The sequence below is a fragment of the Amycolatopsis sp. NPDC104863 genome (assembly GCF_055582965.1).
This window is the reverse complement of the sequence record NZ_JBVJOW010000010.1, coordinates 255833-439724: the sequence shown is the minus strand read 5'-3', so window position 1 is coordinate 439724 and position 183892 is coordinate 255833. Positions and strand designations below refer to the sequence as shown.

167 protein-coding genes, 1 tRNA gene and 1 riboswitch are annotated in these 183892 nt (G+C 72.0%); of the genes, 104 read left to right on the top strand and 64 right to left on the bottom strand.

Going from position 1 to position 183892, the window contains the following annotated elements:
* Window positions 1-169: 169 nt before the first annotated feature.
* The 3 genes from ACZ63J_RS43390 to ACZ63J_RS43380 form a co-directional block, all read right to left on the bottom strand.
* Window positions 170-583 carry a histone-like nucleoid-structuring protein Lsr2 gene (locus ACZ63J_RS43390; protein WP_465341986.1) on the bottom strand — a complete coding sequence of 138 codons (414 nt, stop codon included), beginning with the start codon at window positions 581-583 and terminating at the stop codon, window positions 170-172.
* A gap of 187 nt (window positions 584-770) precedes the next feature.
* Window positions 771-959: a hypothetical protein gene (locus tag ACZ63J_RS43385; protein ID WP_465401564.1), complete on the bottom strand. Its 189-nt coding sequence runs from the start codon at window positions 957-959 to the stop codon at window positions 771-773.
* A gap of 463 nt (window positions 960-1422) precedes the next feature.
* Window positions 1423-2085 (bottom strand): HU family DNA-binding protein, encoded by a 663-nt coding sequence (locus tag ACZ63J_RS43380; protein ID WP_465401565.1) that lies wholly within the window; start codon window positions 2083-2085, stop codon window positions 1423-1425.
* A gap of 664 nt (window positions 2086-2749) precedes the next feature.
* On the opposite strand from ACZ63J_RS43380, the gene ACZ63J_RS43375 reads away from it, so the two are divergent.
* The 4 genes from ACZ63J_RS43375 to ACZ63J_RS43360 are packed head-to-tail and all read left to right on the top strand — an operon-like array spanning window position 2750 to window position 10065.
* Window positions 2750-4489: an ATP-binding protein gene (locus tag ACZ63J_RS43375; protein ID WP_465341989.1), complete on the top strand. Its 1740-nt coding sequence runs from the start codon at window positions 2750-2752 to the stop codon at window positions 4487-4489.
* 38 nt (window positions 4490-4527) lie between these two features.
* Complete coding sequence (locus ACZ63J_RS43370) at window positions 4528-5688, top strand: exonuclease SbcCD subunit D (RefSeq protein WP_465401566.1); 1161 nt, start codon at window positions 4528-4530, stop codon at window positions 5686-5688.
* Between the two features lies 1 nt (window position 5689).
* Window positions 5690-9091, top strand: a complete 3402-nt coding sequence (locus ACZ63J_RS43365; RefSeq protein ID WP_465401567.1) for an AAA family ATPase — start codon at window positions 5690-5692, stop codon at window positions 9089-9091.
* Window positions 9088-10065 carry a hypothetical protein gene (locus tag ACZ63J_RS43360; protein WP_465401568.1) on the top strand — a complete coding sequence of 326 codons (978 nt, stop codon included), beginning with the start codon at window positions 9088-9090 and terminating at the stop codon, window positions 10063-10065. The genes ACZ63J_RS43365 and ACZ63J_RS43360 overlap by 4 nt, the downstream gene beginning before the upstream one ends.
* A 574-nt stretch (window positions 10066-10639) precedes the next feature.
* Here the strand turns inward: ACZ63J_RS43360 and ACZ63J_RS43355 are convergent.
* A complete protein-coding gene (locus ACZ63J_RS43355) occupies window positions 10640-11125 on the bottom strand; it encodes a hypothetical protein (protein ID WP_465401569.1) in 486 nt (161 codons plus the stop codon).
* Between the two features lie 164 nt (window positions 11126-11289).
* Here ACZ63J_RS43355 and ACZ63J_RS43350 point away from each other — a divergent pair, with 164 nt between their 5' ends.
* Entirely contained in the window at window positions 11290-13347 is a 2058-nt protein-coding gene (locus ACZ63J_RS43350) for a glycoside hydrolase family 3 C-terminal domain-containing protein (protein ID WP_465401570.1), read from the top strand.
* 10 nt (window positions 13348-13357) lie between these two features.
* Here the strand turns inward: ACZ63J_RS43350 and ACZ63J_RS43345 are convergent, their stop codons facing one another.
* The 3 genes from ACZ63J_RS43345 to ACZ63J_RS43335 all read right to left on the bottom strand — a co-directional run bounded on the left by ACZ63J_RS43345 (window position 13358) and on the right by ACZ63J_RS43335 (window position 15068).
* Window positions 13358-13936: a hypothetical protein gene (locus ACZ63J_RS43345; RefSeq protein ID WP_465401571.1), complete on the bottom strand. Its 579-nt coding sequence runs from the start codon at window positions 13934-13936 to the stop codon at window positions 13358-13360.
* 58 nt (window positions 13937-13994) lie between these two features.
* Window positions 13995-14249 carry a hypothetical protein gene (locus ACZ63J_RS43340; protein ID WP_465401572.1) on the bottom strand — a complete coding sequence of 85 codons (255 nt, stop codon included), beginning with the start codon at window positions 14247-14249 and terminating at the stop codon, window positions 13995-13997.
* A gap of 117 nt (window positions 14250-14366) precedes the next feature.
* Window positions 14367-15068 carry an IclR family transcriptional regulator gene (locus ACZ63J_RS43335; protein WP_051183801.1) on the bottom strand — a complete coding sequence of 234 codons (702 nt, stop codon included), beginning with the start codon at window positions 15066-15068 and terminating at the stop codon, window positions 14367-14369.
* A gap of 147 nt (window positions 15069-15215) precedes the next feature.
* Here ACZ63J_RS43335 and leuC point away from each other — a divergent pair, with 147 nt between their 5' ends.
* The 4 genes from leuC to ACZ63J_RS43315 all read left to right on the top strand — a co-directional run bounded on the left by leuC (window position 15216) and on the right by ACZ63J_RS43315 (window position 21209).
* Window positions 15216-16643, top strand: a complete 1428-nt coding sequence (leuC, locus tag ACZ63J_RS43330) for a 3-isopropylmalate dehydratase large subunit (RefSeq protein ID WP_465401573.1) — start codon at window positions 15216-15218, stop codon at window positions 16641-16643.
* 22 nt (window positions 16644-16665) lie between these two features.
* Window positions 16666-17268: a 3-isopropylmalate dehydratase small subunit gene (gene leuD / locus ACZ63J_RS43325; RefSeq protein ID WP_465401574.1), complete on the top strand. Its 603-nt coding sequence runs from the start codon at window positions 16666-16668 to the stop codon at window positions 17266-17268.
* A gap of 218 nt (window positions 17269-17486) precedes the next feature.
* On the top strand, window positions 17487-18125 hold the full coding sequence (locus ACZ63J_RS43320; protein WP_465401575.1) for an HU family DNA-binding protein: 639 nt from the start codon (window positions 17487-17489) through the stop codon (window positions 18123-18125).
* Between the two features lie 285 nt (window positions 18126-18410).
* Entirely contained in the window at window positions 18411-21209 is a 2799-nt protein-coding gene (locus ACZ63J_RS43315; RefSeq protein ID WP_465401576.1) for an AfsR/SARP family transcriptional regulator, read from the top strand.
* Between the two features lie 85 nt (window positions 21210-21294).
* Here ACZ63J_RS43315 and ACZ63J_RS43310 read toward each other — a convergent pair whose 3' ends face one another.
* The 3 genes from ACZ63J_RS43310 to cofC are packed head-to-tail and all read right to left on the bottom strand — an operon-like array spanning window position 21295 to window position 25268.
* Window positions 21295-22248 carry an NUDIX hydrolase gene (locus ACZ63J_RS43310; RefSeq protein ID WP_465401577.1) on the bottom strand — a complete coding sequence of 318 codons (954 nt, stop codon included), beginning with the start codon at window positions 22246-22248 and terminating at the stop codon, window positions 21295-21297.
* The gene (locus tag ACZ63J_RS43305; RefSeq protein WP_465401578.1) at window positions 22245-24614 is read right to left on the bottom strand and encodes an RNA degradosome polyphosphate kinase; all 2370 of its coding nucleotides are present in this window, start codon (window positions 24612-24614) and stop codon (window positions 22245-22247) included. Before ACZ63J_RS43305 ends, ACZ63J_RS43310 begins: the two co-directional genes overlap by 4 nt.
* A gap of 42 nt (window positions 24615-24656) precedes the next feature.
* Complete coding sequence (gene cofC, locus ACZ63J_RS43300; protein WP_465401579.1) at window positions 24657-25268, bottom strand: 2-phospho-L-lactate guanylyltransferase; 612 nt, start codon at window positions 25266-25268, stop codon at window positions 24657-24659.
* A 591-nt stretch (window positions 25269-25859) separates the two neighbouring features.
* On the opposite strand from cofC, the gene ACZ63J_RS43295 reads away from it, so the two are divergent.
* The 3 genes from ACZ63J_RS43295 (at window position 25860) to ACZ63J_RS43285 (ending at window position 28277) form a co-directional block, all read left to right on the top strand.
* Window positions 25860-26579: a lysophospholipid acyltransferase family protein gene (locus ACZ63J_RS43295; RefSeq protein WP_465401580.1), complete on the top strand. Its 720-nt coding sequence runs from the start codon at window positions 25860-25862 to the stop codon at window positions 26577-26579.
* Window positions 26579-27595, top strand: coding sequence for an NAD(P)H-dependent glycerol-3-phosphate dehydrogenase (locus ACZ63J_RS43290; RefSeq protein ID WP_465401581.1), 1017 nt, complete (start codon window positions 26579-26581; stop codon window positions 27593-27595). The genes ACZ63J_RS43295 and ACZ63J_RS43290 overlap by 1 nt, the downstream gene beginning before the upstream one ends.
* A gap of 202 nt (window positions 27596-27797) precedes the next feature.
* Entirely contained in the window at window positions 27798-28277 is a 480-nt protein-coding gene (locus tag ACZ63J_RS43285; protein WP_465401797.1) for a cysteine dioxygenase, read from the top strand.
* Between the two features lie 296 nt (window positions 28278-28573).
* Here ACZ63J_RS43285 and ACZ63J_RS43280 read toward each other — a convergent pair whose 3' ends face one another.
* The 6 genes from ACZ63J_RS43280 to ACZ63J_RS43255 are packed head-to-tail and all read right to left on the bottom strand — an operon-like array spanning window position 28574 to window position 33366.
* Window positions 28574-29554, bottom strand: a complete 981-nt coding sequence (locus ACZ63J_RS43280; protein WP_465401582.1) for an asparaginase — start codon at window positions 29552-29554, stop codon at window positions 28574-28576.
* 9 nt (window positions 29555-29563) lie between these two features.
* Window positions 29564-30388 (bottom strand): class I SAM-dependent methyltransferase, encoded by an 825-nt coding sequence (locus ACZ63J_RS43275; protein WP_465401583.1) that lies wholly within the window; start codon window positions 30386-30388, stop codon window positions 29564-29566.
* Window positions 30385-30765 (bottom strand): VOC family protein, encoded by a 381-nt coding sequence (locus ACZ63J_RS43270; RefSeq protein ID WP_465342008.1) that lies wholly within the window; start codon window positions 30763-30765, stop codon window positions 30385-30387. The genes ACZ63J_RS43275 and ACZ63J_RS43270 overlap by 4 nt, the downstream gene beginning before the upstream one ends.
* 54 nt (window positions 30766-30819) lie before the next feature.
* A complete protein-coding gene (locus ACZ63J_RS43265) occupies window positions 30820-31560 on the bottom strand; it encodes an FAD:protein FMN transferase (RefSeq protein WP_465401584.1) in 741 nt (246 codons plus the stop codon).
* Entirely contained in the window at window positions 31557-32009 is a 453-nt protein-coding gene (locus ACZ63J_RS43260; protein ID WP_465401585.1) for an FMN-binding protein, read from the bottom strand. Before ACZ63J_RS43260 ends, ACZ63J_RS43265 begins: the two co-directional genes overlap by 4 nt.
* Before the next feature lie 10 nt (window positions 32010-32019).
* Window positions 32020-33366 carry a ferredoxin reductase family protein gene (locus ACZ63J_RS43255; protein WP_465342015.1) on the bottom strand — a complete coding sequence of 449 codons (1347 nt, stop codon included), beginning with the start codon at window positions 33364-33366 and terminating at the stop codon, window positions 32020-32022.
* A 147-nt stretch (window positions 33367-33513) separates the two neighbouring features.
* Between ACZ63J_RS43255 and ACZ63J_RS43250 the strand changes: the two genes are divergently transcribed.
* Window positions 33514-34230 (top strand): response regulator transcription factor, encoded by a 717-nt coding sequence (locus ACZ63J_RS43250; RefSeq protein ID WP_465310729.1) that lies wholly within the window; start codon window positions 33514-33516, stop codon window positions 34228-34230.
* On the top strand, window positions 34227-35648 hold the full coding sequence (locus ACZ63J_RS43245; protein WP_465401586.1) for a sensor histidine kinase: 1422 nt from the start codon (window positions 34227-34229) through the stop codon (window positions 35646-35648). The genes ACZ63J_RS43250 and ACZ63J_RS43245 overlap by 4 nt, the downstream gene beginning before the upstream one ends.
* On the opposite strand, the gene ACZ63J_RS43240 is transcribed toward ACZ63J_RS43245, so the two are convergent.
* The gene (locus tag ACZ63J_RS43240) at window positions 35626-36228 is read right to left on the bottom strand and encodes a dihydrofolate reductase family protein (RefSeq protein ID WP_465401587.1); all 603 of its coding nucleotides are present in this window, start codon (window positions 36226-36228) and stop codon (window positions 35626-35628) included. The two genes, ACZ63J_RS43245 and ACZ63J_RS43240, sit on opposite strands and share 23 nt — an antisense overlap.
* Window positions 36229-36295: 67 nt before the next feature.
* Entirely contained in the window at window positions 36296-36940 is a 645-nt protein-coding gene (locus ACZ63J_RS43235) for a pyridoxamine 5'-phosphate oxidase family protein (protein WP_465310419.1), read from the bottom strand.
* A gap of 80 nt (window positions 36941-37020) precedes the next feature.
* Between ACZ63J_RS43235 and pdxR the strand changes: the two genes are divergently transcribed.
* Together pdxR and ACZ63J_RS43225 are read left to right on the top strand one after the other, a co-directional pair.
* Complete coding sequence (gene pdxR / locus ACZ63J_RS43230) at window positions 37021-38391, top strand: MocR-like pyridoxine biosynthesis transcription factor PdxR (RefSeq protein WP_465401588.1); 1371 nt, start codon at window positions 37021-37023, stop codon at window positions 38389-38391.
* 722 nt (window positions 38392-39113) lie between these two features.
* Window positions 39114-40208 carry a D-alanine--D-alanine ligase family protein gene (locus ACZ63J_RS43225; RefSeq protein WP_465401589.1) on the top strand — a complete coding sequence of 365 codons (1095 nt, stop codon included), beginning with the start codon at window positions 39114-39116 and terminating at the stop codon, window positions 40206-40208.
* A 3-nt stretch (window positions 40209-40211) separates the two neighbouring features.
* On the opposite strand, the gene ACZ63J_RS43220 is transcribed toward ACZ63J_RS43225, so the two are convergent.
* The gene (locus ACZ63J_RS43220) at window positions 40212-40748 is read right to left on the bottom strand and encodes a DUF3515 domain-containing protein (RefSeq protein ID WP_465401590.1); all 537 of its coding nucleotides are present in this window, start codon (window positions 40746-40748) and stop codon (window positions 40212-40214) included.
* 67 nt (window positions 40749-40815) lie between these two features.
* Entirely contained in the window at window positions 40816-41049 is a 234-nt protein-coding gene (locus tag ACZ63J_RS43215) for an Lrp/AsnC family transcriptional regulator (protein ID WP_125306405.1), read from the bottom strand.
* A 125-nt stretch (window positions 41050-41174) separates the two neighbouring features.
* Here ACZ63J_RS43215 and ACZ63J_RS43210 point away from each other — a divergent pair, with 125 nt between their 5' ends.
* Together ACZ63J_RS43210 and ACZ63J_RS43205 are read left to right on the top strand one after the other, a co-directional pair.
* Window positions 41175-42131 (top strand): thiamine-phosphate kinase, encoded by a 957-nt coding sequence (locus ACZ63J_RS43210; protein ID WP_465401591.1) that lies wholly within the window; start codon window positions 41175-41177, stop codon window positions 42129-42131.
* A 16-nt stretch (window positions 42132-42147) separates the two neighbouring features.
* Window positions 42148-42627 carry a GNAT family N-acetyltransferase gene (locus ACZ63J_RS43205; RefSeq protein ID WP_465401592.1) on the top strand — a complete coding sequence of 160 codons (480 nt, stop codon included), beginning with the start codon at window positions 42148-42150 and terminating at the stop codon, window positions 42625-42627.
* On the opposite strand, the gene ACZ63J_RS43200 is transcribed toward ACZ63J_RS43205, so the two are convergent.
* Window positions 42614-43768 (bottom strand): glycoside hydrolase family 27 protein, encoded by a 1155-nt coding sequence (locus ACZ63J_RS43200; protein ID WP_465401593.1) that lies wholly within the window; start codon window positions 43766-43768, stop codon window positions 42614-42616. The two genes, ACZ63J_RS43205 and ACZ63J_RS43200, sit on opposite strands and share 14 nt — an antisense overlap.
* A gap of 92 nt (window positions 43769-43860) precedes the next feature.
* Here ACZ63J_RS43200 and ACZ63J_RS43195 point away from each other — a divergent pair, with 92 nt between their 5' ends.
* The 3 genes from ACZ63J_RS43195 (at window position 43861) to ACZ63J_RS43185 (ending at window position 45931) form a co-directional block, all read left to right on the top strand.
* Window positions 43861-44391, top strand: coding sequence for a gamma carbonic anhydrase family protein (locus ACZ63J_RS43195; RefSeq protein ID WP_465401594.1), 531 nt, complete (start codon window positions 43861-43863; stop codon window positions 44389-44391).
* Window positions 44392-44421: 30 nt separating this feature from the next.
* Window positions 44422-45099: a uracil-DNA glycosylase gene (locus tag ACZ63J_RS43190; RefSeq protein WP_465401595.1), complete on the top strand. Its 678-nt coding sequence runs from the start codon at window positions 44422-44424 to the stop codon at window positions 45097-45099.
* Window positions 45100-45160: 61 nt separating this feature from the next.
* Window positions 45161-45931 (top strand): alpha/beta fold hydrolase, encoded by a 771-nt coding sequence (locus tag ACZ63J_RS43185; protein WP_465401596.1) that lies wholly within the window; start codon window positions 45161-45163, stop codon window positions 45929-45931.
* Between the two features lie 57 nt (window positions 45932-45988).
* Here the strand turns inward: ACZ63J_RS43185 and rpmB are convergent, their stop codons facing one another.
* Entirely contained in the window at window positions 45989-46180 is a 192-nt protein-coding gene (rpmB, locus tag ACZ63J_RS43180) for a 50S ribosomal protein L28 (RefSeq protein WP_003091970.1), read from the bottom strand.
* A gap of 133 nt (window positions 46181-46313) precedes the next feature.
* On the opposite strand from rpmB, the gene ACZ63J_RS43175 reads away from it, so the two are divergent.
* The 3 genes from ACZ63J_RS43175 to ACZ63J_RS43165 are packed head-to-tail and all read left to right on the top strand — an operon-like array spanning window position 46314 to window position 50500.
* The gene (locus tag ACZ63J_RS43175) at window positions 46314-47888 is read left to right on the top strand and encodes a DAK2 domain-containing protein (protein ID WP_465401597.1); all 1575 of its coding nucleotides are present in this window, start codon (window positions 46314-46316) and stop codon (window positions 47886-47888) included.
* A 3-nt stretch (window positions 47889-47891) separates the two neighbouring features.
* A complete protein-coding gene (gene recG, locus ACZ63J_RS43170; protein ID WP_465401598.1) occupies window positions 47892-50045 on the top strand; it encodes an ATP-dependent DNA helicase RecG in 2154 nt (717 codons plus the stop codon).
* A 47-nt stretch (window positions 50046-50092) separates the two neighbouring features.
* Complete coding sequence (locus tag ACZ63J_RS43165; RefSeq protein WP_465401599.1) at window positions 50093-50500, top strand: GNAT family N-acetyltransferase; 408 nt, start codon at window positions 50093-50095, stop codon at window positions 50498-50500.
* On the opposite strand, the gene ACZ63J_RS43160 is transcribed toward ACZ63J_RS43165, so the two are convergent.
* Window positions 50463-51089: a TetR/AcrR family transcriptional regulator gene (locus ACZ63J_RS43160; RefSeq protein ID WP_465401600.1), complete on the bottom strand. Its 627-nt coding sequence runs from the start codon at window positions 51087-51089 to the stop codon at window positions 50463-50465. The genes ACZ63J_RS43165 and ACZ63J_RS43160 overlap by 38 nt on opposite strands.
* A 124-nt stretch (window positions 51090-51213) precedes the next feature.
* Here ACZ63J_RS43160 and ACZ63J_RS43155 point away from each other — a divergent pair, with 124 nt between their 5' ends.
* The 5 genes from ACZ63J_RS43155 (at window position 51214) to ACZ63J_RS43135 (ending at window position 58604) form a co-directional block, all read left to right on the top strand.
* Window positions 51214-52290, top strand: coding sequence for a caspase family protein (locus ACZ63J_RS43155; RefSeq protein ID WP_465401601.1), 1077 nt, complete (start codon window positions 51214-51216; stop codon window positions 52288-52290).
* A 556-nt stretch (window positions 52291-52846) separates the two neighbouring features.
* On the top strand, window positions 52847-53356 hold the full coding sequence (locus tag ACZ63J_RS43150; protein WP_465401602.1) for a hypothetical protein: 510 nt from the start codon (window positions 52847-52849) through the stop codon (window positions 53354-53356).
* Window positions 53357-53399: 43 nt separating this feature from the next.
* A complete protein-coding gene (locus ACZ63J_RS43145; RefSeq protein WP_465401603.1) occupies window positions 53400-54302 on the top strand; it encodes a S8 family peptidase in 903 nt (300 codons plus the stop codon).
* 133 nt (window positions 54303-54435) lie between these two features.
* Entirely contained in the window at window positions 54436-57813 is a 3378-nt protein-coding gene (locus ACZ63J_RS43140) for a pyruvate carboxylase (RefSeq protein ID WP_465401604.1), read from the top strand.
* Window positions 57810-58604, top strand: a complete 795-nt coding sequence (locus ACZ63J_RS43135; RefSeq protein ID WP_465401605.1) for an arginase family protein — start codon at window positions 57810-57812, stop codon at window positions 58602-58604. The genes ACZ63J_RS43140 and ACZ63J_RS43135 overlap by 4 nt, the downstream gene beginning before the upstream one ends.
* Before the next feature lie 21 nt (window positions 58605-58625).
* On the opposite strand, the gene ACZ63J_RS43130 is transcribed toward ACZ63J_RS43135, so the two are convergent.
* Window positions 58626-58985 (bottom strand): GntR family transcriptional regulator, encoded by a 360-nt coding sequence (locus ACZ63J_RS43130; RefSeq protein ID WP_465342336.1) that lies wholly within the window; start codon window positions 58983-58985, stop codon window positions 58626-58628.
* A complete protein-coding gene (locus tag ACZ63J_RS43125; protein ID WP_465401606.1) occupies window positions 58982-59677 on the bottom strand; it encodes a hypothetical protein in 696 nt (231 codons plus the stop codon). The genes ACZ63J_RS43130 and ACZ63J_RS43125 overlap by 4 nt, the downstream gene beginning before the upstream one ends.
* Window positions 59678-59962: 285 nt before the next feature.
* Between ACZ63J_RS43125 and ACZ63J_RS43120 the strand changes: the two genes are divergently transcribed.
* Window positions 59963-61243, top strand: coding sequence for a PucR family transcriptional regulator (locus tag ACZ63J_RS43120; RefSeq protein WP_465310438.1), 1281 nt, complete (start codon window positions 59963-59965; stop codon window positions 61241-61243).
* Between the two features lie 30 nt (window positions 61244-61273).
* Here the strand turns inward: ACZ63J_RS43120 and ACZ63J_RS43115 are convergent, their stop codons facing one another.
* The 5 genes from ACZ63J_RS43115 to ACZ63J_RS43095 are packed head-to-tail and all read right to left on the bottom strand — an operon-like array spanning window position 61274 to window position 70275.
* Entirely contained in the window at window positions 61274-62749 is a 1476-nt protein-coding gene (locus tag ACZ63J_RS43115; protein WP_465401607.1) for an AbfB domain-containing protein, read from the bottom strand.
* Between the two features lie 12 nt (window positions 62750-62761).
* Complete coding sequence (locus ACZ63J_RS43110) at window positions 62762-64780, bottom strand: AbfB domain-containing protein (RefSeq protein WP_465401608.1); 2019 nt, start codon at window positions 64778-64780, stop codon at window positions 62762-62764.
* Entirely contained in the window at window positions 64777-65175 is a 399-nt protein-coding gene (locus ACZ63J_RS43105; protein WP_465401609.1) for a hypothetical protein, read from the bottom strand. The genes ACZ63J_RS43110 and ACZ63J_RS43105 overlap by 4 nt, the downstream gene beginning before the upstream one ends.
* On the bottom strand, window positions 65175-69161 hold the full coding sequence (locus ACZ63J_RS43100; protein WP_465401610.1) for a nucleic acid/nucleotide deaminase domain-containing protein: 3987 nt from the start codon (window positions 69159-69161) through the stop codon (window positions 65175-65177). The genes ACZ63J_RS43105 and ACZ63J_RS43100 overlap by 1 nt, the downstream gene beginning before the upstream one ends.
* Window positions 69162-69195: 34 nt before the next feature.
* Window positions 69196-70275 (bottom strand): hypothetical protein, encoded by a 1080-nt coding sequence (locus tag ACZ63J_RS43095; protein ID WP_465401611.1) that lies wholly within the window; start codon window positions 70273-70275, stop codon window positions 69196-69198.
* A gap of 201 nt (window positions 70276-70476) precedes the next feature.
* On the opposite strand from ACZ63J_RS43095, the gene ACZ63J_RS43090 reads away from it, so the two are divergent.
* From ACZ63J_RS43090 to ACZ63J_RS43060, 7 genes are read left to right on the top strand one after another with little or no spacing between them, the layout of a single operon-like run.
* Window positions 70477-71082 (top strand): hypothetical protein, encoded by a 606-nt coding sequence (locus ACZ63J_RS43090; protein WP_465401612.1) that lies wholly within the window; start codon window positions 70477-70479, stop codon window positions 71080-71082.
* A 37-nt stretch (window positions 71083-71119) separates the two neighbouring features.
* Complete coding sequence (locus ACZ63J_RS43085) at window positions 71120-71404, top strand: hypothetical protein (protein ID WP_465401613.1); 285 nt, start codon at window positions 71120-71122, stop codon at window positions 71402-71404.
* 1 nt (window position 71405) lies between these two features.
* Window positions 71406-71999 carry a DUF6801 domain-containing protein gene (locus ACZ63J_RS43080; protein ID WP_465401614.1) on the top strand — a complete coding sequence of 198 codons (594 nt, stop codon included), beginning with the start codon at window positions 71406-71408 and terminating at the stop codon, window positions 71997-71999.
* 56 nt (window positions 72000-72055) lie between these two features.
* Window positions 72056-72613 carry a hypothetical protein gene (locus tag ACZ63J_RS43075; protein WP_465401615.1) on the top strand — a complete coding sequence of 186 codons (558 nt, stop codon included), beginning with the start codon at window positions 72056-72058 and terminating at the stop codon, window positions 72611-72613.
* A gap of 8 nt (window positions 72614-72621) precedes the next feature.
* Window positions 72622-74112 carry a hypothetical protein gene (locus tag ACZ63J_RS43070; protein ID WP_465401616.1) on the top strand — a complete coding sequence of 497 codons (1491 nt, stop codon included), beginning with the start codon at window positions 72622-72624 and terminating at the stop codon, window positions 74110-74112.
* The gene (locus tag ACZ63J_RS43065; protein ID WP_465401617.1) at window positions 74109-75029 is read left to right on the top strand and encodes a polyprenyl synthetase family protein; all 921 of its coding nucleotides are present in this window, start codon (window positions 74109-74111) and stop codon (window positions 75027-75029) included. Before ACZ63J_RS43070 ends, ACZ63J_RS43065 begins: the two co-directional genes overlap by 4 nt.
* Window positions 75026-76879: a hypothetical protein gene (locus ACZ63J_RS43060; RefSeq protein ID WP_465401618.1), complete on the top strand. Its 1854-nt coding sequence runs from the start codon at window positions 75026-75028 to the stop codon at window positions 76877-76879. Before ACZ63J_RS43065 ends, ACZ63J_RS43060 begins: the two co-directional genes overlap by 4 nt.
* 18 nt (window positions 76880-76897) lie before the next feature.
* Here the strand turns inward: ACZ63J_RS43060 and ACZ63J_RS43055 are convergent, their stop codons facing one another.
* Window positions 76898-78334 carry a DUF6801 domain-containing protein gene (locus tag ACZ63J_RS43055; protein ID WP_465401619.1) on the bottom strand — a complete coding sequence of 479 codons (1437 nt, stop codon included), beginning with the start codon at window positions 78332-78334 and terminating at the stop codon, window positions 76898-76900.
* Between the two features lie 87 nt (window positions 78335-78421).
* Window positions 78422-79030, bottom strand: coding sequence for a DUF6801 domain-containing protein (locus ACZ63J_RS43050; protein ID WP_465401620.1), 609 nt, complete (start codon window positions 79028-79030; stop codon window positions 78422-78424).
* 359 nt (window positions 79031-79389) lie between these two features.
* On the opposite strand from ACZ63J_RS43050, the gene ACZ63J_RS43045 reads away from it, so the two are divergent.
* On the top strand, window positions 79390-80373 hold the full coding sequence (locus tag ACZ63J_RS43045; protein WP_465401621.1) for an RCC1 domain-containing protein: 984 nt from the start codon (window positions 79390-79392) through the stop codon (window positions 80371-80373).
* A gap of 55 nt (window positions 80374-80428) precedes the next feature.
* Here ACZ63J_RS43045 and ACZ63J_RS43040 read toward each other — a convergent pair whose 3' ends face one another.
* From ACZ63J_RS43040 to ACZ63J_RS42985, 12 genes are all read right to left on the bottom strand, one after another.
* Window positions 80429-81097, bottom strand: coding sequence for a hypothetical protein (locus tag ACZ63J_RS43040; protein ID WP_465401622.1), 669 nt, complete (start codon window positions 81095-81097; stop codon window positions 80429-80431).
* Between the two features lie 42 nt (window positions 81098-81139).
* Complete coding sequence (locus tag ACZ63J_RS43035; protein WP_465401623.1) at window positions 81140-81709, bottom strand: hypothetical protein; 570 nt, start codon at window positions 81707-81709, stop codon at window positions 81140-81142.
* Entirely contained in the window at window positions 81706-82221 is a 516-nt protein-coding gene (locus ACZ63J_RS43030; protein WP_465342319.1) for a hypothetical protein, read from the bottom strand. The genes ACZ63J_RS43035 and ACZ63J_RS43030 overlap by 4 nt, the downstream gene beginning before the upstream one ends.
* A complete protein-coding gene (locus ACZ63J_RS43025) occupies window positions 82206-83411 on the bottom strand; it encodes an MCE family protein (protein ID WP_465401624.1) in 1206 nt (401 codons plus the stop codon). The genes ACZ63J_RS43030 and ACZ63J_RS43025 overlap by 16 nt, the downstream gene beginning before the upstream one ends.
* Window positions 83411-84499 carry an MCE family protein gene (locus ACZ63J_RS43020; protein ID WP_465401625.1) on the bottom strand — a complete coding sequence of 363 codons (1089 nt, stop codon included), beginning with the start codon at window positions 84497-84499 and terminating at the stop codon, window positions 83411-83413. The genes ACZ63J_RS43025 and ACZ63J_RS43020 overlap by 1 nt, the downstream gene beginning before the upstream one ends.
* Window positions 84496-85503 carry an MCE family protein gene (locus tag ACZ63J_RS43015; protein ID WP_465401626.1) on the bottom strand — a complete coding sequence of 336 codons (1008 nt, stop codon included), beginning with the start codon at window positions 85501-85503 and terminating at the stop codon, window positions 84496-84498. The genes ACZ63J_RS43020 and ACZ63J_RS43015 overlap by 4 nt, the downstream gene beginning before the upstream one ends.
* The gene (locus ACZ63J_RS43010; RefSeq protein WP_465342315.1) at window positions 85500-86492 is read right to left on the bottom strand and encodes an MCE family protein; all 993 of its coding nucleotides are present in this window, start codon (window positions 86490-86492) and stop codon (window positions 85500-85502) included. The genes ACZ63J_RS43015 and ACZ63J_RS43010 overlap by 4 nt, the downstream gene beginning before the upstream one ends.
* Complete coding sequence (locus ACZ63J_RS43005; protein WP_465401627.1) at window positions 86489-87496, bottom strand: MCE family protein; 1008 nt, start codon at window positions 87494-87496, stop codon at window positions 86489-86491. Before ACZ63J_RS43005 ends, ACZ63J_RS43010 begins: the two co-directional genes overlap by 4 nt.
* Entirely contained in the window at window positions 87493-88770 is a 1278-nt protein-coding gene (locus ACZ63J_RS43000) for an MCE family protein (RefSeq protein WP_465401628.1), read from the bottom strand. The genes ACZ63J_RS43005 and ACZ63J_RS43000 overlap by 4 nt, the downstream gene beginning before the upstream one ends.
* Entirely contained in the window at window positions 88767-89618 is an 852-nt protein-coding gene (locus ACZ63J_RS42995; RefSeq protein ID WP_465342312.1) for an MlaE family ABC transporter permease, read from the bottom strand. The genes ACZ63J_RS43000 and ACZ63J_RS42995 overlap by 4 nt, the downstream gene beginning before the upstream one ends.
* A gap of 2 nt (window positions 89619-89620) precedes the next feature.
* Window positions 89621-90415: an MlaE family ABC transporter permease gene (locus tag ACZ63J_RS42990; protein WP_465342311.1), complete on the bottom strand. Its 795-nt coding sequence runs from the start codon at window positions 90413-90415 to the stop codon at window positions 89621-89623.
* 457 nt (window positions 90416-90872) lie between these two features.
* Window positions 90873-91868: an LLM class flavin-dependent oxidoreductase gene (locus ACZ63J_RS42985; RefSeq protein ID WP_465401629.1), complete on the bottom strand. Its 996-nt coding sequence runs from the start codon at window positions 91866-91868 to the stop codon at window positions 90873-90875.
* Between the two features lie 143 nt (window positions 91869-92011).
* Here ACZ63J_RS42985 and ACZ63J_RS42980 point away from each other — a divergent pair, with 143 nt between their 5' ends.
* The gene (locus ACZ63J_RS42980; RefSeq protein ID WP_465401630.1) at window positions 92012-95803 is read left to right on the top strand and encodes an nSTAND1 domain-containing NTPase; all 3792 of its coding nucleotides are present in this window, start codon (window positions 92012-92014) and stop codon (window positions 95801-95803) included.
* Between the two features lie 198 nt (window positions 95804-96001).
* Here the strand turns inward: ACZ63J_RS42980 and ACZ63J_RS42975 are convergent, their stop codons facing one another.
* Entirely contained in the window at window positions 96002-98113 is a 2112-nt protein-coding gene (locus tag ACZ63J_RS42975) for a HelD family protein (protein WP_465401631.1), read from the bottom strand.
* A 124-nt stretch (window positions 98114-98237) separates the two neighbouring features.
* On the opposite strand from ACZ63J_RS42975, the gene rsmD reads away from it, so the two are divergent.
* The 12 genes from rsmD to ACZ63J_RS42915 all read left to right on the top strand — a co-directional run bounded on the left by rsmD (window position 98238) and on the right by ACZ63J_RS42915 (window position 107843).
* A complete protein-coding gene (rsmD, locus tag ACZ63J_RS42970) occupies window positions 98238-98798 on the top strand; it encodes a 16S rRNA (guanine(966)-N(2))-methyltransferase RsmD (protein WP_465342306.1) in 561 nt (186 codons plus the stop codon).
* Window positions 98799-98851: 53 nt separating this feature from the next.
* The gene (gene coaD, locus ACZ63J_RS42965) at window positions 98852-99337 is read left to right on the top strand and encodes a pantetheine-phosphate adenylyltransferase (protein ID WP_465310465.1); all 486 of its coding nucleotides are present in this window, start codon (window positions 98852-98854) and stop codon (window positions 99335-99337) included.
* 94 nt (window positions 99338-99431) lie between these two features.
* Entirely contained in the window at window positions 99432-100127 is a 696-nt protein-coding gene (locus ACZ63J_RS42960; protein ID WP_465401632.1) for a ribonuclease domain-containing protein, read from the top strand.
* Between the two features lie 95 nt (window positions 100128-100222).
* Window positions 100223-100951 carry a DivIVA domain-containing protein gene (locus ACZ63J_RS42955; protein ID WP_465310467.1) on the top strand — a complete coding sequence of 243 codons (729 nt, stop codon included), beginning with the start codon at window positions 100223-100225 and terminating at the stop codon, window positions 100949-100951.
* Window positions 100952-101490: 539 nt separating this feature from the next.
* Complete coding sequence (locus ACZ63J_RS42950; protein WP_465401633.1) at window positions 101491-102093, top strand: YceD family protein; 603 nt, start codon at window positions 101491-101493, stop codon at window positions 102091-102093.
* Window positions 102094-102164: 71 nt separating this feature from the next.
* The gene (rpmF, locus tag ACZ63J_RS42945; RefSeq protein ID WP_013223689.1) at window positions 102165-102347 is read left to right on the top strand and encodes a 50S ribosomal protein L32; all 183 of its coding nucleotides are present in this window, start codon (window positions 102165-102167) and stop codon (window positions 102345-102347) included.
* Between the two features lie 13 nt (window positions 102348-102360).
* Window positions 102361-103110, top strand: coding sequence for a ribonuclease III (gene rnc / locus ACZ63J_RS42940; protein WP_465401634.1), 750 nt, complete (start codon window positions 102361-102363; stop codon window positions 103108-103110).
* An 89-nt stretch (window positions 103111-103199) separates the two neighbouring features.
* Complete coding sequence (locus tag ACZ63J_RS42935; protein WP_465401635.1) at window positions 103200-104555, top strand: chondroitinase-B domain-containing protein; 1356 nt, start codon at window positions 103200-103202, stop codon at window positions 104553-104555.
* 45 nt (window positions 104556-104600) lie between these two features.
* The gene (mutM, locus tag ACZ63J_RS42930; protein ID WP_465401636.1) at window positions 104601-105470 is read left to right on the top strand and encodes a bifunctional DNA-formamidopyrimidine glycosylase/DNA-(apurinic or apyrimidinic site) lyase; all 870 of its coding nucleotides are present in this window, start codon (window positions 104601-104603) and stop codon (window positions 105468-105470) included.
* A gap of 58 nt (window positions 105471-105528) precedes the next feature.
* On the top strand, window positions 105529-105954 hold the full coding sequence (locus ACZ63J_RS42925) for a helix-turn-helix domain-containing protein (RefSeq protein WP_465342303.1): 426 nt from the start codon (window positions 105529-105531) through the stop codon (window positions 105952-105954).
* A gap of 177 nt (window positions 105955-106131) precedes the next feature.
* The gene (locus tag ACZ63J_RS42920) at window positions 106132-106662 is read left to right on the top strand and encodes a hypothetical protein (protein ID WP_465342358.1); all 531 of its coding nucleotides are present in this window, start codon (window positions 106132-106134) and stop codon (window positions 106660-106662) included.
* Window positions 106659-107843: an MAB_1171c family putative transporter gene (locus ACZ63J_RS42915; protein ID WP_465401637.1), complete on the top strand. Its 1185-nt coding sequence runs from the start codon at window positions 106659-106661 to the stop codon at window positions 107841-107843. Before ACZ63J_RS42920 ends, ACZ63J_RS42915 begins: the two co-directional genes overlap by 4 nt.
* A gap of 440 nt (window positions 107844-108283) precedes the next feature.
* Here the strand turns inward: ACZ63J_RS42915 and ACZ63J_RS42910 are convergent, their stop codons facing one another.
* Window positions 108284-109189 (bottom strand): SMP-30/gluconolactonase/LRE family protein, encoded by a 906-nt coding sequence (locus tag ACZ63J_RS42910; protein ID WP_465401638.1) that lies wholly within the window; start codon window positions 109187-109189, stop codon window positions 108284-108286.
* 113 nt (window positions 109190-109302) lie between these two features.
* Here ACZ63J_RS42910 and ACZ63J_RS42905 point away from each other — a divergent pair, with 113 nt between their 5' ends.
* The 3 genes from ACZ63J_RS42905 to ACZ63J_RS42895 all read left to right on the top strand — a co-directional run bounded on the left by ACZ63J_RS42905 (window position 109303) and on the right by ACZ63J_RS42895 (window position 111971).
* Window positions 109303-109626, top strand: a complete 324-nt coding sequence (locus tag ACZ63J_RS42905) for a PadR family transcriptional regulator (RefSeq protein WP_465310474.1) — start codon at window positions 109303-109305, stop codon at window positions 109624-109626.
* Window positions 109623-110846, top strand: a complete 1224-nt coding sequence (locus ACZ63J_RS42900; protein ID WP_465401639.1) for a DUF1700 domain-containing protein — start codon at window positions 109623-109625, stop codon at window positions 110844-110846. Before ACZ63J_RS42905 ends, ACZ63J_RS42900 begins: the two co-directional genes overlap by 4 nt.
* 219 nt (window positions 110847-111065) lie before the next feature.
* On the top strand, window positions 111066-111971 hold the full coding sequence (locus ACZ63J_RS42895) for an alpha/beta fold hydrolase (RefSeq protein ID WP_465401798.1): 906 nt from the start codon (window positions 111066-111068) through the stop codon (window positions 111969-111971).
* Window positions 111972-112074: 103 nt separating this feature from the next.
* On the opposite strand, the gene ACZ63J_RS42890 is transcribed toward ACZ63J_RS42895, so the two are convergent.
* Complete coding sequence (locus ACZ63J_RS42890; protein ID WP_465342299.1) at window positions 112075-112596, bottom strand: YflT domain-containing protein; 522 nt, start codon at window positions 112594-112596, stop codon at window positions 112075-112077.
* A gap of 212 nt (window positions 112597-112808) precedes the next feature.
* Here ACZ63J_RS42890 and ACZ63J_RS42885 point away from each other — a divergent pair, with 212 nt between their 5' ends.
* The 4 genes from ACZ63J_RS42885 to ACZ63J_RS42870 are packed head-to-tail and all read left to right on the top strand — an operon-like array spanning window position 112809 to window position 116992.
* Window positions 112809-114173 (top strand): glutamine synthetase family protein, encoded by a 1365-nt coding sequence (locus tag ACZ63J_RS42885; RefSeq protein ID WP_465401640.1) that lies wholly within the window; start codon window positions 112809-112811, stop codon window positions 114171-114173.
* Entirely contained in the window at window positions 114154-114864 is a 711-nt protein-coding gene (locus ACZ63J_RS42880) for a gamma-glutamyl-gamma-aminobutyrate hydrolase family protein (RefSeq protein ID WP_465401641.1), read from the top strand. The genes ACZ63J_RS42885 and ACZ63J_RS42880 overlap by 20 nt, the downstream gene beginning before the upstream one ends.
* Window positions 114861-116225, top strand: coding sequence for an aldehyde dehydrogenase family protein (locus ACZ63J_RS42875; RefSeq protein WP_465401642.1), 1365 nt, complete (start codon window positions 114861-114863; stop codon window positions 116223-116225). The genes ACZ63J_RS42880 and ACZ63J_RS42875 overlap by 4 nt, the downstream gene beginning before the upstream one ends.
* Entirely contained in the window at window positions 116225-116992 is a 768-nt protein-coding gene (locus ACZ63J_RS42870; protein WP_465310480.1) for a 3-oxoacyl-ACP reductase, read from the top strand. Before ACZ63J_RS42875 ends, ACZ63J_RS42870 begins: the two co-directional genes overlap by 1 nt.
* Here the strand turns inward: ACZ63J_RS42870 and ACZ63J_RS42865 are convergent.
* Window positions 116989-117186 carry a hypothetical protein gene (locus ACZ63J_RS42865; RefSeq protein WP_285454732.1) on the bottom strand — a complete coding sequence of 66 codons (198 nt, stop codon included), beginning with the start codon at window positions 117184-117186 and terminating at the stop codon, window positions 116989-116991. The genes ACZ63J_RS42870 and ACZ63J_RS42865 overlap by 4 nt on opposite strands.
* Window positions 117187-117258: 72 nt before the next feature.
* On the opposite strand from ACZ63J_RS42865, the gene ACZ63J_RS42860 reads away from it, so the two are divergent.
* The 7 genes from ACZ63J_RS42860 to ACZ63J_RS42830 all read left to right on the top strand — a co-directional run bounded on the left by ACZ63J_RS42860 (window position 117259) and on the right by ACZ63J_RS42830 (window position 127064).
* Window positions 117259-118548 carry a helix-turn-helix domain-containing protein gene (locus ACZ63J_RS42860; protein WP_465401643.1) on the top strand — a complete coding sequence of 430 codons (1290 nt, stop codon included), beginning with the start codon at window positions 117259-117261 and terminating at the stop codon, window positions 118546-118548.
* Between the two features lie 310 nt (window positions 118549-118858).
* Window positions 118859-118952, top strand: a riboswitch (glycine riboswitch).
* Window positions 118953-119087: 135 nt separating this feature from the next.
* Window positions 119088-121919, top strand: coding sequence for an aminomethyl-transferring glycine dehydrogenase (gene gcvP / locus ACZ63J_RS42855; RefSeq protein ID WP_465401799.1), 2832 nt, complete (start codon window positions 119088-119090; stop codon window positions 121917-121919).
* 7 nt (window positions 121920-121926) lie between these two features.
* Window positions 121927-123018 carry a glycine cleavage system aminomethyltransferase GcvT gene (gene gcvT, locus ACZ63J_RS42850; RefSeq protein ID WP_465401644.1) on the top strand — a complete coding sequence of 364 codons (1092 nt, stop codon included), beginning with the start codon at window positions 121927-121929 and terminating at the stop codon, window positions 123016-123018.
* Between the two features lie 14 nt (window positions 123019-123032).
* Window positions 123033-123410, top strand: a complete 378-nt coding sequence (gcvH, locus tag ACZ63J_RS42845) for a glycine cleavage system protein GcvH (RefSeq protein WP_465310483.1) — start codon at window positions 123033-123035, stop codon at window positions 123408-123410.
* The gene (gene glyA / locus ACZ63J_RS42840; RefSeq protein ID WP_465401645.1) at window positions 123410-124684 is read left to right on the top strand and encodes a serine hydroxymethyltransferase; all 1275 of its coding nucleotides are present in this window, start codon (window positions 123410-123412) and stop codon (window positions 124682-124684) included. The genes gcvH and glyA overlap by 1 nt, the downstream gene beginning before the upstream one ends.
* Window positions 124681-125682, top strand: coding sequence for a lipoyl synthase (gene lipA / locus ACZ63J_RS42835; protein ID WP_465401646.1), 1002 nt, complete (start codon window positions 124681-124683; stop codon window positions 125680-125682). The genes glyA and lipA overlap by 4 nt, the downstream gene beginning before the upstream one ends.
* A 14-nt stretch (window positions 125683-125696) precedes the next feature.
* Window positions 125697-127064, top strand: coding sequence for an L-serine ammonia-lyase (locus ACZ63J_RS42830; RefSeq protein WP_465401647.1), 1368 nt, complete (start codon window positions 125697-125699; stop codon window positions 127062-127064).
* A 15-nt stretch (window positions 127065-127079) separates the two neighbouring features.
* Here ACZ63J_RS42830 and ACZ63J_RS42825 read toward each other — a convergent pair whose 3' ends face one another.
* Window positions 127080-127262: a hypothetical protein gene (locus tag ACZ63J_RS42825; protein ID WP_465401648.1), complete on the bottom strand. Its 183-nt coding sequence runs from the start codon at window positions 127260-127262 to the stop codon at window positions 127080-127082.
* 179 nt (window positions 127263-127441) lie between these two features.
* Between ACZ63J_RS42825 and ACZ63J_RS42820 the strand changes: the two genes are divergently transcribed.
* The gene (locus ACZ63J_RS42820; protein ID WP_465401649.1) at window positions 127442-128167 is read left to right on the top strand and encodes a FadR/GntR family transcriptional regulator; all 726 of its coding nucleotides are present in this window, start codon (window positions 127442-127444) and stop codon (window positions 128165-128167) included.
* Window positions 128168-128243: 76 nt separating this feature from the next.
* Window positions 128244-130190, top strand: a complete 1947-nt coding sequence (locus tag ACZ63J_RS42815; RefSeq protein ID WP_465401650.1) for a transglycosylase domain-containing protein — start codon at window positions 128244-128246, stop codon at window positions 130188-130190.
* A 3-nt stretch (window positions 130191-130193) separates the two neighbouring features.
* Here the strand turns inward: ACZ63J_RS42815 and ACZ63J_RS42810 are convergent, their stop codons facing one another.
* Complete coding sequence (locus ACZ63J_RS42810; RefSeq protein ID WP_465401651.1) at window positions 130194-130850, bottom strand: O-methyltransferase; 657 nt, start codon at window positions 130848-130850, stop codon at window positions 130194-130196.
* Between the two features lie 79 nt (window positions 130851-130929).
* Between ACZ63J_RS42810 and ACZ63J_RS42805 the strand changes: the two genes are divergently transcribed.
* Window positions 130930-132252 carry an aminotransferase-like domain-containing protein gene (locus tag ACZ63J_RS42805; protein WP_465401652.1) on the top strand — a complete coding sequence of 441 codons (1323 nt, stop codon included), beginning with the start codon at window positions 130930-130932 and terminating at the stop codon, window positions 132250-132252.
* Here ACZ63J_RS42805 and ACZ63J_RS42800 read toward each other — a convergent pair.
* The 3 genes from ACZ63J_RS42800 to ACZ63J_RS42790 form a co-directional block, all read right to left on the bottom strand.
* Window positions 132249-134048, bottom strand: coding sequence for a hypothetical protein (locus ACZ63J_RS42800; protein ID WP_465401653.1), 1800 nt, complete (start codon window positions 134046-134048; stop codon window positions 132249-132251). The two genes, ACZ63J_RS42805 and ACZ63J_RS42800, sit on opposite strands and share 4 nt — an antisense overlap.
* A gap of 347 nt (window positions 134049-134395) precedes the next feature.
* Window positions 134396-136375, bottom strand: a complete 1980-nt coding sequence (locus ACZ63J_RS42795) for an SDR family oxidoreductase (RefSeq protein WP_465401654.1) — start codon at window positions 136373-136375, stop codon at window positions 134396-134398.
* Between the two features lie 59 nt (window positions 136376-136434).
* On the bottom strand, window positions 136435-136638 hold the full coding sequence (locus ACZ63J_RS42790; RefSeq protein ID WP_465401655.1) for a hypothetical protein: 204 nt from the start codon (window positions 136636-136638) through the stop codon (window positions 136435-136437).
* A 220-nt stretch (window positions 136639-136858) separates the two neighbouring features.
* On the opposite strand from ACZ63J_RS42790, the gene ACZ63J_RS42785 reads away from it, so the two are divergent.
* Window positions 136859-138082, top strand: coding sequence for an NAD(P)/FAD-dependent oxidoreductase (locus ACZ63J_RS42785; RefSeq protein WP_465401656.1), 1224 nt, complete (start codon window positions 136859-136861; stop codon window positions 138080-138082).
* 343 nt (window positions 138083-138425) lie between these two features.
* Here the strand turns inward: ACZ63J_RS42785 and ACZ63J_RS42780 are convergent, their stop codons facing one another.
* Entirely contained in the window at window positions 138426-139148 is a 723-nt protein-coding gene (locus ACZ63J_RS42780; protein WP_465401657.1) for a MerR family transcriptional regulator, read from the bottom strand.
* 54 nt (window positions 139149-139202) lie between these two features.
* Between ACZ63J_RS42780 and ACZ63J_RS42775 the strand changes: the two genes are divergently transcribed.
* Window positions 139203-139457: a hypothetical protein gene (locus ACZ63J_RS42775; RefSeq protein ID WP_465401658.1), complete on the top strand. Its 255-nt coding sequence runs from the start codon at window positions 139203-139205 to the stop codon at window positions 139455-139457.
* Here ACZ63J_RS42775 and ACZ63J_RS42770 read toward each other — a convergent pair.
* Window positions 139447-140652 (bottom strand): multidrug effflux MFS transporter, encoded by a 1206-nt coding sequence (locus tag ACZ63J_RS42770; RefSeq protein ID WP_465401659.1) that lies wholly within the window; start codon window positions 140650-140652, stop codon window positions 139447-139449. The genes ACZ63J_RS42775 and ACZ63J_RS42770 overlap by 11 nt on opposite strands.
* A gap of 204 nt (window positions 140653-140856) precedes the next feature.
* On the opposite strand from ACZ63J_RS42770, the gene ACZ63J_RS42765 reads away from it, so the two are divergent.
* From ACZ63J_RS42765 to ACZ63J_RS42740, 6 genes are read left to right on the top strand one after another with little or no spacing between them, the layout of a single operon-like run.
* A complete protein-coding gene (locus ACZ63J_RS42765; protein ID WP_465401660.1) occupies window positions 140857-141708 on the top strand; it encodes a fumarylacetoacetate hydrolase family protein in 852 nt (283 codons plus the stop codon).
* 2 nt (window positions 141709-141710) lie between these two features.
* A complete protein-coding gene (locus ACZ63J_RS42760; protein ID WP_465401661.1) occupies window positions 141711-143015 on the top strand; it encodes an enolase C-terminal domain-like protein in 1305 nt (434 codons plus the stop codon).
* Window positions 143008-143754: an SDR family NAD(P)-dependent oxidoreductase gene (locus ACZ63J_RS42755; RefSeq protein ID WP_465401662.1), complete on the top strand. Its 747-nt coding sequence runs from the start codon at window positions 143008-143010 to the stop codon at window positions 143752-143754. The genes ACZ63J_RS42760 and ACZ63J_RS42755 overlap by 8 nt, the downstream gene beginning before the upstream one ends.
* A gap of 49 nt (window positions 143755-143803) precedes the next feature.
* The gene (locus ACZ63J_RS42750; protein WP_465340397.1) at window positions 143804-144838 is read left to right on the top strand and encodes a sugar ABC transporter substrate-binding protein; all 1035 of its coding nucleotides are present in this window, start codon (window positions 143804-143806) and stop codon (window positions 144836-144838) included.
* Entirely contained in the window at window positions 144835-146358 is a 1524-nt protein-coding gene (locus ACZ63J_RS42745; protein WP_465401663.1) for a sugar ABC transporter ATP-binding protein, read from the top strand. The genes ACZ63J_RS42750 and ACZ63J_RS42745 overlap by 4 nt, the downstream gene beginning before the upstream one ends.
* Window positions 146355-147368, top strand: a complete 1014-nt coding sequence (locus tag ACZ63J_RS42740; protein ID WP_465310504.1) for an ABC transporter permease — start codon at window positions 146355-146357, stop codon at window positions 147366-147368. The genes ACZ63J_RS42745 and ACZ63J_RS42740 overlap by 4 nt, the downstream gene beginning before the upstream one ends.
* A 42-nt stretch (window positions 147369-147410) precedes the next feature.
* On the opposite strand, the gene ACZ63J_RS42735 is transcribed toward ACZ63J_RS42740, so the two are convergent.
* Window positions 147411-148133: a FadR/GntR family transcriptional regulator gene (locus tag ACZ63J_RS42735; RefSeq protein ID WP_465340119.1), complete on the bottom strand. Its 723-nt coding sequence runs from the start codon at window positions 148131-148133 to the stop codon at window positions 147411-147413.
* A gap of 79 nt (window positions 148134-148212) precedes the next feature.
* Between ACZ63J_RS42735 and ACZ63J_RS42730 the strand changes: the two genes are divergently transcribed.
* The 3 genes from ACZ63J_RS42730 to ACZ63J_RS42720 are packed head-to-tail and all read left to right on the top strand — an operon-like array spanning window position 148213 to window position 150373.
* A complete protein-coding gene (locus ACZ63J_RS42730) occupies window positions 148213-148551 on the top strand; it encodes an L-rhamnose mutarotase (protein WP_465340120.1) in 339 nt (112 codons plus the stop codon).
* A 5-nt stretch (window positions 148552-148556) separates the two neighbouring features.
* Window positions 148557-149519, top strand: a complete 963-nt coding sequence (locus ACZ63J_RS42725; protein WP_465439918.1) for an aldo/keto reductase — start codon at window positions 148557-148559, stop codon at window positions 149517-149519.
* Window positions 149516-150373, top strand: coding sequence for an amidohydrolase family protein (locus tag ACZ63J_RS42720; protein ID WP_465401665.1), 858 nt, complete (start codon window positions 149516-149518; stop codon window positions 150371-150373). The genes ACZ63J_RS42725 and ACZ63J_RS42720 overlap by 4 nt, the downstream gene beginning before the upstream one ends.
* A gap of 31 nt (window positions 150374-150404) precedes the next feature.
* Here the strand turns inward: ACZ63J_RS42720 and shbA are convergent, their stop codons facing one another.
* The 4 genes from shbA to ACZ63J_RS42700 all read right to left on the bottom strand — a co-directional run bounded on the left by shbA (window position 150405) and on the right by ACZ63J_RS42700 (window position 153157).
* Window positions 150405-151058, bottom strand: coding sequence for an RNA polymerase sigma factor ShbA (shbA, locus tag ACZ63J_RS42715; RefSeq protein ID WP_465340123.1), 654 nt, complete (start codon window positions 151056-151058; stop codon window positions 150405-150407).
* Between the two features lie 254 nt (window positions 151059-151312).
* Window positions 151313-151609: a DUF202 domain-containing protein gene (locus ACZ63J_RS42710; protein ID WP_465310510.1), complete on the bottom strand. Its 297-nt coding sequence runs from the start codon at window positions 151607-151609 to the stop codon at window positions 151313-151315.
* A gap of 712 nt (window positions 151610-152321) precedes the next feature.
* Complete coding sequence (locus ACZ63J_RS42705; protein WP_465401666.1) at window positions 152322-152675, bottom strand: YidH family protein; 354 nt, start codon at window positions 152673-152675, stop codon at window positions 152322-152324.
* 11 nt (window positions 152676-152686) lie between these two features.
* Window positions 152687-153157, bottom strand: coding sequence for a GtrA family protein (locus tag ACZ63J_RS42700; protein ID WP_465401667.1), 471 nt, complete (start codon window positions 153155-153157; stop codon window positions 152687-152689).
* 148 nt (window positions 153158-153305) lie between these two features.
* Here ACZ63J_RS42700 and ACZ63J_RS42695 point away from each other — a divergent pair, with 148 nt between their 5' ends.
* Window positions 153306-153716: a hypothetical protein gene (locus tag ACZ63J_RS42695; RefSeq protein WP_465401668.1), complete on the top strand. Its 411-nt coding sequence runs from the start codon at window positions 153306-153308 to the stop codon at window positions 153714-153716.
* Between the two features lie 81 nt (window positions 153717-153797).
* Window positions 153798-154091, top strand: a complete 294-nt coding sequence (locus tag ACZ63J_RS42690; RefSeq protein ID WP_465310514.1) for an iron-sulfur cluster biosynthesis family protein — start codon at window positions 153798-153800, stop codon at window positions 154089-154091.
* A 42-nt stretch (window positions 154092-154133) separates the two neighbouring features.
* On the opposite strand, the gene ACZ63J_RS42685 is transcribed toward ACZ63J_RS42690, so the two are convergent.
* The 4 genes from ACZ63J_RS42685 to ACZ63J_RS42670 all read right to left on the bottom strand — a co-directional run bounded on the left by ACZ63J_RS42685 (window position 154134) and on the right by ACZ63J_RS42670 (window position 159302).
* Window positions 154134-155258: a glycerate kinase gene (locus ACZ63J_RS42685; protein ID WP_465401669.1), complete on the bottom strand. Its 1125-nt coding sequence runs from the start codon at window positions 155256-155258 to the stop codon at window positions 154134-154136.
* Entirely contained in the window at window positions 155255-156187 is a 933-nt protein-coding gene (locus ACZ63J_RS42680; RefSeq protein ID WP_465401670.1) for a 2-hydroxyacid dehydrogenase, read from the bottom strand. The genes ACZ63J_RS42685 and ACZ63J_RS42680 overlap by 4 nt, the downstream gene beginning before the upstream one ends.
* 30 nt (window positions 156188-156217) lie before the next feature.
* Window positions 156218-157105, bottom strand: a complete 888-nt coding sequence (locus ACZ63J_RS42675) for an SGNH/GDSL hydrolase family protein (RefSeq protein WP_465401671.1) — start codon at window positions 157103-157105, stop codon at window positions 156218-156220.
* A 109-nt stretch (window positions 157106-157214) separates the two neighbouring features.
* Complete coding sequence (locus ACZ63J_RS42670; protein WP_465401672.1) at window positions 157215-159302, bottom strand: alpha-galactosidase; 2088 nt, start codon at window positions 159300-159302, stop codon at window positions 157215-157217.
* Window positions 159303-159378: 76 nt separating this feature from the next.
* On the opposite strand from ACZ63J_RS42670, the gene ACZ63J_RS42665 reads away from it, so the two are divergent.
* The 23 genes from ACZ63J_RS42665 to ACZ63J_RS42555 all read left to right on the top strand — a co-directional run bounded on the left by ACZ63J_RS42665 (window position 159379) and on the right by ACZ63J_RS42555 (window position 183251).
* Window positions 159379-160569: an ROK family protein gene (locus tag ACZ63J_RS42665; protein ID WP_465340131.1), complete on the top strand. Its 1191-nt coding sequence runs from the start codon at window positions 159379-159381 to the stop codon at window positions 160567-160569.
* A gap of 18 nt (window positions 160570-160587) precedes the next feature.
* The gene (locus ACZ63J_RS42660; protein ID WP_465401673.1) at window positions 160588-161856 is read left to right on the top strand and encodes an ABC transporter substrate-binding protein; all 1269 of its coding nucleotides are present in this window, start codon (window positions 160588-160590) and stop codon (window positions 161854-161856) included.
* Window positions 161853-162809, top strand: coding sequence for a carbohydrate ABC transporter permease (locus tag ACZ63J_RS42655; protein WP_465340132.1), 957 nt, complete (start codon window positions 161853-161855; stop codon window positions 162807-162809). The genes ACZ63J_RS42660 and ACZ63J_RS42655 overlap by 4 nt, the downstream gene beginning before the upstream one ends.
* Window positions 162809-163648: a carbohydrate ABC transporter permease gene (locus ACZ63J_RS42650; protein WP_465401674.1), complete on the top strand. Its 840-nt coding sequence runs from the start codon at window positions 162809-162811 to the stop codon at window positions 163646-163648. The genes ACZ63J_RS42655 and ACZ63J_RS42650 overlap by 1 nt, the downstream gene beginning before the upstream one ends.
* 31 nt (window positions 163649-163679) lie before the next feature.
* Window positions 163680-164996, top strand: a complete 1317-nt coding sequence (locus ACZ63J_RS42645; protein WP_465401675.1) for a glycoside hydrolase family 27 protein — start codon at window positions 163680-163682, stop codon at window positions 164994-164996.
* 166 nt (window positions 164997-165162) lie between these two features.
* On the top strand, window positions 165163-165972 hold the full coding sequence (locus ACZ63J_RS42640) for a CoA transferase subunit A (protein WP_465401676.1): 810 nt from the start codon (window positions 165163-165165) through the stop codon (window positions 165970-165972).
* Window positions 165973-166858: 886 nt separating this feature from the next.
* Entirely contained in the window at window positions 166859-167611 is a 753-nt protein-coding gene (locus tag ACZ63J_RS42635) for a CoA-transferase subunit beta (protein ID WP_465310524.1), read from the top strand.
* Window positions 167608-168789 carry a thiolase family protein gene (locus tag ACZ63J_RS42630; RefSeq protein WP_465401677.1) on the top strand — a complete coding sequence of 394 codons (1182 nt, stop codon included), beginning with the start codon at window positions 167608-167610 and terminating at the stop codon, window positions 168787-168789. The genes ACZ63J_RS42635 and ACZ63J_RS42630 overlap by 4 nt, the downstream gene beginning before the upstream one ends.
* Window positions 168790-168799: 10 nt before the next feature.
* A complete protein-coding gene (gene pcaH, locus ACZ63J_RS42625) occupies window positions 168800-169537 on the top strand; it encodes a protocatechuate 3,4-dioxygenase subunit beta (protein ID WP_465401678.1) in 738 nt (245 codons plus the stop codon).
* Entirely contained in the window at window positions 169537-170091 is a 555-nt protein-coding gene (gene pcaG, locus ACZ63J_RS42620; RefSeq protein WP_465310527.1) for a protocatechuate 3,4-dioxygenase subunit alpha, read from the top strand. The genes pcaH and pcaG overlap by 1 nt, the downstream gene beginning before the upstream one ends.
* Window positions 170092-170114: 23 nt before the next feature.
* A complete protein-coding gene (pcaD, locus tag ACZ63J_RS42615) occupies window positions 170115-170891 on the top strand; it encodes a 3-oxoadipate enol-lactonase (protein WP_465401679.1) in 777 nt (258 codons plus the stop codon).
* Window positions 170888-171292 carry a 4-carboxymuconolactone decarboxylase gene (pcaC, locus tag ACZ63J_RS42610; protein WP_465310529.1) on the top strand — a complete coding sequence of 135 codons (405 nt, stop codon included), beginning with the start codon at window positions 170888-170890 and terminating at the stop codon, window positions 171290-171292. The genes pcaD and pcaC overlap by 4 nt, the downstream gene beginning before the upstream one ends.
* 10 nt (window positions 171293-171302) lie before the next feature.
* Window positions 171303-172133, top strand: coding sequence for an IclR family transcriptional regulator domain-containing protein (locus ACZ63J_RS42605; RefSeq protein WP_465401680.1), 831 nt, complete (start codon window positions 171303-171305; stop codon window positions 172131-172133).
* Between the two features lie 147 nt (window positions 172134-172280).
* Window positions 172281-172895 carry a nucleotidyltransferase family protein gene (locus ACZ63J_RS42600; RefSeq protein ID WP_465401681.1) on the top strand — a complete coding sequence of 205 codons (615 nt, stop codon included), beginning with the start codon at window positions 172281-172283 and terminating at the stop codon, window positions 172893-172895.
* A 162-nt stretch (window positions 172896-173057) separates the two neighbouring features.
* Window positions 173058-173927, top strand: coding sequence for an AAA family ATPase (locus tag ACZ63J_RS42595; protein ID WP_465310533.1), 870 nt, complete (start codon window positions 173058-173060; stop codon window positions 173925-173927).
* Between the two features lie 72 nt (window positions 173928-173999).
* Window positions 174000-175763: a hypothetical protein gene (locus tag ACZ63J_RS42590; protein WP_465401682.1), complete on the top strand. Its 1764-nt coding sequence runs from the start codon at window positions 174000-174002 to the stop codon at window positions 175761-175763.
* Between the two features lie 288 nt (window positions 175764-176051).
* Window positions 176052-176125: transfer RNA gene (locus tag ACZ63J_RS42585), tRNA-Arg, on the top strand.
* Window positions 176126-176161: 36 nt separating this feature from the next.
* A complete protein-coding gene (locus tag ACZ63J_RS42580) occupies window positions 176162-177277 on the top strand; it encodes a vWA domain-containing protein (protein WP_465401683.1) in 1116 nt (371 codons plus the stop codon).
* The gene (locus ACZ63J_RS42575; protein ID WP_465401684.1) at window positions 177270-178382 is read left to right on the top strand and encodes an XdhC family protein; all 1113 of its coding nucleotides are present in this window, start codon (window positions 177270-177272) and stop codon (window positions 178380-178382) included. Before ACZ63J_RS42580 ends, ACZ63J_RS42575 begins: the two co-directional genes overlap by 8 nt.
* Window positions 178383-178569: 187 nt before the next feature.
* Window positions 178570-179094, top strand: coding sequence for a (2Fe-2S)-binding protein (locus tag ACZ63J_RS42570; protein ID WP_465340149.1), 525 nt, complete (start codon window positions 178570-178572; stop codon window positions 179092-179094).
* Window positions 179094-181535 (top strand): xanthine dehydrogenase family protein molybdopterin-binding subunit, encoded by a 2442-nt coding sequence (locus tag ACZ63J_RS42565; RefSeq protein WP_465401685.1) that lies wholly within the window; start codon window positions 179094-179096, stop codon window positions 181533-181535. The genes ACZ63J_RS42570 and ACZ63J_RS42565 overlap by 1 nt, the downstream gene beginning before the upstream one ends.
* A complete protein-coding gene (locus ACZ63J_RS42560; protein ID WP_465310539.1) occupies window positions 181532-182386 on the top strand; it encodes an FAD binding domain-containing protein in 855 nt (284 codons plus the stop codon). Before ACZ63J_RS42565 ends, ACZ63J_RS42560 begins: the two co-directional genes overlap by 4 nt.
* 85 nt (window positions 182387-182471) lie before the next feature.
* Window positions 182472-183251, top strand: coding sequence for an SRPBCC family protein (locus ACZ63J_RS42555; RefSeq protein ID WP_465401686.1), 780 nt, complete (start codon window positions 182472-182474; stop codon window positions 183249-183251).
* Window positions 183252-183892 lie beyond the last annotated feature (641 nt).

Genomic DNA, 183892 nt, shown 5'->3' with positions numbered 1-183892 from the left:
CAGCCCCTTCCTCCCCCCCCCACCTCTTCTCTTGTTCCCCCCCCCAGAAACCCCCTCCCCCGTCTTCTCCCCCAACGGGGGTCTTTCGGGGGGGGGGGGGGGGCCCCCCCCCCCCCCCCCCGGGCCGGCTCCCGTGATCTCTCCCCAGTGATGCACGTGGCCACCGTGGTCACTTCTTGGCGGCGGCGACCTTCTTGCGCGGGGCGCGCTTGCGCGGGGCCGGCTCGGGCGCTTCGGCCTCCGCGACCTGAGCCGCTTCGTAGGCGGAGATCACCTCGGACGACAGGCGTCCGCGCTCGGAGACCTCGTAGCCGTTGGAGTTGGCCCACGCGCGGATCTGCTGGTTGCGCTCGCGGTCGGTCGTGCTGGTCGTCGTGGACTGGCCGGTCGCGACGCGGACCTTGCGGCCGCCGATGCGACGGCCGGCGGCGATGAAGCGGGCGAGCTCGTCGCGCAGGGCCGACGCGTTTTCGTCCGACAGGTCGATTTCGTAGGTCACACCGTCGAGCCCGAACTGGACGGTCTGGGCGGCGGTGCTGCCGTCGATGTCGTCCAGGATCTCGACAAGGACTTTCTGGGCCACGGGAAAACTCCTCAGCTGGATGTGCGTCCGAGAACACGACGTGTGACAAGTTGCACAATGGTCGACGTTCTTCGGTGGAGTGTATCCACTCGGGGATCCGCACGGCAATTCTCCGCGGCTTGACGGCGAACACACTCCGGCGCCGGCCTCCCGATTGGACCGGAAATGGCGTCGGAATGCCGCCCTCTTACGACGGCGTCGTGCCCTGTTCGCCGTGCTGGGCGGGCTGATCCCCTTCCCCGGCCTCGGGGGCGTCGGCCTCGGGCGGGTCGGCGAGACCGGCCGCCTCGGCGGCGTCTTTGGCTTCCCGGATGTTCTGCCGGGTCCGGGCGAGTTCCGCGTCGGGATCCTCCGGCCGGTTTTCGTTCTCCGTCATCACAACTCCTCGCCGGGCGCCGCGCCGCGAGTGGTGCGGCTTCCCGCTTCTCCGGCTACCCCGCCGGACGGCGGCGCAACCGTCGGCGGTGAATCGCGGAGTTTTGCGCGGGGGCCCATTCACCCCGTCGGGTGGCCGGGTGGGACGGGAAAGCAGTCCACCCGGCTCGGTGGTCCGCTCGGCGGGACCGGTTCCGGTTTTGTGCCAGGGAGGGGATCGGTGACGGGGAAACGGTGTTCACCACAATCCGGCGCAACTCCGGAAGTGCCCGACAGCGAAGTCCCGGGGTGCCTGGGCCGAGCTCTGAAGCGCCCCCGCACGGCGCTGCGCCATCCCGCTGACCGGTGAGCCACAGGAACGCCCCAGAGGCACCGGAAGACCCGCTGTCGACCCGAGGGCCCGGAAACGCCGGAAGGGCCCCGCACGAGCTTCGTGCGGGGCCCTTCCGGCGTTCGGTACTGAACTACTTCTTCTTGGCAGCCGACGTGCGCTTGGCCGGGGCCTTGGCAGCGGTCGTCTTCTTCGCCGCGGCGGTCTTCGTGGCGGCCGGCTTGGCGGCGGCCTTCGCCCGCGTGGTGGTGGCCTTGGCCGCGGTCGCCTTGGCGGGAGCCTTGGCCGCGGTCTTCGGGGCCGCCTTGGTGGCGGTGGCCTTGGCGGCCGGCTTCGCCGCGGTGGCGCGGGTCCGGGTGGCCGTCGCGCGGGCGGTGGCCGGCTTGGCCGCGGCGGCGCGCGGGGTGGTGGCCCGCGTGCTCGTGGTCTTCGCCGGGGCCGACGCCTTGGCGACGGCGGCACGCGTGGTCGTCGACGCCGCGGTGGCGCGCTTGACCGGCGTGGCCTTGGGCAGCTTCTTCGAGCCGGAGATGACGTCCTTGAACGTGGTCCCGGCGCGGAAGGCGGGCACGTTGGTCTTCTTCACGCGGACGGCCTCACCGGTGCGCGGGTTGCGCGCGGTGCGGGCGGCGCGGGCGCGCTTCTCGAACACCCCGAAGCCGGTGATGTTGACCTTTTCGCCCTTGTTGACCGTCCGGATGATGATGTCCACCAGACCGTCAACGGCCTGCGAAGCCACCTTCTTGTCGCCCAGACGCTCCGACAGCGCCTCGATCAGCTGGGCCTTGTTCGTCATTCCAGTCCTCCATAGTGGAACTACTCGTACACGGCCCATCTCGGCCGACACTGCACACGGTATTACCAATACCGCACAAAATCCAACCGGGGGTCGAAATATTTCCTTGTACGGGGGCGGGTTCCGCCTCCCCGGCGGCTCTCCCCGGACGGCTCCCCGAACCGGCCCCGGAGGTCGACCATGGCCCTGAGCAGGCAAAACCCTGTCACACCGCCGTCCACAGTGGTCGTCCATATAGGACCCGATGCCCCTCCGGAGACTTTTTCGCCCCGACACGCCGGAGCGGCCCTCCCCGCGTGTGTCGGAGCCCACGCGGGCCCCGATCCCGCGCAGCGATCGGGGATCGCGGCCCCTCCGGAGGGCGCTCGGACGCCGCTTCGCAGTGGAGCCAGGCGGAAGCGGGCGCGGTAACGCCGGGCCCGCCCGCCGCGACCTCCCGGGCGGGACCGGCGGGCCCGTTGCGGCACAACCGGAGGAGCCCGCCGGGATCGTCCGCGACGGCCGAAAGATCTTCCCCGAAGGGTGAACTCACTCGTTCGGCGCAGCCGTGGCCTGCGGCGACACCGTGAGTACCCCACGGCCGCAACGCCGTGTTGGGCGCGGGACTGTCGGACCGGCGAGCTAGTCTGCGGCCGGAGGAAGAGCCGGGCGGACAGGGAGAACCGTGGACCAGGAGACGCTCACGACCGTCGTCGGACGGGTGGCGGGCACCGAGGACTCGACGCCGCTGCAGTTCCACGTGGCCATCGATCCGGAAGCCTATCTGCAGCTCGACGACGTGGTCGTGACCCGGCGGGAACTCCCTGGCCTGGGCGAAGTCACGTCCTACGGGGTCGTGACGCAGGTGAGCGCGCGGCACGAGGGCGCCAGCTTCGGCAGTGACGTCTTCCTGATCTCCGACGGCGTCCTGCCCGCGCAGGTGCAGGAGATCGCCGAGATCGCGACCACCCGCGTCGAGCCCGAATGCTACGTGCCGCCGCGGCCGGGGTCGGTCGTCGAGCGCGCCAAGGGAGAGGATCGCGCGCAGGCGCTGTACTTCGACAACATGACCCGCCAGGTGGCGGTCGGGCTGGGCCGTGACGGCGAACCCGTGTACCTCAACCTGGACTTCCTCGACGGCACGCGGGGTGCGCACGTCAGCATCAGCGGGGTCTCGGGTGTCGCGACGAAGACGTCGTTCGCGTTGTTCCTGCTGCACTCGATCTTCCGCGGCGGCGCCCTCTCGAACGCCCACAACGCCAAGGCCCTCGTCTTCTCGGTCAAGGGCGAGGACCTGCTGTTCCTCGACACCCCCAACATCCACCTCGACGCGAAGCTGCAGGAGGAGTACGCCAAGCTGGGCCTGCCGGCGGAGCCCTTCGCCTCGGTCGGCTTCTACGCCCCGCCGACGCCGTCGGACACCACGGGGAAGCCTTACGTCACCGGGCGGACCTCGGGCGTCGGCGCCTTCTGGTGGACCATCGCGGAGTTCTGCGCCGGCGACCTGCTGCCCTACGTCTTCGCCGACGCCGAGGACGAGCGCAACCAGTACACGATGGTCATCCACCAGGTCGCGAACCGGTTGCGCCTCGACAGCACCCCGGCCGGGAAGGACGGCGCCGCCAACGTCGACGGTGTCCTGTGCCGCACCTACGCCGAGCTCGTCGACGTCATCTGCGAGCGTGTCACCGACGAGGAAACCCGCGCGAGCTGGGCGGGTGCGGTCACCGGCGCGGGCACCGTCAACGCGTTCATCCGCCGTCTGCGCTCGAGCCAGCGCGCGCTGAACGGGCTCATCCGCGGTGACCTCACCGACCACGCCGCCCGCAAGCTGTCCACGGAGAACCAGCAGGTGACCGTGGTGGACATCCACAACCTCGTCGAGCGCGCGCAGCGGTTCGTGGTCGGCGTGACGCTCGCGGCGGAGACCGCGCGCAAGGAGGCGGCCGGCGCGGGCGGGCTGCTGTTCACGATGCTGGACGAGCTCAACAAGTACGCGCCGCGGGAAGGCAGCAGCCCCATCAAGGAGGTGCTGCTGGACATCGCCGAGCGCGGCCGCTCCCTCGGCGTCATCCTCATCGGCGCGCAGCAGACCGCCTCCGAAGTCGAACGCCGGATCGTCAGCAACAGCTCGGTGCGGATCGTCGGGCGCCTCGACGCCGCCGAGGCTTCGCGCCCCGAGTACGGCTTCCTCCCGGCCAGCCAGCGGGTCCGCGCGACGCTCGCGACGCCCGGCACGATGTTCGTGAGCCAGCCGGAGATCCCGGTGCCGATCGCGGTCGGCTTCCCGTTCCCGGCCTGGGCCACGCGGCTTTCCGAGGCCGGCCGGGTGCCGACGACCACGGCGACGCCGAAGTCCGATCCCTTCGCCGGCCTGCCCACGGGCAGCAGCGATCCGTTCGGTGACGACCCGCCTCCGTTCTGAGCCCGCCTCCGCCCGCTACCCGAACGGAAGGAAGCCGAGTGAAGTTCCTGCACACCTCCGACTGGCACGTCGGCAAGACGCTCAAGGGGCGCAACCGGCTCGACGAGCAGCGCGCGGTGCTCGGCGAAATCGTCCGGATCGCGAGGAAGGAGCCCTTCGACGCGATCCTCGTCGCGGGTGACCTCTACGAGACGTCGGCGCCGTCGGCGGCCGCGCAGGAGCTCGTGGTGCAGGCGCTGATGGCGCTGCGCGACACCGGGGCCGAGGTCCTTGCGATCGCCGGGAACCACGACCACGCCGCGACGTTCGAGGCCTACCGGCCGCTGCTGCGCAAGGCGGGCATCCACCTCGTCGGCACCCCGCGCCCGGCCGCCGACGGCGGGGTGGTGGCGTTCGACGCCCGCTCGACCGGCGAGCGCGTCGAAGTCGCGGTGCTGCCCTTCCTTTCCCAGCGCTACGCCGTGCGCGCCGCCGAGCTGCTGGCCGGGACCCCGGCGGACAACGTCGGCGAGTACGACCAGCGGGTGCGCGACATCCTGGCGCACCTCAAGTCCGGGTTCACCGACGGCGCGGTGCACCTCTTCATGGCCCACCTGACGGTGACCGGCGGGACGATGGGCGGCGGGGAGCGCGCGGCGCAGTCGATCTTCGAGTACCACGTCCCGGCCACGGCGTTCGGCGCCGATCCGCACTACGTCGCGCTCGGCCACCTGCACCGGCGCCAGTCGCTGCCCGCGCCGTGCCCGGTGCACTACAGCGGTTCGCCGTTCGCCGTCGACTTCGGCGAGCAGGACAACACGAGTGTCGTGCTGTCGGTCGAGGTGAGTCCGGGCACACCGGCGAAGATCACGGACCTCCCGCTGACGGCGGGGCGGCGGCTGCGGACGGTCCACGGCACGGTGGCGGAGCTCGTCGGCCGCGCCGAGGAGTTCGGCGAGGACTACCTCCGGGTCTACGTCCGCGAAACGACCAGGGCCGGGCTTCGCGAGGAGATCCAGGAAGCCCTGCCGAACGCGCTCGAGATCCGCATCGACCCGGAGTTCGCCGCGCCGGTGACGACTTCGGGCGGCGAACGCGCGGTCGCGGACCGGTCACCGGGAGAGCTGTTCGCGACCTACTGCGACGAGCGGACGGTCGAGGACAAGAGGGTGCAGGCGCTCTTCGCGCGGCTGCACGACGAAGAGACGAGCGGGGTGTGAGATGCGGCCTGTGCTGCTGGAGATGACCGGTTTCGCGTCGTTCCGCGACAAGACCGAGGTCAGCTTCGAGGACACGGACTACTTCGCGCTCGTCGGGCCGACCGGCGCGGGCAAGAGCACGGTGATCGACGCGCTCACCTTCGCCCTCTACGGCTCCGTCGCCCGCTGGGACCACGAAGGGCTCGTCGCGCCCGCGCTCGCCCCGACGGCGAACCGTGCCACCGTGCGGCTGGTCTTCGACGCCGGCGGCACGCGCTACCACGTCGTCCGGGAAGTCCGGCGCAGCGGCGGGAAGAAACCCACGGTCAGCGTGAAGAACGTGCGCCTGGAACGGCTCGCCGACCCGACCGCGCTCGGCGGCCCGGAGGACGACGCCGACCCGGTGGCCGCGGACTCCGAGGTGACGCCGGCGATCGAACGCCTGCTCGGGTTGACGTTCAAGCACTTCTGCACCTGCGTGGCGCTGCCCCAGGGCGACTTCGCGGAGTTCCTGCACGCCAAGGCCGCCGACCGGCAGAAGATCCTGATCAAGCTGCTGGGCCTGGAGGTCTACGAGCGGATCGGCCGCCGGGCCGGGGTGACGGCCGAACAGCAGAAGCAGCGTGCCGCCGTGCTCGCCGAGCAGCTCGGCAACTACGCCGACGCGACCGAGGAAGCCGTCGCCGAGCTCGCCACGCGGATGACGGCCCTCGCGGAGCTGGAAGCGCGGGTGAACACCGCGCTGCCGGGCTTGAACGACGCGACGCGTGCGCACGACGACGCCCGGCTGCTCGTCACGACAGTTACCAAAGAACTGAGTGTCCTTGACGCGCTGGAACGCCCGGCCGGTGTTGAGGACCTGGAAACCCGGCGCCGTGCCGCGGCCGACGAGGCGACGGCCGCGCGGGCCGGGCTGGAGCAGGCCGAAAAGGCGGACGAAACGGCCCGCGCCGCTTTGGCCGCCGCGCCCGACCGGAGCGGGCTGGAGCGGATCCGGGCCGCCCGTACCGAACTCGCCGACACCGAGTCGGCGCTGCCTCGCCGGGAAGAAGCGGCAAAAACGGCGTCGGAGGCCAAAGCCGCCGCGGCGGCTTCGGTGACCGAAGCGGTGTCCGTCGTCGAAGCGGCGAGGAAGACGCGGGACACCACCGCGCGGGCCGCCGAAGACGCGGCCGCGGAAGCCGCGCGGGCCCGTCAGGAGCGTGACCGGCTGGCCGGGCTGCGGCCGCCGGCGGATCTCGGGGACCTGTCGGCGGATTCGGCGCGGGTGGCGAAACGCACAGCGGACGCGGCCGCCCGGCTGACCGCGGCCGAAGCGGCGGACGCCGAAGCGCGTGCCGCGCTGGCCGCCCAGCCGGACGTCGCGCCGCTCGCCGCCGCCCGTTCGGACGCCCGCACCCTTTATGCGTTGTGTGAAGCGCAACGGAAGGCCGCGCCCGAGCAGGCGGCGCGCCGCGCAGAGCTCGAAACGGCGCGAACCGCCTTCACCCAGTCCGACACCGAACTCACCGCGGCCAAGACCGCGCTGACCGAAGCGGAACGAGCGGGACAGGCACTGGCCTTGCGGGCCGGGCTCGCCGTCGGGCACCCGTGCCCGGTGTGCGAGCAGGAAGTTTCGGCCCTGCCCGACTCCGGCGGCCACGCTCACCTGGCCGAGGCGCGTGACCGGGTCGAGCGGGCCGAACGCGAGCGCGCGGCGGCCGAGACGGCGGTGCGCAAGCTGGAGCGGGCGGCGGACCGCGACACCGACGCGGCCGTGTCCGCCGCCGCGCAGGCGGAAGAACTGCGGCTGGTGCTCGCCGAAGTCGACGGGCCGCCTGAGTCCGCGGTGCTGCGGCGGCCGGTCGAGGCCTCTTTCTCCGAGCAGGACTTCGCGGACCTCGTCGCCGCTGTGCGCGAGCGGGGCGAGTGGCTGTCGGCGACGATCGAGGGCCGCTCCCGCGTCGCCGAAGCCGCCGTCGCCGCGGACAAGGAACTGGCCGCGGCCCGCGCCGAACGCGCGGCGGCGCAGCAGGACGCCGACGTCGTCGAGCGGTCGGCCGCGGCGGCCCGGGAAGCCCTGCGGGCGGCGCGCGACCCGCTCGTCGAGCTGGGCGCGCCCGCGATCGACGGCGACGACGTCCCGGCCGGTTGGCAGCGGCTCACCGCGTGGGCGGCTTCTTCACTGGAGGAACGGCGGACCGCGCTGGCCGCGCTCGAAGCGGCCGCCGAAGCCGCGGGCAAGGAAGCCGTCGTGGCCGCGGACGATCTCGCGGCCGCCGAGCGCAACGCCGAGCAGCGGCGCACCCGCGCTGTCGACGCCGGCCTGGCCGAGCAGTCGGCGACCACCGAGCTGGCGACCGCCCGGCGCCGGCACGGTGAACTGGTCACGATGCTGGCCGACGCGCCGTCCGCCGACGTGGTCACCGAACAACTCGCGCGCGTCGCGGAGCTCGAGCAAGCCGCGAAGGCCGCGGACGGCGCCCTGCGGGCCGCTCGCGCGAATGCGAAACAAGCGGCGGACGGCCAGGCGAGCGTCACGAAGGAGGTCGACGCCGAACGGCAGAAGCTGTCCCGGGCCCGCGATCCCCTCGTCGGTCTGGGCGCTCCGCCGATCGACGGTGAGAGCCTGCTGGACGCCTGGTCCGCGCTCACGGACTGGGCGTCCGGACAGGCGAAGGACCACCGCGAGCGGCTGGCCGTCGCGAAGACCGCCGAAGAAGAAACCGCGGAAGCGTTGCGGGTGGCCGAACGCGCCGTCGCCGGCGACGTCACCGCGCTCGGGGTCGACCTGCCGGAAGGGCCGGTGCGGGACCGTGTCCCGGTCGCCGTCGCCACCGCCCGGGCGCGCGCCGAGGGTGACCACGACGACATGCGGCGGCGGGTCGCGCGCGTGGCGGGCCTGCACGGCGACATCACGGCGGCGGAGTCGGAGGCGCAGGTCGCGCGGCTGCTCGCGGATCTCCTGCGCTCGGACAAGTTCCCGCGCTGGCTGATCGCCGGGGCGCTCGACACGCTCGTCGCGGAGGCGTCCGCGTCGCTGCTGGAGCTGTCCGGCGGGCAGTTCGAGCTGACCCACGACAAGGGCGACTTCCTGGTGGTGGACCACAACGAGGCCGACGCCCGGCGCCCGGTGAAGACGCTGTCCGGCGGGGAGACGTTCCAGGCGTCGCTTTCGCTGGCCCTCGCGCTGTCGTCGCAGCTCGGGGCGATGGCGGCGGACGGCGCGACCAAGCTCGAGTCGATCTTCCTCGACGAGGGTTTCGGCACGCTCGACGAGGCCACGCTCGACGTCGTGGCGTCCACATTGGAGAACCTCTCCGCGTCCGGCTCCCGGATGGTCGGGGTGATCACGCACGTGCCGGCGCTGGCCGAGCGCGTGCCGGTGCGGTTCCAGGTCACCCGCGACGGCACCGGCTCGCACATCAGCAGGGAGGGCGCATGACGGCGGTGGCCGGGATGAGCTTCAACATCGACGCGTGGGACCCGGGTTACGGCAGCTCGATGGAGGCCGAGGAGCTCGCCCGGTCGCAGGCCGAGGTCGCGCTCGACGTCGAGGTGCCGGCGGCCGAGTGGGCGCCGATCGACCCGTCGCCGGTGCCCTCACCGCCGGACGCGGTGCTGTTCGTCGACGGCGTCCGCCGCATCGACGCCCGCGTCTGGATCGACGACCCGGCCGGGAACTCGGCGTCCATCGGGATCTGCGCGTCGTACGCGGCGGGAGTGGTGTGCTGCTGCGCGGGGCGGGCGCACGTCGTCGGCGCGAACGTCCGGCGCGGGCTGTTCACGGTCGCGGCGGAGGCGGAGGGCATCCCGACGTCGGCGGGGGTCTACGAGCCGTTCCGCGCGACGGCCAAGGACGACAAGCCGTTGCCGGTGGTGCTGTCCTCGGCGCTGCAGGAACAGCTGGCCGACGTCGAGCTGGAGACGGCGACCGAGGCGCGCCGGGCGATCGAGGGGCACGTCGGCAGCGACCTGCTGGTGGTGGACGGCCCGCTGAGCGGCCGCACGCACCTGCCCCGCGCGGTCGGGTTCATCAAGAGCCACCAGACGACGTACCTCCCGGGCGAGCTCAACACGATGGTCGGCGACCTCGGGCCGCACCAGCGCACGCCGGTGTTCCTGATGGGGACCACGTGGGTCCGGCACTCGTGGTACCTGCGGTTGCCCTCCCCGGGCGGCCCACCGTGGGCGGGTGTGGTCCGCGTCGAGGCGGCTCCGCACCTGGGGCGTGCGGAGGTGGCGGACCTGGCGAACCTGACGCAGTCGGTGCTGGGGCGGTTCGCGTCGGTGGAGTACAAGGACTCGCGGGCGCCGCAGAACCTGTACCCGATCGCTGGTCTGGAGCGCGATCTGCGGCATCGGCTGGGGGACCAGCAGTTCGTTTATCGGGCACTACGGCTGGCCGCGGCTCGCTGAGGCGCAGGGAGGGCGGGGCTCGCCGAGGATCCTGGCGCTCGGCCGGATGACCCGGCCGCGGCTCGCTGAGCGCAGGGGCAGGCGGCTCTCCGCTCCGCCGGTGTGCCCGCCGCGGCTCGCCAAGTCGCAAGGGCAGGCGGCGGCTCGCCGAGCATCCGGGCGCTCGGCCGAAGGGCCACCGGCCCTTGATCGGCTTCCGCGTGCCGGGCGGGGCGGCGTGCGCCTTGCCCGTGGCCGCAGGCCGGGCACGGGAGCGTGGCATTGCCGCTCGGCTGGAATGGCGGGAACGCCGCTCCGCTCTGCCGAAGTGGCCGAACGCGGGCCTGCCACGGCTCGCCGAGGTCGGGGTTCCGGCGGCTGGCGGACGATTCGTCGCCGAGCCGGGCCGAGACCGGCCGCGGGCATCCTCACCGGCCGGAACGACTCGGGCCCGGACCGGCGGCGGCGTGCATCCTCACCTTCCGACCCCGGCCGACCCCGGCCGACCCCGGCCGACCCCGGCCGACCCCGGGCCGGGCCCCGGGGCGGGGGCCTGGGGAGACCACCGCCGCCCCGGGGTGTCCTTTGTGGAGGGTCAGCTCAGTGACCCGTCGCCCGTCTGCGGTGCTCCCGCCGGCTTGACCGCGACCTGGGGCTTTGCCGGCTTGGGCGCCTTCGTCGACGTTGCCGGGGGCTTCGTCGTCGGCGGCTTCGGCTTGGCCGTCGAGCTCGGCGGCGGGGTGCCGAGGATCGTGAACGACCCCGTGGCGACGCGGCCGTCCGAGCACGTGAACGTCGCCGTGTACCTGCCCGGCGTCTTGATTGCCGTCGTGTGGCCGCCGGCGCGGCCGAAGTTGCCGCCTTCGGTGAACTGCAGCGGCGCCGCGAACCCCTTCGACGTGACCGGTGTGGCCGGGGTGCAGCCGTTGCCGACCGCCGCGCGGGTTTCCGCGTCGACGCGGCCGCCGGGCTCGACCTGTGCCGTCAGCCCCCAGCTGACCTCGGCCGCGCTCGCCGGGGCCGCCAGGGCCAGGGTTGCCGCGCTCGCCGCCATTAGGCCGATCAGTGTTTTCTTGACCATGACTCGTCCCCTCTCGGTGCTGCCGCCTCCACGCCTGAGCCGGGGAAATGGTTGAGTCCACTCTCGAATTCAAGTACGTGAACGACTATCGAGTCTATGTTTCCCCGTCACGTATGGGTTAGCTTGTCCGCCGTCGATCCCGTTCGGTGCCGAGGGAGACTGCGATGCGTCACGGCCGGCTCGTTCTCGTGGTAGTCCTGGGGTTGTCGCTGGCGACGCCGGCGGCGGCCGCCGCGCAACCCTGGCGTGACGCCCGCCAGTCGCCCGACCGGCGGGCCGCGGAGCTCGTTGCCGCGATGACGCTCGACGAGAAAATCTCGCAGCTGCACCTGCAGCCCGACGCCCAGCACCAGCGGTTCGTGCCGCCGATCCCGCGCCTGGGCGTGCCCGGCTTCCGCATCGCCAACGGCCCGGCCGGCATGGGCCCCGCCGACGACAAACCGCAGAAGCCCGCGACCGCGCTGCCCGCCACGATGGCGCTCGCGTCGACCTTCGACACCGACGTCGCGCGCCGCTACGGCCGGCTGATCGGCAGCGAGACCCGCGCGCTCGCGCACAACGTGTCCGAAGCGCCCGACATCAACATCGCCCGCGTGCCGCGCAACGGCCGGACGTTCGAAGGCATGGGGGAGGACCCGGTGCTCGCCGGGGCGCTCGCGGCCGCCGACATCCGCGGCATCCAGGAGAACGGCACCATCGCCGAGGTCAAGCACTACGCGGCGAACAACCAGGAGACCCAGCGCTTCAGCATCGACGAGCACATCGACGAGCGCACCCTCAACGAGATCTACCTGCCGCACTTCGAGCAGTCGGTCACCGAAGGCCGGGCCGGCTCGGTGATGTGCGCCTTCCCGCAGATCAACAGCGTGTACGTCTGCGAGAACCAGGCCCTGCTGCAGGGCAAGCTCCGCGACGAGTGGGGGTTCAAGGGGTTCGTCCAGTCCGACTGGGGCGCCGCGCACAGCACCGTCGGGTCGGCGAACGCGGGCATGAACCTCGAGATGATCGACGGCACCTGGTACGGCGACAAGATGAAGCAGGCCGTGCTGGCCGGGCAGGTGACCGAACAGCGCGTCGACGAGCTGCTGCTGCCGCGCTTCCGGACGATGTTCGCGTTCGGGCAGTTCGACCACCCGCCGGTGCTCACGCCGCTGCCGACCGCCGAGCACGACGCGGCCGCCAAGCAGTTCGCCGAACGCGGCATGGTGCTGCTGCGCAACGACCACGCCCAGCTGCCGCTCGACGACCGTGCGGTGAAGTCGATCGCGTTGGTCGGGCCGTTCGCGACGCAGGCCAAGACCGGGGGCGGCGGCAGCTCGGCCGTCATCCCGACGTCCACAGTGGACCCGCTGCCGGGGCTGCGGCATCGCGTCCCGGGCGCGGCGGTGACCCTCGACGACGGCAGTGACCCGGCGCGGGCGGCCGCGCTGGCGGCGTCCGCCGACGTGGCCGTCGTGATGGTCGGCGACAACGAAGCCGAGGGCAAGGACCGGCCGAGCCTCGCGCTGGAGGGCAACCAGGACGCGCTGGTCTCCGCGGTCGCGGCGGCCAACCCGCACACGGTCGTCGTGGTGAAGAGCGGCGGGCCGGTGCTCATGCCGTGGGCGTCGAGCGTGCCGGCGATCCTGCAGGCGTGGTACCCGGGCCAGCAGGACGGCGCCGCGGTGGCCGGTGTGCTCTTCGGTGACAGCAACCCGTCGGCGAAGCTGCCGATCACCTTCCCCGCGGCGGACGCGGACACCCCGGCGAACACCCCGGCGCAGTTCCCGGGGATCAACGGCGTGGCCACGTATTCGGAAGGCCTGCAGGTCGGCTACCGCTGGTTCGACGCGCAGGGCCGCGCCCCGCTGTTCCCGTTCGGGTACGGCCTGTCGTACACGACGTTCGCCTTCTCCGGGCTGTCGGTCCGCACCACCGGCGACGGCGCGACGGCGACGTTCACGGTCCGCAACACCGGACGCCGGGCGGGCGCCGAAGTGGCTCAGCTGTACCTGGGCTTCCCGGCGGCCGCGGGTGAGCCGCCGAAGCAGCTGAAGGGCTTCGAGCGGGTGGAGCTGGCGCCGGGCCAGTCCCGCCGGGTGACGATCCACCTGGACCAGCGGGACTTCTCGGTGTGGGACGCGGCGAGCCACGCGTGGTCGCCGGTGAAGGGCGGCTTCACGGTGCAGGTGGGCGACTCGTCGCGGTCGCTGCCGCTGCAGGCGTCCCTGAAGCGGCGCTGACTAAGGGCCGCTAGGCCTTGCAGCCGGGCGCGCTCGCCGCCGCCGTCATCAGTTCCGGCGACTCCACCAGCGGGGCCACGGGGTCGTAGGTGCCGTCGAGGTCCTGCTGGGCCAGACTCATGGCCTTCGACGCCGGCTCCTGGGAGGCCTGGTCACCCGGCTTCGCGCGGTCGAGCACGGTCTTGGCGTTCGCCGCCCGGTCGCGGGAGGTCGTGTACTTCGTCGTGAACGCCGCGCGCACCTTCTCGGCGAGCGGGACCGGGGCGGGCGGCAGCGCGTTCAGCTTGTCGACGACTTCGCCCGCGCGGGCCGAGATCCCGCCCAGCGCCGCGCTGAGCGCCTTCTGCGCCTCCTCGATCGAGGTCGGCTCGGCCTGCGGCTGCCCCGCTTCGGCCTCGGTGCGCTTGCGGTAGCCGTTGACCGCCGAGCAGAAGCCGTCCATCCAGCTCAGCGTGGCCGGGTCGGCGGACGGCGTGGCCGGCAGGGTCGGCGGCGCGGTCACGGTCACGGTCGGCGCCGCGGCCTGGTGCTGCCCCGAACACGCGGTCAGCACCAGGCACGCGCCCAGCAGTCCCGGAACGATCTTCATGGCTCCCCCTCGCGGTGCCTCTTTGCGGCTACACGCGCGAGTGTCCCGAACGGTTGCTTCAGGCCGCCGCGAGCGTCTCGCCGAGGGCCTCCCGGCCGTCGTCGGTCAGCTCCGCCCGCGTCCACTGCCCGACGGCCACCACCCGCGCCGGGCGGATCAGGCCGGCCCGCGCCAGGTCGTGCGCCGTCGCCTGGTCGCAGCACGGCAGGCCGTCCACCCGCAGGTCCGGCTCGCAGCTGCACGTCAGCTCGGCGCGCCCGGCGCCGACCGCTCTCAACATCGCCAGCGCCCGGCGGTTCAGTTCGGTGTCCATGGTCTTCCCCCTCTGTGCTCCCGACAGGAAGGAGACGTGACCGCGGTCACCGAATACGCGGGCTTTGCGAGGTTCCCCCGAACGGTGCACGCCGGCCTGTGACTCCTGGGGCGGGAGTTACAGGCGTTCCTGCAGGGCGTCCGCCGCCGCGAGGAGGTCGGCCGCCCAGCGGGCGCCCGGCTTGCGGCCGATGCGCTCGATCGGGCCCGACACCGACACCGCCGCCACGACCGTGCCCGCCGAATCGCGCACCGGCGCCGAGATGCTCGCCACGCCCGGCTCGCGCTCGGCCACGCTCTGCGCCCAGCCGCGCCGGCGCACCTCCAGCAGCGTGCGCTCGCCGAAGACCGCGTCCGCCAGGATCGTGCGCTGCGTGTGGGGATCCGCCCACGCCGCGAGCACCTTCGCGCCCGAGCCGGCCGTCATCGGCAGCCGGGAGCCCACCGGCACCGTGTCCCGCAGGCCGGACGGCGGTTCGGCCGTCGCGACGCACACGCGCTGGACGCCGTCACGCCGGTACAGCTGAACGCTTTCGCCGGTGACGTCGCGCAGTTTCGGCAGGACGACGCCCGCCGCGTCGAGCAGCGGGTCCGTCGAACCGCCGGCGAGCTCGGCCAGCGCGGTACCGGGACGCCAGCGTCCGTCCGGGCCGCGGCGCAGCAACCGGTGCACCTCGAGGCCCACCGCGAGCCGGTGCGCGGTGGCGCGCGGCAGACCGGTCCGCGTGCACAGTTCCGCGAGGCCGCAGGGGTCGTCCGCGACCGCCTGCAGGACGGCCACTGCTTTGTCCAGTACTCCGATACCGCTATGCTGTCCCACGAACCGATACTAGCGTCCCGCACTTTGGGAAGTCCAGTATCTGGGAAACCCGAACTCGAGCTGCGCCCCTCCGTTCGCGGCTCGCACCGGTTCCGCAGGTGTGCGCCCGAGTTCCACCACCACAGTGACCGTGGAAAGGAGCCGGAGATGACCAGCCCGACCGGCAAGGCCCGCACGCTGGCGGAGAAGGTGTGGGACAGCCACCTCGTGCGCCGAGGCGAAGGCGCCGAACCGGACCTGCTCTACATCGACCTCCACCTGCTGCACGAAGTGACCAGCCCGCAGGCCTTCGACGGCCTCCGGCTGGCCGGGCGGCCGCTGCGCCGCCCCGACCTCACCATCGCGACCGAGGACCACAACGTCCCGACCGTCGACATCGAGCTCCCCATCGCCGATCCGGTCTCGCGCACCCAGGTCGACACCCTTCGCCGCAACTGCAAGGAGTTCGGTGTCCGGCTGCACCCCATGGGGGACGCCGAGCAGGGCATCGTGCACGTCATCGGCCCGCAGCTCGGCCTGACCCAGCCCGGCATGACCGTGGTCTGCGGCGACAGCCACACCTCCACGCACGGCGCGTTCGGCGCCATCGCCTTCGGCATCGGGACGTCCGAGGTCGAGCACGTCATGGCCACCCAGACGCTGCCGCTCCGTCCATTCAAGACGATGGCGATCACGGTCGACGGGCAGCTGCGCCCCGGCGTCACGGCGAAGGACATCATCCTCGCGGTGATCGCCAAGATCGGCACCGGCGGCGGCCAGGGCTACATCCTCGAGTACCGCGGCGAGGCCATCGAGGCGCTCTCCATGGAAGCCCGGATGACCGTCTGCAACATGTCGATCGAGGCCGGCGCCCGCGCCGGGATGATCGCCCCGGACGAGACGACGTTCGAATACCTCAAGGGCCGTCCGCACGCTCCGCAGGGCGCGGACTGGGACGCCGCGGTCGAAAACTGGCGGCAGCTGCGCACCGACGACGGCGCCGCGTTCGACGCCGAGGTGCACCTGGACGCGGCCGCGCTGACGCCGTTCGTGACCTGGGGCACCAACCCCGGCCAGGGCCTCCCGCTGGGCGCCGACGTGCCCGACCCCGAGCTGATCCCGGACGAGAACGACCGCGTCGCGGCCGAGAAGGCCCTGTCGTACATGGACCTCAAGCCCGGCACGCCGCTGCGCGAGATCTCGGTGGACACCGTCTTCCTCGGCTCCTGCACCAACGGCCGGATCGAGGACCTGCGCGCCGCGGCCGAGGTGCTGCGCGGTCGGAAGGTGGCGGACTCGGTCCGCATGCTGGTGGTTCCCGGCTCGATGCGCGTCCGCAAGGCCGCCGAAGAGGAGGGCCTCGACGAGGTCTTCACCGAGGCGGGCGCCGAGTGGCGCCAGGCCGGCTGCTCGATGTGCCTGGGCATGAACCCGGACCAGCTGAAGCCGGGCGAGCGCAGCGCGTCGACGTCGAACCGCAACTTCGAGGGCCGGCAGGGCAAGGGTGGCCGGACGCACCTGGTCTCGCCGCTGGTGGCCGCCGCCACGGCCGTCCGGGGCACGCTGTCGTCGCCGGAAGACCTCGTCACCGCCTGACCTCCCGAGAGGAGCACCCACCATGGAACCGTTCACCCAGCACACCGGCGTCGGCGTCCCCCTGCGCCGGTCCAACGTGGACACCGACCAGATCATCCCGGCGGTCTACCTCAAGCGGGTCACCCGGACCGGCTTCGAGGACGGCCTGTTCGCCGCCTGGCGCGGCGACGAGGACTTCATCCTCAACCAGGAGGCGTTCAAGAGCGGGAGCGTGCTGGTCGCGGGCCCGGACTTCGGAACCGGTTCCTCCCGCGAGCACGCCGTCTGGGCGCTGATGGACTACGGCTTCCGCGCGGTCGTCTCCGCCCGGTTCGCCGACATCTTCCGCGGCAACTCCGGCAAGGGCGGCCTGGTCGCCGCGCAGTGCGAGCAGCACGACGTCGAGCTGCTCTGGAAGCTGCTCGAGAACGAGCCGGGCACCGAGGTGACGGTCGACCTCGAGACCAAGACCGTGCGCGCCAAGGACTTCACCGCGCCCTTCCAGATCGACGACTACGTCCGCTGGCGGCTGCTCGAAGGCCTCGACGACATCGCGCTGACGTTGCGCCATGCCGGTGAGATCGACGGCTTCGAGGCGGCCCGCCCGTCGTGGAAGCCGACGACCACCCCGGTCGCCGCGAGCTAGTCCGTCTCCGGGGCGGGATTCCTTGCCGGGCAAGGGATCCCGCCCTTTTTGCGCGTCCTGGAACAAGTCGCCGGAGATCGCCGCCGGGAGGCGGAACCCGCCCCGGGGCAACGGAAAGGCGCCCGCGGGCCGGTTGGATTTGCGCTGCCTTGGTAATACCGTGGTGCAGATCGGCCGGCGCGGCCGAGGACGAGGGGCTCCTTCCCGGGAGGACTGCGATGGCCAACAAGGCCCAGCTGATCGAGGCGCTGACCGAGCGCCTGGGCGACAAGAAGGCCGCCGCCGCGGCGGTCGACGGTCTGGTCGACATCATCATCCGGACGGTCAACAAGGGCGAAAAGGTCACCATCACCGGCTTCGGGGTGTTCGAGAAGCGCGCCCGCGCGGCCCGGACGGCCCGGAACCCGCGCACCGGCGAAGCCGTGCGCGTCAAGAAGACGAACGTGCCCGCCTTCCGCGCCGGGACCACCTTCAAGGACGTCGTTTCCGGCGCGAAGAAGCTCGCGAGGGCCACCCCGGTCAAGCGTGCCGCGGCCGGAACCCGCGCGACGGCGTCACGCACGACGGCGACCCGCGCTACTGCGCCCCGCGCGACCGCGTCCCGTGCCGCGGCGGCGAAGCCCGCGACGACCACGCGCACCCGTGCGACGGCGGCGAAGGCGGCCCCGAAGACGACGACCACCCGGGCGAAGGCGGCCGCTCCGCGGGCGGCGGCCGCGAAGACGACCGCGGCCAAGACCACGGCGGCCAAGACGACAGCCGCGAAGCCCGCCGCCACGAAGGCGGCCGCACCGCGGAAGCCCGCCGCGGCCAAGGCGCCGGCGAGGCGGGCTTCGACGGCCGCGAAGAAGAAGTGAGGCGAGTGGGAAGGCCCCGCGCCGAGGTGTGCGGGGCCTTCCCACGGCCGCTGTTTTCACCGTCGCGAACATGAACAATTTTTCGCCCGAACGCGATGTCCTGCGCCGCACCCGGTTCGCGTGATCAACCGACCCCGCAACGTGATTCGCCGTCCCCATCGGACTTCCCGCCCGGCCGAACCCGTTCCCGGGACCGGTTCCGGGCAATTTCGCAAAGTGGCTTGAGCGCCCGGCCGAGTGGTGCCACGCTGCCTCCTCGGGGCCCGCGTCCGGCGGGGCCCGGCGGTGCGCGGAGCGAACCTGGGGGCGACCACCATCGAGATCCGGCTGCTCGGTCCGTTCCAGGCGTCCGCCGGCGGCTCGCCGGTCGTGCTGACCAGTTCGCGGCAACGCGCGCTGCTCGCCACCCTCGCGATGTCCGCGGGCCGCCTGGTGACGATCGACGCCCTCGCCCGCGGGGTCTGGGGAGAAGCCCCGCCCGCGCACATCCGCGGCAGCCTGCAGACCTACGTCATGCGCCTGCGCCGGCTGTGCGGCGAGGAAACCGTCGTCACCGAACCGGACGGGTACCGGCTCGTCGTCGACCCGTCCCGGGTGGACGCCCTGCGGTTCCTGCGCACGCTCGACCAGGCCGCCGCCGCGACGGAACCCGCGCGCCGCCGCGACCTGCTCACCACCGCCCTCGACGCCTGGGGCGGCACACCGCTCGAAGGCGTCGGCTCACCCGCGCTCACCGCGGAATGGGGCCCGCTGCTGACCGAGCGGTACCTCTTCGCGGTGGAGCAGCGCATCGACCTCGACGCCGGACTGGTCCCCGACGCCCGGCTCGTCGCCGAGCTGACCGACCTCGTCGCCCAGCACCCGCTGCGGGAGTCCTTGTGGGAACGGCTGGTGCGCGCCCTCGCCCGCTCCGGCCGCCGTGCCGAAGCGCTGGCCCGTTACGCCGGGCTGCGCGCGCTGCTGGCCGACGAGCTGGGGGTCGAGCCGGGGGAGAGCCTGCGCCGGCTGCACGCCGAGCTGCTCGCCGCCGACGCCGGGCCGGCCGCCGGCGCCACCGTGCCGCGGCAGCTGCCCTTCGACGTCGCCGGGTTCACCGGCCGCGAGCCGGAGCTCGCCGAGCTCGACCGGCTCCCGCCCGGGGGCGCGTCCGGCATCGTGGTCATCGAAGGGACCGCGGGGGTCGGGAAGACGTCGCTGGCCGTGCACTGGTCCCATCGCGTCCGCGACCGCTTCGCCGGCGGTGAGCTGTTCCTCGACCTGCGCGGCCACTCCGCGGACACCCCGGTGACGCCGGAGGCCGCACTCGCCGGCTTCCTCCGCGCCCTCGGTGTCCCGCCCGAGACCCTGCCTTCCACAGTGGAAGAACGCTCGGCGCTGCTGCGCAGCCGGCTGGCCGGCAGCCGCACCCTCATGCTGCTCGACAACGCCCGCGACGCCGACCAGGTCCGCCCGCTGCTGCCCGGGACGGGCAACCTCGTCGTCGTGACCAGCCGCAACCAGCTGCGCGGCCTGGTCGCCCGCGACGGCGCCCGCCGGATCGCCCTGCGTTCCTTCGACGACCGCGACGCCACCGCGCTGCTCGCCGGCAGTGTCGGACCCCGGCGCCTGGCCGCCGAACCCGGCGCCGTCGCCGAGCTCGTCCAGCTCTGCGGCCGCCTGCCGCTGGCGCTCGCGCTGGCCGGCGAACGCGCGTCACGCTTCTCCGGCGTCTCCCTGGCCGGGATCGTCGAGGAGCTGCGCGACCAGCGGCTGCGGCTCGACACCCTGCGCGACCCGCAGGACGCCGGCACCGACCTGCGGGCCGCGTTCTCCTGGTCCTACAAGGCGTTGCGCCCGGCCGCCGCCCGGTTCTTCCGGCTGCTCGGCCTGCACCCGGGGCACGGCTTCAGCCTGTCTTCGGCCGCCGCGCTCGCCGGCGCCGGACTGCGCGAGGCGCGTGAGCTCGCCGACCAGCTCGCCGCCGCGCACCTGCTCAACCAGCCCGGCACCGACCGCTACCAGTTCCACGACCTCCTGCGCGTCTACGCGGCCGAGCTCGTCGAGACCGAGACGACGGAAGCCGACCGCGCGGCGGCGCTGCGACGGCTGCTCGACTGGTACCTCGCTACCGTCGCCGAAGCCATCAAGCTCGTCCGGCCGGACCTGCTCACCGAGGACATCACGCTCGACCCCGCGCCGGTGCCCGCCGTCCGGTTCACCCAGCACGAGCAGACGATCGCCTGGTACGCCACCGAACGCCCGGCCCTCACCGCGCTCGTCGGGGTCGCCGCCGAGCACGGCCGGCCCGGCCACGCCTGGAAGCTGGCCTGGCTGCTGCGCGGGTTCTTCGCCGAGCGCCACGACCGCGACGACTGGATCACCACCGCGCGCACCGCCGTCACCGCGACGCGCGATGCGGGGGACAGCACCGGCCTCCAATACAGCGCCAACAACCTCGGCTCGGCGTACCTGCGCACCCTGCAGCCGGACAAGGCACTCGAAGCGCTGGAGGAGGCGCGCGCGGCGTCGGAGACCGGCGAGAACACGGCGCTCACGGTGGCGATCCTGTCCAACCTCGCGGGCGCCTACTACGTCCGCGCCGAGTACGCCGAGGCCGAACGCCACGCGCTCCAGGCCGTCCACCTCGCCCGCGACCAGGGGCAGCGCACGTTCGTCCCGCACGCGCTCCTCAACGTCAGCGCCAGCCGCATCGGCCTGCGCGACTACGACCACGCCGCCGAAGCCGCGTTGGCCGCGCGAGTCGCCTTCGCCGAGCTCGGCGACCGCTACCACGCGGCGCTCGCGCTGGGGAACGTCGCCGAGGCCCTCGAAGGCGCCGGACGGCACGACGAAGCGGAGAAGGCCGGTCTCGAGGCGCTCGAAGAGCTGAAGGAGCTGAACGCGGACTACGGCACCATCGACGTCCACATCACGCTGGGCCGGCTGAACCACCGCACCGGGCGGCTGGGCGAGGCCCGTGACCACTGGGCCGAGGCGCTGACCGTCAGCCAGCGCCTCGGGGACCCCCGCAGCGCGGAGATCCAGGCCCTGCTGGCGACGGTGCCCGCGGGACGACTCCCCGCGCGGGATGCGCCGTACCCCTAGCCCGGCGCAGCCCAACGGGGCCCGGGACCAGTACACCAAGGTCCACTGTCACGACGCTGTCGCGCCGGTGCGCCGGCCGCCCGGGTCAGGAGTGGCTGGGAGAGGGGGTGGGCAACGCACTCGGGTGGTAGTCCGCCGAGAGCAGCAGCGGGCCGTCCCGGACAGTCGGCGGGCGGAACGACAGGACCCAGAACGAGCCCTTCTTGCTCGGCACCACCCCGCCGCGCGCCGCGGCCAGCTCGACGCCGTCGCGGTCGGCCAGCACGCTCACCAGGTCCGGGATCACCCCGCCCTGGCTGCAGATCACCGGTGTCCCGCCGTCACCGGCGATCGCCAGCAGCCGCGCGAGCCCCAGCACCGGGTCGGGCCAGTAACCCTCTTCCGACAGCAGCGGCTCGTGCCGGACGTCGGCGCCGATGTCCTCGGCGATGCCGTGGACCGTCTGGACGCACCGCAGCCGCGGCGCCGAGAGCACCCGGTCCGGCCCGAACAGCGTGACCACCCGCCGCAACGCCGACGCCTGGCGCTGTCCCGCGTCCGACAACGGCCGGAGGTCGTCGTCGGCGTTCCAGTCGTCGCGCTTGCCCGCCTTCGCGTGCCGCACCAGCACCAGCGTCGTCAGGCCCACCGGCAGCTCGCAGAACGTCCGCAGCACCCGGACGTCCTCCGGCCGCGTCAGCGCGCGTTCCGCCGCCGACGCGTCGAGCCAGCGCAGCTCGTCGACCTCGTGGTTCACCGCGAACTCGCCGGACACCGCTTCGGCGGCGAAGTAGTCGACCGTCTTCGGCACCGTCCCGGACCCGTTCTTCGCGGGCACCGGGTACGCCGACCGGGTCAGGTAGCGGCCGAGGACCGCGTCGAACCCGGTCTCCTCCCGCACCTCCCGGACGGCGGCTTCGGCGATCGTCTCGCCCGGGTCGAGCTTTCCCTTCGGCAGCGACCAGTCGTCGTACCGCGGGCGGTGCACCAGGGCGACCTCCGTCGTCCTCCCGGCGCGGCGCCAGAGCACCGCGCCGGCCGCCCGTACCTCCTGGGTCATCCGGCGGCCCCGTGCAGCTTCGCCAGTTCGAGCTGGTGGTCGCGCACCCGCGAGCCGTCGGCGGGGAACGGCGACCATTCGCCGCTCGCGGTCAGCACCCAGCACCGCGTCGCGGGGTCGAGCGCCGAGTCGAAGATGTCGTCGAGCTGCCGGGTCAGCTTCGGGTCCTTGACCCGGACCAGCGCCTCGATCCGCCGGTCGAGGTTGCGGTGCATCATGTCCGCGCTGCCCAGCCAGTGCGTGCCGCCCGCGCGGAAGTGGAAGATCCGCGAGTGCTCCAGGAACCGGCCCAGGATCGACCGGACGTGGATGTTCTCCGACAGCCCTTCGACCCCCGGCTTCAGCGTGCAGATCCCGCGCACCACGATCTCGACCGGCACCCCGGCCTGCGACGCGTGGTAGAGCGCGTCGATCACCTGCTCGTCGACCAGCGAGTTGCACTTGATCCGGATCCCGGCCTGCTGCCCGGCGCGGGCCAGCTCGATCTCCTCGCCGATCGCCCGCACGATGCCCCGGCGGATGCCGTGGGGCGAGGTGAGGATCGTCCGGTAGGTGTCCTGCCGCGAGTAGCCGGTGAGCACGTTGAACAGGTCGGTGACGTCCGCGCCGATGCTCGGGTCGGCGGTGAACAGGCCGATGTCCTCGTAGAGCCGCGCGGTCTTCGGGTTGTAGTTGCCGGTGCCGATGTGGCAGTAGCGGCGGATGGTCGAGCCCTCCTGGCGCACGATCATCGACACCTTGCAGTGCGTCTTCAGCCCGACCAGGCCGTACACGACGTGCACACCCGCGCGCTCCAGCGTGCGCGCCCAGGTGATGTTCGCCTGCTCGTCGAAGCGCGCCTTGATCTCGACCAGCGCGACGACCTGCTTGCCCGCCTCGGCGGCGTCGATCAGCGCGTCGACGATCGGCGAGTCGCCCGAGGTGCGGTACAGCGTCTGCTTGATCGCGAGGACCTTCGAGTCGGCCGCCGCCTGCTCGATGAACCGCTGCACGCTCGTGGAGAACGAGTCGTACGGGTGGTGCACGAGCACGTCACCCTCGCGCAGCGTCGCGAAGACGCTCTTGGGCGTCTCGCGCTCGCCGAACGCGGGGTGCGTCGCCGGCACGAACGGCCGGTCCTTCAGCTCCTTGCGGTCCACACCGGACAGCTGGTGCAGGCAGGTCAGGTCGAGCAGCCCGGGCACCTCGACGACGTCCGCCGGGTCGACGTCCAGCTCGCGCAGCAGCAGCTCGAGCATGTGCTCGCTCATGTCCTGCGCGACCTCGAGGCGCACCGGCGGCCCGAAGCGGCGCTGCGCGAGCTCGCGCTCGAGGGCCTGCAGGAGGTCTTCGTCACGGTCTTCGTCGACCTCGAAGTCGGCGTTGCGGGTGACGCGGAAGACGTGGTGCTCGGTGACGTCCATGCCGGTGAACAGCTCGCCCAGGTGCGCGGCGATGAGCTCTTCGAGCGGCAGGAACGTCGCGGTGCGGCTGGTGCGCTCGGTCTCGACGCGCATCAGGCGCGGCACGTTGCTCGGCACCTTCACCCGCGCGAAGCGCTCGGTGCCGCCTTCCGGGTCGCGGACCGTGACGGCCAGGTTGAGCGAAAGGCCGGAGATGTACGGGAACGGGTGCGCCGGGTCGACGGCCAGCGGCGTCAGCACCGGGAAGATCTGCTCGGAGAAGTAGCTGGACAGCCGCAGCTGGTCGGCGCCGGTGAGGTCGGCCCAGCCGACGATCCGGATGTCGTGCTCGGCCAGCAGCGGGCGCAGGCCCTTCTCGAACGCGCCGGTCTGCTGCTCGACCAGGTCCTGGTTGCGCTTGGAAATGTAGTCCAGCTGCTCGCGCGGGGTGAGCCCGTCCGCGCTGCGCACCAGCAGGCCGGTCTCGTCGCGGCGCTTCAGGCCGGCGACGCGCACCATGTAGAACTCGTCCAGATTGGACGCGAAGATGGCGAGGAACTTCGTCCGTTCGAGCAGCGGCTGCGACTCGTCCTCGGCCAGCGCGAGCACGCGGGCGTTGAAGTCCTGCCAGGAGAGCTCGCGGTTGAAGTACCGATCGTCCGGCAGCGTCTCGGCGGCGGTCGGCGCGGTGGCGGTGACCGCGGGCGGCGCGGACGGGACGGCGCGGAACTCCTCGGCGTTGCGCGCGTTGCCCTGCACGGAGCTGCGGCTGCGGGTGGTCGCCGGAGTGCTCTTGCGGACTCTGACCTTCCCGGCGGTGGCACGGGCGGCGGTGTCGCGCGCGGTCGACTTCGACGGAGTCTTCTTGGCGGTGGCCGGTTTGGGGGTGCTGGTCTTCTTCGCCGTCTCCGAAGATCCGGTGGCCGGGTTCCGTCGCCTCCGCGGTGCGGGCGTGCTGCCGTCGTCTGTGCTCACGGCTCCCATTCTTCACCAAGCCACGCGGAATTGCGCAGGCCGCGGTGAAGGTCAGGTGAACAGCTCAGCAGTGTGTTTCCCGACACCCAGGGCCCGCACGTGGGCGAGGTCTTCCGGGGTGTCGACGTCGCTGCGCAGGCTGGGGAGCGCTTGCCGGAGGCTGGTCGCGCCGGAGCCGGCGTGCTTCTTCGCCGAGCCGACGCCGAAGTGGGGGTCAAGGGGTGCGCCGGGCGCGGACAGCAGGAGGGTGGTGCCGGTGCCTTGGCGATCGGCGACGAAGGCGCGTTTTCCGGCGGCTTCGGCGAGGGCGTCGGTGAGGTCCCCGGCGCGGAGGGCGGGCAGGTCGGCTTGGAGGGCGCCGACCACGGCGTGCGGGTCGTCGGCGCGGAGGAGGTTCTCGCCGTGGCGGAAGGCTTCGTTGAGGCCGCCTCGGTTCGGTTCTTGGACGATCTCGATGCCGAGGTCGGCCAGGTCGGCCACGGCTCGGGGATCGGCGGCGACGAGCAGCACGCGCCGCACCTGCCCACCCGACGTGACGGCGGCGAGCGTGTCGGCGGCGAGGGCCAGGACCAGCGCGGGGTGCAGGTCTGTGCGGATGGCCCCGCGCAGGCGCGACTTGCCGTCGCGGGGGTGTTTCATCGGCACGACCAGGTCCACGTCCACGTGTCCATCTTTACCGGAAAGCGGGGGAGGGGGTGGGGGTGCGGGGGTGGTTGTCCACAGGGTGCGGGTGTTGTGGACAACTTCGGGGGTGGGGGTTTGCGGGCGGGGGTTTTGGCGGTGGGGGGCGATACGCTGACGACGGGGTGGCCCCCAGGGAGGGTGGGCTCTGCTGGGGCGGGGCTGATGGCTGGTAGGACCGCAGGTGGGGGTGCGGAACTCTGCCTGCTCCCCGGGCCGCGGGTGTCGCGGATGACCGATCCACGACAACCCACCCCGCCGATCGCACCGGAACCGACCGGCTGGCCCCGTTCGCGACAGCCCACCTCGGGTGATCGCGCAGGAACCGACCGGCCGGTCCCGTGGAAGCCTCTGCCTGCTCGCCGGGTCTCGAGGGTCGCGAATGACTCATTCGGGACGCCGGACGTCCCCAATGACCCATTCGCGACAACCCACCCCGCCGATCGCACCGGAACCAACCACGCACCCGGCGTCACCCCCGAAAGGCCCCTCGGCCTGCGCGGAACAGGCTGAACCCACCCTCCCTGGACTGCGCCGACCCCGGCGCGGCAGGATCTGACGCAGACGTGTGACGTGGAGGAGGAGATCGTGGCCCGGCGTGAGAAGGGCGGCTTCTGGGTGGGGTTGGCCGCCGCTGTGTTCTACCCGCTCACCGGCATTGCGCGGCGGGTCTACGTCGGCGATGAGAAGGTGCCGCGGCAGGGGCCCGCGCTGCTCGTCCTGAACCACATCTCGCACCTCGATCCCGTCGTCGACGCCGTTTTTGTGCACCGGGCGAAGCGGGTTCCGCGCTTCCTCGGCAAGGAAAGCCTCACCCGGACCCCCGTCTTCGGGAAGGTCTTCGTCGGCTCCGGGCAGATCCCGGTTTCGCGCGGCTCGGCCGCCGCCGGGGACAGTCTCAAGGCCGCGCACCAGGCCCTTCAAGACGGCAAGGTCGTCGTCATCTACCCCGAGGGCACCATCACCAAGGACCCGGCCGGCTGGCCGAAGGAGTCCTTCACCGGCGCCGCCCGGCTGGCGCTGCAGAACGACGTCCCCGTGATCCCCATCGCGCGCTGGGGCACCAGTGAGCTCTTCAACGGCTACACCAAGAAGTTCAAGCCCTTCCCGCGCAAGACCATCACCCACCGCGTCGGCGACCCGCTCGACCTCTCGGCCTACCGCGAGGGCAGCGTCCGCAGCGCGTCGAAGCTGCGTGAGGTCACCAAGGTCATGATGGACGAGGTGACCCGGCTGCTCGGCGAGGTCCGGCACGAAGAACCGCCGCCGGCGAAGCCGGGGGACCCCGCCTGATGCGCGCCGACGTCCAGCGGGTCACCGTGCTCGGCGCCGGTTCCTGGGGCACCGCCTTCGCGAAGGTCCTCGGCGACGCCGGCCGTGACGTCACGATGTGGGCGCGCCGCGAGGAGGTCGCCGAGGACGTCCGCGAGCGGCACGTCAACAGCGCCTATCTGCCCGGCACCGTGCTGCCGGAGAACATCACCGCCACCAGCGATCCGACGAAGGCCCTCGATGGCGCCCAGGCCGTCGTGTTCGGGGTGCCCAGCCAAAGCCTGCGGGCGAACCTCTCGGAGTGGCGCCCCCTGCTGCCGCCGGACGCGATCCTCGTCAGCCTCGCCAAGGGTGTCGAGCTCGGCACGCTCAAGCGGATGAGCGAGGTGATCGGCGAGATCGTCGGGATGGCCGCCGACCAGGTCGTCGTCGTCACCGGGCCGAACCTCTCCAAGGAGATCGCCGCCGGGCAGCCGGCCGCGGCGGTGCTCGCGTGCGCCGACCACGAGCGCGCCGTCGCGATCCAGCGGGCCTGCGCCAACTCCTACTTCCGGCCCTACACCAACACCGACGTCGTCGGCTGCGAGCTCGGCGGGGCGTGCAAGAACGTCATCGCGCTGAGCACCGGGATGGCCGCGGGCCTCGGCCTCGGCACCAACACGATGGCGACGCTGATCACGCGCGGCCTGGCCGAGATGGCCCGGCTCGGCGCGAAGCTGGGCGCCGACCCGCTGACGTTCGCCGGGCTCGCCGGGGTCGGCGACCTGGTGGCGACGTGCTCGTCGCCGCTTTCGCGCAACCGGACCTTCGGTGAGCGCCTCGGCCGCGGCGAGACGCTGGAGCAGGCCCAGGCGGCCACCGGTGGGCAGGTCGCGGAGGGCGTGATGTCGTGCTCGTCGATCCGCGCGCTCGCGCTGAGCCTCGGTGTCGACATGCCGATCACCGACGCGATGCACCGCGTCTGCCACGAAGGCGTCGACCCGCGGCGGGCCGGCGCGGAGCTGCTGGGGCGCTCGCAGAAGCACGAGTGGTCCTGACGGAGGTGACCTTCTTCCCGGTTGCTGAGAGGTCTTGACCGGTTCCGGGGTGGCTGCCAACCTGGTCGTATGTTCGCGCACGGGATGACTGAGCTGCGGGGTCGCCATGACCTCTGCGCCGTCGTGTGCGCGTGTCGCTGTTGTCGCTGACCGACCGCACGACCCAGTTCGACACCCCTTTTCTGCTTCCGTGAGGACCCTCATGTTCGCCGTTCCCGACAACACCCTGCTGCGTCCCGAGAACCCCGCGCTGCGCCACCCGGTGCGCGTCGCGCTGGAGGTCGCCGCCGACCGCGAGCGCTGGAAGCACCTCCTGCGCTACGACCCGGACGAGCGGTTCGCGACGCTCGTCACGAAGGACGAGCGGCAGGAGGTGTGGCTGATGAGCTGGCTGCCGGGCCAGCACACCGACCTGCACGACCACGCGTTCGCCAGCGGCGCGTTCACGGTGGTCAGCGGCCGCCTGACCGAGGCGGTCGCCCGCCGCGCCCCGGGCGGCCGCGCGGTCACCGAGCTGCACGCGCTCGCGGCGGGCCAGTCCCGGGTGTTCGGGCCGGGGTACGTGCACGAGGTCCGCAACGACGGCCCGGACCCGGCGATCTCGGTGCACGTCTACCGCGACGCGGAGCGCGAGATGCGTTCGTACCACCTCGACCCGCTGGGCGGCCCGGTCCTCGACTGACCCGGCTCAGTCGAGGTCGCCGCGTCGGCGGAACTCGCGGTTGAGCTGCTGGAACACGCTGCTTCGTGAAAGACGCTCCTGCGGCGCTGGTGATCTACGGGTTCGCCCCGGGATTCGTCTCGCGGCTCGCCCAGCCGGGTTCACCAGATCCGGCTCGGAACCGCGAGACGCGAAAGGCCAAGGCGCCGAACGGTTCCCCGGCCCGGTCCGTCCTGACTCCCGACTACGCGGGGCGCGGTTCCGGCCGCCCGCCGGAGTCCGCCAAAACCGAAAGCACCCCGCCGCACTGACCCGGCTCAGTCGAGGTCGCCGCGCAGGCGGAACTCGCGGTTGATCGTCTCCCGGTCCGCGCCGCCCGCCAGCAGGGTCTGGAGCAGGATCCGGGCCTTCCGCGCGTCCAGCCAGCCTGCCATCGTCGCGCCCATCGTGATCAGACTCGACTCCGAGCCGTGGAAGCCGTACGTCGAGCGCAGCGTCGGGCCCGCTCCCGTTCGTGAGGCGACCACCACCGGCAGCGAAGCCAGCAGCCGCTCGACGACGTCGGCAGTGCCCGCCGACACGTGCCCGGCGCCCGTTGCCGCCAGCACCACGCCGCGCACTCCCGGCTGGGACGCCGCGAACTCCAGCACCGCGCCGGAATCGTCGAGCCCGGCCTCCACCACCGGGACCAGGCCGTCGAACTGGTCGCCGGTCAGGACCGGCGGCCGCGGCGGGGATGGATGGAAATAGTGCACCGCGTGCTCGACCACCATGCCGAGCGGGCCCGCCGGCGCCGACGAGAACGCGTCCAGGTGGCTCGAATGCGCCTTCCGCACCCAGCGCGCCGCGTGCACGTCGTCGTTCAGCGTCACCAGTGCGCCGCGGCCGCGGCTGCGCGGGTCGGCCGCCACCGTCAGGGCGTTGCGCAGGTTGGCCGGGCCGTCCGGGCTGAGCAGGCCCGCGTGGCGCATCGCGCCGGTGACCACCACCGGGATCTCCGACGGCCAGCGCAGGTCCAGGAAGTACGCCGTCTCCTCGAGCGTGTCCGTGCCCTGCACCACGACGAACCCGTCCGCCCCCTGCTGCAGCCCCCAGTCGACGCACCGCAGCAGCGTCGCGAAGTCCAGCGACGCGCTGCCGACGCCCGCCAGGGTCTCGGCCAGCACGTCCATCGGCAGGTCGCCGAGGCCGCCGAGGAGGTCGGCCGCGCCGAGGCGGGGGACCGCGCCGCCCGCTTCGCCGGTGTCCGGGGCCATCGAAATGGTGCCGCCCAGCGTGGCGACCGCGATCAAGGGCATGCCGCCACCTTAGGCAGCCTTGACCGCCTGGAGCGTGTAGCTCGCGGCCACGCGCGACGGCTGGTCCTTCAGCCGCCACTCGTTGCCGGTCTCGTCGGCCTCCATCTGGCCGGGGATCGCGTTCCACGGCACGCTGTCGTGCTCGGTGAACGCCGTCAGCGTCAGACCCTGGTCCAGCAGCGCCGTGATGATCTCGCCCAGCGAGTGGTTCCACGAGTGGCTGACGCTGTGGGTCAGCGGCCGCTCGGTCTCGACGTAGGACTCCGGTTCGTCGAACACCAGCGGTTCGGCGTGCTCGAAGTACGGGTACCGCGGCCACGCCGGGTCGGCCGTCTCGTCCAGCGTCCACAGCATCGGATGTCCTTCGCGGACGAACAGCCGCCCGCCTGGGCGCAGCAGGCCCGCGACCACCTCGGCCCAGCGAGCCGCCGACGGCAGCCAGCACAGCGCGCCGACCCCGGTGTAGACCAGGTCGAACTCGCCCGCGCCCAGCACCGAGACGGCGTCGTAGACGTTCGCCTCGTGGAAGTCGATCTCCGCGCCCGCCGCCTTCGCCAGCCGCGCCGCTTCGGTCAGCGCCGGGCCCGAGAAGTCCAAACCGGACATCCGCGCGCCCAGCCGGGCGAGCGACACCGTGTCCGTGCCGATGTGGCACTGCAGGTGCACCCCGCGGAGGCCGCCGATGTCGCCCAGCCGCGGCCGGTCGAAGCGCACCACGGGACTGAGGAACGCCGGATCCGCGGTGAGCTCGGCGAACCGGTAGTCCGGCGACGCCGCGTGGAGCACCGCGCGCTCGTCCCAGTTCGCTTTGTTGACCGCGAACGAGTCCGTCACGACGTCGCCGCGCGCTCGGCCGCGCTGCGCAGCACGCAGAACTCGTTGCCCTCCGGGTCGGCGAGCACGGCCCAGCCGGTGCCGTCGGGGTTGCGCCGGTCGTGCACGAGGGTGGCGCCCAGGCCGATCAGCCGGTCGACCTCCTCGTCGCGCGGGTCGTCCGGCCGCAGGCACAGGTGGAGCCGGTTCTTCACCGTCTTCGGCTCGGGCACGCGCAGGAACAGCAGGTCGATCCCGCCTTCGAGCTCGATGCCGACCTCGTCGTCACCGGGGGAGTCGATGTCCGGGATGGGTTTCCCGGTGACCTGGCTCCAGAACTGGCAGAGCGTGTAGGGATCGGCGCAGTCGACGGACACGTGCAACACGGCGGAAGGCATGCCCCGAGTCTGGCCGAGCGCCCGCGCGGAGGCGACCGGTTTTGGGCGACGCCGTCAGGAAGCCAGGGCGAGTCCCGCGGTCCGGTGCACCCGCCGGCTGTCGTCGACGATGAGGATCTCGCAGTCCGGCCGGTCGGCCGCCCACGTGATGCCCTCGGCGCCCATCGCGAACGCCGCGGTGGCCAGCGCGTCGGCGGTGACCAGGTCCCCGGCCACGACCGTGACGCTCATCAGCCCGGTCGCGGGGGCGCCCGAGCGGCCGTCGAGGATGTGCGAGCCGCGCTCGTAGGCGGCCGACGTCGCGATCGCGCCGTTGCGCGACTCCAGCACCGCGCACACGGCGAGGGGCTGCTCGGGGTGACGCACGCCGACCCGCCACGGACGGCCGGGTTCCGGCTCGCCCGCGGTGACGACGTCGCCGCCGGCGTTGAGGCAGAACGTCGTCGCGCCCTCGGCCTTGAGCAGGTCGGCGGCGCGCTGCACCGCCCAGCCCTTCACCACCGCGCACGGGTCGAGGCCGCGGCCGGGCAGCCGCGCGCGGAACGCGCCGCCGGAGAGCTGCTCGTAGTACGCGCAGAGCTCCAGCACCTCCAGGAGGTCGTCGCTCAGCTCGGCCGCCGTCAGCTCGCCGCGGTCGTAGCGGCTGACCTCGCTGTCCTCCTTGAACGGGGAGAACCGCGTGTCGACGTCGCGGAACCAGGCGAAGACCTCGTCCACGACCTCGCTGAAATCTTCTTCGTCCCGCAGGTCGAGCGAGATCGGCAGGCCCATCACCTGGTCGACGCGCGTCGTCATCTGCTGCCTCTCGCGTCGATGGCGGCCTGCAGCGACGTCTTGTACGACTCGCTGGTCTCGGTCGCGCCCGTGATCGTGTCGATGCCGGCCCCCTGCGCCTGGATCGCCTCGTCCTGCAGGCGCGGCAGAGCGGTGAGGGCGCGGCCACTGTCCGGCGCCTGCAGCAGGGTGATGGCGACGAGCCGGGAACCGGTGAACGTCACCTGGACCTGCACGGTGCCGTAGCTGCTGGACTCCGGGGTGCCCTGGGTCGTGACCGTCGCGTTTGCACTGTCCGGAGTGGACGTGGTGGTGCCGGTCGACGGCGGAGGGGCCGATGTGGACGGTGCGCTGACGCTCGGCGGCGGCGCCTGCGCGACAGCGGTGCTGCGCAACGGTTCCGGCTCGAACCGCCAGACCGCGATGAACCCCGCGATCGAGAGCGCGACGACGAAGATGGTCTTCTTCACAGCAATCCCCCTAGGCCGCGAGGCTGAAACGTTCGGCGTGGACCTGGCGGTTCGGCACCCGCAGCTCCCGGAGGCTGCGCAGCACGGCCGAGGTCATCCCCGGCGGGCCGCAGACGAACACGTCGCGCTCGTGCACGTCCGGCACCATCATGTGCAGGTTCGCCGGGCCGAGCATCGTGCCGCGGGGGCCGACCGCCTGGTCGGGTCCGGTGAGGACGCTCACCATCGCGCCGCGGGCCTTGGCCAGCGCGTTCAGCTCGGGCAGCAGCACCGCGTCGGCCTGGGTGCGCACCCGGTACAGCACGACGACGTGGCCTTCGATGTCCTCCAGCAGCGCGCGGATCGGCGTGATGCCGACCCCGCCGGCCACGAGCAGCGCGTCGGGCCGCTGCTGGTGGATCGTCGTGAAAGCGCCGTACGGGCCTTCGGCGAACACCCGCGTCCCGACCCGCAGGGAGCGCAGCGACGCGCTGGAGTCGCCGAGCGCCTTCGCGGTCAGGCGCAGCGTGCGGCCGTCGGGTGCGGCGGACAGCGAGAAGGGGTTGGCCTGCCACCAGCGGTCCTTCGTGAGGAACCGCCAGAGGAAGAACTGGCCCGCCTTGGCCGGCATCTTGTCCAGGTGCTTCCCGGTCATGTACACCGAAACGACGTCGGGGGCTTCGGAAACCACGGCGGTGACCCGCAGCTGGTGGCGCACGTTCCGCCACAGCGGCAGCACGACGCGCCCGGCGAGCACGGCGGCGCCGGCGCCGAGCCAGAGCGCCCACCAGTACGTCTTCGCGGCGGGGGAGCTGGTGAAGGTCTGGCCGAGCGCGACCTGGTGGCTGAACGCCAGGAACACCGCGGCGTAGGTGTAGAGGTGGACGAAGTGCCAGGTTTCGTAGGCCATCCGCTTGCGCGCGAACTTCGCCGAAGCCGCGCCGACGATGAGGATCACGGCGAAGGCGACCAGCGCCCGCAGGATTCCCTCGAGCCGGTTGGCCATCTCCACGAGCTCGTCGACGACGCCGCTGCTCTCGACCTCCGCGTAGCCGAAGGTGATGAACACCAGGTGCGCCAGCAGGGTCCACAGGATCGTGAAGCCGGTCCAGCGGTGCCACGAGGTGAGCCGGTCCATCCCCAGCCGCCGGTCCAGCCAGGGCAGCCGGGCCACGAGCAGCAGCTGGAACGCCATGGCCAGTGCGCCGTACAGCCCGGCCAGCCTGCCGATCGTGATCAGCACGTTGTCCGAGAGCCCGGCCTCGGTGAAGAGGACCGTGACGGCGGCCACGTTGGCGCCCAGGAAAAGGAAGAGGCCGGATTTCGCGGCGATCCGGGGGCGGATCGCCGGGCGCGTGGCCTCGGCGGTCTGCGTCATGCTGGTCACACGGATCCCCCTTCGGTTCGGTTCACGAAGGCCAGCCTCGCCAGGCAGCCTGTGGCGAGTCTGGGTACCGGCTGTCGGATTCCTGTCGGCCCCGGCCACCGGTCGCCGGGGACTCGGCCGCCGGGAGAAGATGGGGTGGTGCAGCCGACCGAACCCGTGCGCCTGCTCGTCGTCGACGACGAGCCGCACATCGCCGACCTCGTCGCCACCGTCGCCCGGTACGAGGGCTGGCAGGCGGTCACGGCCGGGTCCGGCAAGGCCGCGCTGAGCCGGGCCGCGGAGTTCGCGCCGGACATCGTCGTGCTCGACCTGATGCTGCCCGACCTGGACGGCTTCACCGTGCTCGACCGGCTCCGGGAGAACGGCACCGCGGTGCCGGTGGTGTTCCTCACGGCCAAGGACGCGACGGCCGACCGGATCGCCGGGCTCACCCGCGGGGGTGACGACTACCTGGTGAAACCGTTTTCCGTCGAGGAGCTGATGGCGCGGCTGCGCGCGGTCCTGCGGCGCAGCACCGGGGCCGCGCACCAGCCCGCCGCGCGTGGCGCGGTGCTGAAGGTCGGGGACCTGACGCTCGACGAGGACACCCGCGAGGTCCGCCGCGGCGAGCAGCCGCCCGCCGAGCTGACGCCGACCGAGTACGAGCTGCTGCGCTACCTCATGCGCCGCTCGCCGTCGGTGCTCACCAAGGCGCAGATCCTCGACCACGTCTGGGAGTACGACTTCGGCGGCCGGTCCAATGTGGTCGAACTGGTCATCTCGCACCTGCGCCGCAAGGTCGACGCGGGCGCGGGTGAGCCGCTGATCCACACCGTGCGCGGCGTCGGGTACGTCGTGCGCCAGGTCAACCGGTGAAGGGGTTCTTCCGCCGGTGGTACGGGGCCTGGCGGCGCACCCGGCTCGGCACCCGCATCACGCTCGGCCTCGGCGCGCTCGCCCTGGTGGTGTTCGCCGTCGTCGGCGTCACGACGGTCGGGATCATGCACGGCTACCTCGACCGGCGGCTCGACGAGCAGCTGTCCAAGAGCCAGAACACCCAGGTGCCGCTGCTGCGCGAGACGCACGGCTCCCCGCAGTCGGTCTACTCCTGGTACTCCGCGCTCTACCACGTGCGGGACGGCGTCGCGACGCCCGAGCCGGGCGGCAAGCTGCCCAAGGACACCAAGCAGCTGGCGAAGATCGCCGTCGACGCGCTCGGCGGCGACGTCACCCGCAACATCTACCTGCGCGACGACGGCCCGTACCGGGTGCGCGCCTGCCCGGTCGACACCGATTCGGTGCTGCTGAGCGCCGCGCCGCAGCAGGACCTGAACGGGACCGTGCAGCAGCTGATCTGGGTCGAGGCCGGCGCGTTCGCGTTCGCGCTGGCCGTGCTGCTGGTCGTGGGCCGGCTGGTGCTGCGCCGCGGCCTGCGCCCGCTGGCCGACATGGCGGGCACCGCGCACGACATCGCCTCCCACGACCTCACCGCGAACCCCGACCTGCCGGTGCGCGCGGCCGGCACCGGCGGCGGCGCGGAGGTCGACGAGCTGCGCACGGCGTTCAACGTGATGCTCGCGCACATCGACTCGTCCTTGGCGGCGAAGACCGAGGCGAACGAGCGGCTGCGCCGGTTCGTCGCCGACGCGTCCCACGAGCTGCGCACACCCTTGACGTCGATCCGCGGGTACGCCGACCTCTTCCGCTACGCCGCGGCGAACGAACCCGAGGAGCGGGAAGCGCACCTGGCGAAGATCCGCGAGGAGACGGCGCGGATGACCGTGCTCGTCGACGACCTCCTGCTGCTGGCCCGGCTCGACGCGCGGGCCGCCGAAACGCCGTTGCGGCCCGAACGCGTCGACCTGGCCGAGCTGGCCGGCGACGCGGCGGACGCGTTCACCGCGGGCCGGCCCGGCCACCAGCTGACGACGTCGGCCGAAGCCGCGGTGGTCGACGCCGACCCGGTGCGGCTGCGGCAGGTGCTCGACAACCTGCTGGCCAACGCGGCCGTGCACACCCCGCCCGGCACCGCCGTGCACCTCTCGGTGACGGCGTCGGGCTCCGAAACCGTCGTCCGGGTGACCGACGCCGGGCCGGGCATCGGCCCGGCCGACCAGGAGCGGATCTTCGACCGCTTCTTCCGCGTCGACGACTCCCGCACCCGCGGGAACGGCGGGACGGGACTGGGCCTGTCGGTGGTCCAGTCCTTGGTCACCGCCCACGGGGGCACGGTGTCGGTCGAGTCGGCGCCCGGCCGCACGGTGTTCACGGTCAGGCTTCCGCTCGCCCGCTGACCCGGTCGTAGTAGGCGATGATGACGCCCTTCGTGGTCGTGACGCTGCGGGTGAGCGTGAACTCGGTGACCGGCCCGGCATCGGGGAACAGGCGTGCGCCGCCGCCGAGGGCCAGCGGGTGGATCAGCAGCGCGTAGTGGTCGACGAGCCCGGCGTTGTGCAGGGCGCGCACCAGCGACGCGCTTCCGACGACCGACAGGTCGTTGCCGGGCGTGGCCTTCAGCTCGGCGACCGTCCGGGTCGCGTTTCCCTTCAGCAGTACGGAGTTCTGCCACGCCCCGGCGTCGTCGAGGGTGGTGGAGGCGACGTACTTGGTGGCGGCGTCCAGGTGCTTGGTGAACGGGTTGCCGTCGGTCCGCCCGGCCCACGCGCCGAGGAAGTCCTGCCAGGTGCGGCGGCCGAAGAGCATGTCGCCGGGCTTGGCCATGCCCGCTGCCATCTCCGTCGCCAGGACGTCGTCCTGGTAGCGGCCGCCCCAGCCGCCGTGGGTGAAGCCGCCGCGGGTGTCCTCGTCGGGGCGGCCGAGGCTCTGCACGACCCCGTCGAGGGTGACGTTCATGGTGACGCTGAGCGCGCGCATCGAGTGTCCTTTCGTCCGTCGGTCACCGCTCATACGAACGGCGGCCCCGCGGATCGACAGGGACGCCTCAGCCGCGTTCGGCGACGTGCCGCGGGGTCGTCCAGCCGGGGGAGAGGTCGGTGGACGGTTCGGGCTCGCCGAAGACCGTCCGGACCGGCAGCACCCCGGCCCACGCGGCGTCCGCGCCGACGTCGTCCGGCTCGTCGTCGGGGCCCTCGGCACGCAGCTTCACCGACGCTTCGGCCAGGTCGAGGGACAGCACGCTGACCGCCGCGAACTCCTTGGCGTTGACGTCGCGCGCGTGCTCCCACGAGCCGGGCGCGAGGTGGTCGGTGAGCACCTTGAGGCCGTGCATCTTCGCCTCCGCGTCGACGACCGGCTGGGCCTTCCCGAAGATCACCGCGCTGCGGTAGTTCATCGAGTGGTTGTTCACCGAGCGCGCGTAGACGATGCCGTCGAGCAGCGTCACGGTGACGCAGACGTCGAGGTCGCCGGCGGCGCTGCGGAGGCTCGACGCGCCGGTCGAGCCGTGCAGGTAGAGCGTGTCGCCGTCGCGGCCGTAGCCGGTCGGGAGGACCAGCGGCACGCCGTCGCGGACGACGCCGAGGTGGCAGATCAGGCCCTCGTCCAGGACTTCGTACAGCGTTTCGCGGTCGGTCGCCGCGCGGTTCTTCTTGCGGCCGAGCGTCGTGCGGGGCGTGGTGGAGAGCATGCGACCAGCGTCTCGCGGCTCAGTGGCATCGGAAAACGTCCACTTCTCGTACACTTGGGAAGTCCACTTGAGGAGGTCCCGTGTCCCACGCCGACACCGCGCTCCCGGTCAGCCTCGACCGCTCGGCCGTCACGCCGCTCGCCGTCCAGCTCGCCGACGCGCTGCGCGAGGCCGCCGCGTCCGGGCACCTGCGCGGCGGCGACCGGCTGCCCTCGACGCGGGCGCTGGCCAGCCGGCTCAACGTCAGCCGCACGGTGACGTCGGCGGCGTACGAGCAGCTCCACGCCGAGGGCTGGATCGCCGGGCGGCACGGCTCCGGCACGTACGTGACGACGCCGCCTTCGGTGTCCTCGGCCGAGGTGCCGACCCCCGCCGTCCCGACGCCCGAAGCCGAGACGCCGTCATTGCTCGACCTGGGTCCCGGCACGCCGTGGGCGGACGGTCTGGACCGCGCGGCGTGGCGCCGAGCCTGGCGCGCCGCGGCCGACCCGGACCCGCTCATCCGCGCGCACCGCGCCGGGCTGCCGGAGTACCGCGCGGCCGTGTCGGAGCACCTGCTGCGCCACCGCGGCCTCGCCGCCGGTTCGGTGCTGGCGACCGGCGGGACGACCGCCGCCGTGGTCGAGCTGGCTGCCGCGGTGCTGGAGCGCGGGGACCTCGTCGCCGTCGAGGAGCCCGGGTACCAGCGTGCGGTGCAGGCGTTCCTGCGGGCGGGCATGCGGGTGGTCGGGGTCCCGGTGGATCTCGAAGGGTTGCGCCCGGACGCGATCCCGGCGGGCGCGCGGGCGGTGTACTGCTCGCCGGCGCACCAGTACCCGATGGGCAGCCGGCTGAGCGCGGCGCGCCGGGTTTCGCTGGTCGAGCTGGCGCGGGCGTCGTCGATGCTGGTGATCGAGGACGACTACGACGGCGAACTGCGCTTCGACGTTGCGCCGCTGCCGATGCTGGCCGCGTTGGCGCCCGACGTCGTGGCGCATCTCGGGACGACGTCGAAGATCCTCACGCCGACGCTGGGCGCGGGCTGGATGGTGGCGCCGGAGGCGATCACGTCGGCGGTGCTGGCCTACCGCGACCTGACGGGCACGCGGCCGTCCCCGGCGGGGCAGCGGGTGCTGTACGAGTTCGCCCGCAATGGGGATCTGGGCCGTCACCTGCGCAAACTGCGTCGCGAGATGGCGGAGCGGCGGACGTTGCTGGCGGGCGCCCTGGCGGCGGCTGATGTTCCGGTCCGCGGTGACGACGCGGGGGCGCACCTGGTGGTGCCGTTCGCGTCGGCCGAGGTGGAGACGTCGGTGATCGCCGCTGCCGAGCGGAGGGGCATTCGGTTGGACGGGCTGGCCCGGCACTTCGCGGGGACGCCGACGGCGCACGGGGTGGCGATCGGGTACGCGGGGTGTGCGCGGGACGCGTTGGTGGCGGCGTTGCCGACGTTGGTGTCGCTGCTGCGGTGATCCCGTGCGCTGTTGTCCACAGCCCGGTCGTGATGTGGACAACGTGGCTTCGGGAACCGGCTTTCGCGGCTTTGTGTCGGTCCTCGCCGATACGCTGGGTCAGGCGGGGGCCCCCAGGGAGGGCGGGCCCTGGCCGGTCGGGGGCGCCGCAGGGGACACCGGTGCGGTGGCTGCTCAAATGAGATGAATGAGTCACTCGCACCATCGCGACCGGACTCTCGAACGACATTGCGGCATCCTGAGCCCCGGCACGGTCCGGTACCCGGTTTGCGACACAAAGGTGGCGGTCGGAGCGAGCTGAGACGCGGCCCGCCGCCGCAGGGGTGGCAGTCGCCGACGGCAGCTCGGCCGCGCGAATCCGACTTTGCCGGAAGCCCGCCCAAGGAGGGCGGGCCCAAGCCGGCCGGGTGGTGGCTCGTGTTCCGGGCCCAAGCCGGCCGGGGGATGGTTCGTGTTCCGGGCCCAAGTCGGCCGGGGGATGGTTCGTGTTCCGCGCCCAAGCCGGCCGGGCGTTGGCTCGTGTTCCGGGCCCAAGCTGGCCGGGCGTTGGTTCGTATTCCGGGCCCAAGCCGGCCGCGCGATGGCTCGTCTTCCGGGCCCAGCCGTCCCTCGACGTATCAGACGCGAGACCGCCCGGGCAGGTTGCGCTCACCGCTCGCGGCGGTCCGTCCGGCGCACGGGGCTCGGCTGTTCGCCGAGGTCACCGGGTACGGTGGCTCACCATGAGCGAGAAGATCCGGGTGGCGGTCGTGTTCGGCGGGCGCAGCAGCGAGCACACGATCTCGTGCCTGTCCGCGGGCAGTGTGCTGGGCAACCTCGACCCGGAGCGGTTCGAGGCGGTGCCGGTCGGGATCACCCGCGAAGGCCGCTGGGTGCTCGGCACCGGCGACTCCGCCCAGCTCGCCATCCGCGGCCGCGAACTCCCGTCCGTCGACGACGGCAAGGGTCTCGTCCTCGCCGGCGACCCGTCGAGCCAGGGCCTCGTGGCCGTCGAGCCCGGTCGCGAAAGCGAGCTGCTGTCCCAGGTGGACGTCGTCTTCCCGGTGCTGCACGGCGCCTTCGGCGAGGACGGCACCATCCAGGGCCTCCTCGAGCTCGCGGGAATCCCGTACGTCGGCCCCGGGGTGCTGGCCAGCGCGGCCGCCATGGACAAGGAGACGGCGAAGAAACTCCTTGCCGCGGAAGGGCTTCCGGTCGGCACCTTCGCCGCGCTCCGCCGTGACCAGTCCACTTTGGACGACACCGACCGCGCCCGGCTGGGTCTGCCGGTGTTCGTCAAGCCGTCGCGCGCGGGTTCGTCGGTGGGCATCTCGCGCGTCGCGTCCTGGGCCGACCTGGACCCGGCCATCGAGCTGGCCCGCGCGACCGACCCGAAGGTCCTCGTGGAGGCGGCGGTCGTCGGCCGCGAGGTCGAGTGCGGTGTCCTCGAGTTCCCGGACGGCCGCGTCGAGGCGTCGCTGCCGGCCGAGATCCGGGTGCTGTCCGAGGACGAGGACGCCTGGTACGACTTCGAAACCAAGTACCTCGGCGACGACGCCGAGCTGGACATCCCGGCCAAGCTCGACGACGCCCTCACCGAGAAGCTCCGCGCGATGGCGGTGGCGGCGTTCCGCGCGCTGGACTGCCAGGGCCTGGCCCGCGTCGACTTCTTCGTCGGCGAGGACGGCGAGCTGACCATCAACGAGGTCAACACGATGCCGGGCTTCACGACGAAGTCGGCCTACCCGAAGATGTGGGAGGTCACCGGCGTGGACTACGCGACGCTGCTGACCACGCTCATCGAGACGGCGGTCGCCCGGGGCACCGGCCTGCGCTGAGCCTCAGGAGAACCGCAGCGGCCTGACCGGCAGCTTCGCCGCCACGGTGTCCGAGATCTGCTGCAGCGGTCCCGTCCCGGCGCTGTCCGGCACGGTCAGCGCCGCGTAGACCTCGCGGTCCACCACGTACCACGTCGACGCGCCGTCGCCCGGGACCTGGAGCCACTGGACCTTGTTCACCAGGCGCAGGGCCGCCGTCGGGGTCAGTTCCGGGGGGCGGCCCAGGCCGCAGCGCAGGACCAGCGGCTCCTGGTCACCCCAGGCGACCGTCGCCGGCGGGGCCGGGGAAGCCAGTGAACGGACCTTCAGCGCGGTGCCGTTCGACGTCAGCTCCGTCGGGACCGCGCCCAGCAGTGTCGTGCACGCCGGGGCTCCCGCCTCGGGGGCGGGTACCGGGACGAGCGGCAGCGGGCCGGCCTCCGGCTCCGAAGAGCGGTGGGTCAGCGCGAACACGGCGACGGCGACCGCCAGGGCGACGGCGAGCGCGGCTGCGGTGACGAGCACCACGCGGGGTGGCGCGCCGGTGTCGGATTCAGGCACCCGACCACTACACCACTGACGCAGTTTCGGGGGGTCTGGGGGGTCGGCCCCCCAGGAACGACACTGCTCAGAGATGGACCACCGGGCAGGTCAGCGTCCGCGTGATGCCCTCGACGTTCTGCACCTTCGCGACCACGAGCTGGCCCAGCTGGTCGACGCTGTCGGCGGCCGCGCGGACGATCACGTCGTACGGTCCGGTGACATCCTCCGAACTGGTGACACCCGGGATGCTGGAGATCTCGGCCGCCACCGCGGCCGCCTTGCCGACCTCGGTCTGGATGAGGATGTATGCGTGGACCACGGCGCGCCCTTTCGTCGGGATCGGTCGGCTCAAGGTAGGAACGTATCGCCAGCTCACGGAAAAACATAGGCCATCCGACTATCGGTGATCGATCTTTGTCCCGGTGGAGAAAGCAGAGGTGACCGGTGTCACCGAACGACGCAACGGTCGCCGAGACCGGCGAGTTCGCGCTCATCCGCGCCGTCACCGAAGGACGGCGCCAGCCACCCGGCACGCTGCTCGGGCCGGGGGACGACGCCGCCGTCGTCGCCGCGCCCGACGGCCGGGTGGTCGCCAGCACCGACGTCCTCGTGCAGGGGGTCCACTTCCGGCTCGACTGGTCGCCGCCCGGGCACGTCGGGCGCAAGGCCGTCGCGGTCAACCTGGCCGACATCGCCGCCATGGGCGCCACCCCGACGTCCGTCCTGGTCGGCCTCGCCTGCCCGCCGGACACCCCGCGCGAGGTCGTCACCGCGCTGGCCGACGGCATGTGGGCCGAGGCCGAGCGCGCCGGCATCGGCGTCTCCGGGGGTGACATGGTCCGCGCCGACCAGCTCGTGATCAGTGTCACGGCGCTCGGCGACCTGGGCGACCGCGAGCCGGTGACGCGCTCGGGCGCCCGGCCCGGCGACGTCCTCGCGGTCTGCGGACGGCTCGGCTGGGCCGCGGCCGGGCTGGCCGTGCTGGGTCGCGGGTTCCGGTCGCCGGTCGGCGTGGTCAACGCCCAGCGCTGCCCTGAGCCGCCCTACGAGGCCGGTCCCCGTGCGGCGCTGGCCGGGGCCACGGCCATGATCGACGTCTCGGACGGCCTGCTCGCCGACCTCGCGCACATCGGGGAAGCCTCCGGTGTCGGGATCGACGTCCGTACTGCCGACCTCGACGTGCCCGCGCGGCTCACCGAAGTCGGCGCAGCGCTCGGCGCCGATCCGCTGGACTGGGTGCTCACCGGTGGGGAGGATCACGCTCTCGTTGCCACGTTCCCGCCGTTCGCCGAGCTGCCGGAAGGTTGGCGCACGATCGGTGTCGTGACGATGGCGGATTCCGGGATCACCGTGGACGGCAAGCCTTTTACCCGAGAAGCCGGATGGACCCACTGGCGCTGAACTAAAGTCGGCGGACGTGAGAATCGTTCCGGTCCCCTACGACCACCCCGACGCGGCCAAGCTCATGGCCGCGGTGCAGCAGGTGTACGTCGAGCGCTACGGCGACGAAGACGCCACCCCGATGAGCCCGGCGGACTTCGATCCCCCGCAGGGCGTTTTCCTGGTCGGTTACCAGGGCGAGGAAGCGGTCGCCTGTGGCGCCTGGCGCGCGCACGACGGCCCGGCGCCGGACTTCCGGGACGGCGACGCCGAGTTCAAGCGGATGTACGTCGCCGATTCCGCCCGTGGCCGCGGGTTCGCGCGGATGATCCTGTCCGAGCTGGAGCGCACGGCGGCGCTGTGCGGCCGCAAGCGCGCGATCCTGGAGACCGGGACCAAGCAGCCCGAAGCCATCGCGCTGTACACGTCGTCGGGCTATGCCGAGATCCCGAAGTTCGGCGTGTACAAGGGCGAAGAGTCGAGCCGCTGCTACGGCAAGGACCTCACTTCGGTGTGAGCTTCAGCAGGGCCGCGGAGTGCGGGCGCAGCACCGCGGAGACGTCGCTCCCGACGTCCCTGTGCGCCCACAGGTCCCGGACGTTCCACGAGCCCGGGACGTCCGCGGACACGGTCGCGGTGGTGGTGCCGGTGTTGAGCAGCACCACCGCGAACCCGCCGCCGGAAAGCGGTTTCCCCCACACCTGGTGACCCGCGCCGGCGGCGAGCCGGCGGCCCTGGCCGCCCGCGAAGTCCTGGTCGACGGCGATCGCCTCGGGGTTGCCCAGCGTCGCGAGGTCGGCGTCGCTCAGCTTCGCCGGGTCGGTCCCCGCGAACAGCGGTGCGTTCAGCACCGCCCAGACGCTGAAGTGCGCGCGGGCCTCGTCCGCGGTGAGGGTGCCGTTGCCGACCTGCAGCATGTCCGGGTCGTTCCAGCCGCCCGGGGCGCCGCTGTGGGTCGCGACGGCGGCCTGCTGGTCGATCGTCGTGAGCACCGAGTCCCAGGTCGCGACCAGGTCGTTCGTCGTCCGCCACAGGTTCGCGACCGGCCGCGCCCAGGTCCACGGGCTCGAGACGCCGTACTCGGAGATCGCGTAGACGATCGGGCGGGGCAGCGCGGCGAGCTCGTCGCGCATCTTCTCGAACGCCGTCTTCCGGTCGAGGCCGTCGACGGTGTCGGCGTTGCACCAGTCGTACTTGAGGTAGTCGACACCCCAGCGGTCGAACGTCTCGGCGTCCTGGCGCTCGTGGCCCAGCGAGCCGATGCCGGCCGCCGGGTAGGCGTCGTTCGCCATCGCGCACGTCCGGCTGCCGGGCGCCGAATAGATGCCGAAGAGCAGGCCGCGGGAGTGCACGTAGTCGGCGAGGTCGGCGATGCCGTGCGGGAACCGCGCCGGATCGGCTTCCAGCGAGCCGTCGGCGGCGCGTTTCGGCGCCTGCCAGCAGTCGTCGACGACGACGTAGCGGTAGCCGGCGTCGCGCAGCCCGGTGTCCGCGAGCGCGTCGGCCGCGCGCTTGACGACGTCCTCGGTGAGGTCGTAGCAGCGGACCTGGTTCCAGCTGTTCCAGCCCATCGGCGGGGTCGCGGCCAGGCCGTTCGCCCGGGCGGGCGACGCCGTCGGCAGGCTGAGCACCCAGGTCACCACGACGAGCAGGAGCACGAGGGCGGTGCTCCCGGTACTGGCTTTCCGGTTCGCGGTGATGCCGTGATCCAATCGCACCGCACGTGAAACCGCAGTCACCCGGAGGCGGCATGGCCATTTACGCACTCGGTGAGCTCGAGCCGACGATCCACCCCGACGCCTACGTCCACCCGGACGCGACGGTGATCGGCGACGTCCGGATCGGCGCGTTCGCGTCGGTGTGGCCGCAGACCGTCCTGCGCGGCGACCACGGGTACATCGAGATCGGCGAGCGGTCGAACGTCCAGGACGGCTGTGTCCTGCACTGCACCGAGCGGCACCCGACGATCCTCGGGCCGTCGTCGGCGATCGGGCACTCGGTGCACGTCGAGGGCGCGACGATCGGCACCGGCTGCCTGATCGCGTCCGGTTCGGTCGTCCTCAACGGCTCGGTGATCGAGGACGGCGGCATGGTCGGCGCCGGCGCGGTGCTGTCGTACGGGTCACACGTGAAGACCGGGGAGATCGCGCTCGGGGTGCCGGCGAAGACGCGGGAGAACAAGTCGTTCAGCGCGGAGAACATCGCCCTCGTCGTCGATTCGTACGTCCAGCGGGGGCAGCGGTTCCGCGCCGAGCTGCGGCGCCTCGACCCGCGCGGGTGACGCCGGCCACGCCCGGTAAGCTCGCGCGCCGTGACCGCACGACCGCTTGAGGACATCGTCGAGGCAGGCTGGGCGCAGGCCCTCGCACCGGTGGCGCCGCAGGTCGCCGCGATGGGGGAGTTCCTCCGCGCGGAGATCGCCGCGGGCCGGACCTACCTGCCGGCGGGTGAGCACGTGCTGCGGGCGTTCAAGCAGCCGTTCCACGACGTCCGGGTGCTGATCGTCGGCCAGGACCCGTACCCGACGCCCGGGCACGCCGTGGGCCTGAGCTTCTCGGTGGCGCCGGACGTCCGGCCGATCCCGAAGAGCCTGGTCAACATCTACAAGGAGTACGCCGAGGACCTCGGCCACCCGCTGCCGGCCAACGGCGACCTGACGCCGTGGGCCGACCAGGGCGTCCTGCTGCTCAACAGGGCCCTGACGGTGCAGCCGGGCAAGTCGAACTCGCACCAGGGCAAGGGCTGGGAAGACGTCACCGAGCAGGCGATCAAGGCCCTCGCGGCCCGGTCGGAGCCGATGGTCGCGATCCTGTGGGGCCGCAACGCCCGCAACCTGCGCCCGATGCTCGGCGAGGTCCCGTGCATCGAGTCGGCGCACCCGAGCCCGCTCTCGGCGCACAACGGCTTCTTCGGGTCACGGCCGTTCAGCCGGGCCAACCAGCTCCTGGAGCAGCAGGGCGCGACGCCGGTCGACTGGAAACTCCCGTAGGTTCGGTGTCCGGATCGCCGGTGGCGGCTCCGACCAAGGGGAAACGGACCCTGGAGGACACATGAACGTCACATCGGCCGACGGCACTTCCCTCTTCTTCGAGCAGCGCGGCAGCGGCGCGCCGGTGATCCTGATCGGCGGCGCGTTCAACGACCGCACGACGGTCGCCGGCCTGGCCGAAGTGCTGGCCACGGACTTCACGGCCATCACCTACGACCGGCGTGGCCGCGGCGACAGCGGTGACACGTCGGCGTACACGGTGGACCGGGAGGTCGAGGACGTCGCGGCGCTGATCGCGCACGCCGGCGGCGCGGCTTCGGTGTTCGGGCACTCGTCGGGGGCGGTCCTCGCCCTGGAAGCGGCGGCCGCCGGACTGCCGATCGAGAAGCTGGTGGCGTACGAGCCGCCGTACGCGACCCCGGAGGAAGACCGGCCCGACGTCCTGGACGAGGTGCGCGCGCAGCTCGCGGCGGGGGACCGTGACGGCGCGGTGGCGACGTTCCTGGTGCTCGCGGGCACCCCGGAGGCGATGCTCGACGGGATCAAGGCGTCCCCGGCGTGGGCCGGGCTGACGGCGCTCGCGCACACGCTCCCGTACGACCTGACGATCTGCGGCCCGGGCGGCCGCCCCCGCCTGGACCACCTGGCCCGCATCACGGCCCCGACGCTGGTGATCGGCGGCGGCGCGAGCCCGGAGCCGCTCAAGGCCGGCGCCCGCGTGGCCGCCGAAGCCATCCCAGGAGCCCGTCACGAGGTCCTGAAGGGGCAGGACCACGGCGTGCTCGCGTTCCCGGAGGCGCTGAAGCCGCTCCTCCTGGACTTCTTGAAGTAGACGTAAAAAATGGCGGGTGCTCCGAGGAGCACCCGCCATTTTCGAACTCTTCTCGCCTCAGCCGCGAACGACCTTGCCCGCCTTGATGCACGAGGTGCACACGTTCAGGCGCTTGCGCTGGGACACACCCACCTTGGCGTGGACGGTCTGGATGTTCGGGTTCCACCGGCGGTTGGTACGGCGGTGGGAGTGCGAGACCGACTTGCCGAAGCCGGGTCCCTTGCCACAGACGTCGCACACGGCAGCCACGTCGAACTCCTTTGGATCTGGGTCATAGAAATGAGCCCAGATGCACTGGGCAACTCGACCATAGTAACCAGTGGCTCAGCGGAGTGACGCACCGGGTCGATACCCTGCCCGAGATCGGTCAGGAGGTTACGGGGTGCGGGTGCTGGACACGGCGGCGGTGTCGGCCTGGGCTGCGGGTTGTGTGCACAGCCTGGCGAGCCTGCGGCCGGCCATCAACGAGATCAACGTCTACCCCGTCGCGGACTCCGACACCGGCTCCAACATGCTCTTCACCATGACCGGCGCGGCCGCCGCGCTCGACACCGCCGAGCCGGAGTCCGCCCCCGAAGCGCTGAAGATCCTCGCCCGCGGCGCCGTCGCCTCGGCCAAGGGCAACTCCGGCGTGATCCTCTCCCAGGTCGTGCGCGGGCTGGCCGACCGCGCCGAAGGCGACCTGGACGGCGCGTGGCTGGCCCAGGCGCTCGGACACGCCGACGAGGTCGCCACCGGCGCCGTGAGCCGCCCGGTCGCCGGGACCATCCTCACCGTGCTGCACGCCGTCGCCCTCGCCGTGCGCGGGGACACCCGGTCGCTGACCGAGGTCGCCCTGGCGGCCGCGAAGGAAGCCGCGCACGCCCTCGAGAAGACTCCGCTGCAGCTGCCCGCACTGGCCAGGGCCGGGGTCGTCGACGCCGGCGCCCGTGGGCTCGTCGCCGTCCTCGACGCCCTGGTCGGGGTGCTCACCGGCACCGCGCTCGAACGGGACCACGCGCTGGAAGTGCCCACGGCCGAAGAACAGGCCTACGCCTGGGAGGTCATGTACCTCCTCGACGGCGTCGAGGAGGCGAGCCTGCCGACCCTGCGCAAGGAGCTGAGCGGCCTCGGCGACAGCGTCACGGTGGCCGGCGACGGCTCGGGCAGCCACGCCGTGCACGTCCACTGCGCCGACATCGGCGCCGCCATCGAAGCCGGGCTCGCGCTGGGCCGGCCGCGCAGGATCCGCGTCGAGCCGCTGCTCACCCCGACGCCGATCGAGCCCGGCGGCGGGATCGACCGGACGGTCGTCGCCGTCGTGCACGGCGGCGGGCTCGCCGAGCTGCTGCGCGCCGAGAGCATCCCGGTCCTGGCCGTGCCCGAAGGCGAGACGCCGAGCGTCGAGGACGTGATCGGCCTGCTCAACGAGGCCGCCGGGCGGCACGTCACGGTGCTGCCGGGCAGCGTCGCGCTCACCGCGGCGGCCGACGTCGCGGCCGGGCACGCGATGGCCGCCGACCGCGACGTCGTGGTCATCCCGTGCGCGTCGCCGGTGCAGGTGCTGGCCGCCCTCGCCGTGCACGACGCCGGGCGCCGCACCAACGACGACGTCGTCGCGATGGCCGAAGCGGCCGCCGCGACCAGGCGTGGCGAACTGCGGATCGCGCGCGAGGAGTCGCTAACCTGGGTGGGCCGGGCCCAGTCCGGTGACGTCGTCGGCCTGGTCGACGACGAGGTGGTGCTGATCGAGCCCGCGCCCGCGTCGGAGACGAACCTGGTCGCGGCCGCGATGAAGGTGCTCAACCGGATGCTGGCGCTGGGCGGCGAGCTGGTGACGGTGCTGAGCGGGGCCGCGGCGCCGCCCGGGGTCGCCGAGGAGCTCGCGGACCAGCTGCGGCTGGAGCACCCCGAGGCGGAGCTGGCCGGCTACACCGGCGGCCAGGCGGAGGCCGTGCTGCTGATGGGAGTCGAATAGCCGATGGCCGGACTGCGCGACAAGCTGCCGTTGCTGCTGGGCGCCAAGACGGCGAAGGCGCTCGCCACGGCGTTGGACATCGAGACGGTCAGCGACCTGCTGCGCCACTACCCGCGCCGCTACGCCGAGCGCGGGGAGCTCACCGACATCGCGGGCCTCGAGCTCGGCGAGCACGCCACCGTGCTGGCGCGCATCGAAAAGGTGAGCAAGCGCCGGATGAAGGCCCGCAACGGCACCATCCTCGACATGGTGATCACCGACGGGAAACGCCGGCTCACCTGCGCGTTCTTCAACCAGGCGTGGCGGGAGAAGGAGCTGGTCCCCGGCAAGACGGGCCTCTTCGCCGGCAAGGTGTCCGCCTTCCGCGACACCCTGCAGCTGACCAACCCCGAGTACGAGCTGTTCGACGCCGACCGCGAAGCCGAGGCGATGGAGGACTTCCTCGCCGCGATCATCCCGGTCTACCCGGCGGCGCAGGGCATGCCGACCTGGTCGATCGCCAAGTGCGTGCGCCAGGTGCTCGACGTCCTCGAGGTCGACGACGACCCGATGCCGGCCGAGCTGCGCCGCCTGCACCGGCTGGCGGACCTCGACAATGCGCTGCGCGGCATCCACCGCCCCGAGAACTGGGCGCACCTGGAGGCGTCGAAGAAGCGGCTCAAGTGGGACGAGGCCATGGCCGTCCAGCTGATCTTCGCGCAGCGGCGGCATTCCGCGATCTCGCGCCCGGCCAAGGCGAACCCGCACACGACCGGTGGCCTGCTGGACGCGTTCGACAAGCGGCTGCCCTTCGACCTGACCGCGGGCCAGCGCGGGATCGGCGACGAGATCGCCGCGGACCTGGCCACCGAGCACCCGATGAACCGGCTGCTGCAGGGCGAGGTCGGCTCGGGCAAGACGGTCGTCGCGCTGCGGGCGATGCTGCAGGTCGTCGACAGCCGGCGGCAGGCCGCGATGCTCGCGCCGACCGAGGTCCTCGCCGCGCAGCACGCGCGGTCGCTGCGGGAGATGCTCGGCGACCTCGGGCAGGCGGGCGAGCTGGGCGCCGCGGAGAACGCCACGCGCGTCACGCTGCTCACCGGGTCGATGGGCGCGAAGGAGCGCAAGAAGTCGCTGCTGGAGATCGTCAGCGGGGAGGCGGGCATCGTCGTCGGCACCCACGCGCTGATCCAGGACCACGTCGAGTTCGCCGACCTCGGCCTCGCCGTCGTCGACGAGCAGCACCGCTTCGGCGTCGAGCAGCGGGACGCGCTGCGCACCCGCGGGGCCGGGGACACCAGCCCGCACGTCCTCGTCATGACGGCGACGCCGATCCCGCGCACGGTCGCGATGACCGTCTACGGCGACCTGGAGGTGTCCGCGCTGCGCGAGATGCCGGTCGGGCGGTCGCCGATCTCGACCACGGTCGTGCCGGTCGCCGAGAAGCCCGCCTGGTTCGACCGGATCTGGCAACGCGTCCGGGAAGAGGTCGGCAAGGGGCACCAGGCCTACGTCGTCTGCCCGCGGATCGGCGACGAGCCACCGTCGGACAAGAGTGACAAGCGGCCGCCGCTCGCGGTCCTCGACGTCGCGCCGGACCTGGAAAACGGGGCGCTGCAAGGGTTGCGCGTCGGCGTGCTGCACGGCCGGATGCACCCCGACGACAAGGACGCGGTGATGCGGGCCTTCTCCGCCGGGAAGCTCGACGTGCTCGTCGCGACCACGGTGATCGAGGTCGGGGTCAACGTGCCGAACGCGACCGCGATGGTGATCATGGACGCCGACCGCTTCGGCGTCAGCCAGCTGCACCAGCTGCGCGGGCGGGTCGGCCGGGGCAACAACCCCGGGGTCTGCCTGCTGGTCACCGAGGCCCTCGACGGCACGGCGACGCGCGAACGGCTGGCGGCGGTCGAGTCGACCACCGACGGCTTCGAGCTGTCGCGCCTCGACCTCGAGCTGCGCCGCGAAGGCGACATCCTCGGCGCCGCGCAGTCCGGGAAGCGCTCGACGCTCAAGCTGCTGTCGCTGCTGCGCGACGAGGATGTGATCGCCGAGTCCCGGGCTTTGGCGCAGGAGATCGTCACGAAGGACCCGGAGCTGCAGAAGTACCGGGGGCTGGCGCAGCTGGTCGCCGACGTCGTCGACGTCGAGCGCGCGGAGTACCTGGAGAAGAGCTGATCCGGGCGGCCACCGCGGCCGACGCCCCGGCCATCGGCGAGGTCCACGTGGCGTCCTGGCGGGCGGCGTACGCGGGCCTGCTGCCGGAGGACTTCCTGGCCGGGCTCTCGGCGCCGGAGCGGGCGGCGGAGTGGGCCCGGCGCATCGAGGACGGCGCCGGGGTGCTGGTCGTCGAGGACGCCGGGGTCGTCGTCGGGTTCGCGGCCTTCGGACCCGGGCAGCTGTACGCGCTGTACCTGCTGCCGAGTTGCTGGGGCCGCGGCCTCGGCCGGGCGCTGCACGACCGCGTGGTCGACGAGCTGCCTGGCGAGAGTGCCGTCCTGTGGGTGCTCGCTGCGAACGAACGAGCGAAGGCGTTCTACACGCGGCAGGGCTGGCGGCCCGACGGCGCCACCGGGACCGAGACGCTCGACGGCGTCACCCTGGAAGTGGTGCGGTTCCACCGTTCGCTGTGAAGACCCCGGCTTTCGCTGCCGCCGCGGCGGCAGCGGCCGCGATCTTGGCGTCCTGTGTGGACACTCCCTCCCGGGAGACGAACAGGCGGTAGAAGATCGGCCCGCACGCCACGCGCACGACCTCGACGGCGTCGGTGCCCGCGGGGACTTCCCCGCGCTCGACGGCCCGGTCGACGACCACCGCCGAACGGGCGTGGCGGTCGACGTAGAACTCCTGCAGCGCGTCCGCCGCACGGGCGGAGAGGAAGGCCGCCGAGATCGACGCCGTCGGGAGCTCACGCTCGCCCGGCGAGGTGAAGTAGTGCACCAGCTCGGCGTTGATGCCGCGCAGGTCACCTTCGAGCGACCCGGTGTCCGGCGCGGCCCACTCCTGCTCGGTCCCCATCAGCAGGGCGGCCGCGACCAGGCCTTCGGCGGACTCCCACCGGCGGTACAGCGTCGTCTTGTGCACGCCGGAGCGCTCGGCGACCGCCTCGACGGTCAGCTCCGCGTAGCCGCGCTCGCCGAGCAGCTCGAGCGTCGCGTTCAGCGCGGCGAGGCGGGTGCGCTCGGTGCGGCCGCCCGGGCGCTGTGAGCCGATGGTCTCCAAATGCCACTCCTGGTGCGTCAGTGCGTCCAGTATGCCGACGGGAACGATTCACCGGCCCGTCGCAGGTCAGGTGTGCCCGTTCGGCTGCTTGCCGTAACGCGCCCGAAGGGCGTTCCCTACCGGTATGTCCGGGCGGAGGCGGGCCCTGATCGTCGCCAACGGCGAGTACGACAACGCGGGGCTGCAGCGGCTGGGCTCCCCCGCGGCGGACGCGGACGCGCTCGCCGGGGTGCTGTCCGACCGCGCGATCAGCGACTTCGAGGTCCGGGTGGTGCGCAACGAAACCGCGCACGTGGTGCAGGCGGAGGTCGAGGACCTCTGCGCCGAGGGCCGCCCTGACGACGTCCTCCTGCTCCATTTTTCCTGCCACGGCTTGAAGGACGACGCGGGCCAGCTGTTCTTCGCCGCCCGCAACACGCGCCCGGACCGCCTCCGGTCGACCGCGGTGCCCGCGCAGTTCGTGCAGCAGTGCCTGCGGCAGAGCCGCTCGCGCAGTGTGGTGCTGCTGCTGGACTGTTGTTACGGCGGTGCGTTCGGGCAGGGCGTGGCGGTCCGCGCGTCGGGCGACGCGAACGTCCTGGACAGCTTCCGCGGCGGCCGCGGCCGCGCGGTCATCACGGCGTCGAACTCGATCGAGTACGCCTTCGAGGGCGCCCGCCTGGCCGAAGGCGGCGTCGCGCAGCCATCGGTGTTCACGGCGGCCCTGGTGGAGGGCCTGCGAACGGGCGAAGCCGACCGCGACGAGGACGGCTGGATCGCACTGGGCGAGCTGTACGAGTACCTGTTCGACCGCGTCCGCGAGCGCAACCCGAAGCAGACACCGAGCCGCGACATCGAGATGCAGGGCGAGCTGTACCTGGCGAAGAGCCGGCGCCGCCGCATCAAGCCGTCCCCGATCCCACCCGACCTGGCGGGCGCGATCGCGGCGGAGAACCCGTTCACGCGGCTGGGAGCGGTGGCGGAGTTGAGAAGGCGGCTGGCGAGCTCGAACCTCGAAGTGGCGGTGGGGGCGTTCGAGGCGTTGAAGGCGATGGTGGACACGGACATCCAGCACGTGGCGGCGGCGGCATCGGCGGCCCGGGAGGACGCCGCGGCGCGCCGGAGGTGCGGTTCGAGGGGGAGAAGGAGACGGATCGGATCCGGTTGCTGGGGCCGCCGGTGGCGCGGGCGTGCGCGTTCGAGGCGTCCCACGACTGGATAGAGGTCCAGGAGGTGGCGGGTGGTGCGGAAGTCCGGGTGAGGCGGGGGCCGGAGGTGCGGCGGGGCAAGGTTGTGGTGACGGGCCCGACGGGGGAGACCGTGGTGGCGGTCGAAGCGGCGGCCGCGGCCCGGCCGGTGACGGGAACGCCGGAACCGGAGACCGAAGCGGCGGCCGCCCAGCCGGTCGCCACGCCGTGGCCCGGAGCCACCGCCGAACCGGAAGCCCCGACGGCCGGTGGCACAGCACCGGGGCCCGCGGTGGAGGCGGCCGGGCCCCAGCCCGGAGGCGTGGCGGCACCGCCCGACGCGGCCCGGCCGGTGGCCACAGCGCCGGAACCGGCCGCCGCCCCTCACTCGCTCCCGGCCGCGCCAACGCCACTCACCACCGGCCTCGGGCTCCTCACCGCCGCCGGCGGGGTGCTGGCCCTGCTACACGCTCGCGGGCGCCCAGCCCGGGCTGGAGTGGTTCGTCTGGCCGTTCGCGGTGCTCGCGGTCGTCGCCGGTGGCCTGGTCGTCACCAAGGCCCGGGCCGGGCTTCGCCGCGGTGTGGGGTCTCGTGATCACCTACTCCACCGGGCGGTTCCTCACCTCCGACAGCGACAACCACCTCGGGGCGGGCTTCGGGTTCCTCTTCACCGGCCTGCTGGCCGTGTTCGCGGCCGGGGTGGGCGCGGTGTGGGCGGTCCGCCGCGAGCTGCGGTTGCGCCGTCCCGACCGGTACTCGTGGGCCGCCATCGCGGCGGCCGTGCTCGGGGTGGCCGGCCTGACCGTCCAGTACGCCGTCGACAGCGGCGCGGGCGCGGCCGCGATCGGGGGCACCTTCGTCCTCACGGCCGCGCTGGTGCTGGCCGTCCCCGTCTTGGCCGCCGTCGTGCGGCCGCGGGGCTTCGGGGGCCAGGTCCTCCTCGGCTGGGCCTTCGCCGCGCTGAGCCTGCTCGCCGGCATCACCCGCTCCGGGCACCATCCGAACGTCGCGGGGCTGATCATCTGCGGGGTCTCGCTCCTCGTGTTCGCCGTAGTCGGCGGGCTGGCCGGGCGGAACCATCCGAACGGGCGACAGGCCTGAGTTGTCGCCCGGCCGGCGCCGGGGTACCACGACGATCATGAAGATGTGCGCAGCGGCAGTGGCGGCCGTCCTCGTGCTCGCCGGTCAGGCTCCGGCCGGGGCCGCGGGTGGGGTGCAGGCGGATCCGCCCAGCTGGGGGCTCGACCGGATCGACCAGCGCGCCGGGCTCGACCACGCCTACCACTACGCCGGTGATGCCTCGGGTGTCACCGTCTACGTCATCGACAGCGGTGTCGACGCCCGGCACCCCGACTTCCAGGGCCGCGTCGCGCCCGGGCGGGACTTCCTCAACGGGGGCTCCGACACCACCGACACCAACGGCCACGGCACCCGCCTCGCCGGGATCGCCGCCGGCAAGGACTACGGCGTCGCCAAGGGCGCGCAGGTCGTTCCGGTCCGGGTGCTCGACAAGGACGGCGGGGGCGCCACCGACCAGATCATCGCCGGCATCGACTGGGTCGCCCAGAACGCCCAGCAGCCCGCCGTCGCCGTCCTCGGGATCGGCGGGGTGCCGAACGACCAGCTCGACGCCGCCGTGAAGCGGCTCGCGGCCGTCGTCCCGGTCGCCGTCCCCGCGGGCAGCGAGACGGCCGACGCGAGCGGGTTCTCGCCGGGCCGGGTGGCCGAGGCGCTGACCGTCGGGGCCACCGACGCCCAGGACCATCCGGACAAGGCGTCGAACTTCGGCCAGGACGTCGACCTGTACGCACCCGGCGTGGACGTCCCGGGCCCGATCGCGGGCGGCGCCGGCGCGGGGCCGGAGTCCGGCACCTCGATGGCCGCGGCCTTCGCGGCCGGGGTGGCCGCGCTCTACCTGGCCCAGCACCCCCAGGCAACCCCAGCCCAGGTGGACGACGCCCTTGTCCAGGCGGCCACGCCGAACGCGCTCCGGGGGGTGCCGGAGGGCACCGCCAACCGGCTGCTTTACGCGCCGCCGGGATCCTGAAAGGCTGCCCAGGCCGGTCCTCGGCGAATCTTTCAACGTGCATGATGTCCATCACCTGGTATGGAACTCCCGCAGAGCGGGAAGAACCGGGTAACGTGCGTTGACTTACCGATCCATACGGGAAGGACCGGGCATGTTCCGCAAGGTGCTGGTGGCCAACCGCGGCGAGATCGCCATCCGCGCGTTCCGCGCCGGCTTCGAACTGGGCGCGGGCACGGTCGCCGTGTTCCCCCACGAAGACCGCAACTCGCTGCACCGGCTGAAGGCCGACGAGGCGTACGAGATCGGCGAACCCGGTCACCCCGTGCGCGCGTACCTCTCGGTCGACGAGATAGTGAGCGCGGCCAAGAAAGCCGGGGCGGACGCCGTCTACCCGGGTTACGGCTTCCTGTCGGAGAACCCCGACCTCGCGCGCGCGTGCGAGGAAGCGGGCATCACCTTCGTCGGGCCGAGCGCCGACATCCTCGAACTGACCGGTAACAAGGCCCGCGCGGTCAAGGCCGCGCGCGAGGCCGGGGTGCCGGTGCTCGGGTCGTCCGAGCCCTCGAGCGACGTCGACGCGCTGGTCGCGGCGGCCGAGGACCTGGGTTTCCCGGTGTTCGTGAAGGCCGTCGCGGGTGGTGGCGGACGCGGCATGCGGCGCGTCACGGAGCCGGCCCAGCTGCGCGAGTCCATCGAGGCCGCCGCGCGCGAGGCCGAGTCCGCCTTCGGCGACCCGACCGTCTTCCTGGAGAAGGCCGTCGTCGAGCCGCGGCACATCGAGGTGCAGATCCTCGCCGACGGCGCGGGCAACATCATCCACCTCTACGAGCGCGACTGCTCGGTGCAGCGGCGTCACCAGAAGGTCGTCGAGCTGGCCCCCGCGCCGAACCTCGACCCCGAGCTGCGCGACCGGATCTGCGCGGACGCCGTCAAGTTCGCGAAGCAGATCGGCTACCGCAACGCCGGCACCGTCGAGTTCCTGCTCGACAAGCAGGGCAACCACGTCTTCATCGAGATGAACCCGCGCATCCAGGTCGAGCACACGGTCACCGAAGAGGTCACCGACGTCGACCTCGTGCAGTCGCAGCTGCGGATCGCCTCCGGTGAGACCCTCGACGACCTGGGCCTGAGCCAGGACAAGATCTACCTGCGCGGCGCGGCGCTGCAGTGCCGCATCACCACCGAGGACCCGGCCAACGGCTTCCGCCCGGACACCGGGATGATCTCCGCCTACCGCTCGCCGGGCGGCTCGGGCATCCGGCTGGACGGCGGCACCGCCTTCTCCGGCACCGAGATCAGCGCGCACTTCGACTCGCTGCTGGTGAAGCTCACCTGCCGCGGCCGCGACTTCAAGACCGCCGTCGGCCGCGCGCGCCGGGCCGTCGCCGAGTTCCGGATCCGCGGCGTCGCGACGAACATCCCGTTCCTGCAGGCGGTTCTCGACGACCCGGACTTCCGCGCCGGGCGCGTCACGACGTCGTTCATCGAGGAGCGCCCGCAGCTGCTCACCGCGCGGCAGTCCGCCGACCGCGGCACGCGCCTGCTGACCTACCTCGCCGACCAGACGGTCAACAAGCCGAACGGCGAGCGCCCGAAGACGCCGGACGCCACGCTGAAGCTGCCGAAGCTCGCGAAGGACGCCCAGCCGGCCGACGGTTCGAAGCAGAAGCTCGTCGAGCTCGGCCCGGGCGGGTTCGCGGAGTGGCTGCGGAAGTCGCCGCACATCGGCGTCACCGACACGACCTTCCGCGACGCGCACCAGTCGCTGCTCGCCACCCGCGTCCGCACCAAGGACCTCCTGGCGGTCGCGCCGATCGTCGCGAACACCCTCCCCGGACTGCTGTCGCTGGAGTGCTGGGGCGGCGCGACCTACGACGTCGCGCTGCGGTTCCTCGCCGAGGACCCGTGGGAGCGGCTCGCCGCGCTGCGCGAGGCCGTGCCGAACATCTGCCTGCAGATGCTGCTGCGCGGGCGCAACACCGTCGGGTACACGCCGTACCCGACCGAGGTGACCACCGCCTTCGTGCAGGAGGCGACGAAGACCGGCATCGACATCTTCCGGATCTTCGACGCGCTCAACGACGTCGAGCAGATGCGCCCGGCCATCGAAGCCGTGCGCGAGACCGGGACCGCCGTCGCCGAGGTGGCGCTCTGCTACACCTCGGACCTGTCGGACCCGGGGGAGAACCTCTACACGCTCGACTACTACCTCAAGCTGGCCGAGCAGATCGTCGGCGCCGGGGCGCACGTCCTGGCGATCAAGGACATGGCCGGGCTGCTGCGCGCGCCCGCGGCGACCCGGCTGGTCACCGCGCTGCGCCAGGAGTTCGACCTGCCGGTGCACATCCACACCCACGACACCGCGGGCGGCCAGCTGGCCACCTACCTCGCGGCGATCAACGCGGGCGCGGACGCCGTCGACGGCGCGGTGTCGTCGATGGCGGGCACGACGTCGCAGCCGTCGCTGTCGTCGATCGTGGCGGCCACCGACCACTCCGACCGCACCACCGGGCTGAGCCTGGACGCGATCGGCGAGCTGGAGCCGTACTGGGAGAGCGTGCGCAAGATCTACGCGCCGTTCGAGGCCGGGCTGGCGTCGCCGACCGGGCGCGTCTACCACCACGAGATCCCGGGCGGACAGCTGTCGAACCTGCGGACGCAGGCCATCGCGCTGGGCCTGGGCGACCGGTTCGAGGACATCGAGGCGATGTACGCCGCCGCCGACAAGATCCTCGGGCACCTGGTGAAGGTGACGCCGTCGTCGAAGGTCGTCGGCGACCTCGCGCTGCACCTGGTCGGCGCGGGCGTGTCCCCGGCGGACTTCGAGGCGGAGCCGAACAAGTTCGACATCCCCGACTCGGTGATCGGCTTCCTGCGCGGCGAGCTCGGCGACCCGCCCGGTGGCTGGCCGGAGCCGTTCCGCACCAAGGCCTTGGAGGGGCGCGCGGCGGCGAAGCCGGTCGCCGAACTGTCCGAAGAGGACCGTTCCGCGCTGGCGTCGGAACCGCGCCGGACGCTCAACCGGCTGCTGTTCCCGGCGCCCACCAAGGAGTTCGAGGCGCACCGCGAGGCCTACGGCGACACGTCCGTGCTGCCCAGCAAGGACTTCTTCTACGGGCTGCGCCCGGGGGAGGAGTACCAGGTCGACCTCGAGCCGGGCGTCCGGCTGCTCATCGAGCTGGAGGCGATCGGCGAGGCCGACGAGCGCGGCGTGCGCACGGTGATGTCGACGCTCAACGGCCAGCTGCGGCCGATCCAGATCCGCGACCGCTCGATCGCCTCGGACATCCCGGCGACCGAGAAGGCGGAGAAGGGCAACCCGAAGCAGGTCGCGGCGCCGTTCGCCGGCGTGGTGACGCTGCAGGTGTCCGAGGGCGACACGGTCGAGGCCGGCGCCACGGTCGCGACGATCGAGGCGATGAAGATGGAGGCCTCGATCACGGCGTCCGCGGGCGGCAAGGTCGGCCGGCTGGCGATCAACTCCGTCCAGCAGGTCGAAGGCGGCGACCTCCTGCTCGTCCTGGAATGACGCTGGTCAACGCGGTCCCGCAGCGCCAGGGCGCGGTGGGACCGCGCGCGGCCGAGCTGCCCGACGGCTGCCTGGCGCTCGCGGAGCTGGCCGGGCACGTGCTCGGCCGGCCGGTACACCACGTCCGGCAGACGACCGAAGTGTCCGAAGTGGACCGGGGGATCGCCTCCCGTGCGGTGCTGACGGGCCCGAACCGCTCGGCGCAGCTGGCCGCGCTGGAGGCGCCCGGCGGCCCGGTCCTCACGATCGGCGGTGACTGCGGCGTCGAGCTGGTCCCGATCGGCGTGGCCCGGTTCCGGCACGGACCCGGCCTGGGCGTGGTGTGGTTCGACGCCCACCCGGACCTGAACACGGCCGCGTCGTCTCCGTCCGGCGCGTTCCACGGGATGGTGCTGCGGTCGCTGCTCGGCGAGGGCGACCCGGAGTTCGCGGCTTCCCCGGCCCTGTCCCCGGGCCGCGTGGCCCTGGCGGGGACCCGCGTGTTCGACCCGGAGGAACGGGCGGCGGTCGCGCGCGGGCTGGCGGTCACGTCGGTGGATGCCTTGGCGGGGGCGGAAAAGCTGTACGTCCACGTGGATCTGGACGTGCTCGACCCGGCGGAGTTCGCGGGCCTGAACTACCCGGAGCCGGCCGGCTGGACGATCTCGCGCCTGGTGTCCGAGCTGGACGCCCTGGCCGGCTACGAGGTCGTCGGCGCGGGGATCACGGAGTGCGTGGGCACGCCCCGCGAGGTCGAGGTGCTGGCGCCCGTCCTGGAAGCGGTGGGCCGGCTGCTCGTGAGTGGTAATTAGGGTTCTAACCCGAATTACCACTCACGACCAGGCCGCGCGGAGAGCGTTGAGGGCGGTGTCCAGGTCGGCGCCGAGGTCGCGGGCCTCGGTCGCGTAGGCCGCCGCGGCGGACAGCAGCAGCTCCGCCGGGGCCGGGCGGCCGGAGGGGATGGTCACCACCGTGCCGCGGGCCCGGGCCGTCGCCACCCAGCCCGCCGCCTCCAGCTCGCGGTACGCCCGGGCCACCGTTCCGGACGCCAGTCCCAGGTCCCGGGCCAGCTGGCGGATCGGCGGCAGGCGCGCCCCCTCCGCCAGCGCCCCGGACGTCACCGCGCGGACGATCTGGTCGTGCACCTGCCGCCAGGGAGCGAGCCCGTTTTCCGTGTCGACGACGATCTTCACGCGGCCGCCGGCTGCCGCTTCAGCGGCGCAGTCACCGCCAGGAACGCGGCCAGGCCGGCCACGACCGTCAGCAGGGAGCCGAGGTTGCCCGCCGGCCAGCCGACCGCCGAGCAGGTGGCGATGCCCAGCCCGATCGCGACCCGCGCGCTGCGGCGGCGCAGGGCCAGGTCGGCGCGCGGCGCGCCGGTCGCCGGGCGGCGGACCGCCAGCAGCGTGATCGCCCAGCAGATCAGCGTGGTGCCCGCGGCGATCGCCAGCAGGGTCCATTGCGCGGTCAGCGCCAGGTGCACGATCGCGCCGGCCGACGCCAGCCCGCTCAACACCAGCGCCCACACCGGGACGACGTCGAGCAGGGTCCGCGGCGCGAGCACCGCCTCCCGGCGCGCGCCCCGGGACGGCCGCTGGGCGAGCAGCTCGGCGATCAGCCCGCCGAGCAGCAGCGTGGCCACGACCGACGTCCCCGTCGTGTCACCCAGGATCGGCGGGATCGCCAGGAAGAGCCACGGGTACCAGAGCCGCCGCCGCTTGAGGTAGCGGACGGCGAGCGCGATCTCGCCGGCGTCCGGGTCCGGGACGCCCCACCGTTCGAGCAGGCGCCGCCCGTGCTTGTCCCCCGGCCAGAGCGCGATCAGGATGGCCAGGCCGACCAGGCCCAGGATCAGCCCGACCCCGAGCGCGTTGTCCCACGGCATGCCGTACCTCCTCGCTTGTATCAACCACACGATACAAGCGATCGGGGCGAAGCGCGACGTTCGTCCGTTCGTACGCAGGATCTCGCGCACTCGGCGGGGTAGTTGTCAGCGTTGTGCAGGCATGGCTCGTGAACTTGTCACGAAGCTGACAAGAAATCGGTTTCCCTTCGAAGGTGTGACACGTTCGGGGTTAGTTTTTCGATGTGTCCGGTGTCACCCCGCACCAGGCGCGGGGTGCTCGGCCACGCGTCGGCGGGGTCGCCGGGTGGGAGCGAAGGAGCTGCGATGTCGGTCGAGCGCGGATTCGATCACGCTGCGCCGCCGCCCGCCGCACTACCCCGCAAGCTCGCCGACATCCTGCGCCCCGAGCTCGCCAGCCTCGCCGCCGAGATCGTCGACGAGATCCGCGCGACCATCCCGGCCTACGCCCGCCCGCTGGACGGCCCCTACGGCAAGTCGATCCGGGCCGGCGTCGAGTACGCGATCACGCTGTTCGTCGCGCAGATCGCCGACCCGACGGTGTCCAAGGAGCAGTCCCACGAGGTGCACCACCGGCTGGGGCAGAACGAAATGCGCGAAGGCCGCAGCCTCGACACGCTGCAGTCGGCCTACCGGGTCGGCGCGCGTGTGTCGTGGCGGCGGATCATGCGCGTCGGGCGAAGAAGCGGGCTCTCGTCGGCGGTGATGTCCCAGCTGGCCGACGCGATGCTGGCGTTCATGGACGAGCTCGCCTCCGTCGCGCTCGACGGTTACCTGGAGGCGAAGGCGCGCACGGCGGGAGCGCTCGACACCTGGCGCCGCAAGCTGCTGCACCTGATCCTCGAGACGCCGCCCGCGTCCCCGAAGGCGATCGCCGAGCTGGCCCAGCTGATCGGCTGGCCGGTGCCCACCGACGCGACGCCGGTGGCGGTCTGCCCGGCCGACGGGGTCGCCCCGGCCCGCCGTCACGCGGGCCTGGACGCGGACATCCTCGCCGAGCTCGACACCCCGGACCCGAAGCTGGTCGTCCCCGGTGAGCTCGGCGGCGCCCGGCTGGCGACGCTGCAGGTGGCGCTGCCGGACTGCCGGCTCTCGATCGGGCCGTGTGTGCCGCTCGCGTCCGTCGCGGACTCCCTGCGCTGGGCCCGGAACGCGCTCCAGCTGGCCGAACGCGGTGTGCTGACCCCGCGGCCGGTGCTGCGCGCCGAGGAGCACCTGGCGACGCTGCTGGTCAACTCCGACACCGGGCTGGTCGGCACGCTGCGGCACCGCCTGTTCGCGCCGCTGGCGGACATGACGGGCAAGCAGCAGGAGCGGCTGCTGGAGACGCTGCGGGCGTGGCTGGACAGCCAGGGCAACGTCGTCGAGATCGCGGAACGCCTGGGGGTGCACCCCCAGACGGTCCGCTACCGCATGCGCCAGCTGCAGGCCACGTTCGGCGAGAGCCTGCGCGACCCGTCGGCCCGCTTCGAGATGGAGCTGGCCCTGCGCGCGGGCGCCGCGCCGCTGCCGCTGCGCTACCCGGTCACCGAGCTGCTCCCGGCCCCGCGCTCCGGCGGTCTCCGTCCACAGTGGACGCCGCGGTAGCCGGGCGCTTCGCCCGGCCACCGCGGTCGGTCAGGGGACGTCGACCTGCCAGGAGGCGTCGGCTGCGTAGCCGGTCGGCGTGTCGTACGGGTGCTGGCCGCTGGAGTCGGCCGCCCACACCTGCGTGCTGAACTGGCGGACGAACCGGCCCCGGGCGCTGAACGACTCGAGCGTGACCCCGGCGCCGGAGAGCCCGGCCTTCGAGCACCACGTCGCGTCCGCGCGGAACTGGTCGGTGCCGTCGGACGCGGCGAGCACGACCCGCAGCCCCTGCTGGCGCAGGTAGTACTCGGGGTGCGCCACCGATTCGAACGAGTGGCACGTCGAGTCGGCCTTGCCGGGGACGACCCGCCACGCCGTGTCCGCGCCGGCCCCGGCGCCGACCACGGCGTCGGTCAGGCCGCGCAGGTACCAGCCCGAAGCCCCGGCGCTCTGCGACCGCACGGACTGGACCAGCACCGCGTCCTCGTACTGGCCGAGCCGCAGGAAGCGGTCGACGTCGTCGTCCGTGCCGGCCATCGCGGTGTTCGCCCCGGCGACGAGCGCGGGGTGCACGCGGCTCTGCTCGGCGCGCGTCCGCAGCTCGAACAGCAGCCGCCGGTCCGCCTCGCCCTTCTTCCGGATCCAGGTGAACCAGTCCTGCAGGTTGGCGCTGTGGATGCCGGTGCCGACGTAGGCCTTCAGCTGGGCGGGATCCATCGTCCGCAGCGCGCGCTCGGCCGCGGCGCGCACCTCGGTGCCCGCCTTCGCGACCTGCCAGAGGTCGAGCACGAAGTTGACGTCCGGCTCGACGAGCTGGCCTTCGGTCGGCACCACGGCGACCACTGCCGCGGCCCGGACCCGCGCGTCCCGCTCCGCCCGGGCCGCCTTCTCCGCCTCGCTCGCCTGGGTGTCGGCGTCGATCGCGTCCTGCTGGTCGGCCGCACGGGCGGTGAAGATCCCGGTGAGGATGAAGTCCCGCTGCGCGGCGGCGTCACCCTGGTAGGCGGCCAGCGCCGCGAGCTTCAGCTTCGGCCCGGAAGCGTTCTCCCACATGGCGAAGGCGAACTCGCGGTCGCTCTGGATCAGCAGCACCGGTGACGGCGTGATGTTGTTGACCAGCGCGGCCCGCTGCTTGGCTTCGCGAGCCGCCCGCGCGACCGCGTCGTCGCGCAGGATCCGGGCCTGGTCGCGGGCGTTGGCGTCGTGGACGCCGGTCTTGATCCACTGCGTCCACTCCGCCTCGACACCCGCGTAGGCGAGCTGCGCCGACGCCCGCACCTCGGTGCCGGTCGCCCGCTGCCACAGCGCGAACACGAAGTTCCGGTCGGTGAGGATCAGCAGGTCGGGGCTCGCGACGAGGCCGATCTCCTGCGCGGCCCGGACCTTGTCGTCCTGGGTGGCGCTGCGGGGCGCGTCGGCCGTGGTGGCGGCTTCGGCCCGCGGGACGAACGCCGGGGCCGTGGTCCCGAGCAGCGCGAGCGCCGCGGCGCCCGCCACGAGCCCCAGCCGGGTTCTGCCTGTCATCGCCGTGCTCCTTCAGCTCGCGGGGTAGACGGTCGCCACGCCGGTGGCGGTGTCGTAGTCGATGCGGCCGCGTTCGAACGTGCTGCGGCGGCCGCCGGGGATGACGACCTCGTCGGACGTCGGGTAACCGAGCGTGGACTTCTCCCCGCCGAGGGAGAGCCACTTGGCGCGGATCTCGCCGAGCACGACGTGCGCGCCCGCGCGGTCGACCGAGTAGATCGAGCCGCCGCCGGCGAAGTTCACGAACCGGCCGGCCTTGTCGGACGTGCAGGCCTCGTCGGTGATCGGCACCCCGAGCGCCGGGTGCCCGCCCAGGCGCAGGTAGGCGGCCAGGATCTCGGGTGACGCGCAGGTCGTGCCGCGTCCGGTGGTCAGCGGGTGCACCGCGCCGCCGCGGCTCCAGTAGCTGCGGAAGGCGACCTGCCCGGGCGCGGTCCGGCGCTGGAAGTCCCGGTACCGCACGGCGCCGTCGACCTGCTCCGGCCCCAGCGGCGAGACCAGCAGGTCGGTGTAGGGGTCGTAGTCGGGCAGGTACTTGTTGAGCCAGTTGACCGTGATCTCGGTCGAGTCCGGCAGCGGTTCGGTGACCCACCAGTAGAACTCGATGCCGAGCCCGGCGCGGCCGTCGGCCTGCCGCGTCAGGAAGTCCGCGCCGCCGCGCAGGGTCACCCCGGCGCCGGGCAGGATGTTGTCGACGCACCAGGTGGCGTTCCAGCCGAAGTCGACGGTCCCGTCCGCCGGCCGCACCCCGACCTGCGTCTTCTTGCCGTCGAAGTACCGCGCGAGGTAGTAGTTCGGCTTGCTGGGCGACTCGAGGGAGAAGCAGTCCTCGCCGGCCAGCCCGGCGACGATCCGCCAGGTCGCGTCGAGCCCTTCGCCCGCAACGGGTTCCGCGGCACCCGGCTTGACGACCAGGCCGTCGGCGGTCTCGCGCAGGTACTGCCCGGCGATGTTGCCGTTGACGGCGTTGCGGCTGAAGGACTGCGTCAGCGTGTCGTACTGCCCCTGGTCGAGGAACGCGCGCACGGCGTCGACCCCGCCGGCGAGCGCCCGCTCGGCGGCCCGCGCCAGCCGCGGCTGGATGCCGCCGACCACGGCCTTGTGCCGGATGTCGTCGACGAGCACCCGGTCGGCCTCGGCCTTCTGGGCCAGCACGGCGGCGACGTCACGCCAGTTGGCGTCGTAGACACCGGTGTCGATGAAGCGCTTCCAGTCCGCCCGGACGCGGCTGCGGAGCGCGGTGACGGCGGCCTTCTCGATCTCGCTGCCCGGCCGGGCGCCGTCGGCGATGACGCGGAGGACGTCGTCGTCGGGCAGGCTGACGATGTCCGGGGTCGGGATGACCCGCACGACGGACACCGCGCGGCCCCGGGCCGCCTCCGCGGCTTTGCGGATCTTCTCGGCCTCGGTGGTCTGCTGGTCGGCGTTGATGGCGTCCTGCTGGTCGCCGGCGTGCGCGGTGCGGAGGCCGTTGCTGATGAGCTCCTTCTGTTCGGCGGCCGTCCCACCGAGGGCGGCGAGGATCGCGGCCCGCACGCGCGGCCCGGTGACCCGGCCGAAGACGGTGAAGAGGAAGTCACGGTCGTTCTGGATCACGAGCTCACCATCGGGCACGACACCCAGCACGATCAGGGCGGCTTCCTTCGCTTCCCGCGCGACTCGAGCGGCCTCGGCGTCCCGCATCTGCTGCTGCTGGTCCCGCTCGTTGGCGGCGAGGATCCCGGACTTGATCCATTCGGTGCAGGCGAGATCGGTCCCGGCGAAGGCGAGTTCGGCGGAGGCGCGCACCTCGGAGCCGGTAGCTTGGCGCCAGAGGGCGATGACGAATTCCTTGTCGCGGAGGAGAAGCATCGCGTCGGTGGGGACGACGCCGAGAGTCCGGGCGGCCCGGACCTTTTCGGACTCACTGGCGACGGGCGGTACTTCGGCGGCGGCGGTGACGCCGGTGGGCACGACCGTCGCTTCCGCAACGGGAACGACGAGCGCGGTCGCCGCCACGACGGCGACGGCCAAGGTGGCGAGTGCTCTCACGGTGTCTCTTCTTCCTCCGCGGGGTCGCGGACTTCCCATCCGGACCAGTCGTGGTATTCGTGGTGGTGGGCGGTGAACCCCATGGCCCGCACGACTTTCACGAGCGCCTCTTCCATGGCGGCTTTGACCTCGCCGTAGCGTTGGGCGTCGGCGTGGTCCACCTCGCCGTCGACGGGCTCGATCAGCCTCTGCGGCCACGAGGGGTGGACGTACCAGTGGAGGAACACCCCCGGTGCGTAACGCATCTTCTTGACTTCGACCTCGGCGCCGCCCGCCTCGGTGGGATCGCCGGGAACGGCGAAACCCGCGGTGCGCAGGTGATCGGTCACCCGTTCGGCGAGCAGGCGGAGGCGGTGTTCGTGGGCTTCGTCGATGAAGAGCTCGGGGTTCAGCATCAGGGACGTCTTCCGTTTCCGGTCGGTGCGGTTGCGGTCAACGCGAGGGGGATCGGCTCGCGGCTCGGTGGTGCCGTCGGCGCAGGCTCCGGGACGAGGACGTTCTCCGACCCGGCGAACATCCCCCGCCGATGCTTGGCGGCGAGGACGAACTTCTTGAGGACGTCCTTCGCGCCGCTGTTGAGAGTCGCGTTGTCATACCAGGGAACGGACCAAGAGACCTTCGCGTTCCTGTTCAAGACCCGGGCGAGTTCGGGTTCGCAACTGGCGGGACAAGGCGCACGCTCGGTGTACAGCCCTTGGATCTCGTGCGGGGATACTCCGGCTGCCTCCAGCGTTCGGAGGATCTGGACTTCGGCGTGCCCGTCCCACTTGCTGGATTCGATCACCATGTTCGGAACGGGGCCCTTGGACCAGCCGGGCACGTAGGCGACCGCGACGTTGTGGTCCGCGTCGAAGAACCCCATCCCCAGGCGGGCGTCGACAGCGGTCCGGCTGAGGAGATCGCTGTCGTATTCGATCTTGCCGCAGCCGAAGTCCGGGATGTCCGACGTCGCCGTGGGGGGTGCGCCGCCCCCGGTTCCGGCTGGGGCGAAGCCGCTACCGCCGCCGAGAATGCTGAGCCAGCTGCAGTACTTGTGCAGCCGGGTGAGGATGCTCAGCACCTTCGCGGCCAGCTTTTCGATGCGTTCGGACCGCAGGATCCACTTGCCGATGTTCGCGACCACTGCGGCGATGGCCTTGACGATCGCCTTGCCCTTGACGAATGGCAGGACCAGGCCGACCACGTTCACCACGGTCCAGAGGCAGGCCGCGATGTCGCCCTCGCCGAGGCAGTGCTTGAGGTCATCGACGCCCAAGAACTCCAGCAGGACCTCGGCGCCGGCATCGAGCAGGAAGTTGGTGAGGTCCTGCCCGCTGAGGCACTCGGCGGCCGCGGTCCGGTACTCCGCGAGCGTCGCGCGGCCTTCCGGATCCGAGTTGAGCAGCTCGGCATCCTCGACCGTGAGGCCGGGCAGGCAGCCGCTCCCGATCAGATTCTCGAGTTGCCGCCGGTCCTCGTCGCGTTGCCGTTGGTCGGCTTCGGCCTGGTCCGCCGCGCGCTGGGCGTCCGCGGCGGCGTCGCGGGCTCGCTGGGCAGCGTTCGATGTCTCCTGCGCGTGGACCCTGGCCCGTTCGGCCGCCGCGGCTGCTTCGCGGGCGTAGCTGTCGGCCTGGTCGGCTGCCGTCCGGGCCGCTGCCGCATCGGTTTCCGCCTGGGTCGCCGCCGCTCGGGCAGCGGTCGCCTGGCCCTCGGCGGCGTCCGCGGCCAGGCCCGCGATCGCCGCGTCCGAAGCCGCGTTGTTCGCCTCCTGCCGGGCCTGGGCGGCGTTCTCGTGGGCTTGCACGTCGTAGCCGTTGGCTGTGTTCGCCGCGTCGCGGGCGGCGCTCGCCGACCCCGCCGCGTCCGCCGCGGACCGCTGCGCCTCGGCCATGGACTGCGCGGCGGCCGATGCCGACTTCGCGGCGTTGGCCGCCGCCTGGAACGCCGCCTTGGTGTCGGCGGCCGCGTTGTCGGCGGCCTGCTGGGCCTGGGTCGCCGCGAGCTTGGCTTCGTCCGCCCGAGTCTGCGCGGCTCGCGCCTGTTCGTCGCCCACGGCCTGGGCCTGCGCCGCGACCTCGGCGACGAAGTCGGCGTCGAGGTCGGTCCCGGTGAACGGGGCCACCACGACGATCGCGGTGTTCGCCGGTGCGGTGATGGCGGCCGACGACTCCCGCGCGGCGAGCGCGGCCCGGTTGGCGAGGTTCGCCTGGGTCGCGGCGGAAACGGCCTCGCTGAACGACTCGGCCGCGTTCTGCCCGGCCCGGACGGCGTCCACCGTGGCCAGCCGGGCCTGCTCGGTGGCCTGCTCGGCGAGCGTGGCGGCGGTGCGGGCGGCTTCCGAGGCCTTGACCTCTTCGGCCGTCGCGGTGGCGGCTGCGGCGTTCGCCCGCGTGGCGGACAAATGGGTGTCCGCGGCAGCGGATTCAGCGCTGTCCGCGGCCAGGTCCGCGTTGGCCGCGGCCTGCTCCGCCTCCTGTGCGGCGGCGCGGGACGCGGCGGCGGCCGCAGTGGCCTTGGTCGCCGCTTCGCGGGCCCGCGCGGCGGCGCCGGTCGCTTGGTTGGCCGCGTCGCGGGCCTGCCGGGCTGCCGTTGCCGCGCCCGCAGCGTCCGCGCGGGCCTCCTGGGCCGCGGCCCAGGCCGGCGCTTCCTGTGCGGTGCCCCGTGCCGCGGCGGCCGACGCCTCCAGCGCCTGTGCGCGGGCTTCGGCGGCGTCCCCGGCCCGCTGGGCGGCCCAAGCCGCGTCCCGCGAGGTCTTGGCATTCTGCTCTTCCCGCCGTGCGGTGTCCTCGCACCCGGCGGCGATGTCCTCCTGCGCACGGGCACGCGCCAGGTAGGCGGCGGCATCGCGCTTCTTGGCCTCCGCCTCGCCCCGCGCCCGGCTCGCCTCGGCTGCGGCCTGGTCGGCCTGCTGGCGGTAGCGGGCCGCCTCATCACGCTGGCGTTCGGCCTCTTGACGGGCCGTGCGCGCCTTTCCCGCCTCCTGCCGCGCGGTCGACAGTGCGTCATACGTGCGTTGCAGGTCCTCCCAGGCCTGGTTACGAGCCGTCTGGGCGACGAACCGGGCCTGGTCGGCACGCACGGCGGCGTCCTTCGCCGCCTGGGCCTGGTCCGCGGCCGCCGCGGCCAGCGATGCGGCCTGGCGGGCGTGCTCGTCGGCGTGCAGACGCCACTGCCGCGCCTCCTCCGCCCGGGCCGCCGCCTCGTTCTGGTGCCCGATCGCCGCGTCGGTGGCCATCGTCGCGTCGAGCGCGTGCTGGGCCGTCTGGATCGCCGACACCGCCGCCTGCGCCGCGGACGCCATGCCCCGGGCCAGCTTCGCCCAGTCGGCGCCGTAGGGCAGGCCCACCTCGACCAGGATGTTCGCCTCGGCCGTCGACGCCGCCGAGGCGTTCTGGGCTTCCGTCGCCGCCTGGCCCGCGAGATCCAGCTGCCGCTGGGCTTCCTGGCGGACCAGGCTGAACGTCTCGGGGGAGTGGTGGCCGCCCGCGGTGTTCGCCGCCAGGATCTGCGCCGCCTGGCGGGCCGCCGTGCCCGCCGAGACCATCGCGTTCGCCGCGCGCTGCAGTGCGCGGACGCCCCGGCCGTTGGCGACCAGGAGGTTCTGCCGGGCGTGGGACGCGCGAGCCGCGCGCTGGGCCAGGTCGCTCGCCGCCTCGGCGGCCTTGTTCCGCTCTTCGAGGTCCTTCAGGTACTGCTCGCGCGCGGCGGCGTCGCGCTGCGCGGCCGCGACGTAGCCGCCGTTGAAGAACGCCACGATCGCCGCGTCCCCGGCCGCGAGCGCCTGCTGCGCGGCGAGCTTGACCTCCGGCCCGGCGGAGCCGGCCAGCGCCGTCACCCGCGCCCGCAGCTCGTCGGCGCGCGCCTGCGTGTTGCGGCGGGTGCGCTCGTCCCGCTCGGTCGCGATGCCTCGGCCGTAGTCCAGGAACGCGGCCCGGTCGGCGTCCGAACCGGCCAGCACCCGCTCGACCTCGGCGTTGAAGATCGGGCCGCCGGTGCCGCGCAGGCCCAGGACGGCCTCGCGGTTCAGCCGGGCTGTGTTGTCACGACGCGCCTGGGCCCGTTGCTGCGCCTCGACCTCGCCGGTGTCGAGGAACTCCCAGATCGCGTCCTCGGTGCCGGCGTCCAGCGCCGCCTGCGCCGCCTCCCGCACTTCGGGCTCTTCGGACAGCTGGGCGATGTCGGCGACGAGCTTCCACAGCCGCGGGTCGATCGGCTCGCCCATCCCGCTTTCGCCGTCCCAGCCCGGGTAGTCGGTGTGCGGGATCGGCCTCGGGGTGCCGGCCGGCGGGTCTTCGACCGCCACGGCCGTGGGCGCGGGCGTGATCGCACCGACGTCGGTCGTGGCGAAGACGGTGAACGCCAGCACCAGGGCGAGCAGCTTCGTGACGATTCCGTGCGGCATTTTCCTCGTCCTGTCGAGAGAGAAGGGAAAGCGCTTACCGAGCCGCCGTGAATTGCGGATTCCGCATCCGGGTTTCCCCGTCGACGGCTTGGGTGAGCAGGTCGGTCCAGAAGCCGGCCTGCCCGGCCGCCCAGTCCTGTTCGGCCGCCCAGGCGGCCCGGGTGGGATCGGCCGCGTCGCGCACGGCCTGCCAGTTCGGCCCGGTCGCGGCCTGCGCGGCGGCGGCGATCGCGGCCCAGTTCGCGGCCTGGTCCCGGGCGACCTGCCCGGCGTCCGCCCACGCGGTGCGGGGCGGCCCGGTCTGCTCGCCGACCCGCTGCCACGCCCGCGCGGCGGCGTCCCGCAGCTGGGCCTCGACCTCGTCCGCGGCGTCGAGAGCGGCACGTTCGGCTTCCTGCGCGTCGACGACCAGCCGCCGGACATTGGCCAGCCAGCGGGCCTCCTGCTCGGCGTCACGCAGGCGGTGCGCCTCGAGGTCGAGCTCCGCGCCGGTGGCCCAGCCGTAGGCGAAGAACTCGACGACGTCGGCGTCGGTGGCGTCCGGCCGGGTCGCCCACGCGGCGGCGGCGCGCACCTGGGCGCCCGGGTCGTGCCCGGCGAGCGTGCGGACGTACTGCCGATCGGCTTCGGCGAGCGCCTCCTGCTGGCTCCCGTCCGCCTCGCGCGCGGCCCGGTCACGCTGCTCGGCGGCCGCGAAACCACTGCGCACGAACAACTCCCGGTCCGAGTCGGCGCCGAGCAAGGCGCGTTGCGCGGCGGCGTTGACTTCGGGCGCGTAGGCCGCGGTGTAGGTCAGGAGCACGCGCCGGCAGAAGTCCGAGTTGACCGACGCGGTCTCGGCCGCGCGCTGTTCGGCGGCGGCGAGCCCGAAGTCGAGGAACTCGTAGACGACGTCGTCGTTCTCGTCGGCCCAGGCCACCCAGGCATCGGCCCGCACGGCGGCGCGAGGGTCCTTTCCGGCCAGCCGCCGGACGAGTTTCCGCGCGGTGGCCGCGGGATCGGCGGCGAGCACGGAAATGTCCGAAGTGGACACAGCGATGGCCGGGACCTCGCAGACTCCCGTCGCCGCGGCGGCGACCAGCGCACCGCACACGAGCACACGCAGACGGCCCATCTGTATCCCCCCAGTGGCCAACGGCGGCAAACCGCCCAAGCCACGTGAACGTAACACCGGGTGCGACGGTGATCAATCGGCTGTTCGGCGGCGTCGGCGTTTTTTGTCGGAATCGGATGAAAAACGAGGTTGTGTGCGAACTTTCTTGTGTGGCTCCCGATTTCGTGGTTAGCCTCGCGGAATGGCAAGGGGGGAGCCGGGATGAAACCTGCGTTCGGAAGGCGCGCCGCACTGCGGGGCGCGGCGGTGCTCGCCGCGGGCGCGGCCGTGCCGGTGGGCACGGCGGCCGCGGACGGGTTCCCGGAGCTCACCTGGCGGGCCACCTCGGTGTCCATCCCCGCCCAGCCGTTCCGGACGCGGATCGTCTCCGGGATCCCGGCCACCATCACCTACGGCGCGCCGGTGACGCTCGGCCCGGTGGTCGTGCAGGCGATCAGCGACGACCACCTGGCGTCGATCGCCCGCGCCGTCGGCTACACCTCCCTCACCGCGACGGTCACCGCGTCGGTCGTGGTGACCGACGCGCGCGGCCTGTCCGGCCGCCTGCCGGTGACGGTCTTCTTCCCCCGCGTGGCGTTCCCCACCGGCGCGGTCGAGACGGTCCTGACCGGAACGGCCACCCTGACCGGAGCGCCCCAGCTGCCCTCTGCCCGCAACCCCGGCACCGTGCGGATCGAAGTGGAGCCGAGCGCGACGGGCGCGGTCACCCTGTTCAAGAACAGCGGGGCCGCCCAGCCGTTCACCAGCGCCATCACGCTCTGGCCGCCCACCCAGGACCGGCTGGCCGCCACGCTCGAGGTGAAGTGACCGTGGTGACCTTCGGCCGGCGTCCGGAGTGCCCGCGGTGATCGGGTACGGGCAGCCGGTCACGCTCGGCCCGGTCGTCTTCCAGGTGCTCGGCAACGACCTCCTCGGCGGCCTGGCCCGCGCGGCCGGGTACGACGCGGTGTCCGCGAAGCTCACGACGGAGGTGGTCGTCACGGATGCGCGGGAGCTGGTCCTCACCGGCACGGCCGCCGGGGCGCTGACTTTCCACCGGATCGGTTCGGGCGCCTCGACCCCGCTCGGCTTCCAGGCCGCGCTCGCCCCGGACCAGGATCCGCTGCTCGCGACGATCGAGGTGCGTTGACATGGCCCCCTTTGGCCGGCGCACGGCGTTGCGCGGCGCGGCCGTGCTCGCCGGGACGGGTCTGCTCACCGGAGCCGCGGCCGGTGTCCTCGACGAGCTGAGCTGGGACCTCGACGCCTGGGTGCTCGGCGGCGAGACGATGCGGACGCGGATCCTCTCGGGCATCCCCACCTCGATCGCCTACGGGCAGCCCGTGACGTTCGGGCCGGTGACGGTCCGGATGGTCTGCAGCGACCAGATCAGCGCCGGCGCGTGGGCGACCGGCCACAACGTCCTTTCCGCGGTGTTCCCGGTGACGGTCGTGGTGGCCGACGCGCGCGGGCTGTCGGGCCGGTTCGGGGTCGACGTCACCATCCCGCGGACCCCGATCCCGGTGGACGAAGGAGACTTCGTCATCACCGGCACGGCGACCCTGTCCGGCCGCGACACCCCGACGGCGCGGAACCCGGGGCCGATGACGGTCACCATCGAGCCCGAAGCGTCCGGGTTCGTGCAGCTGTACGACGTGCGGACCGGCCAACCGGAGCCGGTGGAGTGCCGGGTGCGCCTCAAGCCCGGCCAGAACCCCCTGCTCGCGACGATCGAGGTGCGGTGAACGTGGCTGGTGAGACGTCATTCGGGAGACGGACGGCACTGCGGGGAGCAGCCGCCGTGACGGTGGCGTCGGCGGTGGGGACCCCCACCGCGGACGCGGCCGAGTTCGGCGAGCTCATCTGGCGGGCTTCCGCACCCGGCATTCCCCCGCAGCCGTTCCGGACGAGACTGCTCTCCGGAGTGCCCGCGACCGTCGCCTACGGCACGTCGGTGGTGCTCGGCCCGGTGGTCGTGCAGGCGATCAGTGACAAGAACTTCGCCGGCCTGTTCCGCACCTCGGGGTACACCTCGTTCAGCGCCACGGTCACCGGCGCGGTCGTGGTCACCGACGCGCGAGGCCTGTCCGGACGCTTCCCGGTGACGATCGTCTTCCCGCGGATCACGGTGCCGGCCACGCCCGTCGAGACCGTGCTGACCGGCGTCGCCACGCTGGCCGGGCCAGCGCAGCTGCCCGCGGTCCGCAACGCCGGTCCGATGAAGATCGAGGCGGCGACTCCCGCCGAGGGCGCCGTCACAGTGTTCAAGGACAGCGGGGCCACCGCTTCCTACACCAGCCGGATCACTCTCTTCCCGCCCAACCAGGTTCCCCTGGCCGCGACGATCGAGGTGCGCTGAACGTGTTCATGGAACCGAAGACCGCGGCCGCGCTGGACGGGGCGAAGGCCCGGCTGGCCGAGCAGTACCTCAGTGATCCCAACGTGGTCGGCGTCGCGAAGGGCTTCCGCACCCGCGGTGGTGAGCTCACCGGCGAGCCGGTCGTTATCGCGCTGGTCCGCAAGAAACGCCGTGCCGCCCTGGTTTCCCGGCGGCGGCTGCTGCCCGCCACGGTCGGCGGACACGGCGTCGACGTCGTGGAGACCGGCGAGTTCCGGTTCTCCGGCGCCACCAAAGCGGCCGCGGCCACGCCGATCGCCGAACGCTTCCGGCCGCCGCTGCAGGGCGGCAGCCTCGGCTCGCTCGCCGACGGCACCCTGGGCACCCTCGGCTGCCTGGTCCGCGACCGCACCGACGGCACGATCTGCGTGCTCTCGGCCAACCACGTCCTGGCGAACTTCGGCGCCACCGCGCCCGGCGCCGCGATCGTGCAGCCCGCGCCGCTCGACGGCGGCGCCGTCGAGACCAACACCGTCGCCCGGCTCAAGCGGTCGATCCCGCTCGTCAAGGGCGGCCCGAACACCGCCGACGCCGCCATCGCCCAGCTCGAACCGGGCATCGACGTCAGCTCGACGGTGGCCCGCAACCTGATGGCGCCGATCTCGGCGACCCACCCGGCGATCGGCCTCGCCTTCCTGGCCAGCGTCCACGGTGGCACGTTCATGGCCAAGATCGACACCGTCCTGGCGCAGCTGGACGTCGAGCTGCTCACCCCGAGCGCCACCGCCGTCGCCGTGGAGGGCCGCCGGATCGAGAAGGTCGGCCGCACCTCGGGCTACACCTCCAGCGTCGTGCTGGACACCACCGCGACCGTGGTCGTCGACGGCTACCGCTTCACCGACCTGATCTACGCCCAGCGGTTTTCGCTCGTCGGGGACTCCGGCGCGGTCGTCTGCGAAGGCGGCAACGGCAAGACCTACACGCCGATGCCCGCGATCGCCTGCCGGATGCTCGGCGCGGCGGGGGCGACGTACGACCTGCCGCTCGAGGCCGACAACGGCTACGTCGATCAGGCCCGCGACGAGTTCTTCGGCCAGAGCACCGTCGGCAACCTGATCATCCAGCTCGTCTACCAGAACCTCGACGTCGCCGTGAGCCGGCTCGAGGCCGCCACCGCGAGCCCGGAGGAGAAGGCCGAGGCGCGGCGGTACTACGACAAGTACCGCGGCCTGGTCATCGCCGTGCTCGGTGACCCCGACTCGGCCACGCAGCTGACCCAGGAGAACCTCGACGACGTGCGCACGATCTTCGCCGGGTTGTCGCCGGAGCTGGTCACCCTGCCGGAGAAACAGGGCCTGTGGGTGGTCTTCGACGAGGTGATCGCGCCGTCGGTGGGGCGCACCCGCGCGCAGCTGCTGGAGCAGATGAACGACCTGGCGCTCTACCAGCGGGTGGTGGCGGCATTGCGGGAGATCCCCGGGCTCGACGTCGACGAGACCTTCGGGTTCTCCTCCCGGTGACCACGACCGCGGACCCCGTCCGATACCACCTCGCCCGGCTCGTCGGCGGGCTCTCCGCACCGTTGCGCGACACCGTCGGCGGGCTCGTCGACCGGCCCGGCAAGCTGCTGCGGTCCCGGCTGCTCACCGCGTGCGCCGGGTACGGCCGGCCCGATCGCGAGCGCGTCGCGCGGCTCGGCGCGGTGGTCGAGCTGGTGCACCTGGCCTCGCTCGTGCACGACGACGTGATCGACCGGGCGGCCGTCCGGCGGGGCGGGCCCGCCGCGCACCGGACCGCCGGGCCGGAGCTGGCCGTGCTCGCCGGGCTGGCCTGCCTTTCGGCGGCCGGGACCGAAGCCGCCGACCTCGGTGAAGGTGTCGCCACGGCGGTGAGCCGCACGGTCGCCGACCTCGCGCACGGCGAGCTGCTCGACGTCGAGCGCGGCTTCGACACGGGACTGTCCCTTCCGGACTACGTCGACCTGGTGCGGCGCAAGACCGGCGTGCTGTTCCGGCTGTGCTGCCTGCTCGGCGCGGTGGAGTCCGGAATGGACAGTGCAGTCGTCGCGGCGCTCGCCGAGTTCGGCGTGGAGTGGGGGATCGCCTTCCAGGTCCTCGACGACTGCCTCGACCTGGAAGCCACCGACGGCGACAAACCGGCGGGGACCGACCACCTGCTCGGCCTGTTCGGCGCGCCGACCCTGGCGGCCCTGCGCGGGGACACGTCGGGGGAGCTGCACCGGCTCCTGCTGACGCCGTCGTTCTCGGGCGGCGACCTGACGCGGGTGCGGGAACTGGTCACTGCGCACGGCGGGCTCCGGGCCGCGCGCACGCTCGCGGGTGTCCACTTCGGACACGCGCACGCCGCGCTGGCCCGCACCCCGGACGGTCCCGCGCGCCGCGCCCTGGCGGGAATGCTCGAAGCGAGCCGTTCTTGAGCCACGCCGTTGTGCTCGGCGCCGGGCCGGCCGGTGCCGTGGCCGCGGCGGTGCTCGCGCGCGGCGGGATGCCGGTCGTGCTGGCCGGGCGCGACGACGACCCTCCGCCCTACGACGTCCTGCTCAGCGGCCCGGCGCGGGAGATCCTGCGCTCGATCGGGGTCCCGGTGGACGGCTGGCCGGTGTTCGGCGTGACGATCGCCTTCGACGAGACCACTTCCCACGCCGTGCCGGACGCCGGGTACGCCGTGGTGGACAGCCGGGTGCTCCGGGACACCTTGCGGGAGCACGCGGTGCGCTGCGGCGCGGAGTACCGGACGTCGGCGCCGGCTGCCTCGCACGTGGTGCTGGCCGGTGGTGCGGGGGACGGCGCCGGGGTGAGCTGTGCGCGACGGTTCACCGGGCCGGTCACGGGAGACCGGGTGGTGCTCAGGATGCTCGCCCCGCCCGCGGACGACCCCCGAGGACGCCCCCGCTGCGCCTGGCTCGCCCCGGCGCCGGGCGGCTGCACGGTCGGCGCGTCGGCCCTCGGCGCGGTGCCGGCCGGTGACCTGATGGACGAGGCGGTCGCGGCCCTGGCCGAGCTGGAACCCCGCGTGCGCGAGTGCGTTCCGGCCGGGCCGGTGGTTTCCGGTCCGCTGTCCTGCGGGTTCAGTCCCGGTTCCGCGGCGGGCCCCGGCGGGCTGCGGGCCGGGGACGCGGCGGGCCTGGTGAACCCGTTCACCGGCGAGGGGCTGAGCGGCGCCGTCCAATCAGGACGGCTCGCCGCCCGTGCGATCCTGTCCGCACGCGACGATCCGGCCGCGGCGCGCCGGGAGTACGAGCGGCAGTTGGAAGCGACGTTCGTCGGGTACTTCGAGACGGCGCGGCACGCCGCCCGCCGGTATCACCTCGCCTGGCGCGTCCTCGCCGCCGGTGCGGGCAGCGACCACCCGTTCTACGCGAAGGGGCGGCGGGCGGTGGTGCTGCCCGAGGGCGTCTCGGCGCTCGCCGGAGCCGAACCCCTGGACCTGCCGCGCGCGACCCGGGTCCGGCTGCTGCCGTTCCTCACCGCCTGCGACGAGGTCTGCCTGTCGATCGTCCGCGGCGACTGGCCGTTCCTGGCCCGCATGTTCACCGCCGATCGGGAGGAGAAGCTGCCGCTGAGGCCCGCGATCGGGTTCTTCGCGGCGCTGGTGGCCGGCGGCGGGCCCTCGCGCGGCGACGCGTCCGTCGCCGCGGCCATCGAGCTCGCCACGCTCGGCGCGTTGGCTTTCCTCGGGCCCTCGGCGCCACCGCGCGAAATGCGAGGCGTGGACTGGGAGTCCGCGACGACGGTGCTCGCCGGGGACTACCTGCTGGGGCAGGCGTCGAGGCTGATCGCGGAAGCCGCGCCCGAGTTCGCCTGGTCCTTTTCGGACTGGCTGGGCGAGCTGGCTTCCTTGCGCGCGAACGTCGTCACGACCGGTGCCGGAGCCGAAGCGGTCTTTGCCTCGCTGTTCGAGTTCCCGCTGCGCATCGGCGCGGCCCTCGGCGGCGCCGACGCGGAGGCGTTCCGAGCCTGCGGTGAAGCGCTGGGCAGGTTGTTCCTGCGTGGGGAAGACGTCCTGGCCCTGCGCGGCGAGCGGACCCGCCTGGACAGCACTCTCGCCGATCTCCTCGACGGCCGGATCTCGGGCCTGCCGGAGCTGCTGTCCACACCGGACCTGACGGCCGGCACGCTTCCGCCGCACGCCGTTCGAGTCGCCGTCAAAGCGGTGCGCGAAACCCACGCGGAGTTCGGGGATCTCTGCGCCGGGATCGCCGACGAGGGTGCGCGGACGACGTTGACCGCCGTCGCGGACTGGGTGGCGGCACCGGCCGTTCCTTGACTTGCGTGCCCGCCGGGGTCAGCGGCTGTTGCGGAAGACCTCGGCGGGAACCGGGATGGTCGGCGGGCAGTTGCGGTGGTCGGCCTCGAAGCACGGCTGGATGATGGCCAGCCTGGCCGAAGCCTGGTTGCCAGGCCCCGAGTTCTGGCCGGTGAACAGCGAGCTCAGCTTTTCCGCCGCGCCGCAGTTCTTGAACGGCGGCAACGTGAAACCCCGGTACTTCGGGTCGGGGTTGTCCGGGTTGGTGCTGATCAAGCCGCCTTCGAAGGGGCCGTATTCGCCGACCATGTCGATCGACACGGCCGTCTCGGACACGCAGTCCGGCCCGGCGTCCAGCGGGACGCCGTTGACCTTCACGTTGCTGAGCCGGGACCGCACATCCAGGTGGTTGTAGAGGAACCCGTCGACCAGCGAGCCCTTCGAGCTGATCATCTTGCCGGTCCGGTAGCCGTCCGGCAGGAACTCGACGGTCGCGGAGATGGGGAGGAAGCCGTAGCCCAGGTAGGTGACGGTGACCGGCGTGAAACTGAGCTCACCGGTGATGGTGCTGGAGAGCTGGTTCCCGTCCGGGTCGGTGACCTGCACCCAGAAGCCGTTGACCAGCGCGGCCGCGTCGCTGTGGATCTTCGCACCGGTCTTCGCGAGGTTCGTGGTGCTGTCCACCTGGTTCGGCAGGAGCGGGAGCCGGAGAGTGACGGAGTCGTCCGGGGGCGGGTCGTCGTCGATCAGGCTGTGCTGCTTCCCGCCGCCGGGGACCTTCGGCGCGGGCTTGCCCGGCACGGAGGCCTTCGGCTTGGCCGGCCCGGTGGTCGAACCGACGGCGAGGTAACCGAACGACAGGTCCTGGTCCGGCGCGGTGCAGGTGGCCTGCGGGGCGGGTTCGGGTGTGGCGCCGTCCGCCGTTGTCTTCGCCGCGCCGAGCGCGATCCTGGGTGCGGCCAGCCGGACCCGCGTCGCGCCCGACGAAGTGACCGAAAAGCCCGGGACCTTGCCCGTGGCGACCAGGGCCAGATCTCCTTCGGCGGGAAGCGGGGTCGCGGCGAAGGTCAGCGGGACGGCCAGCGTGTCGCGGACCTTGCCCTGCTCGAGCACCAGGTCGATGGTCAGGCCGCCCTCCAGCGCGGTGCCGTCCGCGCCCAGCAACTGCAGCGCCGTCGCCCGCGGCACAGTGACCCGCACCGTGAAGCCGGTGATGGTCGCGCGGGCGCCGGCCGTGACCGAGGCCGGCAGCTCGGCGTCGGCGGTCATCGGCAGCTTCACCGCGCCGACCGGGTCGGCGAAGGGACAGTCGGCGGCGAACGCCCGGTGCGCGGCCTGCCGTGCGCCGGAGTCCGACGCCGGGGCGCCCGGCGCCGCCGACCCGGTTCCGGTGAGCGCTCCGGTCGCCGCCGACAGCACACACACCAGTGCGATCGCGCCGCGTGCCGCCGTTCGCCGGGTGGGCCGAGCTGCCATGACCGTGCTCCCTGTCCGTACCGAGAAATCCGGAACGGGGATGGCCGGTGTGCCGGCCATCCCCGCGGTGGTGCTAGCTCCTCGGCATCAGGTGATGGTGAAGTTCGGCGAGAAGGCCGGGGCGGTCGTCTTCGGCGTGCAGCTCATGTTCCAGTTCGACCAGGTGTTGTTGGACTTCTTGTGGAACTGCAGCGCCGCGGTGATCGGCGTGCCGAGCGACAGCGTGTCCGACCCCGCGGTGGCGGGCGCGGTGTAGGTCGGGATCGTCGACGTCGCGACTTGGTTGATGTTGACCGTGATCGCCCCGCCCGTCGGGTAGATGACCTCGGGGATCTGCAGGCCGCTCGCCGGGCCGGAGACCGTGCCGCGGGCCGCGGTGACCGGGACGGTCGCGGTGCCGCGGATGCCGTCGTACCCGACGGCGGTCAGCAGCGAGTGCACGGCCGCGGTGATGGTCGCGGTGCCACCGACGTTGGTCGGCGTCACGGTGGCGCCCGCCGCGAGCGAGTTCGGGCCGGTCAGGGTCGCGGTGATCGCCACGTCCTGGAGCGGGATGCCCGGGAAGGTGCAGCGGTAGGTGCCGGCCGCGTTGTACGGCTGGTCCGCCGACGCCACTCCGGCGCAGAGCACGCCGAGCGTGCCGACGGCAGCCGCGGTCGCGACCGCCTTGAGGGACAAGTTCCTGAGTCGGGTCATGACTGTCAATCTCCTTCGATCATCCAGTTGACGGCTCGACGGACGCTGCCCAAGCGTCCCGCGGACCGAGTGCGGTTCCGCGAATTCCCCCGGTGTTTCCCTGGTGCAGCCCGAACCCTCGCGAGGTGGCTGTGGAAATGAGGTTACTCGCGAGTCGGTTGCGCAACAAGGATGTCACCTGGCCGGTTTCCCACGAGGGTGAGTAGTGGAATTTCTTGTCAGGAACGGAGCACGGATCCGGTGACCTTGGTGTGGTTTTGACAAAGACGTACGGGTGTTGGTCGGCGGCGCTCCGGGTTACTATCGGAAGACGCGTGTGTGCCATTACCGCGGAAATCGATTCAGTGAAAGAGGACGTCGTGGCCGCAGTCCCCCGCTTTCCCGGAGCACCCCGGCGGGCCGTCGCGCTCGTCGCCGTCGCGCTGGCTTCGGCGTCGGTCGTCCCGGCCGCTTCGGCCGCCCCCGAGGACAGTGGTGGCGTGCTGGAGTGGGGGTCGCTCGCGCTGTACTTCCCGACCGACGAGAGCGGCTACCCGGCCCCGCCGCCGGAAGCGGGCGCCGGGGTCACCGCCGTCTCGGCGGGCAGGCTCGACGTGATCGCGCTGAAGGAGGGCCGGGCCCTGGTCTGGGGTGACAACAACTTCGGGCAGACCGAGGTGCCCGAAGCCGCGCAGTCCGGCGTGAGCGCCGTCTCCGCGGGCTGGGCGCACGAACTCGCGCTCAAGGGCGGGCAGGTGCTCGCCTGGGGCAACAACTGGTACGGCCAAGCCGACGTCCCCGCCGAGGCCCGCTCCGGGGTCACCGCCATCTCGACCGGCGGCATGCACAACCTCGCGCTCAAGGCGGGCGGCCGGGTCGTCAGCTGGGGGATGCGCTCGGACGTCCCGGCCGAGGCGCAGTCGGGGGTCACCGCGATCTCCGCCGGCGGCGACCACAGCCTGGCCCTGAAGAACGGCGGGGTGCTTGCCTGGGGTGCGGACAACCACGGCCAGGTCGACGTCCCGGCCGACGCCCGCTCCGGGGTCACCGCGATTTCGGCCGGTCACCAGCACAGCCTCGCGCTCAAAGACGGCCGGGTGCTCGCTTGGGGCCGTGATGACGACCACCAGACCGAGGTGCCCGAAGCCGCGTTGTCCGACATCGTGGCGATCGACGCGGGCGGAACCTTCAACATCGCGCTGAAGAACACCGGCGACCTCGTCATGTGGGGCTCCAACGACGCCGGGGAGCAGGACCCCGCCAGCAGCAACCCGAACGTTCCCGCCTGCGGTCCCTACCTGGCCGTGTCGGCCGGCGACCGGATCGGCTTGGCGATCAGGGCGGATCCCTCCGCACCCTGCTGACCAGGCACGGAAAGAGGGGCGCACCGGCCGGTGCGCCCCTCTTTCCGTGTCCGGCTCAGCCGTCGGTCTTGGCGGCCAGGTCCAGTGAGATCGTGTTGCCCGGCCCGGACACCAGCGCGCCCAGTGCCAGGTCGGCGATGAAGCAGTTCTTGAAGTCCGGGATGGTGTAGGTGCCGGTGACGGTGATCTTCGGGCCGAAGATGTCGACGTCCTTGGCCGTCAGGTCGAGGTCGAGCGGCTTGCTCGCCTTGCAGCTGCCCGGCACCGTCGGGATCGGGATGACCGGGACGATCACGCCGGCCCAGATGTCGTAGATCTCCATGTTCGCCTGGGCGTGCGTGGTCAGCGTGCCGTCGGCGATCGTGCCCGTGGCCGGGCCGGTCGGGGTGATCTTGACCTTCGCCTTGATCCGGAAGATGCCCGACGCCAGCGAGATGTTCGCCTGCGACGGCGGCAGGCTCAGGTTCGCCCGGAGGCCGACCGAGCCGGTCTGGTCGTCGATGACCAGGGCGCCGTCGAGGTTGCCGGGGCCCAGCGCCATCGCGCTGCCGGTCTTCTTCACGACCGTGCTGCCGGTGACGGTGTAGCCCACCGGGATCTCGACCACGTCGGCCGACGCGGGCACCGCGGTGACGACGCTCAGCGCGACGCCGGCGACCGCCGTGACCGCGGCCGCGCGAGCCCATTTGCGGCCGTTCTTCCGAGTGCGCGACAAAACAGGCATGCCAACTCTCCTTCGAATTGTGCAGCGATGGGGAAAACGGGGTCAGCGGGGCGTCAGCCCGGTAATCTTCCAGGCATTACCCTCACGTTCCGCGGTCACCGAAAGCTGCGCGGCCGCGGAACTGCTGGAATTGTTGTCGGCGCGTGTGGCGGCCTGGTCCAGGAACACGAGAAGGCGGGCGTGCCCGTCTCGGAGCTCCTGCACCGCGGACGACGTCACCCGTGTCGTCAGCACCAGTTTCTGGGCCGGTGCTTTTTCTTTCACCTGGGCGAACAGCCGGTCGTAGGTGGTGAGCGCTTCGCCGCGCAGGACCTCGCGCGCGGCCTGGCCGGTGACCTCGGTCTTGTCGTAGGAGTAGGAGAAGATCCGGTTGAGCGCCAGCGTCACCGCCGAGGTGACGTCGGCCGTGCCCCCGACGTCGGTGAGCGCGTGGTTGGCCGCGGCCGGGTTGTCCGCCGCCGAGCGTGCCGCCAGCGTGAACGCGACACCCGCGGCGGCCAGCAGCACCGAGACGGCGACCAGCAGCGGCAGCAGCAGACGGCGCCGCGGCGCGGTTTCCACGACCTCCTCGGCCGTGACGTCGTCAGTTGCGGGCAAGGCGTCGGTGCTCATCTCGCCCCCACCGGCAGCTCGTCGAGGGCGCTGAGCTTCCAGCCGCCGTCGGTCCGGGTCAGTCCCGCGGCGAACCGGTTGCGCTTGGTCGCCGGCGCGACCCCCTCCTTCAGCGCGGTGATCTCCACCGAAGCCAGCAGCTTCGCGGTGCCCGCGTGCTCGTCCAGCTCGCTCAGCGCGGCGTCCAGGACCTTGCCGGTCGACACCGTCGCGTCCTGGGTGAGGGTCTTCTTCGTGGCGTCGTCGGTGTGGGCCAGCCGGTCGTGCAGCGGCCCGGTCGACGCGTCGAGCCACTGCGCCAGCCCCTGGTCGAGCTGGTGGTAGTCCAGGGTGCACAGCCGCGCGACCAGCTCACGGCCGCTGGCCAGCGCCTCGTCGCGGGCGGTCCCGTAGGTCAGCGTGTCGCTGTGCGCGGCGCGGTACCAGCCGATCCCCGCCCAGGCCGCGAACGCGGCGGTGACGACCACCGCGGCGACCGCGGCCCGCAGCGGCCACTTCACTTTCCCAGCCACAGCATCTCCTCGAGGGTCGGGGACACCGGCTGGCCGGCCGAAAAGGTCAGCGGGGATCCCGAGCCGGGCACCGCCGCGGGCGGCACCGGCGGGTGCGCCGTGTTCTGCGAGCCGCGCACCGACGTCTCGTCACCCTTGGCGAGCGTGCACGACGCGCCGGTGTTGAACGGCAGCGGCGTGGTGTCGGTGCTCGGCCGGTACTGCGTGCCCTCGTACCCGGCCCGGCAGGGGACGGGGTCGTAGAACGTCAGCGCCATGCCGAGGTTGCCTTCGTGCCCGCCGAAGACCGTCGACGCCGCCGCGACCGCCTTCGGCGTCGAGACGAGCAGCTGTTCCAGCTGGCCGGTGCGGGCCTGGAACACCTGCGACGTGGTGAGCAGGTTGGCCAGCAGGATCGGCAGCCCCGGGTCGGTCTCCTTCAGCAGGGTGCCGAGCTCGGTCGCGGCCGGCGGCGCGGTGGCGATCAACCGCCGCAGGTCACCGTCCGAATCGGACAGCTGCGCGGCGAAGAGCTTGGCGTTGTTCGTGAACGCGCGCCATTCGGCCGCGGAGTCCAGCTGCGTCCGCAGCACGGTCGTGCCGTCGTCGATCAGCTTCGTGGTCTGCGGCAGGTTGACCGACGCGTCCTTCGTGAACGAGGTCGCGGTGTCGAGCAGCACCTGCAGGTCCGGGCCGGTGCCGCGCAGCGCGTTGTCGAGCTCGTCGACGACCGTGCGCAGGTCGCCGGTCGGCACCGACGCGGTCAGCGAGTCGAGGTCGCCGAGCAGGTGCTGCACCGGCATCGGCAGGGTCGTCTTCTCCCGCGGGATGACCGCGCCGGCGGCCAGGTAGGGCCCGTCGGCGGTCCGCGGCTGCAGGTCGACGTACTGCTCGCCGACGGCGGACCGGTTGGCCACCACGGCCTGGGCGTTCGCCGGGATCGGCGGCGCCGAGCCGTCGATGACGAGGTCGGCCTCCATCCCGGACGGCGTGAGCCGCAGCTCGCCGATCCGCCCGACGGCGACGCCGCGGTAGGTCACCTCGCCGTTGGTGAAGATGCCGCCGCCTTCGGCGAGCTCCAGCTTGACCGTGTAGCCGCTGCCGCCGAAGAGCCGGTCGATCCCGGCGTAGTTCGCGCCGACGAACGCGACCGTCACCAGCGAGATCACCACGAACGCGATGACCTGGACGCGGACCCGGGTGGTCAGCATCAGCGCCCTCCCGACGTCGTGACACCGCTGGCCGGCAGCGGCAGGGTCGGCAGGCCGGGCGGGACGCCTTCACCCGGCGGCGGCAGCGGGACCCCGGGCGCCGGGATCACCGACGCGTAGACGTTGAGGTAGTCGCCCTTGATCGCCGGGATGACCGCGTCGGTGTACGGGAACGACGGCAGGATCTCCAGCGACTTCGGCAGCGACGCCCCGGCGTCGGCGAGCCGGTGCAGGATCGGCGCCAGCGCGGTCAGGTCCGCCACCAGATCGGCCCGGCTCTTGTGGATGACGTCGGTGGCGACGCCGGAGAGGTCGTCGAGCGACTGGAGCATCACCACGAGCTGGGTGCGCTGGTCGGTCAGGGTGCGCAGGCCCGGCGTGAGGTCGGTCAGCGCGCCGGACACCTGCCGGTCGCGGTCGGCGAGCGTGGTCGCCAGCTGGTTGACCCCTTCGAGCGCCGCGGTGATGTCCTGGCGGTGCGCGTCCAGGTCGGTGGCGAGCGTGTTGACCCCGGAGAGGAACGACCGGATCTGCGTCTCGTTGCCGGTCATCACCTTGGACAGCTCGCGGTTGATCGTTTGCAGCTGCCCGATGCCGCCGCCGTTGAGCAGCAGCGAAAGCGCGCCGAAGACCTCTTCGAACTCGGGGTTGCGGTTGGTGCGCGACACCGGGATCACGGCGTTGTCGGCCAGCCGCGCGGTCTGCGGTGAAGGTGAAGCCGTGCCGTCCGGGGCGGCGAGCTCGACGAACTTCTCCCCGAGCAGGCTGGACTGCCGCAGCCGCCCGACGGCGTCGGCGGGCAGGACGACGTCGCCGTTGACCTCGACGACGGCCTCCGCGGTCCAGCCGTCCGCGCCGAGGCGGATGGTCTGGACCCGCCCGACCGGGACGTCGCCGACCTTCACCGCGGCCTGCGGCACCAGGTCGAGGACGTCGGCGAACTGGACGGTCACGTGGTAAGGGTGGTCACCGACGTCCGCGCCGCCGGGCAGCGGCAGGTCGTAGACACCCTTGAACTCGCCCGAGCAGGCAGTCAGCACCAGGCAACAGCCGGCGGCCAAGGCGGCGATGCGTCGCAGTGGTCTCATCGTCCGCCCGCCTCGTTCGTGTAGACGGACCCGGTCACCGGCAGCGGCAGGTAGTCGAGCAGGTCGGTGCGGCTCTGCAGGGCGCCGGTGGCGGGGTCGACCGTCTGGAGCACGTTCGTCGCGGCCAGCGGGGCGGTCTCCAGGGTCTCGGCCAGCGACGCGCGCTGGTCGACGAGGGTCTGCGTGGTCACCGCCAGCTTGTCCACATTGGACTTGATCAGCGCGCGGTTGTCCTTGATGAACCCCTGGATGTCCCCGAGTGCGCTGCCGAGCGAGCGCAGCGCGGACGCCAGTTCGTCGCGGTTGGCCGACAGCGTGCCGGACACCGCCGCGAGCTGCTGGTTGACCTGCGCGACCTGGTTGTCGTTGGCGGCCAGCATGCTGGTGAACTGCTGCAGCTCCCGGACCGTCGTGAACAGGTCGCCGGAGTTGCCGGCCAGCGTCCGGGCCAGCTCGGCGAGCTGCTTGACCGAGTCGTTGAACGCGGTCCCGTTGCCCTGCAGGTTGCGGGCGCCGGTCTTCAGCAGGTCCGACAGCGCGCCGTTCTTGTTCGCGCCGTCCGGCCCGAGCGCCTTGGTGAGCGAGTCCAGGCTGGCGTACAGCTCGTCCAGCTCGACCGGGGTCGCGCTGCGGTCGACGCCGATGGTGGCGTTGTCGACCAGCCGCGGCCCGCCGCGCGCGGGCTTCGAGAACTGGACGTACCGGTCGGCGACCACGCTGGGCGCGATCACGACGACGTCGGTGTCGGCGGCGATCGGCGCCGAGCCGTCGTAGGTCAGCGTCACCTCGACCTGCTCGCCGCGCGGGGTCACCGACTCGACCTGGCCGATCCGGACGCCGAGCAGCCGGACGTCGGAGCCGCTGTAGACCCCGACCGCGCGCGAGAAGAGCACGGTCGCGCGGTCGAGCCCGGTGCCGGAGAAGATCCACCACAGCGCGGCCACGACGACCAGCGCCGTGACGACCGCCGCGGCGAGGAACCGGGAGGTGCGGGTCGCGTTCACTTCGGGGCTCCCGACTGCTTCGGCGGCACGCAGGGGTCGCGGTTTTCGGGCAGCAGGCCGCAGAGGTAGGAGTCGAGCCAGCGGCCGTTGCCGAGGGTGTTGTTCGCCAGCCGGAAGTACGGCCCGGCGGCGGCGAGGCTCTTGGCGAGGTTGTCGTTCTGCCGCGTCAGCAGGTCGGTCACGGTGTTCAGCTGGCTCAGCGCCGGCTTCAGCGCGCCGGTGTTGTCCGCGACCAGCCCGGACAGCTGCGTGGCGAGCGCCTGCGCGCCGGTCAGCAGGTCGTGGATGGCCTGGCGGCGGCGATCGAGCTCGCCCAGCAGCAGGTTGCCGTCGGAGAGCAGCTGCTCGAAGTCCTCGTTGGAGTCCGCCAGCGTGGTGGTGATCTTCTTGGCGTTGGCCAGCAGCTCGGCGAGCTGGTCGTCGCGGGAGGACACCGTCTTCGACAACGCCGAGAGCCCGTCCAGCGCGGTGCGGACGTGCGCCGGGGCGTTGCGGAACGTGTCGCTGATCGCGGTGAAGCTGTCGGCCAGCTGCGTGGTGTCGATCTGGCCGGCGGTGTTCGCGAGGCCGTTGAACGCCTCGGTGACGTCGTAGGGCGTGACCGTCCGGTTCCGCGGGATCGCCTGGTCCGGGTCCTGCACGCCGTCACCGGTCGGCTTGAGCGAAAGGAACTTGCGGCCCAGCAGCGTCTTGATCCGGATCTCCGCCGACGTCCGGTCGCCGACCCAGGCGTTCTTCACGCGGAAGGTGACGAGCACGTGGTCGTCGGCCAGCTCGACGTCGCGGACCTCGCCGACCTTGATGCCGGCGACGCGGACCTCGTCGTCGGTCTGCAGCCCGGCCGCCTCCGAGAACTCGGCGCGGTAGGTGGTGCCGCCGCCGACGATCGGCAGGTTGTCGTAGTTGAACGTCACGGTCAGCAGCGCGGCCAGCACCAGGCTCCCGGCGGCGCCGAGGACGATCGGGTTGCGTTCCTTGAAGGACTTCACGCGCCGCACCTCTCCGCCGTGACGGGCGTCCCGCGCGGGGGCGTGGTCTGCAGGGTGGCGCTGCACAGGTAGAAGTTCATCCACGAGCCGTAGGAGGCGATCCGCCCGAGGCCGTTGAGCTTTTCCGGCAGGGTGCTCAGGGTCTGCTCGAGGCCCGGCAGGGTCTTTGCGTCCGCGAGGTTCTGCGAGACGCGGTCGAGGCCGGTGATGCTGTCCTTCAACGGCGTCCGCACGTCGCCGAGCAGGCCGGCGGTCGCCGTCGACAGGTCGGCGAGGCCGCCGATCGCGTCGCCGATCACGGTCCGGTCCGAGGCCAGGCCCGAGACCAGCTCCCGCAGGGTCGAGATCAACGTCGTCAGCGCGGTTCCCTTGCTGTTCACCGTGCCGAGCACGTGGTTGAGGTTGGTGATCACCTCGCCGATGAGCTGGTCGCGGCTCGCCAGCGTCGAGGTCAGCGAGCCGGTGTGCGCGAGCAGCTCCTCGACCGTGCCGCCTTCCCCTTGCAGCACCTGGACGATCTCGCCGGAGAGCTGGTTGACGTCGGTCGGCGAGAGCGCCTGGAACAGCGGCTTGAAGCCGTTGAAGAGGTCGGTCAGGTCGAGCGCCGGAGTGGTGCGGTTCAGCGGGATCTCGCCGCCGACCGGGAGGACGCCCTTGCCGCCGGCACCGCGTTCGAGGGCGACGTAGCGCTGGCCGACCATGTTGCGGTACTTGATGACCGCGCCGACGTCGGCGGGCAGCTGCCGGCCCTCGTCGAGGGAGAACCGGACGTGCGCGAGGCTGTGGTCGGCGATCTCCAGCTCCTCGACCTGCCCGACGCGGACCCCGGAGATCCGGACGTCGTCCCCGACGTTCAACGACGTCGCGTCGGTGAACATCGCGCCGTAGAGGTCGGTCCGGCCGACGCCGGTGTTGGCGATCGAGATCGCGAGCAGCACGGTCGCGGCGGTGGTGACCAGGATGAAGATCAGGCTCTTGACCAGCGGGGCGGCGAACTTCCTCACTTGAGCGTCACCTCCGTGCCGCGGTAGAGCGCGCCGACGAGCACGCTGCTCCAGTCCGCGACCTGGCCGGCGGGCACGCCCAGCTGCGGCGCGAGCACCGTGGCCAGCAGTTCCCGCTCCTGGGGCGAGTTCGCGACGCCGAGGTCGTCCCGAGTGCCGGTGACCAGCGGGTGCTGGGGCGCGCCGGGCGCGACGGCGGCGGTGCCGGTCGTCGGGGCGACGCCGCTCGGGTAGCAGCGCGGGCCGCCGCCGGCCGACGGGATCATGGGGTCGTCCTTGCCGGGCACGTACTTGCCGCGCGCCTGGGTGACGGTGATCTGGGCGTGCATGCCGGGCTGGTTCGTGCCCTTGCCCAGTGCCTCGTCGACCGGCTCGCGCAGCGCGTCCATCGCCTTGAGGGTGCAGGGGAAGCTGGGGGAGTACTCCGCCGCTACCTCGAGCGCCGCGCGGCTGTCGGCCGACAGGGCGATGATGTTGTTCTTGTTGCGGCTCAAGAACTTCTCCACCTCACCCGCGGAGCTCGTCACCTGCTGGTACACCGTGGCGAGGTCGGCCGCCTTGTCGTGCACCGTGTTCAGCGTGACCGCCGAGTCGGTGAGCGCGTCCAGCAGGTCGGGCGCGATGTCGCCGTACAGCCGGGAAACCGAGGCGAGGTCGCGGACGTCCTGGGTGAAGTTCGGCAGCTGCGGGTTGAAGTCCTTCAGGTAGGTGGCGGTGGTGGAAAGGGTGTCACCGATCTGCTCGCCGCGGCCCTGCAACGCCGTCGACACCGCGGTCAGCGTCGTCGCGAGCTTCTGCGGCTGGACGGCCTTGAGCAGCGGCAGCAGGTTGTCGAAGACCCGTTCCAGCTCGATCGCGTTCGCCGACCGGTCCTGGTTGATGACGTCGCCCGCGACGAGGTGGGTGTCCTTCACGCCGTCCGGAATGGACAGCTGGACGTACCGCTCGCCGAAGAGCGTCTTGGGCACGAGCAGCGCGGAGACGTTGCGCGGCAGCATGTCCACCTTGTCCGGCTCCAGCGCGAGCGCGATCTCGGCGCCCTCCGGCGTCGCGCGGACGTCGCGGATCTCCCCGACGAGCACCCCGCGGGCCTTGACCTGGCCGCCCGCCGAGAGCTGGTTGCCGATCCGGCTCGCCTTGAGCGTCACCGGGACCGTGCTGACGAAGTCCTTGTCGTAGACCTTGATGGACAGCGTCACGAGCACGCCCAGCACCACCAGGAACAGCACCCCGGCGGTGCGGACCCCGGCCTTGCGGCGGGTTTCCCGTCTCATCCCGCCACCTGCACGGTGGTCGTCGCACCCCAGATGGCCAGGCTCAGGAAGAAGTCGATGATGCTGATCGCGACGATCGCGGTGCGCACCGCGCGGCCCACGGCGACCCCGACACCGGCCGGGCCGCCGCTCGCGCGGAAGCCGTAGTAGCAGTGGGCCAGGACCACGACGACGCTGAACACGAGCACCTTCCCGAACGACCACAGGACGTCGCCGGGGGGCAGGAACAGCAGGAAGTAGTGGTCGTAGGTGCCCGCGGACTGGCCGAAGAACCAGACGGTGATCTGCCGCGAGGCGAGGTAGCTCGAGAGCAGGCCGATCGCGTAGAGCGGGATCACGGCGAGGAACCCGGCGATCACCCGGGTCGTCACCAGGTACGGGACGCTGGGGATGCCCATGACTTCCAGCGCGTCGATCTCCTCGGAGATGCGCATCGCGCCGAGCTGGGCGGTGAAGCCGCAGCCGACGGTGGCGCTCAGGGCCAAGCCACTCACCAGCGGAGCGATCTCGCGCGTGTTGAAGTAGGCGGAGACGAACCCGGCGAACGCCGACGTGCCGACCTGGTTGAGCGCGGAGTAGCCCTGCAGCCCGACGACCGTGCCGGTGGCGACGGTCATCCCGATCATCACGCCGATCGTGCCGCCGATGACGGCGAGCGCCCCGCTGCCGAAGCTGACTTCGGCCAGCAGCCGGACGACCTCGCGCAGGTAGCGGTGCAGCGCGCGCGGCGTCCACGCGATCGCGCGGAGGAAGAACAGGATCTGGTCGCCGAGCGTGTCGAGGAAACCGAACCGGCGGTCGACGGCTTCACGGACCCGCGTGGTCCTGGGGACTTCCGTGGTTGTCACGTTCAGCTCCCCTTGGGCGGCACGAGCTGCAGGTACACGGTGGTGAGCACCAGGTTCAGCACGAACAGGAGCAGGAACGTGATGACCACGGACTGGTTGACGGCGTCACCGACACCCTTCGGCCCGCCCTTGGGGTTCAGCCCGCGGTAGGCCGCGACGACCCCGGCGACGAACCCGAAGATCAGCGCCTTGATCTCGCTGATCCACAGGTCGGGCAGCTGGGCGAGGGCGGAGAAGCTCGCCAGGTAGGCGCCGGGCGTGCCGTGCTGCATGATCACGTTGAAGAAGTAACCGCCGAGCACACCGACGACGCTGACCATGCCGTTGAGGAAGATCGCGACGCCCATGGCGGCGAGCACCCGCGGCACGATCAGCCGCTGGACCGGCGAGACGCCGAGCACCTCCATCGCGTCGATCTCTTCGCGGATGGTGCGCGCGCCGAGGTCGGCGCACATGGCGCTGCCGCCGGCGCCGGCGATGAGCAGCGCGGTGACGATCGGGCTGGCCTGCTGGATGATCGCGAGCACGCTCGCCGCGCCGGTGAAGGACTGCGCGCCGATCTGCGTGGTCAGCGACCCGATGTGCAGCGCGATCACCGCGCCGAACGGGATGGACACCAGTGCCGTCGGCAGGATCGAGACGCTCGCGATGAACCAGAACTGCTGGATCAGCTCACGCAGCTGGAACGGGCGCCGGAACGTCAGCCGGACGACGTCCAGCCCGAGCCCGTAGAGCCGCCCGGTCTGCCGCAGCGCGGCGGCCCCGGGGAACGACGCCGTCGTCGTCCGTTCGGCCATTCGTGTGCCTCCCCAGCGGTTTCGACGGCACGCCGAATACACCCGAGTCGAGCAAAGGGAAATGGTCCGAACGGGGTAACAATTGTCGGCCATTCACGGTCTCGGGGGTCACCGTGCCGTTTCCTACTGGTCGGTACGCTAACCACGGCCATGCTGGGAGACAAGAACTTGAGCACGATCACGCGGTCACGAGCAGGTAACCGCGCATTTCTTGTCCGGGACTGACAACCGGGCCCGATCTTGTTGTCAACGGAGGAAAAGAAATTCCCGCCCCGGAAGCCGGACCTGTCCATTCCCGCTCACCGGCGTGCGTGCCGGAAGGGTCGACACGCGTGTCCGGAGGGTCGACACGCGTGATCAGGAGGTCGACACGCCGCAGCAGGGTAAGCCGCGCCGTGTCGACCCTTCAATCACGCGTGTCGACCCTCTGATCACGCGTGTCGGCGTCTGGTCACGGTCAGGACTTGAGGTCGGCGATCAGCTCGTAGGAGCGGACGCGGTCCGCGTGGCCGTGGACCATCGTGGTGATCATCAGCTCGTTCGCGCCGGTGTCGGCGAGGAGCTGCTCCAGTCCCTTGTGGACCGTCTCGGGGGAGCCGATGATGCTCGAGCCGAAGCGGTCGGCGAGGAACGCGCGGTCCATCTCGGTGTACGGGTACTCCGCGGCCTCCTCCGGCGTCGGCAGCGCGATCGGGCGGCCGCGGCGGAGGCTGAGGAACGTCAGGCCGGACGGCCCGGCCAGGAACTTCGCGCGCTCGTCGGTCTCCGCGGCGACCACGGACACCCCGAGCATCACGTGCGGCTCGGCGAGCACCTCGGACGGCTGGAAGTTCTCCCGGTAGAGCTGCACGGCCGGGATGGTGTTCTCGGCGGCGAAGTGGTGCGCGAAGGAGAACGGCAGCCCGAGCCGCCCGGCGAGCTGGGCGCTGAAGCCGCTCGAGCCGAGCAGCCACACCGGCGGCTGGTTGCCCTCGGCCACCACGGCGTTGACCCCGCGGGCCTCCGAATGGGTGAAGTAGCCGATCAGCTCCTGCAGGTGCTGCGGGAAGTTCTCCGCGGACAGCCCGCCCGGCCCGCGCAGGGCCAGCGCCGTCCGCTGGTCGGTGCCGGGCGCGCGGCCGATGCCGAGGTCGATGCGGCCCGGGTGGAACGCCTCGAGCGTCCCGAACTGCTCGGCGACCACCAGCGGCGCGTGGTTGGGCAGCATGACGCCGCCCGAGCCGACGCGGATCCGCTCGGTCGCGCCGGCGACGTGGCCGATCAGCACGGCCGTCGCCGAGCTGGCGATGCCGGGCATGTTGTGGTGCTCGGCCAGCCAGTAGCGGTGGTAGCCCAGCCGCTCGGCGTGGCGGGCGAGGTCGAGGGTGTGGCGCAGGGTCTCGCCGACGGTGTTCCCCTCGGACACGGGGGACAGGTCGAGCACGGACAGCGGCACGTCAGGCAGTGAGCTCACAACCGGGTCCAACGCCCCGGTGCCGCGGATGCTTCCCGGACGCCGGTGATGATCTTCACGCCCGTCCGGGTCGATCGGCCACGCGGGGTGCGGGTGACCCGATACGGTGGGCGCGGAAAATCCGGCGGAAACAGGAGGACGAGGTGCCGCGTCCGGAGCGCCCCTTGGATCCCGGGGACGATCTGCTGATCGAATTCGCCGCCGATCTCCGGCGTTTGCGCGAGAGCGCCGGGAATCCGACCTATCGCGAGCTCGGCCGGCGCGCGCACTACTCGGCCGGGACGCTTTCGGAAGCCGCCGGCGGGCGCAAACTCCCCAGCCTGGCGGTCACTTTGGCCTACGTGCGGGCCTGTGGCGGGGTCCCCGGTGAATGGGAGGAACGCTGGCACGTCGTCGCCGAAGATCCGGGCCAGGGTGGTGCCGATTCACCGGCCGAGCCCGAAGCCGGGGAAATTCCGCCTTACGTCGGGCTGGCCGCATTCACCTCAGCTGACGCCGGGCGATTCTTCGGCCGGGAACGGCTCGTCGAAAAGCTCGTCGCCCGCCTTTCGGGACAACGTTTTCTCGCCGTCCTCGGCGCGTCCGGCTCGGGGAAGTCATCCCTGCTGCGGGCCGGCCTGCTGTCCGCCGTGAAGGGCCCGGTGGTCCTGCTCACCCCGGGCGCCCGGCCGCTGCAGGAGTGCGCGGTGAAGTTCGCCGCCGCCCTCGGCGTCGCTCCCGGTGCCCTGCTCGACGACTTCGCCGCGCACCCGCGCAACCTCGGCCTCGCCGCCCGTCAGCTGGCCGAGTCCGACGACATGGACGTCGTGCTGGTCGTGGACCAGTTCGAAGAGGTCTTCACGCTCTGTCAGGACGACCAGGAGCGCGCCCGCTTCCTGGCCGCGCTGGTCACCGCGACCACCGAGCCCGGCAGCCGCGCGCAGGTCGTGCTCGGCATCCGCACCGACTTCTACACCCACTGCGCGCGCCACGCCGAGCTCGCCGAGGCCATGCAGGACGCGCAGGTCCTGGTCGGCCCGATGACCACCGAGGAGCTCCGCCAGGCGATCTCGCGCCCGGCCGTCGACGCCGGTTACCGCGTCGAGAACGCGCTGGTCTCCCGGCTCGTCGCCGACGCGACCGGCCAGCCCGGGGTGCTCCCGCTGCTCTCGCACGCGCTGCTGGAGACGTGGCGGCGGCGCCGCGGCACCACGCTCACCCTGGCCGGCTACGAGTCCAGCGGCGGGATCGAACGAGCCATCGCGCAGACGTCCGAAGGCACCTTCGCGAAGCTCTCGGCGCGGCAGCAGCGGCTCGCCCGGCAGATCTTCCTCCGGATGACCGCGCTCGGCGAAGGCACCGAAGACACGAAGCGCCGGATCAGCCGCGCCGAGGTCGACACCGACGACGAGGACACCGCCGTCGTGCTCGGCGAGCTGGCCGCCGCGCGGCTGGTCACCCTCGACGACACCGGCATCGAGATCGCGCACGAGGCCCTCATCCGCGGCTGGCCGCGCCTGCGGGAGTGGCTGACCCAGGACCGCGAGGGCCTGCGGGTGCACCGGCAGCTCACCGAGGCGACCGACGCCTGGGAGTCGGTCGAGGAGGACCCGGGCTGGCTCTACCGCGGCACCCGGCTGGCCATCGCGCGGGAGTGGGCCGCGCGCCAGGAGACCGCGCTGTCCCGGCGGGAACGGCGGTTCCTCGACGCGAGCCTCGCCGTCGAGCACGCCGAGCAGGACCGCGACCGGCGCCGGACGCGGCGGCTGCGGCAGCTCGTCGCGCTGCTGGCGGTGCTGCTGCTCGTCGCCGTGGCCGCGTCCGTCTACGCCGTGCGCGCCGAGACCACGGCCACCGACCAGCGCAACAGCGCGCTCGCCCAGAAGGTCGCCGGCCAGGCGCTGGCCATGCGGGCGACCAACCCCGCGCTGGCCGCGCAGCTCGCGCTCGCCGCGTACCGCCTCGACCCGAGCGCCGACGCCCGCAGCAGCGTCCTCGGCGTGGCCGCGACGCCGTACGCGACCCGGCTCACCGGGCACACCGGCCGGGTCAACACCGTCGCCCTCCGCCCGGACGGCCGGGTCCTCGCCACGGCCAGCTGGGACGGCACCGCGCGGCTGTGGGACGTCCACGACCCGCACCACCCGGCGCCGCTGGGCGTCCTGTCCGGGCACACCGGCAACGTCAACTCCGTCGCCTTCGCGGCCGACGGCCGCAGCGTCGCGACCGCGGGCTTCGACGGGACCGTCCGCGTCTGGGACGTCACCGACCCGGCGCGGCCGGGCCCCGGCGCCGTCGTCGAGCAGCACGAAGGCAAGGCGTACGCGGTCGCCTTCAGCCCGGTGGGCCCGCTGCTCGCGACCGGCGACGTCGAGGGCACGCTGCGGCTCTACGACACCACCGGCCCGGGGCGCCCGCGGCCGGCGGGGGAGCTGACCGGGCACACGTCGTACGTCAACAACCTCGCCTTCAGCGCCGACGGCAAGCTGCTCGCCTCGGCGTCGGCCGACAAGACCGCGCGGATCTGGGACGTCGTGTCGCGGCGCCAGCTCGGGGTCGCGACCGGGCACACCGACGTCGTGCACTCGGTCGCCTTCAGCCCCGACGGGCACGTCCTCGCCACCGCGAGCCAGGACCAGACCGCACGGCTCTGGGACGTCACCGACCCCGGGCACCCGGCGCAGCTGTCGTCGCTCGGCGCGCACAAGGCGATCGTCCGCTCGGTCGCGTTCACCGCCGACGGCCGCACCCTCGCCACCACCGGCTTCGACCGCACGGCCCGGCGGTGGGACGTCGCCGACCCGCGGCACCCGCGTGAGCTGCCGGCCCTGCCCGGGCACACCGGCGCCGTCGTCTCCGCGGTGTTCAGCCGGGACGGCCGCACGCTCGCCACGGCCAGCGACGACCAGACCGCCCGGCTCTGGGACCTGCCCGGGCCCGCCTACCCCGCGCACACGGCGCAGACCTGCCGCGCCGCCTTCGGCGCCGGCGGGAAGCTGCTGGCCACCGGCGGCTACGACGAGGTCGTGCGGCTGCACGACCTCGCCGACCCGGCCGCGCCCCGCGGGGTCGCGACGATCGGCGGGTTCGGCGACGCGGTCTGCGGGGTCGCGCTCAGCCCGGACGGGCGCACGCTGGCCACCGGCAGCTGGGACCACACGATGACGCTGCGGGACGTCACCGACCCGGTCCGCCCGGGGCCGCCGGTGGTGTTCAACCGGCTGCACGACGACGTCGACGCGGTCGCGTTCAGCCCGGACGGGCGGCTGCTCGCCACCGCGGGGGACGGCCACACCGCCCGCCTCTGGGACCTCGCCGACCGCCTGCGCCCGGTGGAGATCGCGCGGCTGCAGGGTCACGAGGACGACGTCCACACGCTGGCCTTCAGCCCCGACGGCCGCACGCTCGCCACCGCAGGCTGGGACCACACGGCGCGGTTGTGGGACGTCTCGGCGCCGCGCGCGCCGAAGCCGCTGGTGACGCTCGAAGGGCACACGGACACGGTCTTTTCGGTCGCCTACAGCCCCGACGGCAAGCACGTCGCGACCGCGAGCGCGGACCGCACGGTGCGGCTGTGGGACGTGGCCGACCCGGCCCACGCGCGGCTTTCGGCGGTGCTGGCCGGGCACGCCGACAACGTCATGTCGGTGTCCTTCAGCGGGGACGGCGCCACGCTGGCGTCCGGCAGCTACGACCGCACGGTCCGGCTGTGGGACGTCGCGAGCGCGGCGCCGTACGCGGTGCTGCCCGAGGAGCGCGACCGCGTCTACGTCGTCCAGTTCGCCCCGGACGGCCACACGCTGGCCGAAACCGTCGCGGACGGGACGGTCCGGCTGTGGGAGACCGACCCCGGCCGGGCGGCGACGAGGATCTGCGCGGTGACGGCGCCCCGCATCACCGAGCCCGAGTGGACGGCGAGCCTCCCCGGCCTCGACTACGCGCCACCGTGCCCCTGAGCAGTTGTTCGGCGTTGTTGTTCGGTGCCTGGGCGCGGACACCGAACAACCCGGATCGGCTAGACATGCCTCGGACGGACCGCACGTCCGAAGACGTTCATTTCACCGGGGGTCTGAAGGGCTCCTTCAAGGGCACGGGAACCCCGCCTCCCGCCCCTCGAAGGAGCCCTTCAGCGTGTCCTGCGGCGACTCTCCGGGTCAGCTCGGCAGCCAGTCCGGGTTCGACGCCAGCACCGTCAGCTGCTGCGTCGCCCGGGTCAGCGCGACGTACAGCACGCGCCGCCCGGTCGTCGACTCCGTGATCAGGTCGTTCGGCTCCACGAGCACCACCGCGTCGTACTCCAGGCCCTTCGAGTCCAGGCTGCCGACGACCTTCAGCCGCTCGTCACCCTGGTCCGCGAGCCAGCCCGCGACCTCCGGGACCCGGTCCATCGCCGTGATGACGCCGACCGTGCCCTCGACCGCGCCCAGCAGCTCCTTCACCGCCGCCTGGGTCGCCGAGGCCAGGCCCGCCGCCTCGACCGGGCGGACGTCCGGCTCGACACCCGTCTTGCGGACCGCCACCGGCAGCTCGCCCGACTCCGCGTGCCCGGACACCACCTTCGCCGCCAGGTCGAAGATCTCCGCCGAGTTCCGGTAGTTCGTCCGCAGCGTGAACCGCCGCCGGGCCGTCTTCACGCCGAACGCCTGGTCGCGCGCCTGGGCCGCCTCGGCCGGGTCCGGCCACGAGCTCTGCACCGGGTCGCCGACGACCGTCCAGCTCGCGTACTTGCCGCGCCGGCCGACCATCCGCCACTGCATCGGCGAAAGGTCCTGGGACTCGTCGACGACGACGTGCGAGTACTCGTCGTAGTGCTCGGGCCGGGTCGGGGCGCCGCCGGAGCGCTGCGGCTCGACCTCGATCATCTGACGGCGCTTGCGCTTCGGCGGCGGCCCGATCAGCACGCGGAGCTCGTCCAGCAGCGCGACGTCCGCGATCGACCAGCCGCGCGAGCGGTCCGCGAGGTCCGCGGCCAGCATCGAGATCTCGTGCCGGTTCAGCACGCCCTTCGCCGCCGACGCCAGCCGCTTCTCCTCGCCCAGCCACTTCAGGATCTGCGCGGGGTACAGCACCGGCCACCACACGACCAGGAACCGGTGGAAGTCGATCCGCTCACCCAGGTCGGTGATCAGCTCCGCCCGTTCGAACGGCTTGCCGTCGGCCTTCGCGTACTCCTCGGCCTTCGCCGCGAGCGCGTCCAGCAGCAGCTCGGCCGCCCGGATCCGCGACCGGTTCGGCGGCGCGCCCTGCGTGTGGGCCTTGCGGCGGACCTTCTCCAGCTCCCGCGCGTTCAGCTTCAGGACCTCGCCGCGGTAGACGATCCGCATCTCCTCGGGCGCCTCCGGCGGGGTGTCCCGCAGCGCCCGCAGCAGGATCTTCCGCATCCGCAGCGACCCCTTGACCGCGGCGAGCGGCGCCGGGTCCTGCCGGGTCGCCTCGAGGCCGTCGAGGACCTCGCCGAGCGCGCGCAGCTCGACGTTCGTCTCCCCCATCGAGGGGAGGACGCGCGAGATGTAGCTCGTGAACACCCCGGACGGCCCGATCACGAGCACGCCGGCCCCGCCCAGCTGACGGCGGTAGCGGTAGAGCAGGTAGGCGGCGCGGTGCAGGGCGACTGCGGTCTTGCCGGTGCCCGGGCCGCCGGTGATCTCGGTGACGCCGCGCCACGGCGCCCGGATGACCTCGTCCTGCTCCTTCTGGATGGTCGCGACGATGTCGCGCATCTTCTCGCCGCGCGAACGCCCCAGCGCGGCCATCAGCGCGCCTTCGCCGACGATCTGCATGTCCTCGGGCACAGCGTCGGCGATCAGGACGTCGTCGTCGACGTCGAGGACGTTCTGGCCCGAGCAGCGAATCACGCGCCGCCGCACGACGTCCATCGGCTCCTCGGCCGTGGCCTGGTAGAACGCGGCCGCGGCCGGCGCGCGCCAGTCCGTGACGAGGTTGTCGAACTCCGCGTCGCGGATGCCGAGGCGGCCGACGTAGGTGCGTTCGCCCTCACGGTCGTCGAGCCGGCCGAAGACGAGGCCCTCGTACTCGGCGTCGAGCGTCTGGAGCGTCTGGTTGGCGTGGTAGACCATCATGTCGCGCTCGAACAGCATCGACGCCTGCTCGAAGATCGCCTCGCGCTGCGCGCCCTGGCCGATCTCGTAGCCCTTGGTGCGCATCGCCTCGGCTTGGGCCCGCAGTTCGTCCAGACGGGTGTACACGCGATCGACGTGGGCTTGTTCGATGGCGATCTCGGCCCGTCTGACCCGAGGTTCCGACACGCATGGCTCCTTGACAGCTTCTGGATCGCCTCCGAGGGCGAAGAACGACTCTACGCGTTGGGTGCGGCGGGTTCACCAATGTCCCGGCCATCAGTGCGCCGTGTCATCCCCGCACAATCAGGGGGTGACCAGGATCGTGGCCGGGACGGCGGGCGGGCGGCGGCTGAAGGTGCCGCCGAAGGGCACCCGGCCGACGTCGGAACGTGTGCGGGAAGCCCTGTTCAACGCCCTGGAGACGGCCGGCGAGGTGGACGGCGCCCACGTCCTCGACCTCTACGCGGGCTCCGGCGCGCTCGGTCTCGAAGCCCTCTCTCGCGGCGCCGCGGACGCCCTGTTCGTGGAGTCCGACCGGCGTGCGGTGGACGTCCTGCGCGGCAACGTCGCGGCTCTGGGCCTGGGCGGCACGGTCCGCCCCGGTCCGGTCGAGACGGTGGTCGCGGCGCCCGCGCCCCGGCCGTTCGACCTGGTGCTGGCCGACCCGCCGTACGCCGTCGACTCGGCCGCCCTGGGACGCGTGCTCGCCGCGCTGGCCGCGGGCGGCTGGCTGGGGGAGTCCGCGCTGGTCGTCGTCGAGCGCGCGGCCCGCGACGGCGAGCCGGACTGGCCGGGCGGCTTCGAGCCCTCGCGCGCGAAGAAGTACGGCGACACGGCGGTGTACTGGGCGGAGTACGCGGCTGTGGTGTGAACCACCCCGCGGGGGACGGGCGGGCGGCGGCCGGGCACGGTAGCGTCCGCGCCATGCGGCGTGCGGTCTGTCCCGGTTCCTACGATCCGGCCACCAACGGGCACCTCGACATCATCGAGCGGGCGGCCCAGCTGTTCGACGAGGTCGTCGTCGCGGTGGGGGTGAACAAGAGCAAGAAGGGCCTCTTCGAGGTCCCCGAACGGCTCGACATCCTCCGCGAGATCACCGCGAAGCTGGGCAACGTGCGGGTCGACTCGTGGGAAGGCCTGCTGGTCGACTACTGCCGCGACAACGGCATCGCGGCGATCGCGAAGGGCCTGCGCTCGGTCAGCGACTTCGACTACGAGCTGCAGATGGCCCAGATGAACCGCGAGCTCACCGGCGTCGAGACGCTGCTGATGGCGAACAACCCGGCGTACGGGTTCGTGTCCAGCTCGCTGGTCAAGGAGGTCGCGGCGCTCGGCGGCGACATCGAGCACCTGGTGCCGGCCGTGGTGTACGAGCGCCTCTCGGAGAAGTTCCCGAAGCTCGGCGCCTGACCGGCCCCCTACGTTCGTCGGGACTTGCGGCCGTTACCGCCCGAGTTCACGTTCTCGTCTTCTGACGATCATTCGATCGAGCTACGGTCCGAAAATGACCAACAATCGATCACGCCTGGTCGCGATCCTGTTCGCGCTCCTGGCCACGTTCTCCATGGGGGTCACCGCCGCCGAAGCGGTGACGAACACGACGGCCGCCCAGAACGCGTGCGGGAACCTCTCGGGCTTCTCGCACACGACGCTGTCGGCCCTGCCCGCCGAGGCGACGACGACGTACAACCTGATCCAGAAGGGGGGGCCGTTCCCGTACCCGCAGAACGACGGTGTCGTCTTCGACAACCGGGAAGGCATCCTCCCGTCGTGTGCGTCGGGCTACTACCACGAGTACACGGTGCCGACGCCCGGCTCGAGCAACCGCGGCACGCGCCGCATCGTGACCGGCAGCGGCGGCGAGTACTTCTACACCGGTGACCACTACGCGACGTTCAAGGTCATCGACATCTCCGGCGGCGGCCAGACGCACGCGTGCGGCGACCTGTCCGGCCTGACGAAGATCGGCTACTCCCAGCTTTCCGCGGCGGCCCGCACGGTGGTCGACAAGGTCCGCGGCGGGGCGTCCAGCAGCACGACCTACGAGAACCGCGAAGGCGTGCTCCCGGCCTGCGCGTCCGGTTACTACAAGCTGTTCAACGTCGGCACGAACGACCGCGTGATCTCCGGCAAGGCGGGCGAGCTGGCCTACACGCCCGACCACTACGTCACCTTCAAGCGGATCGACCTGAATTCCTGACGTTCGTGAGAGGACACGCCCGGCGCCGTGCGCTTTCACCGGTTCGGCGCCGGGTACGGGCAGACTGATCTCAGCGACAGGGGATTGGAGTTGCCGTGTACCGGGTTTTCGAGGCGCTCGACGAGCTCGTCACCATCGTCGAGGAGGCGCGCGGCGTCCCGATGACGTCCAACTGCATCGTGCCCCGCGGCGACGTGCTCGAGCTCCTCGACGACGTGCGGGACGCGCTGCCGGCGGAGGTCGACGACGCGCAGGACGTGCTCGACAAGCGCGACGACCTCATCCACGCCGCCCGCAAGGAGGCGAGCGAGACGGTCGCCGGCGCGAACGCCGAAGCCGAGCGCGCGCTCGCCGACGCCACGGACGAGGCCGAGCGCATCATGGCCGACGCCCGCGCCCGCGCCGAGCAGATGCTCGCCGACGCCCACGACCAGGCCGACCGCACGGTCGCGGCGGGCCAGGCCGAGTACCAGAACCTCACCGACCGCTCCCGCGCCGAGTCCGAGCGCATGATCCAGGCCGGCCGCGACGCCTACGACCGAGCCATCGAGGACGGCCGCGCCGAGCAGGGCCGCCTGGTCGCGCAGACCGAGGTGGTCCAGGCCGCGCACGCGGAGTCGGCCCGCATCGTCGACGAAGCCCACGCCGAGGCCGACCGCCAGCGCGTGGACTGCGACGCGTACGTCGACGGCAAGCTGGCGGAGTTCTCGGAGCTGCTGGCGACAACGTTGAGGACGGTCGACTCGGGCCGCAACCACCTGCGCTCCCCGGCCAACCTCCCGAACAGCGGCGGCCGTCCCACCCTGTACGACTACCAGGTGTGACACGCCTCTCAGGGGCTGGTTGACTCGCGGGCGACCGGTTGTCCACAGCTCCTGCAAGTTGGGGACAACTCGGGTTCCTGGCCGCGACTTTCCGGGCTTTGCCGGACACCGCCGATACGCTGGACAAGGGACGCCCCCGGGAGGGTGGGGGCCTGGTCCTGGGCGGCCTGGGGTCCGTTCGACTCTCGCAGGTGCCCGGCCGCGGTCTGTTCGACTCCGGCAGGTGCCTTTCTCCTGAGTTGAGCGATTCATTCACCGCGTCTGGCGCCATGAATGACACGGCAGCGGTCGGTGACAAGCTCTTGAGTCGTCCGCGACCCTCGCTCGGCCCCGGATCACCGCCGGTGTGCGTTCGCGGCCGCCGGTGCCCGGCCGCGGTCTGTTCGACTCCCGCAGGTGCCTCCCTCCTGAGATGAGCGACTCATTCACCACCCTCCGGCGCCACGAACGAGTCACCCACTACGCCCGATCCTGAGCCCACCCGACCTGCGCGGGTGCCAGCTCGAAAGAGCCGGCGCCCCCTGCGTACCCTGGACGGGATGTCCGAGAACAAGACCCCCCAGCTCGACGACCGCAGCCCCTGGGTGATCGACACCCGTGAGCTCGGCCGTCACGCCGGCCTCAGCCGCGCGATCACGCGCAGCGTGCCGGTGGAGACGCCGCTCGGCGTCCCCGACGTCATCACCATCGACGCCGGCTCCGAACTCGAGCTCGACCTGCTGCTCGAGTCCGTCGTCGAAGGCGTCCTGGTCAGCGGCACCGCGAAAGCCACGGCGAAGGGCACCTGCGCCCGCTGTCTCGACCCGCTGACCGAAGAGGTCGAGGTCGAGGTCCAGGAGCTGTTCGCCTACCCGGGGTCGGCCACCGAGGAGACCACCGACGAGGACGAGATCCCCCGGCTGGTCGACGACAAGATCGACCTCGAGCCCATCATCCGCGACGCCGTCGTGCTGGCCCTCCCGCTGGCGCCGCTGTGCACCGAGGACTGCGCCGGGCTCTGCACGGAGTGCGGCGTCAAGTGGGCCGATCTCGAGCCCGGACACGGGCATGAGAAGATAGACCCTCGGTGGGCCGCACTGGTCGAGCGTTTCGACGAGAATGCGGGCGAAAAGCCTGCGCCGGGTCCCGCTGAGCAAGCCTGACGAGCGCCCCAGCTCGGTCCGGAGGAAGTTCGCTCGCGACCGCGAGCAGACCGTCATAAGGAGATCTACTCGTGGCCGTCCCGAAGCGGAAGATGTCGCGATCCAACACGCGCTCCCGCCGCAGCCAGTGGAAGGCGGCTCCGGTGCAGCTGGTGCCCTGCTCCAACCGCGCCTGCAAGCAGCCGAAGCTCCAGCACATCGCGTGCCCGTCGTGCGGCCAGCACAACGGCCGCCAGGTCGTCGAGCCCGCCTGATCGGGTAGCCGACATGGGGGGCAAGACGCCCGGGGGACCACCGGCCGATCCGGCGCCGTTGCTCGAAGCGCTCGGGGTCACACTCGACCCCGAGCTGCTCGAGCTGTCGCTGACCCACCGTTCGTACGCGTACGAAAACGGGGGCCTGCCGCCGAACGAGCGGCTGGAGTTCCTCGGTGACGCCGTGCTGGGCCTGGTCGTCACCGACCACCTCTACACCACGCACCCCGACCTGCCCGAAGGTCAGCTCGCGAAGCTCCGCGCCAGCGTCGTCAACATGCACGCGCTGGCGCGGGTCGCCCGCGGGCTCGGCGAGGGCGGGCTCGGGGCGCACCTGCTGCTCGGCAAGGGCGAAGAGCTCACCGGCGGCCGGGACAAGGCGAGCATCCTCGCCGACGGCCTGGAAGCCGTGATCGGCGCCGCCTACCTGGCGCACGGCATCGAGATCGCGCGCAAGCTCGTGCACCACCTCTTCGACGGCCTGCTCGCCGAGGCGCCGTTGCGCGGGGCGGGGCTCGACTGGAAGACGAGCCTGCAGGAGCTGACCGCGTCGGCCGGTCTCGGCGTGCCCGAGTACAAGGTCGAGGACACCGGTCCGGACCACCGCAAGGAGTTCACGGCCACCGTCCTCATCGCCGGCCGCCCGCTGGGCAACGGCACCGGGTCGACGAAGAAGGAAGCCGAGCAGAAGGCCGCCGAGACGGCCTGGCGTTCGCTGTCGGCCGAGCTCGAGGCCGAGAAGAAGGACGACCCGGAGTCCTGATTACCGGGAACCTCCGTTGACGATTCCGCCCGCCTCTCAGTAGCGTGATGATCATCCGCCGCGCTGGTACTCACTGAGAGGTTGGGCGGATGCGTCTTTTTCTCCTTCCCCTGCTCGCGGCGGCGCTTGTAGTCGTGCCCGGGCCCTCGGCGGCCGCGGCGCAGATCCGGGTGACTTCCCTGTCCGCGTTGCAGTCCGCGCTGGACAAAGCCCAGCCCGGCGACACGATCGCCCTGGCCGACGGCTCCTACGCGGCCGGTTCGACCCTGGCGATCAAACGCTCCGGCACTACGTCCGCGCCGGTCACGGTCACCGCCGAGCACGTCGGCAAGGCCACCATCACCGGGTCGAAGACCTTCTCGTTCGCGAGCGGCGTCTCGAACGTGGTGCTGCGCGGCTTCAAGTTCCGCAACGGCGCTTCGCTGAGCGTCCCCGCCGGCGCGTCGCACAACCGCTTGTCCCGCAACGACTTCCAGCTCACGAGTGACGGCAACTGGGTCACCGTCAGCGGTGACGACACCGAGGTCGACCGCAACGTCTTCCAGAACCGCACCAGCCAGGGTGTGTTCCTGCAGATCCTCGGGCCCGCGAAGGCGATGGCGCAGCGCATCCACGTGCACCACAACTACTTCTTCAACCACCAGTTCGCCGGGGCGAACGGCGGCGAGTCGGTCCGGCTCGGCCTGAGCGACCACCAGTCCTACTCGGCGCACGCGCTGCTGGAGTACAACCTCTTCGAGAAGGCCGACGGCGACAGCGAGGCGATCTCGGTCAAGTCGTCGGACAACGTGGTGCGCTACAACACGATCCGCGACAGCAAGGGCTACTTCGTGCTGCGCCACGGCAACCGCAGCGTCGTCGAGGGCAACCTGCTGTTCGGCTCGGGCATCCGCTTCCACGGCAACGACCACAAGATCGTCGGCAACTACGTCGCGAACTCCGGCGACCGCGCGATCGTGTTCGGCTCGGGTGACGAGGCCGACAGCGGGCCGACGAGCAAGCTGCACGACCGGCCCGACCGCGTCACGGTCGCCTACAACACCGTGCTGGGCTCGAAGAGCGTGATCGACGGCGACGGCGGTGCCTTCAAGCCGAAGGACTGCGTGGTCGCGGACAACGTCGTGAAGGGCACCTCCGGCCCGCTCGTCACGCTGCCGGGCGAGTCGACGGTCAAGTACGAAGGCAACATCACCTTCGGCGGCACGGCCGGGATCCCGTCGCGGTCGGTCGACCCGAAGCTGGTCAAGGACCCGAACGGGCTGTACCGGCTGGCCCCGGGCAGCCCGGCGATCGACACCGGCGCCGGCTCGTACCCGTTCGCCGCGACGGACTTCGACCTGCAGGCGCGCACGGGTGTGTACGACGTCGGCGCCGACGAGTACTTCGCCTCCGGCGCGACCCGGGTGCCGCTGGTGAAGGCCGACGTCGGACCGGCCGCCCCGTGACTGTGCCTTTTCAAAACTGTCGTACCCGGCGGGCACAATGGTCGTATGCCCGAACTTCCCGAGGTCGAAGTCGTCCGAGTGGGCCTGCAGGCGCACGTCGCGGGCCGGACCATCCACGCGGCGGAGGTCCTGCACCCGCGGGCCATCCGCCGGCACGCGCTCGGCGCGGAGGACTTCACAAAGCGGCTGGCCGGCACCCGCGTCGAGGCGGCGCGGCGCCGCGGCAAGTACCTGTGGCTGGAGCTGTCCGACAAGGAGGCGCTGCTGGCCCACCTCGGGATGAGCGGGCAGATGCTCGTCCAGCCCGAGGGCGCGCCGGACGAGAAGCACCTGCGGGTGCGGCTGCGCTTCGACGACGACGGCCCGGAGCTGCGCTTCGTCGACCAGCGGACGTTCGGCGGCCTGGCCCTGGACGACCTGCACGACATCGGCGGCGAGGTGCTGCTGCCGGACACGATCGCGCACATCGCGCGTGACCCGATGGACCCGGTGTTCGACCTCGACGCGGCGGTGCGCGCGCTGCGGTCGCGGCGCACCGAGGTCAAGCGGGCCCTGCTCGACCAGACGCTCGTCTCGGGCATCGGCAACATCTACGCGGACGAAGCGCTGTGGCGCGCTCGGCTCCACTGGGCCCGCCCGACGGAGAAGCTGACGCTCGCGAAGGGCCGTGAGCTGCTGTCGGCGGCGTCGGACGTGATGAACGCGGCGCTGGGCGCGGGCGGCACGTCGTTCGACGCGCTGTACGTGAACGTCAACGGGCAGTCGGGGTACTTCGACCGGTCGCTGGACGCGTACGGGCAGGAGGGGCTGCCGTGCGGCCGGTGCGGCACGGCGATCCGGCGGGAGCCGTTCATGAACCGGTCGTCGTTCTCGTGTCCGCGCTGCCAGCCGCGGCCGCGGGCTAGCTCGCGTTGATTAATGGTGTTCGCCTTTCAGCTAAGATGAATGTGCCTGGCAGCTGAGGGAGTGCATCGTGGTCAAGGAGCCCGGAAAGTCGACGCTGGCCGACAAGATCGACCAGCTGTTCCACGTGGTCCGCAGGCCCGATCGGGAGCCGTACAGCAACGAAGAGGCCGCGAAGGCCTGCCGCGAGGCAACGGGGGAGAGCTTCTCGACGACCTACCTGTGGCAGCTGCGCACCGGCCGCCGGGACAACCCGACCAAGCGTCACCTGGAGGCGCTCGCCCAGTTCTTCGGCGTGCCTCCGGCATACTTCTTCGACGACGAGCAGAGCAGGAAGATCGCCGAAGAGCTGGCCCTGCTGGGCGCGCTGCGCGACGCGGGGGTCCGGGACCTGGCCCTGCGCGCGGTGACCCTGTCGGCCGACGGGCTCGACACGATCAGCGACATGATCGACGCGATCGCCCGCCGCGAAGCCGGCCGCGGGGGCGCGAAGTAGGAGGCCGGGACCGCGCGGAGGGTTCGGGATCGGCTGGGGAGTGATCTGCCGGCCGGAGTCTTCTAGGCTGACCCGAGACGGGGAACGTGATCGGCCGGTCGGAGGCGGTTGAGGGTGGCGAAGGCTGAGGTGGCAGGGCTCTGGCAGCGGCTTTCCGCGCGCCGGCCGAGCCGCGCCCTGTGGCGGCGCGCCCGTGAGGTCGCCGACGCCGTCAGCCTGCCGGAGCCGTTCGACGCCGAGCGGTTCGTCGCGAGCCTGGCCGCCGGCCGCGGCCGCCCGATCGAGCTCATGCCGGTCAGCGCCCCCGAAGGCGCGCCGTGCGGGCTGCTCATGAGCACCGAGCGCGCCGACTACATCCTGTACCCGACGAACACGACCGCCCTGCACCGGCGCCACATCCTGCTGCACGAGGTCGGGCACCTGCTCTGCGGGCACACCGGGGCCGACGCCGGTGCCGACGGCGTCGCGATCGACGCCGCGGCCGGCCGGCAGCTGATGCCGAACCTTTCGCCGGAGCTGGTCCGGCGGGTGCTCGGCCGCACCACGTACACGGAGGTCCAGGAGCGGGAGGCCGAGCTCGTCGCGAGCCTGCTGGCCCAGCGCGTCGTGCGGCCCGAAGAGCCGCGCGAGCCGGCACCGGACGTCCCGGACGGCCTGCGGAACTTCGACTCGCTGTTCGGCGGCCGGTCCCGCCGCCGCGCGCCGTGACCGAGACCCTCGCGTACCTCCTGTGCGTGGTGGGGTTCGCGGGGTTCGGGTACAAGCTGATCGAGGCCCGCCACAGCCAGCCGGTGCGCACGATGTGGTTCCTCGCCGGGTTCGGCATCTGCATCGCCACCGGCATCCTGGTGCTGACCCCGGCGATGGAGGCGTTCGTCGGCCCGGGCCCGGTCGCCGAGTGGGTCCTGACCCTGGCCGGCGACGAATTGAAGCTGGGGGCGATCGGCTTCGCGGTGGCGTTTACGCAGTCGGTGTGGCGGGGAGAAGGCGCGCGGCTCACCCCGCACGGGCTGTTCACCGGAGCGGCGATGGTGCTGCTGGCGGTGTGCTTCGCGCTGTCCGAGCCGCAGCGCGTCGGCGACGAAACGGTGTTTTCGCCCGGCACGCTGCCGTTCGCGCTGGGGGACAAGGCCGTGTTCCTGATCTACAGCCTGGTCAGCCTCGGGCTGCTGATCACGGTGTTCACCCGCAGCGCGTGGCACGCCGAGCCGGGCCCGCTACGCGCCGGCCTGTGGCTGCTGGTGATCGGTGTGGGCGCGGCGATCGCGTGGACGTTCTGGGACATCGACGACGTCCGCCGCCTGGCCCAGTCGGCGCGGATCGGCGCCCGAGAGGACCTGCCATCGTCAGTCCTGGCGGCGACGACGATCTGTTTCGTCACGGCCGGCGCGACACTCAGCGCGTGGTCACCGGCGGTGACGTCGGTGGTCGGGCGGGTCCGCGCGTACCGCGCGTACCGGCGCATCGAGCCGCTGTGGAAGGCGCTGCGCACGGCGGTCCCGGGCATCGCACTGGACCCGGGCCGCGAGCTGACGGCGGGTGCGGAGTTCGCGCTGTACCGCAGGGTGATCGAAATCCGCGACGGCCATTTGGCGCTGCGAGCCCACTTCGACCCGGCCCTCCCGGCGCGGGTGGAGGCGGAGGCCCGCCGAGCGGGAGTCCGCGAGCCGGACTTGGCTCCGACGGTGGAGGCGGTGACCTTGGCGGCGGCGATCGAGGCTGGTAGGGAGGGCCGCCGTTTCGAGCAGGCGGAGGGAGCGCCGTCGGCACCGCTGGAGGCCGAGGCGGACGCGGACGTCGCCGCGGAAGCGGCTTGGTTGGTGAGGGTGAGCCGGGCGTGGCAGAGAGATGCTGTGTTGAGCCGGGTCCGGCAGGGCGCGCTGCGCTGAGAGTGGCTGGGTCGATCGCTGGAGGCCGAGGCGGCATGGCTGGCCGGGTGGGCCGGCGCAGTGCCGGCCCGACACTGCCGCGCGCTGCGCCGAGTCGGATCACTGGGGCCGACCGGAAGCGGGGCGGGCGGCGTCCGATCGTGGTCCAGTTGGGGCCGCGCTAGGTTGGCCGGCCGCGGGGTTGCACACCGCTCGCGGGACAGCTCGGCCGCCTGGCGGGTGCCGCAATTGCCGATCGGGCGGAGCCGGTCACTCTGCGCCGCCAGCCCGCCAGCCCGCCAGCCCGCCAGCCCGCCAGCCCGCCAGCCCGCCAGCCCGCCAGCCCGCCAGCCCGCCAGCCAGCCCCGCCAGTCCGGCCAGCCCCGCCAGCCCGCCAGTCGTCAGCCCACCAGTCGCCAGCCGTCAGTCCGCCCGCCGCCCGCCAGCCCGCCCGCCAGCCCTCACCGCGGGTAGCGCGCCCCGTTCACCGTCACCCTCAGCGTGTACACCGAGCTCGAAGCCGTGATGAACAGTTCGTTCCCGCGCGCCCCGCCGAAGGTGAGGTTCGAGCAGATCTCCGGCACCTTCAGCTTGCCGATCCGGGTTCCGTCCGGGGCGAAGCAATGCAGCCCGTCGTGCGCGGCCGCCCACACCTGGCCCTCGGTGTCGACCCGGAGGCCGTCGAAACCGCCGCTGTCGGACGTTGCGAACACCTCGCCGCCCGTCAGCTTTCCGTTGTCCCGCACCTCGAACACCCTGATGTGACTCGGGTCCTGGCGCGTGTCGGCGATGTACAGCAACGATTCGTCGGCCGAGAAGGCGAGGCCGTTCGGGCGGGAGAAGTCGTCCGCGACGATGCGGACCTCGCCGTCGGAAGGGGACACCCGGTACACGTGGCAGCCGCCGATCTCGCTCTCGGCTCGGTACCCCTCGTAGTCGCTGTCGATGCCGTAACTCGGGTCGGTGAACCAGATTGACCCGTCCGAGTGCTCGACCACGTCGTTCGGGCTGTTCAGCCGCTTCCCCTCGAAGTGCGACGCCAGCACCGTGATCGAGCCGTCGTGCTCGGTGCGGGTCACCCGGCGCGGGCCCTGCTCGCAGCTGATCAGCCGTCCGGCGCGGTCGACAGTGTGCCCGTTCGCGTACTCGGACGGCTGACGGAAGACCCCGACCCGCCCGGTTGTCTCGTCCCAGCGCAGCGTGCGGTTGTTCGGGATGTCGCTGAACACCAGATACCGCCCGGCCGGGAAGTACGCCGGCCCTTCCGCCCAGCGGCAGCCGGTGTGCAGGCGCTGCATCCACTCGTCGCCGTTGACCCGCGCGAAGCGGTCGTCGAGCACCTGGAAGTCCGTCTTCACCAGATCCATCGGTCAACCCTAACGAGGTTCCGTGATCAGCAGGGACGACCCGTTCGGGCCCTCGCCGTGCACACTACTGTGCAATGCGTGGTACCTTTCCAAGCGTAAGACTGGAGGGTGCAGTGGAGATCAGTCAGCTGCTCAAAGGGGTGCTCGATCTGGCCGTGCTGGCGGTGCTCCGCGAGGACGACGGCTACGGGTACGACGTCCTGCGAAGACTCCGGGCCGCCGGCCTGGACGAGGTCGGGGACGCGTCGGTGTACGGGACGCTGCGCAGGCTCTACAAGGCCGGCCTGCTCACCTCGTACGTGGTGCCCAGCGAAGAAGGGCCCCACCGCAAGTACTACAGCCTGAACGAGCCGGGCCGGCTCCGCCTCGCGGAGTCGGGGAAGACCTGGCAGAGCTTCGCATCGACGATGAACGTGCTTTTGGGAGAGGCAGCATGAGCGAGAAGCCGACCGCCGTGCGGGTGTATCTGGCGCGGGTCCGCACCGCGCTCGCCGACCTGCCCGCGAGCGAAATCGAAGAGATCCTCGAAGACGTCCGCCCGCACCTGGCGGAGCTGGAGGCCGAGCTGGGGGAGGGCGCCCGCGTCGAGGCGCTGATCGAACGGCTCGGCTCGCCGGAGAGCTACGCCGCCGAGCTGCGCGCCTCCGGGGGTTACCCGGCGCCGGCCGAGGGCGCGGCGACGCAGGTGCTCACCACCACCAAGAGCCCGAGCCTGGCGAAACCGCGGATCGCGTTGTGGGGCCTGGTGATCTGCGCGCTCGGGCTGGCGATGCTGTCGTTCGGCGCCGCTGTTTCCATCGACCCGGACGTGCTCCTGGGCCTGCTGCTGTTCCTCCCGGTGTTCCTGGTCAGCCTGTTCCTGCTGCTGCGCGGCGGGATCGAGCCGGTGCTGGCGCTGCCGGAGATGGTGTGGCTGCGCGGCGCGCTCGCCAGGGGCCGCGAACAGGAAGACACCGGGAAGGTGCTGCGGTACCTGAGCTCGCTCAAGCCGGCATGGTGGATCCTGTGCGCCGTCACGCTGATCGCGTTCGGGGTGCTGCTCATGCTCCGGCAGCGGAGCGCGGTGCTGATGCTGCCGTTCCTGCTCGTCGCGGGGGCGGGGATCGTGTGGGCCGGCCCGCGGGTGCGCGGCGACCGGCGGCTGCTGTGGCTCGCCGTGCCGATCTCGGCTTTCGTCGTCGGCGGCGCGCTGGGCGGGTTCGGCGCCGCGGTCGACCTCATCTCGAACCGGAACGCCTACCAGAGCTCGCCGTCGTCGTACTACCAGACGTCCGACCAGTACGGGAACGACCAGCTGAGCTACGGCAGCCACGAAATCGAGAACGTCTACGCGTTCGACGCCGAGGGCAAGCCGCTGACGGAGGTCTACCTCTACGACGAGCAGGGCCGGCCGATCACGCTGACCCGCTACGGCTGCGAACGGTCGAGCGGCACCAAGGAGAAGATCGGCGAGGACAACCGGTTCCCGCGGCCGCGGGTCGAGCAGGGGGTCACCGACAACCAGGGCAACTACAACGGTTACAACGGGTATCGCTCGGCCTGCCGCGAAGATCCGAACGTGCCGTTCAGCGCCGCGATCCCGAAGGTGACGGCGCCGACGCCCACGACCACCCCGCCGACTTCGACGACCACGCCGTCGACGACGCCGACGCGATGAAAGCCTTCAGGAGCGGAGGTCGGGGCCGCTCCTGACGCGACGAAGGCCGCCTCCGGACCCGATCCGGGGGCGGTCTTCGGCCTTTCGCCGTGTTCACCCGATCCGAACGTGGGCGAAACGCGGGCGTGCTGAGCTGGACGCGTGCCACTCACCGAGGTCGGGGCGGACAGCTTCGCCCCGCGCACCCGCGTCGTCCACGGGTACGAGCGCGCCTACCGGATGGCCGGGCGCGGGCCGGCCCTGCTGTTCCTACACGGCATCGGCGACGACTCGGCGACGTGGCTGGAGCTGCTGGCCTCGCTCTCGGCCGACCACACGGTGATCGCGCCCGACCTGCTCGGCCACGGCGCTTCGGCCAAGCCGCGCGCGGACTACTCCGTCGCGGCCTACGCGTGTGGGATGCGCGACCTGCTGACCACGCTCGACGTCGACCGGGTGACGGTGATCGGGCATTCGCTGGGTGGTGGTGTCGCGATGCAGTTCGCGTACCAGTTCCCGGAACGCTGCGAACGGCTGGTGCTGGTCGGCTCGGGCGGCGTCGGCGCGAGCGTGCACCCGCTGTTGCGGCTGGCCGCCGCGCCGGGCGCGGGGCTGGTGCTGCCGCTACTGGGCACGCGCCCGGCGCTGACGGCGCTGCGCGGGCTCGCCGAGCTGCTGCGGGTGTCCGAGGGGCTGGGGCTGGGGCCGGACCTCGACTACGTGGTGACGCGCTACGTCCGGCTGCTCGAGCCGGGCACGCGCTCGGCGTTCCTGCGGACGCTGCGGTCGGTCGTCGACTGGCGCGGGCAGGTGGTCAACATGCTGGACCGTTGTTACCTGACCGAGGGAATCCCGACGCTGCTCGTGTGGGGGACCGACGACCGGGTGGTGCCGAGCGGCCACGCGCGGCGCGCGCACGGGGCGATGCCGGGCAGCAGGCTGGTGCTGTTCGAGGGCGCGGGCCACTTCCCGCACCGGTCCGACCCGCGGCGGTTCCTGGAGATCCTGCGCGAGTTCCTGGCGGAGGCACCCCCGGCTGAGTACGACCGCGGGCGGTGGGGTGAGCTGTTGCGTGCGGGCCGTCGGGCGGGTTCGCCGGACCCGGCGGAGATTCCGGACGCGCCGACGGTGTCGTCGGGGACTTGAGTCGCGCCTGCCGGACACAACCAACGCCCCAGTTGGCCACTCCTGACACGACGAAGGCCGCCTCCGGAAAACCGGGGGCGGCCTTCGAACTGGCCTCAGTGCGTCAGTGGCCGAAGGCGCTCCGCGCCGCGAGGTCCGCGAGCAGCTCACGACCCTTCTCGGCGTTGCGTGGCTGCGACAGCACGTCGTACCGCCGGGCCACCAGCTGGCTCTGCGAGATGAACCCGCGCTTGTTGCGGTTCGCCGCGTAACCCAGGGCCCCGAACAGCAGGTTGAACCCGAGGCCGGCGACCAGGCCGATCGCGATCGGCACCAGCCCCGCGCCGGGGTTCAGCAGGCTGAGCACCAGGCCGAGGAACACACCGAACATCGCGCCGGATGTTGCCGCGCTGCCCAGCACCTTGCCCCAGGACATCTTGCCCGCGATCCGCTCCACGAGCATCGGCTCGACGCCCACGATCGTGACGTCCGTGACCGGGAAGTCCGTGCCCGCGAGGTGGTCGACCGCGCGCTGTGCCTGCTCGTAGGACTCGTACGAACCGATCGGCCAGCCGGTGGGCAGGGTCGGCAGCTGGGGCCGGGCCTGCTGCTGTCCGATCGTGGTCTGCGTGAATGCTGTGGTCATCGATCTCACCTCTCCTGCCCCGTTCAACGTGGGAGTACCCCGGATTCCTCCCGTCGAGCGGGAATTCACAGACTCTTCTCAGCCGGGCAAACCGCGCATACCGGCTCCCGAGTCAATGGCTCAAGAAAATACCTTTGTTCCGGTTGACCGTCGCGGCGTCACCGGGTAGGAAGAAGCCGCAAAGGATTCGCATCAAACCTTTGGGGCGGCTGATGGCACGCAGGCGAGGCATGCTCACGCTGGACGAGCTCCGGGCGCGCGTGGACGCGGGCACGATCGACACCGTGCTCGTCGCGCTCACGGACATGCAGGGCAGGCTCCAGGGCAAGCGCTGCTCGGCCGAATACTTCCTGGACGAGGTCGTCGGCCACGCGACCGAGGCCTGCAACTACCTCCTGGCCGTCGACGTCGACATGAACACCGTCGACGGCTACGCGCTGTCCTCCTGGGAGAGCGGCTACGGCGACTTCGTGCTGCGTCCCGACTTCGAGACGCTGCGGGAGATCCCCTGGCAGGAGGGCACCGCGCTGGTGCTGGCCGACGTCGAGCGGGTGCAGGGCGGCTCCGTCGACGTCTCGCCGCGGCAGATCCTGCGCCGGCAGCTCGACCGCCTCGCCGAGCGCGGGCTCGGCGCCTACGTCGGGACCGAGCTCGAGTTCATCGTCTTCGAAGACACCTACGAAGCCGCCTGGGACAAGCGCTACGCCGGTCTCAAGCCCGCCAACCAGTACAACGTCGACTACTCGATGCTCGGCACCGCGCGCCTCGAGCCGCTGCTGCGCCGCATCCGCAACGAGATGGCCGGCGCCGGCCTCTACCCCGAGTCCGCCAAGGGCGAGTGCAACCCCGGCCAGCAGGAGATCGCCTTCCGCTACACCGACGCGCTCACCACCTGCGACAACCACAGCGTCTACAAGAACGGCGCCAAGGAGATCGCCGCGCAGGAGGGCAAGAGCCTCACGTTCATGGCGAAGTACAACGAGCGCGAGGGCAACTCCTGCCACATCCACATCAGCCTGCGCTCGACCGAAGGCCGCGCGGTCCTCGCCGGCGACAACGAACACGGCTTCTCGAAGCTGATGGAGCACTTCCTCGCCGGCCAGCTCGCCGCGCTGCACGAGCTGACCTACTTCCTCGCGCCGAACATCAACTCCTACAAGCGGTTCGTGCCCGGCAGCTTCGCGCCGACCGCGATCGCCTGGGGCACCGACAACCGCACCTGCGCGCTGCGGGTCGTGGGCCACGGCGAGTCGCTGCGCGTCGAGAACCGCGTGCCGGGCGGGGACGTCAACCCGTACCTCGCCGTCGCCGCGCTGATCGCCGCCGGTCTCCACGGCATCGAGAACGAGCTGGAGCTGGAAGAGCCCTTCACCGGCAACGCCTACCACTCCGACCGCGGCACGGTGCCGACCACGCTGCCCGCGGCCGCCGCGGCGCTCGCGGGCAGCGAAATCGCCCGGAGCGCGTTCGGCGAAGACGTCGTCGAGCACTACCTGAACGCGGCGAAGATCGAGGTGGACGCCTACAACGCCGCCGTCACCGACTGGGAGCTCATCCGTGGTTTCGAGCGCCTCTAAGCCCGTCATCGGGCTCACCAGCTACCTCGAACCCGCGAAGTTCCTGGTCTGGGAGACCGAAGCCGTGCTGCTGCACCGGGTCTACGTCGACTGCGTCGTCGCGGCCGGCGGTGTCCCGGTGGTACTGCCCCCGGTGTCCGACGCGTACGACGAACTCGTGTCCACTGTGGACGGCCTGGTGCTCACCGGCGGCGCGGACGTCGAACCGGAGCGCTACGGCCAGGAGCAGCACCCCACCACCTACATCCGGCCGAACCGGGACGCCTTCGAGTTCGGCCTGTTCGAAGCGGCCCGGCGCCAGGGCAAACCGGTGCTCGGCGTCTGCCGCGGCCTGCAGGTGATGAGCGTCGCCCTCGGCGGCACCCTGGTCCAGCACCTGCCGGAAGCCCGGGACACCACCGAGCACCAGCCCGCGCCGGCGACGTTCGGCCGGGGCACCGTCACGCTGGCCGAGGGCAGCCGGGCCGCCGCGATCCTCGGGTCCGAGACGAAGACGCTGTGTTACCACCACCAGGCCGTCGACCGCCTCGGCGCCGGCCTGGAACCCGTCGGCTGGGCCGCCGACGGCACGGTCGAAGCCGCCGAAGTCCCGGGTGAGTTCACCCTGGGCGTCCAGTGGCACCCCGAGCAGGACACCGACGACGTCCGGCTGTTCCAGGCCCTCGTCGAAGCGAGCAAGGAGAGGAAATGACGACGTTCGACGTCCTGAACCCCGCCACCGAGGAGGTGGTGCGGACCGTCCCGCTGACCAGCGCCGAGGAGACCGACGCGGCGATCGCCCGCGCCCGGGCGGCGTTCCCGGCGTGGCGCGACGTCACCCCCGGCGACCGCGCGCGGCTGCTGCGCCGCTTCGCCGACGCCGTCGAGGCCGACATCGAGAACCTCGCGCGGCTCGAGGTCGAGAACTCCGGGCACACCATCGGCAACGCCCGCTGGGAGGCGGGCAACGTCCGCGACGTCCTCAACTACTACTCCGCCGCGCCGGAACGCCTGCTCGGGCAGCAGATCCCGGTGCCGGGCGGGGTCAACGTCACCTTCCACGAGCCGCTCGGCGTCGTCGGCGTGATCGTGCCGTGGAACTTCCCGATGCCGATCGCCGGCTGGGGCTTCGCGCCCGCGCTCGCCGCCGGCAACACCGTGGTCCTCAAGCCCGCCGAGCTGACGCCGCTGACCGCCATCCGGCTCGGTGAGCTGGCGCGCGAGGCGGGCATCCCCGAAGACGTCTTCCAGGTGCTGCCCGGCAAGGGATCCGTGGTGGGACAACGGTTCGTGGACCATCCGGGTGTCCGCAAGGTCGTCTTCACCGGCTCCACCGAGGTCGGCAAGCAGATCATGGCCGGCTGCGCGGCGCAGGTGAAGCGCGTGACGCTGGAGCTGGGCGGCAAGAACGCGAACATCGTCTTCGCCGACGCCGACCTCGAGAAGGCCGCGGCCACCGCGCCCTACGGCGTCTTCGACAACGCGGGCCAGGACTGCTGCGCGCGGTCGCTGATCCTGGTGCAGGCCAGCGCGTACGACCGCTTCATGGAGCTGCTGGAGCCCGCGGTGCACGGCGTCGTCGTCGGCGACCCGGGCGATGAAAAGACCGAAATGGGCCCGCTGATCTCGGCCGCGCACCGGGAGAAGGTCGCCTCCTACGTGCCGGACGACGCGCCGGTCGCGTTCCGCGGCACCGCGCCGGAAGGCCGTGGCTTCTGGTTCCCGCCGACCGTCCTCACCCCGCCCGACCTGCGGCACCCGGCCGCGGCGGACGAGGTCTTCGGCCCGGTCGTCGCCGTCGTGCCGTTCGCCGAAGAAGCCGACGCGCTGCGGATGGCCAATGCGACCGAGTACGGTCTGTCCGGGTCGATCTGGACCCGCGACGCCGGCCGCGCGTTCCGGGTGGCGCGCGGGGTGGAAGCCGGCAACCTGTCGGTCAACTCGCACTCTTCGGTGCGCTACTGGACGCCGTTCGGCGGGTTCAAGCAGTCCGGCCTCGGCCGCGAGCTGGGCCCCGACGCCGCGGCGGCGTTCACCGAAACCAAGAACGTCTTTCTGAGCACGGAGGAGTAATGGTCCAGCGTTTCGAAGGCCGCGTCGCGGTCATCACCGGCGGCGCGAGCGGCATCGGGCTCGCCTCAGCGCGCCGTCTGGCGAGCGAAGGCGCGAAGGTCGTCATCGCGGACCTGACGCCGGTCGAGGGCAAGGCGGCCGCCGACGAGATCGGCGGCGCGTTCGTCCAGACCGACGTCACCGACGCAGAGCAGGTGGAGAGCCTCTTCCACACCACGGTCGAGCAGTTCGGCTCGGTCGACGTCGCGTTCAACAACGCCGGCATCTCCCCGCCCGAGGACGACTCGATCCTGACCACCGGCATCGACGCGTGGGAGCGGGTCCAGCGGGTCAACCTGACGTCGGTGTACCACTGCTGCAAGGCCGTCCTGCCGCACATGCAGCGCCAGGGTCGCGGTTCGATCATCAACACGGCATCGTTCGTCGCGGTGATGGGCGCGGCGACGTCGCAGATCTCCTACACCGCGTCCAAGGGCGGCGTGCTCGCCATGAGCCGTGAGCTCGGCATCCAGTTCGCGCGCGAGAACATTCGCGTCAACGCGCTCTGCCCGGGTCCGGTCAACACGCCGCTGCTCAAGGAGCTGTTCGCGAAGGACCCGGAACGCGCGGCGCGGCGGCTGGTGCACGTCCCGGTCGGCCGGTTCGCCGAGCCCGAGGAGATCGCGGCGGCGGTGGCCTTCCTGGCCAGCGACGACGCCAGCTTCATCACGGCGTCCCAGTTCCTGGTCGACGGCGGCATCTCCGGCGCGTACGTCACCCCGCTCTAACGCTTGGTCGGTTTCTTGACGCCGTAGACCTCCCGCAGGTAGCTCCAGGCGGCGTTGAGCTTCTTGCGCTCCTCGGAGACGAGCCGTTCGCGGCGCCGCAGCACGCGAACGGCGATCTCCGAGGCGAGGAACGCGCCGGCGGCGAAGGTCAGGACGCCGACGATCAGGGTCAGGGCGATGACGGTGGTGGTCATGGTCACCAGCGTCGAGCCGGCGTGGGCGATTTGTCCCTGCGCAAAACTAGCGGGTTTCGTTAGCTTTGTGAGGTGACGCACTGGCGCGCCGACGAGTGGGCGGAAGCGGTCCGGGCCGGCATCCGCGCGAGGGGGCTTTCCTTCGACGAGGCCGCGCGACGCATCGGCGTCCCCACGTCGACCCTGCGCAGCTGGGTCGAGCACCGGCACGCGCCGAAGGTGACCGTCTTCGACCACTGGGCCCAGCTCGCCGAGGTCACCGGGCTCAGCGAGGCAGACCTCCTGCGCGTCGCCGGTGTGCTGCCCGACTCCCTGGCCAGCCCGGTGCACGTCGCTCACGCCGCGAAGGCGCTGCGGGAAGGCATCGACCGGGCCGGGCAGTTCCTCCGGCAGGCCACCGCGCTCGTCTACTCCTCGCCCGGCACCCAGGTCGCCAACCTCATCGCCGCGTCGCCGGTCGACTGGGAGATGCGGATCCGGTCCGCCACCCGCGGGGACGAGGTCCGCGTCACCTACCACCACTACGTCGGGATCGTGCCGCCGCGGGACTTCCCGTTTTCCGAGGAAGAGGCGCGGCGGATCCTCGAACACGACGTCCTCGGCGAGCTGTGGCGGCCGCTCGGGCTGTACTGGCGGGTCGCCGAGGTGCACGACTGGCACGAGCCGCCGCGGCTGGTCATCCAGGTGCCCGAGCAGGAGGCGACGCGCCCGCCCGCGCCGTCGCCGGTCGTCGCCGCGCCGCCGGTTGTCGTGCTGTCGCCGATCTGGGGGTACGGCGAGCTGCTGGCGTCGCTGGTCGCCGACGGGCTCGGGTTCGGCAACGTCGACTTCCGCTACTTCGGCCTGCCCGACACGATGGCCGACCGCGTCCGGATCACCGCCCGTGAGCTGGCCGAACCCGCGCCGCGGCTGGTGCACTCGGTGCCGCCGATCATGCTGCTGCACGGCCTGGCCGTCCCCGACCTGACCGGACGGCTCCCGGTCGTCGTCCGCTACGGCCCCCGGATGCGGGCGCGGGCCGCCCGGATCTACCGCGAGCCGCTGCTCGACGCCGGGTTCGCCGACCCGTTGGCGGGCGCGCGGGCGATCGAGGAGGCAGTGTCGGTGCCCCCGGGGCACGCTTACTTCGAGGTGACGCTGGCCGACGAGGACGTCTTCGACGGCGACCGCCCGAGCCTCGACCGGCTCAACGACACGGTGGCTTGGCTCGCGGAGCAGATCGTGGAGCAGGTGCTCCTCGGCGCCGGGCACCCGCCGGTGCCGCTCGGCGGCCCGTTGAAGCGGCTGGTGCTGCCTTCGGGCCGGGTGCGCCGGCCGCCTGTGCTGGCGGGGAGCGCCGTGCGTCGGGTCGCTCACGGCTAGCACACAGCGCGAGGTGTTCCGGCTCGCGAACACAGCCGGGGAGAACCAGTTTCAGGTCGGCTCAGGTGCTTCGACCGGCAGACGCGCTGTGACCTCCGGACTGCCGGTGGGCACGCTCGTGCAGTCTGCGGTCTCCCGCAGGAGCGGATCGGCGACGAGCACCCCGGGTGGGCCGGCGGCTGCGACCCGCCAGCAGGCGGGAGCCACCCGTCGAGTCGCGCTCGAAGACTGATGTGGCGTTGCCCGTGTGAAGTAGACTGATCTCGCAGGCGGCAGGTACGGTAACCGCCACAACTGCAGATCGGGCCGTCGAGCCGAGGCGGGAGAGCCCTCACGAACGTGGTGGGGCACCGAAGGAGCAAACTCCCCGGAATCTCTCAGGTAACCGCTACCGCTTCGCGCGAGGCCACTCTGGAAAGCAGGCGCACCCGCGCCTCACCCAAGGTGAAAGCCGCTTCACACGCGGTGAAACTCTCAGGTGCCATGACAGAGGGGGAGTTCCCAGCGCACCCGTGTGCGCCCGGCCTGAGGAGCTCCCGATCACTTCTACGCAGTTCGACGCCCGCCACATCGGCCCGTCCGAGGCCGAGCGCGCGAAGATGCTGGCCGAGTGCGGTTACGGCAGCCTGGACGCCCTCGTCGGCGCCGCCGTCCCGAGCGCCATCCGCGCGACCCGTGAGCTCACCCTCCCGCCGGCCGCGTCCGAAGAGGACGCCACCGCGGAGCTGCGCGCCCTCGCCGCGCGCAACCGGCCGATGACGCAGATGATCGGCCTCGGCTACTCCGACACCGTCACCCCCGGCGTGATCCGCCGCAACGTCCTCGAGAACCCGGCCTGGTACACGGCGTACACGCCCTACCAGCCGGAAATCTCGCAGGGCCGGCTCGAAGCGCTCCTCAACTTCCAGACGATGGTCGCCGACCTGACCGGCCTGGCCACCGCGAACGCGTCCCTGCTGGACGAGTCGACCGCCGTCGCCGAGGCCGTCACGCTGATGCGGCGCGCGTCCAAGTCGAAGTCGAACAAGGTCGTGCTGGACGCCGAGTGCCTGCCGCAGACCATCGCCGTCGTGCGGACCCGCGTCGAGGCGCTGGGCATCGAGGTCGAGGTCCGCGACCTGCTCACCGGCCTGCCGGACGAGTTCTTCGGCGTCGTCGCCCAGTACCCCGGCGCGTCCGGCGTGCTGCGCGGCCGCGGCTTCTACCACGCGATTTCCGAGTCGGCGAAGGCCGCGGGCGCGCTGTTCACCGTCGCCGCCGACCTGCTCGCCCTCACCCTGATCACCGCCCCCGGCGAGTTCGGCGCCGACGTCGCCGCCGGGTCGACGCAGCGCTTCGGCGTCCCGCTCGGCTACGGCGGCCCGCACGCCGGGTACATGTCCGTCCGCTCCGGCCTCGAGCGCTCGCTGCCCGGGCGCCTGGTCGGCGTCTCGGTCGACGCCGACGGCAACTCCGCCTACCGCCTCGCGCTGCAGACGCGTGAGCAGCACATCCGCCGCGAGAAGGCGACGTCCAACATCTGCACCGCGCAGGTCCTCCCGGCTGTGCTGGCCGCGATGTACGCGGTCTACCACGGCCCGGACGGCCTCAAGCGGATCGCGCAGCGCGTCCACGGCCTGGCCGCGGGCTTCGCCGACGCGCTGCGCAAGACCGGCGTCGAGGTCGTGCACGAGTCCTTCTTCGACACGGTCATCGCGCGTGTCCCCGGCCAGGCCGCCGAGGTCCACGCGGCCGCCCGCGAGGCCGGGATCAACCTCGGCCACGTCGACGCCGACCACGTGCGGGTCGCCTTCGACGAGGTCAGCACCCCCGCGATCGCCGCGAACGTCCTGAAGGCGTTCGGGGTCGAGGAAGACGTCCAGGACGGCGTCGCGCTCCCCAACGGCCTCGCCCGCGAAAGCGGCTTCATGGGCCACGAGGTCTTCGGCAGCCACCGCTCCGAGACGGCGATGCTGCGGTACCTGCGTCGCCTGTCCGACCAGGACTACGCGCTCGACCGCGGCATGATCCCGCTCGGCTCCTGCACGATGAAGCTCAACGCCACCACCGAGATGGAGCCGATCAGCTGGCGCGAGTTCGCCGGCATCCACCCGTTCGCCCCGGCCGAGGACGCCGAGGGGTACCACACGCTCGTCGGGCAGCTCGCGGACTGGCTGGCCGAGGTCACCGGCTACGACAAGGTGTCGCTGCAGCCCAACGCGGGCAGCCAGGGCGAGCTGGCCGGGCTGCTGGCCATCCGCGCGTACCACCGTTCGAACGGTGACGAGGCCCGCGACGTCTGCCTGATCCCGTCGTCGGCGCACGGCACCAACGCCGCGTCCGCGGTGCTCGCCGGGATGCGCGTGGTCGTCGTCAAGTGCACCGACGAGGGCAACGTCGACCTGGCCGACCTGCGGTCCAAAGTGGACGCACACAAGGACACGCTCGCCGCGATCATGGTCACCTACCCGTCCACGCACGGCGTGTACGAGCACTCGATCGACGAGCTGGCCAAGATCGTCCACGACGGCGGCGGCCAGGTGTACGTCGACGGCGCGAACCTCAACGCCCTGCTCGGCCTGGCCAAGCCGGGCGAGTTCGGCGGCGACGTCTCGCACCTGAACCTGCACAAGACCTTCTGCATCCCGCACGGCGGTGGCGGCCCCGGTGTCGGCCCGGTCGCGGTGCGCGCGCACCTCGCGCCGTACCTGCCGAACCACCCGCTGCTCGACGCCGCGGGCCCGGAAACCGGCGTCGGCCCGATCAGCGGCGCGCCGTACGGTTCGGCGTCGATCCTGCCGATCTCCTGGGCCTACGTCCGCATGATGGGCGCGCCCGGCCTGACCGCGGCCACGAAGGTCGCCGTGCTGGCCGCGAACTACGTCGCCTCGCGGCTGGCCCCGCACTACCCGGTGCTCTACACGGGCCAGGACGGCCTGGTCGCGCACGAGTGCATCCTCGACCTGCGCCAGCTCACCAAGGAGACCGGCGTGACGGTCGACGACGTCGCGAAGCGGCTCATCGACTACGGCTTCCACGCGCCGACCATGTCGTTCCCGGTCGCGGGCACGCTGATGGTCGAGCCGACCGAGTCCGAGGACCTGGGCGAGATCGACCGGTTCTGCGACGCGATGATCGCCATCCGCGCCGAGATCGACGAGGTCGCATCCGGCAAGTGGAGCGCGGAGGAGTCGCCGCTGCGGGGCGCCCCGCACACCGCGGAGACGCTGGTCGGGGAGTGGGACAAGCCCTACAGCCGCGAGCTGGCCGTGTTCCCGGCCGGGGTGTCGCGCAAGAACAAGTACTGGCCGCCGGTGCGGCGCATCGACGGCGCCCGCGGGGACCGTAACCTCGTCTGCTCCTGCCCGCCCCTCAACGCTTACGAAGGCTGATCCCGACGTGTCGAAGGAAACCTCCCTCCACGGAGTCCACAAGGGACTCGGTGCGCTGTTCACCGACTTCGCCGGCTGGTCCATGCCGGTCCGCTACGCCAGCGAGCTGGCCGAGCACAAGGCGGTCCGCGAGGCGGCCGGGCTGTTCGACCTCTCGCACATGGCCGAAATCCACGTCACCGGCAAGCAGGCGGCCGACGTCCTGGACTTCGCGCTGGTCGGCAACCTCACCGGGGTCAAGCCGGGCCGGGCGCGGTACACGATGATCTGCGACGCCTCCGGCGGTGTGCTGGACGACCTCGTCGTTTACCGCCTGGCCGACGAGCACTACCTCGTCGTCGCGAACGCGGGCAACGCGAAGGTCGTCGCCGACGCGCTGGCCGAGCGGGTCGCGGGCTTCGACGCGGTGGTCGACGACCGGTCCGAGACGACCGCGCTGATCGCCGTCCAGGGTCCGAACGCCGTCGCGATCCTCGGCTCCGTGACCGACGCCGACCTGGACGCGCTGAAGTACTACGCCAGCGTGCCGGCGGTCGTGAAAGGCCATGACGTCCTGCTCGCCCGCACCGGCTACACCGGCGAAGACGGCTTCGAGCTGTTCGTGAACGCCGACGAGGCGCCGGCGGTCTGGCGCATCCTGACCGAGGCGGGCGAGGGCCACGGCCTGGTCCCGGCCGGGCTGGCCTGCCGCGACACGCTGCGGCTGGAAGCCGGGATGCCGTTGTACGGCAACGAACTCACCCTCGACCAGAGCCCGTTCGAGGCCGGGCTCGGGCGCGTCGTCAAGTTCGAGAAGCCGGGTGACTTCGTCGGCCGCGCGGCGCTGGAAGAGCGGTCCAAGGCGGACGTCCCGCGCGTGCGGGTCGGCGTTCGCGGAGCGGGACGTCGTGCGCCGCGCCACGGCTACAAGCTGCTGTCGGACGGCGTCGAGATCGGCGAGGTCACCAGTGGGGCGCTGTCGCCCACGCTGGGTTACCCGATCGCCATGGCGTACGTCGATCGGGCGTACGCCGAGCCCGGCACCGAGCTGTCCGTCGACATCCGGGGCAGGATCGAGCCCGTCGAAGTCGTCGCCCTGCCCTTCTACTCCCGCGCGTAAGGACTTACTGAACCGTGAGCATTCCCGAGAACCTGCAGTACACCAAGGAACACGAGTGGCTGTCCGTCTCCGACGGCGTCGCGACGGTCGGCATCACCGCCTTCGCCGCCGAGTCGCTCGGTGACATCGTGTTCGTCCAGCTGCCCGACGCCGGCGCGACCGTGACGGCGGGCGAGGTGTTCGGCGAGGTCGAGTCGACGAAGTCCGTCAGCGAGCTGTACGCGCCCGTGTCCGGCGAGGTCGTCGAGGTGAACGGCGCCACTTCGGACACCCCCGAGGTCATCAACTCGGACCCGTACACGGAAGGCTGGCTGCTGAAGGTGCGGCTCACGGGCGACGTCCCCGAGCTGCTCGACGCCGCCGCGTACGCCAAGCTCACCCAGGAGAACTGATGACGACCTTCGACGCCCACCTCGCCGACGTCGACCCGGAGGTCGCCGCGGCCGTCGCCGACGAGCTGACCCGCCAGCAGTCCACGCTGGAGATGATCGCGTCCGAGAACTTCGCCCCGGTGGGCGTGCTCGAGGCGCAGGGTTCGGTGCTGACCAACAAGTACGCCGAGGGTTACCCGGGTCGCCGTTACTACGGCGGCTGCGAGCACGTCGACGTCGTCGAGCAGCTCGCCATCGACCGCGCGAAGGCCCTCTTCGGCGCCGAGCACGCCAACGTCCAGCCGCACTCGGGCGCGCAGGCCAACGCGGCCGCGATGTTCGCCGTGCTCAAGCCCGGCGACACGATCCTCGGCCTCGACCTGGCGCACGGCGGCCACCTGACGCACGGGATGAAGATCAACTTCTCGGGCAAGCTCTACACCGTGGTCGCCTACCATGTCGACAAAGAGACCGGCATCGTCGACCTGGCCGAGATCGAGCGTCTTGCCGTCGAGCACAAGCCGAAGCTGATCATCGCCGGCTGGTCCGCGTACCCGCGTCAGCTCGACTTCGCCGAGTTCCGCCGCATCGCCGACCTCGTCGACGCCCGCCTGATGGTCGACATGGCGCACTTCGCCGGGCTGGTCGCGAGCGGGCTGCACCCGTCGCCGGTGCCGCACGCCGACATCGTCACCACGACCACGCACAAGACCCTCGGCGGCCCGCGCGGCGGGCTCATCCTCTGCCGCGAGGAGCTCGCGAAGAAGATCAACTCCGCGGTGTTCCCGGGCCAGCAGGGCGGGCCGCTGGAACACGTCATCGCGGCCAAGGCCGTCGCGCTGAAGATCGCCGCGAGCGAGGAGTTCAAGGAGCGGCAGCAGCGGACGCTCGAAGGTTCGCGGATCCTGGCTTCGCGCTTGTCGCAGGCGGACTGCGCTGACGCCGGGGTGCGTGTCCTGACCGGCGGCACCGACGTCCACCTGGTGCTGGTCGACCTCGTCCAGTCCACTCTGGACGGTCAGCAGGCCGAGGACCGGCTGCACGAGGTCGGCATCACGGTCAACCGCAACGCCGTCCCGTTCGACCCGCGCCCGCCGATGATCACCTCCGGCCTGCGCATCGGCACCCCGGCGCTGGCCACCCGCGGCTTCCAGGCCGAGGACTTCACCGAGGTCGCCGACGTCATCGCCGAGGCGCTGAAGCCCGACTTCGACGACGCTCTCCGCTCGAAGCTGCGTGACCGCGTCGAGGCGCTGGCCGCGAAGCACCCGTTGTACGCGAGCCTTTCGCGATGAGCGCGCTGCCCGAGGGCCGGAAGCTGCTGCGGCTGGAAGTCCGCAACAGCGAGACGCCGATCGAGAAGAAGCCGCCGTGGATCAAGACGCGGGTGCGGATGGGGCCGGAGTTCACCGAACTCAAGGGTCTGGTGCGCCGCGAAGGTCTCCACACCGTGTGCGAAGAGGCCGGTTGTCCCAACATCTACGAGTGCTGGGAAGACCGTGAAGCCACCTTCTTGATCGGTGGGGATCAATGCACGCGCCGTTGTGACTTCTGCCAGATCGACACCGGCAAGCCTGCTGCCCTGGACCGTACTGAGCCGCGCAAGGTTGCGGAGTCCGTGCAGGCCATGGGTCTCCGGTACTCGACGGTCACCGGCGTGGCCCGCGACGATCTGGAAGACGGCGGTGCCTGGCTGTACGCGGAGACCGTGCGTCAGATTCACGCTCTGAACCCGGGTACCGGTGTCGAGCTGCTGATTCCGGACTTCAACGCGGACCCGGACCAGCTGGCCGAGGTGTTCGGCTCGCGGCCGGAGGTGTTGGCGCACAACGTCGAGACGGTGCCCCGCATTTTCAAGCGGATCCGTCCCGGCTTCCGCTACGCGCGGTCGCTGGAAGTCATCACCAAGGCGCGTGAGGCCGGCCTGGTGACGAAGTCCAACCTCATCCTCGGCATGGGCGAGACCCCCGACGAGGTCGCGCCCGCGATGCAGGACCTGGTCGACGCGGGCTGCGAGATCCTGACGATCACGCAGTACCTGCGTCCCTCGCCGCGGCACCACCCGGTGGACCGGTGGGTCAAGCCGGAGGAGTTCGTCGAGCACTCGAAGGCCGCCGAGGCCATGGGCTTCGCCGGGGTGATGGCCGGTCCGCTCGTGCGGTCGTCGTACCGCGCGGGACGGCTTTACGCCCAGACCAAGGGTTACCGTGGGGAGGAGCTGCCGGAGAACCTGCAGCACCTCGCCGACCAGGGCCCGGCCGCGCAAGAAGCCAGCTCCCTGCTGGCGCGATAGGAAGGGGCGGATCAATGGCGATCAGCGTCTTCGACCTGTTTTCCATCGGCATCGGCCCGTCGAGCTCCCATACCGTCGGGCCGATGCGGGCGGCACTGACCTTTGTGGACGGACTCGGCGACGACCTCGGGCGCACCGCACGCGTCCAGTCGGAGCTGTTCGGCTCGCTCGGCGCGACCGGCTTCGGCCACGGCAGTGACAAAGCCGTCCTGCTCGGGCTTTCGGGTGAGCGTCCGGAAGAGATCGACACCGACACCGTGGCCGGGCGCATCGCGGCGATCCGCGAGTCCGGCCTGCTGCTGTTGGCCGGCACGCACGAGATCACGTTCGACGAGGACAACGACCTCACCATGCACCGGCGCAAGTCGTTGCCGGCGCACCCGAACGGCATGGTCTTCCGCGCGTTCGACGCGGCGGGGGAGCTGCTGCGCGAACGGACGTACTACTCGGTCGGCGGCGGCTTCGTCCGCGACGAGTCCTACGAGACGGACGCGGTGTTCGTCGAGGACGCGACGCCGGTGCCGTACCCGTTCCGCACCGGCGCGGACCTGCTCGGGCACTGCGCGTCCACCGGGCTGCCGATCAGCGAGATCATGCTGGCGAACGAGCTGTCCTGGCGGTCACGCGAAGAGGTCCGGGCCGGGCTGCTGGACATCTGGGCGGTCATGGCGGAGTGCGTCCGCAACGGCTGTACGCACGAAGGCGTCCTGCCTGGCGGCCTGAAGGTGCCGCGGCGCGCGAAGGCGCTCCACGAGAAGCTTCTGGCCGAGGACGGCGCGGACGACCCGCTGTACGCGATGGACTGGGTGAGCCTCTACGCCCTCGCCGTCAACGAGGAGAACGCCGCGGGCGGGCGCGTGGTGACCGCGCCGACCAACGGCGCCGCCGGGATCATCCCCGCCGTGCTGCACTACTACCAGCGGTTCATCCGGCACTCGACCGACGACGGCATCGTCAAGTTCATGCTCACCGCGGGCGCGATCGGCTCGATCCTCAAGCAGACGGGCTCGATCTCGGGCGCCGAGGTCGGCTGTCAGGGCGAGGTCGGCTCGGCCTCGGCGATGGCGGCGGCGGGCCTGACGGAGGTGCTCGGCGGCTCCCCGGCCCAGGTGGAGAACGCGGCCGAGATCGGCGTCGAGCACCACCTGGGCCTGACGTGCGACCCGGTCGGCGGCCTGGTCCAGATCCCGTGCATCGAGCGCAACGCGGTCGGCGCGTCGAAGGCGATCCACGCGGCGAGAATGGCGATGCGCGGCGACGGCAGTCACGTGGTGACGCTGGACAAGGCGATCAAGACGATGCGCGAGACAGGCGCGGACATGAGCGTGAAGTACAAGGAGACCGCCCGCGGCGGGCTGGCGGTGAACGTCATCGAGTGCTGACGGCGGCGGGCCGGCTCAGTGCTGCTGGTCTTCCACCGCCAGCTTCAACCCCACCTCGACCAGCCGCCAGCCGAGCTGCTGTCTCCGTGTTCCCGGCCTGCGGCTCGGCGTCGCTCGCCCCGGCGGGCGGTTGCGCACGCCGTGGCGCAGTTCGTTCTCTCGCTCGTGGACCAGGTCCTCGGCCATCAAGAAGTGCACCGGATCGCCCCCTGCGTCGATGTTCGGTGTCGGTGTCCCCATCGTCGCCGAACGTGGCCGTCCGGTTCCACCGGTTTTTCCGCCCGCGAACACAGTGTCACCGAGAGCGACGGCGTGAGGCCACTCCGAAGGTGCGCTGCGCCCGGGGTGATCGACTCGGCGCGGCCTAAACTCGCGGGATGGAGTCGACCTCGGTGGTGAATGCCGGTGAAGCGCTGTTCCGGCCGGTCCGCGCGGGCAACGCCTTCGAGGAGACCGTGGAGCGGCTGCTGCAGGCGATCCGGCTCGGCGTGGTGGGCGCGGGGGAGCGGCTCCCGTCGGAACGCGAGCTCGCCGAACGGCTCGGGGTCAGCCGCGTCACGCTGCGCGAGGCCATCCGGGCCCTTTCCGACGCCGGTTACGTCGAGTCACGGCGAGGCCGCTACGGCGGCACGTTCGTGAACGACACCCTGCCCGGACCGCCCGAGCGGTCACCCGGAGGCAAGGTCGAACCGATCGCGCTCGAAGACGCATTGAGCCTCCGATACGTCCTCGAGACCGGCGCCGCGGAGATGGCCGCCGCGCGGTCGCTGAGCCCGGCGGACCGCCGGCACCTGACCGGAACGCTCGCCGAAGCCGCGAGCGCGGACCTCGACGACTACCGCCGCAAGGACTCCCGGCTGCACCTGGCGATCGCGGAGGTGACGGCGTCCGGCTCGCTGACCACGGCGATGGCCGACGCGCGCACCCGCGTCAACCAGCTGCTCGACCGGATCCCGCTGCTGCCGCCGAACCTCGAGCACTCGAACGCCCAGCACGAGGCGATCGTGGACGCGATCCTCGCCGGAGACGCGGTCGCGGCCCGCCACGCCATGGCCGAACACATCGAAGGCACGGCGTCGCTCCTGCGTGCGTTCCTCGCCTGAACCTGTCTTGACAGGATTCGAACAACCTCGTTAGTTCTCCACAGAACCTTCTCACCCGTTCGGCCGTCATCCATTCGTGACCTTGGCGACCGAGGAACCAGCGGAAGAGCACGAGCAGTCGGACACCCCGCGACGCCGGCGGTGGCGGCGGATCCGACGCATCGGGTACTGGACCTTCGGGCTGCTGGTCGGCGTGCCGCTGATCGCCTTCTGGGTCGCCTACCTCGTGCTCGACGTCCGCAGCCCGCAGGACGTCCTCGCCGGGCTCGACAAGACCGTCGTCCTGCAGTACTCGGACGGGTCCGAGCTGCTCAAGGTCATCCCGGCGGACGGCGACCGCACCTTCGTGCCCTACACGCACGTGCCCGCGAAGCTGCGGGACGCGATCGTCGCCACCGAGGACCCGACCTTCTGGGACAACCAGGGTTTCGACCCGACCGGCATCGGCCGCGCGTTCCTCACCGGCGTCGGCGGCGGGTCCGGGATCACCCAGCAGTACATCAAGAAGTCCACCGGCGACGACGACGCGACGATCGGCCGCAAGTTCGCCGAGCTCGTCCTGTCCACGAAGATCACCCAGGAGCAGAGCAAGGAACAGATCTTCGAAAGCTACGTCAACATCATCTCCTTCGGCCGCGGCACGTTCGGGCCCGCCGCGGCGATGAACGCCTACTTCGGCAAGAAGCTCGACGACTCGATGACCTGGAGCGAGGCCGCGTTCCTGGCCGGGATGATCCAGTCGCCGTCGGTGCACGACCCGGCCGCCTCGGGCGACGCCCACGCCGCGCGGCGCTGGCAGTACGTGCACGACAAGCTCGTCGCCCGCGGGTACGTGCCGGGAACCGAACCGATGGCCTACCCGGGCGCCGAGATCCAGGCGCCGTCGGAGACGCGCGCCGGGCGGGTCACCTACGACGAGTTCCACGTCAAGCAGCAGGTGCTGGCCGAGCTCGAACAGGACGGCTTCCCGCTGGGCCGGCTCCAGCAGGGCAACATGACGGTGGTGACGACACTCGACCGCGGGATGCAGGACGCCGCCAAGAAAGCGTTGCAGGACAGGCTGAAGGGCGAGCCGAAGGAGTTCCGCGGCGCGGTGGTCTCGGTCGACCCGAAGACCGGCGCCGTGCGCGCCTACCAGGGCGGCGACCAGGGCGTCCGCGACTACGCGGGCACCTCGCACGCGGCGGGCTCGGCGTTCTACCCGTTCACGCTCGCGGCGGCCCTGCGCCGCGGTTTCGGCCCGGACACGCCGATCGCGGCGCCCGCGGAGCAGGAGTTCCTCGGCGAGAAGTTCAAGTACCCCGACGTCTGCGTCCAGAAGTGCACCCCGCGGATGGCGATGGCGACCCACGCCGACGGCCCGTTCGTCGCGCTGGCGAAGAAGCTCGGCCCGGACGCGCTCAGCGAGACCGCGCGGCAGGCGGGCATCCCCGACACCGTCGACGGCTCCCCGACGATGCGGGAGAAGGACGGCTTCCTCATCGGCGCGGGCATCGCGATCGGCCGGTACCCGCTGCGGCCGCTGGACCTGGCGGGCGCCTACGCGACGTTCGCCGCGGAGGGCGTGCGCACGACCCCGCACCTGGTGGCGAAGGTGCGCGACGAAAGCGGCGCGGTCGTCTGGGAGCACACCGACACCACGCGCCCGGCGTTCGACGAGAACGGCGACGAGAGCCGCCGCGTCGCGGAAGACGTCACGCGGACCCTCGGCACGACCCTCGACGACGGCCGCCCGGCCGCGCTGCGCACCGGCGAAGCCGAGCACGGCAGCAGCCCGGACAACCAGGACGCCTGGGCGATCGGCTACACCCCGCAGCTGGCCACGGCGGTCTGGATCGGCTCCGACGACGACCGCCGGCTGACCGACGCGACCGGCGCGAAGCTGACCGGGGACGTGGTCCCGGCCGACATCTGGCGCACGTTCATGGCCGCGGCGCACCAGGGTCAGCCGTTCCGCCGGCTGGGCGGCGCGGAGCGGGGCATCCCGCTCGCGCCGCCGATCGACGTCCGCCCGCGGCGGTGAGCCTTACCGCACCAGGCCGAGCACGAACCCGTCGTGTCCCTTGGCGCCCACGGTCTGGACCGCCGTCGCGTCGACACGGGGTTCCGCCGCGAGCAGCTCGAACATCTCCCGCGCGCCCAGGACGTTCGGGTCGGTGCTCGCCGAGTCCGCCACGGCGCCCTGGCGGACGACGTTGTCCACCACGATCGTCGTGCCCGGTCGGGACAGCTCCAGCGTCGCGCGGACGTAGTTCGCGAGGTTGTTCTTGTCGGCGTCGATGAAGACGAAGTCGAACGGCCCGGTCAGCTTCGGCAGCGTGTCGAGCGCCGCGCCGACCCGGATGTCGACGACGTCCTCGCCGAAGCCCGCCCGCGCCAGGTTCTTCCGGGCGACTTCGGCGTGCTTCGGCTCGTATTCGCAGGTCACCAGCTTGCCGCCGGACGGCAGCGCGCGGGCCAGCCAGATCGTGCTGTACCCGCCGAGCGTGCCGATCTCCAGGATCGAGCGGGCCCCGGCCTGGCGGGCCAGCAGGTTCAGCAGCTTCCCCTGGTTGGGCGCGACGGCGATCGAGGGCAGCCCCGCGCCGGCCGAGTCGGCCAGCGCGGCGTCCAGCGCGGGGTCGGGGGCGAGCAGCGCGCCCGTGAGGTAGTCGTCGACTTCGGCCCAGGTCTTGTCGGTCATGGCTTCCAACCTAGGCCGCTCCGCGACCGGATGGGATCATGCTCCCGACGGCGTTCCGGGCGGGAAGCGAAGGTGCACAGTGGACGACTACCGCGTCGTCGCGGACGCCCTCGCCGCCGACATCGAGGCCGGCCGCCTCCGGCCCGGGGACCGGCTTCCGCCGCAGCGCCGGTTCGCGCGGCAGCGCGGCATCGCGAACTCGACCGCCTCCCGCGTCTACGGCGAGCTCGTCCGGCGCGGCCTGGCCGTCGGCGAGGTCGGCCGGGGCACCTTCGTCCGGGCCGCGAAACCGCCGCCCGAACCCGCGCTCGCCGAGCCGGGGGACGCCCGGGTCGACCTCGAGCTCAACTTCGCCGTCCTGCCCGGCGAGTCCGCGCGGCTGGCCAAAGCACTCGAACCGCTGCTGCGCGCCGACGTCCTCACCGCGGCCCTGCACCCGATCGGCGCCGCGGGCACCCCGGCGGCCCGCGACGCGGCCGCTTCCCTGCTCACCCGCGACGACTGGCGGCCCGACCCGGCGAGCGTGCTGTTCACAGGCAACGGCCGCCAGGCGATCGCGGCGGCGATCGCCGCGTTCGTGCCAGTGGGGGAGCGGCTCGCGGTCGAGGCGCTGACCTACCCGGTGGTCAAGGGTGTCGCGTCGCGGCTCGGCGTCGAGCTGGTGCCCGTCGAGACCGATGAGCACGGCCTGGTGCCGGAAGCGCTCGTCGCGGCCGGGCCGGTGCGCGCGCTGTACGTCCAGCCGACCCTGCACAACCCGCTCGGCACGACGATGCCCGCGCGACGCCGTCAGGAGCTCGCCGACGTCGTCGCGCGGCTCGACCTGCCCGTGATCGAAGACGGCATCTACACGTTCCTGCGGGACGACGTCCGGCCGTTCGCCGCCTACGCGCCGGAGCGGACGGTCTTCGTCGACAGCCTGTCCAAGCGCGTCGCCCCCGGACTCACCGCGGGGTTCCTGGTGACGCCGCCTTCGTGGACACCGCGGCTGGCGTCGTCGGTGCGTTCGGGAGCTTGGGCCGCGTCGCGCTTCTCCGTCGAAGCGGCGACGCAGTGGATCGTGACCGGCACCCTGGCCGAGGTCGAAGCCGCGAAACGCCGTGACGCCGCCACGCGCGCGGTGGTCGTGGCGGAGAAGCTGCCGGGCCTGCGCGGCGACGCGGCGTCCTACCACCGCTGGTGGGAGCTGCCGGAGCGCTGGCGGGCCGAGACGTTCGTCGCGGCGGCCGCGCGCCGCGGGATCGCGCTGTCCCCGGCGGCCGCGTTCGCGGTGCTGCCCGGCCACGCGCCGAACGCGGTGCGGATCGCCGTTTCGGCGCCGCCGGTGGAGATCCTCGGCTCGGCCCTGGACGTGCTGGCCGGGCTGGCGAACGGCAGCCCGGACGACGTCGGTGTCGACTAGGGCGCGTACTTGCCGACGAAGCTGCCGCAGGTGACCACGCGGCCGGTCAGCCGGGCCTGGAGCGCCTTCTCCAGCCCCAGGTAGTCGAACACCGGCGTGTCGGCCGGCACCGACTCCGGCACCGGGCCGCCCGTCGCCAGCAGCCGGGTCGGCACCGTCTGGAACAGCACCAGGTAGCCGCCCTCGCGGTTCAGCGCGTCCGCCGTCTCGAGCATCCGGGCGGGCGCGTCACCGACGATCTCCAGCGGCAGCGGCCACTCCAGCGGGAACGGGTTGTGCAGGCGGAACGCCGGGTAGGCGAACGGGTTGTCGGGCAGGACCGCCGTCCGCGCGGCCGGGAAGCGGTCGAGGCAGTCGTGGATCTGCCGGACGTACCGGTAGGTCGACGGGTTCGTGCGGATGCCGGCCATCGCCGGGCTGACGTCGCCGAGGTCGCCGGTCAGCTGGTCGTGCCCGAGGTCGAGGTAGGCCGCCTGGTCGTGCCGCGCGACGACGACCCAGCCGCAGACGACCACGGCCGTCAGGCCCGCCGTCGCGGTCACCCAGCGGCGCGCCAGCCGCGGCCGCGGCGGGACGAGGTGGCTCAGCAGCAGCAACGCCGTCAGCGCGAGGGTGCCGGTCAGCAGCGTCGGGGTGTCGTTGCCCCAGGACAGGCTGGTCATGAAGCCGGTGGCGAGCACCAGCAGCCCGGCCCACGGCACCCGCCGCCGCACGGCCGCGTTCACCGGCACGCTGACCGCGACGATCCACCACAGCACGTCCGCCCAGCGCGAGGAGCCGGTGAACCGGCCGTCGACGACCGTCCAGACGACCGCGGCCGCGCCGGCCAGCACGAGCACCCAGGACGTCGCCCGCCCGGCCGCGCCGAGCCGGTCGCCGGGCAGCCGGACGGCCAGCAGCACGACGGCGATCGCGGCGAAGAAGCTCAGCTCCCGGAACGGTGCCTGCGTCAGCACTTCCGGGTCTTCGAGCCAGAGCCCGAGCAGCCGCTCGCCGTACGCGGGCACGCCGCCGGTCAGCTGCTCGACCATCTCCGAGAACCCGCCGCCCAGGCTCACCCAGACCACGTAGGCCAGCCCGGGCGCGCCGAGCGCGAGGAGGTCGAAGACGAGCCGCCGCCACCAGCGCGCGGTCCGCAGCGCGCCGACCCGCGTCGCCGGGTGCAGCAGCAGCCACAGCACGCCGATCACCGCGGCCAGCGCGAAGCTCTGCTTGACGAACACCGCGCAGCCGAGGAGGACGAGCCCGCCGCGGCGGGCGAAGGCGCGGTCCTTGCCGAGGCCCGCGTCCAGCGCCCAGGCGCCGCAGGCGGTGAGCGCGATGCCGTCGACGGTGTGCCAGGCCATCAGCGGGAACGCGTTGAGGTTGATGAGCGACGCCGCCGCGACCATCGCCGTCATGCCCGGGCCCCAGTCCAGCACCCGGCGGCGGGTGACCAGCGTGGCGAAGGCGATCGTCGCCACGATGATCTCGACCATGGACAGGAAGCTGGAGCCGAAGAACAGCGGCATCGGCAGCGCGTAGTCGACGACGTGCAGCACCGCGGACCCGAGCGGGCGGGCCGAGATGATCTCGGCGTGCGGGACTTCGCCGTGCAGCACCCGCCACGCCTGGGCGAGGATGAACCCCTGGTCGGAGGGGTGGAACCCGAAGCGGCCGACCCGCAGTTCGGTGGCCAGGGCGAGGGCGGCGACCCAGGCGGCGTGGACGCTCCAGCGCAGCAGCGGCCGGCCCGGTTTCACGACGGCGGGCCCCGGCTCGGAGGCGGCGGCGCGCGCAGGACTCGCCACGTCCACGCCCGCCCGCCTTCCGCTCCCGATCACACCCGGGAAGCGATGGTAGCGGCCGAGGTCACCCCGGGCGGGGACCGCACCACCGGGCCCGCGCGGTCCACCTCCGCGGCCGCGGAGGCGAGGAGCGGCCGTGAAGGCCCCCTCACCGGCTCTTATGACCGGGACGAGGCCTTCACGGCGTCAGGTGAGTGTCACCCGGTCGTGGTTCGTGCTGTGCCGATCGCGGCCGTGCTCGTCTCCGACATCCGAACTCCCCAGTTCACCCGAGCCCCGTTCCGGTGAACGGCGCTGGCGCGAGGGTAAGAGGAGCCGTCCCCGCGCGGCCAGCGTTCCCGCGGAAGTTGCGGACATCAAGCACGACGGCGCCAGATCAGGCGGGTCACCGCCGCCGCGACGGACGCCGGCGCGGGCCGGCGGGGCAGGCCGCGCGCTTCCGGCGCGGACTCCCGCGTCGCCCGGTACGCCAGGTGCGCGGTGAACCGGGCGAGCCGCGGTGTCGCCAGCGTCGCCAGCTCGGCGGCGCGGCCTTCGGGCAGCGTCAGGATCTCCGGCCGTTCCTCCAGGGCTTTGACCACGAGCGCCGCCGCGCGTTCCGGGCTGCTCGCCGGGAGGCCGCGGTAGCCGGTCGGCGCGATCATCGGCGTCCGCACCAGCGGCATCCGCACCGAGGTGAAGGTGATCCCGTCCGACAGCGTCTCGCGCCCGGCCGTCAGCCCGAACTCCTCCAGCGCCGCCTTCGAAGCCAGGTACGCCGAGAAGCGCGGGGTGTCGGTCTGCAGGCCCATGGTGGTCACGTTGACGACGTGGCCGAACCGCCGCTCCGCCATCGACGGCAGCAGCCCGAGGATCAGCCGCACCGGGCCGAAGTAGTTGATGGCCATCGTGCGCTCGTAGTCGTGGAACCGTTCCGTGGACAGCGAAACCGAGCGCCGGATCGACCGGCCGGCGTTGTTCACCAGCATGTCGACCGCGCCGTGTTCGCCGAGCACGTCCTTGACCAGCGCGTCGACGGCGTCGCCGTCGGTGAGGTCGCACGGGTGCGCCGCGGCGAGCCCGCCGGCCGCGGTGATCTCGGCGCGCACCTCTTCCAGCTCGTCGGCGCGGCGGGCCACGAGGATCAGCTTCGCGCCCTTGCCGGCCACGGCGAGCGCGGACGCCCGGCCGATCCCGGACGACGCGCCGGTGACCAGCACGGTGCGCCCGGCCAGGCCGTGGGCGCGGCGGGCGCGGTCGGGGTCGAGGTGGGCCCGCCAGTACCGGTAGAGCGGCGCCGCGTAGTCGCGCAGCTCGGGCAGCTCGATCCCGCTGCCGAACAACGCCGTGGTCGTGCGCGCGGTGTCGAAGACGACGTCCAGGGTCAGGTGCGGCAGCACTTCGAGCGGGACGCCCAGCTCGTCGAGGACGGCGGCCCGCGCGGCCCGGCCGCCGGGCACCCGGTCGACCCCGGCGGCGGCCGCGTGCGCGAGCCGGGCGCCCGCGCGCCGCAGCACGTTCGACGGCTTCGCGGGCAGCACGGCCCGGATCACCGGCCCGCCCGCGGCACGCGCGAAGGCGTTGTAGACGGAGTTCAGCGACTGCGGCCGCGCGGCGGCGAGGTGATAGGTCGCCCCGGACGGCGCGTCGCGGTGCATCAGGTGCTCCATCGCCTCGACGACGTAGTCGACCGGCACCAGGTTCGTCGCGCCCAGGTCGGGCGCGGCGAGCGGGATCCGGCGGGGCAGCGCCGCCAGCCGCGAGATGGCGGGGAGGAAGTAGTACGGGCCGTCGACCTTGTCCATCTCGCCGGTGCGCGAGTCGCCGACGACCGCGGACGGCCGGTAGACGCGGAAGGGCACCGTCTGCTCGCGCACCAGCTTCTCGGCCTGGAACTTCGTCGCGTGGTACGGCGAGCCGAAGTGCTGGCCGAGGTCGAAGTCGGCCTCGGTGAACCGCCCGGCGTGGTCACCCGCGACGGCGATCGAGGACACGTGGTGCACCAGGCCCGCCTCCGCGGCCAAGGCGAAAGCGAGCAGGTGCCGGGTGCCCTCGACGTTCGCGCGCCGGTTGGCCTCCTCGTCGGCGGTGAGGTCGTAGACCGCGCCGAGGTGGACGACGTGGTCGAGGTGCGGCAGCCCGGCGGGGTCGACGCCGAGCTGCGGTTCGCCGAGGTCGCCGACCACGGGATGCAGCTTGTCCGCGCCCGCCCAGCCGTGGGCGAGCGCCTGGAGCCGGCCCCGGGAGGTCTCCCGCACCAGCGCGTACACCGCGGCCGTCTCCGGCCGCCGCAGCAGCCGGGCGACCAGGCGTTTCCCGATGAAGCCCGTCGCGCCCGTCACGAAGTAGGTCGTCATGGCCGGTCCCTTCCGTCGTGGGCCGACTCTAACCTACTGGAAAGTAGGAACGATAGTTGTCAGGTTTGGGCCGTCTCGTTCGCCGTCGCGACGATGGCGTCACGCAGGGCGGCACGCAGCCGTCCGACGTCCAGCGGCCCGAGCACCGCCGCCTCACCCGGCGGCGCGACCAGCACCACCTTGTCGTTGCTGACGAACACCGTGACGTCCCTTCGCCTGCCGGCCAGATCCCGGCAGCCGACCGACCATTCGCCCCGACTCATGGTCGCCACCCTCCGTTTTCTTCGTTGGCGGTCGTGCTCCGTGCGGGGGTGGGAGCCGGGCGCCGGAGGGTCATGACGCCGGTTCACCCGATTTGCCTACTCGCGGGTTTCCCCTTGCGGTTCGCGGACTTCCGGCGTAGGGCCCGCGCGAAGAGATGTGGCCCGGCGGGTTCGGGAGTACCGTCCGCGGCACGAACCGTCGTCACCGTGGGAGGTCAGGATGTCGGAGCCGCGCAAGATCGTCGTCGTCGGAGCGGGTCTGGGCGGGGCGTCCGCCGCGGCCGCGTTGCGCGAGCGCGGCTACACCGGCGAAGTCCTCCTGATGGGCTCGGACCCGCACCGGCCGTACGAGCTGCCGCCGTTGTCGAAGGGCGTGCTGCTGGGCTCCACCGACGAGCCGGACTGGGTGCACGAGGAGAAGTTCTACGCGGACAAGGACATCCGGTTCACCCCGGGCGTCACGGCGACGCGCGTCGAGCTGGGCGCCCGCCTGGTCCTGGACGACGCGGGCGGCGAGCACCGCTACGACCGGCTGGTGCTGGCGACGGGCTCCCGGCCGCGGTCCCTGCCGGTCCCCGGTGGCGACCTCCCCGGGCTGTACACGCTGCGCAGCCTCGACGACTCGCTCAAGCTGCGTTCGGCGTTCGCCGAGGCCGAGCGCGTGGTGATCATCGGCGCCGGCTGGATCGGCTCGGAAGCCGCGGCGGCGGCCCGCACGCACAACGCGGAGGTGACGGTCGTCGACCCGGTCGCGGTGCCGCTGGCGACGGTCATCGGCGAGACGGTCGGCGGGGTGTTCCGCGACCTGCACACGGAGAAGGGTGTGCACTGGCGGCTGGGCGAGCAGGTCACGGAGATCACGGGCGGCCCCACGGGCGTCCGCGGCGTCCGCCTGAGCGGCGGCGACGAGCTGACGGCGGACGTGGTCCTGGTGGCGGTCGGCGCGGCCCCCCGGGTCGAGCTGGCCCACGCGGCGGGCCTCGAGCTGTCCGACGACGGCGGCGTGTGCGTGGACGCGGGCCTGCGCACGGCGGCCCCGGACGTCTACGCGGTGGGCGACATCGCGGCCCACTTCCACCCGCGGTACGGCCGCCGCATCCGCGTCGAGCACTGGTCGAACGCGAAGGAGCAGGGCACGCACGTGGCGCAGAACCTGCTGGGGGAGAACGAGCCGTTCCTCGCCTCGCCGTACTTCTTCACGGACCAGTACGACCTGGGGTGTGAGTACCGCGGTCTGGCGGACCCGGAGTCGGACGAGCTGGTGGTCCGAGGGGATCTGGGTTCCCGCGAGTTCACGGCGTTCTGGCTGCGCGACGGCGAAGTGTCGGCAGCGATGAACGTCAACATGTGGGACGACGGGGATGCGTTGAGCGCCTTGGTGGACGGCCGGGTGAAGGTGACCGCGGAGCAGCTCAAGACGGCGGATCTGGCGTCGCTCACCTGAGCCTTTCCGCGTTCCGAGCCTCCTAGACTGTGACGTCATGAGGCGAGACGAGCGCGGCAGGCCGCAGCCGACGCGGGGCCAGAAGCTTTACCGCGTGATCCTCTCGACCGAACGGCACCCACGGATCATCGAGGCGTACTCGGAGCGCGGAGTGCGGCGCAGGTTCGGCAGCCGCACTGTGAGTGTTGATCTGATCGGGTCTTCCGAGGGGCCCGTATGGCTTCGTGGTGTCCTCTTCGGGGCACAGCTCGGCGGGCGCGCGTCCCGTGCCACCGGGCGCGGGGTCCGCGCGGCTTGGCGGTGGTGGCGCAACAACGACGCCAAGCCCTGACCCGGCCGCCGGTCAGCCGCCCAGCCGCTTGCGAAGCAGACCGTCGAGCCGCCGCCAAGCGGGCGACGACGCATTGACCGCCCCCTGCACCAACGCCGGAATCGCCGAACCCTGGTCGTACGCAGGCAACTCCGCGCCATACCGTTCACGAGTCGCCGCGACGAGCCGCTCGGCCAGCGCGTCCACGCGGGGATCCCGCGGATCAAGATCGTGCACACCGTCGTACTCGAGCACGATCGCGAGCAAAGCCGGATCGGCCAGCATCGACGACTGGTCCTCGAAGGAGACGCGAGCCGTCGCCGGGTGGGTTGCGAACACCAGCAGCCACAGGTCCTGCTGCAGCGCCACCCACCGCTCGCTGAACCCCAGACCGCGCATCCGCGAGAGAAACTCCACAACGTCGGCAGGCAGCGCCGACAACGAACCGTCCCCGAGCTGCCGCAGCCGCGAGCGCGTCTCCCGCAGGCCGCGGATCCGCGCGGACAGGTCCTCGTCGATCTGCCGCAACGCCTCGGCGAGCCCGCCGCCGGAACGCAGCTCGCGGATCCGTGCCAACGGCACCCCCGCCTCGGCGAGCGTCCGGATCTTGATCAGCTCCACGGCGTCGGCCGCGCCGTAGCGGCGGTAGCCGGATGCGTCGCGCGGGGGCTCGGGGAGGAGCCCCTTCGCGTGGTAGACGCGGATCGTCTTGGTCGTCACCCCGACGTACCCGGCGAGCTGTCCGATGGTGAGCACCCCGCCATCGTCGCACTTGACGTTGCCCCTGGGGCAAGGTTGCACGATGGAAGCATGACCGACCACGAAACCCTGCGCGCGCTCGCCGACGAAGGCAACGAGACCGCGCTCGACCGCCTGGCCGACCTCGCCGACGCCCGCGGCGACGTCGAGGAGCTGAGCGAACTGCTCGACGAAGGCTGCGACCACGCCGGGGAACTCCTGACCCGGCGCGCGGTCGCCGAAAACGACCTCCTCGAGCTGCAGCGGATCGCCGACGCCGGGCACGAACCGGCCGGCGAAGAGCTGGAGCGGCTGCTCAGGAAGTAGCCGGGCGGGTCAGCGCCAGATAGGCCATCAGGGCCAGCACCGCGAACCCCGCGATCGTCGCGGCCATCGGCACCGCGGTCCCCGGCCCGCCCAGCCCCACCAGCGGTGTCGCCACCGCCCCGACCACGAACTGCAGCACCCCGAGCAACGCCGACGCCGCCCCCGCCGACCGCGCGTGTGCCGCCAGCGCCAGCGAGCTCGCGTTCGGCATCACCAGCCCGATGCTCGACACCAGCAGGAACAACGACACCAGCAGCAAAACCAACGGTGCGTGGAAGAACGCCGAAACCAGCGTCGCGGACCCGCCGAAGACGCCCAGCAGCAGCCCCGAAAGAAGCAGCGTCCGCTCGGGCACGCGCCCCACGAGCCGGCCGTTGAGCTGTCCCGCCAGGACGATGCCGACGCCGTTGACGCCGAACACCACGCTGTACGCCTGCGGACTCAGCCCGTAGACACCCTGCAGCGTGAACGACGAACCCGAGATGTAGGCGAACATCGACGCGAACAGCAGCCCGGACGCCAGCGCGTACCCCGCGAACGACCGGTCCAGCGCCAGCCGCCCGTAGGTCCGCATCACCTGGCCGAGCCGCGCCGGCGACCGCGAAGAAGACGGCTCCGGGAAGGCGAACACCACCACGGCCAGCAGCAGCGCGCCGAACGCCGTCAGGACCACGAACACCCCGCGCCACGACGTCCAGTTCAGCAGCTGGCCGCCGATCAGCGGCGCCAGGATCGGGGCCAGCCCGCTCACCAGCATCAACGTCGAGAAGAACTTCGTCATCGCGGTGCCGGAGAACAGGTCCCGCACGGTCGCCCGCGCGATCACGATGCCCGCCGCCGCGCCGAGGGACTGCACACCCCGCGCCGCGACCAGCAGCCACGCGTCCGGGCTCACCGCGCACAGCACCGACCCCACGACGTACAGCACCAGCCCCACCAGCAGCGGGCGCCGGCGGCCCAGCGCGTCCGACAGCGGCCCGAGCACCAGCTGGCCGATCGCGAGCCCGGCGATGAACGCGCTGAGCGTCAGCTGGACGGTGGTGTCCGCCGCGTGGAGGTCGGCCGCCATCCGCGGCAGCGCGGGCAGGTACATGTCGATCGACAGCGGCCCGAAGGCCGAGAGACCACCCAGCACGAGGACGAACTTCAGCTGCGTCCGCCTGCTCGTCGCGGTACTTTCCGACGTGGTGGTCATGCGCCTCCTCGGGTCCCTGCCTCCGACCAGCGACGCGGTGACCTGCGCTATTCCGGCTGTGAGCGGTGACACCCCGTGCTCAAACGAGCACTGAACCGGTACTGATCCGATCAATTTTCCGGCCGATTGGGCGGCGGCTCTGGATCGAGGGTCGAGACTGCGATATACATCGGATGTCTGGTCGAGCGGGTGAAGGGAATATCCGTGCAGCTTGTGCGCCTCGGGGAGCCGGGTAGTGAGCGTCCGTTCGTGCGGGCCGGCAACGGCACGACCTACGGCCTGAGCGGCCTGACCGCCGACATCGACGGCGGGTTCCTCGCCGCCGGCGGCGTCGCCCGCGTGGCCGCCGCGCTCGCCGCCGGGGAGCTGCCGGAAGAGAACGTCGACGGCCTCCGCGTCGGCTCGCCGATCGCCCAGCCCGGCAAGGTCGTCTGCATCGGCATGAACTACCGCCGCCACGCCGAGGAGACCGGCGCGACCCCGCCCACCGAGCCCGTCGTCTTCATGAAGGCGCCGGACGTCGTGGTCGGCCCATCCGACGACGTCCTCATCCCGCGCGGGTCGGTCAGCACCGACTGGGAGGTCGAGCTCGGCATCGTCATCGGGAAGACCGCGCGCTACCTCGACAACGTTGACGAAGCCCTGGACCACGTCGCCGGTTACGTCGTCTCCAACGACGTTTCCGAGCGCGCGCTGCAGTTCCGCACCGCGCAGTGGGACAAGGGCAAGTCGTGCGAGAACTTCAACCCGCTCGGCCCGGGGCTCGTCCCGGCGAGCGAGGTGCCCGACCCGCAGGACCTCGGCCTCCGCCTCTGGATCAACGGCGAGAAGAAGCAGGACTCGAGCACCAAGGACATGATCTTCTCCGTGGCCGAGATCATCCACCACCTGAGCCAGGTGATGGTGCTGCGCCCGGGCGACCTGATCAACACCGGCACGCCGGAAGGGGTCGCGCTCGGGCAGCCCGACCCGAAGCCGTACCTGCGCGACGGCGACGTGATCGAGCTGGAGATCGACGGGCTCGGCCGGCAGCGCCAGACCGCGAGGCAGGCCTGACCATGGCGAAGATCATCGGCATGGAGGTCCTCGACGTCCGGTTCCCGACGTCGAAGGAGCTCGACGGCTCGGACGCGATGAACCCCGACCCGGACTACTCGGCCGCGTACGTCGTGCTGCACACCGACGGCGGCCCGGACGGCTACGGCCTCGCGTTCACCATCGGCCGTGGCAACGACGTCCAGGCCGCCGCGATCCGCGCGCTCGCCCCGCACGTCGTCGGCCGGGAGGTGCCCGAAGACGCGGCCGCGCTCGGCGCCCTCTCGCGCACGCTCGTCGGCGACTCGCAGTTCCGCTGGCTGGGCCCGGAAAAGGGCGTCGCGCACATGGCCGTCGGCGCGGTGGTCAACGCCGCGTGGGACCTCGCCGCGCGCCGCGCGAACCTGCCGGTCTGGAAGTTCGCCGCCCGCATGACACCCGAAGAGCTCGTCAGCCTCGTCGACTTCCGCTACCTGAGTGACGCGCTCACCGAGGCCGAGGCCCTGGAGATCCTGCGTGCCGCCGAACCCGGGCGCGCCGAACGGACGAAACAGCTCGAAGCCGACGGCTACCGCGCCTACAGCACGTCCCCCGGCTGGCTCGGGTACGCCGACGCGAAGCTGGTGCGGCTGGCCGAACAGGCCGTCGCCGACGGCTTCGACATGATCAAGCTGAAGGTCGGCGGCAACCTCGAGGACGACGTCCGCCGCATGAAGCTGGCCCGCGAGACGGTCGGGGACGGCATCCGCATCGCCGTCGACGCCAACCAGCGCTGGGACGTCCAGGCCGCGGTCGACTGGATGACCGAGCTCGCGCCGTACGACCCGTACTGGATCGAGGAGCCGACGTCGCCCGACGACGTCCTCGGGCACGCGGCCATCGCCAAAGCGCTGGCGCCGATCAAGATCGCCACCGGCGAGCACGTCCAGAACCGCGTGGTGTTCAAGCAGCTGCTGCAGGCGAACGCGATTTCGGTGCTGCAGCTGGACGCCGCGCGGGTCGGCGGGTTCAACGAGAACCTGGCGATCCTGTTGCTGGCCGCGAAGTTCGGCGTGCCGGTGTGCCCGCACGCCGGCGGTGTCGGGCTCTGCGAGCTGGTCCGGCACCTGTCGATGTTCGACTTCGTGGCGGTGTCCGGCACCGACGCGGACCGCTCGATCGAGTGGGTCGACCACCTGCACGAGCACTTCACCGACCCGGCCGTCGTCGAACGCGGCCGGTACCTCGCCCCGACCGTCCCCGGGTTCTCCGCGCGCATGCACGACGCCACGCTGCGCCGGTTCCGCTTCCCGGACGGTCCCGAGTGGACGGAGACCGCAAGTGAGTGAATTCGAGGGCCTGGTGGCCGCCGTCACCGGAGGCGCCTCGGGCATCGGCAAGGCGGCCGCGGACCTGCTGGCCGAGCGCGGCGCGCGGGTGGCGGTCCTCGACCTGAAACCGGGCGACGACGGCATCCGCTGTGACGTCTCCTCCGACGACGAAGTGCGCGCCGCGATCGACACCGTCGTGGAACGCTTCGGGCGGCTCGACATCCTGATCAACAACGCCGGGATCGGCGCGCAGGGCGACGTCACGGCCAACAACGACGACGAGTGGCACCGCGTGTTCGACGTCAACGTCGTCGGCATGGTCCGGCTCGCCCGGGCCGCGCTGCCGCACCTCAGGAACTCGCCGTCCGCGGCGATCGTGAACACCTGCTCCATCGCGGCCTGGGCCGGCCTGCCCAACCGCGCCCTCTACTCGGCCAGCAAGGGCGCGGTGCTCTCGCTGACCCTGGCCATGGCGACCGACCACCTGCCCGACCGGATCCGCGTCAACTGCGTGTGCCCCGGAACGGCGGACACCCCCTGGGTCGGCCGCCTGCTCGACGCCGCCGAAGACCCGGCGGCCGAGCGCGCGGCCCTCGCGGCGCGCCAGCCGATGGGCCGGCTGGTCACCGCCGACGAGGTCGCGAACGCGATCGTCTACCTCGCCAGCCCGCTTTCCGCGTCCACCACCGGGACCGCCCTCGCGGTCGACGGCGGCATGTACGGCCTGCGCCCGCGCGGTCCCGTGAACCACGACTGAACAAGACTTGATTTCCGCTGTCATCAAGGAGGATGCGGTGCGCACGAAGGTGATCCAGGTGGCCGCGATGGCCACCGTCTGCGGCCTGGTACTGGCCGCCTGCGGGTCCACTAAGGACAATGCGTCGGCGCCCGCGGCGGGCGGCGGCAACCCCGGCGGCAAGGTCGGCGCGACCCTGCCGCTGCTGACCTCGCCGTTCTGGCAGGCCTACAACAACTACGTCCCGCAGATGGCCAAGTCCGAGGGCGTCGACGTCCTCCCGACGGTCAACGCCGACAGCGACCCGGCCAAGCTGATCACCGACATCGGCACCTTCCTCAACCAGGGGGTCAAGGGCCTGGTCGTGACGCCGCTGGACTCCGCGGCCATCGTCGCCGGGCTCAAGCAGGCCGAGAACAAGGGTGTGCCGGTCGTCGCCGTCGACGTCGCCCCCGAGAGCGGCAAGGTCGCCATGGTGGTGCGGGCCGACAACAAGGCCTACGGCACCAAGGCGTGCGACGCGATCGGCGAGAAGGTCAAGTCCGGCAAGGTCGTGCAGATCCAGGGTGACCTCGCCTCGGTCAACGGCCGCGACCGCTCGGAGGCCTTCAAGGCCTGCATGACGCAGAAGTACCCGGGCATCCAGGTGCTCGACATCCCGGCCGAGTGGAAGGCCGACAAGGCGTCCTCCGGCCTGGACAGCATGCTGACGGCGAACCCGGACATCAAGGGTGTCTACATGCAGGCCGGCGGCGTCTACCTGGCCCCGACCCAGCAGGCGCTCAAGCGCAAGAACCTCTCCTTCCCGGTCGGCGACCCGAAGCACATCGTGCTCGTGTCGAACGACGGCATCCCGCAGGAGCTGGCCGCGATCCGCGCCGGCGAGCTGGACGCCACCGTGTCCCAGCCGGCCGACGCCTACGCGAAGTACGGCCTGTACTGGCTGAAGAAGGCCATGGCGGGCGAGACGTTCAAGGCCGGGCCGACCGACCACAACAGCACCATCGTCGAGATCAGCCCCGGCATCCTCGAGGACCAGCTGCCCGCGCCCGTCATCACCAAGGACAACGTGGACGACAAGGCCCTGTGGGGGAACAACCTGTGACCGCGCTGCCCGCCGGCGAATCCGCCGTCCCGGTGGTCAGCGCCGTAGGAGTCGGGAAGCGCTACGGCCCCACCGTGGCGCTCCACGACGTCAGTCTCACCGTGCACCCCGGCGAGTCGCACGCGCTCGTCGGGCGCAACGGGGCCGGCAAGTCGACGCTCGTCACCATCCTCACCGGCCTGTCCGCGACGGACACCGGGCACGTCGAGTTCGGCGGCGAGCCGGCCCCGCCGCTGTCCAAACAGGACGACTGGAAGGCGCGGGTCGCCTGCGTCTACCAGCACGCGATGGTCGTCCCGCAGCTCACGGTCGCCGAGAACCTGTTCCTCAACCGGCAGGCCGGCGGCGGGTTCGCCATCGGCTGGAAGTCGTTGCGCCGCAAGGCGCGCGAGCTGCTCGACTCGTGGGACGTGCACGTCGACGTCGACACGCCGGCCGGCGAGCTGTCGGTGGAGGACCGGCAGTTCGTCGAGATCGCCCGCGCGCTGTCCTACGGCGCCCGGTTCATCGTGCTCGACGAGCCGACCGCCCAGCTGGACAAACAGGCCATCGAGCGGCTCTTCGAGCGGATGCGCCAGATGCAGGCGAACGGCGTGACGTTCCTGTTCATCTCGCACCACCTGCACGAGGTGTACGAGGTCTGCCAGGCCGTCACGGTGCTGCGCGACGCGAAGCACGTGCTCACGGCGCCGGTCGCCGAGGTCGGGCGGGCCCAGCTGGTCGACGCGATGACCGGCGAACCGGGCGGGTTGTCCGTCCGCGACGCCAGCACGCGCGAGTCGCTGGAGGCGGACGCCGCCGAGATCCTCACGGTCGACGGCCTCTCCGGCGACAGCTTCACCGACGTCTCGTTCCGGCTCCACCGCGGCGAGGTCGTCGGGCTCGCGGGCAGCAACGCCAGCGGGAAGCACCAGGTCGCCGAGACGGTCTACGGCCTTCGGACGCCGTCCGCGGGCACGGTCCGGGTCGACGGCAAGCCGCTGCCGCCGGGCGACATCCCGGCGGCGCTGCGGGCCGGGATCGGCTGCGTGCCCCGGGATCGGCACCACGAAGGCCTGGTGCTGGAGCACCCGATCATGGACAACACAACCCTGTCCATCTTGGACAAGATGGGCCGCGGCGGGCTGGCGTCGCCGAAGACGCGGTTCGCGAAGGCGTCCCAGGCGCTGAAGGACTACGACATCGTCGCGGCGAGCGCCGAGCAGCCGGTGTCGGACCTGTCCGGCGGCAACCAGCAGAAGGTCGTCCTCGCGCGGGCCCTGGCCGGCGACCCGCGGGTCGTGGTGCTGATCAACCCGACCGCGGGTGTGGACGTGAAGTCGAAGGAGGCGCTGCTCGCGGTCGTGGACCGGGTGCGCGCCGAGGGCAAGGCGGTGCTGATCGTCAGCGACGAGCTGGACGACCTGCGCCTGAGCGACCGGGTCCTGGTGCTGCGCGCCGGGGCCGTGGTCGCCGAGCACCAGGCCGGGTGGTCCGACGGCGACCTCGTGGCCGACATCGAAGGAGTCGAGCTTTCGTGACCGACGTGATGACCTCCCCGCAGACGGAGCTGCCCGCACCACCCCGGCGCCGTAAAGCCGGCTGGCTGCGTGAGCTCGCGCTGCTGCCCGCCCTGGTCGTCGTCTTCGTGATCGGCGGCCTGGTCGACGACACCTTCGTCGGCTGGAGCAACATCGTCAGCATCCTGACCGCGTCGGCGGCGCTGTCGCTGGTCGTGCTCGGCGAGTCGCTGGTGCTGATCACCGGGAAGTTCGACCTGTCCCTGGAATCCACGATGGGCCTGGCGCCGGCGCTCGGCGCGATGGTCGTGATCCCGGCGGCGTCGGCCGGCTTCGGCGTCGAGCTGCCCGCGGCGATCGGCCTGCTGGTGATCCCGCTGTGCGGCGCGCTGGTCGGGTTCCTCAACGGCTTCCTGATCGTGAAGCTGAAGCTGAACGCCTTCATCGTCACCCTCGCCATGCTCACCGTGCTGCGCGGTGTCCAGGTCGGGTCGACCAAGGGCAAGACGCTGTTCAACCTGCCGGACTCGTTCACCAACCTGGCGACCACGACGTTCCTCGGGCTGCCGATGTCGGTGTGGCTGGCCGCGGCGCTGTTCGCGGTCGCCGGCTGGGTGCTGCGCTACCACCGTGTCGGCCGGGCGCTGTACGCCATCGGCGGCAACCGCGAAGCCGCGCGGGCGGCCGGTGTGCGCGTCGACCGGATCGCGTGGGCGGTGTTCGTCGTCGCCGGGATCCTCGCCGCGATCGGCGGCCTCGCGTACACGGGTTACGTCGGCGCGCTCGGCGCCAACCAGGGCTCCGGGCTGATCCTGCAGGTGTTCGCGGCGGCGGTGATCGGCGGTGTCTCGCTCGACGGCGGCAAGGGCACGCTGATCGGCGCCCTCACCGGCGTCCTGCTGCTGTCGTCGGTGTCCAGCCTGCTCAACTACGCGCACGTCACGGCGGAGTGGCAGGGGGCCATCTACGGCGCCATCATCCTGGTCGCGCTGATCATCGCCCGGTACGCGGGCGGAAAGCCCCAGACCTGACGCTCACGCCGTGATCATCCGACGTTCTCAGGAGTGCGTGTGCTACGAGGCTTCCGCGGCCGGCTCGGCGTCGGCCGTCGGGTCGTCCGCGGTGCCCAGGGCGTTGCGCAGCCACTGCTCGACGCCCGCGACGTGCACGGTCGCCCACGAGCGGGCCAGCTCCGGCTCGCGAGAGGCGATGGCCTCGTAGATCGCCGTGTGCTGCTCGCGGGTCTTCGCGACCGCGCCCTCCTGGGTGAGGCCGCGCCAGATGCGGGCGCGGGCGGTCGGCCCGGAGAGGCTGTCGAGCAGCGAGCACAGCACGGGGTTGCCGGAGCCGTCGGCGATCTTGCGGTGGAACTGCAGGTCGTTGGCGACCAGCGCCTCGACGGTCGGCGAGTCCTCCAGCTCGCCGAGCAGCGCGCCCAGCTCGGTGATGTCGTCGTCGCTCATGTGCAACGCGGCCAGCGCGGTCGCGGCGGGCTCGAGGATCCGGCGCACGGCGAGGAAGTCGAGCACGGTGTCGTCGCGGTGGAAGTCGACCACGAACGTCATCGCGTCGAGCAGCAGGTTCGGCTCGAGGCTGGTGACGTAGGTGCCGTCGCCCTGGCGGACGTCGAGCACCCTGATCAGGCACAACGCCTTGACGGCCTCCCGCAGGGAGCTGCGCGAGAGCCCGAGCCGCTGGGCCAGCTCGGCCTCCTTCGGCAGCCGGTCGCCCGGCGCCAGCTCGCCGGAGATGATCATGTCCTTGATCTTGTCGATCGCGACATCGGTGACGGGCATCTGTCCGCCCTCCCTGCAACAGACCTCGGATGTTTCGGTGTTCCTCCCCAGCGTGCCATGTCCCGGCCAAGGAGTGGTGATGACCCACCAACGCGAACCTCAAAGAGTGGCGCTCCATACCCGGCTCAAGCCCGGCAAGGAGGCCGAGTACGAGTCCGTCCACGCGGTCATCCCGCCCGAGCTGGACGTGGCCCTGCGGGAAGCCGGTGTCCGCAGCTGGCGGATCTGGCGTAACGGTCTCGACCTCTTTCACGTCGTCGAAGTCGACGACTACGCGGCGATGCGGGCGGCGTTGCGGGACCACCCCGCGAACGTCCCGTGGCAGGCCAGGATGGCCGAGCTGCTGGCTGTCGAAGACGACTACTCCGGCGACGACACCGGCATCGGGCTGGTCTGGGAACTGCCGGTGAAGGAGTGACGGCGTTGGAACTGTCCCCGCTCGGGCTCGGCTGCGCGCAGCTGGGCAACCTCTACCACGCGATCACCGACGAGACCGCGGCCGCGACCGTGCGCCGCGCGTGGGACGAGGGCATCCGGTACTTCGACACCGCGCCGCACTACGGCCTCGGCCTGTCGGAGACCCGGCTCGGCGCGGCCCTGCGGTCCTTTCCCCGCGACGAGTACGTGCTCTCGACGAAGGTCGGGCGGGTGCTCGAGCCGAACCCCGGCGGCGCCGGCACCCAGGACGACCAGGGCTTCGCCGTCCCGGCCGCGTACAAGCGCCGGTGGGACTTCAGCCGTGACGGCGTCCTGCGCTCGATCGAGGACAGCCTGGTCCGGCTGGGGCTGGACCGCGTCGACGTCGTGTACGTCCACGACCCCGACGACCACTTCGAGGAAGCCCTGCGCGGCGCCTTCCCGGCGTTGCGCGAGCTGCGGGAGCAAGGGGTGATCGGCGGGTTCGGCGCCGGGATGAACCAGGCGCCGATGCTCACCGAGTTCGTCCGCCGGACCGAGCTCGACGTGCTGCTGGTCGCGGGGCGCTACACGCTGCTCGACCAGCCCGCGCTGGACGAGCTGCTGCCGCTCTGCCTCGAGCGTGGCGTCCGCGTGGTCATCGGCGGCGCGTTCAACGGCGGCATCCTGGCGACGGCCGAGCCGGGCCGCGTCTACGACTACGCCGAGGCGCCGCCGGAGCTGGTCGAGCGGGCCGCGCGGATCGCGGCGGTCTGTGCGCGCCACGGGGTCGAGCTGCCGGAAGCCGCGCTCGCGCTGCCGATCGCGCATCCGGCGGTGGCGTCGGTGGTCGTCGGCGCGCATGATCCGGAGCAGGTGAGCGTGAACGCCCGGCGAGCGCGGGCGGTCGTGCCGCCGGAGCTGTGGACGGAGCTGGTCGACGCGGGCCTGCTGCGCGCCGACGTCGTGATCGCCGAAGGAGTCTCATGATCGACGCCCACCACCACCTCTGGGACCCGTCGCGGCGCGAGTACCCGTGGATGGCGGGGGCGGCGATGGACCCGATCCGCCGCCCGTACACCGTCGACGACCTGCGCGCGGTGACGAAGGCGGCGGGTGTCCACGCGACGGTGCTGGTCCAGACGGTGTCCTCGGCCGAAGAGACCGAGGAGTTCCTGGCGACGGCGGTGGCCGAACCCGTGGTCGCGGGGGTGGTCGGCTGGGCCGACCTCACCGCCCCGGACCTCTCCGACCGCCTGGCGGTGTTGCGCGAGCGCGGACCGCTGGTCGGCCTCCGCCACCAGGTGGAGAACGAGCCGGACGACGACTGGCTGCTGCGCCCGGGCGTCGTGGCCGGGCTGAACGCGCTGGCGTCGGCCGGCCTGACCTACGACCTGCTGGTGCGCACCGCCCAGCTGCCCGCGGCGGCCGAGCTGGCGCTGCGGCAGCCGGAGCTGCGGCTGGTGCTCGACCACGCGGCGAAGCCCCCGATCGCGTCGGGGGAGTGGGAGCCGTGGGCGTCCGGGGTGGCGGCGCTGGCCGCGCGCGAGAACGTCGTGTGCAAGCTGTCCGGGCTGGTCACGGCCGCGGACTGGTCGGGCTGGGAAGTGGGGCACCTGCGCCGGTACGTCGACCACGTGCTGGAGGTGTTCGGCCCGTCGCGCGTGCTGTTCGGCTCGGACTGGCCGGTCTGCGAGCTGGCGGCGTCCTACGAGCTGGTCCTGGACGCGGCGATCTCGCTGACGGGCTCGCTGTCGGACGCGGAGCGTCTGGCGGTGTTCGAGCACAACGCCCGGCGCGTCTACGCGTTGGATGCGAGCGAGGACACCTCTTCCAGGGGGTAAAAGAGGTGTCCCCGCCCGCGGCTGTGATGGCCTAGAACTCGTCGTCGCGGATCATGCCGCGCAGGCGCGTCAGCGCCCGGTGCTGCGTGACCCGCACGTTGCCCGGCGAGATCCCGAGCGCTTCGGCGGTCTCCTGCGCGGAGAAGCCGACGGCGATGCGCAGGGTCAGAATCTCCTGCTGCACCCGGGGGAGCGACGCGAGCAGCCGGCCCAGGCGCGCGCCGAGGTCGAGGCTGAGCGCGTGCGTCTCCGGCTCGTTGCCGACGAGCGGGCGCTCCGGGAGCTCGGGGACGGGCTCCGAGCGGTCCCGGGCGACGGCGCGGTAGGCGTCGGCGACCTTGTTGGCCGCGATCGCGTGGACGAGGTAGAGGAAGGAGCCCCCGCGGTCCTGGTAGTCGGGGAGCGCCTTGAGGACGGCGAGGCAGACTTCCTGCGCGACGTCGTCGGCGGACAGGTACGACAGGTCGCGCCCGCCCATGCGCGCCCGGCAGTACCGGACCACCACCGGCTCGATCATCTGGAGGAGGTTGTGGATCGCGGCGGGGTTGCCCTCGCCCGCGTCTTTCACCAGAGGATCGAGGTCCTCCTTGGTGAGCCGTCCGCTGGGCCGAGGCAGTGACTCCGGAGTGCGATAATCGCGAACCTCACTGGAAGCCTGCTCGGTGGTCCTCGGCGGTGCTGTCATGAGTCGTCTCCCCGGCCGACCCTCGACCGTCGCTGCCGGGGGTTCCACTCTCCGTGACCGTTCGGTGACAGGTACTCCGGGAGACCCGGTCTTACCTGCGTTCCGTGCGACGCTGGGTAATCGTAAGCACCTGATGGCGCATCAGTCCAGATTTCAACGACCAATACCCCGTTCGCAGGAGCGACCGTGATGTTACCGCGACCCGACGCCGCACATTGCGATTAATCGGTTTCAGGATGTGCCGAGTTCACTCGTCAGTGGAGGATGACCACGGAAGTGGCAGTCACCGTGACGGCGAGCGACGCCAGGGCGGGCATGACCGGATGAAGCGGCCTCGGTTCGGGTGCCCGCAGCGCCCGTTCGCGCTGGACACCGACGCCGGCGAGGAGCACGGATGTAGCAGCCGCGAAGAGCACAGGGACCAGAGCGAGACCCCAGTGGTGCTGCGCGGCGGCGTGGAGGAGCAGGGCAGTGCAGGCGGCCGACCCGAGGGCGGTGCGCCGCCAGGCCAGCCCGGTCCGCTCGGCCTGCGCCCCGGCGGGGGCGGTCACGGCCGGGCCCCGAAGCCGAAATAATCGCGAACGGCCCGCAGTCGGGGAGCGCGGTAGCGTCCCGGGTCGGGTCGCTCACGGTCCGTCGCCCGGGGGTTCGGGTCCGGGGTGGCCGTTGAACACTGGTCACCTGGCGTAGTTACGGAGACACCAGCAGCCCCGCAACCGCCTGACCCCCCGGCGCGAGTTCCGGTGGCGAGATCACCGGCCGCCCGCACCGCCACGACAGCCGTCGTCCATCCAGGTGCGCCAACCCCCCGCCCAGATACCCACCCGACCCGTCCCATCGCCCGTGTCGACCCTCCAGACACGCGTGTCGACCCCTCAAGCACGCGTGTCGTCCATCGGGGCACGCGAGTCGTCCGTCCAGGTATGCGAGTCGACCCTTCAGTCACGCGTGTCGACTCCCCAAGCACGCGTGTTGACCTTCCAATCACGCGAGTTGACCCTTCAGTCACGCGAGCCGACCGTCTCGGCACGCCAGTCGATCCCCCGAGCACGCGAGTCGTCCGTCCGGGCACGCGTGTCGTCCGTCCAGGTACGCGTGTCGTCCGTTCCAGCACGCGAGTCGTCCGTCCAGATACGCGAGTCGTCCGTTCCAGCACGCGTGTTGACCCTCTAATCACGCGAGTTGACCCTTCAGCCACGCGTGTCGACCCCTCAAGCACGCCTGCCGACCCTCGCGGTACGCACCCCGACCGCTCAACCACCCTCACGACACCACCAGCAAAACCGCCGCAGCCACGATCAGAGCCAGCAAACCGCCGGTCAACGCCACGATCATCCAGCTCCGAGGCAACGGCTCCCCGGCCCGCATGGCGATCTGCACCCGCCGCCACCGCGGATAAGCCGTCGCCGCGAGGACCGCCGCCAGCACCACGCACAACCCCGACAGCACCGCGCTCGCCGCCGCCGGGGCCGGGATCAGCTGGTGGACCGCCACGCCGCCGGCCACCAGTCCCAGCGCCGTCCGGAGCCAGGCCAGGAACGTGCGCTCGTTGGCCAACGTGAATCGATAATCCGGCTCGTCGCCGCCCGAATGGGGCCTGATCTCCTCTGCAGCCACGTCCGCAGACGCTAGCGGGCGGCCGGCTTCTCGGCTCGGTGCGCGAACACCCACCAGCGCAGCACCGCGAACCGGACGAAGCCGCCGACCAGGCTGGACAGCAGCAGCGTGCCCGTCTCCTCCCACGACGTCGGCCGGTCGACGACCGCATCGAGGATCGCCAGGACCGCCGAGCCGTACCCCGCGTAGAAGGCGAACGTCAGCAGGTCCTGCAGGTGCCGCTTGCCGGCGTTGCTCTGCCGTCCCGCGAAGGTGACACGGCGGTGGAACTCGGTGTTGCCGAGTGTGGTCAGCGCGATCGCGACCAGGTTCGCCACCTGGGAGCCGAGCTCGTCGCGCAGCACGAGGAACAGGACCGCCTGGACGCCCGTTGTCACGACGCCGGCCACGACGTACCACGCCGCGTGCGTGCCCAGCTCGTGGTGCCGGTCGGGGTCGGTGGCGAGCAGCCGGTGCTCCGGTGCGCACCTGGTGGTGGCCATGATCCGAAGCTACTCCGCATTCACAAACTTGTGAATATGTTAAACCCGTTGAAGAAATGTGATCCCGGCGACACCGCCGGGGTTTCGCCCTCCGGCGCCTCGGGTAGGTCACCGGCGATGCCTACTGCCTACGCGCCGGGAGAACCCTGTGAGTGACCGTGACTCGGCCGAACCGGAAAGCCTGAGCCCCAGCGAGGCGCTGGACGAGGACGAGCTGCGCGTCGACCCGCTCGAACAGGGTGTCGAGCCGCCCGAACACTGGAGTGCCGCCAACCGCTTCGGCACGACGCCCAGCGAAGTCCGCGAGGGCGAGCCGATGGCGCAACGCCTCGCCGAAGAGGAGCCGGACGCCGAACCCGAGCCGGTCCCGGACCGCCCGATCGCGGCGACCCCGGCGGACGAGCTCGACGAAACGGTCGAGGACGCCCCGGCGGACTTCGAGCAGGTGACCCCGGACGACGACGTGCCGCACCGGCACGCCGACCCCGATCCGGGGGAGCGGGCGGACTACGCCGGCGGCTCTGTGGCGGACGCCATCCGCCAGGCCCGGCAGGGCTGATCCGCTCAGACTGCGCGTCCGAACGGACGCCCCTAGCGTGGGGCACCAGTGCATCGGACCGCGACGAAGGGAAGGCCGAAGATGCTGACCGTGACCGAAGCCGCCGCCGAGGCGATCACCGCATTGACCAGCCAGAGCGAAGGGGACGCCGGGCTCCGCCTGGCGGTTCAGAACGCCGAGGGCGAAAGCGCGCAGCTGGCGCTGTCCGTCGCCCCCGAACCCACCGAGGGTGACAGCGTGCTCGGCGCCGAGGAAGGCCCGAAGGTCTTCCTCGAACCGCAGGCGGCGGCGTTGCTCGACGACAAGGTGCTCGACGTCCAGGAGGACGAAGCCGGCGGAGTCGCCTTCGCCGTCTTGCCGCAGCACACGAGCTGACCGCGGCGAACGGGCCTTTCGCGCCGCGGAAGGCCCGTTCGCCTAGCGGGGCCGCCAGGCGCTGACGAGCACCGCGGCCCGCACCCGCAGCAGTTCCGCCGCATTGGCGCGGGCGTGGTCGAGCGACGGCGCGTGGTCGATCAACGCGCTGCTCGCGACGACGCCCAAGCTCGCCAGCCCGGCTTCGTCGAGCTGGATCCGCCCCGCCAACGCCATCAGCGGCACCCCGCGCGGCCTCGCGCGCGCCGCGATCCCGGCCGGGGCCTTGCCGTTGAGACTCTGTTCGTCGAGTGATCCCTCACCGGTGATGACGAGGTCGGCGCCGACGAGCGCCTGGTCGACCCCGGTCAGCCCGGCGATGAGGTCGAACCCGGATTCCACGGTCGCGCCCAGCCCGGCGATCGCGCCGGCCGCGACCCCGCCGCCGGCCCCCGCGCCCGGCACCCGGCTGACGTCCGGGGCGCCACCCACCTGTAGCGCGTGCGCCCAGCGCGCGAGAGCGTCGTCGAGCAACGTCACTTCCGACGGGCCCGCGCCCTTCTGTGGCCCGAACACCGCCGCGGCGCCGTCCGGGCCGAGCAAGGGGTTCGTGACGTCGGTCGCGACCGCGACGCTCACGCCCTCCAGCCGTTCCCGCACCGGCATCAGCTCGGTCGACGCGACCCGCGTCAACGTTCCGCCGCCGAGCCCGACCGGCGCGCCGAACGCGTCGAGCACTCCGGCGCCGAGCGCACCGAGCATTCCGGCGCCGCCGTCGGTGCTGGCCGTGCCGCCGACCGTCAGGACGAGCCGGCGGGCGCCGTGGATCAGCGCGTCTCCGAGCAGCTCGCCGACCCCCCAGGTGTGCGCGGCCAGCGCGGTCGCCGGGCTCGGCTCGACGAACTCGATCCCGCACGCGCGCGCCGACTCGATGTACGCAGTGCCGTCCAGCACCGCATAAGAGGCGTTCACCGCCGCCTCGAGCGGACCGCGGACGGTCAGCCGGACGATCCGCGCACCCGCGGCTTCGAGCACGTCGAGGGTGCCTTCACCGCCGTCGGCGACGGGGCACGTGACGATGTCGGCGTCCGGCAGCGCGTCCCGCACGCCCAGCGCGATCGCCTCCGCGGCCTCGACCGCGGTGAGACTGCCCTTGAACTTGTCCGGCGCGATGACGACTCGGGTCACGGTTTCACCTCCGTCAGCGGGGCACGCCCGCCGAGCACTTCGACGACGTTGCGGGCGGCCAGCACGGCCATCGCGGTGCGGGTCTCGACGGTGGCCGACCCGAGGTGCGGGCTGAGCACGACGTCTTCGCGCCCGAGCAGCCGCGGTTCGACGTCGGGCTCGTGCTCGAAGACGTCGAGCGCGGCGCCGGCGATCTCCCCGGCTTCGAGCGCGTCCGCCAGCGCCGCTTCGTCGACGACCGGGCCGCGGGTCGTGTTCACCAGGTAGGCACCGGGTTTCATCGCGCGCAACGCGGCACCGTCGATGAGGTGCCGCGTTTCCGGCGTCAGCGGGCAGTGCAGCGAAACGACGTCGGAGCGTTCCAGGAGTTCCTGAAACGTAACGGATCCACGACCAGACCGTCCTGAATGGACGATCGACATGCCGAACGCCTCGGCCCGCCGAGCCACCGCCCGGCCGATCTCGCCGAGTCCGACGATGCCGAGCGTCTTGCCCTGCAGCCCCGAGCCCAGCAGGAAACCGAGGTGGAACGACCACGGCGTCCGCGAGCGCAGCAGCCGTTCCCCTTCGCCGAGGCGCCGCGTGACCGCGAGCAGCAGGCCGAAGGCGAGATCCGCGGTGGCCTCGGTGAGCACCCCCGGGGTATTGGACACGACGACACCGCGCTCGGCCAACGCCGGGACATCGACGTTGTCATAACCGACGGCGACGTTCGCGACCACCTTCAGCTCCGGCCCGGCGGCGTCGGCCAGCGCGCCGTCGAGCCGGTCGTGCAGCATGCCGACCACCGCCGACGCGCCGGCCACGAACTCGTGCAGCTCTTCGGAGGTCAGCGGGCGGTCGGCGGGGGACACCGCCACCTCGCCCGCCTCGGCGAGCAGCTTCACCGCCTCGTCGGGAATCCATCGGGTCACCGCGATCTTGGCCACCCCGACAGCCTAGGCCACGGCACCGACAGTTCAGCCCCGCCGGACCGCCGCCAGGACGATCTCCGACTGCGCCGCCGCGCCGGCGCCGTTGGGGTGGAAGGGGAACGCGAGCAGGAGCGGGTTGCTCGCCGAGATCGGGATCAGGCCTTCGGCGTAGCGCACGGTCGGCGCCTGGCACGCGTCGTGGCCGACGGTGGGGGTGTAGGTGTCGACGAGCTCCGCGCCGTTGGCTGCGGCGACCCGCGCGAGCATGGCGTTCATCTGCAGGAACTTCGCCTGCAGGTACGCGATGTCGCCGTCGGCGACCGGGATCACCGGCCAGCACCCCTTGCCGCTCGCGGGCAGCCCGGCAAGGTAGTTCACCAGCAGGACCCGTGCGTGCGGCGAGCGCTCGTGGATCCCCTGCAGCGCGTTCGCGACCTTGGGCTCGCTCGCCGCGATCGCGTTTTCCAGCTGGTCGACGCCGCCGGCGGTGAACTTGGCCTTGCAGGTGCTGATCGGCAGCAGGTTGAGGCACTTCGTCACGGCGGAAGCGAGCCCGATGTCGTTGCCGCCGATCCCGACGGTCACCAGGTCGGTGGTCGGCGTCAGCCGGTCGAACTGCGGCGGGTTCGTGCCGCCGAGCGGCAGCTTCTGGGGCTGCGTGAAGTCCGGCGTGGCGGCGCCGCCGCAGCTGGCGTCGCGGAAGGTTTCGACGCCGAGCGCGCCCGCGACCTCGTGCGGGTAGTCCGATGTGGACTGGGCGCAGTCGAGCGGGGTGAACTCGGTGGTGGGCGGGAAGGTGACGAAAACGTCGGCGGTCCACGAATCGCCCAGCGCCACGTACTCGTGGTAGCTGGTGCTCGCCGACGCCGGAGCGGCGAAGGCGAGCGCGGCGATGGCGGGCACGGCGAGGAGAGTGAACAGGCGCCGGCGCATGCTGCCTCCGTTGGCGAGCGGCGAAGTGAAGGACTTTCACATTCGCCGGACGCCTCGTGAAAAGTCAATGCGCCTCACCCGTCCTGGTGACGCCGGTCGGCGTGGGTATTCAGGCCCTGGTCAGCCGCACCACCGCGCTCGCGTACCCGCTCCCGGGCAGCTCGACGTCGAGCCCGTGGCTCAGCAGCACCGCGCCGTGGTGCTCGACGCCGTCCTGGTCGCGGTACCGCGCCGAAGGGTCCAGCCCGGCGAGCCGCGGCGGCGTGAACGGGCGCGCGAACTCCGTGGGCCGCCGCCAGAAGAACACGACCACGGAGTCGCCCAGCACGTACTGGACCGCGGTCAGCGCGGCGGTCGCCGGGTCCGCCAGCCGGTACTGGACGCCGTGCTGCACGACCGGACGGATCTCCTTGTACAGCGCGACGAGCGCCGTCGCCTCGTCGAGCTCGGCCGCACTCCACCGCGGCAGGTCACCGCCGAGACCGAGCACCCCGGCCATCGCGACGTGGAACCGGAACCTCAGCGGCGCCTCCCGGCCGGTGGTCGGGTTCGGGCTGTCGGTCACCCAGGCCGACATCGTGCCGGCGGGGTAGAGCTGCCCGTACCCGTGCTGGATGCCGATCCGGTCGGCGGCGTCGGTGTTGTCGGACGCCCAGATCTCGTCGGTGCGCGTGAGGATCCCCAGGTCGGTGCGTCCGCCGCCGCCCGCGCAGCCCTGGATCCGCAGGCCGGGGTGGTCGGCTCGCAGCCGGTCGAAAATCGTGTAGACGGCGCGGACGTGGTCGACCCAGAGCCGTCCGGGATCGTCGCTCGAGGGCCAGCCCGCCTCGGTGAACGCGCGGTTCATGTCCCACTTGAGGTAGTCGATGCCGTGCTCGCCGACCAGCCGGTCGAGCCACTTGTGCGCCCAGTCCGCGACGTCCGGGCGCGCGAAGTTCAGCACGAGCTGGTTGCGCAACGTCGTCCGCGAGCGGTGGGCCATGTGCAGCACCCAGTCCGGGTGCGCGCGGTAGAGGTCGCTGTCCGGGTTGACCATCTCCGGCTCGACCCACAGCCCGAACTTCATGCCGTGCGCGTGGACGGCGTCGACGAGCGGCCCGAGCCCCGCCGGGAAGCGCTGCTCGTTGGCGGTCCAGTCGCCGAGCCCGGCGGTGTCGCCGGTGCGGGCGCCGAACCAGCCGTCGTCCATGACGAACAGCTCGACGCCGAGTTTGGCCGCGGCGTCGGCCAACGACGTCTCGGTGGTTTCGTCGACGTCCCAGCCGGTCGCCTCCCACGAGTTGTAGACGATCGGCCGCAGCTCCTCGGGATGCGGCTGGACGAACTCGCGGACGTAGGCGTGCCAGCGCCGGCTCGTGCCGCCGAAGCCGTCGGCCGCGTAGAGCCCGGCGAACACCGGCGTCTCCCAGGTTTCCCCGGGTCCCAGCCGCCAGCCGACGTTCTCGTGCCCGAACCCGCCGGTCCAGGTGACACGCCCGGTGTGCGTCCGCTCGACGGTGATCCGCCAGCTCCCGCTCCACGCGAGCGCGCTCGACCACACCTCGCCGGAAGTCTCCGTGGCGTCGCCCGCGTCGAGCATCACCCACGGGTCGACCTGGTGGCTCGACACTCCACGACGGCTGGTCAGCGTGGTCTCGCCGACCGGCAGCGGTTCGCGCAGCACGCCGTACTCGGCACTCCACGCGCCGGATGTCCGGCTCAGCCGCGCGCCGTCGCGCCGGGGGAGTGTCCACGACGCGGAATCCGTGCGCAGCAAGGAGATCGGCTCGTCCCCGGTGTTGCGCAGGGTCGTCCACCGCTCGAGGACCTCGCCGCGGACGCGGTAGTGCAGCGAAAGCTCGAGCGGGTAGTGCCGGTCCGCGAGCCGCACGACGAGTGCGCCGTCTTCGAGCGCGTAGCCGTCGTAACGCCACTCCAGCGCCGACGTCCCGTCCGCGTATCGGACGGCCAGCGCCGCGACGCCGAAGAACGCACCGCCCTCGGCCGGCAGCTCGAGCCGTTCGTCGCCCGGCTCGTCGAAGCTGCTGTCGGCCGGGTTGCGGCGCGCGGCGACCTGCCCGGCCTGCGCCAGCGTCAGCGGCGGCCCCCAATGCACGTGCCGCGGCCGGTCGTCGGAGTCGAGCCGGAAGGCGTACGAGCTCTCGGGGGTGCGCAGCAGCCACAGCCGGTGCGCGGGGTCGTGTTCCACGAGCGACATGGACCTGAGCGTAGGGATGACCAGCCGAAAAATAAATTCTTGACGAAGTTAATTAATCCTGCCTACCCTTCCGGCCATGCCTCGCAGTGCACCGGCAAGGGCGCCGATCACCAGCCCCGCGGCAGCGACCGTCTTCACCACGGTCCTGACCGAGGGGCCGGTCTCCCGCGTCGATGTCGCCCGCCGCACCGGGCTCTCCTCGGCCGCGGTCACCAAGGCGGCCCGGCCGTTCATCGACGCCGGTTATCTCGAGGAGCTCGCCTCCGAAGGCCGGACCACCCCCGGCGCCGGCCGCCCCGCGAACCCCCTGGCCATCCGCCCGGACCGCGAGTACTTCGTCGGCGTCAAGATCACCGGCGACGACCTGATCGGCGTGGTCACCGACCTGCGCGCCGACGTCCGCGCCAGCGCCCACCACGCGCTGACCGGCCACGACGTCGACCACGTCGTCCGCGCGCTCGCCGACCTCGTCGGCGAGCTGCTGGCCGGCCCGACCCCGGACGGCACCAGCAACCTGCGGGAACGCGCCTACTGCCTCGGCGTCGCGGTGTCCGGTGACGTCGACCGCGCGTCCGGCGTCGTCCGGTACTCGCCGTTCCTCGGCTGGCGGGACGTCCCGCTGGCTTCCCTGCTGGAAGACGCCACCGGGCTCACCGCGACGCTCGAGAACGACGTCAAGGCCCTCGCCGTCGCCGAGCAGTGGTTCGGCGAGGGGGTCGGCGCGTCGTCGTTCGCGCTGGTCACGGTGGGTACGGGCATCGGCAGCGCGCTCGTCGTCAACGGCGACCTGGTCCGCGGCGCGCACGGTGTCGCGGGCGAGATCGGGCACGTCCCGGTCGCCGACGACGGCCCGGCCTGCCACTGCGGCGGCCGGGGTTGTGTCGAGGCGATCGCGTCCACCGAAGCGATCCTCACGCGGGCCAGGGCGGTGTCCGGCGAACCCGCGCTGACCATGGAAGACGCGGTGCTGCGCGCCCGTGGCGGCGACGAACCGCTGCGCGGGGTCTTCGCCGGCGCGGGGCACGCGATCGGGCTCGGCCTGGCCGCGCTGGTCAACCTGTTCGGGCCGGAGCGCGTGGTCGTCTCCGGAGAAGGCGTCGCCACCTACGACCTGTTCGAAGACCAGATCCGCCGGACCTTCGCGGTCCAGGCGTTCGGCAGCGCCGCCCGGTGCGGCCTGGTCATCCGGCCGCTGCCGTTCGAGGAGTGGGCGCGGGGCGCGGCCGCCGTCGCCATCCAAAGTCTTTTTGTCGCCGAGAGCGTCTAAGGAGTCCCTGTGAGCCCCATGAACCGCCGAAGCTTCCTGGTCGGGTCCGTCCTCTTCGCCGGTGGCGCCGCACTCGCGGGCTGCACGAGCGATCCGCTGAACAAGAACGCGGGCGCCGCTGCCGGCGCGAAGGTCACGTTGCAGCAGTGGTATCACGCGTACGGCGAATCCGGGACGCAGCAAGCGGTCCAGCGGTACGCGCAGGAGTTCACCAAGGCCAACCCGGACATCGCGATCAACGTCAGCTGGATCGCCGGCGACTACGAGACCAAGCTCAACTCGGCGATGCTCACCGCGCAGGCGCCGGACCTGTTCGAGCTCGGCGACTTCCGGTACCAGAACGTCAAGAACGGCCTGCTCGCGCCGCTCGACGACGTCATCGCGCCGGCCAAGGCCGACTTCAGCCCGGCCGCGCTGGACACGGTGACGGTGGACAACAAGATCTACGGCGTCAAGATGATCGACGACGTCATGATGCTGTACTACCGCAAGAGCGCGCTGCAGGCCGCGGGTGTGCAGCCGCCGCAGACGTTCGCCGAGCTGCTCGACGCGACCCGGAAGCTGAACACCGGCAAGCAGAAGGGCCTCTACGTCGGCACCGACGGCGTCGGCGAGGCCGCGACCTTGCTGCTCTGGTCGTCCGGCGCGGACTTCTTCGACAGCAGCGGCAAGAAGGTCGCGTTCTCCTCGCCCGAGGCCGTCGCCGCGATCGCCGGGCTCAAGCAGCTGCACGACACCGGTGGCCTGCTCCAGGGGTACCCGACCGACTGGTCCGACCCCGGCGCGTTCGCCAACAACGCGACCGCGATGCAGTGGGGCGGCCTGTGGTCGCTGCCGGACATCAAGAAGGCGCTGGGTGACGACTTCGGCGTGGTCCCGTGGCCGAAGTTCGGCGACGCGGGCAAGCAGGTCGCGCGCGTCGGCGGCTGGTACCAGCTCGCGAACGCGAAGTCGGCCAACTTGGACGCCGTCAAGAAGTTCATCGACTGGCTGTGGATCAAGAACGCCGACCTGCAGAAGGACTGGTGTGTCAAGTACGGCTTCCACATCCCGGCCCGCAAGCCGGTCGCCGCGCAGACCACCGAGTTCTCCAGCGGCGCGGCCAAGGACGCCGTGACGATCTCGCAGCAGAACGGCAAGTCCTACTCGGGGCTGTGGAACAAGGCGTCGGCGACGCTGTTCCTCCAGGCCGCGACGAAGATCGCGAACGGGCAGGCCGACCCGGCCGCCGAGCTCGGCGACGCGGCGAAGAAGGCCCAGGCCGAAGTCGACAAGCAGCTGGCATGACGGCCTTGATGGAGGCGCCGGCAGTCCCCGCGTCGGCGGCGAAGAAGCGTCGCCGGCGCCGGGACTGGCGCGCGATCGGCGCGTTCGCGGTCCTGACCGGGCCGGTGGTGCTCGGGCTGGGGCTGTTCAAGTACGTCGCGATCGCGTGGAGCTTCCTGCTCAGCTTCAACGACGCGCGCGGCACGATCAGCCTCGGGAACTGGATCGGCTTCGACAACTACGCGTTCCTGCTCGGCGACGACGCCTTCCTGACGTCGCTGTCGACGATCGCGGTGTTCACCGTGTTCATCGTGCCGATCACCTTCGTGGCTTCGCTCGGCCTCGCGGTGCTGATCAACAGCATCAAGCGGGGCAAGGCGTTCTTCCGGACGGTGTTCCTCATCCCGGCCGCGGTGTCCTACGTCGTCGCGGCGCTGGTGTGGAAGATGGCGCTGTTCAACGGCCTGCCCTCCGGCGTCGCGAACGTGCTCGGCGGGCTGTTCGGCGCCGAGCCGGTGCCGTGGCTGTCGGAGACGAGCCCGCCGGTGTACTGGGTCGCGGTCGTGACGCTGCGGCTGTGGCTGCAGGTCGGGCTGTACATGATCCTGTTCCTCGCCGGGCTGAAGGCGATCTCGCCGTCGCTGTACGAGGCGGGGGAGCTGGACGGCACTACCAAGTGGCAGGCGTTCCGGTACATCACGCTGCCGCAGCTGCGGAACACGTCGGTCGCGGTGCTGCTGCTGATTCTCATCGCCGCGTTCCAGGCCTTCGACGAGTTCTACAACCTGTTCGGCACCGGGCTTTCCGGCACGGCGACCGCGCCGGTGAAACCGCCGCTGGTCTACCTCTACGACTCCGCGCTCGGCGACCAGAACTACGGCGTCGGCTCGGCGGGCGCGTTCCTGCTGACCGTGATCATCGTGGTGATCACCCTGCTCCAGGGCCGGTTCGTCGGCTTCGGGAAGAAGGACTGATGGCCGTCCTCGCCACTCCCCGCGTCAGGAAGGCGCCGAAGTACGTCCTGGCCACGGTGCTGTCGGTGATCTTCCTGCTGCCGTTCTACATCATGCTGCGCAACGCGCTCATGACACGGCAGCAGGTCAGCTCGCCGGACTGGTCCTGGCTGCCGGACCCGCTGTCGTGGGTGAACTTCGGCGAGCTGTTCGCCGACGCGTCGGTGCCGATGGCGCACTCGTTGTGGAACTCGTTCCTGGTCGCGATCGTGACCGCGCCGGTCGGCACGCTGTTCGGGTCGATGGCGGGGTACGCGCTGGCCCGGATCAACGTCCCGGGACGCCGTGCGGTGTTCACGTACGTGCTGGTCACGCTGATGATCCCGCAGTCGGTGACGTTCGTGCCGACGTTCGTCGTCGTCGGCTCGATGGGCGGGGTCAACACGGAGTGGGGGATCATCGCGCCGAACCTCTTCAGCGCGTTCACCGTGATCCTCTTCCGCAACTTCTACCTGCGGTTCCCCGCCGAGATCGAGGAGGCCGGGCGGCTCGACGGCCTCGGCTACCTCGGCGTCTACCGGCGGCTGGTGCTGCCCAACTCGGGGAGCATGCTCGCGTCGCTCGGCGCGCTGATGTTCATCGAAAGCTGGAACGCGTTCCTGTGGCCGCTGGTGATCGGGCAGGACCCGTCGTCGTGGACCGCGCAGATCGCGCTTTCGACGTTCCTGACCGCGCAGTCGGTCAACCTGCCGGCGCTGTTCGCCGGTGCTCTGGTCACCATCGCGCCGCTGGTCGCGATGTTCCTGGTCGCCCAGCGGTTCATCGTCAGCGGGATCGCCGCGAGCGGGCTCAAGGAGTAGGTCCCCCCTTTCCCCACCGAGGAGTGTCCCGATGAAGCGCCTCCTTTCCGTGTTTCTCGCTGTGCTTGGTTTTCTCTCCTTCCTGGTGCCCGCGGCCGACGCGCGGACGCCGTTCGTCAAGCCGTTCATGGGCTGGAGCAGCTGGAGCCTCGAGTCGTCGACCCGCGCGGGTTACGGCACTTCGTGGCTGAACGAGTCGCACGTCCGCGGCGCGGCCGGCGCGCTGGCGTCGAAGCTCAAGTCCGCGGGGTACGCCTACGTCAACATCGATTCGGGCTGGAACGCGGACCTGTCGTGGGTGTTCCACACCGACGTCAACGGCATCCCGGCGCCGGACCCGGGGCGGTTCCCGTCCGGGATTCCCGCATTGGCTTCTTACGTGCATTCGCTCGGGCTGAAGCTGGGCCTGTACTCGGTGACGGGGCTCGAGAAGGAGGTATACGACAAGAACGCGCCGATCCTCGGGACGTCGTGCCACGCGCAGGACATCGCCTACCGGCCGCTGATGCCGTCCAACGGCTGGGGCGGCAACTGGAAGGTCGACTTCTCGAAGCCGTGCGCGCAGAAGTACTACGACTCGATCGTGGCGCGGTTCGCGTCCTGGGGTGTCGACTTCATCAAGGTGGACGGGACTACCGAGGACAACGTCGCGGACATCGCCGCGTGGTCGAAGGCCATCGACCACGCGCGACGGCCGATGTGGCTGACCGCGAGCGCGTGGCCGGTGCCGCGGGCCGCCGGGCCCGCTCTCGCGCCCTACGCGAACGGCGTCCGCGTGAACACCGACGTCGAGTGCTACTGCGACACGGTGTCCACCTGGGACAGCTCGGTGAAGGCGCGGTGGGCGGACCTGCCCGGGTGGCAGGGGGTGTTCGGGCCGCAGTTCCGGCCGGACCTCGACTCGATGCCGATCAGCAACAACACCGGCAGCGGCATCCAGGACGGCATCTCCGACGTCGAGCGGCAGAGCGTGATGACGTTCTGGTCGATGGCCTCGTCGCCGCTGTACGTCGGGGGCGACATCTACTTCCTGGACGCGTCCGCGGTGTCGATCCTGACGAACCCCGAGGTCATCCGGGTCGACCAGGCCGGGTCGTACGCGAGCCAGGTGACCGGCGGGAACCTCCAGGTGTGGAAGAAGCGCGCCCCGGACGGCCGCTGGTACGCGGCGGTCTACAACCTGGGGCCGGCGTCCGCGGACATCACGGTGGACTTCTCGTCGCTGGGCGTCCGGGGCACGCAGCCGGTGCGTGACCTGGTCGCGCGGGCGGACCTCGGCCGTTTCCGCGGCTCCTGGACCGCTTCCGCCGTGCCCGCGCACGGCTCGCGGCTGGTCCGCATCGGCTGATCTTCCGGTCTCGAAGGGGACTTTCTTCGCGCGAACGGCGAAGAAAGTCCCCTTCGTCGTGCGTGCGTCATCCATTGGGCGGAAGACACCTGGTCCCCGCCCCGGCGACCGTGCTATGTTCGCTGGCAGAACGAGTGTGCGTGATGCGAACAGTGGGGAGCGTGTGATGGCGGAGCGGCTGTCGCTGGAGGAGGCCGTGGCCCGGCTGGTGCGTGACGGGGACACCGTCGCGCTCGAGGGCTTCACGCACCTCATCCCGGTCGCGGCGGGGCAGGAGATCATCCGGCAGCGGCGCCGGGATCTCACCTTGGTGCGGATGACGCCGGACATCGTGTACGACCAGCTGATCGGCGCGGGCTGTGCCCGCAAGCTGATCTTCTCGTGGGGCGGCAACCCCGGCGTCGGCTCGTTGCACCGGTTCCGCGACGCGGTCCAGCACGACTGGCCGGTGCCGCTGGAGATCGAGGAGCACAGCCACGCGGGCATGGCGAACCGCTACGTGGCGGGCGCGTCCGGCCTGCCGTTCGCGGTGCTGCGCGGCTACACGGGCACGGACCTGCCGGCCCAGACGGAGACGATCAAGCCGATCACGTGCCCCTTCACCGGCGAGCGCCTGACGGCGGTCCCGGCCCTGAACCCGGACGTCACGATCGTCCACGCCCAGCGCGCCGACCGCGAGGGCAACGTCCAGATGTGGGGCATCACGGGAGTCCAGAAGGAAGCGGTCCTGGCGGCCAAGCGTTCGATCGTGACGGTCGAGGAGATCGTCGACAAGCTGGAGCCCCGCCCGGGCGCGGTGATCCTCCCGTCCTGGGTGGTATCAGCGGTGGCCGAGGTCCCGGGCGGCGCAAAGCCGTCGTACGCAGCGGGTTACTACGAGCGCGACAACGCGGCGTACCAGGCCTGGGACGAGATCGGCCGCGACCGCGAGGAGTTCACGAAGTGGCTGAACAACCTGACGGGCGTGACGGCATGACCCAAGCCCACGAAGAACCCGGCTCCCCCCAAGGGCCGGTGGCCGCTGCCTCCTTCCCCGAGCCAGCGACCACCGGCCGGAGCACCCCCACCCCGGCCCGCCTCGTCGCAGCGTCCGACGTCCGTGAGGCCTCGTCCGGCTCCACGTTGCGCCGGGCACCCCTGGCCCCCGCCCGCGGTCCCGGCCGACCGGCCACCGCCCCCTTCCCCGAGGCGGCGCCCGCGCGCCAAACCCGCATTGTCGCGGTCTCCGACGTCCGCGAGGCCTCGCCGGGCCCCGCCTCACGTCCGGCAGCCCTCGCCCCCGGCCGACCGGCCGCCACCCCCTTCCCCGAGGCGGCGCCCGCGCGCCAAACCCGCGCTGTCGCGGCGTCCGAGGTCCGCGAGTCCTCGTTCGGCCCCGCCTCACGCCCGGCAGCCCTCGCCCCCGGCCGACCGGCCGCCACCCCCTTCCCCGAGGCGGCGCCCGCGCGCCAAACCCGCGCTGTCGCGGTCTCCGACCTCCGCGAGTCCTCGTCCGGCCCCGCCTCACGCCCGGCAGCCCTCACCCCCGGCCGACCGGCCACTGCCCCCTTCCCCGAGGCGGCGCCCGCGCGCCAAACCCGCGCTGTCGCGGCCTTCGAAGTCCGCGAGTCCTCGTTCGGCTCCACTTTGCGTCGAGCACCCCTTGCCCGAACTCGCGGTCCCGGCCGACCGGCTACCGCCCCCTTCCCCGAGGCGGCGCCCGCGCGCCAAACCCGCAGTGTCGCGGCGTCCGACGTCCGTGAGGCCTCGCCCGGCCTCACGTCCCGCAACCCTCGCCCCACAGCCGACCAGCCGCCACCCCCTCGTATCACCCCAAACCCCCACAGCCCCGGCAAACCCCGCCACACCGCGGAGGCGAAGGCATGACCACCGACTACACGGCCGACGAGATGATGAGCGTCGCAGCGGCCCGCGCCCTCGGCGACGGCATGTCCTGCTTCGTCGGCATCGGCCTCCCGAGCAAGGCGGCCAACCTCGCCCGCCGCGCGCACGCCCCCAACCTCACGCTGATCTACGAGTCCGGCTGCCTGGGTGCGAAGCCGTCCCGCCTCCCGCTGTCCATCGGCGACGGCGAGCTGGCCGACACCGCCGACGCCGTGGTCAGCGTCCCCGAGGTGTTCAACTACTGGCTCCAGCCCGGCCGCATCGACGTCGGCTTCCTCGGCGCCGCCCAGCTGGACAAGTTCGGCAACATCAACACCACGGTGATCGGCTCGGACTACCACGACCCGAAGGTCCGCCTCCCCGGCGCGGGCGGCGCCCCCGAGATCGCTGCCTCCTGCGGCGAGGTCTTCATCGTCCTGCGCCAGAGCCCCCGCGCGTTCGTCGAGAAGGTCGACTTCGTGACGTCCTTCGGCCACGGAACGGGCAAGGGCGACCGCGAGAAGCTCGGCCTCCCCGGCCAGGGCCCGACGCTGGTCGTCACCGACCTCGGCCTGATGCGCCCCGACCCGGAGACCGCCGAGCTGACGCTGACCGAGCTCCACCCCGGCGTCGAGCTCGACCAGGCGATCAAGGCAACGGGGTGGAAACTGAAGGTGGCGGACGACCTCAAGACCACCCCGGCCCCCACCGACCAGGAGCTGACCCTGCTCCGAGACCTGGAGAAGGCATGACCGACGTCTACGTCCTCGACGCGATCCGCACCCCCTTCGGCCGCTACGGTGGCGCCCTCGCCGGCGTCCGCCCGGACGACCTGGCCGCGGGTGTCCTCAAAGCCCTCCAGCGGCGGCACGACCTCGATCCGTCCACGGTGGACGAAGTCACCCTCGGCGACGCGAACGGCGCGGGTGAGGACAACCGCAACGTCGCCCGCATGGCCGCCCTTCTCGCCGGCTGGCCCACCAGCGTCCCGGGCAACACCGTCAACCGCCTCTGCGGTTCCGGCCTGGACGCGGTGATGCAGGCCAGCCGCGCCATCCAGGTCGGCGACGCCTCGCTCGTGGTCGCCGGCGGGGTCGAGTCGATGACCCGCTCGCCGCTGGTCATGCCGAAGCCGGAGAAGGCCTTCCCGGCCGGCAACCAGACCCTGTACAACACCGCGCTCGGCTGGCGCATGGTCAACCCGGCGATGCCGTCGCAGTGGACCGTCTCCCTCGGCGAGTCCACCGAGCAGCTCGCCGAGCGCTACGGCATCGGCCGTGACGAGCAGGACGCCTTCGCCGCGCGCAGCCACGTCAACGCGGCCAAGGCGTGGGACGAAGGCTTCTACGACGACATGGTCGTCCCGGTCGAAGGGGTCGAGCTGGCCCGCGACGAAGGCATCCGGCCGGACTCCAGCCCCGAAAAGCTGGCCAAGCTGAAGCCTGCCTTCCGCAAGGAGAACGGCACCGTCACCGCGGGCAACGCCTCCCCGCTGAACGACGGCGCCTCGGCCCTGCTCCTCGGCGACGAGGCCACCGCCGGCCGGCTCAACGCCACCCCGCTCGCCCGGATCGCCGGGCGCGGCGCCGCGGGTGTCGACCCGGACGTCTTCGGCATCGGCCCGGTGCGCGCCGCGGAGATCGCGCTGGAGCGCGCGGGCATCGGCTGGGACGACCTGGCCGCCGTCGAGCTCAACGAAGCCTTCGCCGCGCAGTCGCTGGCGTGCCTGCGCGACTGGAAGGACCTCGACCCGGAGATCGTCAACACCCACGGCGGCGCGATCGCGATCGGTCACCCGCTCGGCGCGTCCGGCGGCCGGATCCTCGGCACGCTGGCGCACGACCTGCACCGCCGAGGCGGGGGCTGGGGACTCGCCGCCATCTGCATCGGCGTCGGCCAGGGCCTGGCCGTCGTCCTCGAAGGCCGCTGAGGGAGGCGCCGTGGCTACCCCGACCGAACTGAGGCTGCCCCGCTACGGGGAAGACCCCGAAGGCACCCACCCGCCCCTCGACTACAGCGGCTACCGCTCCACGGCGCTGCGGCACCCGACGCAGGAGCTGGTGCTCCTCCCGCAGATGCTCACCGAGGTCACCGGCCCGCTGCTCGGCCCCGGCCGTCTCGGCGAGCTCGACAACGACCTCACCCGGCAGCACACGGGGGAGCCGCAGGGCCAGCGGATCATCGTCACCGGCCGGCTGCTCGACGGCGACGGCCGCCCGGTGTGCGACTCGCTCGTCGAGATCTGGCAGGCGAACGCGGGCGGCCGCTACCGGCACACCGGCGACCGCTGGCCGTCCCCGCTCGACCCGAACTTCGACGGCCTCGGGCGCACCCTGACCGACAGCGACGGCCGCTACACCTTCACCACCATCAAGCCCGGCGCGTACCCGTGGAAGAACCACGACAACGCCTGGCGCCCGGCGCACATCCACTTCTCGGTGTTCGGCTCGGCGTTCACCCAGCGGCTGGTCACCCAGATGTACTTCCCGGACGACCCGCTGTTCTCCCAGGACCCGATCTTCAACTCCATCCCGGACGAGAAGGCCCGGCAGCGGATGGTCTCGCGTTACGACCACGGGATCACGCAGTCCGAATGGGCGCTGGGGTTCGAGTTCGACATCGTCCTGCGCGGGCGCGAGGCGTCGGTGTTCGAAGAGGAAGAGGAGGACGACGACTGATGCCCAAGCTGCTGCCCACCCCTTCGCAGACCGTCGGCCCGTACCTGTCGATCGGGCTGCCCTGGCCCGACGGCCCGTACGTCGTGCCCGAGGGCACCCCCGGCGCGTTCTGGATCCGCGGCATCGTGCGCGACGGCAACGGCGACCCGATCCCGGACGCCATGATCGAGACCTGGCAGGCCGACCCGGACGGCGGCTTCCGCCACCCGGACGACCCGCGCGGCGAGGCGTCCGGAGAGTTCCGCGGCTTCGGCCGCTGCCCGACGACCACCGACGGCACGTACGGGATCCTCACGCTGCTGCCGGGCGCGCTGCCCGGCGGGGGCGGCACCAGGCAGGCCCGGCACATCGACGTGTCGGTGTTCGCGCGCGGCCTGCTCAACCGGGTCGTCACGCGGATCTACTTCGAAGACCAGGACAACTCCGAAGACCCGGTGCTGGCGACCGTCCCGGCGGAGCGTCGAGCCACGCTGATCGCGGCGAAGACCGACGACGGTTACCGCTTCGACGTGCGGCTCCAGGGTGACGGTGAAACCGTGTTCTTCCGGGTATGACAAGCGCGAACGGAGGCGAGGGCGTGGCTGCCGTGCAGGTGCACCGGGTTGTCGAAGGGCCCGAAGACGGGCCGGTGGTGGTCCTGGGCGGGTCGCTCGGCAGCGACGTCCGGATGTGGGAGCCGCAGGTGGTCCCGCTGCTGGAGCGGGGTTTCCGGGTGGTGCGGTACGACACCCGCGGGCACGGCGCCTCGCCGGTGCCGCCGGCGCCCTACGACCTCGAAGACCTGGGCGCCGACGTCCTGGCGATGCTCGACGAGCTCGAGGTCACCCAGGCAAACCTCGTGGGCCTGTCGCTCGGCGCGATGACAGGGATGTGGCTCGGCGTCCACGCGCCGGACCGGGTCGCGAGCCTGGTGCTCTGCTGCACGTCGGCGAAGCTCGGCCCGCCGCAGATGTGGGTCGACCGGGCCCGCACGGTCCGCGAGAAGGGCACCGGCGCGGTGGCCGCCGCCGGCGTCGGCCGCTGGCTGACCCCGGGCTACGCCGAGCGGCACCCGGACCGCGCCGCGTACCTGCGCTCGATGATCACCGCCGTCCCGGCCGAGGGCTACGCGGCCTGCTGCGGCGCGATCGAGCGGATGGACCTGCTCGACGTGCTGCCGAAGATCACCGCGCCCACTCTGGTCATCGCGGGGGCCGACGACCCGGTCACCCCGCCGGAAGGCCACGCGGACCTGATCGCGGCGGGCATCCCGGGCGCGCGGCTGGAGATCGTCCCGGACGCCGCGCACCTGGGCAACTACGAGCAGCCCGAGGAGTTCACCAGGCTGATCCTCGGACATCTGGAGGCGCTGTGAGCGAAGACCGGCACGAGCAGGGCATGAAGGTCCGGCGCGAGGTGCTCGGCGACGAGCACGTCGACCGCGCGGTCGCGGGCACGACGGACTTCAGCCGCCCGTTCCAGGACTACATCACCGAAGGCGCGTGGGGTTCGGTGTGGTCCCGCGACGGCCTGGACCGGCGCACGCGCAGCTGCGTCACGCTGGCGGCGCTGACCGCGCTGCAGGCGCACAACGAGCTGGCGATGCACGTCCGCGCGGCGGTCCGCAACGGCCTCACGGCGGCGGAGATCGGCGAGGTCCTCCTGCACACGGCGGTCTACGCGGGCGCACCGGCGGCGAACGCGGCGTTCGCCATCGCGCAGCGCACCCTGGCCGAGCTCGGCGAGCCGACCGCCCTGCCGGCCGACGCCGGATAGGGTGCCGGGAATGGACACGGGGAGGCGCATCGAAGCCGAGCTGAACAGCGAGCCGGCGCACCGAGGCGCCCACCACGTGCAGTCGCTGGAGCGCGGTCTGGCCGTGATCAAGGCGTTCCACGCGGGCGCGGCAGAGCTGACCCTGAGCGACGTAGCCCGCGCAACGGGCCTCACCAGAGCGGCGGCGCGCCGCTTCCTGCTGACGCTGGCCGACCTGGGCTACGTCCGCACGGACGGCAAGTACTTCTCGCTCACGGCGAGGGTGCTGGAGCTGGGGTACGCGTACTTGTCGAGCATGACGCTGCCCGAGGTGGCGCAGCCCCACCTGGAGCGCCTGTCCGGGGAGGTCCACGAGTCGAGCTCGGTCTCGGTCCTGGAGGGAACGGACATCGTCTACGTGGCGCGCGTGGCGGTCTCCCGAATCATGACGGTGAGCATCAACGTGGGCACCCGCTTCCCGGCGTACGCGACATCGATGGGTCACGTGCTGCTGGCCGGGCTGAGCAAGGCAGAGCTGGAGGCATACCTGGTGGTGGCGAGGCTCGACCGCCTGACCGACCGCACGGTCACGTCCCCGGACGGCCTCCGAACGGAACTGGCAACGGTGACCGGCCAGGGCTGGGCCATGGTCGACCAGGAGCTGGAGGAAGGCCTCCGTTCGGTGGCAGCCCCAATCCACGACCGCAAGGGCCGAGTGGTGGCGGCGGTGAACTTGTCCACGCACGCCAGCCGCACAACGGCGGACTCGGTAAGGGAGGACCTGGTCCCACCCCTGCTGGAGACGGCCCGAGCGATCGAAGCAGACCTGGCCGTAGGCGCCCCAAGCCGAGCCCATGGCTGAGCAGAGCCACGGCTACGCACCCGCTTCAGTGTGGTTTCGGCGGCCAGCGCCCATGGCTGAGCTGGCGATGAGCGAAGCCCCGCACCCCGCTTCGGTGCGATTCCGGCGAGCGGAGCCCGCACCCTTCCCGGCGGCGCAGGTGCGTCCATGACTCGGCCCACCCGTCCGGTCGCGGGTCTCCTCCTCGCCGCCGGAGCCGGCCGTCGCTTCGGCGGCCCCAAGGCGCTCGCCGAACTCGACGGTGAACCACTCGTGCTCCGAGCCCTCCGAACCCTCACCGCCGCAGGCTGCGACCCGATCCGGGTCGTCCTCGGCGCGGCCTCCAGCGAAGTCCGGGCACTCCTGCCCGACCCCGCCCAAGCAGTGGAAGCCGAGGACTGGGCGAGCGGCATGGGCGCCTCCCTGAAGGCCGGCCTGGCGGCCCTCACCGAAACCAACGGCCCGGAAGCGGCCCTGGTCCACCTGGTCGACCTGCCCTGGGTCGGCCCGGAGATCCTGACCCGCGTCGCCGCCGACGCGACCACCAAAACGGTCGCCCGAGCGGCCTACGAGGGCGTACCCGGCCACCCGGTGCTGCTCGGCCGCCACTGGTGGCAGGAGATCGCCGAATCCGCCCAAGGCGACCGCGGCGCCCGCGACTGGCTGGCCGCCCGCACCGACCTCACCCTCATCGAGTGCGCCGACCTGGGCAGCGGCCGCGACGTCGACCGCCGCACCGACCTCCCAGCCACAACACCACCCACCAATCCACCGACCACCTGACCATCGGCCGCCCGCCGTCACCGACTACCTCGCCGCCGGCCACCCTCGCGCCGGGCACCCCGTCACCGGCCGCCCCCATCGCCGACCGCCGCGCCACCACCCGCCCCAACTCCCTCAACCACACCCCGGCAACCGCCGCACCCTCCGCCTACGATCGACTCCGTGACCGACTCGCCTGAAGAACTCGCCGCTGCCCTCGACGCGACCGGCTACCTCGCCGATGACGGGCTTGCGACCGCCGGGTTCCTCGCTCTGCGGATGGGGCGCCCGCTCTTCTGCGAAGGCGAACCCGGCACCGGCAAGACCTCGCTCGCCCTGGCGCTGGCCACCGCTCTCGACCGGCCGCTCATCCGGCTCCAGTGCCACGAGGGCATCGACGCCGCCCAAGCGCTCTACGAATGGGACTTTCCTCGGCAGCTGCTGCACCTGCGGGCCCTCGAGGCGGCCAACGACGGCGTCGTCGACGTCGAGGCCGCCGAACGGTCGCTCTACACCGAGCGGTTCCTGCTGGCCCGGCCGCTGCTGCAGGCCCTCATCACCACGCCGTGCGTGCTGCTCGTCGACGAGATCGACCGGGCCGACGACGAGTTCGAGGCCTTCCTGCTGCAGTTGCTCGACGAGCACGCCGTCACCATCCCCGAGTACGGCGAGGTCCGCGCCGAAGTGCCGCCGCTGGTGGTGCTGACCTCGAACCGGACCCGCGAGGTGCACGACGCGCTCAAGCGCCGCTGCCTCTACCACTGGCTGGAACACCCGGACCTGGTTCGGGAGGTCACGATCCTGCGCCGTAGGATCCCGCGAATAGGTGAACTCCTTGCTCGGCAGGTGGCTGAAGCGGTGCAACGGCTCCGCCAAATGGACCTGCTGAAGCCACCGGGAGTAGCGGAGTCACTCGATTGGGCGAAGGCCCTGATGGCTCTGCAGCGGGACGAGCTGGACGCGGCATCGGCGGCGCGGACGCTCGGCGCGGTGCTGAAGTACAGCGAAGACCTCGACCGGGTCCGGGCGAAACTCGACGCCTTGTTCGCGTGAGCGTGGCGTGAGCGTGAGCGCGCGTGACCGGCCGGTCCGGGGAACCACCGAAGGCGGGGGAGGACCTGCGGAATGAGCGTGGCGGAAACGACCGAGGCCAGGCCACTGGCCGAGCCGGCCCCGGATGAGGGCCGACCGGCTCCGGTGGCGACCCGGCTGGGGTGGCGCGGCAAGCTCGCCGCCGTGGCCGCGGTCCTCGGGGGCACCGCGCTGATCGCCGTGCACGCCTCGCTCTACGGCAACTGGCTGATCGACGACGCGGCCATCACGTTCGCCTACTCGCGCAACGTCGCCGACGGCTTCGGCCCGGTGCTGCAGCCCGGGGCCTCGCCGGTCGAGGGGTACTCCAACCCCACCTGGATGATCCTGCTGGCGCTGGGCAAGCTGGTCGGCCTGTTCGACCACGGCACGCTGTTCGGCATCTCCGACCAGATCCTCTTCCCGAAAGCGCTTGCCCTCGCCTGCTGCCTCGGCGTGCTCGTCTTCTTCTACTTCGGCGCGAAGACGCTCAGCCGCCGCCCGGCGCTGATCACCTTCCTCGCCGGCGCCACGCTCGCCGCGATCCCGTCGTTCGTGATCTGGTGCTTCTCCGGGCTGGAGAACTCGTTCTACGCGCTGACCGTCGCCGCGCTCGCCGTCGTGACCCTGCGGGCGGTGCAGAGCGGGCGGCTGCTGAGCTACCAGGTCGCCGCCGGCACCGGCCTGATCGCCATGCTGGCCGCGCTGACCCGGCCGGACGGGATCATCTACGCCGGCGCGTACCCGATCACCGTCCTGCTGTTCCTCAAGCGGGACGTGCTCGGCCGCAGCGTCCGCGCCGTGCTCACCTCCGTCGCCGGGTTCGCCGTGCCGTACGGCGCTTACGTGGTCTTCCGCTGGTTCGAGTTCGGCCGGCTGGTGCCCAACACCGCCGTCGCGAAGGGGCAGGAGCCGCCGACTCTCGCCGACCTCGCCGCGCCCGGCCAGATCGTCGACTACGTGGGCTGGCTGGTCGTCGCGGTCGCGGTCGCGTGCCTGGTGCTGCTGCTGGTCCGCCCGTCGGGGCTGCGCACGGGGCTGATCGCGCTGCTCGTGCCGTTCGGGCTCACCGTCGTCGCGTTCGTCGTGCTCGAGTACGACTGGATGGGGCAGCTGCGGTTCGCCACGCCGGTGTGGACGCTCGGCGCGTTCGGCGGCGCGGTGGTCGTCGTCGAGGCGCTGGCCGCGACCCGGCTCCGCGGCCGGATCGTGCTGGCCTGCCTGCTCGTCGTCGGGCTGGTCAGCTCGCTGAACGGGCTCTACCAGCAGGGCACGCAGTACCGCGCCAACGTCAAGACCGCGATGTGCATCGTCGCCGAGCGCGACGCGCGGACCATCAACGGTTTTGCCGACATCCTGAAGCTGCCCGACACCGCGCAGGTCGGGCTCATCGACCTCGGCGGGACGTCGCTGGGCAGCCGCATCCGCGTGCTCGACCTGGCCGGGCTCGGGGACAAGCCGATCGCCGACTACCTGCACGAAGCCGACATGGCCGGTCTGCGCGACTACGTGTTCACCCAGGCCAAGCCGGAGCTGATCACGTTCATCGGCTCGTGGATCACGACGCTGCAGTTCGACCAGGACCCGCGCTTCACCAGCGACTACGAGACGATCTTCGTGAACCGGCCGACCGGCGACCAGACCGTCGACTCGCGCAACTGGGTCAGTTTCCACGTCCGCCGCGACCAAGTCGACGCCGCGAAACTCGCGGAACTGCAGGCTTACGCGCAGAAAACGCTGCCGCCGGTGCTGGAGCTCAACAAGACGGCGGGCCTGCGCGGCTGCGCGCCGATCACCCCCGGCATCAAGGCCTCCTGAACCACGACCGCACGCCGCCCCGGCAGTCCACAAAGGACTGCCGGGGCGGTGTCGTTAAATGCGTTGCCGTGCCGCGACCGGTCCGGCATTCTTCTTTCACCACCGAACAGCCGGACCGAAAGGAGGAGATCGTGACCGAACGCCGGAACCGTGGTGGCACGATCTCCGGTGCCCGTCGCTGAAATTCTTTCCGAAAGCTCTTCGCGCCCACCTCTCGCTACCTCGGGTCGGTCGCGGCGAAGAGCGCGGTCTGCGCCTGCCCGGGGAGGGGTGCGCGCAGGCCGCCCCGTCTCGGTAGCTCAGCAGGACAGAGCGCGGCGCTACGAACGCCGAGGTCCGAGGTTCGACTCCTCGCCGGGACACCGACAGCGCGCCCGAAACAGGTGCACAATGGGAAGATGACCACCGCCGCCGCCGATCCGGTCGCCGGGTACGCCGGGTTCGCCGCCGCCCTGCGCGAAGCCGGTGTCGCCTGCGACGCGCACCGCGTGCAGGCCTATCTGACGGCCGTCGGCGAAATCGACGTCTCCGAGCCCACGCAGCTCTACTGGGCCGGACGGCTGACGCTGTGTTCGAGCCCCGACGACCTCCCGTGTTACGAAGAGGCGTTCAGCCGGTGGTTTTCGATCGAAACGTCCACGCCGCAGCGGGCCAAGGCCGCCGCGCCGAAGCAGGCGCGGATCGCGCCGCTCGTCGACGCGGACGGGAGCGACGCCGAGGGCGGTGAAGACCGTGACCAGCTGAAAGTCGCCGCGAGCGCCCAGGAGGTGCTGCGCCACCGCGACCTCGCCGAGCTGACCACCGCCGAACGCGAACACCTCCGCGAGCTGCTCGCCACCCTGCGCCCGGCGCCCCCGAAACGCCCGGCTTCGCGCAAGACCCCGTCGAGGCGCGGCCGCCTGGATCCCTCGCGGACCTTGCGCGCGATGCTCGCCAGCGGCGGCGAACCCCTGAAGCTCGCGTACGTCCGCCGGGGCCGCCGGCCGCGGCGAGTGGTGCTGCTCATCGACGTCTCCGGTTCGATGAGCCCGTACGCCGACGCCCTGCTGCGGTTCGCCCACGTCCTGACACGGTCCGCGCCCCAGTCCGTCGAGGTGTTCACGCTGGGCACGCGCCTGACGCGGGTGTCGCGCCAGCTGCGTCAGCGCGACCCCGAACACGCGATGCTCGCGGCGGGTTCGGCGGTGCCGGACTTCGCCGGCGGCACGCGGCTCGGCGAGACGCTGCAAGCCTTCCTGAACCGCTGGGGCCGGCGCGGGGTGGCCCGCGGCGCGGTCGTCACGGTGTTCTCCGACGGCTGGGAACGCGGCGACACCAGCCTGCTCGGCGAGCAGCTCGCCCACCTGCGCCGGCTCGCGCACGCCGTATTCTGGGTGAATCCGCACGCCGGGCGTGCGGGGTACGCTCCGGTCCAGTCGGGCATCGTGGCCGCACTGCCCCACATCGACCGGCTGCTGGCCGGGCACACCCTGGCCACCTTGGAACGACTGCTCCGGGAGATTTCCGATGCGTGACGTACTGGACGACGTGTTCCGCCGCTGGTCGGCGGGGGAAACCGTCGGGCTCGGCACCGTGGTCGCCACCTTCTCGTCGGCGCCGCGCGCGCCCGGCGCGGCGATGGTCGTCGCCGCCGACGGCACCGTCGCCGGCAGCGTGTCCGGTGGCTGCGTCGAGGGCGCGGTCTACGAGCTCGCGCAGGAAGTCGTCGCCGAGCGCAAGCCGGTGCTGCAGCGGTACGGCGTCACCGACGACGACGCGTTCGCGGTGGGCCTGACCTGCGGCGGGATCATCGACATCTACGTCGAGCACGTCGACAGCGAATCGATGCCGGAGCTCGGCGACGTGGTCGCGTCCGTGCGCAACGGCGAGCCGGTCGCGGTCGTCACAGTCATCGAACACGAGCACGAGGGCCTGGTCGGCGAGCACATGATCGTCTGGCCGGACCGCACCGAAGGCTCGCTGGGCTCCTCGCGGATGGACGACGCGGTGGCCGACGACGCGCGCGGCCTGCTGGCCAGCGGCCGCACCGGCACCCTGCACTACGGCCCGGACGGGCAGCGCCGCGGCGAGGGCATGGCGGTGTTCGTCAACTCCTTCGAGCCGCCGCCCCGCCTGCTCGTGTTCGGCGCGATCGACTTCGCCGCCGCGATGGCGCGCATGGGCGCCTACCTCGGTTACCAGGTCACGGTGTGCGACGCGCGGCCGGTGTTCGCCACCAGCAGCCGCTTCCCGGACGCGCACGAGGTCGTCGTCGACTGGCCGCACCGCTACCTGACCGCGGAGGCCGACGCGGGCCGGATCGACCAGCGCACGGCGATCGCGGTGCTGACCCACGACCCCAAGTTCGACGTCCCGCTGCTGGAGGTCGCGCTGCGCCTGGAGGTCGGTTACGTCGGCGCGATGGGCTCCCGCAAGACGCACGAGGACCGGTTCTCCCGCCTGCGCGAGGCCGGGATCACCGAGGGGGAGCTGGAGCGGCTGTCGTCGCCGATCGGTCTTGATCTCGGCGCCCGCACCCCCGAGGAGACGGCGGTGTCGATCGCGGCCGAGATCATCGCGCTGCGATGGGGCGGCGGCGGCCAGCGGCTCGCGGAACTCACCGGGCGCATCCACGGCTGAAAAGTTCACCCGGACGGCGCTTCCGCGGATGCGGAGATTCCACTGTGGATTCACCCGCACCTGCGGAAGCGACGCCCGAACCTGTGACACCAGGACTTGTCCGCGCCAAGAACGCGTAGCACGCTCGGGTCTGTGAGCCCGATCACGGTCGGGTCTGGCCGTTCCCGAACCGGTTCTTGGAGGCCTGATGCGCATCACCGTCACTGTCGACGGGACGAAGTACACCGACGAGGTCGAGCCCCGCACCTTGCTGGTCCACCACCTGCGCGAAAAGCTCGGCAAAGTCGGCACCGTCGTGGGCTGCGACACCAGCAACTGCGGAGCCTGCACCGTCCACCTCGACGGGCACAGCGTGAAATCCTGTTCCGTCCTGGCGGTGCAGGCCGACGGCTGCGAGGTCACCACGATCGAGGGCCTCGCCCGCGACGGCAAGCTGCACCCCGTCCAGCAGGCGTTCCACGACAACCACGCCCTGCAGTGCGGGTTCTGCACCCCCGGCATGATCATGCAGTCGATCGACCTGCTGGCCGACAACCCGGATCCGGACGAACAGGCCGTCCGTGAAGGACTCGAAGGCAACCTGTGCCGCTGCACCGGTTACCAGAACATCGTCCGCGCGGTCCGCGACGCCGCGCAGCACATGAGCCCCGGCGCCGGCCCCGAAGCCGAGCGGATCACCGAGACCAAGCACGTCGGCGTGGGTGGTGACTGATGACCGCCACGATCGAACCGGAGGTCGGAAAGTCTCGGCGCCGCAAGGAAGACGAGCGGCTGATCAGCGGCCGCACCCGCTGGACCGACAACATCGCGCTGCCGGGCATGCTGCACATGGCCGTCCTGCGCAGCCCGTTCGCGCACGCCAAGATCGTCTCGATCGACACGTCGGCGGCGAAGGGCGCGTCCGGCGTCGTCGCCGTCTACACCGCGAAGGACCTCGACCCGGACGGCGCGATCGGCATGCCCTGCGCGTGGCCGATCACGCCGGACATGAAGGCGCCACGCCGGCCGGTTCTCGCGTCCGACCAGGTCAACTTCGCCGGTGAAGGCGTCGCGGTCGTCGTGGCGCGTTCGTCCGCCGAAGCGCACGACGCGCTCGAGGAGATCGACGTCGAGTACGACGAGCTCCCGGTCGTCCTCGACATGGAAGCCGCGATCGCCGACGGCGCCCCGCTGGTGCACGAGGACCAGGGCAGCAACACGAGCGCGGTCTGGAAGTTCGACTCGGGCGAGGCCGGCACCGGCGGCAACGTCGAGGACGCGATCAGCTCGTCCGAGATCGTGCTCAAGCGCCGATTCCGCCAGCAACGCCTCGTCCCGGCCTTCATGGAGCCGCGCGCCTGCGTGGTCGACCCGACCGCCGCTCAGCTCACGATGTGGTCGGCCACGCAGGTCCCGCACATCCTGCGCGTGATGTCGGCGCTGACGCTCGGCATCCCCGAGCACAAGCTGCGCGTGATCGCCCCCGACGTCGGCGGCGGTTTCGGCGGCAAGATCGGCGTCCTGCCCGAAGAGATGATGTCGCTGCTGGTCGCGCGGAAGCTCGGCAAACCGGTCAAGTGGAACGAGTCGCGGTCCGAGACCATGCTCGCCGCCCACCACGGCCGCGACCAGATCCAGGACATCACCATCTCGGCCACGCGCGAAGGCCAGGTGACCGGCCTCAAGGTCGAGCTGCTCGCCAACCTCGGCGCGTACAACGGCCTCGTCGGCCCCGGCGTGCCGATCCTCGGCGCGTTCATGTTCAACGCGATCTACAAGATCCCGGCGTACCACTTCGCGTGCACCAACGTGTACACGACGACGACGCTCACCGACGCCTACCGCGGCGCCGGCCGACCGGAGGCGACGTTCGGGATCGAACGGATCATGGATGAGCTCGCCGTCGAGCTCGGCATGGACCCCCTGGAGCTGCGCGAGAAGAACTGGATCAAGCACGAGGAGTTCCCGTTCACCACGGTGTGCGGGCTGACCTACGACTCCGGCAACTACGAGGCGGCGACGGCCAAGGCCAAGGAGCTCTTCGACTACGACGGCCTGCGCGCCGAGCAGGAGAAGCGCCGCGCGTCGGGCGACAAAGTGCAGCTCGGCATCGGCATCTCGACGTTCACCGAGATGTGCGGGCTCGCGCCGTCGCGGGTGCTCGGCTCGCTCGACTACGGCGCCGGCGGCTGGGAGTACGCGTCGATCCGGATGCTGCCCACCGGCAAGGTCGAGGTGATGACCGGCGCGTCCGCGCACGGCCAGGGGCACGAGACGGCGTGGAGCCAGATCGTCGCCGACCAGCTGGGCGTCGCGTTCGAGGACGTCGAAATCCTGCACGGCGACACGCAGTCGTCGCACAAGGGCATGGACACCTACGGCTCGCGGTCGCTGGTCGTCGGCGGGATCGCCGTCGTCAAGGCGGCGGAGAAGGTCGTCGCGAAGGCCAAGCCGATCGCGGCGCACCTGCTCGAATGCGCCGAGGACGACCTGGAGTTCGCGAACGGCAAGTTCACGGTGAAGGGCACCGACACGTCGACGTCGATGGGCGACGTCGCGCTCGCGGTGTTCGCCGCGCACAACCTGCCCGACGGGGTCGAGCCGTCCCTCGACTCGGACGCGACGTTCGACCCGGAGAACTTCTCGTTCCCGCACGGCACGCACCTGTGCGCGGCCGAAGTGGACACCGAGACGGGCCGGATCAAGCTGCGCTCGTACGTCTGCGTCGACGACGTCGGCGTCGCGGTGAACCCGCTGATCGTCGAGGGCCAGGTGCACGGCGGGCTCGCGCAGGGCATCGCGCAGGCGCTGTTCGAAGGCACCGAGCACGACGAAAGCGGCACGCTCACCACCGGCACGTTCGCCGACTACCTGCTGCCGTCGGCGGCCGACCTGCCCTCGTTCACCACCGACCGCACGGAAACGCCGTCGACGACGAACCCGCTCGGCGCCAAAGGTGTCGGGGAAGCGGGCACGATCGCGTCCACGCCGGCGGTGGTCAACGCGGTGATCGACGCGGTGCGCCACTTCGGGGTGAACGACATCGAGATGCCGTTGACGCCGATGCGCGTGTGGCACGCGATGCACCACGGCACGACCGACGCCGGCGGCCCCGGCCGCGACGAGGCCGGCGGCGGCCTCGGTTCGATCGACGCCACCGGAGGTGCGCAGTGATCCCGGCTTCCTTCGACTACGTCCGCCCGTCCACAGTGGACGAAGCGGTGCAGGCGCTGGCGTCGGCGGGCGAGGACGCCAAGGTGCTGGCCGGCGGGCAGAGCCTGCTGCCGGTCCTGCGGATGCGGCTGGCCACGCCGACGACGTTGATCGACCTCGGGCGCGTCGCGGAGCTGCGCGGCGTGCGCGAGGACGGCGACACGCTGGTGATCGGCGCGATGACCACGCACTACGACGTCCAGCGCGACTCGCTGATCGCTTCGCACGCGGCGTTGCTCAAAGAGGCGACGGACACGGTCGCCGATCCGCAGATCCGCCACCGCGGGACCTTGGGCGGCGCGATTTCGCACGCCGACCCGGCCGGGGACCTCCTCGCGCCGGTGCTGGCGCTCGACGCGTCGCTGGTCGTGGCCGGGCCTTCGGGACGCCGGACGGTGCCGGCCGCGGAGTTCTTCCAGGACCTGTTCACCACGGCGCTGGCGCCGGACGAGCTGCTGGTCGAGGTCCGTGTCCCCAAGCACACCGGGTGGCGGGCGCACTACGAGAAGTTCAACCGGGTCGCCCAGGCGTGGTCGATGGTCGCGGTCGCGGTCACCGTCCGCACCGAAGCGGGTGTCATCGAGGAAGCCCGGGTCGCGCTGACGAACATGGGTTCGACTCCGGTGCGGGCGTCTGGTGTCGAAGCGGCGCTGGTCGGCGTCCAGGCCTCGGCGGATTCCATTGCCGCGGCGGCTTCGCATGCGGCGGAAGGCACGAATCCGCCGGTCGACAGCAACGCCGACGTCGAATACCGCCGTCACCTGGCCCAGGTCTTGACGGGCCGGGCCATCACGGCGGCGGCCGGAGCCTGACGCACCCCTTCACCGCCCTGGCCGCCGCTCCGGCGGCGGCTAGGGTGGGGTGGGTCCGGCTCGTCTCGAGGAAGGAGGTCGGCCCGTGCGGCTCGACCACGAATTCACCGTCCCGGCTCCGATCGGCGAGGTCTGGCAGGCGGTCGTCGACCCCGAGCGGGTGGCCCCGTGCATGCCGGGCGCCACGCTGACCAAGGTCGAAGGGGACAAGTTCAGCGGGACGGTGAAGGTCAAGCTCGGGCCGATTTCCCTGCTGTACAAGGGGAACGGCGAGTTCCTGGAGAAGGACGAGACGGAGCACAAGGTCACGATCAAGGCATCGGGCAAGGATTCACGAGGAGCAGGCACAGCGGCGGCGACGGTGACGTTGACGCTGACGGAGGCCGAGGGCGGCACGCACGGCACGGTCGCGACGGACCTGGCGATCACGGGCAAGCCGGCCCAGTTCGGGCGCGGCCTGATCAGCGAGGTCGGTGGGAAGATCCTCGACACGTTCGCGGGGTGCCTGTCGGGGAAGTTGGCTCCGGCGGAGTCGGCGGAGCCGGTTGCGGAGCCGGCCCCGAAGCCGGTTGCGGCGGCTCCGGCGCCGGCGTCAGCCCCAGCCTCGGCTGAACCGGTGGCCAAGCCGGAACCGGCGGTGAAACCGGCCCCGACCACGGCAGAGATCAACACGGAGCCTCGGGCGTCGTCGTCGGCGCCTGCTGACCGGCCGCCGCTTCGCAGCGTCCCGGCGGCCCCGGAGACGGAAGCGATCGACTTGCTCGACTACGCGGGCCAGTCGGTGCTGAAGAGGTTGGCGCCGGTGTTGCTCGGGATCGCGGCGGTGGTCGGCCTGGTGGCGATCGTCCGCGCGTTGCGCAAGTAGCCGAGAGAGTCGCATCTGCGCAGGTGCCGACAGGTGAGGCTGTCGGCCGGCTGAACCTTGCGCGGTGGCTTTGGCGCTATTGGCTATCGGCTAGTCTTCGCGCGATGAACCCGGCCCTGGGTGCTGCCAGCCCGCTGAACTTCGGACGGTGATCGTGGCTTTGGTTGCGGTCGGCTGGCTGATCTTCGCTCGGCGACCTTGGCTTTGGTTGCGGTCGGTCAGCTGAACTTCGCGCGGTGAACCTGGCCCTGGGTGCTGCCAGTCCGCTGAACTTCGCACGGTGATCCTGACCCGGAGTGTTGCCCGGCCCCGCTGGACTTCGCGGGGTGATCGTGGCTTTGGTTGCGGTCGGCCGGCTGAATTTCGCCTGGTGACCTGGCTCGGCGTGCTGCCGGCTGGCTGAACTCGTCCCGGTTGGTCGCGATCGGCGAGCTGGCGCGCTCGCTCGGCATCCACCTCCTCCTGGCGCCCCCTGGCTCTGTCGACTTCGGGATCGCCGCGGTGGGATTCCCACTTCCGCGTTCCCGCCCCGCCGTTCCCGCCTCGCCGTTCCCGCCTCGCCGTTCCCGCCTCGCCGTTCCCGCCTCGCCGTTCCCGCCTCGCCGTTCCCGCCTCGCCGTTCCCGCCTCGCCGTTCCCGGT

What these genes read in the sequence shown, in the direction of transcription:
- ACZ63J_RS43385 (WP_465401564.1), bottom strand. Translation starts at nt 959, where the DNA reads ATGACGGAGAACGAAAACCGGCCGGAGGATCCCGACGCGGAACTCGCC.
- ACZ63J_RS43380 (WP_465401565.1), bottom strand. Translation starts at nt 2,085, where the DNA reads ATGACGAACAAGGCCCAGCTGATCGAGGCGCTGTCGGAGCGTCTGGGC.
- ACZ63J_RS43365 (WP_465401567.1), top strand. Translation starts at nt 5,690, where the DNA reads ATGCGGCCTGTGCTGCTGGAGATGACCGGTTTCGCGTCGTTCCGCGAC.
- ACZ63J_RS43360 (WP_465401568.1), top strand. Translation starts at nt 9,088, where the DNA reads ATGACGGCGGTGGCCGGGATGAGCTTCAACATCGACGCGTGGGACCCG.
- ACZ63J_RS43355 (WP_465401569.1), bottom strand. Translation starts at nt 11,125, where the DNA reads ATGGTCAAGAAAACACTGATCGGCCTAATGGCGGCGAGCGCGGCAACC.
- ACZ63J_RS43350 (WP_465401570.1), top strand. Translation starts at nt 11,290, where the DNA reads ATGCGTCACGGCCGGCTCGTTCTCGTGGTAGTCCTGGGGTTGTCGCTG.
- ACZ63J_RS43345 (WP_465401571.1), bottom strand. Translation starts at nt 13,936, where the DNA reads ATGAAGATCGTTCCGGGACTGCTGGGCGCGTGCCTGGTGCTGACCGCG.
- ACZ63J_RS43340 (WP_465401572.1), bottom strand. Translation starts at nt 14,249, where the DNA reads ATGGACACCGAACTGAACCGCCGGGCGCTGGCGATGTTGAGAGCGGTC.
- leuC (WP_465401573.1), top strand. Translation starts at nt 15,216, where the DNA reads ATGACCAGCCCGACCGGCAAGGCCCGCACGCTGGCGGAGAAGGTGTGG.
- leuD (WP_465401574.1), top strand. Translation starts at nt 16,666, where the DNA reads ATGGAACCGTTCACCCAGCACACCGGCGTCGGCGTCCCCCTGCGCCGG.
- ACZ63J_RS43320 (WP_465401575.1), top strand. Translation starts at nt 17,487, where the DNA reads ATGGCCAACAAGGCCCAGCTGATCGAGGCGCTGACCGAGCGCCTGGGC.
- ACZ63J_RS43310 (WP_465401577.1), bottom strand. Translation starts at nt 22,248, where the DNA reads ATGACCCAGGAGGTACGGGCGGCCGGCGCGGTGCTCTGGCGCCGCGCC.
- ACZ63J_RS43305 (WP_465401578.1), bottom strand. Translation starts at nt 24,614, where the DNA reads ATGGGAGCCGTGAGCACAGACGACGGCAGCACGCCCGCACCGCGGAGG.
- ACZ63J_RS43290 (WP_465401581.1), top strand. Translation starts at nt 26,579, where the DNA reads ATGCGCGCCGACGTCCAGCGGGTCACCGTGCTCGGCGCCGGTTCCTGG.
- ACZ63J_RS43285 (WP_465401797.1), top strand. Translation starts at nt 27,798, where the DNA reads ATGTTCGCCGTTCCCGACAACACCCTGCTGCGTCCCGAGAACCCCGCG.
- ACZ63J_RS43280 (WP_465401582.1), bottom strand. Translation starts at nt 29,554, where the DNA reads ATGCCCTTGATCGCGGTCGCCACGCTGGGCGGCACCATTTCGATGGCC.
- ACZ63J_RS43270 (WP_465342008.1), bottom strand. Translation starts at nt 30,765, where the DNA reads ATGCCTTCCGCCGTGTTGCACGTGTCCGTCGACTGCGCCGATCCCTAC.
- ACZ63J_RS43265 (WP_465401584.1), bottom strand. Translation starts at nt 31,560, where the DNA reads ATGACGACGCGCGTCGACCAGGTGATGGGCCTGCCGATCTCGCTCGAC.
- ACZ63J_RS43255 (WP_465342015.1), bottom strand. Translation starts at nt 33,366, where the DNA reads ATGACGCAGACCGCCGAGGCCACGCGCCCGGCGATCCGCCCCCGGATC.
- ACZ63J_RS43240 (WP_465401587.1), bottom strand. Translation starts at nt 36,228, where the DNA reads ATGCGCGCGCTCAGCGTCACCATGAACGTCACCCTCGACGGGGTCGTG.
- ACZ63J_RS43235 (WP_465310419.1), bottom strand. Translation starts at nt 36,940, where the DNA reads ATGCTCTCCACCACGCCCCGCACGACGCTCGGCCGCAAGAAGAACCGC.
- ACZ63J_RS43225 (WP_465401589.1), top strand. Translation starts at nt 39,114, where the DNA reads ATGAGCGAGAAGATCCGGGTGGCGGTCGTGTTCGGCGGGCGCAGCAGC.
- ACZ63J_RS43195 (WP_465401594.1), top strand. Translation starts at nt 43,861, where the DNA reads ATGGCCATTTACGCACTCGGTGAGCTCGAGCCGACGATCCACCCCGAC.
- ACZ63J_RS43185 (WP_465401596.1), top strand. Translation starts at nt 45,161, where the DNA reads ATGAACGTCACATCGGCCGACGGCACTTCCCTCTTCTTCGAGCAGCGC.
- recG (WP_465401598.1), top strand. Translation starts at nt 47,892, where the DNA reads ATGGCCGGACTGCGCGACAAGCTGCCGTTGCTGCTGGGCGCCAAGACG.
- ACZ63J_RS43155 (WP_465401601.1), top strand. Translation starts at nt 51,214, where the DNA reads ATGTCCGGGCGGAGGCGGGCCCTGATCGTCGCCAACGGCGAGTACGAC.
- ACZ63J_RS43145 (WP_465401603.1), top strand. Translation starts at nt 53,400, where the DNA reads ATGTGCGCAGCGGCAGTGGCGGCCGTCCTCGTGCTCGCCGGTCAGGCT.
- ACZ63J_RS43140 (WP_465401604.1), top strand. Translation starts at nt 54,436, where the DNA reads ATGTTCCGCAAGGTGCTGGTGGCCAACCGCGGCGAGATCGCCATCCGC.
- ACZ63J_RS43135 (WP_465401605.1), top strand. Translation starts at nt 57,810, where the DNA reads ATGACGCTGGTCAACGCGGTCCCGCAGCGCCAGGGCGCGGTGGGACCG.
- ACZ63J_RS43125 (WP_465401606.1), bottom strand. Translation starts at nt 59,677, where the DNA reads ATGCCGTGGGACAACGCGCTCGGGGTCGGGCTGATCCTGGGCCTGGTC.
- ACZ63J_RS43120 (WP_465310438.1), top strand. Translation starts at nt 59,963, where the DNA reads ATGTCGGTCGAGCGCGGATTCGATCACGCTGCGCCGCCGCCCGCCGCA.
- ACZ63J_RS43115 (WP_465401607.1), bottom strand. Translation starts at nt 62,749, where the DNA reads ATGACAGGCAGAACCCGGCTGGGGCTCGTGGCGGGCGCCGCGGCGCTC.
- ACZ63J_RS43105 (WP_465401609.1), bottom strand. Translation starts at nt 65,175, where the DNA reads ATGCTGAACCCCGAGCTCTTCATCGACGAAGCCCACGAACACCGCCTC.
- ACZ63J_RS43100 (WP_465401610.1), bottom strand. Translation starts at nt 69,161, where the DNA reads ATGCCGCACGGAATCGTCACGAAGCTGCTCGCCCTGGTGCTGGCGTTC.
- ACZ63J_RS43095 (WP_465401611.1), bottom strand. Translation starts at nt 70,275, where the DNA reads ATGGGCCGTCTGCGTGTGCTCGTGTGCGGTGCGCTGGTCGCCGCCGCG.
- ACZ63J_RS43090 (WP_465401612.1), top strand. Translation starts at nt 70,477, where the DNA reads ATGAAACCTGCGTTCGGAAGGCGCGCCGCACTGCGGGGCGCGGCGGTG.
- ACZ63J_RS43080 (WP_465401614.1), top strand. Translation starts at nt 71,406, where the DNA reads ATGGCCCCCTTTGGCCGGCGCACGGCGTTGCGCGGCGCGGCCGTGCTC.
- ACZ63J_RS43070 (WP_465401616.1), top strand. Translation starts at nt 72,622, where the DNA reads ATGGAACCGAAGACCGCGGCCGCGCTGGACGGGGCGAAGGCCCGGCTG.
- ACZ63J_RS43055 (WP_465401619.1), bottom strand. Translation starts at nt 78,334, where the DNA reads ATGGCAGCTCGGCCCACCCGGCGAACGGCGGCACGCGGCGCGATCGCA.
- ACZ63J_RS43050 (WP_465401620.1), bottom strand. Translation starts at nt 79,030, where the DNA reads ATGACCCGACTCAGGAACTTGTCCCTCAAGGCGGTCGCGACCGCGGCT.
- ACZ63J_RS43040 (WP_465401622.1), bottom strand. Translation starts at nt 81,097, where the DNA reads ATGCCTGTTTTGTCGCGCACTCGGAAGAACGGCCGCAAATGGGCTCGC.
- ACZ63J_RS43035 (WP_465401623.1), bottom strand. Translation starts at nt 81,709, where the DNA reads ATGAGCACCGACGCCTTGCCCGCAACTGACGACGTCACGGCCGAGGAG.
- ACZ63J_RS43025 (WP_465401624.1), bottom strand. Translation starts at nt 83,411, where the DNA reads ATGCTGACCACCCGGGTCCGCGTCCAGGTCATCGCGTTCGTGGTGATC.
- ACZ63J_RS43020 (WP_465401625.1), bottom strand. Translation starts at nt 84,499, where the DNA reads ATGAGACCACTGCGACGCATCGCCGCCTTGGCCGCCGGCTGTTGCCTG.
- ACZ63J_RS43000 (WP_465401628.1), bottom strand. Translation starts at nt 88,770, where the DNA reads ATGAGACGGGAAACCCGCCGCAAGGCCGGGGTCCGCACCGCCGGGGTG.
- ACZ63J_RS42990 (WP_465342311.1), bottom strand. Translation starts at nt 90,415, where the DNA reads ATGGCCGAACGGACGACGACGGCGTCGTTCCCCGGGGCCGCCGCGCTG.
- coaD (WP_465310465.1), top strand. Translation starts at nt 98,852, where the DNA reads ATGCGGCGTGCGGTCTGTCCCGGTTCCTACGATCCGGCCACCAACGGG.
- ACZ63J_RS42960 (WP_465401632.1), top strand. Translation starts at nt 99,432, where the DNA reads ATGACCAACAATCGATCACGCCTGGTCGCGATCCTGTTCGCGCTCCTG.
- ACZ63J_RS42950 (WP_465401633.1), top strand. Translation starts at nt 101,491, where the DNA reads ATGTCCGAGAACAAGACCCCCCAGCTCGACGACCGCAGCCCCTGGGTG.
- rnc (WP_465401634.1), top strand. Translation starts at nt 102,361, where the DNA reads ATGGGGGGCAAGACGCCCGGGGGACCACCGGCCGATCCGGCGCCGTTG.
- ACZ63J_RS42935 (WP_465401635.1), top strand. Translation starts at nt 103,200, where the DNA reads ATGCGTCTTTTTCTCCTTCCCCTGCTCGCGGCGGCGCTTGTAGTCGTG.
- mutM (WP_465401636.1), top strand. Translation starts at nt 104,601, where the DNA reads ATGCCCGAACTTCCCGAGGTCGAAGTCGTCCGAGTGGGCCTGCAGGCG.
- ACZ63J_RS42910 (WP_465401638.1), bottom strand. Translation starts at nt 109,189, where the DNA reads ATGGATCTGGTGAAGACGGACTTCCAGGTGCTCGACGACCGCTTCGCG.
- ACZ63J_RS42900 (WP_465401639.1), top strand. Translation starts at nt 109,623, where the DNA reads ATGAGCGAGAAGCCGACCGCCGTGCGGGTGTATCTGGCGCGGGTCCGC.
- ACZ63J_RS42895 (WP_465401798.1), top strand. Translation starts at nt 111,066, where the DNA reads ATGGCCGGGCGCGGGCCGGCCCTGCTGTTCCTACACGGCATCGGCGAC.
- ACZ63J_RS42890 (WP_465342299.1), bottom strand. Translation starts at nt 112,596, where the DNA reads ATGACCACAGCATTCACGCAGACCACGATCGGACAGCAGCAGGCCCGG.
- ACZ63J_RS42885 (WP_465401640.1), top strand. Translation starts at nt 112,809, where the DNA reads ATGGCACGCAGGCGAGGCATGCTCACGCTGGACGAGCTCCGGGCGCGC.
- ACZ63J_RS42875 (WP_465401642.1), top strand. Translation starts at nt 114,861, where the DNA reads ATGACGACGTTCGACGTCCTGAACCCCGCCACCGAGGAGGTGGTGCGG.
- ACZ63J_RS42870 (WP_465310480.1), top strand. Translation starts at nt 116,225, where the DNA reads ATGGTCCAGCGTTTCGAAGGCCGCGTCGCGGTCATCACCGGCGGCGCG.
- ACZ63J_RS42865 (WP_285454732.1), bottom strand. Translation starts at nt 117,186, where the DNA reads ATGACCACCACCGTCATCGCCCTGACCCTGATCGTCGGCGTCCTGACC.
- glyA (WP_465401645.1), top strand. Translation starts at nt 123,410, where the DNA reads ATGACGACCTTCGACGCCCACCTCGCCGACGTCGACCCGGAGGTCGCC.
- lipA (WP_465401646.1), top strand. Translation starts at nt 124,681, where the DNA reads ATGAGCGCGCTGCCCGAGGGCCGGAAGCTGCTGCGGCTGGAAGTCCGC.
- ACZ63J_RS42830 (WP_465401647.1), top strand. Translation starts at nt 125,697, where the DNA reads ATGGCGATCAGCGTCTTCGACCTGTTTTCCATCGGCATCGGCCCGTCG.
- ACZ63J_RS42820 (WP_465401649.1), top strand. Translation starts at nt 127,442, where the DNA reads ATGGAGTCGACCTCGGTGGTGAATGCCGGTGAAGCGCTGTTCCGGCCG.
- ACZ63J_RS42810 (WP_465401651.1), bottom strand. Translation starts at nt 130,850, where the DNA reads ATGACCGACAAGACCTGGGCCGAAGTCGACGACTACCTCACGGGCGCG.
- ACZ63J_RS42795 (WP_465401654.1), bottom strand. Translation starts at nt 136,375, where the DNA reads ATGACGACCTACTTCGTGACGGGCGCGACGGGCTTCATCGGGAAACGC.
- ACZ63J_RS42790 (WP_465401655.1), bottom strand. Translation starts at nt 136,638, where the DNA reads ATGAGTCGGGGCGAATGGTCGGTCGGCTGCCGGGATCTGGCCGGCAGG.
- ACZ63J_RS42785 (WP_465401656.1), top strand. Translation starts at nt 136,859, where the DNA reads ATGTCGGAGCCGCGCAAGATCGTCGTCGTCGGAGCGGGTCTGGGCGGG.
- ACZ63J_RS42775 (WP_465401658.1), top strand. Translation starts at nt 139,203, where the DNA reads ATGACCGACCACGAAACCCTGCGCGCGCTCGCCGACGAAGGCAACGAG.
- ACZ63J_RS42770 (WP_465401659.1), bottom strand. Translation starts at nt 140,652, where the DNA reads ATGACCACCACGTCGGAAAGTACCGCGACGAGCAGGCGGACGCAGCTG.
- ACZ63J_RS42760 (WP_465401661.1), top strand. Translation starts at nt 141,711, where the DNA reads ATGGCGAAGATCATCGGCATGGAGGTCCTCGACGTCCGGTTCCCGACG.
- ACZ63J_RS42735 (WP_465340119.1), bottom strand. Translation starts at nt 148,133, where the DNA reads ATGCCCGTCACCGATGTCGCGATCGACAAGATCAAGGACATGATCATC.
- ACZ63J_RS42730 (WP_465340120.1), top strand. Translation starts at nt 148,213, where the DNA reads ATGACCCACCAACGCGAACCTCAAAGAGTGGCGCTCCATACCCGGCTC.
- ACZ63J_RS42720 (WP_465401665.1), top strand. Translation starts at nt 149,516, where the DNA reads ATGATCGACGCCCACCACCACCTCTGGGACCCGTCGCGGCGCGAGTAC.
- shbA (WP_465340123.1), bottom strand. Translation starts at nt 151,058, where the DNA reads ATGACAGCACCGCCGAGGACCACCGAGCAGGCTTCCAGTGAGGTTCGC.
- ACZ63J_RS42700 (WP_465401667.1), bottom strand. Translation starts at nt 153,157, where the DNA reads ATGGCCACCACCAGGTGCGCACCGGAGCACCGGCTGCTCGCCACCGAC.
- ACZ63J_RS42690 (WP_465310514.1), top strand. Translation starts at nt 153,798, where the DNA reads ATGCTGACCGTGACCGAAGCCGCCGCCGAGGCGATCACCGCATTGACC.
- ACZ63J_RS42675 (WP_465401671.1), bottom strand. Translation starts at nt 157,105, where the DNA reads ATGCGCCGGCGCCTGTTCACTCTCCTCGCCGTGCCCGCCATCGCCGCG.
- ACZ63J_RS42670 (WP_465401672.1), bottom strand. Translation starts at nt 159,302, where the DNA reads ATGTCGCTCGTGGAACACGACCCCGCGCACCGGCTGTGGCTGCTGCGC.
- ACZ63J_RS42665 (WP_465340131.1), top strand. Translation starts at nt 159,379, where the DNA reads ATGCCTCGCAGTGCACCGGCAAGGGCGCCGATCACCAGCCCCGCGGCA.
- ACZ63J_RS42660 (WP_465401673.1), top strand. Translation starts at nt 160,588, where the DNA reads ATGAACCGCCGAAGCTTCCTGGTCGGGTCCGTCCTCTTCGCCGGTGGC.
- ACZ63J_RS42655 (WP_465340132.1), top strand. Translation starts at nt 161,853, where the DNA reads ATGACGGCCTTGATGGAGGCGCCGGCAGTCCCCGCGTCGGCGGCGAAG.
- ACZ63J_RS42650 (WP_465401674.1), top strand. Translation starts at nt 162,809, where the DNA reads ATGGCCGTCCTCGCCACTCCCCGCGTCAGGAAGGCGCCGAAGTACGTC.
- ACZ63J_RS42645 (WP_465401675.1), top strand. Translation starts at nt 163,680, where the DNA reads ATGAAGCGCCTCCTTTCCGTGTTTCTCGCTGTGCTTGGTTTTCTCTCC.
- ACZ63J_RS42640 (WP_465401676.1), top strand. Translation starts at nt 165,163, where the DNA reads ATGGCGGAGCGGCTGTCGCTGGAGGAGGCCGTGGCCCGGCTGGTGCGT.
- ACZ63J_RS42635 (WP_465310524.1), top strand. Translation starts at nt 166,859, where the DNA reads ATGACCACCGACTACACGGCCGACGAGATGATGAGCGTCGCAGCGGCC.
- ACZ63J_RS42630 (WP_465401677.1), top strand. Translation starts at nt 167,608, where the DNA reads ATGACCGACGTCTACGTCCTCGACGCGATCCGCACCCCCTTCGGCCGC.
- pcaG (WP_465310527.1), top strand. Translation starts at nt 169,537, where the DNA reads ATGCCCAAGCTGCTGCCCACCCCTTCGCAGACCGTCGGCCCGTACCTG.
- ACZ63J_RS42605 (WP_465401680.1), top strand. Translation starts at nt 171,303, where the DNA reads ATGGACACGGGGAGGCGCATCGAAGCCGAGCTGAACAGCGAGCCGGCG.
- ACZ63J_RS42600 (WP_465401681.1), top strand. Translation starts at nt 172,281, where the DNA reads ATGACTCGGCCCACCCGTCCGGTCGCGGGTCTCCTCCTCGCCGCCGGA.
- ACZ63J_RS42590 (WP_465401682.1), top strand. Translation starts at nt 174,000, where the DNA reads ATGAGCGTGGCGGAAACGACCGAGGCCAGGCCACTGGCCGAGCCGGCC.
- ACZ63J_RS42580 (WP_465401683.1), top strand. Translation starts at nt 176,162, where the DNA reads ATGACCACCGCCGCCGCCGATCCGGTCGCCGGGTACGCCGGGTTCGCC.
- ACZ63J_RS42575 (WP_465401684.1), top strand. Translation starts at nt 177,270, where the DNA reads ATGCGTGACGTACTGGACGACGTGTTCCGCCGCTGGTCGGCGGGGGAA.
- ACZ63J_RS42570 (WP_465340149.1), top strand. Translation starts at nt 178,570, where the DNA reads ATGCGCATCACCGTCACTGTCGACGGGACGAAGTACACCGACGAGGTC.
- ACZ63J_RS42565 (WP_465401685.1), top strand. Translation starts at nt 179,094, where the DNA reads ATGACCGCCACGATCGAACCGGAGGTCGGAAAGTCTCGGCGCCGCAAG.